The organism is Chroococcidiopsis sp. CCNUC1 (assembly GCF_023546805.1).
Lineage (GTDB): Bacteria > Cyanobacteriota > Cyanobacteriia > Cyanobacteriales > Chroococcidiopsidaceae > Chroococcidiopsis > Chroococcidiopsis thermalis.
The window spans coordinates 4,440,185-4,670,870 of sequence record NZ_CP097480.1 but is presented as its reverse complement, the minus strand read 5'-3'; the positions used below and the strand labels follow the sequence as shown (position 1 = coordinate 4,670,870).

Genomic DNA, 230,686 nt, shown 5'->3' with positions numbered 1-230,686 from the left:
CCAAAGTGTAAAATTTTCTAAATTTGACTGCCATCAGTCACCAACTTGCTTACAAATGACTAATGACTAATGACTAATGACAACTATGTTACCTGCCCTCAAATCGAAACCACATCGCCCAAAAAGCAAGCGATCGCCTGCGATCCTCTTTCTGTTAATTTTAGCTTGGAGTATTGCTGCTGCTTGGGTTTTAGCAATAGCAACGCACGCCCAACCAGCTAACACCATTGATGCAGTTCCCCAACGCTATCAACTAGGACAAGAACTCTACTTGGAAAACTGCGCGACTTGCCACATCGCCGTTCCACCAGCCGTCTTACCCGTGCAAACTTGGCAGCGGCTGCTACAAGATACCCAGCACTACGGCGTACAAATCAAACCCTTAGTCGATCCACCCCGCATTCTAGTGTGGAATTATCTCAGATTTGCTTCCCGTCCCCTCAACCAAGACGAAGAAATACCATACCGCATTGCCAACTCGCGTTATTTCAAAGCTTTGCATCCCAAAGTCAAATTACCAAAACCAACTCAACTCAGCAGTTGCGTCACCTGTCATCCCAACGCCAACGCCTTCAACTTCCGTAGCCTTACATCAGAATGGGAGAATTCCCCATAATTGTCATTGCTCATTGGTCATCGGTCATTTGTAGTTATTCTCCCTTGTCCTCCTCGTCCTCCTTATCCCCAACTCCCATACTCGAACCACTCCCGACTCCCGACCAAAAGCGATCGCCTATCCGCACCATTATAGAATTAGGGTAAAATGATACGATCTATAAAGTTTATATCAAGACCGATAGCCGAAACACTGTACAATTGACCAATTTTGTCCATCCAAAAGGCTAGTATTTGAGTTCTAGCGTCCCACCAGTATGAGCTGATGGCAAAATCAAAACTCACAAATTAAACTTCCTAGAAATCCTTAAGTTCTCCTGACCTACCATGCTAAAAACCTTGCTGGGCGATCCCAACGCTCGTAAGCTCAAAAAATATCAGCCTTACGTCACAGAAATTAATTTATTAGAAGAAGACATTAAAGCTCTCCCTGACGAGCAACTAATTGGTAAGACAGCAGAGTTTAAACAGCGCCTCGAAAAAGGTGAAAGCTTGGATGACATTCTGCCAGAAGCATTTGCTGTCGTGCGCGAGGCGGGACGCAGAGTATTGGGAATGCGGCACTTTGACGTGCAGTTACTAGGTGGTATTATCCTCCACCAAGGTCAAATTGCCGAGATGAAAACGGGTGAGGGTAAGACCTTAGTGGCAACCCTGCCATCTTACCTCAATGCATTGACAGGGAAAGGAGCGCACGTAGTCACCGTCAACGATTACCTGGCAAAGCGGGACGCTGAATGGATGGGTCAAGTGCATCGTTTCTTGGGGTTGAGCGTCGGACTGATTCAACAAAGCATGACCCCAGACGAGCGCAAGCGCAACTATGCTTGCGATATTACCTATGTCACCAATAGCGAGGTGGGTTTTGACTACCTGCGCGACAACATGGCTACCCACATGGATGATGTCGTGCAGCGTCCCTTCAACTTCTGCGTCATTGACGAAGTAGACTCAATCTTAATTGATGAAGCACGCACGCCTTTAATTATTTCTGGACAAGTAGAAAAACCGACAGAAAAATATATCCGTGCCTCTCAAATTGCCGCTGCCTTGCAAAAAGACGAGCATTACGAAGTTGATGAAAAAGCGCGGAACGTGCTACTAACAGATGAGGGTTTTGCTGCTGCCGAAGAATTGTTGGGAGTGACGGATTTATTCAACCCCGATGACCCTTGGGCGCATTTCGTTTTTAACGCCCTCAAAGCTAAAGAATTATTCCTCGGGGATGTAAACTACATCGTTCGCGAAGATGAGATAGTCATCGTAGACGAGTTTACCGGACGGGTGCTACCAGGCAGACGCTGGAGTGACGGATTGCACCAAGCCATTGAAGCCAAGGAAAGGGTAGAAATTCAACCGGAAACTCAAACTTTAGCCACGATTACCTACCAAAACCTATTTTTGCTCTATCCAAAACTGTCGGGGATGACAGGGACGGCAAAAACAGAACAGGCAGAGTTTGAGAAGATTTACAAACTCGAAGTTGCAAGTATTCCTACCAATAGAACGACAAAACGCCGAGACTTATCTGATGTAGTTTACAAGAATGAAGCAGGTAAGTGGCGGGCGATCGCTCAAGAATGTGCTGAGATGCACGAAAAAGGTCGCCCTGTCCTAGTCGGTACGACTAGCGTGGAAAACTCTGAAGTTCTCAGTCGGCTGCTCAACCAGTTAGAAATCCCATATAACCTACTCAATGCTAGACCGGAGAACGTCGAACGGGAATCGGAAATTATCGCCCAAGCAGGTAGAAAAGGGGCTGTTACGATTGCTACCAACATGGCAGGACGAGGTACGGATATCATCTTGGGTGGTAATGCCGATTATATGGCACGCCTGAAACTGCGGGAATACTTCATGCCGCGGATCGTGATGCCAGAGGATGAAGACGTATTTGCCGTACAACGGGCGGCTGGTTTACCTACAGGTAGTAGCAGCGGTCAGGGTTTTGTCCCTGGAAAGAAGGTCAAGACCTGGAAAGCATCGCCCCAAATTTATCCCGTCGAGTTATCGCGAGAAACCGAGCAAATGCTCAAAGCAGCCGTAGAAGTTGCGGCGCAAGAGTATGGGGAAAGAAGTTTATCGGAACTCGAAGCCGAAGATAAAGTCGCCGTTGCTTCGGAAAAAGCCCCTACAGATGATGTGGTAATTCAACGCTTGCGGGAAGTTTACAACCAGATCAAGCACGAATACGAACAATTCACCACTAAAGAACACGATGAAGTGGTAGGGTTAGGTGGACTGCACGTCATTGGGACGGAACGCCACGAATCGCGCCGGATTGACAACCAGTTGCGGGGACGTGCCGGACGGCAAGGCGACCCTGGCTCGACACGGTTCTTCCTCAGTTTAGAGGATAACTTATTGCGGATTTTTGGTGGCGATCGCGTTGCTGGGTTGATGCAAGCCTTCAATGTCGAAGAAGATATGCCCATCGAATCGGGATTGCTCACGCGCAGCTTAGAAGGGGCGCAGCGCAAAGTAGAAACCTACTACTACGACATCCGCAAACAGGTATTTGAGTATGACGAGGTAATGAACAAGCAGCGGCGGGCAATTTACGCCGAACGTCGTCGCGTCCTCGAAGGTCAAGACTTAAAGGAGCAGGTACTCAAGTACGGCGAGCAGACAATGAACGAAATTGTCGATTACTACATCAATCCTGACTTGCCTTCGGAAGATTGGGATATACCAAAATTGGTGAGCAAGGTGAAGGAGTTTGTCTACTTGCTGGCAGACTTAGAACCTGAGCAAATGGAAGATTTGACGGTCAGCGACATTAAAGCCTTCCTTCACGAACAAGTCAGAATCGCCTACGACATCAAAGAAGCCGAAATCGAGCAAATTCGCCCAGGATTGATGCGCCAAGCCGAACGCTTCTTTATCTTGCAGCAAATCGATAGCCTGTGGCGAGAACATCTACAACAAATGGATGGACTGCGAGAATCTGTAGGCTTACGCGGTTACGGACAAAAAGACCCGCTGATTGAATACAAGACAGAAGGGTTTGAGATGTTTTTGGATATGATGACCAACATTCGTCGAAATGTGGTATACTCTCTCTTCCAATTCCAACCTCAAATCGAGCCGTCAGTTACGGCGCAGTCAGAAATGGTTTAAATTTTGTAGGGTGGGCATTGCCCACCTAATTTTTTGTCTATTTTTTAATAGAAAAGTTGCGATCGCTTGTGATAATAGTTAACAACCGAATGGTTGACTTAATTATAAAAATATAAAATTATACCTTGAAATAAAATTTTAATTATATCTCCACTATAAAGAAAACAATATCATAAAATGAGGCTAATTTTCAACGGCAATTCACCGATTTTAAAAACTGATATTTTTCACTCAAGTCGAAATTTATCGATTGGATAGAGACGTATTAGTATCTTTGCCGATCGTAGCGTCATTCAATCGCGAGTTGCTGACAACTACCCCTGTAAATAGCTGCGCAAAAGCTAAAGAGAACCTGTAAAACGAAGAAAAAAGTTTTTTGTCCTCTATAATTCCTTTTTCGTGACGATATATGACTTCGATCGCGTAATGAGGCATCAAAAAATTATTTTAGAGCTAGCTACTCAGCAGCAAATCGAGCCGGAAAGACAGCGAACAATACATTCTAAACCTACTAGACGTAAGCAGACGCTTGTAGATCGACCATCCACCCAACAGACGCGGATACATCCATCTCGCCGCCGTCAGCGACGACTAAGGCGCGATCGCTGGCACAAGTTAGTTATTTTAATCCCTACAGTTGTTCTCAGTTTGTTGTTATCAAAATGGCTGCTATCGCTGCAAACTCAGTTTTCTCAAGCAAGTACTTTTCGATCTCAACCAGCACCAATTTTGGTTTCTCCAGTAGATGCGCTCAGCCATGCCATTATTAATCAAGAAAGTACGAATAATCATCAATCGCTGAATCCCCATTCTCAAGCTTTGGGACTAGCTCAAATTATGCCTGCAAATATTGGTGCTTGGAGTAAGGAAGCACTCGGTCATAGCATATCTGTTGATGAATTTCTCAGCAATCCCACAGTTCAAAAGCAAATTATTCATTACAAATTAGAGCAATATTGGCACGACGCTTTAGTTACAAGTCAAGGTGATGAAGAGATAGCAGTATTAAGAGTAGCAAGCCACTGGTATAGCGGTAGTCCTGACTTATATAAATCTAAAGCAGTTCAGTGGTATAGAGGAACAGACGGCAAATTACATCGCTATCCTTCTGTTGCTAAATACAGCAATTCTATTTTGCAAAAATACAAGCAAAACGTTGGAGAGGTAGGAGAAAATTCAAAATTCAAAATTCAAAATTCAAACTTGTAGAAACGTTACATGTAACGTCTCTACACTACTAACTTAAGTATTGCAGTGGTAGATCTTGAGCGAGTAGAGTTTCAATCGCGGCTCGATCTAAAGGTTTAGCAAATAGATAACCTTGTCCGTATTCGCATTTGAGCGATCGCAGTTGGAAGAGTTGTTTTTTTGTCTCTATGCCTTCGGCAACGACATCCATACCCAAGTTCCAAGCTAGGGCAATGATGGTACGGATAATTTCAATTTGTTCGACACTGCGATCGACATCGCGCACGAAGGAGCGATCGATTTTTAAGGTATCGAGGCGTAGGCGATGTAAATAACTTAAAGACGAGTACCCCGTGCCGAAGTCATCAATAGATAACCGAATACCCAAAGCTTGTAATTGGCTAAGCATACTCGTTGAAGACTGGGCATTTTCCATGAGTACGCTTTCGGTAATCTCTAGTTTGAGCAAATGGGCATCAAACCCAGTTTCTAGAAGAATTTGTTCGATCTGCTGCACGAAATTGACTTGAGAAAACTGTTTGCCAGAAATATTGACGCTAATAGTTAATGGTGAATGCAGAGGAAATTGTAACTGCCACTGGTGCATCTGGCGACAGGCTTCTCGCAATACCCACTCTCCCAGAAAGATAATGAATCCTGTTTCTTCGGCAACGGGAATAAAATCACCAGGCGAGATCAAACCTTGTTGGGGATGATGCCAGCGTACTAAGGCTTCAAAACCTATGAGTTTGCCCGTACTTAGAGCAACAATTGGTTGATAACACAAAATAAATTCTTGCCGCTCTAAAGCTTGATGCAAGTCGCTCTGAATTTTTAGTAATTTGAGGGTCTGAACGTGTAGTTGGCGATCGAACAAGGCATAGCCAGCTCTGCCTGTTTTCTTTGCATGGTACATGGTTAGATCGGCATCTCGCAGCAAATCGGCAGCACTGTCATAGGCAGTGGAACTAGAACCCACAACAACGCCAATGCTGGCACTGGCAGCAACGGTATGACCTTTTAAATTGAATGGCGTACATAGGCTTTCTAACAAGCGCTGTGCTATTTGGATCGCGTCGCTAGTATCTTGAATTTCTTCGAGTAAGACAGCGAACTCATCGCCTCCCAGCCGAGCGATGATATCAGTGTTGCGCAGGCATTGGCGAAAGCGAGTTGAAATTGCAACTAGCAGCTCATCGCCTATTGTATGTCCCAAACTATCGTTGATAATTTTGAAGCGATCGAGATCGATAAACAATACGGCAAATTGATATGTTGAGTCGTATCGTACCGTTCTAATTGCTTGTTCGAGCCGTTCCACTAATAGCGTGCGGTTAGGTAACCCTGTCAACGTATCGTGAAGGGCATCATAGACTAAAAGGGCTTCAGCACGGCGGCGATTGGCGATCTCGCGCTGGAGTTCCAGATGCATTTGTTTCAATGTCTGGTTTTGTGCTGCTATTTGTTTAGCTTGCTCGTAACTCCGTAGTGCTTCGCGCACGGTTAAACTGAAGTCTGTCTCGTCCCAAGGTTTGGTAATGTAGCGGTAAAGATGGGTGCGATCGCTCGCTTGGATGGCATGACTGATTTCAGCTAGTTCAGCGATGAGAATTTTGGGTGTTTTGGGAAATTGTTGATGCAGCTGGGTTAGCAGAGTTGCTCCATCCATTTCAGGCATAGCGCGATCGCAGATAATCAGAGGGACTTCAATTTGATTTTGGCTAAGTTCAGTAATTATGCTCAAGGCTGCTACTCCGCTTTCTGCTAGCTCGATCGCATATCCGGTAGCGATTTGACTCAAGCTATCGTGCAGGCTAAGTAGTATGTTGCGTTCGTCATCAACACAAATAATTGTCCCTTTATTCATTGGTTGTGAAGAATTTTCGAGCATATATGAAACTAGTGCAAAAAAGCAGAAGACAGAAGGCAGAAGCGAATAATGCTTGCAAGATGAGATCGCAGTGTTTTTGCAACTGCTGAAGTCCTGTTGCCGCACTAGTCTTTCTATATAGAAAGTTTGCCCATATTTCCTCAATAAACTCACAAGTTACCGAACAGGGAGCAAGACAAGTCGCGCATTCGCAATTAATTCCGAATTCCGAATTCCGAATTCCGAATTCTCACCATGCATCACTCTCTTCTCTTTCCCTACTCCCTACTCTCTGCTCCCTTTGAATAGCACTAGCTTCTAGCAACAGGTTCTTCTAAAATTTCAGACATAGCAGGCAGACGCTTCAAGAAAAATACAGCAACAATCGTCCCCGCGATCGCTAAACCTGCCATTGGATAAAAGGCATAAGTATAGCTGCCGAAAATATCTCGAATTCTGCCAGCAACGATCGTACCGAAAAATGCTCCAACACCGTAGGCAGTAAAGATAATCCCGTAATTTTTGGCGTAGTTTTCGGCTCTAAATAGAGTTAAAGTTGCGGTTGGCGCGATCGCCAGCCATCCACCTAAAGATAGCCAAAATAAAGCAAAAGCCGCTATGTATGTCAATGTAGCGCCAGTACGAGCATTCAACATCAAGATCGAAGCGATTAGAATTAGCACGTAAGAGGCGATCGCCGCTATTTTAGGACTGAACCGATCTGTTACCCAGCCAAATAACGGTCGTCCTAGTCCGTTAAAGATGGCAAATAGCGAGACAGTCATCGCTGCGGTTGTGGAGTCGAGTTCGATCATTTCTTGTGCTACAGGACTGGAAATACCAATTGCCGATAGTCCTACAAATGTTCCAATCGTGTAGCAAGTCCACAGTCCGTAAAAGCTTTGAGTCTGCCAGATTTTCTCAGTAGTTACTCTAACTGAAGTGACTCTTGCCGATGCTACATTCCCTACTGTAGGTTGCCATTGTGAAGGAGGCATTTTTAATTGCGTGGCGATCGCGACCACAATAACACTAAAGGCAATGCCTAAAATCGTAAAAGTTTGCCGCACCCCGTAAGCATCGATTAAATTCTTAGCTAAAGGTGCGGTAATTAACGGCGATAGTCCAAACCCAATCACCGTCAAGCCTACAGCTATTCCTTTTTTATCGGGAAACCACTTAGCCGAGACAGCTAACGGGACTCCATAGGCAATTCCAATTCCCGCACCAGCCACTAACCCGTAGGCAAAGACAAGCATTGGCTCGTTGGTAGCAAAGCTAGTGAGAATATAACCAACTCCCATCACTACACCACCAACAGCGGTGACAACACGAGAACCAAAGCGATCGATTAGAAAGCCTGCGATCGGCATCAACAGTGCAAAAACGACTAAAAGCACGGTAAACGGCAACAAACTTTCTGTTGCACCAATATTGAGCAACTTTTCTAAAGGTTTTCTGAAAATACTCCAAGAATAGACCGTACCCAGGCAGAGCAGTACGACAATTCCTAGAGGGATCAGCAGCCATCTACCCCTTTGTGCAGGCATACCAAACAGCTTGATGGTATCCATAGTTTTTTGATTATGGTAAATTGTGAATCTTTAGTATTTATCTATATCAAATAAGGTAAACAAAATATTACTCAAGTTCATAAAACTAGACAAGAGTGATAATGGGTAATGGGTAATGGGTAATTGGTCACTGGTCACTGGTCACTGCTCGTGCGCTCCCTGCTCCCTTTCCACTGCTAACTGTTAACTTAGGAGAGGATTAACTTAACTTATTGCAACAATTCATGTCTGCTGCTGTCTCGCTGCAAAACGTTTACAAGTCATACAACAACATTTCAGTTGTCAACGACCTTTCTTTTACTATCCAACCAGGGGAGATTTTTGGTTTACTCGGACCCAATGGTGCTGGTAAGTCAACTACGATTCGGATGTTAACAACGCTGACCAAACCAACCCAGGGTCAAGTTGAAGTAGCAGGATTCGATCTCTTGCGTCAATCCATACTGGTGAAGCAGTACATTGGCGTAGTCTTGCAGCAAACCAGCGTCGATAACGATCTCTCGGTTTGGGAGAATATGGAACTACACGGACGATTGCATCACATTCCCAATCCTCAGCGCCAGCAGCGGATCGGTCAATGGCTGAAATATGTAGAGTTAGCAGACCGTCGCGATAGTTTAGTCAAAACTCTCTCAGGAGGAATGAAGCGGCGCTTGCAGATTGCCAGAGCTTTGTTACACCAACCACAGATTTTATTTTTAGATGAACCAACCGTAGGACTAGACCCTCAAACTAGGCGGCGCTTATGGGAAATTATTCTCGATCTCAACAAGCAGGGAATGACGATACTGCTAACCACACACTACATGGAGGAAGTCGAATATTTGTGTAACCGCATTGGAATTATGGACGGTGGCAAGCTGATTTCCTTGGGAACTTTATCACAACTGCGATCGCAGTATGGTGAAGGGTTAGTGATGAAGCAAGTCGAAGAACGCTGGGAATATCTATTCTTCCCCACCTTAGAAGATGCCAACACCTTTATTAACCAACAACCAAACAAAACTGGAATGATGGCGCGATCTTCTAACCTCGAAGATATCTTCGTCGAACTCACAGGACGTAGGCTGGATTAGACGAGAAGGAGGGAGTAGTGACTCCTGGCTCCTAAATTTTGACTTTTGGCTTTTGAATTTTGACTTTCAGTCAAAGCTGCGGCTCCGTACCACGATTGCTAGCTGGTAAAGTCATGAGGATTTCTCGAATTGCCTTTTGCGCTACTGGTAAATTTGGTTTGATCGACAAGGCTTGTCGGTAGGCTGCAAGAGCGCCATTCAAGTCGTTTTGCTGCTTGAGTAAATCGCCAATCTGCAAATAGACTCTAGCGTCTTGAGGTTCAAGGTGAGCAATCTGTCTGAAAGTCATGAGCGCTGCTGGTGTATTGCCTTGAGCAATCCAGACCTTGGCAAGAGCTTGCAGCAGTTTTGGGTTATTAGGTGCTTGCGTTACTGCTTTTTGCAGTGCAGCGCCCGCTGCATCATATTCTCCTTGTTCTAGCAGTAGCAAACCCATTAACTCGTTCGCATAGGCATTATTAGAGTCACGGTTTAAAACTTGTTGATATGCTTCGGCTGCACCGTCGTAGTCTCGCAGACGGAAGGAAATCACACCTAATCCTAAATAGGCATTTAAGTTATTGCGATCGAGTTCGATCGTGCGACGGTAAGCAGCTGCGGCTCCAGCATTATCCCGCAATTGCCCTAAACAATAGCCTAAAGCATAATGAAAATCGGCATGATTGGGAGCAACCGCGATCGCGCGACGATAGGAGACAACAGCAGCAGAATAGTTTTTTTGTAATGCTTGAATGTAACCCATAGTAGAGTAGATGCGAGCATTTTTGGGAGATATTTTAGCCGCTTGTTGATATTTAGCGATCGCGGCTGGTAGTTTGCCTGTATCCATCAATCTTTGCCCTTCTTGCAACAACTTCTCCAGCAGTTTGCGTTTTTTGACAGGGCTGCTGGGAAGGGCAGCTTTTGGGCTTTTTTGGGCGATCGTTGTTTTTGCCGTAGTCGGCGCTGGAGCAATGGCAGTCAATCCAGCTAGTAACAATAAATTAATTCCGAATAAAGTTAGTTTTGACACGGTTAATCTACTAGGGTATTCAGTCAATTTTGCTAGGTTTGTCAGCGATCGGATTTTCAGCCAGCACATTGTAACAGCTAAAATAGCTGTTGCTTTTACGAGTAGACATTTTGACTTTTGTACGGGCAGGTTCTTTAAAGAGTTCTGTCTCCAAGGGAGATTTTGGGTAACCTTACCCCTACAGCTTTTGGCTTACTGAAATCTTTACTGTTGCCAGCTATGAATTTTGCTCTATCTAATTAGCACACCTTTTTTGCAAAATTGACAAATACTTTAAGCTTCGTTACAAAAGAAATGACCCACACTAAGTCAAAAAGTATTTCTATATACATAGCTCGGCTAGCATAACTCTCCAGTACATTGAGTCACTACTGCTAATTTCTCTATCAGCCGGCAAACTATTGGAGCTATACGCTAAGATGTGTTTTCGTAGCGCTGGCGTTCCCTTCAATCCTTTCTTTGACGACAGCAGCTATAGAGAAATTAGGCAAGCACGTATCTAGAAAAACAGTATTAATTCTTCTTGCTTGTTAGCTCAGAAAATCTAGTAAAGCTAGTGACAGTTTCAACAATTATCAAAAGTTCTCTTTTCTCAAAGTTTATAACTTGTTTTTACTTCTAAAGATAGATACCTCAACTATTTCTACTGATAGATAGGTAATTTGCTAATTTAATCTAAATTAAGCTCAGGGTGAATTAGCTAAAAAAAATCTTACAAAAGTACAAAAAAACAAAGGAGTTAATAGCTATGTCATATGTCAATCGACCAGTAAATGAAGTCATGACCGAACCAGCGGTTACAGCTAGGGTCACAGATTATCACGATCGCGTTCGCTGGGGTCCAATTCTATCAGGATTAGTTGTCACATTAGCAACTCAATTGATCTTAAGCGCATTATTTGGTGCAATTGGAGCAGACACGGTAGCTGGTTCGGGCGCGCCTAGAACCAACGCCCCTAACGTTGCAGGAAATGTTGGTATCTGGTCGGCTATCGGTTTGTTAATTTCTCTGCTCACAGGCGGTTGGTTTACAGCCCGCGCTTGTGGACCGATGAATCGCTCTACAGCACTACTTAATGGTGCAATTCTCTGGGCAACAACTCTCGCGCTTAGCTCTTGGTTGTTGGCAAGTGGAGTTACTGGTGCTTTCGGTCTTGCTACCAATGCGGCTGCAAATGCTGCTGGAGTAATTAGCAACCAGGTGCAACAAGGAGTCAACTTACCACAAGGTGGGAATCTAACTGCCGAACAAGCAAAAGAAGCTGCTGATGCAACTGCAAGAGGCTTGTGGTGGTTTGTGTTTGGTTCCTTGCTAGGTTTAATTGCATCCCTGATTGGTGCTGCGGCTGGTGCGCGTAAACCTCGTACTAACGGAAACTATACTTAATCAGAACTGCATAGTAGTTTTTGACATACCGAACTAGGTAAACAATTTGCATCAATAGCCTAGTTGACATCTATAAAAAGTACCTGAGAGCGGGTACTTTTTATTTTTGATTTTCGTTTGTCAAGACTATGTACTTCCTAATTTAGGAACTATTGTTTCTCTCCCAAAACACCCCACACTCCTGCTTCTCCAGATGCGTTCGCCGGATTGGTAACGATCGCTTTTCCTGTAGATAGAGTATAGACAATTGGTAGCAGCCCTACCGCAAAAGAACATAAAACCACTAGCAGCACTAGCCTAACGGGATGAGGATGAGGCAGTTCTACCATCCACTCTTGAGCTATAGCTATGCGATTCAGTCTTTCTTCCCGACTTAATCTGCTTTTTGTCTGCATTGTTAAACACCAAATTCATAAAAAAGTTTGTTTTCACTTAAATATTACAGTTATTTTCTGTATCTAAAAATACAGAATTTGATTTATTTTAGAAAAATTTACAAGATCGGCGGATTTTCCTCTGAGAACCTCAGCCCTTTCTTCTACCTTCTGTCTGCTGACACCGGATAGTTGCGATCGCTGCCTTTAAGTGTTCGAGTATATTGTGATGACCGTAGATCAGAGTAGCTTTCTATTTAAATTCACCTATCAAAAGAGATATTGATAACTACGCAATCAGGAATAGATTCATATCTAAAAAATAATTATTCAAAGCTTCTTGGTAGCTATATCTAAATTAAAATATGCCCAATTGAATAAGAAATAAGCTTGTCAAACTGCCAAAAACCTTGTCACAAAAAGACTTCAAGCATCAAAGTTGGATAAAAATTCTGGATTGCTTACAATAAATGAACGTTTAAAAATCAAAAGTCATCAGCGAAACCCAAGTTTCTATATCAAGAAATAATAACAATAAAAAATCAGTGATGTACCAATGTAGTAGCAATTGCAAAAATCGAATACTTGCGTCAATAAATATTAGCAAACCGTAGTAATTTATACTAATAACGTGTTAAAGCTTTTATAACTTAGAACAAGTCAACAATTTGAAAAATCTGAAAATAGTAATGATGTCAGACACAAACAACTAAATTCAAAACACAATCCCGCCTTAATAAGTAGCGATCGATTAGTTATTGGTTTCTGATAACTGATGACTGATGACTGATAACTGATAACTGATAACTGTTGTTACGGGAGAATTTGAGATGGCTGGTATATGGTCATTCAGCGGACGCTATCGCATTCTACATTTAACATGGCTGGCATTTTTTCTCACGTTTGTCGTCTGGTTTAACTTTGCCCCTTTCGCGCCAACAGTCAAAGCAGAACTCGGTTTAAGCGAAGCCCAATTGAGAACGATCGCCCTTTGTAACGTCGCTTTAACAGTACCAGCACGAATTATTGTAGGGATGATATTAGATCGATTTGGACCTCGAATCACCTATTCTTGTTTGTTAGTATATGCAGCAATTCCGTGTTTAGCATTTGCCTTTGCCCAAAATTTCAGCCAATTGGTTTACAGCCGCTTAGCTTTGAGTATTGTCGGTTGTGGATTTGTCATTGGGATTCGCATGGTAGCTGAGTGGTTTCCTCCCAAAGAAATTGGCTTGGCAGAAGGAATTTATGGTGGCTGGGGGAACTTTGGTTCTGCGGGTGCTGCCTTCACTTTACCTTCCATTGCGGCAGCAACAGCCTTCCTTGCCGGAGGACAAATTAATTGGCGTTTGGCGATCGCTTCCACGGGAATTATTGCAGCAATCTTTGGCATCATCTATTTTTTTAACGTCCAAGATACACCACCAGGTAAAGTTTACGAACGTCCCGCTAGTAGTGCGGGAATGGAAGTCACTACCAAGAAAGACTTCTGGTTTTTATTACTAATGAACGTGCCTTTAGTCGGCATTTTGGGCGTACTTGCTTGGCGTTTAAATCAAGTTAAATTTTTCAACGCCACAACAATGTATGTCATTTGGTTTCTACTTCTGTGCCTGTATTTATTTCAGTCTTACAATATTTGGCAAGCAAATAAGCAGTTGATGCAGGGTGAAAAACGCTATCCCCCAGAAGATCGCTATCAATTTTCACAAGTTGCCAGTTTAGAGTTAGCTTACGTTGCTTGTTTTGGTTCGGAATTAGCTGTCGTTTCCATGTTGCCGACATTTTTTCAACGCGGCTTTGGCTTAAATGCAACCATAGCAGGGGCGGTTGCCGGAATATATGCATTTATGAATCTATTTGCCCGCCCTGGTGGGGGATTGATTTCTGATAAAGTGAACAGTCGTAAGTGGACGCTCGTTGTCACGCTGGCTGGGATGGGAATTGGCTATCTGATCTTTAGCAGTTTAGGCGGAAATGTCCCGTTACCAGTAGTAGCAGTTATGACAGCACTCGCTTCGTTCTTTGTTATGGCAGCAGAAGGTGCGACTTATGCAATCGTACCTTTAATAAAGCGTCGCGTCACCGGACAAATTGCTGGCAATGTGGGAGCTTATGGTAACGTTGGTGCAGTTGCTTTTCTCTCGATTTATAGTCTCTTGCCTAACGATCCAACAGGCGATCGCATTTTCTTCCAGATGTTAGGAGTGGTTGGTTTAATCGTGACTAGTTTGTGTGCTTTTTTCCTCAAAGAACCAACAGGTTCTCATAGTACGGAAGATGTTCCAGAAGCGATCGCCACCAAAGTATCGGTAACAAAGTAGGTAGGCGATCGCCACGATACACGATATGTTCTCATAATGTGATTGTCAGGATGCATAGATATGTACCTGACAATTCTTCAATATGCTGACAAAAACGCAATCATTTTAAGATTTATTCTAATATTCTTAATATTTTTAATAATTACGCAATTGCCCACTCCTACACCTAAGTAAGATTGCGGTAGATCTAGAATTTCTCCATGAGAAAATTACAAAATATATCCGTATATTCTCGTCTATAGCCAGCTATTTCTTCATGGGAACAATATAAGTCGGCAGAATTACTGCAATTTTCTTGATTGGAGTAGATTGCGGCACGACTAAAAAACTGTAGTTTCACTCATGCCATATATATTCAATTTTCTGTACAACCAGTATTAGGGATAAAGTTATTATAAATTCGCTCCGAGTTTTATTGCTATTTTAAAAGATTTTATTCATCCCCGTTTTATAAATATATGAATCTTTAGTCGGTCGCTCTCTAGTCCACATATAACTGAAGTAAAGTCTTGCACCAGAGAAATCTATTGAACGCTGCTCTTTTTCGAGATAACTATTTAAGTAATTCTAGCCAGCACTGGCGCACTATTTTTTTAAGAGATAGAAAAAATAGGAACTATATTGAGTTCTAACATTGCTCGTGCAAGGATTGAAAAAACATTAAGCATTATCATTATTTCACAAATGATTAAAGAGAGTGAATAGTAAGTAGATTTCACGTAACGCTCCACTCTCAGATCGATCGCAAATGACTAACGATTGACCATCACCACAGCAGAGTTGACGAACCATTGAGAGTTGCTACCACCATTATGCCTACAGGATATCTGATGTCGATTATGAGATTTCATCTCGGATGGCGAGCGAATTCCGAGCAATCGGCAGTTCGCTGGGTGTGGTGGCTGCCAGTCTTTTGTCTAGTGGAAGCAGCCGTAACAATTTTTGGAGATCGAACTTGGAATTGGCAAAATGCGATCGTTGGTCTGCTATTTTTCCTAGTCATCTTGGCTGCGAATAAGGTAATAAATTACATTCCTTGGACGTTTTTTCGTTCTCAATGGTGGATCGAGCGCTATCGGATAAAAAGCGATCGCCCGTTACGAGATTTTGCCTTACTTCAGTTCAGTATTTTAGTTTTATTAGTCTGTGGTGCTACGGCAGTTGGTTGGTGTTTTCGACCATTCTTAGGTATTAAATATATTGCCAATAGCAGTGTAATTTTTCTACTTTTATTAATATCGTTAGCTTTTGTCAGCGTGGCGATCGCCTGTTGGACGACGTTACCGCAAGTTGCAGCAATTGATGCGGTGCGCCAACAAGCAGAAAGCCTATTTCTCAAAGCCTCAGAACGATACGATTTAGTCATGCAAGGGGCAAATGAAGGACTGTGGGACTGGAACCTCGAAAATCATGAAATTTACTTTTCTCAGCGCTGGAAAGCCATGCTAGGCTACGCAGATGATGAAATTGCTAGTACCTTAGATGAGTGGCGCGATCGGATTCATCCCGATGACAAAGCGCAATTTCAACTTGAGTTATCTCGGCATTTAGATGGTACGACTAGCCATTTTGAACGGGAACACCGGATTTTACATAAAGATGGAACGTATCGCTGGGTACTAAGTCGCGGTTTGGCAGTCAGGAACGAGGAAGGACAAGCTTACCGCATCGCTGGTTCTCAAACTGATATTACCGATCGCCATCGTGCCGAAGCTCAGTTAAGTCATGATGCCTTACACGATCGACTCACGGGCTTACCCAACAGAATTTTATTTCAAGAGCGCTTAGAACACGTCTTGCAATTGGCGAAACGTCACAACATTTTCTCCTTTGCAGTGCTATTCGTCGATCTCGATCGGTTTAAAACGATTAACGATAGCCTGGGACATTTGGTAGGCGATCGGCTATTGATGGGTATTGCCCAAAGACTCAAAGCATGTATCCGCAGCAGCGATACATTGGCACGATTAGGCGGAGATGAGTTTGCCATGCTGATTGAAGATGTGGACGACAAAGGTGACATTATTCACCTCGTCGAACGGATACAGCAAGAATTTAAGCTACCGTTCCACCTCAACGGACAAGAAATCTACGCTAATGCAAGTATCGGCGTGTTAATCGAGACGGCTGACTACGACTGTGCTGAAGACTTGCTACGAGATGCAGATATAGCCATGTATCGGGCAAAAGAACGGGGACGTGGGTGTTATGAGGTATTTGACATCACTATGCGCGATCGTGCTGTCGCCATGTTGCACCTAGAAACAGACTTGCGCAAGGCAATTATCAACCAAGAATTTCAACTCCACTACCAGCCAATCGTCGCACTACATAACAACCAAATTACCGGATTTGAAGCCTTAGTCCGCTGGCAGCATCCCGACAAAGGCTTGATTCCGCCCATAGAATTTATCGGTGTTGCGGAAGAAACAGGACTGATTTTGCCATTAGGCATATGGGTGTTACAAGAAGCCTGCACTCAGATGCGTGCTTGGCACGAAGAATTTCCTTCCGATCCACCGCTATCAGTCAGCGTCAATGTTTCTGGTAAGCAATTTGCCCAAGTCGATTTAGTGGATAAAATTCGCCAAATCTTAGCAGAAACTAGTTTTGATCCGCATTGTTTAAAGCTCGAAATTACCGAAAGCACGATTGTCGAAGATTTAGCATCTGCTAAAGCCAAATTGATCCAGTTACAAGAGTTGGGCATTCAAGTTTCCATCGATGACTTTGGCACTGGTTATTCTTCTTTATCGTATTTAAGTCGCTTTCCGATCAATTTTTTGAAAATCGATCGCTCCTTCATTCAAGATATAGATACTAGCTCAGAGCGATTAGAAATTATTCGGGCGATCGTTTCCCTAGCCGATAGCTTGAAAATTGATGTCGTCGCCGAAGGAGTAGAAACCGCATCTCAACTCGCTCAACTCTGTTCCCTCCAACCTACATCTGGGCAAGAACACTTTGCTCAGGGCTACTTATTCTCCAAACCACTCAATCGCGATGCTGCCAAAAGTCTGATCGCCTCCGGTCGCGATTGTTATGCTTCTAAGTGAGCAGGGAGCAATTCAAAATTCACGTATTAATTCCGAATTCCGAATTCCGAATTCCGAATTCCGAATTCATTAAAACCATCCTTCCTGTTCCAATGTCTCGATCAATTGCAGTCCTCGCGGATCGCCGACACCGAGAATGGCGGCTCTAGCATCTTCTTTTACGCCTAAATCTTCATCTTCAGCAAAAGCTTGGATTAAGGCATCGACTGCCGTAGCATAGACGACGTTAGAAGGGAGTTCGCGACATAATTGACCTACCGACCAAGCGCAATTGCTCCTGACTGCTGCTACGGGGTCTTGCACCAAAGCTTCAATCAGGGGTGGCATGGCTCCGACTACTGCTTCATAACCGATTTCTGCCATTTGTGCTAAAGCGCTAGCAGCCCACAGCCGCACGGCGGAAATGTCGGTTCTCAAAGCTTCTGCTAAAGGTTTGAGGGAACGGCGATCGCGGCAGTTGCCTAATGCCCAGACAACTCCCTTACGCACGTAACCGTTCCAGTCTCGATTTAATTGTTGAATCAGTGCCTCTACCGCTTCTGGGCTGGGGTTGCGTCCGATCGCATAGGCAGCGCTGACTCTGACTAAAGGACAAGCATCTGTGAGTAAGCGAATTAAATGGGGCGTTGCCCGCTCATCTTCAATTTCACAGAAAGCTCGCGCTGCTAGCATCCTCTGCTGAGTTTGAGGATTTTCTAGCAGGGCAAGCATTTCATCTGGGTTAGGTTTTGCAGTCTCAGAATCAGCAGTTAAAGCACCTAGATGATCTAGGGGACTATCTAGCTGTACGGCTTCATCTAATATGCTAAGGTCGTCTTCGTCATACATGAGCGATCCGTTCACCGCGTTCTTTTGCCATCAATCAATGTGGCTTGGCGATCCAAATAGGTTAGCTACAATGATTTTACTCTGCTCGACACCCTACGGCTAACTCCTTTATGTTTTTATCTGCGATCGCACTTGCGTTTGCCGCTTGCAGATCGCGACAACACGCTCTACTACCTACCGCAATAAGTCAGAATTTTGATAGAAGATAATTAACGGTAGTTTAGGAATGGATATCAAAAACGGGTTTGTCGGTACTGTAGGCAATACACCCCTGATCCGGCTCAACCGCTTCAGTGAAGAGACTGGATGCGAAATTCTTGGTAAGGCAGAATTTCTCAATCCTGGGGGTTCGGTAAAAGACCGCGCCGCACTTTATATTATTAAGGATGCGGAAGAAAAAGGCATTCTCAAGCCTGGGGGTACGGTCGTGGAAGGGACAGCGGGAAATACTGGCATCGGACTTGCCCATATTTGTAATGCTAAGGGCTACAAAAGCTTAATTGTGATTCCCGATACCCAGTCGCAAGAAAAAATGGATGCGTTGAGGCTGTTGGGGGCTGAGGTGCGTCCTGTTCCTGCCGTACCATACAAAGACCCGAATAATTATGTCAGACTCTCCGGTAGAATTGCCGAGGAGATGGAAAATGCAATTTGGGCAAACCAGTTTGATAATTTAGCCAATAGAAGGGCGCATTACGAAACTACAGGTAAAGAAATCTGGGAACAAACAGACGGCAAAGTTGATGTGTGGGTAACGTCTACAGGTACGGGAGGTACGCTAGCAGGGGTAGCAATGTATCTGAAGGAAAAAAATCCTGCCATCAAGACAGTCTTAGCCGATCCGATGGGTAGTGCGCTTTACAGTTATATCAAAACAGGTGAAACCACAAGTGAAGGCAACTCCATTACAGAAGGTATCGGCAACAGTCGCGTAACTGCGAATATGGAAGGCGCACCGATTGACGATGCAATTCGCGTAACTGACGATGTAGCAGTAAAAATTGTCTACCGTCTGCTGCAAGAAGAGGGATTATTTCTCGGCGGTTCTACAGGAATTAATGTTGGTGCGGCGATCGCGCTAGCCAAGCAATTAGGTCCAGGTCATACAATTGTGACAATTCTGTGCGATAGCGGTACGCGCTATCAATCGCGGTTATTTAATCGCACCTGGTTAGCGGAAAAGGGGCTGTCGCCAGCTTAAATCTTTTCACTCAGCCGTGTCTCGGAAGATCCCCCAACCCCCCTTAAAAAGGGGGCTATGAGGGATTTGCTTGAATTTTAATTAATTTTTGAACGCTCGCTAAAGCACGGTTTAGTTCGTGATTTTTTTGTTCTGGATGGGCGAGATAGGCTTGCTGTTCTTCTTCAATCATCTGTACATCTTGTAGTACTAATCCATCTAATAATTTTTGCGCCGAGCCGAATAAACTGTTTTTAACGAACTTCCTAAAAGCTACGGGTAATTTATGCAAGCGCCAGAAGGCATTGAGAGAAGTAAAATGAATTAAATAAGCGCGGGTTTTTAATTCGTTAATTGGACAAAATAAACAATAAATTTTAAAATCATTGCCTAATGTTGATGTCCAATTGGGGTAAATATAGCTCACGTCTAATGGTTCGGGATGAAGGCGACGTAAGGCAGGAAAAAATAATTGCGAGATCGACCAAATTTTATCAATTTTATAATAGCTTTGTGCTTGATAATGCGCGTCAACTCGTCCTTCATCTTCATAGATATCTTGCAATATTGGATCTGCCCAAGCTTGCCAGCTTTGATGTAAATGTCCGTGATACATATCCATCAAATTCTCAATTAAGTAAGAATAATGAGCGGCACATTCAATAATTGAAACAGTGGCAATATAGTTGAGATGATCCCACTCTGGTAAGCCTAGAGGTTGAAGTTGCGTAGCTAGATTGCGATCGCCAGGAAATAACCAAACAAAACCATCTTGTTCTCGAATTGGATAATGGCGAATCTTGCAATTCGGTAGTTTTTGATTTGTTGCTAAATAAGGAACGTCAACGCATTCACCATTTCCAGCAATGCGCCAGCCGTGATAAGCGCATTCTAAATTGTTATCAACAACTCGTCCGTGACTGAGTTTAACTTGACGGTGCGGACATCGATCTTCTAATGCATATACTTTCCCATCGTTGCCACGATAAATTGCGATCGCTTGATGCCAAAGAGTGACGGCTATAGGGTTAGTTGTAACTTCACGACTACGGGCGACTGCATACCAATGATTCGGATTAATTCCAGTTTGCCGAATATCACGCTGTTGTGAGGTTAGCGAGGGGGTTTGCATAGCTTTATATATTTTTGAACTAATAATTTTGGAATTGGTAGGGTGCGTTAAAGAACACACCCTGCTGTAATTAAATCTTCAACATTCCCTCTGGATTAACGGAGAAAAGCGATCGCCTTTGCAATCCTTCGCGGTGTAAAATCTCATTTGCTGCTAGCAATCCACTACTTACAGCCCTTTCCATTAATCCGCAAGGAAATGGCATTTTGACCCAATCACCTGCAAAGATTAAATTAGGAATCTCTGTACTTGTCTCCGGTCGATCGCTATAGCTATTTGGTGGATAACCAGAGAAATTCTTTTGATTGACTAATTCCCGATGCAACATTTTTGCTTGCTGTAACTGCGGTACAATTTCATATAATTCTTGCTCGAATGTTGTCAATAAAGCTTGCTGATTGGGAAACTCTTTTTCTTTGTAACAATAGGCGTGTAACTCCACGACGCTACCACCCGTTTTATTTGCCCAATCAATATATGGTTCCTGAATGCGGTGATAAAGCGTAATGCTGTCGGTGAGTTGATAGCCAGATAAAGAGGTAAAATTGCTGTGTTGCCAATCAAAATCGCGATCGAACCAGAAGCGACAGACAGCGAAAGGATCGGCTATAGACAACTTTTCGACTTGCGATCGCACTTGCTGGCTAACTTCTCCCGCGACTAAGGTAAATAATTGTTGTACTCCTGGTACGTCGGTGGCGAAGATGTAGTAATCGGCTTGAATTGGTAATTGGTAGTTGGTAATTGGTAATTGGTAGTTGGTAGTTGGTAGTTGGTTGTTCAATGACTCCCGACTCCCGACTAGTTGCAATCGATCTTCTTGCTGTTTGACAACTTGAAAGCGGGGTAAATCTCTTTGTGCTGGTCCTTTCAATACTTTCCCTTGGCGATCGTATACTGCACCATGACAGGGACAGTGAAATTTGCCGTCTTCTGCGAGTTGTACCGTACAGCCTTGATGGGTACAGGTAAGAGAGATTGCTGCTTTATTTTCAGGAGAAACAGCATACATGCGATCGGCTGCACCGTAATATGAAATTTCTCCCTTGTCCCCCTTGTCCCCCTTGTCTCCAACTCCCGTTACCCAAAACGGCGCATCCTCCCCTTCTCCTTGAGAATAGCTGAGGGATGAAATCTTGCCATTTTGAGTTTGAATTGCGGTGACGTTAGCACCCGTGACAATCTTGCCACCATTTCGCGCGATCGCACTCGCAATTGGTTGGACTAAACTCGTACCCATGTCGTAGCGCGTACCGTTAAAAGCCAGTCCTTCGGGATTGCCAAAAAAGTAAAAGTGGAAAAATTGCATTAATTCTCCCACACTCATCAAATCTGGGGCATTCAAGCTTGATTTGGCGAAGGGTAAAAAGTATAAATCGTATAATCCGTGCGGAAAACTCCGTTCTACCCACTCGGCTACGGAAAGATGATCTAGGCGTTGAAAGGTTTTTTGGGTTTGAAATCCGGTAATTGCCCGAAACACCTGCCAGTGTTCCCATTTTGTCAGGTTAATACCCCATTTGAGCCGATTAGGAGAGGCGATCGCTAAATCAACGATATTCCACGGAAAAGCTGAGTGACTGGGACGGAAGACTTCTGGCTGGTACTTCTCACCCCGATAAAGGACGGCGTAGGAATTTAAAGACCGAAAATTGTCCTGAATTTCCAGTTCTGCCACGATACTTTTGAGGTTGTAGTATTGAGGAAAGAAACCGTGGAAGCCGTGTTCCATCATAAAAGTTTCCCCTGCTGCTTCGACCTGCCAGCTGGCAATCTTACCACCCAGTTGTGGCGATCGCTCTAATAGCGTCACGGCAAATCCGCGCTGACTCAGTTCGTAGGCGCAAGCTAATCCAGCTAATCCTCCACCGACAACAACTACGCTTTTCGATTGAGTTAGCGATCGCGGTAGATCTAATCTATCTGGTTGGTGTACCGTAGGCTGTGGTTTTGAAAACCGAGTGTATCCCACAACTCCCCCGACAGCACCAATCCCACATAGCTTAAATAAAGTGCGTCGAGAAATTGGCTGTGAAAGCACGTCGTTTGATAATGGATTCAAGTTAACTCCTCACTCCCATCACGATGAAATATTGGCGAGAAACGCTGGCTGTCGCACAACGAATCTTAATTGAACTACTGCGTCGCCGTCGCAGCTTAATTTTTTGGAGTATTTTTCCCGTTTCTGTATTGTTACTTAACGGATTTATTTTGGCAGAACGAGCCAAGCTGTCAATAGACCAAGCTTTTAATATTGCTGCACCCTTAACGTTAGTAGGAGCAGCGTTGTTTTTCAGTTGTTTGGGTGGTACGGTTGCTACTATCGTTTCCGAACGAGAACAACAAACTCTCAAGCGTCTATTCATTTCTCCTCTAAGTGGCACTTCCTACTTTTTAGGAATTTTTCTCGCTCACAGTTGTATTGGCATAGGACAAGCTGTACTAATTTATACGATTTCTTCATTATTTTTTAATGCTAGTTTCAATGGTTCCTTGATTTTGGGCTGCTTAATTATTTTACTGAGTATAGCTGCATACGTAGGTTTAGGTTTTATTTTAGGCACGCAATTAGCCCGTCGTACGGAAGATGTAAATGCTTTAATCGCGGCTTTTGGCGTGCCGTTGTTGATGTTAGGCGGTGCTTTTATCCCTACTTTTTTGTTTCCGAAACATTTACAACAAATTGCCAAGTTCAACCCGATTTATCACATGAATACAGCTTTTTTAAAAGTTTCTGCTAACGGAAGTGAGATGGCTGAAATTAGCGAGAATTTCTGGTTTTTAGTTGGCTTCACGGGATTGATGGTACTGGGAGGATGGTTATCTTATCGGCGAATGTTGGTGGTAGAGAGAAGATTGTGATCTAGTACTCTCGATCCCCCTAACCCCCTTTTTAAGGGGGAAATAAAGCCCTCTTTTTATGCAGATTGGAGAATATTTAATGCCTGTTCACTCTGGATTGGCGTTAAAAATTAAGAAAAAAAGAAAAATTGGTAGCTAATTCTGGCACTATCGGAGATAAATAGATGTGAACATACTCCTCGATAAATGACATTTACATATACTCGTACTATTCGCTTTCAGGATACTGATGCAGCTGGGGTTGTCTACTTTGCCAGCGTTCTATCTATATGCCATGAAGCTTACGAAGAGTCTTTAGCAGCATCAGGAATTAACATCCAAGCGTTTTTCAGTAAAACTTCGGTTGCTATTCCCATCGTTCATGCTAGTGCAGATTTTTTCCGTCCGATGTTTTGTGGCGATAAAATCTTAGTCGAACTCACGCCAAAATATATGGGCGATGATTATTTTGAGGTAACGTATAAAATGGTTGACGCAGGCGATCGCGAAGTTGCCAAAGTCTTGACAGAACACGTTTGTATCGATCCTGAAAGCAGAACCAGACAACAATTACCTAGCGAGATCGTCCAGTGGTTTCAACAGTGGGTAGATTAGATAAATCTCGATCGCGATTTTCTTGAGTCAAAATCGCGATCGCTTGTAATTGTTCTCGGTTGAGTTTGCCTTGCGCGTTACGAGGTAGCTTTTGAGCGCTAATCCAATATTTAGGTATTTTAAACTTAGATAAACTATTGGCGATCGCGGCTTTAATTTCTCTTGCAGAAACCGACTGAGATTTAGGAACGTAAATTGCCGTGACGACTTCTCCCCAAACGCGATCGCAAAGTCCAATTACAACAATATCATCGACTAATTGAGTTACTCTAATCGCAGCTTCAACTTCACAAGGATATACGTTTTCGCCTCCTGTAATAATCTTATGACTGTTGCGACCGACAATATTTAAATAGCCGCGATCGTCTATATAACCTAGATCGTCTACCTGAATCTCTACTTGTTCTAACAAATCTGGATAGTAGCCTAAAGCTAAAGACTTAGCTTGAATGCAAATCGTGCCGATTTCATTGGAATTTAATATTTCATGTTTAGAATTAATAATTTTAATTTGCGCGTGAGGTAAAACTCGACCGCAACTGTTATATCCTTGAAGAAAATCTTCTGGCTTGAGGGTAGCAATTTGTGATGCCGTTTCTGTCATTCCATAAGTAGGTGCTAGTCTAACTTTAGAATCTCTGGCTCGATCTAAAAGTTCTTGCCAAGCAGGCGCGCCACCTAATAATACTGTTTGAAATTGTGCCAACCAATCGACTAAATTGGGAATCTGTAATAAACGCTGAAGTTGAGTTGGAACCAAAGAAATAAAAAAATCTTCAGGATCGAGATCGGGTATAACTCCAGATTCTATAGTTTTAAAAGGAAAAATTGCTAATTTACCGCCAGAAGTTAGCGATCGCATAAATTGCATTAAGCCACTAACATGATATAGGGGTAAAACACAAAAAGAATTAATCTGCTGACTTTGAAAGTATGTTTGAAAGCCTCGAACGGAGGCATTTAAGGTATCCCACGTATGAATGGCAAAACGAATTTTACCCGACGATCCACCCGTGGGAATCATGATAGATGAATTCGGAATTCGGAATTCGGAATTCGGAATTATCGCTGTTATTTTTTGATTTTGGACTTCTCCCCAGACAATATCTGGTTGTACAATATCAAAAACCTGCTGCCATTCTCCTTCTTCCCAAAAGGGATTGCAAAGAAATATGGAACAATCTACACTACAGGCAGCGATAAATCCAGCTAAAAATCGAATTGGGTTGCTTTCAGCTAAAATAATTCTAGGCGAATTCTGCTGAGAAGATTGCTCGATAATTTCTAAATAAAATTGCTCTGCTAGTTCGACAAGTTCGCCACTATCGCCACCAATTAACCAATGGCGATCGCCAGATTTTTTTATAGCTTCTAACAAGCTTGCCATAATTGTTCTAGCCAAGTTTGTTCATTTTCCTCTAACCAGTGATGTACGCCAAACCCAACTGCGCGACGATTTAGAGATAGTTCTGCTGCTAGTTTTAAAGCTGCTTGTTTACCGACAATAGTTTCAAATACGGAAGAGAATACCGCATCAATTTTGTGTTCTTGACAGAACTTTCGCAAACGACTTGGCGAACCAGCAATACTGGGTTTAATCGTAAAAATTCCTCGCCATCCCTGCTGATAGCAAGTTTCTAATTGAGTCAGATTAGCTACAGATTCATCCAGCGCGATCGCGGTAGCATAGTAGCAACTCAATTCTTGCATTTCAGTCAAATTCTCTCTAGCAAGCGGCTGTTCGATATATTCAATTTCTACACCTACTCCCGTTGCCATAACGCGATCGCAGGTATAAAGCCACAAATTTGCCTCATCATAACTCAGTCCCCCATTGGCATCTAATCGCAGTTTTACTCTCTCTGGCAATACTTCAGTTAAGTGGTGAAAAATAGCCAATTCCTCAGCAATCGGATAAACTCCAATTTTCCATTTAAAGGTGCTATAACCGTCTTTTGCTAAACTTTGCCAGGTTGATAAGGCAGCTTTACCAGCAGGAAGTAAAGCACTGTAGGGAAGGGATGTTGTAGGAGCGATTTGTACGTTCTTACAACAATTAATATCTTCCCATGCTGATTCAAATCCAAACTGACAAGCGGGAAGGCGATCGGGAATCGAAAAAATAATTTCCTCAGAAATTTCTTTTGGTAACTGGCGACAAAAATCTAACGCTTGTTCTACTGTTTCCGAGCCAAACCAACTAATAGGCGCAATCTCACCATATCCCACATTTGAATTGCTAGTCAATCGAATTATAATCCCATCTCGCACGTCCCAAACGCCATGATTTGTTTGTAGAGGTGGTTTAAATCGTCGTCGATAAGGACGAAAATCGAATTGAGTCATGGGAATCTTCTCTAGCCACCAGCCACTAGCCACCAGCCACTAATAACTGACACCTATAACATAAATCCCAATCCTAACAGTAATCCGCAGACAAAATGCAACCCTACGGCAATAAACTTACAATTGCTTACTTTTTCTGGTTGGTCATGATATTGTAGAACGTGCCGACACAACTTAATTGCAAAGGGTAAGCTTAACCAACTTAGTAAAGTCCACGTTGGAAATATATTTAAAACTGTTAATAAACTGGTTAAGGTGTAAATACTGCCACAAATCCAGGGTAATAAATTAGCAGATAAAGCCGTACCCAAACGGACAATAGGCGATCGCTTTCCGGCAGCGAGATCGTCCTTGATTTGGTGAAAATGAGAACAGAACAAAATTAAGCTAGTGACAGTTCCGACAATAATTGAAGCAGCTAAGTTTGTGGTTGACCAAGATTGAGTTTGACTATAGTAAGCTGCTGAAACTGCAAGCGGACCATAAGCCACAAAGCACAGAATTTCCCCTAACCCGTGATATCCTAAGCGAAAAGGTGGTGCCTGATAAGCGTAGCCGATCGCGCAGCACGCGAGGATAATGCCGATTATAGTTAAGTCTCGTTGCCACCAGGCGATCGCCAAAATACCCAATAAACCCAAAATCAAAAACAGATTCCCAATCCAGAAAATGAGACGTTTGTTTCCAGTTAAATTCACCAAAGAGTGAGCTTTATTTTTATCGATTCCCGTTTCAGAATCGAAAACATCATTGCTGATATTACTCCAAGCCACAATACAGATAGCAGCAGTGAGAAAAGTCGAAAATACGCCTGCATTCAAATTTTTTGTTTGCGCAACTGCTACCGCAGTTCCTACCCAAATTGGAATAATGGCAACGCTGTACATTGGTGGTTTAATTGCTGCCATCCACAATTTCGATTTAGGTTGAGAATTAGAATATGTAATCAGCTTTGTTGTCATTTTAAAGGGTGATTGGTAATTGGTAGTTGGTAATGGGTAATGGGAGTTGGCAGTTGGTTGATAGTGAGTGGCTAGTGGAACCAGACTCAATTCTTATCACTAGCCACTAGCCACTAGCCACTAGTCACTGATAACTGATAACTGACAACTGATAACCGTCCCCATTTCTTGTACTATAGGGATCGGTGCATTTGCGGCATGAGAGTAGCTGTCATTCCCATGCTGTCTGCGTTCTAGCGGTTTTCTCTCGCTCTGGACTTCGTCCCGCTTTGCTAACACTCCTTGCTCCTCGCTCCTCGTATGCAAACCGATCGCCTGTAGCCATCCCATCACGATTTAATAATCTTTAGGAACAGAAGTTAAAAAAAATTTACAGTTAAAAAAAATTTACTAAACTTGGATGCAAAAATAGTTTACTTTAACATTCATGCTCCTTTTACCGCGCCCTGCCAACTACCACTTAAACTGCCAGAAGCTATACCAGTTTCTTGTAGCTTCGCAAAAAAACTGCGATCGAAATTGTTCTCAAATCGTCAGCATTTCTCTGGAGATCGATTCGATCGATCCGCTGGCTTTACTAGAAAAACTAGCTCGACCCCATCAATTAAATTTCTATTTCGAGAATAAAAGCAAAGGAGAGGCAATCGCTGCTATTGATGCTGTAGCACAGTTACAATTGGCAGGTGCAAATCGTTTTCATCTGACTCAAAAGTTTATTCGCTCTTGTTTAAAAGAAACAGATATTTTTGATTCTTCTAACCATACTTTTGCTAAACCACATTTCTTTTGTAGCTTCAGTTTTTTCTCGGAGGCTACAGCAGATTATCCCTTTCCAGTTGCTACAGTATTTCTACCCCGCTGGCAAATTGCTAGACAAGGCGATCGCTGCGTATTAGTTGCTAACTTGCCAATTGAAGCAGATACAAATATAGATGTATTCATTCAACAATTATGGCGTAAGATTCATGAGATTACCTCAATAGAACAGCCAGAAAACGAAGGAAATCATTTTCAACGAGAATTCAGTCAAGTTGATGTCAGTAGTATCGATCGCTTTAAACAAGCAGTTATTGACTGTTCGGAATTAATTTACGAACAACAACTGAGTAAAGTTGTCCTGGCTCATGCAATTGACGTGCAGGCAAATACAAACTTTAACTTATTTAAGTGTCTCAACCGCTTGCGACAAATGCATCCCGATTGTTACGTGTTTTCTACTCATAATGGGAAAGGACAAAACTTTATCGGCGCAAGTCCCGAACGATTAATTAGCATTCGCGATCGCCAACTATTTACCGATGCTTTAGCTGGTTCAATTTCGCGAGGAAAAACAACGGCGGAAGATACAGTATTAGCCAATCAATTATTGCAGAGTGAAAAAGAAAGGCACGAACATCGAGTTGTGATTGACTTTATTACGCAAAGTTTGCAAGAACTCGGTATTGCTCCACAATTATTATCGCCTCGGTTACGGCGACTAGCAAATATTCAACATTTATGGACACCAATTCAAGCTAAAGTTCCGATTGATGTTCATCCATTAGAAATTGTTGCCGCTTTACATCCAACTCCAGCAGTAGGAGGAGTTAGCAGACAACTCGCTTGCAAAAAAATTCGCACCTACGAAAAGTTTGAAAGAGGTTTGTATGCTGCACCTTTAGGCTGGGTAAATCATCAAGGAGATAGCGAATTTATTGTGGGAATTCGTTCGGCTTTAATTGATGGCGATCGCGCTAGGTTGTATGCTGGTGCTGGAATTGTTGCTGGCTCTAATCCCGATCGAGAAATTGCCGAAGTCAGGTTGAAATTACAGGCATTACTGAAGGCTTTGATCTGAAGAGAGACAAGGGGGACAAGGGGGACAAGGGAGACAAGGGGGAACTCGGGGACCCCACGACCGAAGGGAGTGGGGATTAGGGGGCGAAGGGAGACAAGGGAGACAAGGGAGACAAGGGGGACAAGGGAGACAAGGGGGATTTATTCACCGATAGTCCATTGGGCTGAATTATTAATCATGTTTACTAAACCGCATAATACCTTGTTGTAAGTACTGTAAATTTCTCTCGCTTGGTTTATTTCTATGTAGCCGCATTTGACGGCAAATTTTATCCAAACTTGAGTTTCAGAAGCTTCCGCCTCACAATCGTTTAACTTGGCAATAAAAGCAGCCTTATATCTACGTTTTCTCCAAGCCTCTGCTAAATTGGCACATACAGAGCGTGATGAACGACGGATTTGGTCAGTTAACGAATATCTCTCTTCAATAGGAAACTTTTTAGTGAGTTCGTATATTGTCATTGCTGTATCGAATGCTAACTCAAATATTGCTAAATCTTCATGGCTCTTAAAAGACTTTTTCTTCACAAACAAACATTTTTATCCCACTTCACAATCTATTATTCCCAACAATCCCCCTTGTCCCCCTTGTCTCCCTTGTCTCCCTTGTCCTTTTCTCTAACTCCCTTACTCCTCACCCCTAGTTAAGGTATCCATCTGGGACGAAAGCCAGGTAAGGGCAACTGTTCGGGACGCAATTGGTTGGTGAGATCGGCATTTATAGTTTCAGGAAGTGGGAGTAGCCATAAATGACTGGTGGCGATCGCCTGTCCTTGCTCGGTACGGGGTAAAGTTGGAGATGGGTTAGCATTGGCTGCTGTCACGACTTGATCGAATAGCAAACCCAAGCCATCGGGAGCTAAACTCATCTGAATATCTCTCTGATTGGGTAGCACGACTAGAGGCGTTTGTTTTCCGGTTTTGAGATCGATCGCGCTTAAATACGGCTGTTCCTCATAAGTATTTCCCTGCATCAACTGTGTCAGCAAGCAGTAGAGAATTCCGGCACGCGGATCGAACTGAGCGCTGAGAATAGAACCAGTCGTGCGTAATAATTCTCTTTGTACGCCTTGGTTTGTGACTAAAAATAGCGATCGCGTGTAATCGGAATTAAATCGCACCATTGCCCCTTGCGTACCATCGGGGGCAAAGTCCAGTACCATACCAAATTGAGGCAGAAATTCTAAGGGTTTTTTTGCATCAGCTTGTAAAGGTAAAATTGCGACTCCTTGTCCTTGGGCAACTGCTACTGTTTGACTGTCAGGAGTAATTAAAAAGTCTCCCCCTGGTTCCGTTTCCATTTCCTGCGGCGGAGAATTGGGACGGACGATCCAAAAACCAAATCGATCGGATTGACGCTGGCTGACACGCTGCACCAATATAGTGTTGCCATCGGGAGACAAGTCAAATTTGAGATTTTGATAGTCTTTGTTATCTAAAATTAGGTCAATTTTGCCTGGAGACGGGACTTGTTGACGATTCAAGAAAGAAAACCAGTGAGTCCGATCTGGTTGAGGGGTAGAAATTCCAGTTGTGACAGTATAAATCTGGGCAGAAAGTAACCCTTGGGGATTGTGATTTTGGCGATTTTGGCGATCGCTAGCAGAAAAGAGAATTTTGTCACCATGAGGATAAAGCTTATAATCAACGACTGCCAGATTTTTCGGCGTGAGGATCGTTTTCTTTTGCTGGGTGAAATTGTAAAGGACGAGCCTGCCTTGTTCCTCTCCTTCTACACCGAGATAGACAAAAGCGCGATCGCGGGTACTAAAAGTTGCCTCAAAAGGTTGTAGCAGCCGCCTCAAATCTGTTTCAGGCGTAAACTTATCTCTGGCAAAGCGTAACTGCACGCGATACGTCGCGCCATAGGGTGCTGGTTCTAGCAAAGTATACGCTAACCGTCGTCCTGCCCAACTAACTTTACCTGGTAGTGGCGGATCGATTTGTAAGTTTGCCTCGACGCTATTGGTATTCATCGGACGGCTAAACGTGAGGCTAAAAGAGCGATCGCTAGCACCAATCTGTCTAGCTTGCCAACTAAAATCTCTCACTTTGGGTGCAACTATATCCCCGCGCCACACCAACAGTCCAATGAGCAGACTGAGAACGAAGATCAGGGCGATCGCCACGCGATCGATGGGTTGGAACCAAGACTTAGTAGCTGACATCTTAAATTGGTTGTTGATTGTGAGGGAGTAGATAGTGGCTGGTGGCTAGTAGCTAGTTTCTTGTTTCGGTCTAGTCACCAGTCCCTAGCCACTAGTCACCGAGTGCTGATTTTTTGTAGTCAATATAACAAATGACCAATGACGAATGACCAATGACGAATGACTCTTCAGGTAGAGGTTGGAGATCGGCTGGAGATTGCAAATAGAGAATAGGTGTGGACGAAGCAGATGTACTAGTCAAATGCGATCGCCACACCTTTAACAATCGCTTAACAAACACCCGCGATCTGTCAGTCACTTGACGGCATGAGTGAGGGTGTGAGGAATACATAAGCATTACAAAACAAGGAAGTTTAATAGCAATGCAACGCAAAATTATCACTGCTGCTCTTGTGGCAGTCGGGTTGTTTGTCTCTTTAGAATACAAAACCTTAGCACAATCAAGTCAATCCCCAACTCAATCTTCTCCTGGAACTACGACGCAGCCTGTTCCTGATGCAACTCGCTCTACACCTGGTGCAACTGAGTCGAATCCCAGCATAAACCAACCTAATCGCGATTCAACTCAGACTCAACCCAGCACAACCGGGCAAAATCAGCAACTCAGTACTCAAGATCGGCAGTTTATTACTGAAGCAGCCCAAGGGGGAATGGCGGAAGTCCAACTCGGAAAACTTGCCTTGCAACGCGCCTCTAGCCAAGAGGTAAAAGATTATGCTCAGCACATGATTGACGAGCATACTAAAGTTAATCAAGAGCTAATGGCTTTGGCACAACAAAAAGGTGTAACTCCACCAAAAACCATCGGTCAAAAAAATGAAGCTGTACGGGCAAAGCTATCGAAGCTTTCTGGCAGCGCTTTTGATAAGGCATATATGAACGAGGCAGGAGTTAAAGCCCACGCTCAGCAAGAAGCTTTATTCAGCCAGCAGGCGAAACAAGGTCAAGATCCAGATCTAAAAGCTTTTGCTGCTAAAGTCTTACCCACAGTACAAGAGCATTTGCAACAGGCACAAAAACAAACGGGTAATAGTGCTACTAAAAAATAAGTGAGTCGTAGGGGCGGGTGCGCGCAAGCAGATTTACGGCTGTAACCACAAGTCTTTGTCCAAAACCCGCCCGTACAGATAGAGACATTACATATAACGTCTCTACATTAATCGTTTCTTCTTACACTAGTTGCTCAGCATTTGGTCTGTATATTCAATATAACTTTCTGCGGTTTGGATTTGTGCTGTGGCTTCAGGTAGAAGAAAACTCAGTTCTTCTACCAATTTTTCTTTTTCTTCTAGAGATAGTTTTTGATCGATTTGAGCTTGGCTCAAATTATCTCTGTAATTATGGAGAAAAGTATCGAGATTTGCAAAAAATACATCTACTCTTTGCTGAAAATCTTTATCTAGATATTTCTCGATTTCCAAATTAATATTATCAATACTGCCTTCAATCGATTGATTCACTTTGGCAATTAGCGTATTTAAAGATACAGTATAGTAATCTTCAATCACTCGCGGTCGTCGGATCTGAACTTTGACTTCTACGGGAACTATCCACAACCAATGCCACCACTGACGCTGATTTCTTAATACTTCCACATTACCGCGATCGACAAATCGACTTTGCCTTTTAACTGGAGGTCTGACAAAACCCATTGTCTCAAAAGACTCCCACTGCATTGTCGGCAGAGATAAATCTAAGTTGAAAGCTTCATTTAATCGCTGACAAGCTCCTTCAATAATTGGCTTTGTTTCTTGTTCTAGAAGATCTAATAGGCTTTGACGCGCCTGTTCGATTTCTTGACTCGTGCGATCGCGAACGCTGCTTAATAAACTATCTGCCCTCTGTTTAACATAAGTGACTGCCTGATCGACAAACTCTTCTGCTACTTCCGGACTCTCAAATTCAAATAAACCAGAAGTTTTAAACTCAACTTGCGATTTAAGGCGTGACGATACCCACTTAGGAAAAAGTTCAAAGTCACCAATATTAGTTAAGAAAAGTTCCCGCGCTCTCATGTCCATCTTTTTAATTAAGTCAGCCCGTTGGTACTCTTCTTTGGCAAAGAAAATTTCTAAATTCACAGTTGCTTCTTTTTTCAGCACTTGTAACAGTTCGTGGAGATTTTGATGCAGTTGAGATTTGATCGAATCGACATCCTTGAGGCGGCTGCGACACAATTCAAGGCGATGCAAATCGGCTTCTAGCGCATATAACTCTAACTGCAATTTCTCTGCGTCTTGACAAATGGCACTACTGCGGAGCTTGACTTCATCCCTTAGTTGTACCAAACGACTGCGACCGAGATTAAGGGCAGATTTCAAACACTTAGGTGCAGCGCGTTCCATCAATGCTTTTACAGCTTTTTCTAAAAATGGCTCAAATCCAGACTTATTCCATAATTTTTGAGCTTTTTTCCGAATTTCTTCCGAGGTAACTTCTGCTAGTTCTTCTTCCCAATCAATCCCGAAGACTTCTTGAGCTAATACCCGTGCTGCGGGGATCTCACTCAGAGTAAGCTCGGGGTGCTGCTCTAGTTCGTGGGTAAAGTGAGCGGCAGAAAATGCCCTTCTAGCTGAGACTTCAAATACTTGGTTTGTATCGTCATTGCCAATGCCAAATTCAGCTGCAATAAATTGGCGCAGCTGTTCTGATGTCATGTCGCCTTCGCGCCGTTGATCGACTTTGTTTACTAAAATGTACAGGTTATCTTTACCCCGTAGATCGATAACTCTTTGTACGTCCCGTTTGACCTGTTCGGCGGCTTCTGTTTTCAACTGAGTGAAGTCTAGTACGATCAATACCATCGAACTTTGCTTGAGTTGTTCGGCGACTACTGTAGCAAGCTTGAGGTTTTCTCCCGCTTCGTTGGGTCCAGGGGTATCGACAATAACCAAATTGCCTAACAGATCTGGCTTATTATTAGCTGTATCCGCTGGAGATAGGCGGCGCGATCGCCCCATTGGAACCTGAATGCAGGGAACTTCTGTAAGCTTTCCCAAGGGGTCTGTAGATGGGTCAATGGTATTGCAAAGGCGAACGATATCGTTCAAACTCATCAATACCTGAATAATTTCCTCTCGTCCAGAGGTTATTTCTTGCAACTGTAGACTTGTGGGGTCTTGAATTTTGGGCAGCAAATCTTGTAAATGAGGATATTGCGCGATCTTGTCTTGGATGCGCTGCATTCCCAAAGTTTGAATCTTTGTTTGTAAAGCCTGAAGCGTCTGTTGATAAACAGAGATAATTTCGGGACTCAGGGTTAAGGTTGGCTGAGTCAAATCCGAGTTAAAAATAATTTGTGTTGGTAGGGTTGTCATTGCTGCATTGCGACTAGGGAGAATTTCCTGTCCGGCAATGGCGTTGATAATTGTGGACTTACCAGCCTTCATCGGCGCAACGATCGCCATCATTAGCTCTAATTTTTCCACATTGTGAGATACACTCAAGACCTCTTGCTGAAAGTCTTTGTACTTACCGCTAGAACTATCAGTGCTGAGAGCGCTGGCGGCGTTATCCATCAAGAAACTAATTTCCTTGAATAAAGCGATCGCTTCTTGTTGCAAATTTTGTACGTTAGGCTGAGGCGCTGGAACAATCATTGCCTGTTATCTCGCAAAATGGTAAGTCCACTTGCGTTGATTTTGGCTTAACAATTTTATAATCACTTCAGTAAATATACGAATTGCGCGATCGCGCCTTTTTTGATACGCAAAATGTAAGAAGGGACGCACAGCTGTGCGTCCCTTCTTATCTATGTTCTAAATGATAGTTTTACTAACTACTCATTTCCCCTACAATTCTCATTGTCTCGACACTGACAGTACAAACTCTTTGCAGTAACGCGATCGCTTGCTCTTTATAATTGGCAAAGCGATAAGTATGGAATCTGGCAGCTACAGTTGCATCTTTAGGTTTCTTCTCTTTATATTGCTCTAACACCCACTCTAAAGCTGAGTGGTTTCCTAACATATATTCCCAAGCAGATGTAGGAATGCCTTCTAAGGTTGTCACCGTATCTATAATAATTCTGCCTCGATCGCGATCTGCTTTCAGTTTCACCTTCATAGCGCTGCATGTTGGGAGATCGATGCGCTGGAGGGGGTAGAGTACTACAGTTTCATAATGAATATGTAATTTCAACAACTGTTGACCCCAATTCACCCACTGCCAAAAGTTATTGTAGAAAGGTAGGCGAGGAAAGTCTCTGTTTAAATTCTGCTGATATTTTGCGCGATAAGCCGGATAGTGTAGAACGGCATAGGTATAGTGAAAAATATCCAATTTGGTAATTGTAGAGATGTTAGATGTAACGTCTCTACAATAATGATTTTGAAATTGTTCTAGTCCCCAATCTGTAATATTATCAACGCGATCGCCATTTTCATCGTAGCAATATAAAGGAAGGCATTGCGAATCACCGATCAGATGATAATCTGGAATGCGATCGCTAGCTAAAGTCATGAATGATTTAGTCGAACCAGGTGCAGTAAAACCAATCAGCAAATTTTGACAGTTCCGATCAAATACTTGCCCTAGTTGATATTGCATCTCATTTACCTCTGGACTAAAATACAATTTTTTAGTCACAAATGGTCTATACAAACAGTCTCGAATATTGTTAGTTTTAAATTGATAGCTTATTCCTCGATTTAGATACCGTTTTAATCTCCTCGTCCATTTGATAGTGCGATCGAGATTTTCCCGTGTGTTTCGGTTATCAACTGCTTGATTATAAATACCAATGAAGTACCTAACTTTTGATTCTAGCGCCGTTTCTGATTCGGCATAAACCCATTCATCTCTAGCAGTAATAACCCCAAGGGTAAACAATTTAAAGATTGCTCTTGCTTCTCGTCGATCTTTACTAAACTTAGTGTCGCGATCTGCAACAGGTATGAGAGTATAAAAATCATTATCTACTCGATTGAGCCAATTATTATTTGCATCTGGTACGATCTGCTCGAATTGAATTTCTAAAAACTTGCGTTCGGCTAGATAAATATTTTTCTCTTTTGTAGTAGCATAGTCAGGGAGAGCGTGGTAATAAATTTGACAATTGCGATCGCCTTCTTTTCTAACTAGAAAATAGACGGCAATTCCCACACGAATTTTATCATTAAATATATTACCTCCTTCTCGATGCCTGCGATCGCCACTCGTTCGAGCGTTTCCTTTAAGATTAATAATATAAATTTCGTTGAATTCTTCAGTAATAACTTTTCTTAAACCATCGTAAGTCCGAGCATCAATAAAAGAATTATTAGAAACAAAAGCGATAATACCATTTTTACCCAAGCGATCGGATGCCCAACGCAGAAATCTAGCGTATAGATCGTATGCTTTTGTTTTCCGCGCTTGGCTATTTCTAATATAAGTCTCTTTCACGCGGCGATCGATCGTGGGATAACTAATGTTGCGATCGCTATGATATGGAGGATTGCCAATAATTACAGAAATGGTGCGATTATTTTGGCGTTGAATGCGTTCGTTGTTTTCTATATTTAAGCTAAATAAATCTTCCTGTTTACCTTCTTCAAAAAAGGCGTGTTCTAGAGTATCGACAAAACAAATGTTTTTAAATTCTTCATATCTACTCATTTTTTGCTTGTAAGTAAATTCAATGTTCAGATTAGCTATGTGATAAGGTAAGAGTGCAATCTCGTTACAAAAAATTTCGTTTTTATACTTATATGTCAGTTTGTTTTTTGGTAAATATTCAATTAGTTCAGTGATAAACGTTCCCGTACCAGTTGCAGGATCGAGAATTTCAATATTTTTTGAAGCTAATTTTTTGTGGAAATGCCGTTCTAGTAAATAATCTACGCTTTCGATGATAAAGCGAACCACCTCATTCGGTGTATAAACAATCCCCAAGCGATCGGCTGCTTGAGGATTATATGCTTGATAAAAGTTTTCATAAATAGCTTTTAAAAACTTTTGTTTTTCAGAATGGTTGTAGATATTAGTAGCAGTTTTTCTAATCACACCATAGTAACGTTCGATAGTACTCAGTAAATTGTTTTTTGTACTACTAGTAAAAAAAGTATTTAAAGCTCGTTGCAATTCGCGAGCAATATTATTTTCCCGATAATATTGAGATTCATTAAATATATTGCTAAAAATATCTTCTGTTAAAATATGCTGAATCATCATTTCCCGAATATCTAATAAAGTAATTTCAGGATTAATTGATTCTTTGCAAATTTCCCAAATTTGATATTTTGCTCTTTGAAATTCTGGATTTCTAGCGCTTTGTTGTTCCAACATGTCTCTTAATGTATTGAGAATTGTTGGTAAGTCTTGCTTGAATGTCTCAATAGCAGCGCGAAAATCTCTGACTTCTGGAGGAACATAGTTGAGAAAACGATTGAGAATTTGCTCTAGTGCGTCTCCATCTTGCATGGAAACGCGCATAACTTCAGTTCCAGCTTGAATTAAAACTGCTGTTTGCGAGTCTTCAAATAAAATATTGCTATCTGGGTAACCTTGGGATAGTTTATTTTCAATTGCTCGATCTAAATTATTAGCCTCTCTATTCCAATAACCCCAATTTAGGCGTAAAGTATCTTTAACTGTACCGTTAGGGTAAATAACTCTACCAATTTTAGTTTGATAATCTAGTTCTGGGATTAACTGAAAATCTTTACTCTTGCAGTATTCATCTAGTAGTTCTTGAAACGCAATCCGTAAAGAATCTGTCTGAAACGTTCCTTCAGAGCGGATAATTCTTGCTCTTTCTACTTGATATTGACTAATTAGAACTTTTGACACAAAGCCAAAGACTTTAATAGAACTCGTTGAGTTCAAGTCTGGCTCAGGCAAAATTCAAGCGCTTCAGTGAAATTTAGGGTTTCTTATTTTCAGCGCTTCTACAGATTTTTTATTGAATTTTTACGAGGGATTATTGTTATTTTTATGATGGAATTTTGCTGAAATATCGAATTTGGAAAAAATGTATATCTGCTATTAATAACTTTATAAAAGCAAGATTAGATATATAAAAAATTTAAAAAGTATGATGTGGAAAGTGTGAAGCCAAGTTTTTAGTTCGTCCAAATTTTGAGGGTATTGGTAATATATAGTGAAATGAAATTGCGTGTATGAAACTGGTAGGGGCGCACAGCTGTGCGCCCCTGCAAATTATGTATTTCATGCGATTTGAAAACGGTTATGAAATCCCCCTAAATCCCCCTTCAAAAGGAGGACTTGAAGATCCCCCTAAATCCCCCTTCAAAAGGGGGACTTTGAGAATTCTTTTAACCACCGATTCCTAAGCGTCCTGCTAATGCGGGTGTGAGGGGTAGGAGGGTAGCTATCATCAAAAACAGTGCTAATAAACCTAAAGCTGCTCTAGCATCATTCGGTTCTGTTAACTCGTTCAGGCTAGGGCGTTCTAAATCTCGTTGCAAGAAAAGGATAACAACTGCCCAGTATAAAGCTAACGGATTAGCTAAAGATGCGATCGCCAAAACGATGACTGTGGCAAAAGTCGTGCGTCCGGCGGTTTTACGCCCGTAAATTGCTTGTACGACTCGCCCACCATCTAACTGTCCGGCTGGCATCAGATTCAGCGCTGTAATTACCAACCCCAACCAGCCAATAATTGTCAGCGGGTGAACGTCTACCAAAGCTTGGTTGACGGCAGAACCTAACACAACTTTAGATAAAGCTCCGACTAAAATTGAGCCTTGAAAAAATTGTGACGGGACTTGATACATACTGCCAGGATGCGAGAGGATTAGACCCGCAAACAGCATGAGTAAGGAAACAACACCCCCAGCCACGGGACCAGCAATAGCAATATCAAATAAGGCTGTGCGGTTGGGTAGTAGCGATTCAATCCGCGTAATTGCTCCAAATGCTCCGATTTGCAGCGTTGGCAGGAAGAAGGGAGGACTGAGACGAACTTGGTAGCGCTGGGCTAATACTCGATGTCCGATTTCGTGGGCGGCTAAAACAGCTAGAATTCCCAATGCAATTGGTAAAGCTTCGGGGAAACGACCTGGAGTTGTAAAGAAGTCGAATCCTTGCAGAATACCAGCAGTTTCTAAACTTGTGGCAATGGTAGCAAGAAACAGGACTAGCGCGAAAATCTTTTGTCCTACGGTTGAGGAACGGGGGTCGTTGCGGCTAGGAAGGACGATGACGACTGGTCTACCATCGACATTTTCAACTAGAAATAAGCGATAGCGAGGTTTCTCTGGAGCTGCTTCGCTGACTCCCATGCGTTCTTGTAAAGTGGTATTGAGGCGATTGTAAACTGCTTCTGGTTCTCCGCGTAGGTTGCCTTTGAAAATTACGCCATCTTGATAGGGAATTGACTCTGTGGCAAAAAATGTGTCGATGCCAAAAATACCGCGAATGGCAGTCAGGTCTTCATCTGGGATGGGCATCACCTCCGGTTTGTTCAGTATTTCTACTGCCTTGACCGAACCATCATCTGCTGCATTTGGTTCTGGAGTTGTCGAGTTACCTGCTAGTTTTTCTGTAGCTTTGGCGCGGAGAATGGCATCTTGTCCAGCGGCGCGGAGACGGTTGCCGAGAAAGACATATATAGCTGTCGAAGCGACGATTAACAGCAACACTCCCGCCAAATTGAGATAAATTCCAGTGGCGAATAAGCCAAAGAATAGCAGCCAGGGAGAGATCAGCACTACTGACTGTAACCAGGCGAGGATGCCGAGTTTGCCAAATTTCCTCGCCCTGATAAAGCCCCAACTCAAGATACCGAGTGCAACCAAGACAACGGTAAGGATGATGGGGGTTTCTGATGCCGTAGTAAACATTGTGAATTGCGATCGCAGCTAGGGAGCAATAAGTCTACTGTAGCGGAGTGCGTCACCCTTGGAAAATGAGGGAGTCGGGAGTCTATGTGCTAATTATGGAATTTTTACAACTTGCAACCGCAGCCCTCAGATTACCCTTGTGTTCTACCAACAACCGATCGCCTGCTTCTTTTTCTAACCCCGTCCAATGCATTAATAAGGCTAATTTTACCGATTTGCCACTGCGATCGAGTAATGTTTCAGCTGCATCGGCTTCTAAATCGGTGAGGTCGCGTAAAATACGTAAAGCGCGATCGCGTAACTTATTATTTGTCACGGCAACATCTACCATGCGATTGCCGTAAACTTTACCTAACTGCACCATCGTCCCTGTAGAAATGATATTTAATGCCAATTTGGTAGCAGTTCCGGCTTTGAGTCGCGTCGAACCTGCTAGAATCTCCGCTCCTACCAATAAGCGAATATCGACATCCACATCAATTTGGACTTGTTCTTGAGGTACGCAGGCAATAAAAATTGTTGTAGCCCCTCTAGCTTTGGCTGCTTGTAAAGCACCCTGGACGTAAGGCGTGGTTCCTCCCGCTGTAATACCGATAACGACATCTAACTGAGTAATTTTATGTTGGGCGATCGCGCCTGCGCCATCCTCCGCCCGATCCTCCAAATCTTCCGAACTGCGAATTAAAGCCGCCGCACCCCCAGCAATAATCCCCTGTACCATTTCTGGCGGCGTGCAAAACGTCGGCGGACACTCAGAAGCGTCTAATACCCCCAAACGCCCACTCGTTCCCGCCCCAATATAAAACAGCCGTCCTCCGTGATGCAACGATTTTGCTGTCAGGGCGATCGCCTCAGCTAATTCTTGCTTTGCCTCTGCCACCGCCGCTACTGCTTTCGCATCCTCGCAGTTAAATAACTCTACCAACTCCAAACAACTTAGTCGGTCTAAGTTTTGACTGTTAGGATTCACCTGTTCTGTTAGTAGATGACCGCGATCCATAATTGGTAATTGGTAATTGGTAATTGGTAATTGGTAATTGGTCATCGGTCATCGATCGTTAAATTATCAAATTTCTCTCCCTTGTCTCCCCCCTCTCCCTTGTCTCCCTTGTCTCCCCCCTCTCCCTTGTCTCCCTTGTCTCCCCCCTCTCCCTTGTCTCCCCCTCTCCCTTGTCTCCCTTGTCTCTCTTGTCCCATTTCCACCTTTCACAATAAGCCTTCCAACCGCCGCTTAATGCTATCCAATTCAGTATCGGACATATCTGAGTCAGACTTTTCTTCGACTAAGGGTTTATCTTCATCATCTAGTTGCCAGTCGGTTTGCTCTATGTTGATTTCTGGTGGAAGTGCAAGCGCACCTTCTGGAACAACTTCCCAGTCATAGCCAGCACTGTCGCAAAAATCCTTGATTTCCTCTGTATCCATCGCTTCCACCGTAGGAGCGGGAAAATCTTGTGCTTCTAGCATTAAGGCAAAACGTGCTGCATCATCTTCTGATTCAAACATCAATACCTTATTGCGATCGCCTGTTTGAATAGTATGAATGCCCTCATTTTCCGTGCGGGCATTAAACAGTAACACAAATACACGCATGGGTGCAATCATAACTCTCTCCGTTCCAATTTACCTTCAGTCATCCCTTTGTTTCTTGTTAACCATAATCTTAATCAGTTATCAGTTGTCGGTGAAGAAGGGGTGTAGGGTGTGGGAAATTGGTAGTTGGTCATTGGTCATTGGTAATTGGTTGTTGGTTGTTTGTTGTCGCTCCTCTGCTCCCCTGCTCCTCTGCTCCCTCAGCTCTCTTCTCCCCGCTCCCGACTCCCTCTTATATACCTTTGTGTAGACGCAGTTTTTTTGATGAACGGATAACATCTTTGGTTATTTTGTGCAAATAGATGTTAACAATCCCGTAACGATAATTTCACATTTAAATTCTTGAATTATCCTTAAAGTTGGCGCTGCTCCCAGGTGTGGGTTTTTGCCACTAGCTCCAGCCGTCCAGATCAGCCGTGAGGGGTTATGTCTAATTTCACTGAGCCGGAAACTGAAGATTCTCAACAGTCTCCTCGACCCAACCGTCTCAAGAATATCTTATTTAGTCGGACTACTGTTGCTATTGGCGTACCAATATTGGTGGGGGTAGCAGCGGGTGCGTGGTGGATAAATCGATTCATTTACGAACAGCTATCGCCACTTGTCGAAAAAAATCTTTCCCAAACCCTGAAACGACCGATTAAAGTCGGGCGCGTCGAACGGTTTGGTTTGACGGGGTTACGCTTGGGTGCTACTTCTGTTCCGGCTACTGCTACCGACCCGGATACGGCATCGATTGAAGCGGTGGAGGTAAGCTACAACCCCTTATCAGTGCTTTTGACTCGCACTTTACCCTTAGATGTCACGCTTGTTAACCCAAAAGCTTACGTGCAGCAAGATACCCAAGGGCGCTGGGTCAATACTGATATTGCTACGGGTGGTGAGGCGGGAGGTCCAATTCAAATTGCCCTCAATCGGCTTGGCTGGCGGAATGCTCAAGCAATTTTAGTGTCTAACGTTCAACAACTAACTCGTTCTACGCCACGTAACACTGTCACCTTAAATCAAGTTAACGGAGAAGCAACTTTTCGCGAAAACTATAATCTGATTAATTTCAATTTAGCTGGGAAACCGCAGACAGGAGGAGAGCTAAAGCTTGATGGAGATTTTCGCGCCGAGTCGGGACGAGCTAGTATCAATATTAATACGCAAGAATTTCTAGCTTCCGATCTAACGCGGCTGATTGAATTGCCGTTAGTTATTCAAGGTGGTCGAGTCAACAGCGATTTTAAAGCCGAACTCACTCCTGTAAAACTGTTGGGTTTATATGGTACTGCCGACCTAAACAAGGTTACAGCTCAAGTTAATCAACTACCGCAAGCCTTTAATAATTCTCAGGGAAGGTTGCAGTTTAAGGGAACGGAAATTTACCTAGATAACGTTGCTAGTAGCTATGGCAAAATTCCAGCTGTAGCTAAGGGTTCTCTTGATATAGAAAAAGGTTTTAATCTCTCGGCTTACGTCGATGCTGTCAGCGCCGCCGCCGCAATTTCTAGTTTAAATCTACAAGTACCCGTACCCGTTGATGGTGTTTTTCGATCGCAAGTCAAACTGACAGGACCCGTAGAAGCGGCTGTTTTGACCGGAGATGTAGTAAACATCAAACCAGTCCGGTTAGATCGGTTGAATATCAGTCGGGTAAGTACGAACTTTACCCTTGATACGGCAGCAGGAACGTTAAATTTTCCCAATATATCAGCTACACCCGCTGCTGGAGGTAAGGTAACGGGTGGCGGAACGCTGAAATTAGCCCTGAAACCAGAACAGACAGCAGGTTTAGATTTTAAATTTATTGCTAATAATATTCCAGGGGATGCGATCGCCAAAGCCTACGGCGTAACTAACCAAGCTGCGAAAGTGGGAATTGTCACCGCCCAAGCCCAAGTTACAGGTACGCCAGATAAACCCCGTACAGTTGTTAATTGGCAAGCACCCCAAGCAACATATCCAGGTAAAGGACAACTGGTGATTTACAACGCCAACAACCTCTTCCTACGCGATACAATTTTCCGCGTGGCTGGAGGTGATGTTTCAGCGGCTGGGGAGTTGGTCAACCAACGTTGGAAAGCAGCAATTAAAGCCACTGGGGTGAGATTGGGACAGTTAACCCAAGTCCCGCCCAGCTTGCAAAACCCGGTAAATGGTACGTTTAATCTAGCTGGTACGCTCGACCCAGCTAAACCGCAACAACTCACTGCTACAGGTGCGGGTCAATTAACGGGGATTGGTGGGGGTACGATTAACGTCCCTAGTATCCAAGTAGCCGCCGGACGCTGGCAAACTCAACTGCAAGCAACTGACTTACAATTGCAACGTCTCGCCCCCGTACCGCCTCAGTATGCGGGAAGTCTGAACGGAAGGCTAAATCTATCGGGGAGTACCACTGCTTTTACTCCAGAAACTTTACGGGGTAGCGGTACGGGGAGGTTAAATGTTGCCGGAGGTACGATTAATGCTAGGGATATTCAACTCAATAACGGTCGCTGGCAAGTAGCAGTTAATACGAATGGAATCCAGCTCAATCGATTTAATCCACAATTACGAGGTTTACTGACAGGAGATGCCAACTTAGCCGGAACTATCAGCGAATTCAGTCCGGCAGGAATTACAGCAGCGGGACAAGTCCGCTTGTCGGAGGAGTTAATCGGACAACCCCTAACTGCTTCCTTAAATTGGAATGGCAACACTTTAAATATTCCCCAACTCACCTCTAGAAATATTCAAGCGAACGGCAGAGTTAGTGTTGACCCGCAAAATGTTGCCTCGATAACGGGGTTAAATTTTAACGTCAAAGTGCGAGACTACGATCTCAAAAACGCTCCCGTACAGTTGCCACCTAATAGTAGCGTGGCGGGTAGAGTCAGTTTTGTTGGACAGGTTACGGGCAATTTACCAGTACCGAATGTTGTAGGTAACGTGCGGCTGCAAAACTTTGCCGTCAACAACGTAGCTTTCGACCCGCTATTAGCGGGAGATTTGCGGCTGCAACCGGGCAGGGGATTAAATTTAGATTTAGTTGGGAATCAAAACGATCGCGTTGCTGTCAATCTCAAACCCGACTATCGCCCCAATAATTTTACGGTGAGATTGGATGAGGCGATCGCCACTGGGAGAAGTCAGGGCGAGAATTTATTGGTCAATGTCGAAAACTTTCCGTTACGGGTGCTGAATCTGTCTGCACCAGCTAACCCCTACCTCACGGGTCCAGTCAGCGGCATTTTATCAGCCGATTTGACGGTAAATCCCGACCGTCTAGCCGCCCAAGGAGATGTAGCTGTAGCACAACCTGGTATAGGTAGATTGCAGGGCGATCGCTTAGCGGCACAATTTCGGTACGGGAACGGTGGCGGGACGCTGACTAATGGTGAATTTGTCAAAGGTTCAAGCCGGTATGCATTAACAGGTAGCTTCAGTCAAACTCCTAAAGGTCCTCAATTTCAAGCTAAAGCCAATATCGCCCAAGGCAACATTCAAGATATCCTCAGCGCCCTGCAAATTTATGACTTTGAAGACCTGCAACGCGGTTTTCAGCCTCCTGATTATGCTACAGCAAAAGATTTAGGAATTTTACAAGTCGGCGCACCAAATAGATCGCTATTAACTCAATTACGTCGTTATTCGGAAGTTTTAGTTTTACTGCAACAGCAGCGCCAGCAACGTCAAGATGCTTTTCCAGTCCCAGCTTTAGCCGAACTTCAGGGGACTTTTGGCGGCGAAGTTACTGCTAGTGGTTCTCCCCAACAGGGCATTGCTGCTGATTTCAATTTGCGAGGGGATAAGTGGCAGTGGGGTAAATATACTGCCGATCGCCTCGTTGCTGCTGGTAACTTTAATGAAGGAGTGCTAACCCTACTTCCCGTGCGGGTACGATTGGACGAAAACACCGCTGTAGCTTTGACTGGTCGTTTTAGCAGCGAACAGCAATCAGGTCAGTTACGAGTCAGGGGCTTTCCGTTAAGCCTACTCAATGATTTTGTCGAATTACCGATCGCCGTGACAGGTAATGTGGACGGTACGGCAACCATCGCTGGTAGTACCGAGAACCCCTTAGCAGTCGGAGAATTTCAACTCAGCGAAGGCACGATCAATCAAAACCCCGTAGAATCAGCTGCGGCTAGTTTCAGCTATGCTAATGCCCGTCTCGGTTTCGGTAGCAACATTCTGATTGCTGGACCCGACCCATTAATGGCGACTGGTAGTATTCCCTTACAATTACCTTTCGCTTCGGTTAAACCGGATAGCGACCAGATTCGGTTAGATGTCAATGTCCAAAATCAAGGACTAGCCTTACTCAATGTTTTAACCGACCAAGTAGCGTGGAAAGGCGGTGAAGGACAAGTTCAACTGCAAGTACGCGGTACTCTCAAGCAGCCAGAAGCGAAGGGAATTGCCCAAGTCAAAAATGCCACCATCACTGCTGCGGCTTTAACAGATCCATTAACAAATGTCAACGGTACGGTGCTATTTAACGAAGATCGCATTCTCGTCAAGGGAATTCAAGGCGATTTTTCCAGGGGTCAGGTGGTTGCCCAAGGCGTAATTCCGATTTTTGAGAATCTAGCAGCAAATGACCCAGATGCCGCTAATCCCCTTACCGTTTCTTTAGATCGGCTGAGGTTGAATTTACCCAATTTATATCAAGGAGGCGTTGACGGTAAAGTCACTGTGACTGGCTCCGCACTTAACCCCACAATCGGGGGTCAAGTTCTACTGGCGGACGGTCAGGTTTTTCTGCCAACTAGCAATGCCCCGGCTACGCCTGGGGCGCAAGGGGGCAAGGGGGACAAGGGGGACAAGGGGGAACAGCCCCGGCTCCAGCTGCTGAAGCACCTATAGAGTTGAACGATCTGCGGCTGACTTTAGGAAATAATGTGTCGGTAACGTTACCACCGATTCTTGACTTTCAAGCGGCTGGAACTTTAGTGGTAAACGGTATGCTGGGCGATTTGCGCCCTCAAGGAACTATCAATTTAGAACGTGGTAGCGTCAATTTATTTACGACTCAATTTGAGTTGGAGCGGGGCTACGAACAAAAAGCAACTTTTACACCAAAGCAAGCTCTCGATCCAACCCTTGATGTGCGATTGATCGCATCAGTACCAGAAGTGACGCGATCGCAAGTCCCTTCTTCTGTTATCAGCAGCGAGATTTCTGACAACACCTTATCTACAGATATCGGTTCCGTAAATACCGTTCGCGTGCGGGCAGTAGCTAAAGGACCAGCTAGCCAATTATTTGAAAATTTGGAACTGACAAGTAGCCCTTCCCGCAGTCAATCAGAGATTATCGCTCTAATTGGTGGTGGTTTCGCGCAAACCTTGGCAGGACAGGGTGGTGGTGATACGGCGACGGGACTAGTTAATCTGGCAGGAACAGCTATATTAGGTAACTTTCAAAATACGTTTACCGACATTGGCAATGCCTTGGGTTTATCAGAGCTGCGTTTATTCCCCACTTCTATTTCTAATGAGGAGCGATCGCGCTCTTCTACTCTTGGTCTAGCGGCTGAGGCTGGCGTTGATATCACGCGCAATGCTTATGTCTCGGTTTTGACATTCTTAACTGCACAACAACCAGCTCAATTCGGTTTGAGCTATCGCTTGAACGACAACACCCGCGTCCGCGCCGCGACAGATTTTGCCGACGATACGCAAGCTGTGGTTGAGTATGAAGTGCAGTTTTAAATCCCATTGTCATAGTAAGGTTGGCATTGCCCACCCTACACTCAAATTTCACTAATATACTGGGGAGCAGGGAGCAGGGAGTAGGGAGCAAATGAAAAAGTTTTGGCTAATCTTGCTTGTAGACAATTGACTGGTTCTAATTTATTCTCTTTTTGCTTGAATTACTATAAATCTTCTTTTATATTTCTATTCTGTTACAAAGAAGGTTATATTTTAAATATACAGGCAATAGCAACAAATAGATTAATAAAGTTAGCTTATCGCAGTGAAAAGAAACTCAAAAGTATCGATTCGATCTTTTGGGTTAAACATGCTGCAAACTAAAGAGATATCCAAGAAACGCATAGCGTTTAGTGGGAATTTTTAGGGAGGCAATTGCAGCTATGAATTTTATCGATTGTCTAGTTCTAACTTTTGCTAACATGGCTCTGTGTCTCAGCTTGCCTAAGCTACTGTCTTTGTTGACAGCTCCAAAGACTCGGAAACTCGAAAGTATTAAGCCAGCTTTAAGCGTACCAATAGTTGAGTCTGAAGCTCCTCGTCTTCTCCAAATAGAAAGTTAGAAAGTTGAGAAGTTTCACTTTTTTGACTTTTAACTTTTCACATTTGACTTACTGAGCGGGTACAGTCCACCAGGCGATCGCGTAAGGTTGAGAGGGTTGATTTACTTGTTGGCGAAATTGGACGCGAATTTTGTAACTGCCTGTAGTGGGAACTGGACAAAAAATATGCTCGATACTATCAACCTCGCTAGTTGAGGTACAAATATTACTAGCAGCAGCGTTGGAGTCTGCATTTAATAAGTAAAGGTCGAGATTATTTAAACCGCGATCGCGAAAATCTTCTCCAACATCAAAGCTGCCATTTTGATTTTTATCTCTCAATTCTACTAAGCGCTCCCACACCAAGGTAATTGCAACGTAACTACCTTGTTTTAAAGGTGCAGCTAGGACATAATCTTCAGCAGAGTTAGCTTTGAGTTGACGATAGTTCCACCCCATCGCTGGAACTGGTTGCCAAGATTGCCACTGACCTGCTTTAAACTGTTCGTAGGCACGAAAAGCATTCAATTGACCTGCACCGATTTCAGAATTTAAAGAAACTTTGGGTTGACGGTAAGCATCGGAATCTACCCAATTGCGATTTTGTTTGTCAATAATCGTCTTACTCATCCCTAATCGCAAGCCATCACCCGCATCTTGTACTTTATCAGCAGAGTTAAGCAACACCGCTTTCATCACCTGATGCCGACGAGCATCCAAACTCCAATTCCGTGTAGATCCCCCCAACCCCCCTTTCCAAGGGGGGCGAGAGGCGATCGCCATCTTAATCTGTTTATCCCCATATTCCTGTAGCAGCGCCACTGTAGCTGTAACGTGAGGTGCGGCAAAACTCGTACCCGTAACCTCCTTGACCTTAGCATCGGGGTTAAGGGCATAAACCCTGTTGCCAGGAGCAACCAAACTAATCGACTGCCGCGTACCGAGATTCATTTCCCGTCCCCGCAACCTACCCTTCACGCCACCACCAGCGGCACTCAAATTAGTCACATCAACTTTGCGGAAAATTCCGTCTTGACGCGAGGAAAAAGCAATATTCATGCCGTTGTAATTATCGGTAGGGATGGGAATTCCGCCCTTCCCCTGATTTCCGGCAATAACATACAACACATCGTGGACGCGGCTAGACCAATCCAAACAGCGAGTTAGTAGAGAATTACCATCTAATCTCGCCTCCGGTCGCGGGTCGCGTTCCAAAGTTTCACCAAAACTAAAATTAATCGCCCGCACGTCACCGCTATTGCGGTTTGCTGTCGATTGTGCGGATAAACATTCTTCCGGCTGTCCGGCATACTTCACCGAACCTACCGCAGTCGAGTATAATCTAGCTCCTGGGGCGATCCCTGCCAGAGTTTTGCGATCGCTAATCATAATGCTGGCAACATTTTGGGCGTGGGGGTCGATATTCGTATTTGCCTTAGCCGCACCATTACGCAAAAACACGCCAGCTGGGGCGATCGCAGGTTGTTTGGAAACCGCCTTATCCAAGCCAAACTTTCCAGGTCGTCCAATTTCCACCTGACCGATCGCAATTTTCCGCCCAATTAAGTTGTAAGGTAATTCATGCAGCCGTTGGGCATCAATTCCCGCGACTCCGATAGACAGCGATTCCTGCGTCCACACCGGACGCGCCAACCCTACAGCCGCCAAACAAATGCCCCCTGTCACCCAGACCAGCTTTTTCACCAATTTCTCCTTCAATTAGGAAATGCAGCTTTACACTTTACTCTAAAACAAATGGGAGTCGAGAGTCGGGAGTCGGTACGGGCGCTTTTTTACACTTTACTCTAAAACAAATGGGAGTCGAGAGTCGGGAGTCGGTACGGGCGCTTTCTCTGTGCGCCCGTACGGGAGTCGTTCGGCGCGGAAGTTGGAAGTATTTCACGCACCACGCATCACTCATTTAAACAAGCTACGATCGCATTAGTACTGGAGTCATAAATTATGTGGGGTAGTTTTCAAAACAGTCAGTTACGGATTGAAGTAGAGGCATCAGCAGCAGCAATCAAAGATAGTTTGTTGCGTCCCGAACAAATGCAAAAATGGCTATCGCCACAACGGTTAGCTTCAGGAATGCCAGAACAACTCCATCCAGGTCTGACTTTTACTAGTTGGATTGGACCTGTAGCGATCGAGCATCAAGTAGAAGTGGCAAAGCCAAATTGTCTGCGCCTGTTACTCCACGGGGGAATTGATGGATTTCACGAATGGTATTGGGGCGAAGGTTGGGTACAATCGCGCATCGAAGGCGTATCCTTACTTCCACTCAATTTGGCTCAAACGTTAGGCTTGCTGCGCTTGCGCCAATTTTTAACAGTTAATAGTTAACAGATCTATGTAGAGACGTTACATGTAACGTCTCTACACCGCAACAAAGAACGAATGACTAATATATCTTTTGCCCCTGACGATTGGTTAAGTATTTGCTTCAGGCTAGCTATGGCTTTGGTATTTGGGGCAATCCTCGGTGTAGAACGCCAGATCGGTCGCAAACCAGCGGGTTTACGCACGCATATGCTAGTCAGTCTGGGTTCGGCATTACTAATTATGCTTCCATTGCAAATCGTGGCGACAGCAGAGGAAGGACGTGATGCGATTAGTCGCGTCATTCAAGGGATTGCTGCGGGGGTAGGGTTTATTGGTGCTGGAGAAATTTTGCGCGAAACTCAATCACAATCTCGTATGGAGCGGGTACGGGGACTCACATCAGCGGCAGCAACTTGGGTTTCGGCTGGCTTGGGAATTGCTGCTGGTTGCGGCTTATGGCAAACGGGTTTAGTTAGTTCTGTGTTGGCTTTGATCGTTTTGACTGTATTTAAAAGACTGGAACAACCGAGAAAGGGGTAATTGGGAAGTCGGGAGTTAGTAAATTCTCCTCTGCTCCCCTGCTTCCTTGTCCCCCTTGTCCCCTTCTGTCTCCTGTCTCCTGTCTTCACTGGTCACTGAATATTTGCCCTGCATTAACTGAGAGAATTTGCGATGCTTGGAGCCACTGGGAATCGAAGGCAGCTAAATGAGTTGTAGCAATCAACGTTTGAAAACGGTCTTGAATTGCCTCTAGAAGTTGATTTTGACGGTTGAGATCGAGTTCTGCTAAGACATCATCTAGTAATAATAGCGGTGGTTCTCCGACAACGGCTTCGATCAGTTTCAATTCTGCTAGCTTGAGGGCTAAAACTAAAGTGCGCTGTTGACCTTGGGAACCATATTGCTTAGCAGGAGTTTGATTAATTGTCAATTCAATTTCATCTCGGTGGGGACCGACTAAAGTTGTGTTTTGATGTTGTTCGGCGATCGCTCTTTGTTCTATCTTCTCTAAGAAAGCTTGCTGCACTCCTTCAGGATCGGTTGCGGTGAACGGTACATTTGGGGCATACCGAATTTGCAAAACCTCAGCTCGATCGCTAATGCTAGCGTGCCACTCAGCAGCCAAAGGTGCTAAACGCTCGATCGCCCGCGCCCTTCTCCTCACTACCCGCGAACCAATAGTTACTAGTTGCGCATCCCAAGCCGCTAATTCTTCCTTCTCCTGTACGGGCATTGGAAACCCGCCCTTACTTTTCAAAAATGCATTTCTCTGCCGCAATATCTGATTGTATTGCTGTAAGATATGGGCGTATACGGGTTCTAACTGGATTAACAGGGTATCCACCCAGTGACGGCGCTGTTCTGGCGCACCCCGCACTAGTTCTAAATCTAAACTGGAAAATTCTACAGCGTTCAAGACACCTAAAAAATCCAGTTGGCGGCGCAATTGTTCGCTATTGAGAGCTACTGTCCGCCGCCCCTGACGGCGCAGAGTTACAGATAGATCGATGATGCCTGCTTGTCGTTCTAGCTTGGCGTGAATTTGTCCGAATGCCTCTCCATCCCTAACTAAATCGCGATCGCGTGCCAAACGGTGCGATCGCAATGTTGCCAGCAATTCCACTGCTTCTAATAAATTGGATTTACCCTGAGCGTTATTACCCACCAATATTGTTTTAGGAGCAACGAAATCAACTCGCTGCTCCTGATAATTCCGAAATTGCTTCAAGTGGAGGGTTTTGAGGAACATTTTGATTGGTAGTTGGTAGTTGGTAATTGGTAATTGGTAGTTGGTAGTTGGTCATGCGTCATTTGTCATTTGTGGTAATTGATGGAATTGATGGTTAGTGGCGATCGGTTTTGACTTTTGACTTTTGACTTTTGACTTAACTCATTACCCATTACCTATTACCCATTACCTATTACCTATGCGCTTTCCGTCGCTGTTGCCAGTTAATAAACAACTTCTCTAGCTCGATCCAGACGAACATTAAACTGCTAAAGCCGAAGCAGATTAATAATTCTATCGGAGTTATGAAGTGAGTGCCAAAGAAAGCTCGCAAGGGCGGAACGTAAATGAGCAGCAGTTGCAATACTGTGGTTAAACCTACAGCTCCTAAAACGTATGGATTAGACAACGGATTCATTTGAATTGTCAGACGGGTGTTGGAGCGAATCGCCAAAGCATGACCCATCTGTGCTAGGCAGAGCGTGGTAAATACCATCGTTTTCCAGCGATCGCGACTTAGTTCGTTCGGAATGACATTCGCTTGCGTGTGGAAGTACGCCCACTCCATTAAAATAATTGACAAAATGGCAAAGATAATCCCAATCCGCACCATGTACCAACCCAAGCCCCGGGCAAAAATGCTTTCGCGGGACTAAATGGCGGGCGTTTCATGACGTTGGGTTCTGCTGGTTCTACTGCCAAAGCTAACGCTGGTAGACCATCCGTTACCAGGTTCATCCAGAGAATTTGCAATGGTGACAGCGGTACGCCGCCAAGTCCAAGAATTGGAGCCGCAGCAATAGTTAACACTTCACCGATGTTACTACCGAGAATGTATTTAATAAAGCGGCGGATATTGGTATAAACAACCCTACCTTCTTCAGTGGCAGCGACGATCGTGGCGAAGTTGTCATCTAGCAAAACCATATCGCTAGCTTCCTTGCTCACGTCCGTACCAGTAATACCCATTGCAATTCCGATATCTGCTTGCTTTAAGGCGGGGGCATCGTTTACCCCGTCTCCCGTCATTGCCACAAATTTACCCTTGCGTTGCAAAGCCTGGACGATCCGAAGTTTGTGTTCGGGAGATACTCTAGCGTAGATACTCGTTTGGTCTACTTCCCGTTCTAAGTCAGCTTGACTCATCCGTTCTAATTCTTGCCCGGTTACAGCGCGATCGCCTGCTTGAGCAATGCCTAAATCGATTCCGATTGCCCTTGCTGTTAACTGGTGGTCGCCCGTGATCATGATCGGACGAATCCCAGCTTCGCGAGATCTGGCTACTGCATCCCTCACTTCCGGTCTGGGTGCATCAAGCATTCCTACTAATCCCAGCCAAACTAATTCTCGTTCTGAAGTCTCTTCCGATCCCTCTGGAGGCAGTTCTGACCAGGGTTTATAGGCAAAACCCAACACCCGCAACCCTTGACTTGCCATCTGGTTATTTTTTTCCAGAATTTGCTGCCGTTGAGCATCATTAATCGCCACAGCGCGATCGCCTGTATGAATGCGATCGCACCGTTCCAAAGTTAACTCTGGCGACCCTTTTGTAAACATTAAATAAGCCGAATTATGAGAGGCTAAAGACGAGAGAGCGTAATCTTGTACCTCCTGACTTCTACCTCCTGCCTCCTGCCTCGTTCTACAAATCACGCTCATTCGCTTGCGTTCGGAGGAGAAGGGAAATTCAGCAACACGGGGCAAGCGGCTCGACCACTGGTCTTTTTGAATTCCGGCTTTAGCTGCTAAAGTTACCAATGCCCCTTCGGTGGGATCGCCGACAATCTTCCATTGTCCTTGTTCCTCTTGCAAGAAAGAATCGTTACACAAGGCACAGGCAACTAGCAATGCTTGTAAATCTGGATCTCGGTCTGCGTCAATCGCTCGACCATCGCTCAAAAATTCTCCTTGGGGTGCATAACCTTCGCCAGTTACTCGCAGAGATTTTTGGTTTAACTCGACTGCCTGCACCACCATTTTGTTTTGCGTCAGCGTCCCTGTTTTATCAGAGCAAATTGTGGTAACGCTGCCTAAAGTCTCCACCGCAGGCAGTTTGCGGATTAAGGCATTGCGCTTCACCATCCGCTGCGTTCCTAGCGCTAGAGTCACGGTAATCACCGCTGGTAAGCCTTCTGGGACTACGGCAACTGCCATACTCAAAGATACTTGCAGCAGTTCTTCAAATGCATCCCAACCCAAGCGCAGCACGCCACCCACAACCACCAAGGCGACTAAAATCATCGCCCCTGCCACTAGGACGTTGCCCAACTGTGACATCCGTTGTTGTAGGGGAGTCGGCTCGCTTTCCACTCCTTGCAGCAGGGCAGCGATTTTACCAAGTTCCGTTTGCATTCCCGTGCCGGTGACAATAACCTTGGCACGTCCTTGAGTGACCTCCGTACCTTGATAGACTAAGTTAACGCGATCGCCCAAGCTTGTCTCTTCGGCTACTTGAATATCTGCCTGTTTTTCTACTGCATGAGATTCTCCCGTCAAAGCTGACTCGCGAATTTGCAGGTTTGATTCTTCAATAATCCTGCCATCGGCGGCGAGTTGGACTCCAGCTTCAATCAGCATGATGTCCCCTGGTACGAGTTCTTTTGCCGCAACTTCTGTGAGTTTGCCGTCGCGCATAACTCGGACTAAGGGAGCAGACAGTTTTTTCAGCGCTGCTAGAGCTTTTTCAGCACGGCTTTCTTGTACGTAGCCAAGAATACCGTTGAGAACGACGATTAAACTAATCGCGATCGCGTCTTTGGGAAAATCGTTATTGCGTATATCTAACACTGCCGATACAATTGCTACAGCAATTAGCATCAGCAACATAATATTTTTGAACTGATCGATCAGGATCGCTAGCGGACTGCGACCTCCTGACTCTTGCAATTCGTTGGCTCCATACTCCTCTAAGCGTTGCTTGACTTGAGACGAGCTTAAACCCGCTTCTGCATTGCTCTCTAAGACTTGTATAGTTTTATCAACTTCTAAGGCGTGCCAAACGTGGGATGGGTTAGGATGAGGGGTTGCAGACATGGATAGTTTGCTAAGAAATGCTTGCTGAATTAAATCATAAATTAAGCACTATATTTAGGCTATCTGTTCTAAGGAATGGTGGGAAGCAAGGGAAGAAGTTGTAATTCACACCTCATAGCAATTCTCGATTGTGTGGATGACATTTGTAGGGGCGCTTTCTCTGTGCGCCCCTACAAGACGTGTATTGCATCTAATTGAAAACCGCCATCATTGCTGTAGCCAGAAATAAGCAATTCCTAAAGTGACTAGACTCAAAGGCAAGCCAAAGCGCAAATGTTCCCAAAAACTGAGGCGATAACCTTGTTTTGCCGCAGCTTCAGCCACAATCATATTTGCCACCGAACCTAAAAGCGTCATATTTCCAGCTAAAGTTGAACCAGCTGCCAGTAACAACCACTCGCGATCGCTATTTTGAGGAATTAATGGTTGTAACAACAATACTGCTGGAACGTTGGATATTAAATTAGAAAGCACTACTGTTACGCTTAATAATCCGGCGTTGCTATCTGTTAATACTGTAAAACTTTGAAGAAACTTTAGATTTTTAACACCGTTTGTGAGTACAAACAAGCCAGAAAACATCAGCAATAAATCCCATTCTACTGCTGGTAGAATTTTCTGTGGCTTTAGCCTACGGGTAATTAAAAGCAATCCAGATGCTACCAGCGCTGACTCTGCTAGCGGTGCGCCGAGTAGAAATGCTATTAACATCCCTCCAGTAATAATTAAACTTTTATACAGTACGGGTTTAAGAATACGTCTGCGTCTAATGTGGGGACGGTCGAGGATAGGTTTCAAAGAACGAATTTCGGGATACAAATACCACAGCCAGCCTAATTGTACGAGCAATCCCACTACAGCAACAGGAGCTAAAGCCTGAGTAAATTCTAAATAACTAATTTCTGAAAACGAAGCAATTAAAATATTTTGAGGATTGCCATTTAAAGTAGCAACAGAACCAATATCTGTTGCCCCTGCTAATGCTAAAAGATAGGGAATTGGGTTTAATTCTAAAACTAGCGCTAGAGCGAGTGTTAAAGGCGTAAAAATTAGCGCGATCGTATCGTTGAGAAATAAGGCAGATAAAAAACCACTGACAAATGTTAAAGCAGTTAGTAATCCAAAAGGACTGCGAGTGTAACGTAATAAAATATTTAAAGCTAGTTGAAAAAAACCGGCGCTGGTAAGGTAAGCATTGACAATCATAATACTAAGGAGAAAAACGATCGTTCCAGCGTCGATCGCCTCCCAAGCTTCTTTGAGACTAAAACTACCAAAACCAACTAGACAAGCCGCCCCCACAAAAGCGATCGTCGCGCGATTCATCCGCAAACCGGGGAAGTAGCCTAGCCCCAAACCTAAATAAGTTAACCCAAGGATGATGTATTGGAAAAGGTCATTTGTCATTCGTCATTTGTGAGTGTTTAATCATAACTCCTATCTCCTCAGTTTTGACCATTCGCTTTGCTCAAGGACAAGCTTTTAACTTTTAACTTTTGACTTTTGACTTTAAATTAGCTTAGTTACTAAAACTGTAACCATTTACAACTTATCCTCATTCAATGCCAGATTAGGAACGTATTTTCATCCAGTTTGTCTAAGAAAGTACGGTATTTGTGTGAGGTAAATCAGTTCAATGCAACACTTCTCAATACATCAAAAAAAATTTGCTTCCAAGCGCAAACCAGTTGAATTCTCGCTTAGCGGCTTAGCGACTTTGCGCGATCGCAATCTCAAGTCTCAAATCCAAAACAGTATTACAGTTACGGCGATCGCATTGAGTTTGTCAACTCTCAGTTATATTTCTCCCGTATGGGCGCAACCAGCCCCAGATAAAATGGATCGAACTTATAAAACTCTGACTGTCACGGGTAGAGGGGTAGAATCTATCCCTACTACGCTAGCTCAGGTACGTTTGGGAGTAGAAGTACAAGGCAAAACAGCCCAGCAAGTACAGCAAGAAGCAGCGCGGCGATCGTCAGCAGTTGTAGACTTATTGAAATCGCGTAACGTAGAAAAACTAGAAACTACAGGAATTTACTTAAATCCTCTTTATAACTACGCCAATAACGAGCAACGGCTTACGGGTTATTCTGCCACAAATACAGTAAGTTTCCGCGTCCCAACCTCACAAGCTGGTAATATCATTGATGCTGCCGTCAAAACTGGAGCAACTCGGGTCGAAGGGGTGAGTTTTATTGCTACAGATGAGGCGATCGCCAAAGCGAGACAACAAGCCCTGCAAGCAGCGACAAAAGATGCTCAGCAGCAGGCAAGTGCTGTTTTGAGCAGCCTCAATTTCAGCCAAAAGGAAATTGTCAGTATTCAAATCAACAGCGCTAACCCGCCACAGCCTCCCATGCCTTTAATGGCGCGAGAAGCAGCTTTTGCCGATAAAGCCGCTACGACTCCTGTAATCGGTGGAGAACAGCAAATAGAGGCTTCTGTAACGCTGCAAATTGGTTATTGATAGACCTAAATCATTTAGGGACGCACAGATGAATCTAGGGGCGCACGGCTGTGCGCCCCTACACATATGCAAATTTGGTTAAAAATTGTCATCGCTACTGTAACCGCTATAGCCGCCACCTTCGTTATCGCGTTTAGATCCTAAAAGATCCATTTTGTCCACAAGAATGATTGGTGTTGAACGCGGTGTACCCGTATTGCGATCGTCCCAGGTGTCGAACTTTAAGGAACCCTTGATTCCAATTAGACTTCCCTTACGAACGTAATCTTTGGCTGTTTGCGCTGTTTTACCCCAAATTTCTAGCGTGAACCAGTCTGGTTCCTCGCTATTTTTGGTTGGTCTCCTTACAGCTAGCGTCATGCGGCACTTGACGCTACCAGACTCAAAATACTTAATATCAGGGTCGCCACCAACACGACCGACGAGAGTAACAACGTTAAGACTCATATCACTCAAATTTAGTACAATTGTACTTAATTTACTATAACCACAATCGTAGCTTATTCCGTACCTATACTGGCAAGATCTCAGTTGTCAGTTATCAGTGGCTGGTGGTTAGTGACTAGAGATAAAAAGCTGGTTTTACTAGTTAGCATCCAATTATCAATTACTCATTACTAATTTATGAAGATTTTATAAATTGGCGCGTTAGGTATTTACTTCTTGTCAACGATCTCCTTTTTTCTTCACAATTCGATTAAGTGTTAATACTTATTCATCAAGAGATCGCCCGAGTTTCAATAATTGGAAATTGGCTTTTCGGTAACTGATATAGCAGTTCTAAATGATTTGTAAAGCGAGCTTCTAGCCTGCCGAAGGCTAGAAGCCTGCTCCACGTTCATGAATCAAATATGATTGCTACAACTGACAACTGTGAAATTACTTAAAGTAAGCAAAAAATGGCTTAAATTTGTATAAAGATTCAGTGAAATTACTCTTGGGAATTTAGTTGGACAAGCGTTAACTTTTCTTAACTGAAGGGGTGTTTTTGTCAGCCAGTCTAAGAATTGCAACTAAGCCTGACCGAGAATTAGTTGGCTCGACTAAACTCGAATTAGAGGGATAAAAAAATTCCGATCTAGTTACTAATACTCTACTGATGTGTAAAAACTATATCTTGCTTTTACGGGGGAGTGAGAAGCGTGGGTATGTTTGGTCTGTTTAACCGTTTGTCGTTGTCTAGAGATATGGGTATCGATCTCGGTACTGCAAATACCTTGATTTATGTCTCTGGAAAAGGAATTGTACTGCAAGAACCTTCGGCGATCGCACTAGATTTAAGCGATAAATCGTCGATTGCTGTGGGAGAAGAAGCCAGAAAAATGCTTGGTAGAACGCCTACTAAGCCCGTCAACATCTCGGTAATTCGTCCGCTACGTGATGGAGTTATTGCTGACTTCGATGCTGCTGAAATGATGCTGAAGCATTTCATGCAAAAAGTTCATGAAGGCAGGGTTGTCTCTCCCCGTGTCGTGATTGGTATTCCCAGTGGAGTTACGGGGGTAGAACGCAGAGCATTAATGGATGCAGCATCTCAAGCAGGCGCAAGAGAAGTTTATTTGATTGACGAACCACTAGCAGCCGCGATCGGCGCGGGTCTGCCTGTTGCCGAACCCATCGGTAGCATGATCGTAGATGTTGGGGGTGGAACAACCGAAATCGCCGTTCTCAGCCTTTACGGTACGGTACTGAGCGAATCGGTACGAATTGCAGGGGATGAGCTGAATGAAGCCATCATGCAGTACATGCGAAAAATTTATAACTTAGTCATCGGCGAACGCACGGCGGAAGAAATTAAGCTGCGGATTGGCTCTGCCTATCCCTCCCGCGATGACGAAGATAATATGATGGAAGTTAGAGGGCTGCATCTGCTTTCTGGTTTGCCGCGTAGCGTCACGATCAAAGAACCAGAGATTCGCGAAAGTATGTCAGAACCGCTGTCTGTGATTGTGGAAGCACTCAAGCGGACGCTGGAACGGACACCACCAGAACTTGCAGCCGACATTGTAGATCGAGGTATTATGCTTGCGGGTGGAGGCGCGAAGTTGAAAGGACTAGATACACTAATTAGTCATGAAACTGGAATTGTCACCCACGTTGCAGCCGAGCCAATGCACTGTGTCGTCTTAGGAACGGGATTGGCACTAGAAAAATTTAAGCAAATGGAGCGAGTCTTTAGCGATCGCTCTCGGCGTGGATAAAAATGGCATTTGGTAATGGATAATTCAAAAGTCAAAAGTTAAAAGTCAAAAATAGGAGTTAGAAGTTGTAAGTCGTAAGTAAAAAGTTACTAACTACTCACAAATGACCAATGACTAATGACCAATTACCAATTTGCATATCTCTCTGTTATCTAAACCTAAAAGCCTATTAAGTCAACCCATCGAGTTGACTGCTAACTACTAAAACCTATGTATATCGAACGTCGTCAGTGGTGGGAGAAACGCGCCCTACCGATTTTACTATGCATTGTTGCTCTTGGTACTGCTTGGACTATCAGGCAGACCCAAGCAGCACTAATTTTTGAAATTTATCAACTCATCACTCTCCCATTTCATCGCTCGGTTTCCGTGCAAGCAGAGCGCCTGAGTGATGCTCAAAATCAAGAGCTTCAAGCTCAGTTAGCAGAACTCAAAAGCCAAAACCAACAGTTGAAAAAACTACTTAGTTATGAGTCTGCTAATAATTTAGAACGAGCCATTGTCGCTCCAGTCATCGGACGTAGTGCCGATCAATGGTGGCAGCAAATAACTCTGGGACGCGGTACGAGTACGGGAATTAAAGTCGGAGATATCGTCACTGCTCCTGGGGGTTAGTGGGTAAGATTAGTAGCGTCACTCCCAATACCAGCCGCGTACTGCTAATTAGCGATCGCACCAGTCAGCTAGGGGTTACAGTCAGTCGCAGCCGTCATACAGGATTTTTACGCGGCTTATCAGAAAGTCAAGCCGTGATGCAGTTTTTTGATAAAGTGCCTGACGTGAAACGCGGCGATGCGATCGTCACTTCTACTTACAGCCAAATTTATCCTGCCGGATTACCTGTAGGTAAGATTGAATCCATCGACTTGAATAAAAGCCCTGCTCCCGAAGCTATTGTCTCCTTTTCCGCTCCCATTCCCCATCTAGAGTGGGCAGTTGTCTACGCTAAGAGCAAGTGAGTTAGGAGTCGGTGTAGAGACGTTGCGTGCAACGTCTCTACACCGACTCCCCACTTAATTACGATTTACAAAGTCTGAATTACGATTTTCGTTTGCTGCTTTAAGATCGAGGCTCTGAAAATTGAAATTTTAAAAAATCTCCTCTTTTTTATGCAGGGACTTAAATCTTTGCGCCACCTGTGGCAGAAGTCTCCTGGTTGGCGACAGTTTGTTAATGGGGTAGCGATTGTTGGCTCGGCGAGTTTGTGTCTGCTCTTACTACCGATGCGCTTGCCAGGAACAGTTTTACTTGGTATTGCTCCTAACTGGCTGCTGATCTGGGTAGTCACTTGGAGTATTAAACGCTCGGTTTTACAAGGAGCGATCGCAGGTATTACTTTGGGACTCATTCAAGATGGCATGACTGCCCATAATCCCACTCATGTTTTCGGTTTAATGATGGTGGGAATTTTGACGGCACGGTTGCAAAAGCAGCGCTATCTTCAGGAAGATTTTATTTCTGTGGCTCTGATTGTCTTTGCCATGACGATTATGGTAGAAACGATCGCCACTCTACAATTTGGTTTCCTGGGTGAGGCAACAACATATACATTTGGTTTGCCATTAGGCAAATTAGCTGAGGTATGGCAACATCATCAACAAATTGCATTAATCTCAGCCGTAATTAGTAGCCTTTGGGCTCCAGTTATTTACTATCCCTTAAATCACTGGTGGACGACAACGAGATTTTTAGGCACGCGATGATGATTTGAGAACAGCTTTAACCGAAAATTTTTGGTCAAAACCTGCCCTTACATTCCTCCCATAATCTCAGCCAGAGCCTTGACAAGTTGGGCGTTTTGTTCGTCTGTACCAACAGTAATGCGAAGTTTGTCTTCTAGGCGCGGCTGGGGAAAATATCGGACTAATATACCTCTTGTTTTCAAACTGTGGTAAAGATATTCGGCATTACCATGAGGCGATCGCGCTAGAAGAAAGTTGGCTTGTGATGGACAAACATCAAAGTTGAGTTTTTGCAACTCACTAGCTAACGTTGCCCGCGACGTTTTAATTTTCTCGGCATTAGCATTTTTGTGTGCTTGGTCTTGAAGTGCAGCTACTCCTACAATACAGGCGATCGCATCAACGTTGTAGCTATCTTTCACCTTCATTAATCCGGCAATTAAAGCAGGATTGGCTACAGCAAAGCCCAGTCTGATCCCTGCTAAAGAGTAGCCCTTGGAAAGCGTTCTTAAAATGATGACATTATTGTGTTTTTTAGCTAATTCCAAAGCATCTTCTGCGGCAAAGTCAACATAAGCCTCGTCAATGACTAAAATACTCTGTAATTGCGCCGCTAACTTGTCGAGTAAATCTAGTGGCACGACTGTACCAGATGGACTGTGAGGTGAAGCAATAAATGTCACAGCTCCATTTGCCGCGATGATTTCTTCTAACGGCAGATTGTAATTGTCGTCATAGGGAATTTCGACAAATTCAGCATCCTGAATCTGTGCCAAGGTACGGTATAAAACATAGGTTGGCATGGGACAAACAATCTGCCGCTGCGGTGAGGTACAAGCGCGGGTAATAACACCAAGCAGTTCGTCACTACCGTTACCGACAATAATCCAATCTGAAGGGAGATCTAAAGCAGCACTAACAGCAGTGCGAAAACGTCCAGCCATCGGTTCTGGATAGCGCCGTAATAATTCTCCATCTAAGTTACGTAGCGCTGCCAATACCAACGGTGAGGGTGGATAAGGATTCTCATTCGAGTTAATTTTGATAATATTCGTACCAATGAGCTGTTCTCCAGGTACGTAGCCTGACATTTGCTCGATATTGTGGCGAAAATATGTCATAGCAAAGTCAAAAGTCAAAAGTTAAAAGTCAAAATTGGTTGAAGGAGTCCGTAGATTTGGCTTTTTCCTTGTAACTCTAAAGGCACGGGATTTCAGTTTTTGTTTAGTCATTCTGACTCCTGGCTCCTGACTCCTGACTTCTTGCTTGGTCAAAAGTCTCACCGAGCCTATAATATAGCGCAGAATCTCAGCTAATCTTTGGAGTACAAACGGCATTGGCAATGGATTCCAAAATAGAGCCAAGGGTAGGTACGGCTTTCGACCGAGAAATGATGCAACGGTGTCTTACCCTTGCCCGTCGTGCTTTGGGACGCACTGCCCCCAATCCTCTAGTTGGGGCTGTTGTGGTGCAAGATGGAAAAATCGTCGGCGAAGGCTTTCATCCTGGGGCGGGGCAGCCTCATGCAGAAGTTTTTGCCCTGAAAGCAGCAGGCGATCGCGCCCAAGGAGCTACCGTTTACGTCAGCCTCGAACCTTGTAACCACTACGGACGTACTCCCCCTTGTACGGAAGCTTTAATCGCGGCTGGGGTAGCAAAAGTCGTGGTAGGAATGGTCGATCCGAACCCCCTAGTTGCAGGTGGGGGAGTTGCGCGGCTACGCAGTGCGGGAATTGAAGTTGTCGTTGGAGTGGAAGAAGCTGACTGTCGGCAACTCAATGAAGGGTTTATTCATCGCATGGTCTATCAGCGACCCTTCGGCATCTTCAAATATGCTATGACCCTCGATGGTAAAATTGCTACGACTAGCGGTCATAGTGCTTGGATCACTAATCCAGCAGCGCGAGAGGAAGTGCAGCAGCTAAGAATTGCGTGCGATGCCATCATTGTTGGCGGAAACACCGTGAGAATTGACAATCCCCGCTTGACAATCCGCCAAATAGATGCGCCTAATCCTTTGCGTGTGGTCATGAGCCGGACGTTAGATTTACCAACTACAGCTCATTTGTGGCAAACCGAAACAGTATCGACATTAGTGATGACGCAAGCAGGAGCAAACCCTGACATGCAGATGTTACTACGCGATCGCGGTGTAGAAATTTTAGAACTCGATTCCCTCACCCCCACCGCAGCAATGGCTCATCTCTACCAGCGCGGCTGTCTTTCCGTCCTGTGGGAATGCGGCGGAACTTTAGCAGCAGAAGCGATCGCCCAAGGTACAGTTCAGAAAATTTTCGCCTTTATTGCCCCCAAAATCATCGGCGGAAGCACAGCTCCTACCCCAGTAGGCGACTTAGGCTTCACCCAAATGACACAAGCCATAACTCTCGAACGAGTCCAGTGGCGTACCGTAGGTTCTGATTGTTTGATGGAAGGGTATTTACCAAGTCGGGAGTCGGGAGTCGGGAGTCGGGAGTCGGGAGACAAGGGGGACAAGGGAGAAGAGAGCTGAGGGAGCGCAAGGTTGCTGAGGGAGCTGAGGGCAGAGGAGCAATTACCAATTACCCATTACCCATTACCAATTACCACCAACTGATGATTGAAGTCGAACATTTGAGTAAAACTTACGGTTCTACGTCTGGGATTCAGGACGTGACTTTCAGCGTGGAAGCGGGAGAAATTTTGGGTTTCCTTGGACCCAATGGCGCTGGAAAGACGACAACTATGCGGATCTTAGCGGGCTATCTACCTGCGAGTAGCGGTACGGCACGCATTGCAGGTTATGATGTCCACGAACAGTCCTTAGCCGTGCGTCAGCGGATTGGTTATTTACCAGAAACACCACCTCTATATCTCGATATGACGGTGGAAGGGTTTCTGTATTTTGTAGCAAGACTGAAGGGAGTAGCCGCAGGCGATCGCCATCGGCGGGTCAAAGCAGCGATAGAACGGTGTAACCTACAAGAAAAACGGCGCGTTTTGATTCGCAAGCTTTCCAAGGGTTTCCGTCAACGGGTGGGGATCGCTCAGGCGATCGTTCACGATCCTCCAGTGATTATTCTCGACGAACCTACGGTAGGACTCGATCCCCGTCAAATTATTGATGTCCGTAATTTAATTAAAAGTCTTGCTGACAGCCATACAATCGTGCTTTCTACCCACATTTTGCCGGAAGTTAGTATGACCTGTAACCGCGTTGCTATTATCAATCGCGGACAAATCATTGCTACCGGAACTCCCGACAGTTTAGAGGCAAACCTGGCTGGTGGTGCAGGCTATGAAATCGAGACTGAAGGTGATAGTGCGGCGGCGCAACAATTAATAAAAATGCTGCCCAGCGTGCGATCGGTAGAATCAATATCTACCACAGAAGCCAATCGCTACGTGCTGCGAGTCGTTTCCCAACCAACTACGGAGCCAGGACCAGATATTGTTGCCGTTTTGGTCGGAATGGGCTTGAAAATTTACGAAATGCGAAGAACGCGAGCATCTTTGGAGGATGTGTTCTTAGAACTGACTATGGAAGAAAAGCCGTTAGAAAGTGAGTCGGGAGTCGGTAGGGCGGGTTTCTAAACCCGCCCGTACAGGAGTCGGGAGTTGGGAGTGGTGAGTAAATTATTATGCGTTTAATTTTTGGTAACATCATCGCGATTTATAGAAGGGAGTTACAAAGTTATTTTGTCTCGCCTTTGGCTTATGCGATCGCGGGTATATTTTGGTTATTATCTGGGTTTTTCTTTGCCTTGATTCTGTTAGGTCCACAAGGAATTATTCAGCAAGTTGCTCAAAGAGACTTACTGCAAGGGCAGCAACCTGGAGTTCCCGCTTCACCGATTGATGTGGCTTACGAGTTTCAACAGGCTTTCTTGGGAATTATGGGTTCTTTGGCTTTATTTATCTTGCCTATATTGTCAATGGGTTTATATGCAGAAGAACGCAAGCGCGGGACTTTAGAATTACTTGCTACTTCTCCCGTGACAAACTGGGCGGTTGCTGTAGGAAAATTGTTGGGAGTCGTTACATTTTTCATAACATTAATATTACCAATCTTTGCCTACGAAGCATTTGCATTGAGTACTGCCAACCCTGCCGTATTTCCAGTCGTTCCCTTGATGGGACATTTGGGACTCATTTTATTAGCAGCAGGAATCTTATCTCTAGGAATGTTTATTTCTTCTCTCACCGATAGCACGATTCTGGCAGCGATTATTACGTTCGCTTTAATTTTGTTTCTTTGGGTTATCGATGCGATCGCCCAAAATCTCAGCGGTACGCCAATAGGTGCAATCTTGAGTCATCTTTCTTTACTCAAACATTACACTAACTGGATTCAAGGAATTTTTGATTCTAGTAGTTTAGTTGTTTTTCTCAGCTACATTCTGTTGGGAATTTTTCTCACCGCACAGGCGATCGACGCTTTACGATTTCAGAGGTCTTGATGGCGCGATCGTGCTTTAAAAATGAGCAATTTTATGTAAGTAATTCTGTATGATGTGGAATCCAGAAGAATATGCCAAGAATTCAGGTGCTCAATTGAAATGGGCGCAAGAGTTAAGAGAAACTCTCGATTTGCAAGGCAATGAATCTATCTTGGATGTTGGTTGTGGCGACGGAAAAATCACGGCTGATTTTGCCAAGACTTTACCTCAAAGTAGAGTAATTGGTATAGATAGTTCGGCTGAAATGATTGTTTATGCTACGCGCACTTACACGACAGCACAATATCCGAATCTTACCTTTGCTTGTGTTGATGCTCGCTCTCTCAATTTCGATCGCGAGTTCGATTTATGCTTTTCCAATGCTGCGCTTCACTGGGTTGATAATCATCAAGCGTTTTTAAGGGGTGCAAATCGAGCTTTACGTAGTGGTGGTAGATTAGTCATTTCTTGCGGAGGTAAGGGAGGTGCTGCGGATGTTTTGCAAGTTTTTTCTGAAGTTATCGCTAGAAAGCATTGGAGCAACTACTTTGATGGTTTTCACAATCCTTACTTTTTCTACAGCGATCGAGAGTATGCACCGTGGTTGAATGAAACTGGTTTCAAAGTTGAGCGACTTGAATTAGTTCCAAAAGATATGGCGCATGTAGGCAAAGAGGGATTAGCAAGTTGGATACGTACAACTTGGATGCCTTTTACCCACTGTGTATCTGAGGGTAAAAGAGACAATTTTATTAGTGACTTTGTAGAGACATATTTAGAAAGATTTCCACTCGATCGCAATGGATTAGCACACATTCGCATGGTGAGGTTAGAAGTCAATGCGCTTAAATTGTCAGTCTAACCAATTCTTATAACTGAAATCTGAGAAGTTATACCTTTACGTTCAAGATCTTTTGCTGATACTCAAGTATGACATGAAATGATTAATCAAATTTGATAATTGGAGGAAAGATTAAAATGCAAAATATTAAGCTCATTGTAGAAAAACACTTCGATGGTTACGTTGCTTATCCAATCGGAATTGAAGGAGTTGTAATTGGTGAAGGTAACAGTTACGAAGAAGCTAAGTCAGATCTAGAATCAGCTATTCGTTTCCATATTGAAACTTTTGGTATAGAGGTCTTGAAATCAGAATTTCCAATTTTATAGCAATCTTAAACTACTTACAAACAACAGATGCTTGCTACTCAGGTGGGCAATGCCCACCCTACAGATGAGTTTTACTACGATCTCACCCGCTCGCCTATAGCCCCCCTTTTTAAGGGGGGTTGGGGGATCTCTTCTGCCGTAGTCACACAAAAAATTATTATGAAAACTGCCACTAAAACGAAAAAAAACTACTGGCAATATCTATTTTTGCTCGGTCCCTTTCTCATCCTCATGGGCTTAACAGCGGGGACTGTTGCAGGTAGCTGGGGAATTGTCCCGTTAGGATTAATTGCTGCTGGCGCTGTTTTGAGTCTTTTAGGTTTGCTGTGGCAAGCTTATAAAACTAAGTGGTGGAAGCGACGTTCAACTCAGGCGGGAACAAATGCGATCGCCGCAACTTTAGCAGTTTTGGTCATTCTCGGACTCATTAATTTCTTAGCAACTCGCTATCAAACGCGGATCGATTTCACCGAAACGGGACTATATACGCTAGCCCCTCAGTCGCGGGAAATTGTCCAAAATTTGTCTCAACCCGTCAAAGTATGGGTGTTCGATCGCAACCAAAACCCTCAAGATCGAGCATTATTAGAAAATTATCGCCGTCAAGGGTCGCAGTTTAGTTTTGAGTATGTCGATCCGCAAACACGACCAGGGATAGCTCAAAAGTTTGGCGTGAGATCGTTTGGTGATGTTTATGTAGAAGCAGGCAATCGGCGACAGTTCGTACAATCGGTCGGACAAGGGCGATTGTCAGAAGTGCAACTGACAACTAAAATTCAGCAAGTGACAAGCGATCGCGCTGGAAAAGTCTATTTCCTTCAAGGTCACGGCGAAGTTGGGATCGGGGAACAGAGTAAGCTATCCTCAGCCCTGAATACACTTAAAGATAGAAACTTTGCTGCCGAACCGCTGAATTTAGTCCAGCAAGCGAAGATCCCTCAAGATGCGACTGTAGTGATCGTTGCTAGTCCCAAACGAGGATTATTTCCGCAAGAAGTCAAAGCCTTAAGCGCGTATTTAGAGAGGGGTGGAAGTTTGATGCTACTCCTCGACCCAAATACAAACCCCAATTTAGATAGTCTGCTGCAAAATTGGGGGCTTACCCTAGATAACCGAGTGATTATCGATCCCGCAGGACAAGCAATCGGTTTTGGACCTGCTTTTGCTGTGGTTGATAACTACGGACAACATCCAATTACACAAGATTTTGGGAACAATCTATCGATTTTCGGTGGCGCGAGAGCAATTGACAGCAAACCAGTCACAGGGGTGGAAGCAACGCCAATTCTACAAACGAGTGCCGAAAGTTGGGCGGAAAGCAACATACAAAGCCAACCATTGCAATTTAATCCTCAAAGCGATCGCAAAGGTCCTTTAACTATAGGTTACGCCCTCAATCGCATCGTCTCAGCCGAGCCAGTAGCTAATTCTGCTCCCAAGACAACTCAAGCCAGGATGGTAGTCATTGGTAACGCTCAATTTGCGATCGATGGATTATTTGAGCAGCAATTGAATGGAGACGTATTCTTAAATTCCATTAGCTGGTTGAGCAGTCAAGATAACAAACAAACCCTATCCGTGCGTCCTAAAGAACAAAAACAGCGTCGTCTGAATCTTACGCCCCTACAAATTAACCTTCTAGGTTGGATCTCTCTAGTCATTTTGCCAGTCATTGGTTTTGCCTGCGCTGTCTTATTGTGGTGGCTGCGGAGATAAATCAGTTGTCAGTTATCAGTTACCAACTACCCATTACCCATTACCCACTTCTGATGAAACTCCAACGCACGACCTTAATTTTGCTCCTCCTTGCACTGGGAATGGGGGGATTTGTGTACTTTTATGAAATTCAAGGCACGCCTCAACGCCAGGAAGCACGAGAAAAGCAGCAACAAATATTTACGTTTGAAGAAGACCAAATTCAGTCTCTAAATGTTAAGACTCGCAACCAAACTTTACAGTTCGAGCGCGCTAAGGATAGTAAGACAGGGTGGCAAATGCAGGTTCCCGATCGAGCTCCTGCCAGCGAAGGGGCGATCGCCTATTTGTTAGATTTGTTGGTCAGTAGTAAGAGCGATCGCGTTTTGACCGTACCCGCCGCACAGCTCTCTGACTATGGCTTGCAGCAACCTCAAGCGACGGTAGAAGTTAAGTTACAGGATGGGAAAACTCATCGATTGGTCTTGGGTCAGCCAGATTTTAACCGTAGTTTTTTGTACGCTCAAGCCGATCCACCGACTCCACAACCCGCTCAAATTAGCGTACTATTGGTCTCTACTAATTTTGAAAATGCTGTCAACCGACCCCTTGCAGAGTGGAAACAGGCTTCAGCACCGCCAAAAAAATCACCAGAGCCGCAAACTAATTCTCAAAACAATCAAAAATAGCCTGGATATTATATCGGATAAATTTTTTTTGTCTGCGTTAAAAAATCAATTGGCGGAATTTCGTCAAAAATTGTGCAGAAAAAATCGAGCAATTGTCTAAAAAATCCTGAAATCCATATAACTTAAAGGTTTTAACGATCTATATTTGGCAAGCAGACCTTAGAATAGGTCAATGAAATATCCAACCAATGAGAGTTTCAGCGATTTTAGTGGGCAAACTAGCCACAGCCGAAAGTTGAAGCTCAGGTTGCGAGAGTTCAGAATCACTTGTTTTGAGGTAGTTTGTTAACTCACAGGAGAATGAAATGAACAAGGGTGAATTAGTCGATTCAATTGCTGAAAAGGCAAGCGTGACGAAAAAGCAAGCAGATGCCGTGCTGACTGCTGCTTTGGAAACCATTATCGATGCAGTCTCCACAGGAGATAAAGTGACACTAGTAGGCTTTGGCTCTTTTGAGTCGCGGGAGCGCAAAGCTCGCGAAGGTCGCAACCCGAAAACTGGCGATAAAATGGAAATTCCGGCAACTAAGGTTCCGGCTTTCTCAGCAGGGAAGCTATTTAAAGAAAAAGTCGCTCCTCCCGAAGACTGAGAATAAAGTTCTTGCAGGAAACCCGAACTGGATGCAACCTGTACATGGAGGAAATTTAGCTTGGGCAGCAGCGATCGCGGGTTGTGACTCCGAAGCGATTCTCGATTTTTCGGCTAGTATCAACCCTTTGGGACCACCCCAAAGCGCGATCGCGGCGATTCAATCTGCCATAAGCCAACTCAGTTCCTATCCCGATCCCAACTACAGCGAACTGAGAACAGCTCTAGCGCAGGTGCATCAGTTATCACCAGAATGGATTCTGCCGGGGAATGGCTCGGCAGATTTACTTACGTGGGCGGGTTGGGATTTATCTGAATTAGCTGCAACTTACCTCGTGACTCCAGCTTTTGGCGACTACTGGCGGGCGCTGAAAGCTTTTGGTGCAAAGGTGGTTGAGTGTCCGTTAAGAGCGGGAGTCGGGAGTCGGGAGTTGGGAGCAGGGGACAAGGGGGACAAGGGGGACAAGGGGGACAAGGGGGACATGGAAGCAGGGGAACAATTCACAATTCCCCTCACTCCTCACTCCTCGCTCCTCGCCCCTCCAAATTCTGGTTTGCTGCTCAACAATCCGCACAATCCTACGGGGTGGTTGTGGCGTAGAGAAGAAATTCTGCCCTATTTAGAACAATTTGCTTTGGTAGTGGTGGATGAAGCTTTTATGGATTTTCTACCACCAGCAGCGGAACAAAGTCTGCTCCCATTGGTGCAGAAATATCCTAATTTAGTCATTTTGCGATCGCTGACTAAATTTTACAGCTTGCCAGGGCTGCGATTGGGATACGCGATCGCCCATCCCGAACGTCTTAATTGTTGGCTGGCTCGACGCGATCCTTGGGCAGTCAATACTCTTGCCGTTGCTGCGGCGATCGCGGTACTTCAAGATAGCCAGTTTCAGCAGCAAACTTGGGCATGGCTACCACCTACGCGATCGCGATTAGAGCAGGAGTTATCTCAGATTCCAGGATTGCAACCTCTGCCTGGTGCTGCTAACTTTTTATTGGTAGAGTCTGAGCGACCGAGTTCAAAACTCCAACAGCAGCTATTAAAACACGAGCGAATTTTAATCCGAGATTGTCTTAGTTTTCCCGAACTGGGCGATCGCTATTTTCGGGTTGCCGTGCGCTCTACAACTGAAAACGAGCGCCTCATCAAAGCACTATGGCAGATTACGACATAGTTATTATTGGCGGTAGCCCAGCCGGACGCTACGCCGCCGCGATCGCCGCAAAACAGAATGCTACTGTAGCTTTAGTAGAAAGAGAGCAGGGAGCAATTCAAAATTCAAAATTCAAAATTCAAAATTCAAAATTTTCTGACTCCCGTACGGGCGGGTTTCTAAACCAGCCCCTACCGACTCCCGACTCCCTTTCATACATAGGGCAATTAGCTCGACAATGGGAAAAGATGGGAAATTTTGGCTTGCGTTCGACTCATGAAAAGGCGATCGATGACTGTCAAGTTTCCATTCAGTGGGAACGGGTAATGCAGTGGGCGCAAAACGTCCAGTCAAATTTAGCAGAGGAGAATTCACCTACTGTTTTAGCTGCTTTAGGAGTTGATTTTATTCTAGGGCAGGGTAAGTTTGTCGCTCAGCCAAATCTGAGCTTTGTAGTGAATAATCGTGGCTTGGCAGCGCGGAAATATCTGATTGCCACCAACCCACGTCCGATAGTTCCCGATATTGAAGGGCTAGCGGTTACAGGATACTTAACCGCTACCGAAGTTTTATCCTCATTGACTTCTCCGAACCCACCCAAACGTTGGGCAATCCTCGGTGGCGATCCAAATGGGTGTCAGTTGGCACAAGCATTAGCACGATTGGGTTTAGATGTCACTTTAATTGTCCAGCGTCCTCACATCTTACCCAGAGAAGATCTAGAAATTGCTCAGCTATTGCAAGCTATTCTCGAAGCTGAGGGGGTGCGCGTTCTCACCAATACTACCGTGACTCAAGTTAAGGGCATTGAGGGCAAAAAATGGGTTCAAGCCGATCGCGAAGCTATGGAATTTGATGAAATTGTACTTTGTGCCGGACAACAGCCAGAACTCGAACAGCTCAATCTAGCAGCAGTGGGAGTGAAAACGCAACGCGATCGCCTGCGTTTGAATCAAAAATTGCAAACGACAAATTCACGCATTTATGCTTGTGGGGATGCGATCGGCGGTTATCAATTCGCTCATATTGCCAATTATGAAGCTAAAATTGCCCTGCAAAATGCTTTACAAAATACTTTATTTTCTGCGCAGTTTCAAGTTGATTATCGCAATATTCCTTGGTTAGTCTGTACCGATCCACCCCTAGCACGAGTGGGTTTTACAGCAGCTCAAGCCAGACGGAAATATGACAATGATGTCTTGGTATTACAGCATTATTTTAAGACTTTAGCAATAGCCCAAATTCAGGATGAAATGACGGGGATTTGTCAATTAGTCGTGCGGCGTAATGGCACAATTTTAGGTGGGGCAATTATTGGCTCTCAAGCAGGGGAGTTAATTAATGTTATTGCTTTAGCGATCGCCCAAAAACTAAAAATTGACTCAATTGCCGATCTCGTTTCCGTCTATCCCAGTTGGGGAGAAATTTTAGCCCAAACTGCCAGCGAGTATCTTTCTACTCCACTAGGTCAAAAAAATTGGTTGCAAAATCTGCTTGCCAAGATAGGGTGCAGGGTGTAGCAATAAGAAAAAACCCCTATGTAGGGGCTAATTTCAACCAAGTGCAAAATGTAAGATATCTTCAGTTTAGATCGGTTAACAGCAGACGACACTAATAACTGTTAACTATTAAAGCAAATACAACAAACCAAACAGAACAATCCAAACAACATCGACAAAGTGCCAATAAAGTTCGGCGGCTTCTACACCAAAGTGATGCTCTTGACTGTAGTGGTTGGCGCGACGCGATCGCCACAAAACCGCTAAGATTGCCAATACGCCAACAGTCACGTGAAGTCCGTGGAAACCAGTCAGAACATAAAATGCACTGGCAAATAAGTTCGTTTTCAAACCAAACTCTAGATGGCTGTATTCGTAGATCTGTCCTGATAGGAAAATAATCCCCATCGCTGCTGTAATTGCCATCCAGGTACGCATACCCGTGACATCATTCTTCTTAATTGCGGTATCGGCATTATGCATCACGAAACTACTAGAAATCAGGATAATCGTGTTGACTCCTGGTAGTAGAAGTTCTAATTCTGGCGTTCCTTCGGGAGGCCAACTGGGTAAAGTGGAGCGATAAGCCAAATACGCGCCAAACATGCCAAGAAAAATCATGCCCTCTGCGATTAAGAACATGACTAAGCCAAACATCCGAAAATCAGGATGTTCTTCATGATGAGCGGCTTCTGCTTTGTGGTGGTAATTAAGTTCCGTTTTTGCTGGGTCTATGGTTGGACTTTGCATAATTTAGGGAGTAGGGAGTGGGAGTTCTACTTACGATCTTCAGGATTGGCAGCTACATTTGGGTCGGGATCGGCACGTAAAGCCGATTTGGGTCCAGCAGCTAAAGCCGGTTCTCTTTCATCAGCCAAGGGAACATCGACCTCAGATTTAGGTCTGTCCATACCGTAATCGTAAGGACCAGTTGCTAGTACGGGAAATCCATGAAAATTTTCGATCGCCGGTGGCGAGCTTGTCATCCATTCTAAGGTTAGTGCTTCCCAAGGATTGTTACCAGCTTTGGGACCGTACATCCAACTCCAAATCGCATTAATGATGAACGGTACGGTGGAGATAGCTAGTAAGTAAGCCCCCATCGTACAGACAAAGTTCAGCGTAGCGAACTTGGCATCATACTCGGCAATCCGGCGGTTCATACCCATCAGTCCGAGTTTGTGCATCGGTAAGAAACACAAGTTCATCCCAACATACATCAAAGCGAAATGAACCTTACCCCAGAATTCATTCATCATCCGTCCCGTCATTTTGGGATACCAGTGGTAAATTCCAGCATAGATTCCGAAGACCGAGCCACCAAATAGAACGTAGTGCAGGTGAGCGACGACAAAATAGGTATCGTGAACGTGGATGTCAAACGGTACGGCAGCCAGCATGACACCACTGATCCCGCCGATGACGAACAGGCTGACAAAGCCGATCGCAAACAGCATCGCACTGTTGAGGCGAATTTTACCACCCCACATCGTCCCCAACCAACTAAAAACTTTGATCCCCGTAGGTACAGCAATGATCATCGTCGTGATCATGAAGAACATCCGCAACCAACCAGGAATACCGCTGGTAAACATGTGGTGTGCCCAGACGATCAATCCCAAAAAGCTAATTGCCAAACTCGAATAGGCGATCGCTTTATAACCGAAAATTGGCTTGCGGGAGTGAACGGGGATCACCTCGGAAATGATCCCGAAAAAGGGCAGAATCATGATGTACACCGCAGGGTGCGAGTAGAACCAAAACATATGTTGGTAAACTACCGGATCGCCACCACCTGTGGGATTAAAAAATGCCGTGCCAGCAAATAAGTCGAAAGATAGCAGAATCAAAGCACCTGCTAACACTGGTGTAGAAACGAGCGTCAAGGCAGAAGTCGCCAGCATTGCCCAACAGAATAGGGGCATTTGCGTCGTACTCATACCTGGTGTCCGCATCTTCAACAAGGTGACGAGGAAATTAATTGCCCCCAAAATTGAAGAAGTTCCCAACAGCAAAACGCTGATAATCCAAATTCCCTCGCCTAATTGTCCCGTGACTAAACTAAGGGGAGGATAAGAAGTCCAGCCAGCGTCAGCGGCGTCGCCCAGGATCAAACTGCTGATGAGTAAGATCCCTCCAGGCGGGATCATCCAAAATGCGACAGCGTTCAAGCGCGGAAATGCCATATCCTTTGCCCCAATCATCAAGGGAATCAGGAAGTTAGCAAAACCCGCCCCTGCTGGCACGATCCACAGAAAAATCATGATCGTGGCATGGAGTGTAAACAAGCTGTTATACACTTCGCGGCTGACAAAATCGACTTCGGGCGTTTTCAGTTCCGTCCGCACCATGTCAGCCATTACGCCGCCGATACAGTAGAAAACAAACGTTGTCACCAGGTATTGAATGGCGATTACCTTATGGTCGGTATTAAAAGTAAAGTAATCGCGCCACTTTCTTTCTCCTGGTTCTGCTTCCAAGATAGATAAGTTAGCCGATCGTTGGATTTGTGCTTGAGTCATAGCAAAAAAAGGGAGTAGGGAGTAGGGAGTAGGGAGTAGGGGAATACAACAGAGAGAAGGAAAAGGAGATGATTTGGCTGTTGCTTCATCGTCCTTGTCTCCGTTGTCCTCCTTGTCCCCCTTGTCCCCCTTGTCCTTAAAATCTCAACACTAGTGATGGTGAAGTTGATGAAGGGTTTCGGGCTGAATTCCCATTTGCGCGGTGTAGGGGGAGAGAAATTCAGCGGGGGAACGATCTGCGGCATTTAGGGCGATCGCCTGTTCTAGATTGCCCTTAGTTGCGACTTGTTGTTCCTGCATCCACTTGTCAAAGTTTTCTGGTGTTTCCACAATAAACTTGGTATTCATCGCCCCGTGATAAGGACCGCAAAGTTCAGCACAGATCACTTTATATTCCCCTACAATTTTTGGGGTGAAGCGAATTTCACTTTGTCTACCAGGAATCACATCTTGTTTTAAACGCAACTCTGGAACCCAAAAAGCGTGAATGACATCGTTTGCTGTCATGTCTAGTTTCACTTCTTTACCCGCAGGAACGTGCAATTCACTAGCCACCACGCCCGTATCTGGATAGGTGAAAATCCAAGCATATTGCAAGCCAGTGACGTTGACTGCTAGCCCTGGGACTTTTCCTTCGTTATCTGGGCTGGCACCGATGCCAGGAGAGACTATACCCATACCAGGAGCATCGCGCTTTTGAGGAATTTGGTCGGAGTTGCGGACGGAGGCTGTGGCTGGATCTGACATTGCCTCATCCGACTTGATTTGATTCGCGTTGGGTTCGGTGCTAGGCGGCGTATCGTTCAATGTTGCCGCAATCGCTGCCCCTGGCATTTTCATTGCTTGCCCAGCAATAGGGGCTTCGTGAGCGCTGTGGGGATCGAAACCACCAATTTCGTTGTAGACATCAAAGCTGTAGATCGATAAGCCGATGACAATAATTGCCGGGATCGCCGTCCACAGAATTTCTAGAGGAATATTACCGAACACGGGAGGCGCATCAGTGTTATCGCCCTGGCGACGGCGAAACTTAAAGGCAGCATAGATCAATATGCCTTGTACCAGCACAAACAGACCCGTGCCAATCGTCATCATTGTGTCGAACAGCCCATCAACCAAGGTGGCTTCATCTGAGGCTGCCGTGGGTAGTAACCCGTGATTCTGACCGTACCACAGACTTGTCAGAGTCAAGACGATGCCAATTAATAGCGTCCAAATAGAACTAGGAATGTTCACGGTTAAGGATTTGATAATTTTTAGCTTCTTAACAATTAGCCACACTCACTTACCAAGGTAGTGCAGCCAGCCCAAAACCTGCCGATCCTCAAGTTAATTTTTTCTGATTTTTTTGGAACTTTTCTGTGGGTAGAGCAGGGAGATGAGGGGCTAGGGGAGGGGACAAGTCATAAGTCACAAGTCACAAGTCACAAGTCAAAATTAATTGGTCTCTGATAACTTAACTTCGTAGAGACGTTACATGTAGCGTCTCTACTGGTCACTGATAACTGATAACTGACAACTGATTCCCGTCTCAATCGAATCGACTACCTAAGCGAATCTAGCTCAAGTTTGAGTTGGTTATCTATCAACCATGAACAAATGTAACGGAGTAGAACAATTTAAAAATCTCTAAAGCTTAGGGGCTAAGCTACGGCAATCCGGCACATTAGGTATATGGCTAACCAAATCACCTCGCGACGATGCGCTAGGGTGGAAGGTGAGCTAGCACTTACATATTTGTAAATACTTGGTTAGATACTGGCAACTCTTTGAAGACAGGCAATTAAGGTACAGTCCATGACTGAGTTCGTCCTGCAAAGACAAAACACAGACACAATCGAGCAGTCCCAGCCACGGGAAAGAATTCGGCGATTGGTGTGGAAATTATGCGTAGCAACTTTGATTTTGATGGCGATTGGTAGTGCTACGCGGGTAATGAATGCTGGGTTAGCTTGCCCAGACTGGCCCCTGTGTTACGGTACGCTCGTACCGACTCAACAGATGAATTTTCAAGTATTTTTAGAGTGGTTTCATCGCCTAGATGCAGCTTTAATCGGGCTAGGGGCGATCGCGCTAACAGTCGTGAGTTGGTGGAACCGTAACTTTCTCCCCCGCTGGCTACCTTGGGCGGCGATCTTTGCCCTTAGCCTGATTGTCTTTCAAGGGGTCTTGGGCGGACTGACAGTTACGGAATTACTGCGATTCGATATTGTCACCGCGCACTTGGGAACGGCGCTCTTATTCTTTAGTGCATTACTGGTTATTGGCACGGCACTCACGCCTTATCAAGGAACTGGTAACGCAGGTAAATTGGCTTGGTTGGGATTGGCTGCTGCTGTGTTAGTCTACGTGCAAAGTTTGCTTGGCGCATTAGTAGGTTCGCGCTGGGCGCTACACCAATGCTTAACCGGACAGCAATTGTGTAGCGTCATGTACAGTCACATCGGGGGTGTGGTTCCCCCAACGCTAGCCACCTTGGTTTTAGTGTTACTATCTTGGCGAACTCCGGCTTTGCATCCCGCGTTGCGCCGACTGGCAAACATGGCTGGCGGACTAATCCTACTGCAAATTCTTTTAGGACTTGCCACCTTCCGCTTGCATTTACAAGTAGAACCACTGACCGTATCGCACCAGTTTGTTGGTGCAGCCTTACTAGGTGTTTTGGTTGGCTACACCGTACTGGCAATTCGCGATGTTTACGGCGGTTCGCGCAGCGATCGTGCTGGGCTAAATCGCCCCGCTGCGTAAACGCAAAGGTGCAGCGACCATCACGGTCACAACGACCAGTTATCAGTGACCAGTAGAGACGTTACGTGTAACGTCTGTACAAAGTGTAGAGATGTTACATGTCACTTCTGTACATAGTTATCAGTGCCTAGTGAATTTTGACTCGTGACTGGTGAGTGGTGATTAGCAATCGGTAAAAAGTGGTGCGTGGTGGGCGAAAGCACTTATAGCTTTTGCTTCTACCCTCCTGCCTTCTGATAATGTGTTGGTTTCAAAATAAACGGAATTTGGTGTGAATTTTATGATCGGGGCAGATGTCTCTAGACACCATCAAAACTTTCTTCAAGTCGTTCATAGCTACTATCAGCTAACTAAACCGAGGATTATACCTCTACTTCTGATTACAACTGCTGGCAGTATGTGGATTGCAGCCGAAGGACGAGTCGAGCCAAAATTGCTCGTTGTCACCCTAGTTGGGGGAACTTTTGCTGCTGCTGCTGCCCAAACCGTCAACTGTATTTACGATCGAGATATCGATTATGCGATGGAACGAACCCGCCACCGTCCAATTCCTTCAGGACGAGTACAGTCGCACCACGCCCTAATTTTTGCGATCGCCCTAGCAGCAATTTCTTTCTCTCTCTTAGCAGTCTTTGCCAACTTGCTAGCTGCTCTGTTAGCAATGTCTGGCATTGTCTTCTACGTTGCCATATATACCCATTTTCTCAAACGTCATACCCCTCAAAATATCGTCATTGGTGGTGCAGCAGGGGCAATTCCTGCTTTAGTTGGTTGGGCAGCGGTGACGGGAAGTTTAAGCTGGACGGCTTGGACGATCTTCGCCATTGTCTTTCTGTGGACACCACCTCATTTCTGGGCGCTAGCATTGATGATCCGCGAAGACTACGCCAAAGTAGGCGTACCGATGTTACCTGTCGTAGCGGGCGACGAGACTACGGCGCAGCAGATTTGGTTCTACACCCTAATTCTGATCCCCGCCACGTTTTTACTGATTTATCCCCTACAATCGTGCGGTCTTCTCTACGGCGCGATCGCCTTGATTCTTGGTAGCATCTTCGTGCGTAAAGCTTGGCTGTTATGGCAAAATCCCACCTGTAAAATCCAAGCGCGATCGCTATTCCTCTACTCCATCCTTTACATGATGCTATTGTGTGCGGGCATGGTGGTCGATAGCCTACCCTTCACCCACCAGGTTGCAAACGCTTTAGCTTCCAGCTTAAACACCATCATCAGCACGATTCTCATTTCTAGATAGTGGTGCTTTGACTAGTGGCTAGTCAATCTATTTTCTTGCCACTAGTCACTACTCACTACTCACTCTTCTATGATGAAGACAGGAAGTATTTAGATTTGTATCGCTGCTAGCGAGAAAAAGCTCCTATGGCTCCTGCTGTTTTCATCCAAAATTTGCAAAAGCGCTATGGCAGTGTTGAAGCTGTCAAAGATATCTCCTTTGCGATCGAAGCTGGGGAGATTTTTGGTCTACTCGGTCCCAACGGTGCGGGTAAAACTACAACCTTGCGCATCTTGTGTACCCTTTCTACACCAGATGCAGGAGTAGTAGAAGTTTCTGGAATTTCGGTATTAGATAACCCTAGAGCCGCTAGACGGAGATTGGGATATGTCGCGCAGGAAGTCGCTCCCGATAAAGTGCTAACGGGACGAGAGTTGTTGCAACTACAAGCAGCTCTCTATCACTTACCCAATGCCGTAGTCAAACAGCGGATCGATACGGTATTAAATTTACTGGGCTTGCAGGAGTATGCAGACAAAAAGACAGGTACGTACTCCGGCGGTTTACGTAAGCGTCTAGACTTGGCAGCAGGCTTGCTACACGCTCCCGATGTTTTGGTATTGGACGAACCCACCGTTGGACTCGACATCGAAAGCCGTTTTGTCGTGTGGGATTTTTTACGTCAATTGCGCGAATTGGGAACTACCGTCTTAATCACCAGCCACTACCTAGAAGAAATTGACGCATTGGCTGACAGGGTAGCAATTATCGATCGCGGTTTAGTTATTGCTTCCGGTACGCCTTCTCAATTAAAAGATAAAGTAGGCGGCGATCGCATTACCCTCCGCATCCGCGAGTTTTCACCCCCAGAAGAAGCAGAAAAAGCTAAACAAATGCTGACAGCGCTGCCCTTCGTCCAAGAAGCGATCGTCAATAGCGCTCAAGGTAACTCGCTCAATCTCGTTGTCACACCCCAAGCAGAAGCTTTAACTCAAATTGAGGCAACGATGAAATCTGCTGGTTTGCCCATTTTTGGCATTTCCCAATCTCGCCCTAGTTTAGACGACGTTTACCTCGCCGCCACAGGTCGCACTCTGATGGATGCCGAACTCGCCGCCGCCGGAAGCCGCGATCCCAAAGCAGAAAGAAAGCAAAATATGAGATAGGTAATGGGTAACGGGTAGTAATGGTTAATAGTTATTGGTCATTTGCAACTCATTATTAACACCTACCAATTACCAACTACCAATTACCAACTACCAACTACCAACAACACAAAATAATATGAGCAGCACTTTTATACCTCCAAAATCTGATGCTAATTGGCAACAACTGGCATCGACGGCAGTTCAAAAAGAAGATACTTCTAACTGGCTAGGAGAACTCGTCCAAGAAACTTTGGCATTGACTCGCCGCCTTTTCATTCAGTTACAGCGCCGTCCTTCAACTTTAATTGCTGGAATTATTCAACCCGTCATGTGGTTGATTCTATTTGGTGCTTTGTTTCAAAATGCCCCCAAAGGAATGTTTGGCGATAGCACCAATTACGGTCAATTTTTAAGTGCTGGCGTGATCGTTTTTACTGCTTTTGGGGGGGCGCTAAATGCAGGATTACCAGTGATGTTCGATCGCGAATTCGGCTTTTTAAACCGCTTGTTAGTCGCTCCTCTGGCTTCGCGCTTCTCGATTGTTTTAGCTTCAACTATTTTTATTGTCAGTCAGAGTTTGTTGCAAGCAGCAGTTATTGTGGCGGCGGCTGCCTTTTTGGGGGCTGGTTTACCCAATCTAGCTGGTTTGGGGGCGATCGCTTTAATTATTTTACTGCTAGCTTTGGGCGTAACAGCTGTAAGTCTCGGTTTAGCCTTCGCTTTACCCGGACATATAGAACTGATTGCCGTCATTTTCGTGACTCAACTGCCCTTGCTATTTGCTAGCACGGCTCTCGCGCCTTTGTCTTTTATGCCTAAGTGGTTGCAAATTGTCGCAACAATTAACCCATTAAGCTATGCGATCGAACCGATCCGCTATCTCTATCTACACAATAGCTGGAACTTAGGTAATGTAGTCATGCAAGCGCCTTGGGGTGCAGTGACATTTGGCGGAGCTATACTGATGTTGGTCGGTTTTAGCTTCGTAGCTGTGCTGAGCATTCAACCCTTACTGCGGCGGACTCTAGCATAAGTACAAAGCCTATCTTCCTATTTTTATTTATGCGAGCTATCACCCCATGAAAATCTCAGCTTCATCTCTGACAAAAATCTTTTTCGGTGCAGTAGTAGGAATGAGCTTAGCTACCTTATTACTACCACAACCCACTTGGGCGCAAGCAACCTCAGATGCCGAACCTCTGCGGGATCTGAATCAGGAACAAAATCGCGATCCCTTTTCCCGTGGTGATACTGGCGACGCTATGAGCGGTTTAATGGATATTATGCACCGCGCTCAAATGGGTAATATTCGCTCCGCGGGAGATTTTGCAACCGAGCAAAATCAATCTTTGGACGATGCCGCTGCTAAGTTTCGCCAGCAGCAGCTACAAAGGATGCAACAAAATCCATCGCAACCTAATAACAATCCTGCTAATCCACCTCAACCAAAATAAGTAAGTAAAGGGATGGCAATGCCATCCTTTTACTTTTTATAATCCTAATGCTGCTAGCACGTCACTAGCATGGGTTGTGGTATTAACGCTGCTATCGACGTGGACGATTTTACCGCTCCCATCAATTACGTAAGTTACGCGCTTAGCATAGCCGCCACCGTCAACGTCATAGGCTTTAACTAGAGTCTGCTGAGTGTCAGCTAAAAGTGGAAAATTCAGCCCGTATTTCTCAGTGAATTGTTGATGAGACTGCTCGTCATCAACGCTTACACCTAAGATTACAACGTCTTTGTCATTGTAAGTTTGCTTGGCATCTCGGAAACTACAAGCTTGTTTCGTACAGCCCGGTGTATCGTCTTTGGGATAGAAGTACAAAACTACAGTTTTACCAGCAAAATCAGATAAGGAGACTGTATTACCATTAGTATCTTTGACTGTAAATGTAGGTGCTTGCGTACCAACTGCTAAAGCCATAAGTTTCAGTATCTCCCTAAAATTTGATTGAATCTACTAACAGTAAACATATCTTATCTATCACTATTATTGTGGCGATCGAATAAGAGTTGACTGTATTTCCTGTCTCGATTATTTTATCAATAATTGTTATCTTTTTTAACTCTATTTTTAAACATAATTTCTTAACACTCAGCGATCGCGAGAGATCCGTTCAGTGGCAGCTAGCTCCAAGGGAGGCTTTGTCAAGCATCCTAGTATACATAATTATGAATTTTTAACTATAACTTTTTACGTCTAAATTATCTAAGAGTTTTCTCACATTAATTTCATAGAAAACTCATTAACATCTTATTCAATATCTTATTTAAAACTATCAACTTGCTTTAGTTTGTCTTTAAAACAGAAAAAAAGATAAAATTTGTAGCAAGCCTTACCGATTCTCAAGGGTAGAAATAAACCGATCGAGGTATGCCAAATTCAACTAGCATTGAACTCGGTTTAATTTTTTCCTCTAGGAATTTTAGGTAACTTGTGAGATTATACAATTGCTCCTGCAATTTGGTAAAAAATATAAGAAATCCGTTTATTCTCCCCCTAACTCGTAGTTCCCGATTGCTTCATTAGCATCAGTCTTCTATAGACAGAACCAAAAATTTTATCTTAAAATACCCGCTCGACCTCTATGCTAAAAGTAGCATTTATTGTCAATCACTTTCCTTTACTTTCAGAAACCTTTATTCTTAACCAAATTACCGGACTCCTAGAACGCGGACATCAAGTAGACATATATACTTGCACTCCAGGTGATTTGAATAAAGTACATCCCGATGTCGAAAAATATTGTTTATTGGAACGCACTTATTATCTACCAGAGATTCCCCAAAACTTTCTGAAGCGATCGCTCAAAGCAATTGGTTTACTGAGTATAAATTTTACGAAAGCACCTAGAAAATTACTGCGATCGCTTAATGGTTTCAAGTATGGCAAATCGGCAACTTCTTTACGATTATTTTATGCCGCGATCGCTGGTGCAGATAAAGGAGCATATGATATCGTTCACTGTCAGTTTGGAACTTTAAGTTTTTGGGGTATGCTATTTCGGACAATTAATGCTCCTCAAGCCAAATTAGTCGTATCGTTTCGCGGTTACGATATCAGCCAATTCATTCAAGAACATGGCGATCGCATTTACGATCGCACCTTTGTAGAAGCCGATCTCTTTCTGCCAAATTGCGACTTTTTTAAACGTCGTCTCCTCAAACTCGGTTGTGACGAAAAAAAAATCTGCGTTCACTACTCAGGAATTGATTGCGATCGTTTCCAATATACACCCCGCTATCGTCATTCTCATCAGAAAATATGTATTGCTACCATTGGGCGTTTAGTAGAAAAGAAAGGAATTGAATACAGCATTCGCGCAGTAGCGAAAATAGTAAAATCTTGCCCTAATCTAGAGTATAAAATCGTTGGCTGCGGTTCTTTACAAACAGAACTAGAACAACTAATCCAAGAACTAGAGTTAAATAATATCGTACATCTATTAGGTAAAAAAAATCGACAGGAAATTATTGAAGTTTTGCAAGCATCTCACATATTTATTGCTCCCAGTATTACGGCACGCGATGGCAATCAAGATGCTCCTGTTAATGTCTTAAAAGAAGCAATGGCGATCGGCTTACCAGTCATTAGCACCTATCACGGAGGAATTCCAGAACTTGTAGAAGATGGTGTTTCTGGCTTTTTAGTCCCAGAAAGAGATACAGAGGCGATCGCATCAAAGTTACAATATTTAATCGCACATCCAGAGATATGGAATATTATAGGTGCAGCTGGTCGCGATCGAGTAGAAAAATATTTTAATATGCAAAACCTTAACGACGAACTCGTCGATATTTATCAGAAAGTGAGTAGTGAAGAGTGACTAGTGGCTAGCGACTAGCTATTCACAAATGACAAACGACAAACAACAAATGGCAAATATGAATTTACCCAAAGTTACCATTGTAGTAACTCCTCGCGAACGTTTTAGTTATACTAAAGAGTCTTTAGAAAGTATCTACGAACATACGCAAATTCCTTTTAAATTAGTTTATATTGATGGCAACTCTCCTAGAAAAGTATGCCAATATTTAGAGGAACAAGCGCGAGTTAGAAACTTTCAAATTATCAGAACAGATTACTATCTTTCTCCCAATCAAGCTAGAAATATAGGCTTGCGTCAAGTTGATACTCCATATGTTGTATTCGCTGACAATGATGTGGTTGTTTCCCCTGGTTGGCTAGAAAATTTAGTGCGGTGTGCTGAAGAAACACAAGCTACAGTCGTTGGACCATTGATGTGTCAGGATTTACCAATACATGAAATCGTCCACTTTGCAGGTGGCGAATCTCATATTTGGGTTGACAAAAATAAAGCAACTCCCAGACGCAGGTTGCGAGAAAAGATGTACAAGCAGGGAAAACGAGTCGTAGAAGTCCGCGATCGCCTACACCGTAACGAAACTGAATTAGCAGAATTTCACTGCGTTCTCGTGCGTACAGAGATTTTTTCCCGCATTGGTTTGTTAGATGAAGCCATGCTGAACACGAAAGAACATTTAGACTTTTGCATGAGTGTCAGGGAGGCGGGAGGTAAAGTCTATTTTGAACCCAGCAGCCTTGTCACTTACGTACCAGGACCACCCTTAGAATGGACGGACTTACACTTTTATATGCTGCGTTGGAGTGATGCATGGACATTAGCGAGTTTGCATCGCTTGCGTGACAAGTGGAATTTAGCTGAAGATGCTTACTTTCTCCAAAAATACAAACAATTAGGTTGGCGGCGGCGATGGACAATCGTTCATCCCCTCAGCCACCGCCTCACCTTTGGGATCAAAAGCCACTGGCTAGAAAAAATTCTCGTTCCTCTCGATCGCATCTTAAATCGTTACTTGACATCAAGCCACGCTCGACAACAGCAAAAATTTCAACTGCAACCGCAACAAACTAACGACGTACAGGACAATGGTTTTGCAGCTTGAAATCAGGAATAGAAACGCCAGCTAAGATACTAAAGAAACTCGATCTAAATCCGTTTCTAATTCCCGCTTGATGAAAGTTTCTAACCAATCTTTTACCAGACGAGTCGCGCGACAATCATCTTCGTTATAACGTTCAATTGCTTCGAGAAAAGAGCGATCGCCTGTTGCTAACCAGCGATCGTACCAATAAATACACTGCGAACCGTGCGCTTGAGGATCGCGCCATTCAAACCCAATCCAACGGGCGATCGCTTTGAGAGCATAACTTTCAATTGGTAGCACCACAGTTTGGGCGATCTGCTCGTAAATATCAACACAGCGATCGACGATCGATCTAACTTGTTCTGCTGGTGTCCGATAAAGTTGAGCCAAGCGTCTAATTGTCTCGACTTCATACGAGAAAAAATGAAAAATGGGCGCTTGTGGATAGCGCCCAACGATGTCTAAAAATTGTTGCCAAATCGTGCTTTCATCTGACTGTGTTTCTGCTAGTAAAGAATGAAAAGTTTCCGTTTGCTTCAGGCGATCGACCACCAACACTCCTAACATGTAATCAAGATTTAGATCTGGCTGTGCCTCAATATCAAAGTAGATTTCAATGGGATTTGGTAATGGGTAATTGGTAATTGGTAGTTGCTCCCTTGTCTCCCTATCTCCCTTGTCCCCCTTGTCCCCCTGCTCCCTGCTCCCTGTTCCCTGCTCCCTTAAAAGCGAAATCGGGCGATTTTCCAAGACTGACTGCGCTTGCAATACTAAATGATGAGCTATTTTTTTGTCAAAACCTCGTAAGCTTGCTAAGTCAGATGAGTTAGCCTTAGCTAAAGATTCTAGCGTGACAAGATCGATCGCCTGTAACTCTTTATAACGATTGGGTGTCACCCCAGGCAGTAAAGACAAATGTTGTTGAGATCTAGCAACGCCAGAGCAATAACTATACCAACGGCATAAACTGCATCGCTGGCGAGAAATAAAGACTTCTGGTGCTTGAGGTGCTGCTAATGTTTGGACGCACTCGGCAAAAATCTGCTGCATCTGCGGCAGTACTCTGGCTAAACTTACCTCATACATCTCTTTCCGGCGCAAGAGTAACCAGGCTCGATCTGGTGTAGTCTCCTGCACCATGCCCAACGCCTGTCCGTGAAAAGCAGCTACAACTTGATATTCTAGTTTGGGGCGCTTACCTAATTCAATTTGGGCTGGAATATACATCCAATTTCCAAAAATCGATTGCCCTGGTTGTTTAATTAACAAATCGGGACGGCTGAGCAGCGTTACATCTTCTGAAGTGCGGGCGATTATCACTCCTCGATAAATCTGCTCTACACCCTGTTGCATTAACTGCCAAGTTGCTGTTGCTCCTGCTTGCCAATCCTCTTTAGAATACTGAGGTTGCTGATAGGATCCGTTCTGCCATCATGCTTTGTCTATGCTCGAACTTGTCCTGTTGTAACTTCAGCAACAGTTCGCTAGGAGCATCTTTAAGTGCCAAATCTCCGTGGCGATCGAGAAATGGGCGACGATTACAACGTTGGTATTGTAGCAGCAGCTCAGCAGTCATTAGCATAGCTCTAGCGTAACAGGAAAACCATGAGTGATGTGTAGTGCGCTGAGGAATAGGGTGTGGGGGAGCCAGTGCGGTCTTGGGGTGGCGCTATCGCGGACTTCGTCGCCCCCCATGAGCAACTGGCGTTGTGGGGTGTTGGTAGTTGGTAGTTGACGGTTGTTGCACCTAAAGCTCCCCTGCTCGATCGCTCCCTGAAAACTGGTCACCGATCGCTGATTCGGCTAAAATGACTTAGTTCTGCTGTGCTACCGTCAGATGGTTCGGCGGGTTGACGATCGCGACTGATGAACGTAAAGCTAAACGCAAAGCTATATGAGTAGATTCGACCGACAAAATAGAGGATTCAAAGTTATTGGAAATTTAGGGATGTTGCTGATCCCGATCGCGTCTGTACCTCTGCTTTTACCTTTATTCAGTCAATCTTTCTCTCCGACTTCTACTACGGCAACAGATCCATCTCCTGAGACTCCATCTGACAATAATGTTGCGAATAACGTTTCTAGTGTCGCTCAATGGGAGGCAGAAGCTAGGCGGGAGGAGCAAAGCAAGCTACCAAAAGCTCAGCCACCAACGCTCAATAAAACGAACAAACAGCAACCTCAAAAAATTAAACGAAAACGGCAGCCTGTAGCCAAAAAAACACAATATGCTGCGCCAAGCTTAGAAATTCGCGTGGCGATCGCTCAAGATGCAGATTCTCTAATTGTTGGCTCCTCAACTCCCGCCCAAGTTGTAGAAACAAACGGCAAAGTCTTACGGCAACTGCCCAACGGACAGGCTTTTACAGTACAGCCTAGCGACTCAGATCGGATTACAATTGGCAATGCCCAATTACCCAATGCGGTCTGGATTTACCCCCCAAAAGGAGGTGTGGTATACGTAGGCGATCGCTGGTATAGAGGCAAACTCCTGCTCGTTGCTCGACAACAGAAGCTACTCGCGGTTAACTATGTCGATTTAGAGCATTATCTTGCCAGCGTTGTCGGTAGCGAAATGCACGCTTCCGCCCCTACTGAAGCTCTTAAAGCTCAAGCCGTCGCCGCTCGCTCCTATGCTTTGGTTCACATGGTACGTCCGGCAAATTCCTGGTTTAATCTCGGGAATACCCAGCGCTGGCAAGTTTACAAAGGGATGAACAGCGAGTACAACACTACACAAAAAGCTGTCAAAGATACTGCTGGGCAGATTATTAGCTATCAAGGCGGCGTAGTCGAATCGCTTTACGCTGCGACAGATGAGATCGTTCAAAAAGCTCATGGTGGCAAAGGTATGAGCCAAACAGGAGCCTATCGACTGGCAGCACAAGGCTACAACTACCTGCAAATTCTGGCGCACTATTACCCCAAAACCGCCACAGCAAGGCTGGAAATCAAGCCTTGAAGCAGGAGAGGAGCAGGGGAGACTAAAACAACTCCTGATTTCTGACTTTTGACTTTTGCCTTTTCTCAGAATTACACTTGACTGCTGAGAATTGGCTTGATTTGCGGTTCCGATCTTTCTCCTATATCATCGGCGATCGTTAACCGAGAGGGTTTACAGCGTTTGATCTCGACTGCAATCCCTTGCGCTCCTTCATGCTCCAAATCCTCTATGTAACCACGCTGGGCAGCTGCCGCTTCTTTGGCGCTGAGAAAAGGACCGAAGTAGTAAGTACAACGGGGATTTTGGGTATCAATTTCTACCCACCATGCCCAACCGAAGTTATGGAAGAAGCTAATCAGATTTTCTTTAGTGTGATTCCAAATTGGGTTCATGTCTTTTTTTCCTATCAGCTTGTGGTAAAGGATTCGGGCTAACAAAACAAATCGTAAACTATTGTCACATTTCGTAAAAAAGATTTCATCGCTAGTTTTCTAATTTATCTTTTTTTGTACCCATGTTGACATAATTTACATTTTGCCAGCGTTGGCGAAAAATTTCGTAAAGTGCCATACCAGTTGCGACAGAAGCGTTCAAACTCGGTGTATTGCCTGACAAGGGAATCGATACCAACAGATCGCAGCAGCGCTGAGCGCTCAAACTCAATCCTTCCCCTTCCGAGCCAACTACTAGCACAATAGGACCACTAAATTTAACTGTCTGTATCGATTGTTCCGCTTCTAATGCCGTACCGTAAACCCAGAAACCAGCTGCTTTTAATTCTTCTAAAGCGCGGCTAAAGTTAATGACTCTGGCGACAGAGAATGTTTCTAAAGCACCCGCTGCGACTTTCATCACCGTAGACGTGATCCCAACAGCTCTGCGTTGAGGGATGACTAAGCCTTGCGCTCCGATTGCCTCAGCGGTACGGATAATTGCTCCTAAGTTGTGAGGATCGGTAATACCATCGGCAGCAACAATTACGGGTTGCTGAGAAGTCGATTTCGCTTTGTCAATTAGCCCTCCTAATTCCAAATAATCGTAGGGAGCTACTTGAGCGGCGATCCCTTGATGATTGGCGTGATGGGTAATTTGGTCTAGGCGTTTGGGTTCAACCTCATCAATGACCGTACCATTCTCCTTTGCCTGTTGGAGCAGAGAATGAAAGCGATGATCGTAACGCAGACGAGCAGTAACCCAAAGCCGATTGAGCTGTCGTTGGGTTTCCAAAGCTGTCAGCACGGGATGGCGACCGTAAATCAGATCGCTCTCTTCTTCTGATGTGGAAGGTGGAATTTGGGACGAGAAACGATCTGTCTTGTCGCGTTCTGTATTGTAGGTAGGACTAGCTAAGACTGGTCGAGAGAAATCTTTCTTTCCTGCCACATGACGTTTTTCCCCATCTTGTTTAGTGGCATTATGTTTGAGATCGGCACGCTTGCCTGTATAACGCTCTGGTTTGCCACGTTGCGGTTTTCCAGAAGGGTTAGATTTGGCTTTTAATTTGGGTGGTTCTGCCATAAATTTTTCTTATTGTTAATAGCCTTAGTATTCATTTTTATTTACACTAGGGGAGTTTAATGTTTCTGTAGGAGCTAATGGTAACTGCTCCAAGAGTTGATACAAGCGCTGGCGATCGCTTAAATAAAGATAGCCTACGAGAGCTTCTAAACTCGTTGCTTGTTGATAAACTTCTGGTGCGGCGCGACGCGGTCGTCCTACAGTAGCATTGCGTCCCCGACGCACGATTTCTAATTCAGCTTGATTGAGATATGGAGTGAGATATCGTAAGTGCGAAGCCTGTGCCTCGGCTCTAACCTGAGCAACGACAAGGTTGTGGTAAGCCTGCGATCGCTTGTGGGGTAGTAAAAAGTGGCTCCTCACATACAGCTCGTAAACCGCATCGCCCAAATATGCTAAAGCCATAGGTGAGAGTTGTTGTAGCTGCCCAGGAGCGATCGCCAACCAACTGGGTAGCAACTCCAACTGAGTGACTACATCTGTCTGAGCTTCCCGAGCTGAGCCGTCGAATAAATTGTCCTCCTTCGGTTCCACTCCGTTTGGATTCTCCCCTCAACAGTCAGTTATCAGTTGTCAGTTATCAGTGACCGGTGGCTGGTAGCTAGACCGAAACAAGAATCTACTCAATACACAAGCTACTCTCCAACTACCAACTACCAATTACCAATTTCAGCCATCAGCGATCGGTGACTACATTATTATGATCGATCCCCAATTTCAGGGGGTTGAACCTATGATAAGTTTTTTATATCAAAAAATTAAGCTATCCAGATTGCAAAACCGGATAGCTAAAGTTAGAGTGCCTGCGATCGCTCAAGATGCTTGAATATTTTCTAAAGCTGCTTCAACAGTCGGTCGTAAACCTAAATATTGCTCTAGGTTAACTGTCTTGACTGTTTGAGTTACGCGGGCATTGGTGACAATTTGTGAAGTCCCACCGTTAGTTTCAGTCTGCTTCTTCAAATGCACCAAAGCGCCAATTCCAGAACTATCGACAAAATCAATTTGGGACAAATCCAATATGATGTGCTTTGGTCCCTCTTCAACATACTTGCCGAGTACCTTGCGAAAGGTTGGTTCTGAAAAGGCATCAAGCAAACCCGTCAACCGGAATAACTGATAATTACTCCGAACCTCACGAGTTCCTCTCAGGCTAACAGTTAGATTTAGTGTCTCAGCGATAGTTCCCTCCTCGCCACTTCTTGTTTCAAATCGAGGCTAAAGTATAAATGCTTGGTTGAGATGTTGTCTACACTCACGTGGTAGAAGTTAGAAGCTTGAGGCTAAGAGCTTGGTAGTAAAAAGAACATTGTCTATTTCTGTTTGCTTCAGATCTTGCCTTTGCACTCCTAGTTTTTAAATTTTAACTCCTCATGTCTCTGTGGGTATAAAATACTATGAATTTATTGCAGGTAATGGGTAATGGGTAATGGGTGGTTGCTGGTTGTTGCACCTGAAGCCCACCTGCACACAATGCTCACCTGCTCCCCTGCTTCCTTGTCCCCCTTGTCCCCTTGTCCTCCTTGTCCTCCTTGTCCCCCTTGTCTCCTAAACTAAAACGATAGACTTTGTACAGAAGTTTCATCTAGGCAGGGGCAATGGTGCGATTAAAGCTGTGGCAGTGGATTGTCTTAGCAACTCCGATCGCGTCTATCGTTGGTTTCTTCCTGGTAGCAGCAGGTTTGCAGATCCATGAATGGCGCATCAATTGGATCTGGGGTGTGTTTATTCTAATATTTGTCGGCTGGCGGTGGTTGCTAGTCCGGTGGACTCGTCCTGTTGTCGTGGAGATGGAGGCTGTAGCCGCAGAAGTTAGCAAAGAATTAGAATCGTTTTCCGCTGATGCACCACTCTCAACGCCAGACAGCAGCAAGAAAGCAGAAGCCACGCTACAAGAAATTCTCGTTGTAGCACAAAGCGATCGCCCTTTGTGGGAGGACTGGCAAACTTTTTGGCAGCGCTGTCAAGATTTAGTTGTCGCGATCGCCCAGATTTATCACCCAGAAGTCAAGTATCCGCTTTTAAATATCTATATTCCCCAAGCTTACGGACTGATCCGAGGGACGGTAGACGATTTAGATCGGTGGATGCAAAAATTATCGCCTGCTTTGAATCAAGTTACCGTCGGGCAAGCATATGAGGCATATGAAGTTTACCGCAAGCTAGAGCCATCGGCGCGCAAATTCTGGCGGGCATGGAACTTAGCACAGTGGCTTTTGAACCCAGCCGCCGCCGTAGCGAAAAAAGCTAGCCAGCGTTACACAAACCAGGCAGATCGACAACTTTTGGTCAATTTGAGTCAATTGTTACGGGAAGCAGCGTTAAGAAATCTGTGTCGGCAAGCGATCGCCCTCTACAGTGGCGATACCTTACCTGGTTTAGAATCATCCAAGACTCAAACTTTACCCCAGGTAAAGACTCAAACTCTGCGAGAAATTTTGTCGCAAGCCGAGCCTGTGGAAATTGTAGAGCAAAAACCTGTCAGCATTCTCTTAGTAGGACGCACTGGAGCCGGAAAAAGCAGCTTAATTAATACCTTGTTTAGGGCAGAACTCGCCGCCGTTGATGTTTTACCCAGCACCGATCGCTTGCAAAATTATCGCTGGCAAACTGATACGGGAGAAACTCTGACACTGTGGGATACGCCGGGATACGAACAGGTTAATCGCGCTGAATTACGAGAACAAGTTCTCGAATATGCCAGCAACTCAGATTTGTTGCTACTTGTCAATCCTGCCCTCGATCCAGCTTTACAAATGGATGTAGACTTTCTCAAAGATATTCAGGCAGAAGTAACGGACTTGCCCGTAATTACAGCTGTCACCCAAGTCGATCGGTTGCGTCCGATTCGCGAGTGGCAACCGCCTTATAATTGGGAACTGGGCGACCGCCCCAAGGAAATTTCCATCCGAGAGGCGATTCAGTATCGCGCCCAACTGCTAGCGAATTATTGCGATGTCGTGCTACCAATTGTTACGGCAGATCCGCAAGTCGGTCGAATTGCTTGGGGAATCGACGCGCTATCCTTAGCCTTAGTTCAGGCGATCGCCCCTGCCAAACAACTGCGGCTAGCACGCTTCATGCGCGATTTAGACACTCGTACCACCACCGCCGCCAAAATCATCGATCGCTACACCTTCCAAATGGCAACGACTCAAGGACTCACGGCTTTACTCAAAAGCCCTGTCCTCCAGTTTATTTCCACCATCTCAACCGGATCGCCTACCTTAGCTAATCTCCTAGCAGCACAAATTCCGGTCGAACAATTGCCTGTTGTCATTGGTAAATTACAAATGGCATACGAACTATTTTCACTGCTCAACCCAGATAAAAATCCGCATAACTTCGACTTACTCGCCCTGTGGTCGTTGTTATTGGAAAACTCAGCATCTCCAGAAAATAATGCTTGGGCATTCGGTCATGCTTTGGTAGAGTATTGGACGCAGAGTTTAACTGTCGAACAATTAAGACAGCGGTATGAAGGTTATCTCAAGCAAGTTTGAATTCATGACTGATGGCATGAAAATGGTAAATTTGAGTTTGGTCTAATTTTTTACCCTAAACTTTGAAATAGCCTATCTTGACAAAGAGAGTAAGAAAAATCACAATATCGAGCGACAAAAACGTAAAGAGCGAAAAAGATTATGCCTAAATATATCGTGTGGGGAAGTTACTGCGAGGACGTGTTGGAAAAGCGCGTACCTTATCGACAAGCACATTTAGATGGACTGGCAAAACAGAAAGAAGCTGGGGTTTTAATTACAATTGGTCCGACTAAAGATGTGACCAAAGTATTTGGGATTTATGAAGCAGAAGATGAGGCGACAGTACGGAATTTAATTGAGTCCGATCCGTATTGGGTTAATGGAATTTGGACGGAGTATGAAGTTAAAGAGTGGATACAGGCTTTTTGATTTTTAAGAATGTTACTTGAAAAGTATACCTTGGCGTTTATCCATGTAAAAACATTTTAGAGGTGAAACAATGTCAGCGATCGCCACTCAATCAAATTCAGTAATCAAGCGAGTACTTTTCACCTGCATATCTTTACTATTAGTTTTTGCTTGTTTACTAGGAACGAAAATATCTTTAACAGGAGAACCGCAGTTACTTGCTGGAACTCGCCCCGACAATTTAGGCGTTCGTGCGGGTGAACTTGCACCTTGTCCCAACACTCCTAATTGTGTTAGCAGTCAGAGTCAAGATCCCGCACATAAAATCGAGCCTTTTATTTATAATTCCTCTGCTCAAGCGGCTATGACTGACTTAAAAACTGTGCTTCAGTCATTTAGAAGAACAAAACCGATCGCTCAGTCAGAAAATTACCTCTATACGGAATTTACCATTCCTGTTGTTGGGTTTGTAGATGATGTAGAATTTTCTTTGGATGAGAACGCTAGAGTCATCCACGTGCGTTCGGCTTCTCGTATGGGTGAGTCAGATTTGGGTGTAAATCGCAGCAGAATAGAAACTTTGAGAGCAAAGTTTAACCAAATTAATCGCCCTGAATCTGTATAGAAAATTAAGTTTTAGCCATCTCCAAAGCTTGAATTGCAGCTTGAACAAGATTGTAATAATGGGGTTGAAAGAGATCGACTTGAGTAGCATCTTTACGGCTACTACCTAATAACCCCATCAGATTTCCTGCCTCAATTGCTAAAACTCGTCCTTCAGTGTTCTTAATCCTTAATTCTAATGAATTGTTTGTAGGGAAAACACCGCAAGTATAACGCCGCTGTTTGTATTCAAAGGGAATTGTAGTGGCAGTTCGTCTCAGGGGAAATAATATTTGCGGCTGATTAGGTAGGCGCACGCCGATTAATTCTAACTCAATATTAGTATTACCATTCCAAGTATTTTCTCGCAAACGATAAGCAATATCTATCCGTGGTGGTAAAGGGAAATATTCGCGCCAACGCCAGGCGATCGCTTTCATTTGTTGTAGGGGCGCACGGCTGTGCGCCCCTACAGATAAATCTTTTTCTTGAACTACAGTTAATTTAATATGACCCTTACCGATTATTTGCTGATCGATAACTTTGACATTCGCCGTCCAAAAGACAGGTTCAGGGTTTTCAATTCCACAAGGATGTAAAATATCTAACTGTTGATAAAGTTGTAAATTGAGCCGATCTAAATTGGCTTGCGTGTCAATTTGTAGCAGTGGCTTTAAGTGTTCCGGTTGCAAACAAGAGTTAGCAAATTGAATCAGACGCGATCGCAATGCTTCTAAGTTTTCGGCTGAAAGGGAAAAACCACCTGCTGCTTTATGTCCGCCAAACTTACCTAATAAATCTCGACAGAATTCTAAGGCATCAAAAACATTAAATTCAGGAATACTACGTGCTGAACCGCGAATGTGATGTTCGTCTTCATACGTGCCAATAAATACGGGTACGCCGTAGCGTTCTACCAGGCGAGAGGCGACGATCCCGATTACGCCGTGATGCCAATTTGGTTGAACGACAAGTAAGACGCGATCCTCTTGTAGAGACATGGCGTGCGATGATTCGACATAAGCGATCGCTTCCCGTTCGATTTCTTCGCAAAGTTGTTGGCGACGGGCGTTAATTTGTTCGCATTGCATTGCCCGTTCTAAGGCAATTCCGGCATCATCAGTTGTCAATAGATCGATAACAATTTGCGGATCGCCAATTCGCCCGATCGCATTAATACGGGGACCGAGGCGAAAACCGATATCATCTGGTTTGAGTGACTTATTTTTGTCGTTCACACCACTAACTTGAATCAAGGCTTGAATTCCCTCAAGCTGAGACTGAGGCAGCAGTCGCAATCCGCGTTTCAGCCACCGACGATTGACACCGATTAAAGGTGCGAGATCGGCGATCGTTCCTAGTGTAAAGAGTTCCAATAAAGGCTTGACTAAACCCTTGAGTTGTCCTGTTTTCTGAGCCAGACAAATAGCTAGGACGTAAGCAACACCAACCCCAGCTAAACCCCAATAAGGTGAAGATTCGGGAATGAGTTTGGGATTGAGGATCGCGTTTGCTGGGGGTAAAGTGGGGGGAATGTCGTGATGGTCGGTGACGATGACATTTAAACCGAGTTCTCTTGCTCTGGCGATTGGTTCGATCGCGGCAATACCATTATCTACGGTTAAAATCAGCCGCACGCCTTCACTGTGGAATTCTTCGACAATCCGCTTGTTAATTCCATAGCCCTCCTGCATCCGGCTGGGAATGGCATAATCGACTTGCGCCCCCAACCAGCGCAGGCTGCGGAGTAGCAAGGCTGTACTCGTCATCCCATCAGCATCGTAGTCGCCGCAAATGGCAATTTTCTCTTGGGAAGCGATCGCTTGTTCTAATAAGTCTATGGCGATCGCTAGGTCGGAAAATGCCTCTAGGGGTGAGGGCAAATCTAAAGTTTCTGGATTGATAAATATTTCTGCCTGCGCTGGTGTCTCGATGCCGCGATTGACTAAAAGCTGGTTGACTATAGGTGAGAGCTGGTTTATTGTGGTCAACTGGCTGACCAACTCCGGTTGAGCTGGATGTATTTGCCAGCGCTGATTTGGCAAGCGACGCGGACGGCGAGGTAATCCTGATGGCGGTTGGGCTAACACGGGGACAGAAATAGAGGCTCAGCACTATATTGTATGAGGCTAATGGGTAATTTAGCGCGGTTACTGCATTCGATCTATAGTTCTATACTGAATTGCCTCGGCGACGTGATGGCTTTGCAAGTTTTTCTCTGCCCCTAAGTCGGCAATTGTCCGCGCCACTTTGAGAATGCGATCGCTGGCTCTAGCTGACAAGCCTAATTTCCGAATTGCTCCTTCTAATAAGCTTTTAGAAGTATCATCTAACTGACACCACTTCCGCAAATGGCGACTTTGCATTGCTGCGTTACAGCTTACCGATAATTCTGACTCAAACCGATCGCGGGTGCGATCGCGTGCTGCTTGTACTCTTTGCCTAACGCTTTCCGAATCTTCCCCCGTAGGTTGCTGGGTAATTTCCTCTGGTTTCAGTCGATTCACCGCCACCTGCAAGTCAATTCGATCCATCAAGGGACCCGAAAGCTTTGCCCAGTATTGCTCTCTTTGCCTGGGGGAACAAGTACACGCTTGGATGGAATCGCCAAAATAACCGCAAGGACAAGGATTTGTACTCGCGACTAAAGTAAATTGGGCGGGAAACATCACCGATTGGCGAGTACGAGATACAGTGACGTGACCGTCTTCTAAAGGTTGGCGCAGAAATTCCAATACATCCCGCTTGAATTCTGTTAATTCATCTAAGAATAGAACTCCGTGGTGAGCTAAAGAAATTTCCCCAGGACGAGGAAAAGTCCCGCCACCAACTAAAGAAGGACCAGAGGCGGAATGGTGGGGACTACGAAAGGGACGTTCTGCAACTAGCGAACCTTTATTTTTTAACAACCCCGCTACGGAATGAATTTGGGTAACTTCCAACGCCTCATGAAAACTGAGTGGTGGCAAAATCGCCGGAAGACGACGAGCCAACATCGTTTTCCCGCTCCCAGGCGGACCCACAAAAATTAAGTTATGCCCCCCAGCTGCGGCAATTTCTAAGGCTCTACGAGCGTGAGCTTGTCCTTTGACATCTTTTAAATCTGCACCACAATGGACACTTCTGACGATCTCCCGCGTGCCTTCAAACTGCACGGGCTGAAACTTTTCTGGCTGATTGAGAAATGCTGCGACTTCCGATAAAGATTGAAAACCATAAACTGATATCCCTTGTACTAAAGCTGCTTCCTGGGCATTATCTGCGGGTACGACTAACCCAGTAATCCCCATTTTTTGCGCCGCCGCCGCCACGGGTAAGACACCAGCCACTGCCCGCAAGCCGCCATCCAAGGAGACTTCACCCAGAAATAAGAAATCCCCTAGCATTTGCGGGTTGACCTGCTCTGAAGCCGCCAAAATGCCCACGCTCATCGGTAAATCGAAGCTGGGTCCTTCTTTCCTAATATCTGCTGGCGCTAAGTTAATTACGATCCTTTTCAGCGGAAAAGCATACCCAGCGTTTTTGAGCGCTGCTTTCACCCGTTCTTTCGACTCCTGAACTGCCAGATCCGGTAATCCTACCACGACAATTCCCGGTAGCCCCGCCGAGACATCGATTTCGACTCCTACTTTGACAGCATCGATACCGACAATTGATGCACTCCAAACCCGTGCCAGCATTTTATCTTTCTTCCATGACAAGAACCCTTTAGAATCTCTAACAGAGTTCAAGGGCGATCGGCATGAGTGAAACTACAGATACTATTTTTGGCAAAATCATTCGTAAAGAAATTCCCGCCAATATCGTTTATGAAGACGAACTGGCGATCGCATTTAAAGATATTAATCCCCAAGCCCCCGTTCACATCCTCGTGATTCCCAAAAAACCTATAGCCAAGCTATCGGATGCCGAATCTCGCGACCACGCCCTTATGGGTCATTTGTTACTAACTGTTAAGCGAGTTGCCCAGCAAGTAGGACTGAATAACGGCTATCGCGTCGTGATTAATACTGGTGCAGACGGCGGACAAACTGTGGATCACATGCACCTTCACATTCTTGGCGGGCGACAAATGAGTTGGCCTCCTGGTTGAGTTCCTCGTACTTTGTTAAAGAATATTCGTTTGGGTGAGCTGAGGGAGCTGAGGGAGCTGAGGAGGCTAAGGAGGAAAACTAATTCGTAATTCATTAATTCGCAATTCAGAATTAGCTACTTATGTAATACGGCTGAAAGCTTTGCTAGAAAAAGTTTTCAGCTCTTTTATTTTTAGGCTGAGTTGTTAAATTATAAAACAAACTTATACCATTCATAATATAAGCTAATCTTCATAATCTTTACAAAACTCAATGAAGTTCCTTATAGTGTTAACAACAGGGAAAACAAACCCTGATTTGCATAACCAAACGCAATACATAGAACCATGACAACCACATTACAAAGACGCGAAAGCGCTTCCTTGTGGGAACAGTTTTGTAACTGGGTAGCAAGCACAGAGAACCGCCTATACATTGGCTGGTTTGGCGTGTTGATGATCCCCACGTTGCTCGCTGCCACCACCTGCTTCATCGTCGCATTCATCGCCGCACCACCGGTAGACATCGACGGGATCCGCGAACCAGTAGCAGGTTCGTTAATCTATGGCAACAACATCATCTCAGGTGCAGTTGTGCCATCCTCCAACGCCATCGGCTTGCACTTCTACCCAATCTGGGAAGCAGCATCATTAGACGAATGGCTGTACAACGGTGGACCTTACCAATTGGTAATTTTCCACTTCTTAATCGGTGTATTCTGCTACATGGGACGTGAGTGGGAACTATCCTACCGCTTAGGAATGCGTCCTTGGATCTGCGTCGCATACTCGGCACCAGTAGCAGCAGCAACCGCAGTCTTCTTGATTTATCCAATCGGACAAGGTTCGTTCTCAGACGGGATGCCCTTGGGGATCTCGGGAACATTCAACTTCATGTTAGTGTTCCAAGCCGAGCACAACATCCTGATGCACCCGTTCCACCAATTAGGTGTAGCCGGTGTATTCGGTGGCGCCCTGTTCAGCGCGATGCACGGTTCTTTGGTTACCTCTTCCTTGGTACGTGAAACAACCGAAACCGAATCTCAGAACTACGGTTACAAATTCGGACAAGAAGAAGAAACCTACAACATCGTTGCAGCTCACGGCTACTTCGGTCGCTTGATCTTCCAATACGCATCCTTCAACAACAGCCGCGCGCTGCACTTCTTCCTAGCAGCATGGCCCGTCATCGGGATTTGGTTCACCTCCTTGGGCATCAGCACCATGGCGTTCAACCTCAACGGCTTCAACTTCAACCAGTCGGTGGTTGACTCTCAAGGACATGCGATTGGTACATGGGCAGACATCCTCAACCGCGCTAACCTGGGTATGGAAGTGATGCACGAGCGCAACGCTCACAACTTCCCCCTCGACTTAGCTGCTGTCGAAGCTCCTTCCCTCAATGGCTAATTCGCGTTAGTTTGATTTAGGAAAGCGCCTCCCCAAAAAGGGGGGCGCTTTTTGCTTTCTTTACAGTCTGGTAAGGGCAGGTTTACATAGATTTTCAAGTTGAGCAATAAATATGGTTGGCGAACCTACCCTTACTTGCATTTATCTCTACAATTCAACTAAAATAGTAAGTCTTGCCCTAGCTCCATTAAAGATGAGTCTGGAGACGGTAGCAAAGGTAAGAGCCTTTTCATACCGTCGATCGCGGCTCAAGGCTACAAACCTGTTGGTACGGGTACTCTACCCCCTCTTATCTTTCTCTCATAGAAGGATGATAGGGGGTAGTCCGGTGCAAAGGATTGGTTTGGTATCCTATCTTCAGTAGTAACCGCGATCGCAGAAAAATATTTTAAGTATACAGGACAGCTCATGGCGAAACGAGTGCAATTAGTTTTAACGCAAGACATACTCAAGCTAGGCAAAAATGGCGACCTAGTTGATGTAGCCCCTGGCTACGCCCGCAATTATTTGCTGCCTAAAAAAATGGCAGTACCAGTTACATCTGGAGTTTTAAAGCAAGTCGAACGTCGTCGAGAAGTTGAACGGCAACGGCAATTAGAATTAAAGCAGCAAGCACAAGAATTGAAAGCGGCTTTAGAAAAAGTTGGCAGTTTCACCATTGCCAAGCAAGTGGGAGAGAAAGAAGCAATCTTTGGTACGGTGACAGACCGCGAATTAGCTACCTTAATTCAGCAAGCGATCGGTCAAGAAGTGGATCGTCGTGGTATTACCTTACCTGACATTAGTAAACTCGGTACTTACAAAGCTGATGTGAAGTTACATCAAGATGTGACAGCAACGGTAGAAGTGAAGGTTATAGCAGAGTAGTCATTGGTCATTCGTCATTGGTCATTTGTGAATAAATAATTTTGACTTTTGACTTTTGACTTTTGACTTCTCCCTTACCCCTTGATTAAAAAATCGGGTAAAAGTAGAGAGAGCTTCTTGAACTTTTGCCTGTTATTTTTTATATATGTACAATAATCAACAAAAATTTGTCAGTGATGGTGTCGATCGCCTGCCACCTCAAAATGTTGAGGCAGAAGAAGCGATTCTAGGTGGTATTCTACTCGATCCCGAAGCAATTGGCAGAGTGAGCGATCGCCTAATTGCCGATGCCTTTTATATTGATGCCCATAAAGAAATTTATCGCGCCGCACTGCAACTGCACGCGCAGGGTAAACCTACAGATTTACTATGTGTTGTTGGTTGGTTGAGCGATCGCGAACTCCTCAGTAAAATCGGTGGTAAAAGCAAATTAGTCCAGCTGGTAGACCGGACGGTTTCCGCAATTAATATTGATGCTTTAGCTGGCTTGGTGATGGATAAGTATCTCCGCCGTCAGTTAATTACATCGGGAAATGAAATCGTCCAACTAGGATTTGAGACAGAGAAAGAACTAGCAACTGTCCTCGACCAAGCAGAACAAAAGGTTTTCGGCGTGACTCAGGAACGCCCGCAGCAGAAATTAGTGTCAATTTCCGATACTTTAATTTATACCTTTCAAGATATTGAGAGTCACAATCAAGGCATTGCTCAGCCTGGGCTATCGTGTAACTATTACGATCTCGATGCGATGACGGGCGGTTTCCAGCGTTCTGACTTGATTATTATCGCTGGTCGTCCGGCAATGGGAAAAACCAGCTTTGCTCTAGGTTTGGCGCATAATATTGCGAGAGTGCACAAGTTTCCTGTCGCAGTATTTAGTTTGGAAATGTCAAAAGAGCAGCTGGTACAGCGCTTGTTGTCCAGCGAAGCGGGAATTGAGAGTCAGAGGTTGCGGACGGGAAGAATTGCTCAGAACGAGTGGGAATTATTGTCTCACGCGATCGGCGAACTGTCAGATTTACCGATATATATTGACGATACGCCAAACATTACCGTGATGGAAATGCGTAGTCAAGCTCGTCGCCTGCAAGCAGAAAAAGGTAAAGAATTAGGTTTAATTCTGATCGATTATTTGCAATTAATGGAAGGTAGCGGCGATAATCGCGTCCAAGAATTATCAAAAATCACGCGATCGCTCAAAGGTTTAGCGAGAGAACTCAACGTACCAATTATTGCCCTTTCTCAGCTCAGCCGTAGTGTAGAAGCCCGGAATAGCAAACGCCCGATGATGTCAGACTTGCGAGAATCGGGTTCGATCGAACAAGACGCGGATATCGTGATTATGCTTTACCGCGATTCTTATTACAACCCCGACTCTCCCGATCGCAACATTGCCGAAGTCATCATCGCCAAACACCGCAACGGTCCCACCGGAACCGTGAAGCTATTATTCGATCCAAACTTGACCAAATTTGTGAATTTAGCCAAGCAGAATTTTTAAATTGTCATTTGTCATACCCTTCGGGAAGGGCTATTCTTCGAGAAGCCACCCTTCGGGTGTCTACGCCCTACGTCATTGGTCATTTGTGTTTGCCAATGACAAATGACCAGTGACAAATGACTAATTAATTAACCTTCAACAACTCAACGTCAAAAATCAGCGTAGCGTTGGGAGGAATAACGCCACCCGCACCGCGAGCGCCGTAACCTAATTCTGGGGGAATGACGATTTGGCGACGTTCGCCTACTTTCATCGTGCTGAGTGCTTCATCCCAGCCTTTAATGACTTGTCCCGTACCAACTTTAAATGAAAAAGGCTGACCGCGATCGCGAGAGCTATCGAACTTAGAACCATCTTCTAAAGTTCCTGTATAGTGAACTACGACGGTTTGACCTTTTTTCGGCATTTCTCCGCTTCCCTCTTGGAGGACGGTGTATTTCAGCCCAGAATCAGTTGTAATTGCTTTATTGTCAGACATTGGAGTTACCTTATTTGGTGCAGTTGGGGTTTGCGTTGGCTTCTGGGCTATAAGCGTGCTGGATGTGGCTTGAGTTGATGCTTGAACAGATGTAGTCTCAGCCAGAGCGTTATCTTTCGCTCCTCCTACCTGAGCTAGCACCAAAAGCACTACGCAAACTAACGTAATTCCCACGCTGATGAGAATTTCTTTCAAAATTAGACCCTCCTTCAGCTATGCAAGTGCGTCACTACTATATCTTGTAATGGGGTAGTTGGTAATTGGTAATTGGTAGTTGGAGATCGCAAGAGGCGAGAGACTAGAGGCTGATTTTGACTTTTGACTTTTGGCTTTTGACTTACCCATTACCCATTACCATCTAACGCCACATCTTATTTTCCAAATCGCGGATTTGACGCTCTAGGCGATCGATCCGTCCCCGTAACTCGTCCATTTCTGACTGACGGGGTACGCCAAGATCCTGCATGACATTACGGATCTGCCGTTGCAACTGCGCCTCAAAAGTTGTGGGATCGATCTTGAGCTGCTGCATCATGTTGTCTACAAACACTTTGGCTTGGTCAGAATTCATTTTGCCATCCTTGACCAATTCATCGCTTACTTCCCGCAACTTCTCAGCTACAAGGGAAGTCGTACCAACACCAAGCATCAATAGTTGTTTAATCCAGTTGTTATTATCCATCCTGCTATCCAGTTAGTTAAAGGAATTTATCAACAAGTTGTAGGGGCGGGTTTACCAAGAGACTTTGTGACTTACAGAGATTTCGGGTGAACTCGCCCCTACAGAAATAGCGCTGCGATCGAGCTATGCTAAAAACATGTCACCCCAACTCCTCCTGTTATATTCTGGCAAATTTGGCGATCGCCATCCTTTCAAGCAATAGAGAAAAAAGCGCGTGGTTATTGAGTTTCTCAAGTTTAAAGTCACTCCTGAATTAAGGGAGAAATTTATCCAAAAAGATGCAGAAATTTGGACGACTGCACTATCTGGCTATCCTGGTTTTCTCAGTAAAGAAGTTTGGATAGAACCTAATGTCCCAACGGAGGTTGTGATGATTATTCGTTGGGCAACGCGAGAGCAATGGAAATCTATCCCTACCGAGCAACTCGACAAGATTGATGCTAAGTTTGCCCAGCAGATGGGGAAAACCTACGAGTTGATTCAGTCATCCGAGTATCAAGTTCGCAAGTTTCCTCAGTCGTAATTGCTTTGTACCATGCCTACCTGTCCCCGTTGTCATCAAGCAGTTGACTCTCAGGTAGTCAACTGTCCTTATTGCCGCACGCCGCTCAAAGCATTCGGTCATCCAGGTATTCCCTTACACCGTGCTACCGGTGACGAACCTTTGTGTAAAACTTGTACTTACCATTTAGATGATAGCTGCACGTATCCCCAGCGTCCATATGCGACAGAGTGTACGCTTTACCAAAACATCGAGCAAAAACGATTGGAGGAGGAGCAAAGACAGAAAAGCAAGAGTCCTGCTATTGTGTTGCAAAATTGGCTGAAGCGCAATCAATCTTTGTTGTTAATTTTAGGGTTGTTATTAGTCTGTTTCCTCATCGCTTTGAGTCATGTCTAAAACAGAAGCTCCCATCGACACCAATATTGTCACCTTTGCAGATATCGAGGCAGCGCATCAACGTTTAGCAGGTGTTGCTCACAAAACTCCCGTAATGACTTCCAGAACGGTAAACGAACTGACGCAAAGACAGGTGTTTTTTAAGTGCGAAAACTTCCAAAGAATGGGAGCATTTAAATTTCGGGGAGCGTATAATGCTTTGTCTCAGCTCTCAGAACAACAAAAAAGGCAGGGTGTACTCACATTTTCTTCGGGAAATCACGCTCAGGCGATCGCGCTTTCGGGTAAATTACTCAACATTCCCACTACAATTGTCATGCCGAAGGATGCTCCAGCTGTGAAGTTAGCTGCTACGCAGGGTTATGGTGCAGAGGTACTGTTATACGATCGCGCCGAAATGACAAGGGAAGAGTTAGCAGCCGAACTCTGTCGGGAACGCCAACTCACTTTTATTCACCCCTACGACCGTCCTCAAGTTATCGCCGGACAGGGTACAACTGCTAAAGAATTAATCGAAGAAGTGGGAGAATTAGATTTACTCTTAGTTTGTTGTGGTGGTGGAGGTCTGTTATCGGGATGCGCGATCGCGGCTAAAACACTTTCTCCGCAATGTAAAGTTATTGGTGTAGAACCGGAAAGAGCAGATGATGCAACGCGATCGTTTCATAGCAAAACTCTGCATACGGTTCATAATCCCGATACAATTGCTGACGGCGCTCGTACTCCGTCTTTGGGAAAAATTACTTTTCCTTTAGTATTGAAATATGTAGATGACATGGTGACAGTATCGGAAGATGCGATTAAACGCACCATGTATTTTTTGTGGGAAAGAATGAAAATTGTCGTCGAACCCACAGGAGTATTAGCCGCCGCCGCTTTATTAGAGGGTGTTGTCACTGCACCAGGAGCAAGAGTTGGAGTGGTTATCAGCGGTGGTAACGTAGATTTGCAGCAGGCTGGAAAATTTTTTATTTTTTAGAGAAATATATTATCAACGCAATATTCATCCAGGTTGCTTGACCTCACATTGCGTTGATAAATTTTTTGCCCGTTTCAGAAACTTTTCGTCAAACGTATAGATTGCTGAGTAATTCTGACTTTGAGCTAGGTGAAATGCATCAGCAAAATCTAAGCCATTTTCGTGCCATTGCAAAACTTGCGCGATCGCGTTTATATTTGTGAGATAAACATTCGGTATTCGTGTCAACTGAAACCACGCCACTGAGCCGCTATTCCCTGACGAATTGCATCTTCCATTTCACCTAAACTTTTAGGCTTATCTTGATATTTCAAACATCCTGCAACATTCTGCAATGTTGTTTCTGGGAAAGGTTTTTTAGGTTTAAGCAGAATGCCATCACCTGTATCAATTACAATCAGTTCTTGTCCTGCTTCCCAACCATGAATACTGCGTAATATCTTTGGGATAATAACTTGACCTTCACTTGATAAGCGGGTTGTTTCCATCGAATGCACAAACTATGGTAAGAAATTTGTAAAAATTATAGCATGAGCTAAACTCGAAATTCTGGCAACGATGAGCGAGTAATGATTATAAGAGAAGCAAATTTAAATGACGTACAAGCGATCGCACGGGTACATGTAGATACTTGGTATACGACATATAAAGGAATTATTCCAGAATCATATCTAGCTAAACTTTCCTACCAGCAGCGAGAGATTGCTTGGCAAAAAATTATAGAAGATACTATGAGTAGCAGCCAATTCGTTGATGTAGCTGAGAACAATTCAGGAGAAATTATTGGTTTTGCTAATAGTGGAAAAGAACGAACTAGCGATCGCACTTACAAAGGTGAGTTATATGCCATATACATTTTAGCAGCATACCAGCGTCAGGGAATTGGTTACAAATTAACTCTATCTACTGTGGATAAACTATCTGAATTGGGTTTTAACTCAATGTTAGTTTGGGTATTAGCAGATAACCCTGCCTGTAGATTTTATGAAACTATCGGCGGACAAAAAGTATACGAAAAACAAATTGAAAGAGGCGGGGTAATGTTAAAAGAAATTGCCTATGGATGGCAAGATATAACAAGTGTACGCGATCGCATTTCATCGCGTTAAACTACATGAGCGGTTGTATCAATTGTATTTTCAGTTGAAATATCTACTTCTGGTATGCCCATACTCTTATTGCTATGTTCTTGAAATATTGCTAGATCGAACCAGAAAGTTGTCCCGACACCAACCTCACTAACCAAATGAATGTTGGCATGATGTTTGTCCATAATATTTTTCACAATAGAAAGTCCTAACCCGGTTCCTTCTAAAGTGTGTACGCGGTTTTCCACGCGGAAAAAGCGATCGAAAATAGCTGCTTGATCCTCTGGATCGATACCAATTCCCGTATCAGCAATTTCAATTCTCACCTGGGGAGATACAATGCGATCGCCTCTTGCAGGCTCCATTTTGTAAGCCCGAATCGCGACTTTTCCACCTTGCTCAGTAAATTTAAGCGCGTTGCCAACTAAATTAGTAAATACTTGAAGTAATAAGTCGTAATGACCGAAAACTTGTGGTAGTTCGGGTTCGATTTGCTGAATTAATTCAATTCCTTTATCTTTAGCATTCAATTGATAATTTCGTAAAGTTTGTTCGACTGCTTGTGCTAAATCTACTCCTTCAAAATGATAAATCCGACAAGAAGATTCTAAACGAGATAAGTCTAAGACATCATTAACCAAACGAGTGAGGCGATCGGTTTCGTTATTTGCAGTTGCTAAAAATTCCCGCTGTTCTTCGGTGCTGAGGTTTTCACCGTAGTCGTGAAGGGTTTCAATATAAGTCTTGATATTAAACAAAGGCGTGCGTAATTCGTGAGAGACGTTGCTGATAAATTGGCTTTTCGCCTCATTCAGTTCGACTTCGCGAGTAATGTCTTGCACTGTCATAGCAATTCCCTTAATACTTTCTCGATGTTGGTCGAGAACGGTAGTCAGAAGAATCCGAATCGTGCGCATAGTTGGCTGAGAAAGCGGAATTCTAAACTCTGCACTTTCGCTTTCTCCCCTTGCTATCTTGTATAGAGGGCGATTTAATTCTGCTTGCACTGAGATTGGTAGATGATTTAATACACTATCTCCAATGACATCTCCATTTTCCCAGCCAAAAATCCGTCGTGCTGTAGGATTAACTAAAATCACTTGCATATTGGTGTCAAGCAGGATAGCACCATCAGCAATAGTAGAAACTAAAGTTTCTAATTTAGCTTTCTCGGCAGTAAGTTCTTCAATATTTTGTTCTTCATAACGCTCTAAACGTTCTGCCATTTCATTAAAGCTAAAAATCAATTCCTTGAGTTCTCCTCCCAAAGGCAAATCGATCCGCTGTTGAAAATTGCCAGCCGCAATATTTTTCACACCTGTCAATAACTCTTTAATTGGTTTGGTAATCATGAGAGTATTAAATACAGCACCCAAAATGACCATGACCCAAATTGACACGAAAACAGCAATTGTTACATCGCGGGTGAGATTGGAAGAGGTGACAACTGTAGGATTTGGGTTGATTCCAATTGCTAATACTCCCAAATATTTACCTTCATGATTGAGCGGGACGAAAACATCAGTGACTTCCCCATCAGGCGTTCGGTGTTGTCGCACCATCGGCAATTCAGAATTAGCGGCGTAATCTTCTGGGAGCTGAATCCGGCGCTCAATTGTCAGTGAAGTTTGTACGGCTGGTTCCCAAAAAGGAATTCCAAAAAAGATTTTTCCTGCTTCGTCGGCATAGAGCATGTAGCGCACGCTAGAAGTGCTACTGTAGAAGCGTTGAGAAAACTGAGCGACTTCGGTGTAATTATTCTCCGCTACCAGAGGGGCAACGTTAGAAGCAAGTAACAACCCCAAGTCACGTCCGAAGCGGGTTTCATTTACCCTTGCATCCACTTGAATCGTGTTAACTGCCCAAAAAGTGAAACCACTGACAATTAACGAAACTACCAGCGTCGCAGCAGCCATCAACTTAGTTGGCAGAGTTAGCTCAAACCACCAACGGGCGATCGCTTCTTGAATTGTTTTTAACGGCGCTAACATGTGAATAAAAATTGGTATTTTATATGTCCTTTGTTCTAAGGTAAAGTTTTTCGACTTAAAAGACAAAGTGGTTACTTGTCATTTGTCATTGGTGGGTGGCTGGTGGCTGGTGGCTAGTGGTTAGTGGTTCGACTCTTTGCTAGTCACTAGCCACTATTCACTAGTCACTGAATTCGGTGTCCGATGTCGCGGCGATAGTAAATGCCGTCAAAATGGATTTGGGCGATCGCATCATAAGCAAGGGCGATCGCTTGCTCGAAATTTTCTCCTACACCAGTAACACCTAATACCCTTCCCCCATCTGTCACTACAGGTGTGGAGTATAGGGTGTAGGGTGTAGGGTGTAGAGACGTTACATGTAACGTCTCTACATCAGTCGGTTCCCCCTTGCCTCCTTGTCTCCCTTGTCCTAGTCTGGTTCCAGCATGAAATACACAACCCCCCGAAGCCTCGGCTGATTCTATTCCTGTGATGACATGACCTTTTTCATATGCACCTGGATAGCCTTTGGCGGCGGCGACAACACAACAGGCGGCTCCCGGCTTCCAGGCGATGGGAGGCAATTCACCTAGTTTTTGCTGACAACAAGCCACGAGCAACTCTTCTAGGGGGGTTTCCAGTAAAGGTAAAATAGCTTGGGTTTCAGGATCGCCAAAGCGACAGTTGAATTCTAGAACTTTAAATTCCCCTGTAGGAGCAATCATCAAACCTGCATATAATACGCCCCGATAATCGATGCCTTTAGAGCGTAAAGTGGCGATCGCTCTCTGTAATACCTCTCGTTCGATCCTTGCCATTAATTCTGGCGTAACCAGGGGAGCAGGGGCATACACTCCCATTCCGCCCGTATTCTCGCCTGTATCCCCTTCTCCGATGCGTTTGTGGTCTTGGGCTGGTAGTAGGGGACGAATCGTTATCCCGTCTGTCAATGCCAATACAGAGGCTTCTTGTCCGATTAAGCATTCTTCAATGACAACAAACTTACCCGCGTCGCCAAATTGCCCCGCGAAAATCGCTTCTAGAGCTTGATGTGCCTGTGCGACTGTTTCGGCTACGATCACGCCTTTACCTGCGGCTAATCCGTCAGCTTTGACGACTATGGGCGCTCCTTGTGCGGTGACATAATCTTTAGCAGCAGCTTCCTGGGTAAATACAGCAGCTTTAGCGGTGGGAATTCCTGCTTCCTGCATCAAAGCTTTTGCCCAGGCTTTACTTGCTTCAATTTGCGCCCCAGCTTTGGTAGGACCAAATACCATTGCGCCTTGAGCTTGGAGATAATCTGTAATTCCCATAGCCAGAGGAACTTCTGGACCCACTACCACAAGATCGATCCCCTGTTCTCGAACTGCTTGACCGATCCGTTCAAAATCATCCACAGAGTAGGGCAAATTTTGACAGCGTGACAGCGTTGCCGTTCCCCCATTACCAGGAGTACAAAATACCTGTTCCACTTGGGGCGATCGCAACAAAGCCCAAGCGATCGCGTGTTCTCTGCCCCCATTACCTACGACTAAAACTTTCACTGCTTTCCTCTAATGCTGCGATCGATTATCTCGTATTGTGGGGTTGGAGAATTGTAGAGACGTTACATATAACGTCTCTACAATTCTTTCTGCTGTTGATAAATAACTTTAAACTGTCGCTGTTGAATTTTATGATCCACGATTGGATTAGGATAGTCTACGGCAGCGCGATCGCGTTTTGAAATGTTTCCACTCAGTAACTCTTCTGTGTCAAAAGAGCGCAATTCTGGCAGCCACTCGCGAATATATTCTCCTTCAGGATCGAATTTTTGAGCTTGACTGGCAGGGTTGAAAATTCTAATTGGTTTAGGGTCCATGCCACTTGAAGCACTCCACTGCCAACCGCCATTGTTAGCTGAAAGATCCCCGTCAATTAGTCTTTGATAAAAATATTTTTCTCCCAATCTCGGATCGATGAGTAAGTCTTTGGTGAGAAAATTGGCGACGATCATGCGACAACGATTATGCATCCACCCAATATTATTCATCTGTCGCATTGCTGCATCGACAATTGGATAGCCAGTTTTGCCTTCACACCAAGCTTGGAAATATTCCTCGTTATTTTCGTAAGGAAAATTCTTAAATTGTTGTCGATATGCGCCTTGTTCGAGTTCGGGGAAATGATACATGGCGTGTTGATAAAATTCTCGCCATGCAAGTTCCTGCTGCCAAGCGCGAATACTCGTCTGTGCTTCATCGCTACGAGTATTTTCCATTGCCTCAACTGTAGCAGCCCAAACTCTACGAATACCGATCGCACCAAATTTTAATGCTGCACTTAGTTGAGATGTCCCATCATAAACAGGAAAATTTCGCTGTTCTTTATACTCTTCGATCGCCCGATGGCAAAATTGTTCTAATCTCTCTCCTGCTGCTGCTTCTCCTGGTTCGATAACTAAGCCATTTTCCCAACTAAATCCTAAATCTTTTGCAGTCGGTAGGGCGATCGCGCCTGCTTGCTTTGCAGTTTGCAATTCTTGTTCTGACAACCCTTCTACATTTTTGAGAGTCTCTGCGGGTGCAGCTTTCGGTTTGCTACTCCAATTACGCCAAAACGGAGTAAATACGGTGTAGGGTTGGTTGGAACCTGTAAAAATATCGTCTGGGGAATGTAATATCTGATCCCAGTTTTCTTCTAAAACTTGGATGCCTCTTTCTTTTAAGCTTTCTATGACAGCGCGATCGCGTACTTGAGAATATGGTTCTACATCCCAGTTCCAGAATACAGCTTTTGCGCTCAGGGCAGTAGCCAGCGCTGGAATGGCTTCACGGGGTTCGCCTTGCAAAATTAATAACTGGCTGCCAACTTGGGCGTAACGCTGCTGTAGTTGCTGCAAACAACCGATCATGTACGTGACTCGTACGGGAGCGACATCATCCCGTTCTAAAATATTGGGGTCGAGGCAAAATACTCCTACTACCTTTTGAGTTCGTTGCCTTGCCGCAGCTAGTCCGGTATTATCTGAGATGCGCAAATCGCGACGATGCCAGAAGAGGATGAGGTCAGACATTCACAGTTACTACTTAGTTCACTCGTACTAGCATAAGGCTTCCAATCCCCGATCGCATCAGCCTACTGAATATTTTTTTGTTTCTTATTTTTGACTTTTGGCTTGCTGCTAAACCCCTTCTCCAAAATTAATAATTTCAGCTACAGTTAAATTTAAATTGGGAAAAAATTGAGATTTGATGCGATCGCTCTCTGTAAAACTTTCAAAGCGGTATTCTTTTTCTGTCAAAATGCTGTCAGAATTTACCAGTTGTCCCACAGAAATTGTCGGTTGCAAGATTTTCGGATTTCTTCTACCTGGATATCTATCGAGATGAAATAGCGGATCGATAATCCATAGTTCCTGTACGCCAAAAGCAGCATACCAAAGGGGTTTATTTCTATAGTCGTCTTCCCAGTTGGTGCTAACAATTTCAATTGCAATGCTAGGCGGTTCTCTCAGTACTGCTTCTATCTGAGTTTGTCGATTCCAATCTTCGCGTTTGATTACGATTAAGTCAGGCTTGCGAGTATCTTTTCTACCTAGTACGAGTACTGGTTGGGGATGAATTAGCAGCCCCAGGTTAGCCCTCTTAGTTTCCGATTTCAGCGCAAACCACAACTCGCTCCGTAAATTTTCATATTTTCCAGAAGGTTCAGCTATGGGTACTATGACACCATTTATGAGTTCGTATGTTTTTCCTTCTGGTAAATCCAGTTCGAGGAATTCATCGACGGTATAAGTTTTTATTTGAATAGCAGTAACCATAGGGTAAGTTTCCATAAGGTATACTTTATTCTAGTTCTACGCTTGACGACTGAGCCAATATCAAGCTGAGGGATACGACAACAACCTTCTTCCTGCTCTAGTATGTAAGTTAATGCGTTTGCAATCGCATCAAGATCGTTCGAGCAAATGCAAGTATTAGCATTAAAATATCTAGAAAACATTACTCTTTAAAAAATTTCCGAATCCCACATGTTCTACCTCTCAATTAGCGGCTACCACTTCTAGTTAAATTAGGACCTTGAGTTCTCAAGTAATATTCATAGAAATATCCATAGCTTTTTACGTGAATATTTGCTTGTTCTAAAATAATTCTTTTAGTTAAATCTAGATAAGCTGATTTTATTTTTGGCGACTGAGAGGCTTGATACTGTTGTTCTAAAATATCTCTTTCTTGCCACAACTCTTTCAGCTTTTCAGTTGGCTCAGCTGCGATTAAATTCCCTAAAGGAACGTAACCAAGGGTATTATAAATTGGTTGCATGTACCCGCGCTGCTGGTAAATGAAAAAATCCCCTTTCGTTTCTACTCTAGTTGTATTGGCGATCGCAGTTCGATATCTATTGGCAAAGCTCGGTTGCGTGAATGCAGGCGCACCAAAGACAATTGTTCTTATATTACTAGGTAAGACTCCCGCATCTACTAACATTGCTGTATAAAGAATTGACGCAGCACCAAGGCTATGCCCTGTAACTAAAATTTCAACTTCAGTATTTGCTTGTTTTTGGAGGCTCAAAATTTCTACAAGTAGTTCTTTAGATTTGATATCGTTAAAAACCTGACCTGCATAATTTCTAAATCCTTCATGGATCAAAGCTGCTGCCCGTCGATACATATTTACAGGCACTCCAGAAGAAATAGCGGCGAGATCGTTAGGATCTTCTAAGCCGACATACGTGCCTTTAAAAGCGATCGCATAAGAAACTTTTCTTTTCCCAAATTGCCCAACTTCTGGCTGGCGGATGAGAACAGCATATCCACCAAAAATTTTATCCTGCTCTTTTCTAATCAGAAAAAAGTCGGATAATTTCATTCTTTTATTAATAACATCGATTTGTTTAGCCCCGTATAGACGTTTAATTTGATTAATAACATTGCTGCGTTTTGTTTTATTTCCAGTTCTTTCAGTATCAAATAACTGATAAATTAAAGCACTACTCAGATGAGCAGCTTTGCCAATGTCCGTACACGCTACAGATCGCTGAAAGCATAACCGCTCGAACTGAACAGATCTTAGATTAGTTACACTATTCGTTTTGCCAATATTTTGAGCTTGACTTGGAACAGCCGTACTAAATAGCCCCAAGCAAAGTGTAGCTTGAGTTAAAAATAGATTTATGTTTTTTTTGAGTAATGTCATAGACCGAATGCTTAAAAGAATTTAATTAAAAAATCTGCATGTACAAAATTCAAAGATTTAACGTTTTTTATTTTTAAATTCCGCAGCAAATTCTTGTTCTAGATTTGGCAGTTTGCTCTGACTGTTGACAAGTCCGCGCCGCACGATCGCATCATAAGGAGCAGTGGGTAACTGTATCGGAGGCATCTTTTTAATTTGCTCTGCTAAGAATTCATTCAATGTTTCAGAAGTCAATTCTCGATTGAGTGCGGCTTGATTGAAATCGACACCCATAGGCAAACTGACAAAGTATTCCTGCTGTTCTTGGGGCAAAACTTTAGGATTATAGCCAATAGTGCGATCGATAATTCGCAGCGATTCAGTGGTACAGTTACGATTTAATGTATCATACATCACACTAGTACCTTCGCGATCGCTCTGATGAATAGCATTAATTAATAATTGTTGTTTTTGCTGTGGAGTTAGCGCTAAGCGAATTTGCTCTACCCGATCCGTAAAGGGAAACTGAGCCGCATCTATCACTCGATCTTCCAAAGCTGTTATTTCTTGAGCAATAGCATAGAAATCAATTAATCCTGAAATTGGGTTCCATCCTGCTGACTTCACGCCAATACCGTTAGCAACATAGACAATATCTCGCACGCGAACTGCTTTTGGTACTCCAGAAGTTGTTTTAGATTGCGGTACCAAAATTGCTTCATATCCAGGCTTGAGGCGAAATCGCAGCTGTCCGTGGGCGCTGTAGGGACTGCGTAGAACGCTATAGTACTGGATCTGAAATATCGCATCAGCAACGGCATTCCGAGGAATTTGAGCCACCCAAAACTTGCCCTTATGTTTGAAGTTAGCAAGCACCATCGATCCTGGCGCAGGTTTATATGGTGCAGCTTCACTAGGAGAGAGTAGTTTGACAGCACGTTGTTCGCAATTCAAACACTGACCTTTAAAAGTACCTTTAGGCATTCTCGCCTGCGGATCGAAAGGGTCTGCGGGGTTGCAAACGCAAGCATTGCTACCACTACTGGTAACGAAATATGGTAAGTCATTTCCTGTTTGGGCGATCGCACTTGGTGTCACAGCAAAGGTAGATAATGCTGTCAATACCACCATTTTTCCTAACAAGTAAAAATTATTCTTTTTTTTTGATACAGTCATTACAACTTCCACTATTTCAAATCTAAATTAAAATCTAAAATCTTTCCCTACTCCCTTATTCAAGGTCTGCTACTATTAAACTCTCTGGGGAACTCCACTTCTAAATTTGCTATTTTACTCTTGCTGTTTACCAGTTTTCGCCTTACAATTGCTTCATAAGGCGGTGTTGGTATGGGAATTTTGGAAAGTTGGGCAAGGCGTTCGATGACGATTTTGTTCAACTTATCGGGTGTTAAATTACCCTTGAACAGAGCTTCATCAACTGCTGGACCTGTAGGCATACTAATAAAAACTTCTGGCTTGCCTTTTTGAGCTAGTTTCGGATTGTAACCAATCGTGCGATCGACAGCTCGTAATACTTCGGAAGTACAATTTTTATTCAAAGTATCGTACATCGAATTTGTGCGATCGCGATCGCCTTGCAAGATTGCACTCATCAGCAACTCTTGTTTTTGTTGGGGAGTCAACGCCAATCTAATTTGCTCGACTCGATCGGTTAATTTGTATTCAAAAGCATCTTTAATTCTATCTTCTAAGCTAATAAATTCATGGGCGATCGCGAAGAAATCTAATAATCCTGTAGCTGGATTCCATTCACCTCCTTCAACCAACATGGCATTTGCTGCATACACAAAATCTCGCATCCGAATTTCAGTTGGCGCTACACCAATTGACTGTGGAACTAAAATTGCTTCATAGCCTGGTTTAAGGCGAAAACGAATTTGACTGTGAGCAGTATATGGGCTTGGTAATACGTTATAGTATTGAATCTGAAAAATAACATCTTCCACAGCATTTTTAGGAATTTTGGCAACCCAGTATTTGCCCTTATAGTTGAAGTTGGCAATGACTAACATATCTGGGGCAGCATTGTAGGGTATTGTTTCTACAGGAGAAAGTAACCTTACAGAGCGTTGCTTACAGCTCATACAGCGACCTTTAAAAGGACCCTGAGGCATTCTTGCTCTCGGATCGAAAGGATCTTTAGGGTCGCAAATACAAACTTTGTTTTTGTTTGCAGCAGCAGGAACAATCCTACCTGATTGAGCGTAAACTATTGGCGTGAAAGTAAGTAAAGGCACTACAGTCAATGCCAAGATCTTTACTGCTTTTCGTTGTAAGTATTGCAGCATAACTTCGATGTTTAAATTATGAATAGAAATATTGTGAATAGAAATGTAGAGATGTAAATTACATCTCTACAGCCAGCTATCGTATAGCTTATATTCAAACAATATCTTTGCGCTTCTGGACTCCAAATAGAAGGGCAAACATAGCAACTATTAGTACTCCCAGCATAGACCAGTGCCAAGCTAAATTGACTTTAAATGAAGCACCATAGTCTTTTTTAAAGCGTTCGATCAATCCTTCTGCACTCTTGATCGCACCCTCATATTTTCCTTTCCACTCGCTATATTCTTTTTGCCAGACATCTACATCTTTTTTGTATTTGTCTACTCTCTTTTCATAGTCATCGAGTTTTCTAGGATCTGAGGGAGCTTTGCCAGGATCTTTCGGCTTAACTGGTTCTGGCTTATCTACTACTGGGTCGTATTTAGATTTTAGACCTGGAAAAACGCATTTTTTAAACAGTGCTTTACCTAAGCACTGGCTCTTTTTTTTCTGTTCGGCAGTTTGTTTTTTTCTTTCTTTTTCTGCTAGTTTCCAGTAGGAATCATCTGCTACGTCTTCACCCATTTGGGAGATCGTGACTAACGACTCAAAAGACCACTTTGTAATTGTGATGCGATTGATCAGCTGCCCTGGAGGACCAAACGTCTCTACAGGTAACATCCCCCCACCAAATGTAATTTGTGGTACGAGGAAAATAATTGTGAGTAGGGGTGCTACGTTTTGGTTGGGCGAAATCGCCGATACTAGAAGCCCCATCACCATCCCAGCTAGAGTAGCCAGGAAGAGAGTGACATACATATTGAACAGTTCTGGCGTGCCACCAGGAAGCTCGATCGCCAGCCATTTAAATAACAAGAAGATTGCTGCTTGATATAGAGCTATTATGACCCCAATCCAAACTTTAGACATGATATAAGGCAAAATTTTCAGCCCGATCATGCGTTCGCGGCGATAGATTTCTTGTTCTTTGACAATCTCGCGCATGGTAGCTAAGCTGCCTACAATTACCGCAATTAAAGCGGTAGTAAATAGCATCGTGATTGCTTGTCCGGCATCACCTTCTTGAAGATTGAAAACGTCTCGCTTCCAAGTTACAAAATCCATGATGCCGAGAATTGGCGCGATCGCACCCATCAAAAACAAGCCAGCGCGATCGCGCATCAAAATTGCTAAGTTGCGACGCGACAGGATGATAAACTGCTGCCATGCCGAAACTTGCTTAATTGTGCTACCTGGTTTCTGTTTGGCTCGATGGCTTCTTTGTGCCATTTGGGGCATTTGCAGCTGTTGTTGGCGCTCTAATACGTACTTGTGATAGTGACGCGAGTTTCTAAAGCGTTGCTGCCATTCTTCAGGTGATAGTTCGTGTTCTACCTTGCCATAAATCTGGTCGAACTCCTCCACCCCAAAATAGTCAATTGCTTCTGCTGGCGGACCAAAATAGGCGACTCGTCCCCCTTTCGCCAAAAATACCACGCGATCGCACAGCGTCACGTTCTTCGTGGCGTGAGTAATCAGCAAGATCGTCCGTCCCTGATCTGATAATTTGCGCAACAACTTCATGATCTGAAGTTCCGTACCGGGGTCAAGACCGGATGTCGCTTCGTCAAGGAAAAATAAGCTGGGTTTGGTAATTAGCTCGACTCCAATCGACACCCGCTTGCGCTGTCCGCCGCTCAATGCTTTTACAGGTACGTCCTGGCGTTGCAGCAATTCTAAGTCTGTCAAAACTTCTTGCACCCGCTTTTGACGTTCGCCAGGAGTGGTATCTGAAGGCATCCTTAACTGAGCGGCAAAATCGAGCGCTTGCTTGACCGTCAATTCTTTGTGAATGATGTCATCTTGAGGGACGTAACCGAGTTCGGTACGGTAGGCATTAAAGTTTTTGTATAAATCTTCTCCGTTTACCAGTACCATCCCACTTGTAGCAGGGCGAAAACCGTTGAGTGCATCGAGGAGGGTCGATTTCCCACCACCGCTGACTCCGGCAATTACGATAAATTCTCGCGGCAAGATCGACAACGAAATGTCATCCAACAAGGTCGTGCCTTTACCGACAACCTTCGTTAAGTTGACGGCATCCAGACGCAGATTCCCTTCTTCGTTGAAGCTCACTAAAGTCTCGTCAACGTTGAAGACAAAGCGAGTCGGACCGATGCGAATTGTATCTTCAGGTCTGAGCGACTGCGAACCGCTGACGCGCTTGCCGTTGACAAAAGTACCGTTACTGGAATTGAGGTCGGCGATCGCAAACGTCCCATCTTGACGCGAAATTCTGGCATGATAGCGCGATACGGTTGGATGGTCGATTGCAATATCGTTCTGCTCGTCGCGACCGATCGTTAAATTATTGCGATTGCTCAGATTCAGTTGATGCGTAATACTCGGTACTTGGTCGGTAGCAGTTGTCTGGAAAGTCAGAGTAATTCCAGAACCGATCGCGATCGCGTCTCCATCCATTAACCGCCGTTCGCTAATGCGTTGCCCTTGATATAACAACCCATTTCTGCTCCCTAGATCGACTATCGTGTAGCTGCCTTGACGCTCGACTAATTCGGCGTGCCGTGACGAAACTTGGGGAAAATTAATCGGGACATCACAACTAGGATCGCGACCGATCGTCATCTGGTTTTTGACAATCGGAATATCTTGCGTTCCCGCTGGAGTCGTCACCCGCAATATCGGTGTTACGATCTGAGTCTGAATTGCTTGCGGTGGTGCAGCAAAATTTGTGGCTTCAAAGCCAACAGTCGTCCCTATCCCCGTCATCTGGGTTGCAGTTGCACCTGTAGTGACTTCCTCAACACCGCAAAAGCGCAACTCGCAACCCCCGATTCTAATCGTGTCTCCATCTTTGAGTTGCCTCGGTTGACTAGGAGCCAACCTAGCATTATTGACAAAAGTGCCAGTACTACTTCCTAAATCTGTAAGTAAGTATCCACTTATACCTTGGGGCGCCAGCTGAGCGTGATAGCGCGAAACATTACTTTCGCTCAAAACTAAGTTATTATCTCCCGCTCGACCAATTCTCACCACGTCGCCGTTGAGTAGAAACTCTTGCTTACTACCGTCACGTCTACCAATCTCCAGACGTGCAGAAGACTGAATCATAATATTTTTATTTTTTTAATTATTCTGTAGTTTGATGTCGTAGCTGGAAAATTTTTCTCTGAGATTGCAGTATATTACCGAAAATTCGGGTTCTCTCCAATTTCATTAAAATTTTATACTCTCAACTCACTCGATCTATGCACGTTCTGCACATATTGTTACAACATCTGTTACAAGGTCTTGTTACAATGTCGAGCAGCAACGTATGATAGTATCTGCCAATACAATTAAATAGTATTTAAAGAGAAATAAAGATTTCAGGCTGAGCTAAAAGCTAGTGTCAGGCGCGCTTGCTGTCAAGCACACAAACATTCAGATGTTAGCGGTTAGTACGAGAAACACGCATTCTCATTGGATATTGCTAGCTATAAACGATCGGCTCATAGCCGATTGCCTCGATCGAGGCTGCTAGGCAAGCAAGAGGAAAAAGCAGATAGGAGAATTATCTCCTCAATCAGCGGGCAGTGCGATCGCGGTTTGCTACACAAATCTACGTAGGTTTAGGAGATTCGATCGAGACAGCGTATTTCGGCGATTGTGTCTTGAAATATATCTCGATCTATACTTTATCTTATACAAATATTAGGAGCTTCAACCCCGCATATCTAAAGGGCGAATTGCAACTCTTTTCTTCTGCCCTTTACCCTCTGCCTTCCTCAAAAAATTTTAGCAGTAAAAGTTCATATTAGGCTTTAATGGTGATGAAAGAAATATATTTTTAGCAGGCTTAGTTGCATCTAGCTTGGAAGTCATCGCCTATACTGTTGGCAAACATTTATTTTCATACCAGTTTTAATGCGCTCTGCTCCATGAACTCGCCATTACAAAAAGACAACTGGCTCGGTCGCTGCGTTGGCGAACGCCAGCGCTACAGACTAGAACAACATCTAGGCGCGGGCGGAATGGGAGATGTCTTCATCGCCAGGGACGTACCGATTGGCAAACTAGTCGCTTTAAAGATCCTCAAAGGATCGCTAGCAGAATCAGCCGATCTGAGAAAGCGGTTCGAGCGAGAAGTGACTCTCTGCGCTGCGCTCAAAAGCGATCACATCGTGAATATCAGCGACTATGGCGTTACCGATGAGGGGTATCCCTTCTACGTCATGGAGTACCTGCAAGGACAGAGCTTAGGACAACTGCTACGCCAGCAGCAACAGCTGGGTCTCGAACGCAGTCTGTCGATCGCGATCCAAGTGTGTCAAGGTTTGCGGTTGGCGCATCAAGGCGTACACCTATGGCAAAATGGAGCAACCGCTAGCAAGCAGATCAAAGTCGTCCATCGCGATCTCAAGCCAGATAATATTTTTCTCGTTCCTACTGCATTGGGAGAACTCGTCAAAATTCTCGATTTTGGTATTGCTAAAATTTGTAACGATACGAACGAATTTACCAATCTGACGAACGTTTTTATTGGGACTTTTCACTATGCAGCTCCCGAACAGTTTGAGCTAGGGACAGAAGTAGACGAACGTGCTGATATTTACAGCCTCGGCGTAATTCTCTACGAAATGCTGACTGGAACCGACCCATTTGGGTTTAATTTCCGTCGCAATAGCAATACGATTAGCGGTATGTCATGGGTATTCGCTCATGCTTCCAAGCCCCCGATTCAGTTGCGATCGCAGCCTCGGTGCGAGCATTTTTCACTACAACTAGAAGCCGTCGTCATGCGGTGCTTGCAGAAATCGCCCCGCGATCGCTTTAGTTCTGTAGACGAGTTAAGTCGTGCCTTGCAAGCTGCCGTAGCGATCGATCTGGCGAATAATACAATTGTCCCAGGTTTAGGTGCAGCAACGACAATTGCGACATTGCCTCCTCCCGCACACCCATCCGAACTAACGACCACTCAACTACCCGATCCAACTTTTCCACCTGACTTTACCCAACGTCTGTCTGCGCCCCGAGTCCCGTTAGAAGCTACCGACGTATCCCTGTCAGCCCAACACCGATCGCTAGTCAAGCTGTTTACAGAATTTGCTGGACCGATTGCGACTACTGTGTTTCGACAAGTAGCAGCTCAATCATACAGCGTCGAGCAGTTGGTAGAAAACCTCTCAGTTTACCTGCCTGCCAAGCAACAAGCAGAATTCGAGCGTCAGGCAAAAGCGATCGAAGCCGAGTCAACAGCTAAATCTCAAACCCACAACACCAACGGCAATAAATTTTCCCATAATCAATTATCCAATAATTTAGCGCAGTCAGCACTCGATACTAATTTTATTCAACGGTGTGAAAAAACTTTAATCGATCTGATTGGACCGATCGCGCCGATTCTCATTCAAAAAGTTCTAAAATCTGGAATGCAAATTTCCGAGTTGGAATTAGTCAATCGATTAGCCAATGAAATTCCCGATCCTCAAAAAGCCGCCGATTTTTGCCGTCGTCTCTTAAAATGAGCGAAGCTTCTAAAAAGAATATATTAATTCGGAATTCCGAATTCCGAATTCCGAATTCCGAATTCTCCCGCCGTACGTTACTTTTACAATTATTTCTACTTACAGCATGTGGGGTGCGATCGCTATCGAGCAAGCGCCAAGGTTTAGTTCTCGGTGTAGTCAGTTATAACGCAGGGGAACAGACCATCAATCGTTATGCCAAATTTACTCGATATTTAAGTGAAAAAATTGGAGTTATCGTACAATTAGAACCTGCTTTTAACGAAAATAAGGCTCTAGAACGAATTCGGAATCATGCTTGGTCTTTAGCTTTTGCCGAGCCTGGATTAGCTGCGATCGCGATCGACCAACACCGATACACCCCGATATTGTCACTTCAGGGCATCGCTAATTTGCGCTCTATTTTAGTCGTGCGCAAAGATAATCCGATCGTTGAGTTAAAAGAATTACAAAATCAACCGCTTGCCCTCGGACAACCAGGTTCGGCTACCGGATATTTTTTTCCCATTTACAATCTCTACGGTCTAACTCTAGCAGAGATTATGCTTGCACCCACACCTAAAACAGTTTTGGAATGGGTTGCTACAGGGAAAGCTACAGCAGGCGCTCTTTCTAAAGAAGAATTGTACCTACACAGTTCGTATTTCAGCCCCACTGAGTTTCGCATTCTCCACACAGATCCGCACGAAGTCCCTCCTGGCGTAGTTTTGGTTGCACCTAACGTAGATAAAAACCTGCGCCAGCAAATTTACCAAATCATGAATGGAGTCCCCTCGATTTTGGCGCAAGAAGCAGGATACATTCCCAACAGCTCAGCGCCAGACTACGGTTATATGATTTCAGTCGTTAAGCGCGTCAGAGCAATTTTTCCCGACGAATACGAACATGGCGCAACGCCTCTACAACTCAAACCCGCCCGACTTTTAGATAATATTTCGATTTAGAGTGAGTGGCTAGTGGTTAGTGACTGGTGACAAGAATTGAGTCCAGCCACTAGCCACTGATAACTGATAACTGCTCAAGCAATAATAGTAGTATCATAGTCTCGTTCGCGATCGCACGCCCAAAAAAGGCAACAAGTCCAGAAGCAACACATAGAGAAAGCTCCATGACATTTCCTGCTCAGCCAGAAACCTGGATTGGTCGGAGTATTGGCGATCGCCAACGCTATCGCTTGGAGAGGCGCTTGGGTTCAGGCGGAATGGGCGATGTTTTTCTGGCAATGGATACCTTATTAGGACAACACGTAGCATTGAAGTTGCTAAAAGACAAATTAGCAGCGTCAAAGTCTTTGAGGAAGAGGTTCGAGCGGGAAGTTGCTATTTGTGCAGCCCTAAAAAGCGATCATATCGTGAATGTGAGCGATTATGGCGTTACAGATGAAGGTCATCCTTTCTATGTCATGGAGTATCTGCGCGGGGACAGCCTGAAACAATTGCTGAAACAACAGCAACGGTTACCCGTCGAGCGAACGATCAAAATTGTGACTCAGGTTTGTGAAGGATTGCGTCTAGCTCACTCAGGCATCGATCTCTGGTGGAGTGGAGCGACAGCCAGCGAACACGTCAAGGTAGTTCATCGCGATCTCAAACCAGACAATATATTTGTCGTGCCTACAGCATTGGGAGAATTGGTGAAGATTCTGGACTTTGGAATTGCCAAAATCCGCGATGAATCGATCGATCGCACGAATCTGACTTATGGATTTATCGGCACGTTTCGCTATGCTGCTCCAGAACAGTTGCGGGCTGCCAACACTATAGACGCAAGAGCAGATATCTACAGCTTGGGTGTCATCCTCTACGAACTCCTCAGCGGCACAGATCCATTTGGTTTTGGCGCTCAAGCCTATTCGATTACGGGCATGGGTTGGGCAATGGCACACAAGACAAAACCACCGGTTCCCATCAGGTTACAGCCTGGTTGCGAAAATTTATCGCCACAACTAGAAGCAGCTGTCATGCAGTGCTTGCAAAAATCACCTAACGATCGCTTTGCCTCCGTAGAGCAATTAAAAAAAGTATTAAAAGCTACTATTACCCACAAGCCTGAAGCAGCGATCGATAATTCTCTTCATCCATCTCCACCTGCACCCACGCACCCACAACCATCTGTTCCTGTCACACCTGACGTGGCAACGACTAGAGCCTACATACCTCCACAGCCAACAGAAACAGAAGTCATTCCTCCGACATCGCTGCCAGACACCTTGTTACCTCCCCATAAGCAAGAAGTTCGGGCAAACGTTCAGTTCCCTGCCGCACAGCAGAGTAATCTAGCTAATTCCAACACGGACGATTCAATTTTAATATCTCCACCAGCGCGTCATCGCCGCTTATCCACCTCTACTTTATTTTTTGTCGGTGCGGCTATTGGTGTTGGTATTGTGGCACTGGGAGCAGTAGTTTATTCATACATTCAGTTTCGTCTGACAGCTCAAGTTATCGATGAAATTCAAACTTTAAAACATCAAGCACGATACGAAGCTTGTGCGAGTAGAGCTGAGACAGTTACCCGCGATTCAACAGTTTACGCCGAAGCGCAGGCAATACTAAATGAGTGTCATCTCGAACATGCCAAGCAACTCGCAGGAAGTAGTAACTTTGCTGAAGCGATCGCTATTGCCAGACAAATTCCTCAAGACAGTCCTCTCTATTCCCAAGCTCAAATCCTGATTCAAGACTGGTCGGAGATTTGACGGTTAAGTAGGGAGCGCATGAGCAGGAGGAAGTTGGAGGAGCTGGGGAAACTGGGGGAGAACGATCTCGCACCACTCTTTCCCGACTTTTGACTTTTAACTTTTGACTTCTTTAGTACGTATATGAAGTGTTTTTATAAGTATGTTCCGTATACAAAATAGCTGTTGAAGTATAATTTTATATTTTTTTTCAAAAATTGACCGGAATCGTAGCATATTTGGATGTAGATCGCGGTATAGTTCAAATACGCTAGTCTCGTCAAGCAGACTTGTCAAGTTCAGGGTACTTGAGCTGACTGTGAATGTAATTGAAATTTTAACTGCCCTTGAGGTACGAGCGATGATAGGCAATCACACAACTAAAAATTTAAAAAAATTTACTAAATATTTAGCAACAGCGATCGCAGTTATAAGTGGGATCGGAATAGCTAACGAGTTCGTCCGAGCAGAAGCAGTAGCTAGCGCTGGGGGTGCGACAACTTTCCATTGCATAGCTTCAGGTCAGGGCTATGCCACGATCGCCAAACGCGGCGAACGGATCACAGCACCAGTGATTACCTGGAACAGCAATGAATTTGGGACGCAATACACGCCGCACGAGCGTTGTAAAATAGTTAGCGATCGCTTGAGTGAGGTTGTAGCAGCTAAAGGCGGGAAGCTGAGAAACTTGCAACTGACATACGGACGAGTTAACAGCAAACCAGTCATTTGTTATGTGGGCAGTCGAAACGAAATCTGCAACCGGAAAAATATTCTAATGACATTGCGCGAATCAGATCGAGGCAAAGAACGCCAAATTCTCGAACAATTAGTGACTTTCAGCCTGAAAGGAACGGGTACGGCAGTTCAACAAAGTGCGCCACAATATTATGCACCTTTTGGAGAAGAAATTGAGCGAGCGTTGTCAGCGGAATAAGGTAAATGCATGAGTAGTAGAGGTTGAGAGCGATCGCCAACTCGAACCTCGTAATTCACGCATGACAGTCGATCGAGCGATTGGAATTGGGATGCAGTGACAGTGAAATTATCATCAGCCACTATTGTCTTATTTAACCTCGGACTGCTGGCGATCGCTGCATTCTTATGGTTTATGCCATCAAAACCGAATACAAAATCTGATGCTAGTACTGAAAAAATTGCGACTACAACACCTGTAGATCCAGTAAAAAGTTCGGCAATAGTAGAAGTTGCTCAACAAGTGACAGTCAGAGTATTGACAAAAACAAGTATGGGTTCTGGAGCGATCGTACAACGTCAGGCTCAGACATACACCGTTCTTACCTGCGACCATGTAGTAGCAGGTAGTCAGAAGGGCGAATATACCATTCTCACTGCTGATGGCGCGACTCATCCAGCCCGCCGCTTGACGCAGACTTTAGCAGGTGTCGATCTCGCCTTACTACAATTTGATAGCCCTAAATCCTATCGCGTTGCTGTCTTAGGAAATTCACTTGCCTTAACAAAAGGCGATCGCGTCTATGCATCTGGTTTTCCCAATTATCAATTCCTCAATAAAAGTCGTGTTGAAGAAACACGTAACTGGGGAATGAAAGCATTTCGGCTGACAACGGGAACTGTTGCTTTACTCTTAGAGCGAACTTTACCAGAAGGATACAGTTTAGGTTACACCAACGAAGTCGAACAAGGGATGAGTGGTGGACCTGTTTTGAATCAAAAAGGAGAACTGATTGGGATCAACGGTCGCTTGAAATATCCACTTCAAGGCATTGATGTGTTTACATTTGCCGATGGTACAAAGCCATCGGTAGAACTATTTAATCAAATGGAAGCGCTGAGCTGGGCGATTCCAATTGCTGCTTTTCAGCATCAAGTTGACAAAAACTTGGCTCAACCTCAATCGCAAAATGAGATCTAAATTGTTATTGGTAATGGGTAATGGGTAGTAGGTGATTGGCAGTGGTGAGTGGTGCGTGTTGGTATTTATATTCTTCTGACTCCTCAGTTTTCACTTTTAGCTTTTAACTTTTGACTTTATTATGAATGGCTGGAAAAAGTTTTTTCAAACTCGAAATTTAAAATATACAATTTTTATAGCCGGAGTTGTCACTGCTGCGACGACGATCGCTTTTACTAGCAAGATGACAGGACTCACGGTACAAGCAGATGCGATCGCCCAGCAAACTCAGCCTGTTACTGATTCCAAAACGTTGAATCAAACGGAAATTGACGCGATCGCCTCGCAAACAACAGTGGTTGTCGGTCAAGACCTGCAAAAAGGTGATGTTGAAGCTCGACGTGAGTTTAACCCAGGTTCTGGAGTCATTATCGCTAAGCGCGGCAACATTTACTACGTGGCGACTAACTTGCACGTTGTCCGCGGTCGAGGTGGTTTTTACGGGGTACGTACCTTTGATGGCGAAGTTTATCCCGTAGACGACGAAAGTACGCGATCGAATATCGTCCCAATGGGAAAAGAACAGGGCGAAAGTGGCGAAACTATTCAAGGGCTTGATGTCGCGATCGTCCAATTTAAGAGTGACAAGAACTATCCTTTAGCAAACCTACCAGGTAGCCCTAACCAAGGCGAACGAGCCTTTGTCTCTGGCTGGCCCGATCCTGGAGATGAAACGGCGCGACGGCAAAGGTTATTTGCTCCTGGCGAAGTGATTAGAATTACCCCTCGCACTACGGATGGAGGTTACAGCATTCAATACAGTTGTGAAACGCAGCGGGGTATGAGTGGGGGTCCCGTTTTTAACGATCGCGGCGAGTTAGTTGGAATTCACGGACGCGCAGGTGAAGCAACTAGTGTCTCCGTACCAGGAACTTTAGTAGCTTCCCTAATGGCAGGAAACTCCATAGCTCAAACTGCGATTCAAAGTAAATTCAATTTGGGAATTCGAGTTTCCGACCTCACCGAAGAAGCGAAAAAAATTCAACCGCTTGCAGGCGTGTTTCCCTATATCAAATTTGAGCCGCCTCCCGTGCAGCCTGCTGTTGTCAGCCAGGGAATGCCAGAAAAAAGACCGCGATCGGCAGACACGATCGATGATATTTACAAGACCTTCAGCCGTGACTTCAAACACGCCGCTGTTAGAGATTGTCCCTCAGCAGGTAGTCGTACAGTCTTACTCGGTACGAGTGAAGAACGCTGCCCAGAGTAAGAAAATACTTTTTTACGCTTTGCTCAAGTAGGAGAGTTTCAGCAGCGCAAAATCTTTATTTCGGGAGCGTAATTTTCGTAGTTAAAGCTATATTTTTTTAGCGATCGCTATCTGTATTTAATACTGAAATAGTATGGCGATCGGATATGAAAAAAAGCTTATATTTGCCAGCTCATTTCAAATCCTATCATCTGTAGGGTGAGCAATGTCCACCCTACGTTAATCTGTTTTTCTCAAATAATATTACAAATAAAAATTAAGATTTTTAGTTAATTGGATTGTATTTATCGCGATCGTGTCATTCTAGCTTTTAAGAAATAAAATAATTTTATTTGCTTAGGGTCAGCACCGAGTTTCAACAGAAGTTTGCTCAAGCTTCTGTAAGTTTTCTATGCCAAATTAAACGCCTTGAATTGTGGATCAGAGGGAAGTAACTGTGAGGATCAAATCTACTTTTTCCATATTTTCCATCTTGCTATTGACAACACCCATAGCTGTTTCTGCTCTTGTATTTAAAACAACCGCAGTACATGCAGGCGAGACAGATATAGCAATATCTCAGCCAACTCAAATAACATCTCAATTATTAAAAAAGTCTGAGGCAAACCGAACTAGTGCGGCTACCCTAGCGCCTCTAGCACCAGCAACACCGGATACAGATTTCAACTATACAGCTCAACAAATTCAAGACACATCTTCGACACTGGCACAAGTCACATCCGTATCTCAACTGTCAGACGTGCAACCAACTGATTGGGCGTTTCAGGCATTGCAGTCTTTAGTAGAACGCTATGGAGTCATTGCAGGTTATCCTGACGGGACTTTTCGAGGCAATCGTGCCATGACGCGCTACGAGTTTGCCGCAGGTTTGAATGCAGCTATGGATCGGATTAACGAACTGATTACGGCTGGTTCGGCAGATGTCGTCAGCAAAGAAGATTTAGAAACCCTAAATCGCCTGCAATCGGAATTTAGTAGTGAATTAGCAACTTTGCGGGGTCGAGTTGATGCTTTAGAAGCGCAAGCAGCCGAGTTAGAAGCCAATCAGTTCTCCACGACTACCGTTTTAGGTGGAGAAGTTATCTTTGGTGTAGCCAGTGCTTTTGGCGGCGATCCCCCTGGAGGATGTAGGGTTTTTGACGACGATACGGGACCTTTTTTTGAACAACTAACACGCGGCTTAAACTTAAGAGATCGCAATTCAGATCCAGAAGTTGATTGTTTAACCCGAGATGATGCAGATAAAAATACTGTTCTCGCCCACTTGGTTCGATTAGGGTTAGAAACATCATTTACAGGTAAAGATCGCCTGCGGACATACCTAGTTACAGGCAACTTTGACGGTGGCGGCTTCACCAATGCAGAGTCTCTCAATACTTACATGGCACGGTTATCTTACCAAGCAGGTTTAAACAATGATGTTGTTTTAGACTTACTAGAATATCGATTTCCTGCCTTTAACGATCGCGTTGTCTTTAGCGTCATTCCCTTTGGCTTCAGTCTCAGTAACGTTCTTTCCGCCAACTCAGCTTACTTTGACACTGGCAGAGGCTCAATTTCTCGCTTTGGCGAGGCTAGTCCAATTTTCAAAATTGGTGGCGTATTAGATGCAGGAGCAGGTTTTGACTGGTTATTTGCCAAAAATGCCCGGTTACAAGTAGCTTATGGTACTGGAGGAAGCGGGAATCCAGACAGTGGGGTTTTTGGAGCAGACCGCAGCGCACTAGGCGTGCAATTGTTAGCAACGCCAACCAATAACCTAATTACTGGTTTAACTTTCGTCAACGCTTACACTAGCGATGGAACTTTAGGTACATATACAGGTAGCGTCAATGCAGAAACAAATGGTTTGTGGTCTGGTTCATCCGTTCCTTCACCAATTGACCAAGCAAATGACTCTGGGTTTGACCCGTGCTGCCGTTATTTTATCGGAGATTTAGCTGCCAAAACCAATGCTGTTGGCGCAACGTTGCAATGGCGTATGTCTCCTAAGCTAACATTTGGGGCATGGGGAGGATATATGTTTACTAATTTCTTAGAACGCCTCCCTGACTTTTCTGAAACTAGTAGAGACGCGAATGGAATTCTCAACGGAATTGGAGCCTCTGCCGGTAAGAAACCTTTTGCTAATTCAGCCACATATCTATTTTCTCTCGGTCTATCCGATCCATTTGGTAGAGAAGGAGATTTATTTGCCTTTCTCTTTGGTATGCCACCAAAACTAGTTGATGCGGGACCTGAAACGCGCGGTACACCCGTACCTTTTTTTGAAACTTCTCGTAGGGGCGAACCAGAAGTTCCTGTAACTGATAACAACACTAACTTAGATACAGCTGGAATTGGACCAGATCAAGCCCCTCAAGAGACTTCAGATACGCTACCAAGGAGAGTAGGAGTAAAAGATGAAGCAACTTCACTGCACTTTGAAATGTTCTACCGTTTTCGAGTCAGTGACAATCTGTTCATTACTCCAGGTGTGGTTCTCGTGACTAACCCAGGTCATATTGAAGATAACAACGATATTTGGTTAGCAACTATCCGCACGACTTTCCGCTTCTAATTCTCCTTTCAATCGTAGGGTGCGTTGTTAACGCACCCCAAAACAATAATGTCAAAATTGTTGTTGCGTAATTGGAATATAATTCGGTTGAGCTTTAACTCGCTCTATCCATGCTTGAATTGCTGGAAAACGAGATAGATCGAAACCTCCCTCATCGGCAACGTGAGTATAGGCAAATAAGCCAATATCAGCAATAGAATAGCGATCGCCTACAAAAAATTTCTGCTGAGTTAAATGTTGTTCCATCACTCCAAGCGCAGCATAACCAGCTTGACGTTTCTGTTCTATCGCTTCCCGATATTCATCTGCTTTACCAAGTTCCGTAATCCAAAATCTAGGAGTAGCAATATTAGGTTCGTGACTGTATTGCTCGAAAAATAACCATTGTAAAACTCGGGCGCGGAGCAATTTATCAGCAGGCAAAAATTCAGTATCTTCGCTAAAATAGAAGAGAATAGCATTCGATTCTGCTAAAAAATCTCCCGATTCCAACTGTAAAACTGGAATGCGTCCATTAGTGTTTTTCTTGAGAAATTCTGGAGTACGACTTTCACCTTTAAGAATATTAATTTCTACTCGCTCAAAGGGAATCCCAAGCTGAGTTAACAACAGCCGAACTTTATAACCATTCCCCGAAGGTAAAAAATCATACAACTTAAGCATGACTTTCGTTGGGTAGAAGACGTAACGATTATAAAGAAGTTAAAAGTCAAAAGTCAAAAGTCAAAATCAGTTATCAGTGACTAGTGGAACCAGTGACAAGAATTGAGTCTGGTTCCACTAGTCACCAGCCACTAGCCACTCACCAACTACCAATTACCCATTACCAAAATAGTTTTATGTGTGGTAGATTTACCCTCAGCCAACCAGCAGAAGCGATCGCCTCTACCTTTCAGCTTTCTTTAATTCCCGAATTAGCCCCACGATATAATATTGCACCTACTCAACCAGTCCCAACCATTTTATCAGATGGCGATCGCCGTCGATTTCAAATGTTACGTTGGGGTTTAATTCCCTCATGGGCAAAAGATGCATCGATGGGTGCAAAAATGATTAATGCTAGAGCAGAAACCGTTGCTGAAAAACCCGCTTTCCGTTCTGCATTTCGTCGCCGCCGTTGTCTAGTTGTTGCCGATGGCTTTTACGAATGGCAGTCACAAAAAGGCAAAAAACAACCCTTTTATTTTCGCTTACAAGATGGGCAACCTTTTGCTTTTGCAGGTTTGTGGGAAACTTGGCAAGCACCAGACGGCGAGAAAATTGATTCTTGCACTCTGCTGACGACAACAGCTAATTCTCTTTTGCGATCGGTTCACGACCGGATGCCTGTTATTCTCAAACCAGAAGACTATAATCAGTGGCTCGATCCTCAAATTCAAGAACCAGACGAGCTACAACCATTGTTACAGCCATACTCGTCAGAGGCAATGGTTTCATATCCCGTCAGTACTAAAGTCAATAAACCAACTAATGATTCACTAGAGTGTATTGATAGTTTGTAAGTGTGTAATTCATCGAAGATGTAGAGACGTTACATGAAACGTCTCTACATCTTCAACAGCAGACAATCCTGAAGACACGATGACATTTTTATCACCTCATCCCCAGGATTGTATGTGGTTGTCAATTGTCATTTGTCATTTGTCACTTGTCATTTGTTATTTATAAGACCAATGACTAATAACCAATAACCAATAACTAATTGCTAGTTGCTAGCTCGGTATTACCACGATTACGACGGCGAGTTAAGCTGTTGAATAACATAACACCGATCGCTTTGATCAAATTACCTTCTAATTCGTTAAACATCTTCATGTTCATGCCAAAAGCAGCATTAGCTTCTTCAACGATGCGATCTGCTGTGGCTTCATCAATTGGTAATTCGTCTAGTCTCTGCCGATAGGTGTTTTTAAATTGCTTTTCATCAGAAATTTCAGCAAATTCATAGAAAGCAGTGCCTTGCCCATCCGCAAGATTCATTGCTCTTTGAGCAATACCTTTGAGGATTTGTCCGCCAGAAAGATCGCCCAAATAACGAGTATAAAGGTGCGATATTAATAGTTCTGGGGCAGTATTAGAGACTTCCCGTATCCGCTGCACGTAAGCTTCCCCAGCCGGAGATAAACTAATTTGCTCGCGCCATTGGTTGCCGTAATAATACTTCAGATCTTGCTCCAAGCTGCGCTGGCGATTCAATTCCTTGAAGTACATCTTTGATAAAATAGGGTGCTGTTGATGCCGCTCCATTTCTTCTTCCATCGCTGAGTAGACGAAATAGAGATTAGCAACCAGCTTGCGGTAAGAAGTTGGCTCTACTACTCCTTTTAAAAAACACTTGACAAAACCAACATTTTCTGCCATTGTGTGGGCTTTTTTCGTCCCTTCACGGAGTTTTGTTGCTAAATTACTGCTCATGCTAAATTTCTCAACTTTTATAGTCAACTACTACCAACAAAGTTTGCGAGTGTATTTAGTATTCCACCTAAATCGTTACAGTAGAACGATTTGATGAGAAAATTTGTTAAAAATTCTAAAGAAGGGGAGTCGGTAGGGGCGCACAGTTGTGCGCCCCTACAGGGGAGTCGGTTTGTAGGGACGGGTTTTGAGCGAAGATCGATTGCCCTCAGCATGATTCTTTTGCTAAACCCGCCCGTACGGGAGTCGGGAAAGAATTTAGGGTATAGGCTGTAGAGAGAATTAAGAATTATTTTTGACTTTTAACTTTTAACTTTTGACTTTCGCCATATGAATCATAGCGTTACTGCCGCATGGCTATACGAACATCTAGAAGATCCGCAAGTGGCGATCGCGGATTGTCGTTTTTCCCTTGCCGATCCGCAACTCGGACAACAACAGTATCAATCGAGTCACATCCCTGGTGCTTACTACCTAGATTTAAATCGGGATCTTTCCAGTCCAGTCGGTCAGCATGGCGGGAGGCATCCTTTACCAAACGTAACAGAGTTGGCAGTAAAGCTATCGGCGATGGGCATAACTTCCCAAACGACAGTGGTTGCTTACGATGATTCCCGATTGGCTTTTGCGGCGCGGCTGTGGTGGCTGCTACGCTATTTAGGACACGAACGAGTTGCCGTGTTAGATGGAGGGTTTCAAGGGTGGCTAGCGGCTGGTTATCCGGCGACGTCCGATGTTCCCATAGCAAAAGCTGGTGAGTTCATCCCCAAAATGCAATCAGGGCAAGTTGTGGACAGAGAAGCGGTAAAAGCACGCAAGAACTCGCCAGGAGTAGCATTAGTCGATGCGCGAGAAGGCGATCGCTATCGTGGCGAACGAGAACCGATAGATCCAGTTGCGGGTCATATCCCAGGCGCAGTCAATTATCCCTGGCAAGAGGTAACAGACGATCGCGGCTATCTCAAGCCTGTCACAGAACAACAGCAGCGCTGGAAGGATCTAGATTCATCATCAGAAATTATTGTCTACTGTGGTTCTGGCGTGACTGCTTGCGTCGATTTACTCTCGCTAGAATTGGCAGGAATTTCCATAGGTAAGCTTTATGCAGGCAGTTGGAGCGATTGGATTAGTTATTCTGAGGGAGTAGGGAGTAGGGAGTAGGGAGTAGGAAAAGAGAGCTGAGGGAGCTGAGGGGGCTCTCGGGAGCTGAGGGAGAAAAATCATCAACTACCAATTACCCATTACCAATTCCCGATATCAAATGTATAATTCACGCTAAAAAATGAATTATCAAAACCAATATTTGGATCGGAGGAATTGCCAAAACTCACACCACTTTGAAAGCTGATTTGGCTTCCACGGGATACGGCATAAATTATGCTACCGAGAATTAGGTGGTAGGTATCATCGCGATCGCGTTGCGTGAAATTTGATAAAGCGAGTAGATATTCCAAACTAACCTGGAAGCGAGGGCTGATATAGTAAGCTAGTTCTGTAGATAAAGAATTGATTGCGCGACTGCGGGTGTCTGGTTCGGCAAATCCTAGACGAAATTCATAGACTGAATTTAACCACAATTTATTTGTTATTTTATCTTGGCGCTGGAGGGCTAGACGTAGAGCGTGTTCGTTCAAAAAGCGATCGCCTGTCTTGGCATCAAATAAATATTGATTGTTCCAGCCAATTTCACCAAACATCCGTGGTGTAAGTTTTTGGCGTAAAATTGCCCTTAACCTTAATTTATTGTAATCAGCTCGGTCGTGTTCTCTATACCGAACTAAACCACCATCAATTGCCGTAAACAAACTTGTTTTCGCTCCTAGCTTGGGCGCGATCGCAAAAGTTAAGTTAGTGGAAAATAATCCATCATCAATTGCATCAACTGCGGAAAAAATATTAGTTCCTTGGAAATAGCCAACCTGCCCTAGTAAATGTGCGATGGGTTCGTCAGGAGGAGACTGTAATTGTTGCTCTTGTAAACGCAGAACTCCTAGTTCTGGATCTCCTATTTGTTCGTTTTTGACTAAAGCGCGATCGCTTAATGTTGTTGCTGGTGATGGTGCTTTTTCATCCTTTAGAGGGGCAGCAATTATTGGATTTGAAGAAAAAAAAAGCAAATAGTGCTACTTGCCATACTTAAGATCAAGCTAGCTAGTACCGATCGATGAAAATCACAGCTAAGTGGGTCAATCCCGCCGTTGTTAGTTTTTGAGTTTCCACAGGTGAACTTCGCTTGTGTCAGTGGGAATTCACTCCGCTTAGGTTGTTGAATTGTAAATTTAAGTTTGAACACGGTAGAAACAAAAATTAATAATACACATAATTGCGATCGCAATTATTTATCTAGCTCTCAGTTAATCCTTAAGCTCCTAGATCGCACATCAAGATTAGTTGAAAAAAATATCAATCTATAACCGCAAAATTACGGGATTCATGAAATTAAGTTAAACTTTCAACTCAGAAAAAATACTCAATAGCAATTCATAGGCTAATCCTATAGCAATCATAAATGAATCGTGAAATCGATTGTCCGTGTAGAGACGTTACATGTAACGTCTCTACACGGAAACTTGGTGTAAAACTAACGGTTACCGTATAAATCCTGTTTTTATTTGCTTGCAATTTGGGCATTCTAAATAATTGAAGTACTTCGATACTTAACCGTTAACCATTAGATATTGACTACCAATTCCTAATTACATGTCTCACCGATTCATTCTTTTCATCTCAATTTTGCTATGGAGTGCTTCTGCACTACCAAAAGCAGCCCAAGCAGATACAGTTTTAACCCGCGCTGAAATTAAAAGCCTACGCAATCTCGTACAATTAATGCCTCAAAGCCAAACTGCTCGTCCAGCAAAGGTGGCTGATGGGATAGTTCCAGGAGATGCATTATCTACAGGTCGAGAGGCACTAGCAGAGCTACGTTTTAATGATGGCTCTTTAGGAAGAATTGGCGAACAAGCCCTATTTCAATTTTCTGCTCAAAATCGGAATTTAAAACTATCAAATGGTACTGCATTACTGCTGATTCCTCCCGGTCGAGGTACGACAGAAGTATGGACACCAAACGCAACAGCAGCAATTCGCGGTTCTGCATTATTTATTCGTCATATTTCCAATAGTAAGACTACCGTAGTCGGCGCATTAACAAATAGCCAGATTGAAGTCGTTAATCAAAAAAACTCTCAGCGACAGGTATTGAAAGCAGGTCAAATAGCAGTCGTTGTTAAAGGTAAAATTACAGCGCTTTACAACTTCGATCTAAAAACATTTTATGAATCAAGCGACTTAGTAAGTGGATTGAATCTCAATAAAAAAAGCGTGACTGCCACTGATATTGCGATCGCCCAAGTACAAGCTGAAACGAGTGCCGCCGTTGCCGCGCAGTCACCGCTAACGGGTGAAAACATTATTGTTAATCCTAGTTTTGTCCGTAGTTCAGAATCGCCGTCATCACCTTTACAACAAAGTAGTCATAATTTACGGATTAACACTTCTGATTCGACCACAGACTTGATTGACAACGGTACAGTCATTCTCGATCGCTTGGAAATTTTACCTGACAATTCTGAATCTGCTTCAGATAATGATTCAAGTCCGATAGGCGATCGCGATGGTTCTACCAAAGATGAAGATCGTCATCCCGATAAAGATAATAATGGTATTGGTGATGGGAACGGCGGTGGCAGAGATCGTCATCCCGATAAAAATAATAATGGGATTGGTGATGGGAATGGCGGTGGCAGAGATCGTCATCCCGATAAAGATAATAATGGGATCGGTGATGGGAATGGCGGTGGCAGAAATAATAACCCTGACAAGAACGATAAATCTCGAAAATAAATCTTAAATCTCAAAGAGATTATTGGCGATTGAGAATTAAATCAAAAGAGACGAAAGATCGCCAGAGAAAGACTTACACTTTCTCTTCTGAATCAACTTCTTCTACAATTTCTACTGTATTAGTTGATTCCCGCCAAAATACCGTACTTGCTTCTAAATCTTCTGAGTCAACTTCTGCGGGGGTGGCAACAGCTAGTAAGTCATCGCGATCGCCAAAGTTATCATTATTAGTACTATCAGTACCAGTTAAATTTTGTAGCGCAACTAAAGCTTCTGAGGCTGATTGATAGCGCTGCGTATAATCGTACCGTACCATTTTACCGATAAAAGTTGCTAACTCCTGGCTCACTTCAGCTTTATCTAACCACAGTACCTCACCCGTTTGCGGGTCGAGTTGAAGTTCGTGAGGTGCAAATCCCGTTAAGGCTTTAATTAATAACATGCCGACTGCATAAATATCGCTGCTGTAGAAAGCACGACCTGCGGTTTGTTCGGCAGGAGCATAACCTAAAGTGCCAATGCTAACTGTCAAGTTAGTTTGCCCAGTTGTTAGCATTTGATTGCTAACTTGCTTAACCGCGCCAAAATCAATGATGACGAGCTTGCCATCGGAGTGCCGTCGCATGATGTTGCTAGGCTTGATATCGCGGTGAATTGTCTTGCACCTGTGAACGAATGCCAGGATTGGCAGTAAATCTTGCAGAATCGCGATCGCGGCGATTTCGCTCACAGGCTTGCCAGGTTTGAGTTCCCAACTGAGGGGATGTCCGTCGATCAACTCTTGAACTAAAAAGAATTCTTCACCTTCTGCAAAATAGGCAAGCAACTGGGGAATTCGGTCGTGTTTCCCTACAATTTCTAAGGTTTCTGCTTCAAGTTGAAACAACCTGCTAGCCATTTGTAAATGCTGGGGATGATTGCTAGAAGGTTTCATTCGCTTCACAACACAGAGAGGTTTGCCGGGACGTTGTAAATCTTCTGCAATGTAAGTTTCACTAAACCCACCAGAAGCTAAAACTTTGGTAACTTGGTAGCGTCCGCTGAGAATTTTTCCCGCCGTAACTAATTCGTGTGGCAGTAATTTTTGGATCTCGTCTTGTTGGTTGTCTACCTCTGGGGATTCTAAAACAGTGGTATTTTCTGTAGCAGCAGGTTTAAGTTGAATTGTCTGGCGGCGATCGCTCATCGTTGCGATCGTCAAGTAAGAACCACCACACAACACAATTGTTAACATCGGTACGGCAGTGGGTAAGATCGAGTACTGATATGTAAAGACGGCGTAACTGATACCACCCCACGCGATCGCAATTCCGATTGTCCATCCTAGTTGAGAGCTGAAGCACTGAGTTTTTGCTAGCACAATTGTCGTTCCAGCGGCTAATAGCAACACCAACAACCCCTGGAAAAAAGGATTGGGAATTGCCAAGGCGATCGCTTTTTGTTGTAACCGCGTGGCGATCGCATTCGCTTGAATCTCTACCCCTGGCATCGGCTTGGGATACAGCCAGCTGTAGGAAAAAGGTGTTTTGTGAAAGTCTTGCAGCGAAGCAGCTGTTGCGCCAACAATCACAATCTTATTCTGAAAATAACGCCCCTGTTCCAGGTATGTGTTCCAATTCTCGGTATCGAGGACGTGCCAAAAAGGGATATATTCAAACGTCCCCGCAGGTCCATAGAAATAAATGCGATCGCCTTTAGAGGAAGTAGGGGCGCACAGCTGTGCGCCCCTACAATTACGAATCGAAGATGCCACCGCTTGCTCAAAAGAGGGCATTTCTACCCCCATAGCCGCATAATTATCAAATTGCTGTTGATATTTTGTTGCCAAACTTAAAGGAAATTCGCTAGAAAATCTGTGAATTTTGCCATCTAACTCTAGGGGGAAATTGACAAAACCAACTGACATTGGCTTCGTCCACAAAAAACGAACTGGCTTGGTTAGTTGAATGATATTACCTTGGCGCAATTGCGATTGCTCGTACTCCGCTGCTAAGGTGACTTTACCAGCGTAGCGTTGTAACACTCTTGCAAATTCGCGATCGTCTGTACTTCCATAACTGCTGGGAGATGCGAATACTATGTCTAAAGCAACAGCACGCGCTCCTGCTATCATTAATCGATCGATCGCTTGAGCATAAGCAAGTCGCTGCCAGGGCCAAGCTTGCAAGGGCTTGAGAGCGGCATATTGTTGAGGGTTAGTTTGATAGTATTGTTGAGGAATTGATAAAGATTGCTCGTCAATTGTCAGGATAACAATATCCTCTGGTGGTACAACAGCGCCCCGAATTTCAAAAAATAGCGCCTGGGTTTGGTACTCCGTCATTTGTACTAATGTCCCATTAGTGGCTGTAGCTACTGCCGCAGCCACTCCCCAAAATCCAGATATGAGTCGATCCCACTGGAAAGATCGTAAAGACTTACTCTTCTGAAGCAGCGATGGTATCTTTTGTACATCGGACAGTGTACGATCTTGTCCCATATAGTTATGTCAGACTGGGAGTTAGAGGATAGGGACAGTCAGCAGGGGGCTTCTGATTTGGTAACTTTCAAGTTGCGACTAGTTACCATACACTAGACAGCCCAACTTAACTCTACCGATCGCCCTAGTTTCTTTTTTGACTGCCTGACCCTACTAGTTTAGAGTTCCCTATCTAGGAAGAAAACCTGTCTCATCCAATCGGAATTTATGAGAATTTTAAGCACGATCTGGCAATTTCTGCGATCGCTAACTGTCGATCTTGGCAACTACGTTCGGTCTGAACTGTGGAAACTACCAACCAACTGATAAAATTAACTGCGAATTTAGTTAATTTAAGGGTAGATGTTAAAAATAGGTGTTGCGCTTAAGCTAACCTGGTAAAGGTTTAGCAAGCATGGTTTAACCTTTAAGACGAGAGGCTCACTAAAACTTAGGAAGGGTGAATGTAAAATCGATTGAGATCCATAACATACAATTCATAAAATGATGCATAAAAAATTGTTATAATTGAGAATTCGACGTTAAATAGTTTTTGGAAAATTTCTAGGTATTAAATTTCTATGCCTTGTTCTATGATGAACCGTCTGTCTATATTTGTAGACGGGAACAATATGTTCTACGCACAACAGAAAAATGGTTGGTTTTTCGACCCGCGAAGGGTGCTAGAGTACTTTAGGAAAGAGCAACCAGATACAGTACTAATTAATGCCTTTTGGTACACTGGATTGAAAGATCCTCAAGATCAAAGGGGTTTTCGGGATGCACTCATTAGTCTGGGATACACCGTTCGTACTAAAATTTTAAAAGAGTACTACGACGATACCTCGGGTCGCTATTCGCAAAAAGCGAATTTAGATATAGAAATTGTAGTAGATATGTTTAATACAGTAGATCAGTACGATCGCGTAGTTTTATTTAGCGGTGACGGAGATTTTGAGAGAGCTATAGAATTATTAAGGTCAAAAAATACTCATATTACAGTTGTATCTACAGAAGGAATGATTGCAAGAGAGTTACGGAATGCTACCGATCGCTACATCGATTTAAATGATATTAGAGAATCCATTGAAAAAGCTGATTATTAGATAAGTGGTGCGTGGTACGTGGTGCGTGTTTTTTATACGATTACTAATAGCTAAAACAGGGATAAATGTCTGGTGAATCTATGGACAATCAATGGGGAACAGAGCGGGTCATAATTTTCGATACTACGTTGCGGGATGGCGAACAGTGTCCTGGGGCAACGCTGAACGTCGATGAAAAATTAGCGATCGCCCGTCAATTAGCTCGCTTGGGAGTAGACGTGATCGAGGCAGGCTTTGCCTTTGCTAGTCCTGGCGATTTTGAGGCAGTGACAAGAGTTGCCAAAGAAGTCGGAACGATTGATGGACCGATCGTCTGTAGTTTGGCAAGGGCAATTAAAGCTGACATTAAAGCCGCAGCCGAAGCCCTCAAGCCAGCCGCTAAAGGCAGAATTCATACATTTATTTCCACATCAGATATTCACTTAGAATATCAGTTGAAAAAATCGAAAGCCGAAGTCTTAGCGATCGCTGAAGAAATGGTGGCTTACGCTAAGTCTTTTATGGACGATGTGGAATTCTCAACTATGGATGCTACCCGCACCGATCCAGAATATTTGTATCAAGTTTTGGAACGGGCGATCGCGGCTGGGGCAACAACAATTAATATCCCCGATACTGTCGGTTACACAACTCCTAGTGAATTTGGCGCATTAATTAAAGGTATTAAAGAAAATGTCCCCAACATCGATCGCGCCATTATTTCCGTCCACGGTCATAATGATATCGGTTTAGCCGTTGCTAACTTTCTCGAAGCCGTAAAAAATGGGGCAAGACAGCTAGAATGTGCCGTTAATGGCATTGGCGAACGGGCTGGAAATACAGCGTTAGAAGAAATTGTGATGGCGCTGCACGTCCGCAGGCAATACTTCAACCCCTTTTTAGGTCGTCCGGCAGAGTCAGAAGCGCCGCTAACTAATATTGATACGCGGGAAATCTACCGCACTTCTCGCCTAGTTTCTAACCTGACAGGAATGCTAGTACAGCCAAATAAGGCAATTGTCGGAGCAAATGCTTTCGCTCACGAGTCTGGCATTCACCAAGATGGTATTCTCAAAAATAAGCTCACCTATGAGATTATGGATGCCGAGTCGATTGGTTTGACTAATAACCAAATTGTCTTAGGCAAACACTCCGGTCGCCATGCTTTTAGTTCGCGCTTGCAAGAATTGGGCTTTAACCTGTCAGAAACAGAATTAAACAAAGCTTTCTTACGATTTAAAGACTTAGCGGATAAGAAAAAAGATATTTCCGACTGGGATTTAGAGGCGATTGTCAACGACGAGATCAAAACGACTCCAGAAGTTTTTCATTTAGAATTAGTCCAAGTATCTTGTGGCGATTGCACTCGTCCGACAGCAACTGTCACCTTACGGACTCAAGATGGTGAAGAACTGACCGATGCAGCGATCGGCACGGGACCCGTGGATGCTATATATAAGGCGATCAATCGGGTGGTAAACGTCCCCAATCAGTTAATCGAATTTTCCGTCCAGTCCGTGACGGCGGGAATTGATGCAATCGGGGAAGTCACGATCCGACTGCGCTACGAAGATAAAGTCTATTCCGGTCATGCAGCAAATACAGACATTATCGTTGCTTCTGCCCAGGCATACGTCAACGCCTTGAATCGGCTTTATGCGGCCTTGCAGCATCAACAGCAACGCGATCGCTCGTTAGCATAGTTTTAGATCCTTCTCAACTCCGCTTAAAAACAATACGATCCCCCAACCCCCCTTCATAAGGGGGGCAACACGATCCCCCAACCCCCCTTCACAAGGGGGCTAATAGTAAGTAGTCAGTAGGGTGGGCAACGCCCACCTTGACTGTAGGTTGAGGCTAATAATAAGTAGGGTGGGCAACGCCCACCTTGACTGTAGGTTGAGGATTGCGTTCGATAAAATATGCCCACTGTCCGACTTCGACATTCAGTCAATTGGCATTCAGTCAATTTGAGTTTGTTTGCCTTGTTAGTACTGCTAATTGCGATCGCCACAGCACTATATACATCTAGCGAACGTAACTTTCATTGGTGGATCGATTGGTATTACAAAACTATCGAGGTTGCTGGTGCTTTTCGTCAATCTCCCATCGCAGGCATTAGTAACTTTTTGCAATCGCTAGGAGCAGAACGAAATAAAATTTACACTCTGCCATTAGTGCCATTTATCCTACTATTTGGCGAGTCGCGATTAGTCTATCAAATTGGTTTAGCACTCGTTTATTTACTACCCTTTTCCCTGGTAATGGGAGGTTTGGGGACGCGATTGATTGCAGCCAATTCTATAGCTGTTTTTTGGTCAACGGCAATTTTTAGTTTATTAATTCCTATCAATTGGATACCAACTTTTCTTGGCATTCCAGATACGGGAGGGGCTGGATTAATTGGGCTAGCGATTTGGATTTACTTGCAAGATATGAGACTGAAACGTTGGTGGCGCGTGCCAGCGATTGGTGTCTTATTAGGATCGGCGATTCTCTTTCGTCGTCATTTTGCTTACGGGGCGATCGCTGTTTTAGTTGCAATGTCTCTGCAAGCATCGATATTTTTCTGGACTACTAGACGTATAAAACCACAACTAGCGTGGCAGAAATTACGGCAACTTGCAGTCAAGATTGGTTTAATTGCTATCATCTGTTTTATTACTCTTGCGGCGATCGCTTGGCAGTTTACTTATAACGCGCTAGTTACAGATTATCGAGGGCTGTATGCTTCTTGGAGTTTCCCAATTCATACAATTGTCGAACTCTATGCTGCTTATTTTGGCTGGGCAACGCTCATACTTGCCGCACTCGGATTTCTAGTTGGAATTGTGACTCGTACTCTGTATCTTCCAGCATTTAGTTTCATCTGGCTGTTTGGCGTAGTCTCAGTAGTAGAATGGTTGATTCTCTTGCGCTATGCCAATGTGTTTTATTGCCTCCATTTGTCCCCAATTGTGGTATTAGGATTAGCTAGTGGTATTTGGACGGCTTACTTAAAACTCAAAGTTAAATTTCGTCCGCTCGTTTCAGGTATAGTTATTTTCTATCTGATTAGTAACTTAGTATTTGGACTGACTCCGATTGGGAAATTTCAGCATCCTCTCCGTTCCCTATGGACGCTGAATATTCCTCCCTTAGTCCGGGCAGATTACGATGAAGCGATCCAATTAGTAGCTTACTTACGTCAAATTGCGACTAATAAAAAGCCAATTTATATTGTTGGTTTCCAGCGGTTGCAGCTCAACAGTGGTATGGTGCGGGCAGTCGAACGTAGTGTATACAAACAAAACGATCGAGATAACTTACTGTTGCTAGGCGTGCCTCAAGTTGATTCTCAAGATTTTTATCCTGTAGAAAGACTGTTACAAGCAGAGTATGTCGTCATTCCTCACCCATTACCAAATTTTGAGAGCGACTTTACCAAAGTTCCAGTGGTAGGGGAGTGGCTACCTCTCAAAGAACATGATGTTGTTACAGTTGTCTCTAATGCTTTTCAGCAAAATTGGGAAATAGCCCGAGATTTTCAGCTTTTACCCGTCCAGTTTCATTTAGCCGATGGTGCTGTTGTGAGTATTTACCAGCGTTTGCGTCCTACTTCCATAGAAACGGCAATCCACACCCTTGCCACCATGCAACAGAGAATTGGGCAGCGTCCAGGGGGACAGTTGGATTGGATGAGTTTGAGTCATCTATGGCAAGACAACAAAGTTACTAAAAACATCACCCGTACTTATAGATTACTAGCGTATGCCGTCCCAGGAAGAGGAACGCAACCAATATCGTTCTTGTATTTGGGAACTTTAACCAACCGCACCCAAGTCACAGGTAAAGTGACTCTATTTGGCAAAACCTGTAATGGTGCTACGCTCAGTATAGAAATGCGCGATCGCCAAGGTCAACTCGTCAGCGCGATCGCATCGCAATCTTTCACTCATAAGTCTTACAAACTTCAAGTATCGTTGGCTAGCCAAAATCCAGAACCAACTTATTTATTATTAAACGCTCAAACGAGCGATAAAAATGATTTAATCAAAAGTTGTATTGTAGAAATCGATTCTTTAAAAGTATCTAACTTCTGACTCCGGACTTCCCTCTTATGGAAAATCAAAGATTAGAAAGAGAAAAACAATTTCACGATGCTTGGGCTGCGGCAATTGATGTTGAGGGAATTCGGGTAGCAGACTATTTTGAAGCTTGCACGGCTCCAGAAAATCGATTTATTCTCAGACAGATGGGAGACGTGCAAGGAAAAAAAATCTTAGATTTAGGTTGCGGTGCAGGCGAAAACAGCGTTTATTTTGCTAAAAAAGGGGCGCTATGCATGGCAGCTGATTATTCTCCAGGTATGGTAGAAGTTGCTTTAGATTTAGCAGCTAAAAATGGTGTAAAAATCGAGGGACGAACGATGGATGCATCTGCTCTAGATTATTGTCCCGATAATTCTTTTGATTTTGTTTACGCTGCCAATTTACTACACCATCTTCCCGATCCTCGCACTGCTATATTAGAAATGCATCGAGTCCTTAAGCCTGGGGGAAAAGCTTGCTTTTGGGAGCCATTAAAACACAATCCCATTATCAATGTTTACCGTCGAATTGCAACTAAAGTTCGTACGGAAGATGAAATGCCACTTGATATTGCGATCGTTAAGTTTATCGAACGTAATTTTTCTCATACCAATTACGATACTTTTTGGATTGCCACACTCTGGATATTTTTGCAGTTTTATTTAATAGAAAGAGTCGATCCAAATAAAGAACGTTACTGGAAAAAAATAATTATCGAACATCAGAGATTAGCTCCAGCCTATTTACGTTTAGAAAAGTGGGATAAGCTGCTGAAAAAAATCCCTGGCATGAAAAGATATGCTTGGAATTTGGCAGTTGTGGCAACAAAATAAATAGTTATCAGGGAAGAGTGGTAGTTGGTAGTTGGTAGTGGTGCGTGATTTAATTCTTCTCTGCTCCCTTGCCCGTCTGCTCCCCTGCTCTCTTCACTCCCTCAGCTCTCTTACTCTGCTCCCTGCTCCCTCTAAAAAGACGAACCTGGCTGTTGCAAAAACTCTTCTTCTTCTGGGTAGAGACTCGCTCTAAAATTTTGTTGCGGTGGGGAAAGCGTCCGAATCTTAAAATGACTTCGCGGTGACGCAAGGCATAGGTAATTGCATCAGCACTATCAGGATCGTCGCTCAGCTGTTGAAATAGAGCTACAGAACGATTTTGATCCTCTAGGTTTTCGCTGTGTTCAAAAGGACAGTAAATAAACCAGCGTTGTACGGGTAATAATTCGCGATCGTAGCCTTGGGCTACGGCATACTGTGCGGTAGATAGGGCTTGCCAGTCAGTCGCGAAAGCTTGAGGTTTACCGCGAAACATATTGCGAGGAAACTGATCGAGCAGCAAGATCAAAGCCAGACAGCTGAGGGGAGAACTTTTCCAGGTGTCTAAATTCCCTGCTGCGGCTTGTTCGTAATCGCTCAGAAAGCGGGCTTCCACTTCTCGATCGAATTCAGGCTTTTTAATGAACCAAATCTGTCTTGGTTTTCCATAACTAGCCTGTTCGGGAGTACCAAACCAAAAATCTAAAATTCTTTTTGCCTGTTCTGATGACATGGCTGACAAACAACTCTATTGATTCTTACAAATCGCTTGCCTCATTTTCCGCATATTTTCTGGTAATTCAAATTGCATCGCTTGTTGAATAAAAATCGATGGAATTGGAACGTTAGGCGTAGCTTGTACGGCATAAGTGAGTAAAGTGCCAATTCCGCAATCTTGCAGGTTTAAATCTGCTGTAAAGTCGGTGAAAGTACCTTTTTCCATGCGAAACTGAATGCGCTGCTGGACTTCCTCAAACACGTTTAAATAGATTTCAACTTGAGCAGTGAAAATGAGAAACGCTTTGCGGGCAACTTGATATAAGCGCTTCACCTCACCTCGCTGCAAGACTTCGCTCTGGATCACGTCGGGAAAATATTGTACCCAACGAGGATAATCGGTAAGCTGCTGCCAGACTTGCGATCGCTGCATTGGTAGATACATACATGCTGTCACAGCCCCGCCCCATGTCGAATGAGGGCGCGTTTGAACTAAAATTTCCCCCCGCATCAAAGCTGTTTGCTCTGTCTGACCGAGCGTCGTACCTATATACATTGCTGTCATACTAACTTCGTTATTCCTCACACTTATGCACTTAGCGATCGCAAGCAGTATACTGCTTACTCTACCTATAGTTTTGTTAAGAGATGGTGAACATACTATAAAGGTTCCCCAAATTTTGCCAAAAGCGATCTGTTTGGGGAGAATTCGGAATTTGGAATTCGGAATTCGGAATTATTTCTGTTTTAGTTTTCGGGTGGAGGTGACGAGAATACCAACAATTTCTGATGCTTCAGTCAGTAAAGGCTGAAATTTGTTGAGTTTAACCATACCAGATTCAATGAGAATTTCTAACCAGTACTCAGTTTCACGGGCTTCTTTGAGTGCAATTTCTAACTTGCTCAAAAAATCTTTGTCTGATTGTGCCGATTGCGCTTCGCGGACATTTGCACCAACACTTGTACCGCTCCTCAACAGCTGCCTAGATAAAGTTCTACATACTCCTGGCTTTTCGTCTAAAAAGCTACAAGCCTTAATCACTCTAATTGCAAATTTCTGTGTTCTCTCAGTAATAGGAGTATAGTTATTCATGTCTAAATCTAAACTTAAGGTATAATTTTATACTATATATTTAGATTCGTCTTGAATTCCAAATTCCGAATTCCAAATTCCGAATTCCGAATTATCTTGGTACAGGTACTTGATTTAATAAATTATTAATTAATGTTTCAATTTGAATCCCATCGAGTAAACTTTCGGGTTTGAGAATGAGACGGTGACGCAGCAGAGGTGGAGCTACAGCTTTGACATCATCAGGGGTGACGTAATCTCGTCCGGCAAGCCATGCGGCGGCTTGACTGGTTTGCAGCCATGCTACGGCACAACGAGGGGAAGCACCCAAAGTTAAATCGGGATGTTGGCGCGATCGCTGCACCAGAGCAAGGAGATAGTCTACAATTGGCTCTGCTACTTGTACCGATTTGACTTCCTGACGCGCTTGTAAAACCAACTTCACGTTAGCAACGGGTTCGATTTGAGCAATATCTAGCCGTCGAGATTGAAAACCCTTTTGGCTGTTCAGCAGCATTTGCTTTTCATGCTGACGATCGGGATATTCTACCGTTAATTTGAATAAAAATCTGTCTAGTTGGGCTTCTGGTAAAGGATAAGTTCCCTCAAATTCCAAAGGATTTTGCGTGGCGATCGCCCAAAATAATTCCGGTAGCGGCAAGCTTTCACCATCCAAAGTCACTTGCTGTTCTGCCATTGCTTCTAATAAAGCGGCTTGTGTTTTGGGTGGCGTGCGGTTGATTTCATCTGCCAACAAAACTTCAGTAAATACGGGTCCCTTTTTCAGCGTAAAGTTACGACTGTTAAGGTCGAGAATATTCGTACCTGTGATATCAGCAGGTAAGACATCTGGTGTCAGTTGCACGCGGCGAAATTCTGCTTGAATAAGTTGCGCCATCACTTTCACTAGCAGAGTTTTTCCCGTACCTGGTACACCTTCTAAAATGACATGTCCCCCCGCTAGCATTGCCACCAATAATTGTTGTACTAATTGAGATTGACCGACAACAACTCGGTTGAGGGCTTCACTGAGGCGATTTAATTCAGCGCGGAGTTCGGGCATGAGAAGGGGTAAGTAGGGATTAGAGTAGGGGCGCACAGTTGTGCGCCCCTACTGAAAGAAACGTGATAACTAATCAGGTTTAACATAACTGCGGATGGTGCGCCATTGTTTTAACCAATTTAATAGGTCTTTGTCACTGAGGCGGCGCTTTTGCCCATGCAGCCGCAGCAATTGTTCGAGTTCGGTAGGCGATCGCCCCGTTTGCTGTACCCATGCTTGAATCAGTGCTTGCCGTTCTAAGGGAATTTGTCCGAGTCCTAAAGCTTGCTGGAGTTGTTTTTGCTCGGCATTACCAACTGTATCTATGACAAAATCGCTGGCTTGGGCTTTTTGCAACACCCCTGCTAAAGCTTCAATATAAGCAGTGCTATTGTCTGCGATCGCTGTTTTGAGAGTAGCTGGTTGCCCGAAACGACGATTGCTAGCCAGAATAAACACAAATAGCACGATCGCGGTTTGAAACAGGGCAGCAGCTAAGGGTCTTTGTGCTAAATAAGATAGGAAATTCCTTTCACCCGCTCGTTCTCTGACTTCTTTATCTCGGTAGCCGTGAATGTATTCGTCTATCCAGATCGGTCGATCGCCTTGAGTCGCGAGTTGAGCTAAGTATTTATAGTTATTGGGATAGTCTTGGTAGGCATTTGCTGCTAAATAAGGGGTGACACAGAATATGACCTGTCCTTCACCAATTTTTTCTTGCCATACAACTGCACCATAGCGATCGCCCAATAGCGATTGCTGTTGCTGGTCGATCCCTGCTCTGCGCCGCGTATCGATTTTAATATTAATTAACTCGTTGTTTTGTTGCTTGGTGCTGAACTCAGCTGGTGTGACTGGCTGGGGTACGCCCAAAATTATCAAAGTGTTGCCTCGTTCCACCCACTGCTTTTCTACGTAATTCAAGCCGGAATTGGGTTGGTTAAGGACGCGCAGCAATGTTATTTGATTTTGTTTGCTTAACTCACTGGATGGCTTTTGCCAACGCTTAACAGGCGTGCCTCGGTTTTGCATGTATGCATACCAAGCTCCATATCCATCGGGGCTGCGGCTGTAGGTAGAGCCAAGACGCGAAGGATTATTGGGTGCAGTAACTAGGCTGAGAAAGACGATCGCAGCGATCGCAATCGCCCCTAACCACCATCGATGACGTAGATTTCGCACACTCCACCTACCATGAAGAGAATTCGCAGCTATACAAACTCAGTCTACCCAGGCGGACGTTTGTGTAGTGCCATTCTAGTCTGGGCGCCCAATTGAATTTGTGCAATAGATCTATTCTTGTCTGGCAATATCTCGATATGCCTGCTGACATCGTTCAAATGTTTCTGATAAAACCTCACCATCGCTAAAGCATAATTGCTCGTGGGTGGTAATCAGCGTGCGGTAAGACTGAAACTGGGGTAGTTGTTGAACTAATTGCAAGTATTCTCGATCTGTGCGACTGGTTTGATGGCGGGCGATCGCTCGTTCGTGCAACAGTTGTAGCGTTGCCATATACAAACAGCGACAAGCTTCGCGATAGTTACCTCGATCGAAATAAGTTTGCGATCGCTTTAACCAAGCTTCGACTGGCATTTCACTGGTTCTAGAAGTCGTCTTTCCACCAACAGCGCCCCTAGTTTTTAATTCTATGAAATAAGGCTCCAAGCGTCGCCATACATACCTCACTAGCCACAGCAACAAGGCAAATGCCGCTATCCAGGCGATCGCTTTTAATCCCTCCACTAACCATGAAGGGATGCCTTCTGGCAACTGGGGAATGTTTTTATTCAACCTCATCGTTTGGAGTTCGAGCCATTCCCCTACCTGTTGCTGTAATTGAGATAACTGCCAACCTATGCTATTTTTTTCAAATTCGCCTTCTTTCATCGGGAGTTGGGAGTGGTGCGTGGTGCGTGGTGCGTGGAAGAGATTGTACTTAATATTTTCCTGAGTCTTGACTTTTGACTTTTGACTTACCCATTACCCATTACCTTTTCTTCAGACTTTATCAGTATCCACCCTGCGATCGCTAAAATAGCGCCTAGAACGAGAAACCCAATATCCCAAATTAACTCATTAGTCCCTGGCTTGACATGGTGAATGCCGAGAATTTGATGGTCGATTAACCCCTCAAAGAAGTCGAACAATCCTACGCCTACCAACAAAGCACCAAAGAAAGTTCTGCCCGACCAAAACACGTCTTTTTGTTCGCCTGCCCGCCAGAGTAAAAATATTCCTAGTAAAGTTAATATCCACGTAGCCGCATCGAAAAAGCCATCCCACACCATGTTGACCTTCATTTCTGCAACAGTGACAGTCGGTCGAACGCTGCTGAGCATGTGATGCCATTGCAAGATTTGATGGAGCAATATACCATCAAATAGTCCACCAGTTCCCAACCCAAGGATAATTCCAGATGCAATTAAAGGGTTGCGCTGCGTGCGAAGTTGTTTCGCTTCCATTTTCAGTCCTCTGCGACAGTTCTTTTCACAATGGCAGTCCACTACGTGAATTTCTTCTGTCTGATGGTGAAGATAGGAGCAGCGATCGCCAATTCCTACAAAAAAACCAATACAAAAGACTGAAGGGAAGATATTTCTCTCCTTCAGCTTCTGAAATGCAAACTAACTTGCGTATCTTGTCTTGACTCAAAAGAATAGATACTAAAAGTCTAAGCAGCGAGTGGGTATTGCCCACCTTACCATACTTCTATCCCTTCAGTTTTGACTTTTGACTTTTAACTTTTGACTTTTTCTAGTAGCTTCTAGAAGATTCGCGGCGGTTATAGCTACCTCTGCTGTTGCTAGTTCTACTACCACCTTCCTCGCGTGGCTTGGCTTTATTTACCTTCAGCACTCGTCCCATCCATCTAGCGCCATCTAGCTCCGAAATAGCAGCTTCTTCTGCGTCTTCTGTTTCCATTTCAACGAAACCAAAGCCACGCGGACGACCGCTTTCTCGGTCTATAGGTAGCTGTACTCGTGTCACAGTGCCGTAATCGGCAAATACCTTAGTCAAATCTTCTTGGGTAACGTCATATGACAAGTTACCTACATATATGGACATTCCTACTCTCTCCTGAGTCCGAATCGTTGTCGAGATGACGGTTCGGAGGAGCATCTGAATTAGCAAACACAAACACAACTACCGAATCTACTCTCTATTTTAGAGTAGCATAAAATCGCTGTAACTTATACTGGCTGCGGGAATGATTAGTTTACTTTCCTCAAATGATTAGTATTACCTATGGTGCAAACCTTGCTAGCTCGTTCACATTTTGTTACAAAAGGAGAGTATGGATAACTTCTACAATCGCGTAAACTTATGTTTGGCGGATTAACTGGTTTTACTAATCCTACTGGCACTGATTGGGGCGAGCAAATGCTCAATACTGTTGCCAGCAAGACAATTCGTCACTTATTTACACAAAGTGAGTCGGTAGAAGTTGCCGTTCGTTGTTATCCTTCGAGTAAACTCTTGCAAGGTAGCATTGATAGCTTCAAGATGAGCGGTCGCGGTTTGCTGATCCGGCGTGAATTTTGGGCAGAGGAGATGTCGTTTGAGACGGATGCTGTAGCGATAGATTTCAGCTCTGTTCTAGGTGGTAAACTTGCCCTCAAACAACCGACTCAAGCTGTAGCTCAAGTGACGCTATCAGAAGAAGGAATTAACAGGGCGTTTGAAGCAGAACTGGTGAAAAAACGCCTGCTCAATTTGACTTTACCTAGTTTGACTGAATTATCTGGTGGCAAGCCAGTCTCGTTTCAGGAAGTTCGGGTAGAGTTATTGCCGGAGAATGAAATTAAGATCTGGGCTAAGGCAGACTTATCTCAAGAGGAATTAGTACCAGTTAGCCTCACAGCAACTTTAGGTATTGAACGGCGGCGACGAGTACAATTTCAAAACCCTAGATTTGAAGTAGAAACGCTACCAGAATCTCAACGAGAGACTTCTCTAGCTTTAGCACGAGCTTTGGCAGAAATTCTGAATAATATGGTCGATCTCGATCGCTTCGACTTAGATGGCGTTACCATGCGGCTAAACCGCTTAGAAACTAAAGGCAAGTTGTTAGTTTTTAGCGGCTACGCTCAGATCGAGCGCGTACCAGGAAAACAATAGAGCGTGTAGACTAGCTCTACACGCTCTATTGTTTTAGCGTCCTACGCCAACGTAGTAGAATCCAGCTTGTTGTAGAGCTTCGCGATCGAGGTAGTTACGACCATCAATCATGACGGGGTTAGTCATCAACGATGCCATCTTGTTGTAGTCGAGATTGCGGAATTGCTGCCAATCAGTGACGAGGACTAGAGCATCGCAGCCATCGGCAAGGCGTTCGGGATCTGTTTCAACCAAAACACCCGTTAGCCCGTGACGCATTCCAGATTGGGCAACAATTGGATCGTAGGCTTTTACCTTTGCTCCTAAGCGGTTGAGATGCTCGATTAAATTGAGAGCAGGAGCATCGCGCATATCATCGGTATCGGGTTTAAATGTCAGTCCCAATAGTCCGACTGTTTTCCCTTTGAGGATCTTGAGTACCTGCTGGAGTTTTTCTACTGCAATTAAACGCTGGCGCTGGTTAACGCTAACAGCAGCTTTGAGCAGATGAGTATCGTAGCCGTAGTCATCAGCAGTATGAATCAGCGCCGAAACATCTTTGGGAAAGCAGGAACCACCCCAACCAATGCCTGCTTGCAAGAACTTATTACCAATGCGGGAATCTAAACCGATACCTTTAGCAACTTGGGTCACATCTGCACCGACGCGATCGCAAATATTGGCAACTTCGTTAATAAAGCTAATTTTAGTGGCTAAAAATGCGTTTGCTGCATACTTAATCATCTCTGCCGAACTAATATCGGTGGCGAGAACTGGTACGGGGGGTAAAGACTTGTCTTCGGCGTACTGGCGCTCGATAATTGGAGCGTACAGCTCTTGCATCATGGCGATCGCTTTGGAGCTGCTACCACCCAAAACAATGCGATCGGGGTTAAAAGTATCGTAGACGGCGCAACCTTCACGCAAAAACTCAGGATTGCTCACGACATCAAATGCAGGGACGCTTTCCAAAGTCGTGACTTCGCCACCACCAGCGCCAACTAACACCTTCTGGCGTTCGACAATGCCATCGAGAACGATCATTCGTACCCAGTCACCAGAGCCGATTGGCACTGTAGACTTGTTGACAATTACTTTATAACCACCATCCAAATGAGCGCCAATGCTGCGGGCTACAGCCTCAACATAGCGAGTATCGCTTTCTCCAGTTGGTAGCGGTGGAGTGCCTACGGCAATAAATAAGATCTCCCCATGTGCCACTCCGCCACCGATGTCTGTGGTAAACTCTAACGTCCCTGCCTGCATTGCTCCTGTCATGATCTCGGACAGCCCTGGTTCAAAAATCGGAGACTGTCCGGCTTTCATGAGCTTGACTTTCTCTTCATTGTTGTCCACGCAGATGACATGGTGTCCGATGTGAGCTAAGCAAGCACCCGTAACTAAACCGACATAGCCTGTACCAATGACGCAAACACGCATATACTTTTGTCCTCAACGGTGTATGGGTGATAGAAGTTTAAGATGTGAGCTTGGGTATGGAGTGCGAACGATGCAGATATGAGCGATCGCCCATTCTCCTAGCTAGACAAATAGTTACTAGGAATTACTAGCAATTCCCGCCTCGCTGTAAGTTGTTGGCTGGGGTTGCTGCAAGCGCTGCCGAAAATCTTCTACTGTCAGTTTTAATCCTTCTGATAGAGGCAAAGTTGGTTCCCAGCCCAGCCAGGTTTTAGCACGGGTAATATCTGGGCGGCGACGGCGCGGATCGTCTTGCGGAAGGGGCGCAAATTTGATTTCTGCTTGAGGGTTCACCAGATTGCGAACTGCTTCAGCTAGTTCTAGAATGGTATACTCGTCTGGATTGCCTAGATTGACAGGACCAATTTGCTCTCCATTCATCAATCGCATTAATCCTTCTACCAAGTCAGACACGTAGCAAAAACTGCGAGTTTGAGAACCATCACCATACACCGTCATCGGCATATTCTTCAAGGCTTGTACGACTAGGTTACTCACAACTCGTCCATCGTTTTCTAACATGCGGGGACCGTAGGTGTTAAAGATCCGCGCCACGCGAATATCGACATCATTTTGTCGATGGTAATCAAAGGCGAGAGTTTCAGCAATGCGCTTGCCTTCGTCATAACAAGAGCGAATGCCAATTGGATTGACGTTACCGCGATACTCTTCAGTTTGCGGGTGGATTTCTGGATCGCCATAGACTTCTGATGTAGAAGCTAGCAGAAATCTTGCTTTGACTCGCTTTGCCAGTCCTAGCATATTCAACGTTCCCATCACATTAGTTTTGACGGTTTTGACTGGGTTGAATTGGTAGTGAACGGGAGACGCAGGACAAGCCAGGTGATAAACTTGGTCTACTTCTAGGCGAATGGGTTCGGTGATGTCATGACGGATTAATTCAAAATAGGGATGATCCATCCATTTCAAGATGTTACGCTTGTGTCCGGTGTAGAAGTTGTCTAGGCAGATAACTTCATGTCCCTGTGCCATTAATCGGTCGATCAGGTGAGAACCTATAAATCCAGCGCCGCCAGTGACCAAAATTCTCATAGATTTTCTTGTTAGTTACAGCAGTCTTAACTAGACTCGTTAAGTATTTTTATCAGAACTGTGCTTCTGTGACAAACGATCTGTGATGCAATTGTGCATACAGAAGTTCGATTGGCAGTGCCGAACGGAAAAGTCGAGCATACCAACACACATGCTTAGTTGATTATTCCCTAAGTTAAACAAAAACTAACGATCGCTAGTTACAAAAACCATGATAGTAGGACAAAATTCACGAAATCTAAAAATAATCTTTATAAAATTTGTGGTATTTATGTGCTATGTGCTACCATCTGTCAGGTATCAGCAAGAGAGTGACTAGTGGCTGGTGACTAGTGACTAGATGAAGAATTCTACTACTAGCCACTAGCTGTAATGATACACAAGGTTAGTTCAAGATTCTGCTGCTCAAATGCCTTTGAGCAGAGGAGCGAGTTCGGCTAATGTCATGTGTCAATCCAACTATCGACTATCCACCAGCCACCAGCCACTAGCCCCTCACTGCTTGCTGCTCGCTACTCGCTGAAAAGCTGGCTGGTTGTGGTTCGCCTAGCATGATCAACGAACAAGCGATCGCTCCGATCAACTGGGTTGTCGTGTCGGCGATTGTTAAACCGCCAGCACTCGTTCGTCGCCTAGTGGAACGTATGACGACGAGATCGCAGTCTTTGGCTACTTCTAGAATTGCTTGAGTGACGTTAGGGTGAGGTTTAATGCGAATTTCTGGGTGGTCTGGTAAAGCCAGCTTATCAACCAACAGAGAGAGTTGCGATCGGATCCAAGCGACTCTGCCTGGAGTTGTATTGCGATCGCAGATGTGTAACAAAACAATATGCGCTCCATTTGCTGCGGCTAACAAACTGACAAATCTCAGGACGCTAACCGCTTGCGGTGTAATATTCTCTACTGGGACTAAGATTTGTCTAAATTCTTTGGGCGATTTGAGTAAGCGGCTGACAGCTACCGGACAGTGAGCTGCCCATAAAACGCTATCGATGACATTACCAAATAAGCGGGCGCGTAAACCAGTGCGTTGTCCCCAGCCCATGACAATTAAACTAGCGTGTTGCTCTTTGGCAGCGCGACTAATTCCTTGAGCGATCGCATCGTCAATCCTTAATAAAGGTTCTGCTTCTACTCCCAGTTCGCGGCTTAAGTTGGTGGCATTTTCTAGTAGGGTATCGCCGCGTTTAAAGGCTGCTTCTAATTGGGGTGCATCCATATGAGCGGTAGCTTTGGCGATCGCTAGAGGAAGGATTCTACCCTGAGCTTGGCGAGCTAGTAAAGCTGCCATTTCAATTAAGTATTGCTCTGTCTTCGGGTTATAAACGGGAACCAAGACACCAAATGAGTGTGTTGCCGTTTCGCCTGTACTCCAATAAGGCGATACTGGCTCTGGTTCTAATTCTTGGGAAGCATCGATCAAGGTAGGGGCTACCCGACTCGTGACTAGTGGTCCGAGAGTTGCGGTTACGAGTAACAATACGATGACGCTGTTTAACACCTCTTTAGTCAACAATCCTGCTTCGTAACCTACTAGCGTAGCTGCTAGAGTTGCTCCTACCTGTGGCACTGATAAAGACCACATGGTCAGCATTTCATTCCACTTGTAGCGATAAATCAGTTTGGCAAAATATGCTGCTAAAAACTTACTAACGATCAGACCAGTGACAATAGCTAAAGTTAGCGTGATGGAGTTAATGCTGGCAATGAAAGCGGGAATATCAATCAGCAATCCAAGGCTGACAAAGAAAATTGGAATAAACAAGACGCTGCCGACAAACAGCACTTTTTCTTTGACTGGTCCTTCTCCAACAGCATCGTTCACCGCCAAGCCAGCCAGGAAAGCGCCGACAATCTTTTCTACGCCAATTAATTGAGCGCCCACTGCGGCAAGAAACACTGCTAATAAGACAAATAAAAACTGATTGCCCTGATCGTCGCCCGAACGCTTGAAAAATTCTTTGCCTGCGCGATCGAATCCAAACAAAACTACGACTGAATAGATGACCAAAGAGCCAATTAAAGTGGCTAATCGGGTAGCAGAGAAATCACCCTGATGAATAGCTACACAAATGGCTAGTACTAACAACGCACCAATATCGGTGAAGATAGTCGCCCCAATCGTAACGGTGACAGCTTCATTTTTCACGACTCCCAAGCGGCTGACGATCGGATATGCCAGCAAGGTGTGAGAAGCAAACAGGGAACCAATGAGGATAGAAGTGTTCCATTTACCAGGAAAGAAAATTAGCCCTACTGCTGTGCCCATAATTAGGGGAACTAAGAAAGTAAAGCTACCAAAAGTTAACGAGCGATTCCGTGTTTGCCGAAATTGCTCCATGTCAATTTCTAAGCCTGCCACAAACATCAGATAAACTAACCCGATTTCTGGCAGCAAATCCATTGGTGGCGCTCCCCGCTCTAGTACCCGTAACCCTTGGGGACCCAGCACTACCCCTGCTGCTAGCAATCCGACTAATCCTGGCACTTTCAAGAAACGCTCGAATAGCAGCGGTACGAATAAGATGACTAACAGCAGAATTAAAAATGGAACTATTGGTTCTTTAGTAATGCTTTCAGAGGCTGGCGCAGCAGCAAATAAGTGTAGTAGCCGTTCCATGTGTACCATGTCTGTTCGAGCAGGCAGCGATCGCGCCAGGATAGTAAATAAATGACAGGGAATTATATCCTACCCTGCCAGCGAGTGAAAATTCATTCTGAAGATAATGGACTTTCTCTCTAAAAAATACCTATCTAGAGAGGGATTCATTTAACCACGGTTAGGTATTAACGAGCGGTAATTAACTGTTAGTTGGAGATCGTTGGTGAAAGTAAAATTTACAATTCTTTTTTTATATTGCCAAACTAATTAATTTTCAACTACTGCTATTTTATTTATCTATAGTCTAGTAACACTTGTCACAGTTTGAGTGCAGAGATACTAGTTCAAAAGAAAATTGATGCAGTAAAGACAGCTACTACTTGAGGCGCAGTTGTCTAGATTGTTAGACTTAGTATATTTAAATACGATACTCAACGAATTCGCTCGAAGACTAAATCTGAAATTAAATGCGAATGCTCCAGCTCAGGGAGTGAAGTTGAAAACTATGAGTGACAGGAGCAGATTGACACTTAACTCGCAAGGCTTCGCACGCGGGTCGCGATCGCGTTTTTCCAAACAGTAGAAATTCACTTTTGACTCTCAAAGAATTTTTCAGAAGATCGAGTTTATTTAAAACCAGCATTACGCCAGAAAAAATATTATTTGCCTGTAGTTAAGCCACAAAAAAATTACACGATTTTTAGATAAGTCTATTTCTAAAAATACACGCGATCGAAAAGATTGCGACCTCCATTTTTAAAAAAGTTAAATAAATCAGGTAGAAAAAAGTCAAAATGATAACTTTGAAGACAAATAATTTTGGTCGAAGCTTTTTAGCTAAAATCTGCAATAAACAAAGTTGTTAAGATCGCCCAGGTTGTTTTTATTAAAAAGTAAGTTTAGCAGCGATCGTCCCCATCTTTAGTTATATAAGTAGACTCTAATATAACCTCCCTATTGATAGAGCCATGATTCCAACTTCGGACTGAGGAAAAAACAGCTATAAAAGTGAAAACTATAAATACATAGCACGAATACCAAAAATAACAAAAATTTGTGTTTGTGCCAGAAATATTGTTGATACCTAAAAATAGGGGGTAAGAAAATGGCAGTAGGTCAACACAAGCGAGCTGTCGGTGTGTTTGCCAATCGCCACGATGCGGAAACTGCGATCGGGGAGCTAAAAAGTGCGGGATTTCCCATGCACAAAGTCACGATTATTGCCCAAGATGCAGACCGCAAAGCCGATGTTGCTGGCGTAAACGTTCAAGATAAAAACCAAGCTGGCAACAAAGCCGATGAAGGTGCAACCGCCGGAGCGCTCACGGGTGGAACTTTGGGAGGTATAACCGGTTTACTCGTGGGTCTAGGAGCTTTGGCAATTCCTGGAGTCGGTCCCATTATGGTAGCTGGGGAGTTAGCTACAGTTTTGACGACTACAGTAGCAGGTGGTGCGATCGGTGCGGCTGCGGGTGGTCTTGTTGGTGCTTTAATCGGTTTGGGAATTCCAGAAGAACGCGCTCAAGTTTATAGCGATCGCGTCGATCGAGGCGATTATCTCGTGATTGTCAAAGGCTCCGATGAAGAAATTGCCAGAGCAGAAGCAATTCTCAACCATCGTGGGATTGAGGAATATGGCGTGTACGACGCTCGCGATGTCGATACAACGCCCTCTGCTATGCCTATGGGGAGCAGTTATACAGGCACAACTGCCGACTATACTCCTGCCGCTACAGGAATGCCAGTTGGTTACAGTGCTGGATATATGCCAGGGATGACTCCAACCGCAGATTATGCACCAGGTACGGTCGCGCCCGGAACTGTCACGCCTACGGCAGATAGATCGCTATATCGTAGAAAGCGTGCTGTAGGTGCATTTACCAGCCGTCACGATGCAGAAACCGCACTTAATCAATTACGGGAATCTGGTTTTCCGATGGATAACGTGAACGTAGTATCCAAGAACGCAGACCGGATCGATAATATTGCTGGTGCAGATGTAAAGAAGAATGTTGGCAATAAAGCTGACGAAGGCGCAGCTGCCGGAGCATTAACTGGTGGCGCTATTGGGGGAATTGGCGGTCTTTTAGTTGGTTTAGGCGCTTTAGCGATCCCTGGAATTGGTCCAGTTATGCTTGCGGGTGCAACAGCAACAACCATAGCTACCGCACTTTCAGGTGGTGCTATTGGTGCAGCAGCAGGAGGTCTTGCGGGTGCGTTGGTTGGTTTAGGCATTCCTGAAGAACGCGCCAAAGTTTACAACGATAGACTCTCCCGAGGAGATTACCTAATTTTCGTAGACGGTACGGAAGACGAAATTCGTCGAGCTGAGTCAGTTCTGCATCATCGTGGGATTCAAGAATGGGGGATTTACGATGCACCCGATGCCGATACTCCTCGCCGGAGCGAATATGCTGCCACAGACACCCGCAACACTGTTCGTGGGGATGATGTCATTGACTCCGATACTCGTCGCACTAATTACGATTCAGGTGTAGTCGATCCTAACGACCCCAAAGTCATCATCGTTGATAAACGCGACTCGACTCTATAAGCGTTGCGGTTGACAGTTGACGGCTGAATGTTAACCGTTAACTGTCAACAGTTACTCAATCAAATTGTTTGAACTACTTTCCATTGAGAGACTGAGAAATGAAAAGATTATTTCCATTATTACTAGGTGGCTTTATTGCCCTTGGTGCATTTGGGTGTGAAGCGGGTGTAGAAAAAACCAGTACCGAAGCTCCTAATTCAGCTAATCAAACTGGTGAGGTAGCTGACACCGAAACTGCTAAGCAGAATCAAGAGGATGCCACTGATGAAATTCGCAGAAAGCAGTTAGACGCTGATATTAGAGCTAGAGAGCAGCGCAACAACGCGACTGGGGGAGATGCTCAACGAGCTGACGCAGATTTGGAAAGCGAAGTCCGTAGCAAGTTAGAGGCAAATTTACCCGCAAGTCAATTAGCGGTTGAAGCTGAAGACGGAGCCGTGAAAGTTTCAGGTACAGTACCGACTCAAGAGCAACTCGATCGCATTGAGCCATTGGCGAGGGAGATTAAAGGGGTACAGCAAGTGAGCGTTAATGCCCAAGTTGCCCCAGCACAGCAAAAACCAGAAAGCTAATAACTTCAATACACCACTATGCGATCGCCTCTTTACTATCTTGAGTAAAGAGGCGATCGCTTTATGGTCATGGATTTAGATTTAGATGATCTTGGCAGCTCGCAGACCGAATAATAAACCTACAGCCAGAGCGAAGAATCCACCTAAAAAGCCGATGTAAGCAATAACTCCCAACATTTCTGTAATTTTCCCAAAAATAACTAAAACTATTGAAACATTTATTGAGATAGAATACAGCCTACAGACGATTGGTAGTTGGTAATTGGTAATTGGTAATTGGTAATTGGTAGTTGCCCCTCCGCCCCTCTGCTTCCCTGCTCCCTCATAACTGATATGCATGTAATTGACGTAAATATTCCCCAGCAGGCTTATAAGATCGCGATCGCAGCGCCAGGATTGGATCGTCTAGGTGAGTTGATGAGCGAACTCAACCTGGGGAAAAAGGTTTTGCTGGTTTCTAACCCAGCGATTTTCAAACAGTATGGGGAAAGGGCGATCGCTTCTTTGCAAGCGGCTGGTTTTGATGCCACTAGCTGTATTCTTCCAGCTGGAGAACAATATAAAACTCTCACTTCAGTTCAAAAAATCTACAATGCAGCCCTAGAAAAGCGCTTAGAACGGTCTTCAACCTTGGTAGCTTTGGGTGGTGGTGTGATTGGCGATATGACGGGTTTTGCCGCTGCTACGTGGCTGCGAGGAGTTAATTTCGTTCAAGTTCCTACTTCTCTACTAGCAATGGTAGATGCAGCCATTGGCGGGAAAACTGGCGTGAATCACCCTCAAGGCAAAAATTTGATTGGGGCATTTCATCAACCAAGATTGGTTCTCATCGATCCGCAAGTCCTGCAAACTCTCCCTGCAAGAGAATTTCGCGCGGGAATGGCAGAGGTAATCAAATATGGTGTGATTTGGGATGCAGAGTTATTTGTCCAAATGGAACAGAGTAAGCGCCTAGATCAAATGCGCTATTTGGGTGCAGATTTACTTCAGAATATTCTCAACCGTTCTTGTCAAGCAAAAGCTGATGTGGTGAGCAAGGACGAAAAAGAAGCAGGACTGCGAGCAATTCTTAATTACGGTCATACTATCGGTCATGCTGTAGAAAGTTTGACTGGTTATCGTGTCGTCAATCACGGGGAAGCTGTAGCGATAGGAATGGTAGCCGCTGCTCAAATTGCTGTAGCACTAGGAATGCTTTCCTCTGAAGATGCTATTCGTCAAGATGCATTGATTCAGAAAGCTGGTTTGCCTACACAGTTACCAACAGGGATAGATATTGAAGCAATTATAGATGCTTTGCAAACTGACAAAAAAGTGAAAGACGGGAAAGTAAGGTTTATTTTACCTACCCAAATTGGTGCGGTTGAGATTACCGATAAAGTGACAGCAGATCCAGTTCGCCAGGTGCTACAACACATGCGATCGGTTGGAAAATAAATTGCTTAAAATAATTGAAGTTTGCCACTGCGCTTGTATTCTTGAAATTTTTTTAATATGGGCATATCTGTTAACATTAAAGGAGGCAAATGCTTCAAATCAAAAAAATCTAATGCCAACGATTCCCCATCCAAACAAGCTAGACTTCCCTCCCACTCGGTAGCGTGCAGAATTAGAATAAAGTTTTGAACGCGATCGCCATTTGGATATGCTACGGTTTCTATTTTAGGGTTAGACCTGAATCCCACCGCTTCAAAGCGTTTAATATAAAAATGTATTGGTTAGATTCTAGAAAGTACCAAAATTGCTGGTCGGAATGCTTCTTCAATATTTCTGAGATTACCGCAAAATTAAAAATAAACCGATCGCCTTCACTGCAAAATTATTGAGTTTGTTGTCGTTTTAACTTTTAACTTTTGACTTTTGACTTACTTAACGTTTTGCTACCTTTAAATACGCTGTCGGATCTTCTGCTACCCAGCCTAAATCAGAAGCATAACGAATTTCAAAATGTAGGTGAGGTTGAGTAGATGTAGGACTACCTGTAGTCCCTACTGCCCCTATTACCTGCCCCGATTTTACAGTTTGACCAGCTTTAACTTTTAGATCTCTCAGTTGAGCGTAACGGCTTTGTTTACCCTCTTGGTGGTTAATGACGACTAAATTGCCATAAGCCCCTTGTTCGCCAGCAAAAGCCACAGTTCCCGCCCCTACTGCTTTCACGGGGGTTCCAACAGCAGCTTCTAAGTCTAAACCACTGTGAAAGAAAACTTTTCCCGTACTGGCATTCAACTGCCAGCCATAAGCCAAAGCTACTGTCGCTGCTTTTGGCAAAGGATACTCTGTTAGAATCCCTTTGGCAGTATTAGAAGGCGGCTGGGGCGACCAGTTCACCCCAGGAACGAAAACCTCTTTGGCAACTGGTTGACAGCCGTTGGCTTCAAACAAGACATCAGAACGAACTTGATACCTTTCGGCTAGCTGCTGCCATGTTTCTCCTGGCGTGGCATTGACTTTGATGCCGTTATAGGGAGGAATAACTATCTTACTGCCAACTGGCAACTTTCCCTTTGGCAGATTACGACTTTGCAAAATGGGATTCATTCCGATCAGAGTAGCTGGAATAAGATTGTATTGTCGAGCTATGCTGTCTAAAGTATCGCCTGGTTTGACTGAATGGCGAATTAGGCGAGATAAAGCAGCTGGGGGACAAGTTGTCGTCTGACTAGTGCCGTTCGGATTGGCTTGAGCCATTATTGGAATAACACATTCTAAAAGTGTTGCTAGTAGGAGTAGCCTCCAGCACGAAATCTTAAGGTGGAAGGCGTGTAAGGCTATTGCTCGATCGCACTTAGTAATTAGCATCTACGTTTCTGGCTATAGGCGCAAAATTTATGGGTTTGTCGTTAAAAACACTGGCTTTCTCTTCTACTTTACTTGTCTTGGGTGGCAGTGCTGGTTTTTGGGGCAGTCGCTATGTCGATTTGCACTTCTCTCCCCAACCAAACACGATTTCTGTTGCCGTACCACCAACTACTTCAGGAGGACAAACACCGTCAGTGGGAGGATTAGCAGTCGCAAGCGATCGCAATTTTATCGCTACTGCCGTCCAGCAAGTGGGACCAGCTGTCGTGAGAATTAATGCGACCCGTAAAGTTGCCAATCAATTACCCGAAGCATTTAACAATCCTCTATTCCGCCGCTTTTTTGGCGGACAGAAACCGATCCCCGACGAAAGAATCGAACGCGGGACTGGTTCTGGATTTATTCTCAGTCCTGACGGTCGGTTATTGACCAATGCCCATGTCGTCTCCGAGGCAAGAACGGTTCAAGTCACGTTGAAAGACGGTCGCACATTTGAGGGCAAAGTTGTCGGTGTCGATCCGGTCACGGATGTTGCTGTTGTCAAAATTAACGCTCGTAATTTGCCGCGAGTCAAGCTCGGTAACTCAAAAAATTTAATTCCCGGGCAGTGGGCGATCGCGATCGGCAATCCTTTAGGCTTGGATAACACCGTCACGATTGGCATTATCAGCGCTACCGACCGCACGAGCGCCCAAGTTGGCGTACCGGATAAGCGCGTTACATTTATTCAAACTGATGCGGCAATCAATCCTGGTAATTCTGGCGGACCCTTATTAAATACTGAAGGGGAGATCGTGGGTGTCAACACGGCAATTCGTACCGATGCTCAAGGACTCGGTTTTGCCATTCCCATTGAAACTGCTGCCCGCGTTGCCAATCAGTTATTTAGCAAAGGACGCATTAGCCATCCTTTTTTGGGGATTCAAATGATCGATTTAACCCCCGCATCAAAAACTGAAATCGCTCAGGAAACCGATTTAAAGGTTGAAATCGATTCTGGCGTACTCATCGTGCGCGCGATCGCTAAATCTCCGGCGGCTCAAGCTGGGCTGCGGGCGGGAGACGTGATTCAAAAAATCAACGGCAAGACGGTAGCTAAATCGTTGCAAGTTCAAGAACAGGTGGAATCAACGACCTTGGGAACAACTTTGACACTAGAAGTCAATCGCCAGGGTGCGATTCAGACTTTTCATGTCAAACCAGGTGCTTATCCTGCCGACGAACTCAGTTAGGCTATCAGCGCTTAATCTCCACCATTAGACTCTTGAGGCGAGGTAGCGGCATCAGCTAAATTTTCTAGCTGCATTCTTTGTTCCATTTGCCGCAGAAAATATCCTGTCATCATGGCTGATGCTAAAATTCCTGCTAGATTCTCGCGATCGGTCACGATTTTCACGTTGAATTGCTCTGAAGGTAACATTCCTACCAGCCCTTGGACGTTTTGGGAGATGATTTGTTGAATGTCTGGGCTGACAGACTTAGCAACGCGGGCTAGAATTTCCGGCGATTGCTGTTGGAGATATTTCAACAATGAGTTAGCTTGCGTTTCTTCGCGATCGCTCAAAAAGTCAGGATTAAAGGTCATAAGCAGTGTCTTGTTGCTGTAGTATCGAATCTATGGGATTGAGGATTTTTCTATACTAAAAACTAATAACTAAGTGCTAACATTTAGCTATTGTAGCTTTCACGCTATGGCAACTCATTTTCTTTACCTGCGCTGGGAATGCGGTTTGCTTTACCGCTCGGTCAAACTTTCCTGCCTGGGTAAGAGCTAGAACCATTTTTGGTACGTCAACTAATCCCGATCTCTAGATCCAACACTCGCGTTTTGGTGTTTTCTCAGCTAGAGCTAGACCTGTTGCAGGCAAACCTTGCGGACTAAAATATTAATTTTTTTTACTGATTCATTAAATAAATTGTATCAGATGTTTTGAGGATCGAATAGAGAGTTTACGTCCTCAGAATAGAGCAAGATAGTAAAAAACTAGTAACAATCGGCAAAATGAGATTAACAACCGCAGAATCGAGCGATTTTACCTGAAACAAGCTAGAGAAAAGAGATATTTGCCCTAGTCCTGATGTTTGCTCAACGAGATAAATTACTTTCAATTCCCTCAGCTATCTTCTAAATCGTCAGCCAACTCTAGCTGCTGATACTTAGATTGCTTGCGTTCCTGCCCCAGAAGTTGCGGTAGTTGTTCGACTTGGAAGTATTGATGAAATTTTTCGGTTAATTGAAGTAGGGAGGAGCGAGAATCTGACTGGCGGCGTTTGCGGACGAATCCTTGTTCTACCAATTCTTGAACGTGCTGGTAAGCACTAGAGCCGCGCAGCTCGACGAGTTGATTTTGAGCAATTGGGCTGTGAAGGGCGATCGCTGCTAACGTGCGTAAAGCCCCGACTCCAAGTTCGAGAGGAATTAACCTCTGTACCAAGTTTTGAAAACCAGCGCGCAGTTGCAGGCTGTAACCTGTAGGTGTTTCGACAACCTCTAAGGCGCTGTCGCGACGGGCGTAGTCTTCAATCAGTTCGATCAGTCCTTCTTCAGCCGTAGGGCGATCGCACTGGGCGTATTCGGCAATTTCTGCGACTGATAGCGGTTTGCCTTTTAAGTAAAGAATTGCTTCGATTTGGGTTGATAGTTTGTGGGAAGTCGGGAGTCGGGAGTCGGGAGTCGGTAGGGGCGGGTTGCCAAACCCGCCCGTACGGGAGTCGGGAGTCGGGAGTCGGGAAAGAGCGGTGCGTGGTGAAGCGGGCGGAAGCGGAGGTTTCCTCCGCATTGGAGCCGCGTCGTGGTACGTGGTAAGTGGTTTTTCTCCCTCAGCTCCCTGGGCTCCTTGGGCTTCCTCAGCTCCCTCAGCTCCCTCAGCCCCCTCAGCTCCCTCAGCTCCCTCAGCCCCCTCAGCCCTCTTTTCCACTGGCTCTTCTGCGGGCGGGTTTAGCTGAATTTTTTGTTTGTCTTTAGGCATATCTGTTAAACCCGCCCCTACAAATCTCTACTCCCTAGTTATGCTACTTGGGGTTGAACTAATTTGTCTGCACCCTGGATGACTTTCGCTGATTCGATTTTGTCACCTGCTTTCAGCTTTTCTAGGACTTCTTTACCCTCGGTAACGTAACCAAATACAGAGTAACGCCCGTCTAGTAAGTTACGTCCGGCTGGAGTTAGTTCTGGCTCAAACAAAAAGAAGAAAAATTGGGAAGAACCACCGTCAGGCTCAAATTCCGGTCTTGCCATTGCGACTGCACCGTAGGCAGAAAAGGGCAATACTGGTTCGTCAGTGTAACGACCGGCTTGCTCTAATGTTACGCCGTATGTAGGTTCCGAATCGCCTTTGACTAGAATTTCTAAAGGAACGGCGCGGTACTTACCCGTGTTGGGGTCGATAAATCCTTGATCTTTACCAGGGGGATCGCCTGTTTGCAAAACGTAGGAATCTTCAGCACGGATGAATTCTAATCCGTTGTAGAAGCCCCGTTGAACGAGATCGACAAAATTACCTGCGGTGACGGGGGCGCTGTAGCCGTCTACAACCACAGTAATGTCACCTTTATTGGTTTTAAATGCGATTGTTGCCCGTCCTTTGAGTTGAGGCAAGTTAGAGTATTGAGCGGGGACTTCATAGGGAAATTCTTTGACCATCAACTCTTCTAACTCGCTAACTAAATTGAGTATGTTAGCGCGTTCGACCCAGATATTTTCTTTATCTTTCTTATCTGTTGCTGCTTGAAGTTTGGGAATGCCATCTTTAATTTGAGCAATTATCTTTTCTGCTTGAGGCTGGCGCTCTGCGGGAACGCTACTCAGAATTTTTTCAGGATTAGAGATTGCCCTAGAAGCGCCTTTGAGGTCGTTAGCGATCGCACCCCAACGGCGGTTGGCTCGCAGTTGATTGGCAATATCTTCTAAACTTGCTTGCAGTTGCCTGACGGGTTGGTTGTCAATTGGCAAGGCGTAACGCAACAGAGCTTTACCATCAGTGATGGCATTTCCTGCTGGTAGTGCAGCGTAGGAGGTAGGAGTCCAGGCTGCTGCACTTAGGCTCCAACAAAACGCAATCATACTAATTGCGATCGAAATATTTTTTAGCCAGCGTTGGCAAAATTTTGTCATGATCTAGCTCTGATAAGGGGTATGCTGCGAGGAATTTTTGCTCTCCATCGCACTGCGGCGATGGCAGGGCGCGGATACGCGCAACGCGATCTTCGCGCATAACTTCGCGCATAACTTAGTGAGACCCGATCGTCATTTTGCCATACAGAGTGGTGCGTGAAATGCCTAATCCCTCACCCCTAATCTCTAACCCGACACAAAGGAGGTAAAATAGATTGCCGATTGTCCTGCACGATGAGTGAGTCTATTGTTCCATGATTTCTAGTAATGACTTTCGACCAGGCGTAAGTATTGTCCTAGATGGATCTGTTTGGCGGGTGGTGGAATTCCTTCATGTAAAGCCAGGGAAAGGCTCGGCTTTTGTGCGGACAAAGTTAAAAAACGTCCAGTCTGGTAGCGTAGTGGAACGAACCTTCCGTGCTGGTGAAACAGTTCCCCAAGCCACTCTAGAAAAGAGTACGATGCAACATACCTATAAAGACGGCGATGATTTCGTCTTTATGGAGATGGAAACCTACGAGGAAGCGCGATTGACGGCAGCACAAATTGGCGATCGCGTCAAGTACCTCAAAGATGGCATGGAAGTGAATGTCGTCCGCTGGGACGAGCAAGTGTTGGAAGTAGAATTGCCTAATTCTGTCGTGCTAGAAGTCGTGCAAACCGATCCTGGCGTGCGCGGTGACACGGCTACGGGTGGTACTAAGCCTGCTGTTGTCGAGACTGGCGCTACTGTTATGGTTCCTTTATTTATTTCTCAAGGGGAACGCATTCGGATCGATACCCGTAACGATACTTATCTCGGTCGGGGAGAATGATTGCTTTTAGGAGTCATTTGTCATTTGTCATGTGTCATGAGTGGAATGACAACAAATGACTGATGACTGATGACAAATGACATTGAAGAGGGATTTGCTGTGTCACTGGATTTAAATGAAATACGTCAACTCTTGTTGGCGTTGGATCGAACTGAAATTGAGGAACTCACCCTAAAAACTCAGGAATTTGAACTGACAGTACGTAAGGGTACGGGTAGTCAAAGTGCTGCACCTGCATCCGCTGTAGCAGGAGACAGCAGTAACCTAAGTACAACGGAGTTACACTTCGATTCTGCTAAAATGCCTGCTGGCATGGATTCAGTTTCTCGCCGAGTTGATTCTACTGCGATTAATTCCACCACAGTCTCGATGGCTGCGTCAGCACCCGTAGAACAAAAGTTTGCAGAAATTCCTTCTCCTATGGTAGGAACTTTTTATCGCGCTCCTGCTCCAGGCGAACCGCCATTTGTAGAAGTTGGCGATCGCATTAGATCCGGTCAAACTGTCTGTATTATCGAGGCGATGAAGCTGATGAACGAAATTGAAGCCGAAGTATCTGGACAAGTCATGGAAATTTTGGTACAAAATGGCGAACCAGTGGAATACGGACAGCCACTGATGCGCATAAACCCCGATTAATGGTTAACTACTTTAATTACCAGTTAACTATTTGGCATCACTGCCAACTATCTTGCGACATCTTTCTACGGGTCAGTTCTAATGAAATTAACCAAGCCTGTACCTCCAGAGGTTATGCAACAAGTAGCAGAGTATTTCAGCTTGTTAAGCGAACCAATGCGCCTACGGCTGCTCAGCCTGTTACGCGATGGTGAAAAGTGCGTTCAAGAATTGGTGGATGCAACTCAGACTAGCCAAGCCAACGTTTCCAAACATTTAAAAATCATGTGGCAGGCAGGCATTCTCAGTCGCCGTAGTGAAGGCACTTCCGCCTACTACCGCGTTGAGGATGACATGATCTTCCAATTATGGAATCTTGTCTGTCATCGACTTGCTACCCGAGTCGAACATCAAGCCCGCCAATTTCGGGTACTCAATGGAAATGGAAAACGTTGAGGGGTTAACTATGCCACAGTTTGCTGCCAGCGATCGCTCGATCTCTCGATCGCTGCTAATTTCATAATTCTTATCAAATGTAGCAGGCTAAAGTGTAAAGTTTTCTCCTAAACTTTGGCGCGTCAGCGGTTGCTCTAACTCTAAGCCTTCGCCGCCTAAAACTTCCAGCGGCTCTCCTTCCACCTCAATCCAAACTTTGGCACTTGGATCGAGACTTGTTGCCGTGTAAATCACCTGTGCTACTCGCCCTGTCATAGCAGTACTACCGCCACCAGCGGTGAAATCTTCTGATAAATTGACGTGAATTCCATCTTTCTCCACCTTTAGATCCCGCAGTGTTGTTCCTCGGGGAATGGTAGTACTGACAGATCCATCTTTTGGACCAGAGAGTAAGTTATCAAAAGCAGTTTTTAGAGCAGCCGTAGGCTGTTTTTTAATGTCAGCCGTTGTGGTGGCTGTAGTCGCAACCAGCTGCTGTCGTACTCCACTTCCTTTGAGCCAAAAGACTTCTACCTGTTGTTGTGCGACTGGTGGAGTTTGCTGCTTTGGCGCTTCTTGAATCCCGCTAATTGGTGGCGCAATTGGTCGAGTTGGTTTTTGGTTCGATTGCCAGTGCCACCAAGCTGCGCCGCCTCCTGCTGTCACTGCTACTGCCGCAATTCCTGCAACTAAGCCGCTAACTGGAATTCGGCGATTTTGTTGTTGTTTAACCATAGGGATAGTTCTCCTTGGGTGGACGCGAGATCGGTGAGATGAGGAGGCAAATTAGCAAATTATATATTAGCTGAGTCTATAACTTAGAATTCTGCAATGAAGGATTCTGCAACAAAGAGGAAGACGGATCGACGCGCACAAAAGTCACCAGATCTAATTTTTGGGCTGCTACTTTTAATTGTAAGATTCTCACTTGCAGTCCGTACACTTCCAGGCGACGGAAATCGAGTTCTTGGCTGAGATTCATGGCGATTTCGTCTACGATATTCTGAGCGACTGCTTCTCGATCGACGGTAACTGTTGGTTGAACTAGTTGAATTTGTCGCCCCCCTTTTACCGCTAATCCTGACTCAGCTACAATTGCCAGTGGCTCGTCGTCATCCTCTGCGGCTAGTTGGACTTGAAAGCGCAAACGATTGTTGGCTAGTAGTTCTAGTCGTGGATTGACAAACTTATAGTTAGAGGTAGACTCAGAGCGATCGCCCCCCAACTCTGGAATCACAAATGCCTGAATTTGCGCAATCAAGGTGGGTAAGGCTTGGTTGAGGTCTGATTGCTCTAGCAGCACATGCACTCCTGCATGGAGCGATCGCCGTAATTTGAGCTTTTGCTTTCCTAGACTGCGCGGCTCGACATCAATCGGATCGGTTTCTAGTTCTAACCCAGCAATACGGATATTCTGCTGCTTTAGCCTTAAGCCTCGTCCAGCTAAGCGCACCCTTTCCACCTTACCTTGTATAAGTTGGTAACTAGGCGCATTGTCTACTCGCACTTCTAGCCGCTCTGCGTGTTGCAATTGAGAGCGAATAGCATTTTCTGCCGTTCGATCTACAACTAACCCTGCCGGAGTCACTAAACCAAGTATGCCAGACAGAAGAATCGTAAAAAATTCCATTATGCGTTCATTTCAAGGCATTTAGGCGATTTTTAGACTTCGATATTAAGTGTCAGACTCAAACTATACTAGGTTTCTGGATTTGTTTAAATTCTTAAGTTTAGCTTAATCGGCGATCGCGGCGCACGACTACCCGCTCTTGCAACAGTAGTGCGCGATCGCACTTGGTGTGGAATATGATGAGTGATGCGTGGTACGTGGTGCGTGGTGCGTGAAGAAGGGGTGTGGGGTGTAGGGTGTAGGGTGTGGGGTGTGAATTTTGAATTTTGAATTTTGAATTTTGAATTGCTCCCTGCTTCCTGCTCCCTAATAACTGACATACACAAAGCCAGCTCAAAAGACATTAAATATATTTACAAAAGTTTTAAGCTCTGTTGCAAATTTGCCCGATCTGCTGCCACAGTCGCCAATTCGGGCAAAAGACCGTGATACGATGCATTTTTAGCGATTTGAAGTTTGGGAGAAAAACTTTGACTCTACGGGTTGCTGTCGTTGGTTCGGGTCCAGCAGGTTCCTCCGCCGCAGAAGTCCTAGCCAAAGCTGGCATCGAGACTTACCTAATTGAACGCAAGCTGGATAATGCCAAGCCTTGTGGCGGTGCGATTCCTCTATGCATGGTGAGCGAGTTTGACCTCCCACCAGAAATTATTGACCGTCAGGTACGACGGATGAAGATGATATCCCCTCTAACCGCGAGGTGGATATCAATTTGGTTAATGAAGACGAATATATTGGAATGTGTCGCCGCGAAGTGCTGGATGGATTCCTGCGCAATCGGGCGGCGCAGTTGGGCGCAATTTTAATTAATGCCACAGTTCATAAACTTGATTTTCCGACAAATAGTAAAGAACCCTATACCATCCACTATGTAGACCACTCAGAAGGTGGGACGCAAGGTGTTGCCAAAACTTTGAAGGTGGATTTGGTTATCGGTGCGGATGGGGCAAATTCTCGGATTGCTAAAGAAATGGACGCGGGGGACTACAACTTCGCGATCGCATTTCAAGAGCGCATCCGTTTGCCTCAAGATAAAATGGCGTATTACCAAGATATGGCGGAAATGTACGTTGGTAACGACGTTTCTACCGATTTCTACGCTTGGGTATTCCCGAAATACGACCACGTAGCCGTAGGTACGGGGACGATGCAGGTCAACAAAGCCAGCATCAAGCAGCTGCAAGCTGGTATTCGCGCCCGTGCAGCGAGAAAATTGGCTGGGGGTCAAATCATTAAAGTTGAGGCGCACCCCATCCCCGAACATCCCCGTCCCCGTCGCGTTGTTGGCAGAATTGCGCTCATTGGCGATGCTGCTGGTTACGTCACGAAATCATCAGGTGAAGGAATTTACTTCGCTGCTAAATCTGGGCGGATGTGTGCCGAAACGATTGTGGAGTTTTCCCAAGGCGGTAGCCGCATTCCTACAGAAGATGACCTCAAGGTTTATCTCAAGCGTTGGGATCGGAAGTACGGCATAACGTACAAGGTGTTAGACATTTTGCAAACTGTTTTCTACCGTTCCGATGCAACTCGCGAGGCATTCGTGGAGATGTGCGCCGATTTAGACGTACAAAAGCTAACGTTCGATAGCTATCTCTACAAAACTGTGGTTCCAGCTAATCCCATCACTCAGTTGAAGATTACTGCTAAAACGATTGGTAGTCTAATTCGGGGTAATGCTTTGGCTCCTTAATTGGGGCGATCGGTTTTTGATTTGTAGGGGCGTACAGATAGATGTGCGTCCTTACATTTTTTTTGCTTACGTTAGGCAATGCGTAGCAATTCTAATTGATTTACCAACATTTTTCTGTAGAGACGTTACATGTAACGTCTCTACATATGATGGGGCGATAAATATTTTGAGAATGCTTTGAGCAGGATTGCTTATTTTTATTTCTTAAGTTATTATTTTTTTAATTCAAGATTAAAAGTAGTTTCAGTTTTAAAAAATCGGACTATATTTCTAGTATAAAAAACATAATATCAAAAAAGTAAACAAATGCAGATGAAAACAACTGCATTTCTCCTGAAAACTAGAGCAAACAATCAAAGTTAACTCTAGCTATTTTTGTAAAAATATGGACTTATTCGTGACTGCTCCCGTGAGCTACAGCTACTTCCTCTACTTGCTCTACGCTAGGTAGTTCCAGACAATAGCCCGCACCATAAACAGTTTTGATATAGCGAGGGTGGCGAGGATCTGGTTCTAGCTTGGTTCGGAGGTGGCGAATGTGGACGCGAATAGTTTCAATGTCATCGTCAGGATCGTATCCCCAGACTTCCTTGAGAATGTCGCTAGGCGAAACAGTCTGTCCGTGACGCTGAAGCAAGCAGTGGAGTAACTCAAATTCTAGGTGGGTCAATTTGACAGTTTCAGTAAACCAGATAGCTTCAAAACGCTCTGGAACCAGAGTTAGAGGACCGTAGTTGAGGATCTCGCTATGCTTGGCTGCTTGAGGGATGCGATCGGTACGCCGAAGTAACGCACGGACGCGAGCTAGCATTTCTTCAACTTCAAATGGTTTCGTCAAATAGTCATCTGCGCCTGCATTGAAACCTTCAACCTTATCTTGAGTTTGGCTAAGGGCTGTGAGCATGAGTACGGGAATTTCAGCCGTCCGTTCGTCGCGCCGCAAACGCTGGCAAACTGTAAAGCCGTCTACTCTAGGTAGCATCAGATCGAGCATAATTAAGTCTGGCTGCAACTGGAGTGCGAGAGCCTGTCCCTTAATTCCGTCTTCTGCTTGACTGACATCGTAGCCAGCCATTTCTAAGTTCACGGCAACCAATTCGGAGATTGCTGGATCGTCATCAATTACAAGTATTCGTGCCATTATTATTAAATCAGATTAACAAATGTTAATGAACAATAAGAACCTTGGGCAGATACAAAGATTGCTGTACTGATTATACGGATGATTCTAAAGATTAGCTATCGCTCATGTGGTGAATGTTGTAACAAAGTGATGAAAATTGAATGCGATCGCCGAGTTTGAGAGGTAAGAGGCAATAGACAAGAGGTAAGAGTTCGCTGACAACTGACAACTGATAACTGATAACTGAAATGCATCGAGGAAAATTGAATTCTAACTTTACGCCGCCTTGGTGGTTGCGCAATGGCTTAGCCATGACGGTTTACACTGCGCTTTGGGCAAGCAAAGACTGGGAAAAAACGACTAGCCACCCAGAGCCGAATTATGAAGCAGTTATTTTTCACGGTGCTGGGGAAGTACCAATCTTTGGTTGGGTAGCAATTCCTGAAAATCCCAAAGCCACGATCGTTGGGACTTATGGTATTACAGGTACTTTAGAAAATCAGTGGTTTTTAAGACTTTTAGGACGCAAAGCTTTTGCTCAAGGCTATGCTGTAGTGCTATTTGACTGGCGGGCGCACGGTAAGACAGCTCAGTTATCGCCAACTTTAACTTCTGATGGGTTATATGAAGGAGAAGATTTTGTTTGCATCGCCGCTCAAGCAAAAGCAATGGGTTGTCCCGCACCATTTTGGTTTACAGGCTTTTCCCTCGGCGGGCAATTGGCTTTGTGGGGAGTGAAAGCAGCGCAGGCGTTAGAATTCGGAATTCGGAGTTCGGAATTCGGAATTAACTCACCGTTTCCGACTCCCAACTCCCTAATCCCGCAGGACATTGCTGGGGCGGCGGTGATTTGTCCGAGTTTGGATTCAAATCGGTCGCTATCTTATTTGGTAAAGCACCCATTGGGGAGAAAGTTGGAACAAGCGATCGCCAAGCAGTTGAAAAAATTGGCATGGCAGATCTACGAAGCACATCCAGGCGCGATCGATCCTACTGCGATAGAAAAAGCTAATAGTATTTGGGGCTTCGATAACGAATTGGTAATTGAGAAATTGGGGTTTCCTTCGGTAGAAGCTTATTACGAGGCAAGTAGCGGTTTGCATATATTGCCGCAGTTACAAAAACCGACACTGATTATTTATGCTGCTAACGATCCAATGTTCGATCCAACAATCGTGCCAGACTTGCAAGCAGCGTGCGATCGCAATCCTCAGCTCGATCTACTGTTAACTCGCTACGGCGGACACGTCAACTACATGAGCGATCGCACCTGTCAGCAGCATTTTGCCGATCCCGATCCTTGGTGGGGGTGGAATCGAGTTTTGGAGTGGATTAACAGTTATCAGTGAACAGTTATCAGTGAACACAAAGCAGGAAACCTATATTAATTCCGAATTCCGAATTCCGAATTCCGAATTCGTTTGGTTACACATCCAGCAAGCCATATTTTTTCTGCAAATCGAGCAATTTCATTCTGGCTTCTCCAGCATTGTCAGCTAAATCGGCAAATTCGATAAATCGGCGGAGTTCTTTGCGCAGAAGATTGCGTTCGACTTCCCATGTATCGCGATCTAATTCTGGAGGCAAAACGATCGCGTCGAATAATGTAGCGCGTTCCTTACCTGGATGAGGGCGTAAAATTCTGCCGCGTCGTTGTACGAATTGGCGCGGATTACTGCTACTAGCCAGAATCACGGCGGTTTGGATGGCAGGGATATCAACACCTTCATCTAAACAACGAATTGCTACTAAACCTTGCAGTTCTCCTGTTTCAAATTGACGGCGCAATTTTGTCCGTTCTGCTAAAGGGGTGTCAGCGGTGTAAGTGTTGACGCGATAGCCGAGTTCCACTCCTAACATTCTGACGACAGCTGCAATCTGGCGATCGCTTGCCGAGCTACGCTCATCTTCAGTTTCAGTCGTTCCATCACCGCAATAAAATAGGGTGTGGGATGTATCGCGACGGTTTTGCATTAACTGTCGTAAAGCATCAATCTTATTGGCTGCTGCGCCAACTAATCTAGCTCTCTGCATCAATAATGGCGTAATATCGCTTTCTGTACCATTTTCTTGGGATGCGATCGCCCAGCCAATTCTCGTTGTCAGTTTTGCATAGGCTTGCGCTTCGGTAGCAGTCAGATCTACCAAAATCGGATAGTAAAGATAGCGGACTAATGCCCCTTGTTGAATGGCATCAGCTAAAGTGAGTTCTGGTTGTAGGACTGTGCCAAAGTAGTCGAAAATAAATTCCGTGCCTTGCTCGTCGAAGTATCTTTCTGGTGTAGCAGATAAACCCAGGCGCAGTCCGATTTGGCGGGGTAGACTTTGCTCTAAACGAGGCGCACCGAGGTTATGCGCCTCATCGCCAATTATTAGAGTTTTTTCTGGGAAATATTTCAATTGAGATTGAAAGCCTTCGCCAATTAGAGTTGAGTTGGTCGCGATGACAGTAACAAAAGGCTGACTGCCAGCACGGACATTATATAGTCCTGTAGATAGCTGATTTTGCCACTGTCGAAGACTTTCAAAGCCTAAAATCGGCTGCATCCCAAATTTTTCGGCTTCTGTCGCCCATTGGGTGACGAGATGACGATAGGGACAGACAACGATTAAAGCTTGCAAGCCAATTGTTTGATAGAGTTCGCAGGCGATCGCTAAAGCTGTAATTGTTTTACCGCTACCCGTTGCCATTTTCAACGTTCCCCTACCGCGATTGGCAAACCAATTAGTTATGGCTTGGCGCTGATACGATCGCAACTGTAGCGATCGGGGTATTCTCGGACATCCCGGTATCGGTAAGGATTTTGGTGTCGTCTGGGGTTGGTACTTCCCCCGTTCTTCCTTGGCAACAACTAATTTTAACTGCGATCGGGCATCAAGCTGGTATTTGACTGAACTCTGTGTAAGATACATTGACTTTAAATCCCATCTGAAGCAATGCGCTTGAAGAACAGAAGCATGACTAGCTTTAATGTCATAATTTATACCTTTATGGTAGTATAGTTTTCTATCTACAAAAAAGTTTGTCACAAATAACTCAAATTGAATCTACCAGGATCGATATTGGTAGCCATTATCATTTGATCCTCAATTAGTTAGTTCGTAGCTGCTCAAAGCCTATGCTTAAAATCAGAGTTAGCCATGCTGTTTTTTTTTCTCGGATTCTAGTATAATTTGCCATATCAAATTTCAAGATCAACCGTAAAAATTTCATGTGACTTCAAAGCTGAGATCGATAAATTCTATACGAGTTCTAGTTGCATACTGGTAGCGATTGCTGCTACAGATTTTGTATGCAATTAGTCAGGTTCAATTTTAATACAGGTTATCAAAAATAAAAAAAATACAAGCGACCGCATAAAATTATGTTTGATTTGAAGAGAGTTAAAGCTTAAATTTAGCTTTCCAAATAAACTTTCGTAAAGTCTATTTTTTCTAGTGGTGGGCTTCATCCGAAGCGGAGTCAGTTTAAAAATAAAGATGCTCAGCAACAACACAGATTGCAGTTTAACCGAAGTCAAGAAAAGCTCAAATGCCATCGATCCACTTCCTCCAGATGTAGATAGACCAATGTGGTCTGTGATGATTCCCATATACAACCGCACAATATATCTGGAGCAAGCGATCGCCAGTGTTATAGAGCAGATGCGAGAATATGCAGCAGAGCGAATTCAAATTGAACTGATTGATAATTGTTCTACTAACCCTGAGATTGAATTTCTGATTCAGCGATTAGCTAAACAGCACAGAATTTCTGTTTACAGACAGCCTCAGACCGTCAGCATGGTTGAAAATCTCAACACTTGCATTCGTCGCGCTCACGGTCATTTAATTCATATTCTGCACGATGATGATATTGTTTTACCAGGATTTTATCAGTCTTTAGAAGCAGCATTTACCCAAGAACCAAGTATAGGTGCAGCGTATTGTCGGCACGGACATATTGACGAGAACAATCGGCAGCAAAATTATTTATCTTCATTAGAAAGAAGTACATCTGGTATAATTCCTAACTTTCTAAAACGCATTGCAGTATACTCGCTTGTCGATCCACCAGCGATGGTGGTTAAGCGCAGTGTTTACGAACACTTGGGTGGCTTTCGTCCAGAATTGTATGGTGCTTGCGACCACGAAATGTGGCGGAGAATTGCTGCACACTACCCTATTTGGTTCGAGCCACAAGTACTAGCTTGTTTTCGCGTTCACTCTAGGTCCCAGACTTCTGCCTTTGTGAGAACGGGAAAAAACATTGTCAATATGCGTCAGAGTATTGAAACTACCCGCTCGTATTTACCAAAATCCACAGCCGAGCGCATAGCAAAACGAGCGATGGAAGAATGCGCTTTATATGCTTTAAGAAATGCTTTCAGAGTGCTTAGTAGAGGCGACATAACCGCTACAAAAGCTCAAATTCGAGAAGCTCTCAAGTGTAGTTACTCCTTAAAAGTCATAGTTGCACTATTCCTAGTGCCTTTCTTAGCTGTAGCTAGTAGCCTCAAGCGATATTTGGAGCAGAATAGGGAGTAGGGAGAGTGGCTAGTGGGCTAGTGGCTAGTGGCTAGTAATTTCTCCCTCTGCTCCCCTGCTCCCCTGCTCCCCTGCTCGTACGCCTACTCCCTGTTCCTTAGTTATAGCCGCGCCACACGCCTAAGAGAACGCCTTGCAGTTGGACTTGCTTGGCGGCGATCTCTATTGGCTTATATTTGGGATTAGCAGGCTTGAGCGTCACGCGATCGCCACGAAGATAAAAGCGTTTTAAAGTCGTACCGTGTCCGTCTACTCTAGCTGCAACGATCGTGCCATTTTTTACCTGTTCTGGATTGGCAACTGGACGCATGATTGCGAGATCGCCTTCCGTAATTAAATCTTCAATCATGCTGTCACCAATCACCCGCAACGCAAAAGTTGCAGGTGGTAAAAATAGCTTTTCAAAATCTAGGTGTTCGACAGCATCGGTAAACGGTTCGACCAAACCGCCAGCTGCGATCGCACCCAGAACTGGGATACTTTGTTGGGGAGATTGGGATTGTAAAATGCGGATCGTCCGTGCTTTACCTTCCGTCCATTCAATGTATCCTTTGGCGCGTAAATGTTCCAATCGACTTTGCACGGGTGCAGGCGATTTCAAATTCATCGCTTGCATCATCTGGCGAATTGAAGGTGAATGCTGGTATTGCCGCACGTATTCTGCTAACCAGTCATATAGTTCTTGTTGAGCTACCGTTAGGGGTTCCATAGTTTAGTGTGTTTCAATCGCGATATAGACCTCTTAGAACAGTCGTACTACAAAATTGCCCCTAATGGCAAAAAAAAGTTTTTGTTTGGTAGTTGGTAGTTGGTAGTTAGTAATTGGTAGTTGGTAATTGGTGATTTGTCACGCACCACTCACTAAATTCCCAACAAACTAGCTAGTAAAGCTTTTTGAGCGTGCATTCGATTTTCAGCTTGATCCCAGACTTTAGAGTGAGAACCTTCTATGACATCGGCGGTTATTTCTTCGCCGCGATGGGCTGGGAGACAGTGTAAAACGATCGCCTCTGAATCGGCAAGACTTAACAATTGTTCGTTGACTTGGTAGGGTTGAAAGATTGGAATGCGGGAATTAGCTTCTGATTCTTGTCCCATACTCGCCCAAACATCGGTATAAAGGACGTGCGATCCTTTAGCTGCTGCTTCTGGATCTTCTGTTACGGTAATTTCAGTGTCTGGTAAGGCGATCGCTTTGGCTTGCTCGACAATTTCTGTTAAAGGTTTAAAATCGGCAGGAGTGGCAATTCTGACATTCATACCTACCAAAGCACAGCCCAACAGCAAAGAATGAGCGACATTGTTACCATCACCTACATAAGTCAAAGTTAGTCCCTTCAACTTACCAAAACATTCTTCTACCGTCAGCAAATCTGCCAAAATTTGACAAGGATGTTCGCGATCGGTGAGAGCGTTAATCACAGGAATTTTGGCATAGTGGGCAAAAGTTTCTAATTGTTGCTGCTCAAAAGTCCGAATCGACAGAATATCTAAATATCGATCTAAAACTCGTGCTGTATCTTCTACAGGTTCGCCGCGGCTAACTTGAGTTGTTGTGGTGTTAAGATCGATTACCTGTCCGCCTAATTGATACATTGCTACAGTAAAGCTGACGCGAGTGCGAGTGGAAGCTTTGTAAAATAGCAATCCTAAAACTTTATTGCACTGAGGCTTTAGCTGCCCTGATTTTAACTGCGCTGCCAGTTGTAGCAATGCTGTAACTTCCTCGGAAGTTAAATCGGCAAGACTTAGTAAATCTCTTCCCTTCAACTCTGCCATGCTGCCTGTAGTAAGTAAAGAACTGTACTAAACGAAAATTGACACAGCTTGCCTTGTTCCGGTTTATTGCTGTGTCAAAAAAGTACTGATTCTTTAGAAAGTAGCAGATTTTTTGGCACATAGCACGGCTAGTTAGCTTGAATCTCCGGACATAATCCTGTCGGTTTCTCCTGTAGAGACATTACTAACGTCTCTACAGGAGAATATTTTCTGTGGCAGGCACAAAATTTTGTTAGCAGCGATCGCGCTATTTGCTCAAAAGAAGCATGACTACTCTTGCTAAAGACTGACAAAATTTGCTATCGTGATTTATTGTGCTGGTGTAGCTCAGTGGTAGAGCAGCTGATTTGTAATCAGCCGGTCGCAGGTTCAAATCCCGTCACCAGCTTTTTTTTCTGCCCCTTGCTAGAAAAGTATTTTAGCCTCTAGTCCAGTACTCGTCAGAGTTAGGGGCGCATATAGGCTCGTGACGCGCTCTCGACACCAGCGACTTAAATCGGACACAACCGTCGAAAAAACATCACGATCGGTCAAGATTTTAGTAAAGAATTTAGTAAAGATGGTAGTCTCAAAAAAGCCAAAACAGAAGGTTGTGCGTCAGGAAAGCGTGGGACTGATATTATGTTTTAGGAAGAAAACTGCTTTTATTCCACGAAGCCATGCCTTGTCCCCTATGTAGTCACGATAAGATCCATAAACAAGGGTTTAACGAGCAAAGGCAGTCAAAGATACCGCTGTCCAAACTGCAAGCAAACATTCACGCTATACCTTTGACACGATTTACTATCGGCGGCAAATCAGTGAGGAGAAAGTGCGGATTGTCTTACAGTCACATTGTGAAGGAACCAGTCTGCGTGGTATTAGTCGGGTGAGCGGTCTATCCTACAACACAGGAGCCAGTCTGGTTCGAGCCGCAAGTCAAAAAGCTCAACGCATTTCATAATGCCGAGGTCTCTTCTGTTGATACGGATGCCGTTGCTGCCGATGAAATGTGGTCGTTTGTCCAAAAAAACAGAAGCACTGCCTACCCGAAGAACTTGAAGTCGGAGACTGCTGGATAGCGCTCTCGTTTAGCCCAGCTAAATGGCTTGATTTTATCTGGTCGTGTAGGCAAGCATAGCGACTCCTTAGCAATTGAGTTAGTGGCTAGTACCCTTCGGCTTGACTAACTGTACCGAATGGCATACAGACAGTTGGAAAGGTTATGAGCGAGTGCTAGGCGATTATGAAGTAGAGCACTACATTAGTAAAGCCTTGACGCAAAAACTGGAGCGCACTAATGGTTCCCTTCGGCAACAGACAGGACGTTGGCATCGAAGACAAAACGCTCTTTGGCAAGATTTGGGAGCAGACGAAAGTCACTTTGCGTTTGATCGTCGGCTACTTCAACTGGATTTGGGTGCATTCTCGTGCGCGGAACCACGGCGGCTCAACGTGCAGACCTAACCTCAGAACCTTGGACTTGGCGAAATATTGCTGTTTATCCCACACTTTGCTGAGGCACAACCATCCGTCTTTATCAGTCGTTTGGCTTCCATGTCTACGGGACTGAACAAGAAACCTTTTCAAGAGATGGGCAATTTTACGACGAGTACTTGATGACTTTAGAATTGAACTCGGACAATGACCATAGTGTATACCAAAAGGGGAAATTGAATGATTGTTAAAGCACAGGAGGCAAAGCATAGTGTTTTTCAGGGTGTGAACTTTGAGGTTCTGGCAGTTGGGGTGGAGACAATGGTCACAAAGATGCATTATGAACCTGGTAATTTTGTTTCTTTTCATTCACATCCGAATGAGCAGAGCGGTTATGTCATTTCAGGTAAATATCGTCTAAATGTTGGAGATCGAGAAGATATCTTAACCACAGGCGACAGCTATTCCATTCCTGCGAATGTCCTTCATAGCATTGAGGTTTTGGAGGCTGGAGAGGTGGTTGATGTTTTCACTCCGCCTAGAGAAGATTATCTAAGATAAACTATCAAAGCATTACGGTCATGGCATAACAATCCGCTTGCACACCGACCGTATAGAAGTGGTTGGTTGAGAACGAGATGCTGTTTGCGGCGGGTGAAGCGGAACGTTCGACCGCTAAGAACTATGGATGAAGGCATTAATTTGAAAGCTATTTATGGAGTCAAGTCAGATTGAAGCGATTGCGAGGGGAAGGGGATCGAAAATAAAATAATTAAGGCGGGATGTCCAAGATGAAGCTCCATCATATGAATCAGATTGATTTTCAGCCTCTCGTTTCTAATTTTCAAGGCACTACAGGGATCATCATTAAAACGCTCGATTCAGGGTCATGCTTTCAGTTCAACCCCAATCTTGTATTTCCTGCGGCAAGTCTGATCAAGCTTCCTATCCTATGGGAATTCTTTCACCAATGTGCAACGGGTTCGCTCGATTTGGCAGAAGAGATCGAGTTGCAAAGTGAGGATATGGTCATCGGTTTTGGGATTCTGCGACAACTCAAGCCTGGGTTGAAATTGTGTTTATACGATTTAGCAGTATTAATGACTGTCGTTAGTGATAACACAGCAACTAATCTCTTGATTGACAAACTTGGTATTGATAACATCAACGATTCAATTCAGTGCATTGGACTTACGCACACTATCTTGCAATACAAGATGTATGATTCTATCAGCACAAGTCAAGATAATCTGACAACTCCCAGTGATATGCTTCGGATGCTGGAGGCTTTTATACAGGATAAGCATCTGCTAAGTAAATATGGCGACGAGCCGCTAAAAATCCTGGAAGGGCAGCAATGTAAAAATAAGCTGCATCTTGGTATCCCGAAGGGGGCACGATTGGCAAATAAAACAGGCGAAACGCTGGGAACCGAACATGACATTGGTGTGTTGTTGGGGCGCGAGGAAACAGTAATCATCGTAGTCATGACTACGGGTCTATCCGAAAACTATCAAGGAATTGAACTTTGTCGAGATGTTGCAAGGCTTGTTTATCAAAATACGTTGTGAGGATGAAGCGCACGCGGTCGAACACAGCGTTGGAGCGGCAAGTAGAAGTTTTCTGTCTACGTTTTGGTTCTCTCCGTTGCCGCTCAACTCTGCCGTTAGTGCTCCAAGGTGTGCGATCGCCTGCCTTGCGAATCACAAATCTACATCACCAGTTGTTCTTGTTGTTCCGCCACTTCTTCTAGTTCTTGGGCAGTTGCAATAGCTGTTTGAGAGATGTAGCTCACGTAATCGCTCTTCAGACACAAGATATTTTTGCTTGGGCAGCGTCTCCTTCAATAGCCGCACGCGATCGCTTTGTGTCATCATTGCTTCTACCTCATCAATCGCCTCTCCCTGCTTGAGTGTCAGGATAGCTATAGCAATGTCGATCTCATCATGGTTGCTATCTCTAAATGCCTCTTTCTGACGCACTTGCTCTTGCAGTACCAAGTATCGTTCTCGCAGTTGCCGTTTGCGCTCTTGGGCAATGCGATCGCTTGCCATTGCTGCCGTTTCCTCATCTTGCGATCGCTGCTGTGTTTCCATTCTAGGAACAGAAAGACGGTTTTGAATTTGCGTCCAAGCATAGCCTCGTCCTATTTGCCTTCCTTGAAATGGCACGCTACCAAGTTTGTAGGAAATCCCTAGAATTTTACCCCGTTCGTCCCGTCGCAACTGCACCTCAACTTCCTGCGCTTCAAGGCGAGCTATAAATTCCTGTAAGCAAGGTTTTCCCTGCAATGCTTTAGAAATTAGCTGCTGTAACTTGACTCGTCGGCTCACCTCACCAGTACGCCGATACCTGCGGACTTCTCCAGTATGAGGCGATCGCTCCTTTTTGCTCCAGCTTGGCACGACTGGTTTTAACTCAAACTGCTGTTCCAGTTGACGCACTAGCACTTCACTGCGGCGGTAATTCCAAGCATCGCTCACTGTAGAGCCGTCAGTAATCCTAATCCGACTGGCAATAATGTGAATGTGGTGATGGTGAGTGTCGGTGTGACGGTACACTACATACTGAGAGCCATGAAAGCCCATTCCCTTGGTGTAGGCATCAGCAATTTCATTCCAATGGCGATCGCTCAACTCCTCATCTGGCGCTACTGATAAGGTGGCGTGGTAGACGCATTTCTTGACTCGAAAGTTTAAGTCTCGCGAGATCCGAAACTCTGCTGCCAGTTGCGATCGGCTTTGCCCTGCCATATTACCACCAATGCGTTGCGCCCCTTCCTTGCCACTAACATAGGACAGGACACCTGCAAAGTTGCTCCCCAACACCTGCTTGGCAATCACAATTCGTCTCCAAAGCCGAGTAAGTCCTGCCTCACCTGCACGAGCAGCTGCTTCAATGGCTCTATGACTTCACTCCCAACAAGCGCCAAATCGCGGTTAGGCTGGGCTTCTAATAGTCTGTAGATTTCTCCAAGCTGGTAATAAAGTTGGCGGTTGACTTGGGGTACAACCTGGCGTTGCTTTTCTATTACCGGAATAGAAAGTGCTACATTTCGCATAAATGCACTCAAACTTAAATCCCCAGCTGTTTTAGCAGCAGTAGCTATTTGTGCTTTTTCTTGAGGAGTCAGTCGAATGCGAACTATTTGGTTTCGTAATGTATTGTCTACCACCACTCGCCTCAAACTCCATAATACAAACTATTGCATTCATGTTACAAAAGCTTTTAACTAAGACGATCGTCTCTACTATTTCTGAGCCAAAAAAGCTGGCAAGAAAATTTGTAATTTTATCCTAACTCATGTAGTCCTCTGACATGGCTTGCTCCTCTAATTGCAGCACCAGCGCGTCATAGGAGCTTCGCATAAGCTGGAGGCAAAGTAGGCGAGTATTTGCTGATTCAGAGCGAGCAACTACTAATTAATATCGAATATTTGCTTGGACTTTGCAAGCTTTAATCAAGTTTTTGCTTATCTTGTTTTTTAAACTAAAAAGAGCTAATAAATAAGCAGGCTATAGCTTTATTCAATCGAATTCTTGCCCAAAATAAATGAACTATTGCTGGCATATGCTTTTTTGTGCTACTAGTTGCTTATTCGACTTTTTTGACATTTCACAAACAACAAGCCGGACAAAAAAGTTTTCATTATCAATATTGAGATCGACAATCGCGATCGAGGACTGTCATGTCTGACGTTACTGTAGCCGCTGATTTCGGCGCATCCTTGGTCAGAGCAATCTTTTCCCTCAACTCGCAATCACAGGCTTTAAAGCCAGAGTTAATGCTGATTGCACCTCAAGTTTTAAGAGTGCCGTCCAAGAGTATCGAGAATTACGAAAAGTACAAGCTGGGAAATTCAATGCCCGAAAACTCAGCTTGGGTGAAACTGGGAAACGATTATTATGCAGTAGGACATTTAGCCAAGACTCATTTCAACGCCGTCCACTGCCTGGAATCGCTCAAAATTGACTCTGCAATTCCCCAACTACTGGCAATTGTAGGGAGTATAGTCCAGAGCAAGCAGATGGGTAATTCATTCTCGCTGTCACTGGGAATCCTCCTGCCTTGGGGTGAGTATACCGACAGAGACAGGTTTGAATCCTACATCAAACAAGCATTGTCTGGATTCTGCTTTCGCGGTAAGGAGTATTTTGTCACGCTGGAATCATTTACCTGCCTGCCAGAGGGAGCGGGGTTGTTTGCACGGGGCAGAGTACCGCACAAGGGAGGCGATCGCTTGCGAAATGCGCGGGAGTTGAACATTGCCGTCCTGATGATTGGCTACCGCAACGCTTCTATTCTATTCATCGAAAAAGGAGCGCTTTCCTGGGGCTGCACGGAAAACTACGGTTTCTCCAGGATGGTAGAAAAAGTGCAGCAATTTACTTCCGGTCAGAAGGCTGAGCGATTAGTGGAAGTTATCTGCTCCGGTTCCAAACCCAGTAAAAAGGCAGTAGCGGGACTAGTACGCACCAACATGGTGGAGTTACGAGAGCAGGAGATGCAAGAAATTGCTGCGGCGATCGCGGATGCCAAGCAAGAGTATATTGCCATCCTCACCAACTGGCTGAAACAGCGGTTGCCCGATCGCCCCGACGAAATTATCGTCAATGGTGGCACTGCCCGTTACTTGCAGCCAGAACTGACGCAGTTTTTCAAGAGTCTGGGTGCTGGGACAACCAACTGGTGCAGCTCCCTAGACGAGCGAGTGGTCAAGACATTTGGCGACTTAGTGAGGGCACAACACCTCCAGTCCCGTTTACTAGATGCATATGGACTATTCTTCCAACTCCACAACCGACCGCTACCACGATTGCGGGACACCGTTGAAACTGCCGAGGGATCGCACCATGACGAAGCCAGAGTTAGCTAAACAGAGTGAGGGCAGCACCGAGCAGGTAAATTTCTCATTCCGCTGCCAACCCAAACGAGACTCAAAGTATGGAGTGTTGCTGAGTTATATCAACGAAGACAGCGCTCAGTTAACTCGTAGAGAACGGGTATTAAATGCCCTGGCAGCCTTTTGGCTACCCTTCGCCTATCATCACCAAGGCGAGATTTCAGTAGAAGAACTGCAACGTCTAGCGCGAAGCAGCATTTATCAGTTGCAACTGCACGTGCAATATTTGAGAGACACGTTTGAGCTTGCAGACACCAATCTGCCAGCTTACGCCTTAAACACAAAACCTGTCAGAAATTCATCTCGCCCTGCAGCAGAAAACTACGTGGAAGAAGATGATGACTGCGAAACGGAGACTGATATCGTCTCCTCCTGGCACTAAGCTAGTCCGTCAACTAACGATTAATGCCTAAAAACGTATGTCGTATTCTAAGGAAGATTTGCAAACAGAGTTTAATCTCGCTTCAGATGACGTAACCCAGACGCTACGCGCCTGCGGGCTATCCCTCAAAAAACGAGTTTACAGCGATCGCGAACGAGAGCGGTTTGCTACTGCCCGTAAGCTGTTTGAGGAAGGGGCTGCCACCTCTTATGACGACATTGCTACCTACTTCCAAAAGGAAGGAGTTGCTGTCGATACTGATGATACCCAAACCAGCGATCGAGAGCCAATAGTGGAGCCAAAACTTACTGCCATGCTAGAAACGCTACGCCAAGAGGCAATAGCCCAAGGATTTGAGATTGGACTTCAGCAAGCCGAGATGATGAAGCAGGTCATACCTCACGCTACTATCCTCCGCCTCCAACAGATGATTCAAAGCGGCGAGTTGAGAACTCAGTTTGAAAGCGTTTGGAAGCAGATGCAGGCGGAGATGGGGGAGTCGCAATCCCTGATGTCAGAGGTAGAAGCACACTGGCAGACGATACAGTTACCATCATCCCCGCCTCCAGCGAGCTTGCCCGAATCATTGATGGAATCATCCGACAGCGACTCATTCTAGAGTTGAAAGAAGACACGCGACGGCTGCAACTGGAGCAGAAACAGCTTGCCCTGGCGGAGGAAAAGAAGGAGAAATACTGGAAAAATGTCCGGCGTTGGGGACGATTGCTCAATACCTGGATTTGGATTATCGCCTATACGGTTGTTATTTTCTCTTTGGGTGCAACATTTGGACTAAATTTCCTACCAAATGCAATCTTATGCCGTGACAAAAACTCGCTCTGCTACATTTTGCGACTATACGGGACAAAGGCAACGCTACCACCTCATCGCTCAGAGCAACGCTAACTACCGAGCAACAGTACGAGCGATCGCTTCGTTGACCCACCCCAATTCATACTCTATGGCTCAAAAATCATGACTCCTCATAACAACCGCTTTCTACCTCCATCTCATGCCCAGAAAGTGCGCCGCCAAAAGGAACGAGAACTAGACCTCGACCTTGATGGCGACGGGCTGACAGTGCGCGAGGAGCTCAAATACGGTCTTCACCCTTATGCACCTGACAGCGATGGCGACGGCATTCACGACGGCGACGAGGTTGCTAGCAATACTAATCCCAGGCACTACAACAACCTCAAGCAGCCACTTCAACAGCGCGATCGCATCAAAGAATACGCAACCAATTGTATTAGTAAAAAAGCAGAACTAAGACAGCGCTACCTAGAACACGCCAAGCGCGTACTGGGAAGACCGCAGCTAACATATGACGAGCTTGCATCTCAAATAGCAAGCGATCGCTGGCTGGCACAAGCTCTCGATTCTCAGGTGTTGCAATCTGCTTACTCTGCCAACGAGCAAGATGCTCAATACCTGCTCTCCCAAAGCCCCTACATTCAATTTCACGCCCATGAAGCCGATTCTACGCCCGATCGCCTCCTTGACTATGCTTATGAAGTGGTGGCTACCACCAACAGCAACGTCCTCAAAACGGACGAAGACCTCTACATCTAGACGAGTGTGTTGGTTTTGTCCCCGTGACTTTGTTATTCCCATTGCTTTTGCTGGAGCCTGGTTTTGGGTGAAGATAGAACTTGCTGCTTACCGTATGTCACCTCCACTAGAGCAGCAGGCAAAAGCCATTGTTACCTTTCCATCAGGCAGCTCGACACTTCAACTAGAGGTAGCGCATAGCGATCGCGATCGAGCAACAGGGTTGATGTATAGGCGATCGCTACCCAGAAATGCTGGTATGCTATTTCCCCTGCTTCATCCATATATACCGAAAATCTGGATGAAGCACGTCAACTTTCCGCTTGACATCATATTTATCAAGCAAGGCAGGATTGAAAGTATCGTCCACAATGCGCCTCCTTGCCAAGGCTTAACCTACTGCCCTACATATAGCCCTCCAGTAGCTGTAGATACAGTACTAGAACTGCTAGGTGGCAGAGCTAAAGAATTGAACCTAGTTATGGGTAGTAAAGTCGTACTGCCAGTTAAACTTGGTATGGTAGTAACTGACCAGTCGCCATAGTTGTATTCTTCTTTTGGGGATGCGATCGCGCTCAAACGCCCTTGCTGCAATGAACTAGTAGGGACAAGGCTACAAACTGAGTTACATTCTAGCTAAATCTCAACTCCAACCGCGTGAAAGGCTTGTTTAACAGCCTGTGCTAAATCGTATTTTTGCTGCTGTGAATAAAGTTCGACTGCTTTACGATAAGCCGATCGCATTTCACGAAAGTTTGTAACATTGCCATCCCGATCCTTAATGTTGAGTAAAACCCAACCTAAATTATGTTGTGCCTCTGCATATTCCGGTTTTAGCTGAATTGCTCTCTCTAGGAATGAGCATGCTTGCGACCATTGGCTCTGTTGTCCCAAAAGTGTGCCTAGACGAAATAAAGTAAAGGGATCGTTGGGAAATCTCTGGCGGCAAGTTTCATAAACTTCGATCGCTTTTTGAATATTTTGCAGATGTTCGTAAGCAATTCCTAAATTCAACAGTACCCAGCCAGGTGTTTGTGCCTGACATTTTGCTTGTTGAAAATTTGGTATGGCATCAGCCCACAAACCAAGTGATGCTTGCTTCCAACCTTTGAAACCCCAAATAAACGAACTGTCAGGTACTTGAGTTACAAACTCTTGAATACACCTGTCTACATCATGAGCCTGCTTAGAAGTGACTGCCCGATCTAGTGCAATCGTTAGGCAAGGATATACCCAATTTTGTAGTTCCTGACATTGATGAGTATGAGTTTGTTTGGACTTGGTGATGGCAAGTCTGGCAGCACGAATGGCTGGTTTCCATTGCTGTTGATTTACAGCAATCCATGCTTGTAGTCCTAAAGCAAAAGCAGAATTATTATCGAGTTGAAGTGCTTTGGATACAGCAGTCTCAGCTTGTTGCCACTTACCCAATTTGCCAAATGCCCATGCTAGATTGGCTTGCATCCAAGCTTCATTGGGTGATAGATTGGCTGCTTGCTGTAACTGATTTACTGCTTCTAACCAATTTGATTTACGACAATTAACAAGCCCTATAACTCCATAGCCCCTGCCATCATTTGGTTTTAGTTGAATAGCTTTTCGGGCAGCAATTTCTGCTTGACTGTCATTGACATGAATTTGAACTAATGCAAGCTCAACGGCTGCTTCACCGTTATTTGGCTCGCTAGCTAAACATTTTTCATAAGCTTGAATAGCTTCGATTAATTTATTTTGCTGAACTAGCTGACGCGATCGCTTTAGGCTTGGAGAAACAAACTTACCCTTTAGAGCATAAATTAATTCATCTGCCGTTTGAAAGCGTTCCTCAACTCGCACTTTCATACCAGTTAAGATGACTTGCTCCATCGTTGAGCTGATTTGAGGTGCTAGCTGTCGAGGAGAAATCAGCGTTTCTGCGGCAATTCTTTCTGTTGCCGAGGCAGGTAATTTTCCTGTTAATAGCTCGTACATTGAAGCACATAAGGCATACAAGTCAGTACTAGCACTACGTCTAGCACGAGAACTATATTGTTCTAATGGAGCATATCCTTCACTAACAATTTGAGTATGATGCTGGGTTTTATCGGTAATAAACTCTCTGGCGGCTCCAAAATCAATCAGAATCGGTAAATCGCGATCGTTAATCAGAATATTATCTGGTTTAATATCTCTATGCAAAATTTGGTTAGCATGAACGATCTGCAAAGCTTCAGCAATCTGAATAAAGTAACGCTTAACACGTTCTTCCTGAAGAAACCCTTGTTCTTTAAGAATTTTTGCTAAAGTTTTACCTTCAACAAAAGCCATAATCATGTATGCAGTATTGTTTTCTTCAAAAGATTCATAGACTTCTACAATACTGGAATGATTGCATTTTTTGATTCGCTCTGCTTCATACCTCAATTCTTGAAGCTGTTTTTGCCGTTCTTGAGGCGTGATACTAGAGGACCAAATTACACTTTTTCCCTGTCTGCTAGCTTTTTCGGGCCAGTTTTCTTTAATAGCAATACATCTAGAATGAGTTATGTCAAATCCTTTATAAGTAATGGCGAAACCGCCTTCACCGATTTTTTCTTCTATTCTATATTTTCCTTGCTGAAGTAAAGTACCAGGAGGCAAATAATAAGATGCCTCTGTCAAAGGTGTACCACAACTAATACAATTAGCTGCTGTATCAGCATTATTAGTCAAGCAGGTTGGGCAGGAAATAGACATTTTAGTATGAATGATTTATGCAAAGCTTTAATGCTAAAATGGTGGCGTTGTCATGCGCTCCCCGCGCCAACACTTGCTCGATGGTTAATTCCACAGCAGAGTTAATGGTGCGATCGCAGGTAAAAATTTCAGCTAACTCGTTTGGTGGAACTAAATCCCAAACTCCATCAGAACAGAGAATCAGAATATCGCCATCTTCAAGCGGCATTGCTACTGTACCGAAACGGCTTAAAGTTTGAATATAGCCTTCACTTAACCTTGGTTTTGAGCCAAGAGACTTAGTTAAAACATTGCGGTCTGGATGAGTATGACTTTCTTCATAAGCGAGCTGACCGCTAGCAATTAGCATAGATACCATTGAGTGATCTTCACTCAACTGACAAAGCCGATTTTTTCTTAATAAGTAAATCCGGCTATCTCCCACATGAGCGATCGCTAAATCTTGTCCAGTTGCTAAAACTATACTTAAAGTCGTCCCTCCCTCTCGCACGCGCTCGGTTACGCATTCATTTGCTTTTTCTACTAAAGAGATTAGCCATTCAGCACGTTGACTCTGATTCATTAGATCGGCAGGTATAGGAGCATCAAGTACCGTTTGTACGGCTAGATTGCTTGCTAAATCTCCTTGAGTCATACCTCCCATACCATCGGCTACAATTCCTAATATGAGTGGCTCTAAATTACTGAAATAATGCTGTCTAATTCCATAACTATCTTCGTTTTGTAAGCGGCTCAATCCCACTGTTGACTGAGCGTATGCTTCCCAGTGGATGCGAGGAGTAAGTATAGACTGACGGCTTTTTACTAGTAGATTTAATAATTGTGATAAAGGAAATCTTTCTTCAGGTAGCGGGGAAAGGCAGGTTTTGATAATTTGATGTAAGAGAGGAATTGGTTTGATGTCCAAAGAGGGACTGTGACTTTGAGATGGAAGCTGGCGATGAATTGCTTGATATAATAATGAACCTACTGTATAGGTACTCTTTAGCTCATCAATAGTACAATTACTGTCGTAGGCAATTTCAGGAGCGCAGTAGTTTCCTATGAAACCAGACGAGAGGCGATCGCCAACAGAATAAGCACCTGTTAAATCGAAAAATTTAACTAGCGATCCTGTTTGAATGAATTGAGGAAATATTTGAATGAAACACCAAGACTGCTGAGAAGTATAGCGGAAGAATTGGCAGATTTGGCTTGAAAGGAATAATATCTGCTCTAAACAATTATCCTGAGTTAAACAAGCTTCTAATGTTTCTTCAGGATTTGGTAAATAACTTAGTAGTATGAGTTTACGTCCTGTAACCTCAGAACCAATTTCTATTTCTTCATAGAACTCTTCCTCTAAATACTCTGATTCTGTTTCTATTATTGGTACTAAATTGTCATCGCTGAATTCGTCTACGCGATTTTCGTAGGGATCGCTTCGCGAAACGCTCGCTTCCTCTTCTATTTTTTTGGCAGATACATAAACTGAATCTTCTGTTACAGCAGCCAGCAATTCAGCCACCATCTTGTAATTTCCAAGTGCTTGCCGTAGCTGTAGTTCGCGATTGAGTCCACCATCTGTAGAACCTACACGCAGTAATCCCAACTTTTCGGAATTGACTTCATCTGTTTCAGTCTCGTAACTATAGATCGTGGCTTGGAAATAATGAATATCTGCAAATTGACCCAGATGAGATAAAATTTCTATTCTAAAATTTGCTATGTAGCAGCAAATATTTTCTTGAACAGATAAAGATGCAGATTCAGTTAACAATGTTGTCATAGGATAAAATTATTAGAAGCTAGAATAAGCACTACTATTTTCATCAAGCTTGAAATAGAAAACGAATTTTTCCAAATGCAATTTCGTCTCCAGAAATCATCATCTCTGGGATAGTGATTCTAGCTCCGAATTGTCTTTGTCCATAACGTTTAATAAAAACACCATTGGTCGAACCAAGATCTTTGATTTTCCATTGATTTCCTTCGTAATAAATTTCTGCATGATTGCGTGAAATTGTTTCATCTCCACTGAATCCTTCTAAATCCAAATCCACCGGACCTGTATCTGGATCGAACCGTCCCACAACTACATTATTTCCATCTAAAATAAATTCTGAAATAGATGCACCTGCTTGTTTAGAAATGAGTTTAGCGTTATCTACTCCATTAGTAGCACTGGAAGAATTAGTTATTGTGGGTGACGGATGAGGAACTGGCGGTGCGGGTTGTGGTATTGGGGGTTGAATCTCTGTAGCGACTGTAGCATCACTTGAAGCCGTTATCTGAACTGGAATAGGAGGTAAAGGAGCTTCTATAGATGTACAACCAATTTCAGAACCACAGACTTCACAAAATTCTGTACCAACTGGATTTTCATGCAGACAAGAAGGACAAGTAGCAGCCATTAATTTATCTCCTGATTTTTGAGTGAAGAATATTGAAAAAATCGCGAAATTTACGTCCCTGAGAGTTGACGAATTTGATCTTCTAAAATCACGTCATTTATATCGCCACCAATTCTGACGGTCTTACCTTTGGAACCCATTTTGATTGTTTTAGAAGTACCTGAAGAAATGCGGCGGGTTTTACGTAACTCATTTTGAGCTTCTGTCAGAGATTCCGTCATCGCTTGATTGCCAATTCTTTGAGTCATGCGGCGTGCTGTTTCTAACAGTTCTTCCGCACGTAGAGGATTTTGCTCTGCAACTTTTGTCGCTTCGCTTACTAGTTGAGCAATATTGCATTGTTGTACGTAGTCCATCACTTCGCGATCGACTTGAGCGGCAAAATCCGATCCTGCAACAAATTGCAAGACTAAATTTTGCGGGGGAAGTTCGCCGCGCCTGTTTTGTCCTGGGACATCGTAGGTTAAGCCAAGTTGTGCAATGCGGACGCGAGAAGCTGCTCGGCTTTCTACGGCGAACTCTAGAATAAAAACTGTTTCATCATTAGCCGCAGCATTACCAATGGGGTAGGGTTCCTGAATTAAAGGAAATTCAGCTTGGGAAGGATAAGCGCGGACAATGCGGCTGAGTTTTACTCCTTTAACTGTCTTGACCGTCATCGCTAGGTTAGTTATGACTTCCTGCTGTGCTTGAGTGAATTCTTCAGCGATCGCTTTTGGCAAATCGGCAATTGAAACTTGAGTTCCAGTCGCGTTTTCTGGAACTATATGTAGGAGACGACCGCCAGTAGTATCGCTCAGCGAGATCAGCAGTTCTTCGTTATACTCGCCAACTCCCAGAGCTGTGATGGGGATGTTATTGGTCGCAAATTGTTTAGCTAGTTCTCGACATTGCTCTTCATCAAATGTCTGTCCATCGGTAAAAAGTAAAGTCCGGCGACAAGTCATATCTCGATCTGCGATCGCGTTTAAGGCGTGATGCATACCCAAACCCATGCGCGTACCGCCTGAAAAATTACGGAGTTTGGCGATCGCATCTTCCAATTTACTGACTTCGGTTGCAGGTGTTAGTCCAATAATGGTTGAGGCTCGATCGTCAAATTGCACAATGGAAATGCGATCGCTACGGTCTAATTTTCCTGAATGAATCAGCTGGCGTAAAGATTCGATGACAATATCTATTTTTGACTCTCCTCCTGTCACTTCATGGTAATAATTGCCATCAACCTGATAGGTTCTACCAGTAGGTTGTGGAACGCCAGTGACAATTTCATACATCGAACCACTGGTATCGATGACAAAAGTAAAGGCGGTGGAGGGACGTGTGGTAGAAACTTCTTTTGTCGGTCGTAGCTTCAGCATCAAAAATAACTTTTGCTCTGGTGCGTCGGCTGGTAAGAATTCTCGGTGAGAGGCGATCGCTACATTTAGCATTCTGTATTATCTCCTAGTTAATTATTATGAAAAAAGCAGTAGTGGTAGCATTCCCCCACATGGTTCTATATCTGAAATGCTTGGTTCAATTAAAGCTGGTATTTTTTGATTTCCTATTTCTTGTAAGTTGGAAAGATTTGTAGCAAGTAATGATGGTAAGTCCAGAGTAATTAAACTATCTCGATATCCTTCTTTAATATCTTGAATCCAATTGGCGATTGCTCGATTGAGATAAGTATCATTGATTTTGCACAGACTCTGTTTTTGTAAGTTATTGCGGAGGCTTTCGCGAATTTCTAAGTTAAAAACTTGTTCTGGATTATTTTCTTGGATCGGATTTAAGTCTAAGACATATCTGTATTCATTTTGAGAATCTTGAGTTTTTAGAATTAATGCATATTTTGTCATAGAACAACCAAATCCCATCTATAGATTTGACTTCATCCAACACTTTACTGACTCACTACTTTCCCCATTCACTAGTTCACAATTCAGAATTTTTGTTATTCTTAATTATCGAATTCCCTACCAAATTTAACGAGTTATTTTCTTATAGTCATAAATTTTCCAAACTCCGTTGTCTTTCTCGAACAGGTAAATAAAGTCTGAAGTGTATAAACCTGAATTCTTCCGATCAATTGCTTTTGGTCCGTGAAGGTATAATTCTTCAGAAACATTTACAATAATTGCTGGTCGGCTTCCTGAATAAAAAAATGAAATGACTTTATTAATTGTAGAAAATTTATAAGTGTAGTAAGAATCATGGCTGCTAAGCCAATCAATTGAACCACCAGGCTTTAATTTATCCTGGTACAATTTTCCAGTTGCGTATTTCTCAACTAAACTTCGGTCAAAACTAGGACCAAAAATATAGGGTTTGGCTTTATACCAGTTTTGAACCAATTCAATTGCTTCGTCTTGGCTCAAATCAGCTGCTTCTGTTGTTGAAAAATTAGAAGCAGGAGTTTCTGAGGTAGAAGTGTTTGTAGAATTATCAGTATAAGTTGTAGAATCTTCTATAGTAGGACTTGGAGTTTCTGAACTAGAAGTGCTTGTAGAATTATCAGCAGAAGTTGTAGAATCTTCTATAGTAGGACTTGGAGTTTCTGAACTAGAAGTTTTTGAAGTAGAAGCCTCTTCCTTTGAAGAAGCTACAGCAGATTGAGAAGCCTCTAGAGTCCCTAAACTCATTTCTAAGTTAAAAGTTGTAGATCCTTTAGGCGCAGATACTTGAAGAGCATATTTTCCAGTTTGTGGCAACTCTCCACTACTTAAAAGTTGTGTATCAGGAGCATAAATCCAGATACAAATATCATCATTAGTGCGATAGCTTAGCTTTTGACCAGCTTGAGCGGTGAATGTATATCCAACAGATTTGTCAGCACTAGCTTGACCAGATTTAATGAGCGATTGATTATTTAATTGACTTTCTTCCGGTTTAGTTAAAGCAGTTTTAGGTTTTTCAGGGCATCCTGTAGATGCTTGAGCAGTTTGAGGTGGTGGTGAAACTTTTTGTAATGCTTGGCATCCACTAATTATTAATAGTATTGAAAATATAAATAGCTTTTTCATCATATAAAAACCTATTCATTAAGATTGAGAGTTCTAACTGTAGGCTGACCAACTTCAGCATCACTAATTTCAGAATTAACAAAATTGGCAAAATCTTTAGATTTTTCTTCGTTAGTAAACGATGCAACTTGAATTGCTATTTCTTGGGTATCTTTCCGTCGAACTTTCAGAGCATCTTGACAAAAAAGCGATCGCGCTTTGTCTAAATTAGTCTCGTTGTATGGGATGAATACTGGATAAAAGGTGACTGGATAATCACGTGAATCGCTAGGAAGAGGATCGCCACAGGATGTTTTAGGAAAGTCAGATGAGGAAAATTGATATCTTTGGGGGGCAGATGAATTAGCTGATGTAGATTGAAAGGTATAATTTTTAGATACTCGTTCTAGTTCTCCTAGTCCCATTTCGATTTCAAAAGTTGTAGAGCCTGTCAGTGCCGCAACCTGCATCGTGTATTTACCATCTAAGGGTAAATTTGTACTATTGACGATTTCATTGTTGGGTGTGAAAACCCAGGTACAAATGTTTTGATTAGTCCGATAGCTAATCCTTTGACCCGCATTCGCTTCAAAAGCATATCCCTGGTCTTTACCAGGACTAACCACACCTGTTTCTTTTACAGTTTGAGAGCCAAAATATATAGATTTGACGCGATCGCTACTTAATGAACCTTCAGGTCGATCGGGACATTTATTTGATGTGCTGCTTACCGTGTTGGCACTTTTGACGGCAGTACTACACCCAGCGAGAATTAATAGCATGAAGCAGACTAGTGCCTTTTTTATGCTGCTTTGAGCAGGAAGAAACATTTCACTAAGCCTCCTGCGCTTCACGTTTGAGGTGTTTTGCCCAAAGCGAAAACGGAAGTACACCAGCAACGCCGATTGTTAGTAATACGATCGCCAACATTAGTAGGCGTGTTGACAACGGTAGCGATCGCCCGAATACTGTTATGGTGTAAGGCTTGGATTCTGATGTTACCGATTGGACTTTGACGCTAACATCGTGCTTGGAGCCTCGTTCGCCACTGGGATCGGTGTAGACAATCTCATACTCTCCGAGTAGAGCATTTAGGAAGACTTTCAACTTAGCGGCGACTGTCTCAGCATCAGGAGAAAATTCAGCAATCCCACCAGTCGCTTTAGCTATTTCTGCTAAACGCTTTTGGTCAACAAACTCTTCCTCTGGGACTTTATTTGGAGCTGTACCAATATCTGCTCGTGTAGCAGGATGTTTAAGCTGATATTTTTGTCCCAGTTGCTCTGATGTCAAGCCGTAACCCAAAGTATGAACGATAATTCTGTCATTTTGCTTTAACAATGAGATCAGGCTGTCAAAATCTTGTTGCTCGTTAGGTTTGTTGTGATAGCCATCAGATAAAAGAACAACGGCTAGTTTTGGTTGCGGCTGCGAAGATTCTTCTGAGGCTTTTTCTGTTACGTAAAAGCGGCTATCTTCTAGGCTGCTTAAAAAGTTGATGGTTTTAGTTACAGGCTCGTAAAGGTTGGTAGAAGCACAAGGAATTTGACCGCCAAGAAAATCGAGGTAGTTACCGAGTTTAAAATCACTAGCAGGGAAAAACTTATCCAGATTCTCTCTATCAACTGGATAGCCACTGCAATTAACACCAGGATCGCCAAAGGGTACAATTGCTATTTGCGTATTGGGACTTCGCTCTGCTATGGCTGCTGTAAATTTTCTGATAGCCGCGATCGCACCCTCAAGCTTGGTTGTTCCTCGGCTATCCATCTGCTGCATACTACCACTGAAATCCAGCAGCACTACGATCCAGGTGGGAGGGGGTTCGGTCTGTTCGGAACTTTTCCAGTTTTTGCTTTTAAACTTAACTGTTGTTTTGTCAACTTCTACATTAAAATCAGTTGGCTGTAGACCCATCAAAGGTCTATTATTAGTGTCTGTAACTTTGATGCGGAGTTTAACTTCATCCTCATGAACTGTGGGATTGCCCACGATTTCGATAGTTTTAACTTGACCCCAACTGGGACTGCAAAGACAACCAGCCAGCAATATAGATAAGCTAAGCCTGCGGGTCCAGAAAACGATTGTAGTAGACAAACCGGAATAATTTTTTCTCATTGTCTGTACCTTTGTCTTGGAGGTAAAAAGTCAAAACGAAGTTATGTTTCAAGCGAATCGATCTGCGGGAAGTCAAACGTTCACCATTGACTTCTACGGTGTGGAAAAATTTAGGGTCGGGAACTAGAGTTGTCTGACGAGGTTGAAGTTCTATTTCAGCCGCATGTAAAGGTAATCCAGGGATGCGGATGTGTGCCTTTTCATCAGAACCAATACCGATTTTTCCTTTAGCAGGTAGTTGAATTGATAGACCTTCTTCGATCTGATCTGCTTCGCTATCGGTGACAAACTTTAGTTTGGATTGCTTGTCAATGATGGGATGTGCATTTGCATTGCGATCGCTGCTATCGTCATATATTGGCTCTCCAGTGTACTCAAAACCCGCTCCAGCTCTGAGTGCAGCCATGTAGCTAGGAGATGTGGAAACGCTAAACACGAAACCGAGTAAAGTTCCTAAAATTGAGAAGCCGATGGGATCTTCAACTTTTTTCATCGCCTGCATCAGTTCGGGTAATGACTGCCGTAGCATCTCGAATATTAAAGCGGCTGCTAAACTAGCAGCGATACTGCCAATTAAACCCGTCCAAAAGCGTTGTTGGAAACGCTTGCGATCCCCTGCTTCGATACTGCGCCAGCGCCAAGTCACTCCTTCTGCAATGCCTGTAGAGCTACCAATAAGCAACCAGCCTAGAGTTCTTACAATTGGCGTGGGTACGCGAATTGCTGGCAAGAACAAGATTTCAGAAATCCCCCCAGCAACTAAACCCGCCAGTAATCCCAGTCCAGCCGCAATACTGACAGGAAGCACAGCAATTTTTAAATTCATTTTTGGTCTAGTCGGGTTACTGACAAAGATTTCAGTAAAGACAAAGGCAATGGCAAGAGAGATTGCTATGCAAGGAGACAGAACTATAGATGGAAACTGCTGTATAAAGCCTTGCTCAGTCAGGATAAATTGACCTAGATTCCAGCCAATTAATGCCGAAGTAATTCCAGCTAATATATAAAGATAAATTCTCATGATAAATTTAGCTATTAAAATTGATAAAATATCATTTTTCAGTTTCTTTCTTCAATTTTTTAACTATGTCTTGTTTTAATTTTTGAATTGTGTCTCCATTGTCTTTGATAATTCCGTCAGCTTTAGCCTCGTCATTATTGAATTTGGCTTTTTGATAAGAATAAATTGCATTTATCCATTTCAACTCTTCAGTTTTATCGCCAGATGTATTTTTAAATATTTCGTCGCTTAAATCTGATTTTTGAAAAACAGTTTTAATTTCCTCTCTGATTAAGCGTTGAAAATCATCATCTTTTGATAATTTTTCAACGAATGTTTTAATAGATCTTTTTGTAGTTTCAAATTGTGTTACCGCCTTCTGTTTTTTAGGGTTTTGGATTGATTGTTCTTCGGATGTCTCGGATGGCTTGTCTTTAGAAGGTGTAGAAGCTGTGCTTCCTTGATTATTAGGTGTTACAGCCTCTGTGGGCTGAGTGGTTGACGAACCTGCAAGTAAAAACTTACCACCTGCTAAGCCAAGTACAAGACTAAGTATTGTCAATATAATTACAAATGGAACGCGCACTTCTATACTCCCGATTTTTAATATTACAAGCCACAAAAATTCTGGAATAGTTATTTCTCTTTCAACGCCAATACCATAAAGGTTACACTGCCAATCATTGGGACGAACCTGAAAAAAAATATTTTTGGGAACTTTGCCCAATCCTATGTGATAGAAAATTACTGATAATTTGGAATAGCCTAACTGCTCAAAAAGCTTAGCAAATGCCTGATATTTCTCCTGTGGCACGCAAGAACGTATTTGCCAGTATTTTTTGAGTTCTTCCCAGATCTTCTGCCAAGATTGTTCTGTTAGTTTAAAATCTAAATCTTGAGAGCTTCTAGCAAATTTGCTCATCAACTGCAAATCATGCTCGATGTCTTGAATGACTTGATAATGAAACTTAGCCCAAAGTCCGTTTGTAGTTGTAAACAACTGGTATACGATGTCTACTGAAACTTTTTGAGTGAGAAGCTGGGGAAGTAAAATCCTGATTCCTTCAATAATCTTGACTTCAAGGTTTGGTGCTGTGGCAGAAATTTGACTTAAAGAATTTCTGATTTGAGATTGAAACTCAGCAGATATTGTAGAGTTCTCATTCTGTTTACTCCCTTTCTCTAGCCAAGCAAGATAATCGACTAACGTTTCTGGAATGACAATAGCCCTCAGCGTTAATAGCCGCACCATTTGAGGACTATAAATTCCTTGCTTGAGTGCATTATTAGCACCTTGACCGTCAAAAATTTCTTTCCAATAGCTTTCAGGAATTTCGATGTTTCCTAAAGGTTCTGCGATCGCCTGTACGTGTTCAAGCTTCACCCTGGAACTATTGATCAATCCCTTAATTGCAGATTTGATGGCTTGTTCATCTACATCTAGTGTCGTGGCTTGAGGAATGCTAAGTTTGGCTTTTTGCAACAGTTCGTAGGCGCGATCGCTAGCAGCTCGAACGATAAAAAATCGTCCTGGTTGCTCCAGGGCTTCAACATTATACGCCCATGAGACTAATTGATTATTACCGTCATTTATGACTTTTTTATTAGCCAGCCTACTGACGACCTGTAATGTATATTCTGAATCTGGCGGAATCAGAATCGGTGTGGAGGAATCGATGAGTAAATTTTCAGTTTCAGGTGGTAGATCGATCTGAGGCGGAGTAAAACTAGGGCATAAATTAGGTTGCTCTATCTCTTTAGTATCAAACGGGTTAAAAACAGGCATTTCCCCGTTATGCAATTGCTGATAATTTTCAATCCAGCCCAGTATTTTCCAGAGGTTGTTAACTCTCTTGTCTCCCTCATAAAGAAAGTAACGGTAGAAAGAGGCACTCCGCCCCTTTTCATCTCGTCCGCGTGTCACTATGGCAATGACTGACCAATCAGACTCTTCACTCCCTGACACCACACGACCAATAATCGCTGGTTCATCGCTAGTGGCACCCTCCGCTACTGCAAATTCTTTGTTAGCAATTGAACGCTGGACAGCATGAGGAATGGGATCGATAGTTGCATTCATGTACTGCCCAGTGAAGCCCAGCGACACCCAACCACCGTCAGCAGTTCTCTCAGCGCGGATGCCAGTGCTGAATTCATGAATCTGAATTTCTGTCTGTGTAGTCATCATCTGGTCAATCCTTATCTAATTCCTTATGCCGATCGCCCGTGCAAAGCCAGTAAATCGGAGCTACCAAGCCGAACGGTCGCCAACGCTTGGGATCTTTAAGTACAGAAGTTGTACCATTGCGATCGCGATTGATCCGCTTTGAGTTGGGTTCGGGATAGCGAGTCCCCAGCATCCCAAAAGCTGAAGTAGTAAAGAACTCTACACTACCTGCACCCATTTGCTGCCAAGATTGCAGCCTGCGATTCACTTGGGGAAATCTTGCTGCTGCAAGTTCTCGCGGCTGGTGGCGCTTGATCCATAATTCCGGTTGTTCGCACTTGGTCATTACCAAACCAACGCGGCGCTTTTCTGCACCAATATCAGTGCGATCGAGCGCCATTAAGAACTTATCAAGACCGTTGGCATACTCAGAATCTTTACGATGGGTCGTACCATCAATTAAAAACATGATTCCCGTCGCCTGCAAACAATCCTCAAGGTAGTCCTGTAACCGCGAGTCACCAGCTTGATAGAGCAGATCGGTAAAAAACTCCCCTGCGTAATCTTTACAGCTAATGTTCAGCGTGACTAACTGCGAAGGGGCGCTAGCCTTTGGATTTTTCCAAGAAAACTGTCCTTTTAAAGCAATGCTGAGAGTATAATCTTTAACATCTATTGCACTGGCATTCAAGTCAGTTGGTTCTAACTCCAATCCCTGTTCTAGAATGTTTTGCGCCTTAGCAATTAGTTCCTCTCCTTCTTCATTAACAGGGGTCACGTTTTGCACGGGGCTAGAGGGTTCGGCATTGGGCCACCGCGCCAGAGATGCCATATAAGTCGTTTTGCCAGAAGCGCGATCGCCAATTACTCGTAGCACCCCATTACTTTGAATGGCTTCAGATGTTCCCTGTGTTGTCTTGCGTTTCGTTAACCAATCAAGCATCGGCTTTCATCCTTTTTCCATTACTCAGCCAACAAAGAGGGGCGATCGTGTTGTAAGGTCGCCATGCAGATGCATTCCGCAAAACAGAATGTCTACCGTTAGTGCCAATTTCATCTATGCGATTCGGTCGCGGATCGTTGCGTTTCAAAACTCCAAAGGTTGAGATTGCATAAAACTGTAAATTCTTCTCTGGAATTTTTGTTTGTAAAGTTGTTTTTATTTTCGGCAGATGAACGTCAAACAGATCCATTTCTGGTTCTAGACGACAGGGCCAAAGTTCGCCCCGTTCGCACTTACTCATAGCTACAGCAATCCGTAAGTCAGCAATGCGATCGCGATCGTCCATTAATTTGATAAATCGTTCTAGCACTCGCTTGTAAAACTTATCAGTTCCTTTTTGCCATTCGGTTAATAAAATCAAGCATCCAGTCACATCCTTCATTAAGCATTCATTCATGAATTCCTCATGCAAGGAATTAGACGTTCCTGATTCTAATTCTTCAAAAATCTCCCCAGGATAATCCCTGACAGCTAAATTAATTTCAACGGATTTTTTAAATTGTTGTTTCTTCTCAAGTCTAAAAGAGTAGTATGGTAGAGAATCTATGCCTCCTGCTACCTCTGTAGGTGCTAATGAAGCTCCTTCACAAATAATATTTTCAGCTTTAGCAGCTAGTTCTTTTGCATCTTCATTTAGAGGTTGGATGTTAAAGCTGCTAGAGCTTGTACCTACGTTTTTGCGATCCGGAAAATATGCTAAAGCAGCTAGATAAGTTGTTTTTCCAGAGCTTCTAGGACCAATAACACAAATGTTACCCATTTCACATACTCCTTGACTATTTTGCTAAGAAGCTACCTAGATATATCCAGGGCAACTCTAAGAGAGAACGATTATAAATACTTGTAATAAAGCACCGAACTGATAAACCTGAAATACTTCGATTGATTTGCTCAATCTGTGGATGAACCGCTCTAAAATATCGATTAAAGACATAACTATGGCGTTGTTGCCAATTCATCGATGAACCATGAGGCTGATATGCAAGTTGTCGAGCCTCTTGAGCGATGTCGCAGAAGAGATCTGCTTTATTTAAGCAAAGAGTTAAGTGCTTTACTTTAGGACAATCTCGACGAAAGAACTCTACCCAGCGATCGAATCTATTACACCATTGCTGTTGTGTCATAAACTCTTCTGAATTAACGCTGGATTTTAACATCTCTCGATACGGTGAGAGTATGAGTAAAATGCCTTCACTTTTACTAGCTGCTTCTAGAAAATTATTCCACTGATCTGGACGATCTGTTTGCCAAGTCTTACGCCAGATTTCGCCAGGAGTATCTACCCAATCTACTGCTACTTTTTTCAAACCAGTAGGAAGACGAATTTGGATCTCTAGGTAGCGTTCATCGACTGGATTTTGAGCATCTGTAGCTTTAGTTCTACCCAGATCTTCATCAAACAATAGCCTTTTGAGATTTTCATAGTCAGGACTAGAAACTTTAACATAGTCATTGTGAGGATTAGCTAATTCCATAGCTAAATGCGTTTTGCCAACGGCGCGATCGCCTATATAAACTACTCCCACTTCAAGCCGCCTTATTTTTAGATAACTTCTGCGCTCGATTGCAATAGTCGTCAATTTTCTATGAAATTGTTAGTATATTTACCTGAAAAATATAGATTAACTACTAAATGTAAAATAGTTAGCGCAAAAATAGCTTTAACTAAAGCTATTTTGTTATTAAGTTTTACCTTTTCAGTAATAACTTATTAAATAGGTGAATGATTTCGTTAATTCTACGGATTTTCTATTTAAAATCAAATATACTTATATAAGTTCTCTGTAAATGCCGCAGTTAAATCTTTAAACAGGACGCTTTTGTGTATATTTTTTTACTTCGTTTGATTTGGCAAAAGCAGACGCATCCTAATTCTACGATTTGATGTTATAAATGCATAAAATTCGCTTGGCGATCGCTTTGTTTCTAGTTGGTAAAAGACCGAACTAGACAGGATTAACTCTCAGCAAGAAAACCTACATCCATTCAAATATTGAGAAGGCAAATTAAATTTGCCTCCCAGCTCCTCAGCCAAGGATAGTTAGTAAAGCGCAATCGCAGCCATGCTTCTACTCAATTTCTAGTCCCTGCTTATGCTCTTGTTGGGTTTCCAGTATGCTATGAGCTTGAGTATAAACTTGCTCGATGTAACTCTTCCCTTTGGTCTTGTACTCCTCTTGGGGCAATGTAGCTTTCCACTCTTGCAGTCGATCGCATTGGGATAAGACCCGCCCAACTTCGTTAGCATCAGAGGATTCTTTCAGCACTAATAGTGCAACTCCTACATCCACTTCCCAATTTGAAGCATCATTAAAACCAGGATACTGACGCACTTGCCGCGATAATTGTTCGTACAGTTGCTTGCATTGCCAGCGTTGTTGTTCGATAAATTGCGATACTTGTCGCTCCTCATTTGACATTTGGTGAAGGGTAGAGTACTTACCGTTCAAAGCAGGTTTTGCAGAGCTATTGGGAATAGTTGTCGCCTCTTGGTTGGATTGCTCCTGATGGCTTCGATCTCTGGGTGCTGGGGTTACACCTGCTGCCTGAGCTGGTGCTGCATTACTGTCGAGAGTCTGGGATTTGACAAGTTTAGTCGGTTTTTCGGCGATCGGTTGCGGTCTATTGGGTAGAGAACCCAAGCGAGTGCTGTAGTTTGCAGCATCTAGAGGTGTACCTACCTTAGCCTTGAGTGCTTCCATGTCTTGAGGTTTGATGCTGCTAGCAGCTAAATAGCGGACTGCTAGTCCTTTCTTGGTTTCTATAGGTGCTTCTTGGGCGGAGATTGGGCTAAATTCAATCGAGCGCGATCGCAGCCAGTCATCTACAATTTCCACTTTGCGATCGTCAACTGCCAGTCCCACCAGTCCTAGCACTTTGTCTTCTGGGTTAGCAAATAGGATAGTAGGACGTTCTTTGATTTTCGACAGAAAAAGCTCGCTCTTTTCTATCATTGCATCTGGGGCTGCTGCAAAGGCGATCGCTCCCTTCTGCTTCGTCCAGATTTCGGGGTATTGGACTGTCGCGGGATCGACTTGGACAAAAGCATGGCTGAAATTGCTCTGTAGATTGCATTGCACCGCTACCTGCCGTCCTACTTGGAGAATACCTAACTGTTTTAAGGCTTCTTTGTCTTGCTTGTAAAACAGAACTCCTAGCGGTTTTCCCTCCAAAAATACAACATTTCTCACTTTAGCTGGAGTCATTTCAATTTGTCCGATGCTGTAATCTCCATCTTGAAATTCTTCTCCTTTAAAGTCGTAATAATTAATCTTGTTAATTCTCAACAAATTCCCATTAGGCGATTCTCCAATAACGAATGCTCCTTCATGCCTGCTATCCTCGATAGTTCTAAGTTTAAGCTTTAAGAAACTACCATTATTGAGATAGTTAGCTTGTTTCAAAGCATGAATAGAATCAGCATCTAATTCTCCCAAAGTGCATTTGCCTAGTTTGATTTTTACCGTTTCGTTAGGGATTGGTACTTGACAGACTGATAGAATAACTGATTCGTTGTTAAATACTTTATCGGCATAGGAGAACTTACTAATTTCTCGAATGGTGAAATCTATAGCGGGTTTGCCCACCTGGACCAGTGTTGCTTTAGCCGTGTAGGTTTCTCCAGGTAGTATGGATGCTCGTGCTTTAGTACCGATCGGCAATCTGCCAGTTCTTTGTTCCAAAATGCCGTATTCTCTGTACTCGCCATCGTTGTCTTTCACAAAGACAGCTACAGAGTCATGCCGTTCGCTTCCTACTGGACGATCGCTCTGTCCGATCTCGATTTCATGCTTTTCCTCCAAGTTCCATAGTTTCTGTTGAAAGCGATCGCCTTCTTTTTCAATCCCCGTGATTTTTAGATTGGCAAACTGCAATTGGTTCAACCTTGATAAAATTTCCGATCCAAAGGCAGCAAAGACAAAATTTGAGACTTTTTTTCGGGTATCTTCTTGCTGTTGTGCTTCACTGCTATCTGAGTTTTCTGAAGCCATCTCTCGATTTGGTTGGGAAATTTTAGATTTTTTCTCTAGATCGTCTTCGCGAGTAGCAGATACACTCCAAGCGGCAGCGGCAGATGATAAGCGTTGTGATTCGGGAATAGCAGCACGGAAGCTTTCGGCGATCGCGTTAGCTTGCCCGAACAGCAATTTGATTTGGCTAGGTTTAAGCTGGGGTTTGATTTCAACTAGGGTTGCTCCAATTGATGTCATACCAGCCCTCAGTTTGTAGTCTTGAATAGACTGCTGGCTGATTGTACCCAAAGGGCGATACTTCGGTTGTCCGTTTTCCATTTCAGCACCAATTTGTGCTACTGCCAGAAGCCCGTGCGATCGCATTGGGGTGCGCTGTTGTTCTGGAATTTCTTTCAGTTTGATATTTAAAGTTTGAGCATTCCAAATTAGGGGGTGTCCGTAGCGAGTTAAGTTAGTAATTTCAATTTGCGCTCCGCCCAGAGTCTGTACAATCGCATACGGTCCTTGCTCGGTTTGGCGGCGCTGCTCCAGTCGGGTAGCTTCGTTAAATTTCCGATCGAACTCGTGTTTGGCAAGGAGAGCGGCAAACTTTTGTTGAGGTGTAAATTCTACGTCTTTAAACAAGTCTTGAAATTGGACGATGGGACGAGATTCCAATTGAGACTGTTGAAAATACTTGTTGGTTTGAGCAATAAGTAACTCGACTGGCGAATAACCTCCAGGCGCGATCGCTTCATTTAAGTAAGCAAATGGTAGTTTTTTATCCTTGATATAGCTGACATCTCGGTACAAATATCTTTTATTCTCTTGAATTAATTCCATGTCAGGGGCGCGGGCGCTCTTGAACGTATCGACAGCTATTTGGTTTTGAAAGCATCCTGATTCAATCATGCTGCGGTAGATGCTGCGATTGATCGACATTGCTTGCTCTACTACCGCAGGCGTTCTATTTTGGGCTGATGCTAAGTCAACGATTTCCTTCATCCTCGCTCTATATTCTTCCCGAATCAATTTGAGATTTTTTGCATCACTTTCTCGCTCGAATAATTTCTGATAATGGTTTGCTACAGTATCTAAATACTCCGATTGTTGTTGGGAGTCACCGTAAGTTTTTAAAATCTCAATTTCCGACTCCAGGGCTTCCAGTGCGGTGACTTGATTGTTGATGACACCAACGCTAATGCTATCGGACATGAAAATGGCAATTTCTTCAAAGAGTGGTTGAGTACCATCTTCTCTATAGAATGATTGTTTCTTCAGCTTGAGAGTAGGTGCGTAGGCGTTTTGGGGAAGGTTTCTTGCTTCGGCTTCTGCCGTCAGGTTAGTGGGACTTTGAAAGTTTTTAGCTCTAAAAGAGGCTGAAATCCATGCATGGCAAGGACAATACATCGATAAGGTAAAACTGGCTGAAACTTAAGCATGGTAAGGAAACATTACCAATCGATGTAAAACTAGCTCTGGCTCTGCTTTTGAAGCTATTCTATTACCAGTTTTCTTCAAAGTCCCATTAGGGTATCTACTTGCTAACTCTACGCCAATGCAGTCGCCATCGAAGTCGCGCCCTTGGCGTTCTGATTCTGTTTCGATTGGATCTACTTCTCGTGTCTCGATTCCTTGTGCTTTCAGTGCGGCAATTCGCGCTTGAATCCGCTGATGGTCTTCATCGTTGACTACGATGATGCCTTCTAACGGTCTGCCGTCTGGTCCGATGTAGTCTTCGACGTGTTTGTTGAGGGATACGCACAAGCCATTGGAGTTGAGGAATGGCGAACGAAAGTTGAGAACTTTTTCACCTTCATCAAACCAAGGGACGCAGATTTCGCCATTTTTGAGTTTCTTGGAGGAAATAATCGTTCCTCGGTCGAAGCTGAGCGTGCGACCGAGGGCAATGTCGCGCCACTGTTGTTGGACAAATCGACTCAACTGGTGTTTGACTTTTTCTGTTTCTAGGAGTTGGCAGTGACCTTGCAGATCGGCTTTAATCAGCCTGTACGTCAACAAGTCATTTTTTTGAGTCTGGGAGTCATAGTCGTCTAAATTGCCTTCTTCTAAATCTGGTGGTGTTTCGGCTAGGTCTGTCGGCGATCGCCTCTCATCTGCAATTGTCTTGCGTTTCTCGTATTGCTCGCAGTAGAGTTGAGCAACTTTTCTAGGATCGTCCTGAATTTGGGCAAGTCTTATCGCCTGCGCTTCCAATTCTTCAACTACGTCCTTCATCCCTTGAGGAAAAGACGCGAGAAGTTGAGAAATAGCGGTTTTACCTTGTTGGGACTGGGATTTTTCTCATAACCAAATTCTCTGGCTGTATAGCCCTGGCTGAATTTGTGGTTTGATCGGAGTGTTGGGATTATCTTTATCAGTCCCTTTGAAACTAGAGAGGGGAAGGATTAGATCAATTTTTGGTTTATTGCTGGAGCTTGCATATTTAATCCGATCCAAGCTATACGGTCGCAGCGTTCCTTTACCAAACCTATACTTGGTATCTTCTCCATCACCCTCTCGCCAGCCAAAACGGTGTTGTATAACGCTGTATTTCTCCTCTGGCTGCCTTCGAGTTAGTTTGTCATATAGTTGAGGCGAAATCTGACCGTAGCAGTCGCCTACTAAGCGGTATGCTACAGCATCGGGCAATATTCCTCCATTCGCACCCGTAGCATCATCTACGACTAGAATATTGAGTTTTTCATCATGAATAGCGTTTTTGCAACTACCTAAAAAGCTCGAACCATAAGCACCTCTGTCTTTGCGATCGGGACAAAGTTTTTCTACCGTTTCTAGGCACTCTGGCGAACCATACAGTAGCCTTGACTTGGAGGAGAACAGTAACACCTGACCACTTGAATGATTTTTCAAGTCCTCTGGCGTACTATATTCATCCATCTGTCCAAAGGAAAACTGTCGATCGGGCAAGAAAAACTCTAGCAGTGTGTTATCCAATTCCTCCTTTAAAATTGAGTTAGGATTCTGTCGATTGCCATCGGTATGTATCCATTGGTTAAGCCGAGGATCGAAGTGGTTAAAAATAAGCACCATAAAACTGAGTTAGATTGAGTTTTTATGGAATTAAGAATGACAAGAGTTAAACGTTGGATAAATATGAATAAAAAAGAATTCAACGCTGATGGAACTCTTAAAGAAGAAGCAAAAATCCAGCTACTAGCTGAAGGATTAAGTGATGCGGCTATTGATGACTATGCGGCTGGACTCAAATCCCAGTATGAGGAATGGAAGAGACTAGACGAAACCGATCCAGAACCCTGGATAGAATATACTGCTGAAGATTTATTTTCCCAAGAGGAGAGAAAGAAATTTAACCCAGATGGCACGCTCAAGCCAGAATATGTTGAGTATGCCATCTGGGTTGGACTAAGCGAGGGATACCTGGAACAATTGGAATATAAAAATAAGCTAGAAGTAGAGAACTTTAACCGGATGTCTGAAACTTGGGCTGCTCGCGGGATGAATTTTGGCGAGTACAAAATGCGATCGCGCTTCAGTGCGATCGAGAGTTATGCACAGCGCCAAGAGCAGGTACAGCAAGATATTCGCAATGGTGAAGACCTTGATTCTCTACCATTATCTGTCGATCCCGATGATTATTATCAGCAGCACGGTTACAATCCTGGTTAATACGACTACGAATATATAGTTGCAACGTTAATATTTAGACAGCTCTACGCTATTAAAAGTTAGATCGAGTTGGGGAGGAAAAAATATCGTTGAAAAAGCACTCTGCTGCATGGTCTTTTTAACGACTACTAAAACAGTAGCTTTGTTTAGCCAAAATTAGGGCGATTGTCATTGCGATCGCCCAATAAAACGTGCCTACTCTGTTTTTCTTCCGATGATACTAGTTGCGCTCAAGCAGTTCGCAACCGTTCAATATCCCGCATCGGTGGCGCACCAAACAGGCGCGAATATTCGCGGCTGAACTGTGAGGGACTTTCATATCCAACCCGATAGGCAGCATACGCCGCATCAGCGTTTTCGGCAAGCATCAGGCGACGTGCTTCTAAAAGTCTTAACTGCTTTTGATACTGAAGCGGACTCATCGAAGTCACTTGCTTAAAATGTTGATGAAACGACGAAGTAGACATACTGACTCGCCTCGCTAAATTCTCAATCCGCATCTGTTGGGCAAACTCAGCCTCGATCAGTTTAATGGCTTTGGCAATTCGCTGCATATTACTGCCGGATGTGGCAATTTGGCGCACCGCTTCACCTTGTTCGCCGATGAGCAGACGGTAATAAAGTTCGCGAATCATTAGTGGTGCCAGCATAGGGATATGCTGCGGCGTATCTAAAAGCTTGACCAGGCGGAAGGCACACTCGATCGCCTCAACATCGACGTTGCTGACTGATATACCTCGGACAGAGTTCTCTTTTTTACCCACACTAGAACTCATTTGGGCAACCAGATCGCACAGTTGCATCGGGTCTAAGTTTAGTTTCAGTCCTAAATACGGTTTGTTGGGTGTCGCCTGGGCTACAAAGCTACTCAGTGGTAGATCGACCGAAACGACTAGATATTGCCCTGCGCCATACTGATACCTCTGTTCATCCAGCAACACTTCTTTTTGTCCTTGCACGACGATCGCCAGGATCGGCTGATACACGCCATGAAGTGCGGTAGATACAGCATCCGATCGCGTCAAATCCAATGGCGCGATCGCAGTTGGTTGGATAATGTTGCCGTTGGCTTCGGTGTGCCGCATCACCAGTGTCGCGAGTTCTTGGCACCGATCTGCGATTACGTCAGAATTGGAGATTTCGATCGTCATAGAGACTCGCTCAGCCTTACTCTTAACGATTATAGAACCTATGACAATCTCTGTTTTGGAGAATTAGGCAATCATCCAATAGGTTTAGGTATTTGAAAAGCCCAATTCTATTCGTAGGATGAAGTCAGCTCAATTACAACTGTAGAAGATAAGGCAATGACGAACGATCTTGCCCGTTTTACCTATCCAGGCTATGCCGCATATGCCAGCGCCAAAGGAGCGTTCGAGGTTCTGACTCGGTATCTAGCAAAGGAATTGGGACACAGGCAAATTGCGGTGAATACAGTCGCACCAGGAGCGATCGTCACCGATTTTGGCGGTGGTAGAGTGCGGGACAATCCAGGCATTAACAGCTTCATCGCATCGCAAACCGCTCTAGGTCGTGTGGGTGAGCCGGATGATATTGGAGGTGCGATTGCAGCGTTGCTGTCTGAAGAAAATCGCTGGGTGAATGGACAGAGAATCGAAGTCTCTGGTGGTCAATCTCTCTAACTCAAATCAACTTCAATCGCGAGAAAAGTCATGTTAAACGTAGAAAATAAAGTCATTGCGATTACTGGAGCCAGTAGTGGCATCGGAGAAGCTACCGCCAAGTTACTTGCCCAAAATGGTGCTTATGTTGTTCTAGGGGCACGGCGAACCGAAAAGCTGAAAAAGATTGTCAAGGAAATACACCAGCAAGGGGGTACAGCCGAATTTAAAGCTCTCGATGTCACCAATCGCGAGGATGTGAAAGCCTTTATTGAGTTTACCAAGGATAAGTTCGGTCGCGTCGATGTCATCTTCAACAATGCAGGTGTGATGCCCCTGTCCCCGTTGAATAGCTTGAAAGTCGAGGACTGGGATACCACAATCGACGTGAACATTCGTGGTGTATTGAATGGCATTGCGGCTTCTTTGCCGATGATGGAGGCACAAGGCGGCGGACAGATTATCAATACAGCGTCTATCGGCGCACATTTGGTAGTGCCTACTGCCGCAGTGTATTGCGCCACCAAATATGCAGTTTGGGCAATCTCCGAAGGACTGCGGCAGGAATCGAAAAATATTCGCGTCACCACCATCTCTCCTGGTGTGGTAGAAACCCAACTCGGTGCAGAAATTACAGATAATGCAGCAAAAGACCTAATGAAGGAAATCCGTAAAACCGCACTGACTCCAGATGCGATCGCATCTGCCGTTTTGTATGCGGTGTCCCAGCCGGACGATGTTGATGTCAACGAAGTGATTGTCCGACTAACAGCCAGCGCATTCTAGGCAACACTCACAGTTTGTAACGAAGTTTTACAAAAACTGACATTCTCCTGAAAAGAAAAAATTTAGCCCAGAAGTAACATACATCAGTTTGAGATCGTCGATCGTGTAGTTTGCAGGCACATCCTAGAACAAGCTATGAAGAGTTACTGGCGTACTGATGTTTTCGATGCGATGCAACCTGCTGGAAGTAGATAGAATTTTTTGCAGTGTGACCAATTTAACAATAGCACCAAATCAAATAGATGGGTCAAATGCTAAAAACAAAATTTACGACAAGTAACTCGATCGGCTCAGTCGAACCCGACCAGTGGTTAAATAAATCTCTGGTGTTATCCAGTAAGCATTTGGGCTGAAATGAGATTTTGGTTCAACAGTATCAAAGCTTTCCAACATCAACTGAAGTTGAGATTCCTGCCCTGTCAAATCACTGGCTCAACTTACCGCTAGGACAACCCATTCATTTGACCCAGAAGCGTGACAACGCAAAGCATGAGTCTATTGTTCAAAAGGGTGACTGTATTTTTGTTCCGGCGGGACAACCGAGCTACTGGCACTGCGGGGAAAGTGTAAGCTATAAGTCAATGCTGCACATTTACTTGAAGCCGGAGTCGATCGCGCAAGTTGTTGAAACATCGGAGCTAGAGAGCGATCGAGTTAATCTCGTGAACTGCTTCTCTAAGACCGATTTGCAGCTTCAGCAGATCGCAATAGAGATTTATCACTGGTTGAAATTGCCAAAGTCATCAATATTAGCCCCACCTATTTTGCTAGTTTGTTCAAACGCGCTACAGGGATTTCTCCGCATCAATATGCGATCGAATAGCGAGTGGAGCGGGCAAAAATGCTGCTGTCAAAAACGGATTTGGAGATCGCCAACATTGCCTTACAAGTAGGTTTCTCCAGTCAAAGTCATTTAACTCAACAGTTTAAGCGATTCACCGGAATGACACCAAAACAGGTGCGCCCTTCGCCATAAGAATTTGATAAATCGTGGTCAGAATCACCAAAGAAGTTGAGCATTGGAACTCTTTACACTTGGGATAGATAAAACAAGGAGATAGAAGGAATGCGATCGCGCCCTCATCTTCTGTCTAAATCTGCCAAATACACAAAGGAGAAAAACAATGGCTGCTGTAGAACTTTATAACGACAGCAATTTCAGAGGCAAGTTAGTGGAAACAAATAGTGACACTCCAAATGTAGGTAATGATGTTAACGATCGCGTGACTTCAATTGTCATTAATCAGGGAACTTGGAGATTTTTTACAGATTCTCAATTTCGGGGTGTCTCTGCCGATTTGGGACCAGGACGTTACCCTAACATAGGTCTTGGAACCATTCCTAATGACTCAATCAGATCCTTCCGTAGGATTGGGTAGGTGAAGCAATAGGGTGGATTATCTCCCCTATTTCTTTACCTATTTGTAGGAGTAGAAAATGCCAGAAACAATCTATTGCTGACAATCTGCTTCTAGCCAGGGGTTATCGTAATTTTCTGATGCTGCGCTCCAATCGCTGCGGAAAAACTTTACTAATAACGATATACTTTGTGATATAGCAGATGACACTCATCGGGAGATTGTATGATTGCCCTACCTGGAGTCGCCATCAATAGCAAAATCTATGAGAGTGCGGCATCTGTTGTGTATCGCGGCATTAGAGAGCAAGACGGGCAAGCGATCGTCGTCAAACTGCTGAAGCAAGATTACCCCTCTGCTCAAGAATTAACTCGCTACAAACAGGAATATGAAATTACCCGCTCCCTGAATCTCTCTGGAGTTGTCAAAGCATACAGCCAGCAAGACTATCAACGCACGATCGCGATTCTCTTAGAAGATTTTGGGGGAGAATCTATCGAGAGATGGATGCAGCAGCGTCCAGAAGAATTCTGTCCCATGCCCTTAGCCAGTTTCTTGCGATTAGCTATTGACATTACAGAGATTCTGGGCAGAATTCATCACGCTAATATCATCCACAAAGATATCAATCCTGGCAACATCGTTTTCAATCCAGATACGGGTGTGGTAAAAATCATTGATTTCGGTATTGCCACCCAGTTTAACCGCACCAATCCAAGCTTCAAAAGTCCTCATGTATTAGAAGGTACACTTGCCTACATTTCTCCTGAGCAAACGGGGCGGATGAATCGTTGGCTCGATTACCGCACTGATTTTTACTCGCTGGGCGTGACATTCTACGAATTTTTAACCGGACAGCTACCTTTCCCGACAACAGACATCTTGGAGCTAGTCCATTGCCATATTGCCAAATTACCCGTTCCGCCTCACAAATTGAATGCAGCGATCCCCAAACAAGTCTCAGATATCATCATGAAATTGATGGCGAAAAATGCGGAAGATCGCTATGGGAGTGCCTGGGGAATTAAGGCGGATCTAGAAACCTGCGCCCAGCAACTAGAACAAAGCGGTCAAATCGATCGCATCTCTTTAGGTCTTCAAGATATTTCGGGGCAGTTTCACATTCCCCAAAAACTGTATGGACGAGAAGCCCAGATTGGAGCATTATTATCGGCGTTTGATAGAGTAGCCGTCAGGGGGAATGAAGACAATGCTCAGTTCAAAGTCGAAATGATGCTAATCTCTGGCTATTCTGGAGTTGGCAAAACAGCATTAGTGCAGGAACTTTATAAACCCATCACGGCAAAGCACGGCTATTTTATCTGGGGCAAATTTGACCAGTTTGAGCGCAATATTCCCTACAGTGCAATTGTCGATGCCCTGCAAAAATTGGTGCAGCAACTTCTGGGGGAACCGGATGAGCAAGTGCAACAATGGCGATCGCATTTACTTGCGGCATTGGGCAGCAACGGACAAATTATTATTGATGCAATCCCAGAAGTTGAGCTAATTATTGGCAAGCAGCCACCCGTACCGTCCGTTGGAGCAACTGAAGCTCAAAATCGCTTCAATCTAACGTTTCAAAAATTTGTGCGGGTGTTTTGTGACAAGGAGCATCCCCTAGTAATTTTCTTAGACGATTTGCAGTGGATCGACTCAGCCACGCTAAAGTTAATCGAGCTATTATTACTTGACGAACAGACACAATTCCTATTTTTGATTGGAGCCTATCGAGATAATGAAGTGCATCCAACGCATCCACTAGTCTTGACGCTCTTAGAATTGCGAAAACAAGGGGCAGTGCTTCAGGAGATTACCTTAGCACCCTTAGCGTTGGAATCGTTGAATCAATTGATTGCCGAGACGCTAGATCGTAATCCTGACACTGTTCGCGATTTAGCCCAATTAGTGTTACGTAAAACCGAGGGCAACCCTTTCTTTGTTGGTGAGTTTTTGCGAATGCTGTATAGCGAAAATCTTCTGACCTTTAACGCGGAACACTTAAGCTGGCAGTGGAATATTGCTCAAATTCAAGCCCGAAATATAACCGATAATGTGGTAGAACTGCTGCTGCTCCAGTTGAAGAAATTGCCAGAAGAAACACGGCAAATTCTCCGCTTAGCCGCTTGTGTTGGAGCTGAATTTGATTTAGAAACGTTAGCGATCGCTTGTGAAAAATCGCCGAAAATAATTTCTCTAGATTTACTAGCTGCAATAGATGCTGGATTAATTCAACCTCTATCTGAATTAGACGAAAACTTGTTAGTTCAAGACTACAAGTTTTTGCACGATCGGGTACAGCAAGCTGCTTATGCCTTAATTGATGAGTCGCACAAACAAGTTGTTCATTTGCAGATCGGACGTAATTTACTCGAAAAAACTTCACCAGAGCAACTGTCGGAACGGCTATTTGAAATTATCGATCATCTAGATCGGGGAATTGAGCTAGTCACTGCTCAACCAGAACGAACTGAAATTGCCAGATTGAATTTAATGGCAGGACAGAAAGCAAAGGCAGCAACGGCTTATGAAGCAGCTCTTAAGTATTTCAAAACAGGGCTTAAACTCTTAGATACAGATAGTTGGCAGAATGAGTATGACCTAACTTTAGCGTTGTACTCCCAAGCAGCAGGAGCAGCGTATCTTCATGGCTGCTTCGATGAGATGGAACAATTCGTAGAAGTGGTACTCATCCGCGCCAAGACAGCGATCGACAAAGTGCAGGTTTACGATAGCAGAATTCAGAGATATTTGTCACAGGGCAACCTGAAATCAGCACTAAAAATTGGCTCGGAAGTGTTAAAGCTCCTGGGAATAGATTTAATAGAAAATCCAAGTCAGGTAGATATTCAAAGGGAATTGGAGTCAACGGCTGCACTACTCGCTGAACGAGAAATCGAAGACTTGATTAATTTACCAGAGATGACTGCACCAGAACCGCTAGCAGCAATGTCAATCCTAGCGAATATAGGGGCTGCTGCATTTATCGTGTCACCAGCACTGGTGATACTGATTACTTGCAAAGCGGTAAATTTATCAATCAACTATGGTAATGCTATCTGGTCATCACTGTATTATGCTGTCTACGGGTTTATTCTATGTGGAGTTGTTCAAGACATTGAACTCGGTTATAAGTTCGGCAAAATGGCTCTGGGTTTGGCAGAACGATTGAATACCCAAAAAGGAAAGGCTAAAGCATTAATGTTTTCGGGTGCCCATATCATGCACTGGAAGGTGCATCTTAGGAACACAATACCGATGCTGGCTGATGCCTATCAAAGTGGAGTGGAAACTGGAGACTTTGAATTTGCTGGTTATGCTGCCTATAACGTATGCTATAACTCGTTTTTTGCTGGTGAGTCACTCACCCAACTAGAACAAAAAACAGCAAACTACAGCAAAGCGATCGGTGAAATTAGACGAGAAAGCCCCTCGCATTGGATTGCAATGTTGTGGCAGACAATTCTTAATTTGTTAGATAGGTCTGAAAATCCCAGCTGTTTAATGGGTAGTGTATGTGATGAAGAGCAGGCGTTATCACACGCTATTGCAGTTAAAGATGGAACTGGAATTAGCCGCTTTTATTTATACAAAATTATACTGTGTTATCTATTTGGAGAATATCATCAAGCTGTACAAACCGCTGTTTTGGCAAGGCAACACTTTGAAGAGGTGACAGCAATAAAGGTTTTGCCTTTATTCTGTTTGTATCATTCTCTAGCGCTTTTGAGCCTACCGCTTGATGCTTCAAGCTCTCAAAAAGCAGCTTGGCTAAGTAGTGTTAACGCCAACCAAGAAAAGATGCAGAAATGGGCAGAACATGCTCCAATGAATTATCTACATAAGTTTTATCTGGTCGAGGCAGAAAAAGCGCGAGTCTTAGGGCAATTTTTTGAGGCTGAAGAGTTTTATGAACGCGCTATATCGGGTGCTTCTGAAAATGAGTTGATCCAAGAAGAAGCACTAGCTTATGAATTGACGGCTAAACATTATTTAGCACGAGGTCGGGAAAAAATTGCCCAAACATACATGAAAGAAGCCCATTACTGCTACGATCGCTGGGGTGCAAAAGCTAAAGTTAAAGATTTGGAAAATCGCTATCCGCAATTTTTTTCTCAGTTGTCTAAGGTAACTCTCACGTCAGTATCTACCACTTCTGAAACTAGCTCTAATCGCTCGGATACTGCTTTAGATTTAGCGGCGATAATGAAAGCTTCACAAGCGATTGCTCGTGAAATTGAACTAGAGCATTTGCTGCGTTCCTTAATGCAAATCTTAATTCAGAATGCTGGCGCACAAACCGGATATTTAATTCTAGAAAACTCAGGAGAGTGGGTAATTGAAGCGACTGGTCAACTAAATGATGGTGATGGTGAGAATGCCTATATTACGCAAGTGCTGCAATCCGTTCCAATTATAGATTGCTTGCCTGAATCAATTATTAATTATGTAATTCGTAGCCATGAAACTGTCATTTTAAACAATGCGATTGGTGAAGGAGCTTTTATCAATGAGTCATACATTCAACGCAACCAAACCAAATCTATTTTCTGTTTGCCACTACTCAATCAAGCTAAGCTAGTAGGTGTATTGTATTTAGAAAATCAATTAGCGGCTGGAACATTTACACCCGAGCGAGTCTCCTTCGGAGACGCTACGCGAACGCAAGTTCTGAATCTGTTATCTACCCAGGCGGCGATCGCTATTGAAAATGCCAAGCTCTACTCAAAACTACGTGAAGGCGAGAGTAGAATGAAACAATTTCTAGAAGCGGTTCCGGTGGGCATTGGAGTATTGAATGCGGCAGGTCGCCCCTACTACTTTAATCAGCAGGCAACTCAGCTATTGGGTAAGGGGATCGATCCTTCCCTAACACCGGATCGACTTGCAGAAGTTTATCAAACTTATCTGGCGGGAACCAAGCGAAAATATCCAACTGAGAAACTGCCGATTGTGCGGGCGTTGAGTGGTGAACGTACTAGAGTTGATGATGTAGAAATCCACCAAAACAACACCACAATTCCAGTTGAAGCATGGGGAACGCCAGTTTATGACGAACGGGGCAATATAGCTTATGCGATCGCAGCTTTTCAAGACATTACCGAGCGCAAACAAGCCGAGAAATTACTAGCCGATTACAACCGGACTTTAGAACAACAGGTTGCCCAACGAACCGCAGCGTTACGGAGAAGTGAAGCCAAGTTTCGCAATATCTTTGAAAACTCACAGGTTGGCATCTTCCGAAACCGCATCTCGGATGGATTAATTCTCAATGCCAACCAACGCCTTGCCAACCTATTGGGCTTTGATTCACCAGAGGAGATCGTTGGGCTAGAACACAGCATCGACTATTTTGTAAATCCCAGCGATCGCCAACAAGCCCATGAGTTGATGAAGCGGGATGGGGAACTGCGAAGCTATGAAGCACAACTGCGAAAACGAGATGGGACAGTTTTCTGGGGACTTACCTCTTCTTATCTGAATGCAGCCGATGGATACGTCGAAGGGGTGGTTGCGGATATTAGCGATCTCAAACAAGCAGAAGCCGCGTTGCGAGACTCTGAAGCAGAACTGCGGGCGATCGTTTCAGCCATTCCCGATCCGCTATGTATCTTCAATGCTGAAGGGCAATTGCTCTGCACAATCAAAGGAAATCCATCCTATGGAGAGGAGTGTACTGGCAAAACGCTGCATCAACTTTTTGCCAAAGAACAAGCCGATGAATTCCTGAATCACATTCAGCAGGTGCTGAGAACCCAACAAGTCCTCACCGTTGAATACAGTCACTGCTTTGCTGGGCGAGAAATCTGGTTTTCGGCTCGCATTGCCCCGATTCAGCACGAACAGGTGATTTGGCTGGCGCGAGATATTACGCTGCAAAAGCAAGCAGAAGCCGCCTCGATTTTAGAAGAACGTAACCGCATGGCACGCGAAATTCACGACACACTTGCTCAGGCGTTTACAGGCATTCTGGCTCAGGTAGGAGCCGCAAACCAAGTGCTAACGGACGATTTAGAAGCAACTGGGGCACACCTGGATCTGATCAAAGAATTGGCGCGAACTGGACTAAGTGAAGCGCGGCGATCCGTGATAGCGCTCCGTCCTCAGCTTTTGGAGTCGGGCAGTTTACAGAGCGCTCTACATCGTCTCGTCGCTCAAACCAGAGCTGCCGCAACTGATACCACTTTATATTATGAGATCGAGGGTGCAGTGTATTCTCTCCCTACTGAAGTAGAGAGTAACCTACTGCGGATTGGACAGGAAGCATTAACCAATGCGATCAGACACGCCAATGCTGACGAAATTCGAGTGGAGCTAGTCTACGATCGCGATCGGTTTTGCTTGCGCGTGAGAGACAATGGACAGGGCTTTGGAGTTGGGAGTATTCCATCCTCTGAGGGTTTTGGCTTACTAGGCATGAGCGAACGGGCAGAGCGCATCGGCGCACAACTAACGATTAGGAGTCAACCTGGGCAAGGAACAGAAATTATTGTCACCGTCAATCGGGAGTAGCGTCACGATGAGCCAAGCCACAACCATTCGGGTTCTAATTGCGGACGATCACGCCATTTTTCGGCAAGGATTAGCCACGATTATTAATCGTGACCCAGATATGCAGGTGATTGCACAAGCCGAAAATGGGGAACAAGCGATCGCGCTATTTGAGGAACACCAACCGGATGTCACGCTGATGGATCTGCGAATGCCTGAAGTGGAAGGAGTTGCCGCCATCGGTGCAATTTGCGCTACTGCTAAATCTGCTCGGATTATTGTACTAACCACGTATGATAGTGACGAAGATATTTATCGGGGATTGCAGGCAGGTGCAAAAGGCTATCTACTGAAAGAAACTGAACCTGACGAGCTTCTGAATGCCATTCGCACCGTTCATCGGGGTCAGAAGTATATTCCGCCCGACGTGGGAGCAAAGTTGGTTCAACGCCTCAGCAATCCAGAACTGAGTGAAAGAGAACTAGAAGTACTCCGCTCACTGGCACAGGGGATGAGTAATGCCGAGATTGCGGCGGCTTTGAGTATCGGTGAAGGCACGGTTAAATCTCATATCAATCGGATTTTGAATAAATTGGATGTCAGCGATCGTACCCAAGCTGTAATTGTTGCCGTTAAACGCGGCATTGTTAATTTATAGGATGTACTTTCGATCGAATTGAGATTCTAACTTGAGTTATAACCAGCCTTCTACTCCACGATGGCATGGTTGCTCTATCAATTTGTACTGTAAAAATTTTAACTTGCTATAGACGACAGCTTGAAAGCGATCTCCTATATTGAATCTATGCAAACAGTTATGCGATCGATGAACCCATGCAAGTCAATTGCAAGGTTCCATGTTTGATGCAGATGTAAAAAAATGAACGACGATCGTAGCCACAGTTCCTTACTTGTACCACCTTCAACCCAAGATTGGATGCAAGGTGTGCTGAGTGCCAAGGTCGTGCTGGTGATGTATGGAGACTATCAATGCTCTAGAAGTGCGGACGTTTACAAGCTGATTAAAGCGATCGAACGAGAGCTTAGTGCTTCTTTTGGAGAGGATTATTTATGCTTTATCTTCCGTCATTTTCCGCAAGCACAGATTCATCCCCAAGCTCAACGGGCAGCCCAAGCCGCCCAAGCCGCCGCCACCCAGGGACAGTTTTGGTCAATGCACGACACTTTATTTGCTCATCAACAAAAGTTGGAGAATGGTTATCTTGTCGAGTACGCTAATGATTTAGGGCTTGATATTCCTCAGTTTCTCAAAGACTTGCACAAACAAGTGCATGTCAATCGCATCAATGAAGATATCGAAAGTGGATGCAAAAGTGGAATAACGGCTGCTCCAGTCCTATTTATCAATAACATTCGATATACCGGACGCTGGAGAATAACAGAGTTGATAGCAGCCATTGTTGCTGCAAGTCACTAAGCTCTTTTCATAACTCATCAACGTTAGGAATAGACGAAAGCAGTTTTGTTATTTCATTGAGGGTAGTTCTATGACGCATTTACTAGTACAAAGCAGAAATGATTCCGAGCATGAAGGTACACCTCAGACTGATTCTCTTCGCGACTCCTCGGTGAATCATACCCTGCCACGCGATCGCGCAAGAAGTTGCCCAGTTGCTGAAAACTTGCTTATCCAGTACAAGCTGATAACGTTCGCGCTCACGCCTTCGCAGACAACCTTTGCAACTCAACCGACCATATTGAAGCGTTCCGGTGCAGCGCGGTTGTTGGGCTGCGCTTTAACTTGCACATAAACTACTATCTATCCCAATGCTCTAGAGGCGACTTTGGCAATATTCTTCTAGATCGTCAATCATATCCAGAATTTCAACGAACCGAGAGCCAAAGGCAGTCAACTTATATTCCACGCGGGGCGGAATTTCTGGATAAGCAACTTTCTCAACAATACCAAAGTTTACGAGATCTACTAATCGCTCATTCAAAACCTTAGTGGTCAATCCCTCAGTTGCACGAGTCATTGCTCCTGGGCGGTTGATACCTTGACGAATTAAGCGTAAAACCTCCAGCATCCATTTACAACCAAGAGTATGCTCTACGATATGAGCCACAGTTGGTTGAGAAGCAGGGATTTTTTTTGGCAAGTTACGGGATTGTGATAACTGCATTTGCGACTGAACAGTAACTACCTTACTAGATGGTGCTGACTTGCGGGACAAGAGAGAACCATTTACGTTGAATGGTATCGAAATACCTTTACCGTTGATTATAAAGCAAGGATGGTTAGCAGAGATGGAATGTATGAAAGCAGCCGTACTGACAACATTTGGTGGTGCTGAGAGTTTTGAGATTCAAACTGTGCCCAAGCCAATACCAAAACCTAATCAGGTTCTAGTAAGGGTGTGTGCGACATCGATCAATCCAGTTGATTATCAGACTCGCCGTGGTGATTACAAAGACTTGGTTCGATTACCAGCAATTATCGGAGTTGACATTTCAGGGGTTATTGAGACAGTTGGAGAGTCAGTGACAGACTTTGAGGTAGGAAACGAAGTTTATTACTCGCCGCAGATTTTTGGAGAATCTGGCAGCTATGCTCAATATCATGTTGCTGATGCAGGGATTGTTGCGCTTAAGCCTTCTAACTTGTCGCACATTGAAGCAGCGTGTTTTCCTCTCGCAGGAGGAACGGCTTGGGATTGTCTAGTGACGAGGGGCAATCTTCAAGTTGGGGAATCAGTTCTAATTCATGCGGGTGCTGGTGGCGTTGGTTCAATGGCGATTCAACTTGCAAAAGCGATGGGAGCCTATGTTTTTACAACATGCAGTTCTAAAAATCTCGATTTTGTCAAAAAACTTGGTGCAGATCGAGCCATTGATTACAAGAACGAAGATTACGCGGAAGTTATTGATCGGGAAACAGATGAGCTAGGTGTTGATTTAGTTTTGGATACGATCGGTGGGCAAACAATCCAGCGTAGCCCAGAAATTATTCGCCCATTTGGCAGGCTTGTGAGTATTGTAGACACTCAAACGCCGCAATCACTCATCGAAGCATGGGGCAAGAATCTGACTATCCATTTTGTTCTCACGCCACAGTACCGAGCAAAATTAGATGCTTTGACAAAACTAATCGAGCGCACTCAGCTTCGCCCCATCGTTGATTCAACGCTGCCTTGGGATCGGATAATTCAAGCACATCAGCGTCTAGAGCGGGGGGGGACGCAAGGGAAAATTGTGCTGGAATTTACCAAAAGTTAGACTGTCCTCACCGATCGCTTTAAATCGTCACCTGAAAAATAGCCCCAAGTAGCACAACTTCAAACATTCGCAAATACCTTGTGACTACCGCCTTCACCAGGAGATCGCACTATGAACATGCTTAACTTCAGGAACAGCATCCGCCTGCTTCTGATTGTCACTCTCTTTTTAGGAACTCTTACCATCACTTCTCTAGGAGCTATCATGAGTACTGCAAATGCACAAGTTAACAAGCCCACGATCGTCCTCGTCCACGGCGCATTCGCCGATTCTTCCAGTTGGAACGATGTCTTGACCAAGCTGATCGCCAAAGGCTACCCGACGGTTGCTGTGGCTAATCCCCTGCGCGGTGTCAAGAGCGATGCAGCTTATGTCGCCAGTACCCTTAAGGATATCAAGGGTTCCATTGTGCTAGTTGGGCATTCCTACGGAGGCGCAGTCATCACCAATGCGGTCAACGGCAACAAGAATGTAAAGGCACTGGTCTACGTTGCTGGCTTCGCTCCTGATGCGGGCGAAACTGCCATTGAACTCTCAGGACGTTATCCGGGCAGCACGCTCGGACCAAAACTCGCGCCACCAGTTGAACTAACCGATGGTGGTAAAGACCTCTACATTCAGCAGGACAAGTTCCACGCCCAGTTTGCTGCGGATGTGCCCGCTAGCGACGCGCAACTGATGGCTAGCACCCAGCGCCCGATTACAGAAGCTGCCCTGAACGAAGCCTCCGGTGCGCCCGCATGGAAATCTACCCCGTCCTGGTTTATTTATGGCGATCGCGACTTGAACATTCCTCCAGCGGCACTGTCTTTCATGGCGAAGCGCGCTAACTCAAAGGAAACCGTTGTTGTGAATGGCGCGTCCCATGTCGTGATGGTTTCCCATTCAGATGCCGTTGCCAAGCTCATCGATCGTGCTGCAACCGCGCCATAGACGAGGCGTAAATGCATCTGGCTACAAGCATCTTCTCTAATTAGTACTTGAATCTAATGGCATTGACAGAAGGAGAAACACAATGATACTTCAGGGTAGTGGCGTTAGTCACTGGAGGAACTTCAGGAATTGGTCGTGCAGCCGCGATCGCTTATGCCCAATCACAAGCAAAGGTGGTGGTGGTGGGTCGTTGAATGGATGAAGGTGAAGAAACCGTTCGATTGATTCAGGAAGCTGGCGGAGAGGCGATTTTTGTGCAAGCAAATGTCACGAAAGAAGCCGATGTTGAAGCAATGATTGTAAGTAAGAATTTGAAAGAAGTCGAGCCTTGGAACTCAATACACCTTAAACAGATAGAACTAGGAGAATCCAATCATGGTCAAACAGCAATCTGTAGACGAACAAGCAAATGGAAAGGCAACTAGCAACCTGACACCAGCCCAGGAGTCTTTGCAAGAACTCTGGGATGAGCATCTGCGACACGAGTTTGGCACTCACAACGTTGAAGATGCTCTTGCCACGATGGTTGAGGATGCTTATGTTAATGACATTCCGGTAATGACTGGGGGAGTAGGGAAACCAGCACTGCGCGAGTTTTATTCCAAATACGGCATTCCACAAATACCGCCAGACATGGAGCTAATCCCAATCTCGCGCACGATTGGAACCGATCGGCTTGTCGATGAAATGCTGGTTAAGTTCACTCATACCATCCGAATGGACTGGATGCTACCTGGCATTGCTCCGACTCTTAAACGGGTTGAAGTGGCATTGGTAGCGATCGTTCAGTTCCGTGGCGACAAGCTAGCCCACGAACACATCTACTGGGATCAGGCGAGCGTATTGGTTCAACTCGGCTTGCTCGATCCTAGTACGCTACCCGTTGTAGGGGTTGACAGTGCGCGTAAGGTACTCGACCCGAGCTTGCCCTCAAACGCACTAATCGATCGTGCCAGCGATCGCGACTCAGTGTAGGAGTCAGCACACAAACGCCCAAACCTGCAATCAGGACTCGGCGCGTTTCTGATTGCTAGCTCCTACATATATTGTTGGGGAATCATTCAATGTTAACTTTTGTCTTAGTTCACGGCGCATGGCACGATGGTTCTGCTTGGGAAACTGTCATTAAACATTTACAAGCGCAAGGACATCAAGCTTTTGCTCCCACGATCGCCGGACATGGTAAAAGCGTAGATAAAAACGTTAACCATGCTCAATGTACGCAATCGATCGTCGATTCCATTGTTGGCAAAGACTTAACCGATATTGTTCTCTTAGGTCATAGTTTTGCCGGAACAATCATTGCGAAAGTTGCTGAAGCGATTCCCGATCGCATTAGACGACTGATCTTCTTAGATGCTTTTGTCCTCAATGATGGAGAAAGCCTCAGAGATAGCCTTCCGCCGCATTATCAAGCGTTATTTGACTCTCTAGCTAGAGAATCGGACGATCGGACGATGGTGATGCCGTTTGAGCTTTGGCGAGAAGCGCTTCTCAATGATGCTGACCTCGAACTGGCTCGATCCAGTTACGCACGATTATCCCCTGAACCGTATCAACCGTGGATTGACAAATTAGACCTGAAGCAGTTTTACTCGCTGCCCATTCCTAAAAGTTACCTCTACTGTACAGAAGATAATGTCCTCCCTCAAGGCGAACAGTGGGGTTGGCATCCGAGAATGTCTAACCGCTTGGGGCTATTTCGGCTTGTACAAATGCCCGGTAGTCATGAGGTCATGTTTTCTAACCCAGTCGGTTTAGCCGAAAAGATTATTGTGGCAGGGCGCGACTAGCAGCAGAATTTGCGATCGCCAACCCACTAATGTCGCCATCATTCAACAAACAATTACCTGAAAAGGAGAAATCATGACAACTACATGTATGAAACATGAAATGGCTCAATATGACTATATTGTGATTGGCGCTGGTTCAGCAGGCTGCGTTGTTGCCAACCGTCTTACAGAAGACCCTAATACTAAAGTATTGCTGCTCGAAGCGGGTGGTCCTGATACCAAGCCAGAAATTCAAGTTCCGAACTTGTGGCCTACTACACTCTTAGGCTCGGAAGTGGACTGGGCATACTTAACTGAAGGGGAACCTTACTTAAATAACCGCAAAATTTTATCTTCACGCGGTAAAGTCTTGGGCGGCAGCAGTTCGATTAATGGCATGATTTATATCCGAGGCAATGAACGTGACTACGATAGCTGGCAAGCATTAGGTAATACTGGTTGGAGTTATCAGGATGTTTTGCCTTACTTCAAGAAATCGGAAAACCAGCAGCGGGGAGCATCGTTATTTCACGGGGTTGATGGACCCCTTAGCATCACAGATCCACTCTCTCCTGCAAAAGTGTCGCAACGCTTTGTGGAAGCTGCGATCGCACAGGGCTATGAGCAAAATCCCGACTTTAATGGTGTACAGCAGGAAGGTGCAGGACTTTACCAAGTGACCGTGAAAGATGGCAAGCGCCAAAGTACAGCAGTGGCATTTCTGCGTCCGATTAAAGATCGCCCCAACTTGACCATTCAAACAGGAGCATTGGTGACTCGTTTACTCTTTGAGGGAAAGCGCGCGGTAGGGGTAACGTATGTCCAAAATGGAAAGGAGTATCAAGTTAGGAACAACTCCGAAGTTATTTTGAGTGCTGGTGCCTTCGAGTCCCCCAAGCTGCTAATGCTTTCTGGAATTGGACCTGCTGAACATCTGCGGGCTTCTGGCATTCCTGTGGTTGTTGATTTGCCGGGTGTCGGACAGAATCTTCAAGATCACCCGCTTGCCGTTATTGCCTACCAGTCTACTACTGACGTGCCCGTTGCGCCAAGTAGTAATGGGGGAGAAGCTGGGTTATTTATACATACCAACAATAATTTAGATGAGGCACCTAATTTGCAATTTACAATTGTTCCGATTTTATATGTCGATCCTGCGTATGCACGTGAAGGTCCGGCATTCACCCTTCCCTTTTACATCACCCGTCCCAAAAGTCGTGGTAGCGTGAGACTGCGTTCCTCCTCCCCCTTCGACCCACCATTGATTCGGGTCAACTATCTTCAGAAAGAATCTGACATGCAACTGATGGTTGAAGGATTTAAAATTTTGCGTCAAATTGTGTACTCCGATGCATTTAATGAGTTTCGGGGAGAGGAAATTGCTCCAGGAAGTTCTGTGCAGAGCGACAAAGCAATCGAAGATTATATTCGGCAAACGTGCGGTACGGGATGGCATCCTGTTGGGACGTGCAAAATGGGTATCGATCGGATGGCGGTTGTCGATCCTCAACTCAAGGTACGGGGGATTGAAGGGTTACGAGTTGTTGATGCATCGATTATGCCAACTATGATCGCAGGAAACACAAATGCATCGGCAATTATGATTGGAGAAAAGGCTGCCGATTTGATAAAAGTTGGAACAAAATTACCTCAATGATGCTTTGAGAGAGGGATACATCAATCTCCTTTCGGAGCAGGAACAGGAGCGCGATCGGCTTGCCTTCGGGTCGAACTATGAGCGGTTGCTCGATCTTAAGCAGAAATACGATCCAGATGATGTGTTTCGATCGACGATCGGACATCTCGCACCCCATTCGCTCACACGGTAAGACTCTGAGGTATCTAGAACATTCACAATTACAGGAGATTCAAATGACAATTTTAACTCAAACATCTTCAACTCTAGGCTCAAATCCTCTGAGTTCGATGCAAATCGATCGTGTTTGCTTGAATGTACCGAACTATGAGGAAACGCTTCAGTGGTATCAAGAAAAGCTAGATGCGACGATCGAACATGAATGGACAGTAGGCGTTTTCCCAGATCTGAAATTGGCTTATCTCAGTGTATATGGCTTTCGCCTCGAAATTATTGGCTCTACTCAGTCACAATCAGGAATGCCGATCGCGACTAATTTTGGTGAAGGATTAAGGACAACAGGCATCGGACATTTTTGTTTTCGAGTTCGAGATGTCGATGCAGTTCTTGCTGAATTAAATCGACGGGGTGTGAAAACATTTGTCGAACTCGGAAGCTATCCCGATCCGGGTATTCGGCTCTGTGTGATTCAAGACAATAACGGCAATCCGATCGAGTTTGTCACCCCATTATGAATTCATTAATGAAATAGATCCCAACAGTTGCTGCTACATAACAAACTGATTAGGGCGGACAGGTGAGAATTCTTTCATCTATCGTTCAAGAAATCATTGTCGTTCATACATCAATACAGGTGAAACATTGATGTTAGAGGGTGGGTATGTAGCGCAGTAGTCGATCGGCAGTGCGAAACGTTGCGACCAAGTGGCGATCGACACCGATATGAATCCCATAGATGGAGACTCTGCCGCAGGGCAGACCAAGATGACTGCCCTCGGTCGCTATGGACAGGGTGACGAGGTGGCTAGCATGGTATCTTATCTCGCCGCCAGTCCTGAAGCCACTTTTGTCACGGGCGCGAGCCTCAAAATTGATGGCGGCTTTGCCGCTTGAACGAGACGTAATCAAACTTGTAATCCCTAAACACAACCAGGAGAACACTATGTCACAAAAACTCTCAGATTTCCAGCGACCCACAACAGGAGCATTCCATATGGTCCAGCGTGACGCCGTTTTCCCCGCCGGTCGGCATGACCTCTACACGTCGCAGACCTATTCCGCAGCGATCAGATCAGGTGACCTCCTGTTCGTGTCCGGTCAGGTCGGTAGTCGCAGCGATGGCTCGCCCGAGCCCGACTTTGAGGCTCAGGTTCGCCTGGCATTCGCCAATCTCGAGGCGACCCTGCAAGCGGGTGGATGCGGGCTTGACGATATCGTCGACGTGACGACATTTCATACCGATCCCGAGAATCAATTCGGCACGGTCATGACCGTTAAAAGCGAAGTCTTCCCGGAAGCGCCTTATCCGAATTGGACGGCGATCGGCGTCAACTGGCTCGGGGGGTTCGACTTCGAGATCAAGGTCATCGCCCGTATTCCAGGCTGAATTCATCAGGCGGAGCGGGCGACGGGATAACCCGACACTGCACTCGACCAGCCCGGCGCGAACCGTCCTCGCGAATCGTGAGATGGTCGGTGCTGGGCCAGCCAATGAATGTCTGTCCGTTCGGCATTTGTCATCAGGGCGAAACGATTCGCGGGCTTATTGGTAAGTAAATTGCCGATTTGGAGATCGCATTAGTAATAATCACATACCCAGGAAAACACTATGTCACAAAAACTCTCAGGAAAAGTTGCACTCGTCACTGGCGGCACCAGCGGCATCGGGCTTGCTACTGCCAAGCGATTTGTCGCTGAAGGTGCCTATGTCTTTATCACGGGTCGTCGTCAGACTGAACTTGATGCTGCTATAAACGAAATTGGTAAGAACGTGACTGGCATTCAGGGCAATGTCTCCAATCTGGCAGACCTCGATCGGCTTTACGCCACGATCGAGCAAGAGCAAGGTCACTTGGATATAATCTTTGCGAATGCCGGTGGTGGCGAATTCGTCCCGCTCGGATCGATCACCGAAGAACACTTTGACAAAACCTTCAACACCAATGTCAAGGGTCTACTGTTTACTGTGCAGAAGGCACTGCCACTGATGCCAGAGGGCGCTTCCATTGTCCTGAATGCCTCAACTGCTTCCATCAAGGGCACCCCAGCCTTCAGTGTGTATGGTGCCACCAAAGCCGCCGTGCGATCGTTTGCCCGTACCTGGACAGTTGACCTCAAAGACCGCCAGATTCGAGTGAATGCCATTAGCCCTGGTCTCATTCCGACTCCCGGTTACAATCTCCTGGGCCTCAGTGAAGCGCAGTTGAAAGAATTTGTGGAGAGCCAAGCTAACAACATTCCATTGGGACGAGCTGGTGCGCCCGACGAGATCGCCAAAGCCGTTGTTTTTCTAGCTTCAGATGACAGCAGCTATGTCAGCGGCATTGAGCTATTCGTCGATGGTGGCTTCACACAAATCTAAGAGGGTGCTGTGTCCAGAGCGGTCAGCTAGCAATTCAAATTCAGCATTCATAGGAGATTGCAATGCCTTACGTTACTGTCGGTCAAGAAAATTCTGCAACCATTGATCTCCACTACGAAGATCTGGGGACAGGTCAACCGATTGTTCTGATTCATGGATTTCCCCTCGACGGTCATTCCTGGGAAAAGCAGGTCTTAGTGCTGCTAAATGCGGGGTATCGAGTCATTACCTACGATCGCCGAGGATTCGGCGCTTCTAGCCAAACGAGGGTTGGCTACGACTACAATACGTTTGCAGCCGATTTGAACGTGCTGATGACCAAGCTTGACTTACATGATGCTGTGTTGATCGGCTTTTCAATGGGAACAGGCGAAGTCACGCGCTATCTTGGCAAATATGGCTCGGAGCGGGTGCAGAAAGCCGTGCTGATGGCTCCAGTGCCACCCTTTCTGCTGAGGACAGACGACAATCCCGAAGGAGTCGATCGCAGTGTCTTCGACGGCATTATGAAGGCAATTGTTGAAGATCGCCCAGCGTATCTATCAGCATTTTTCCAAAACTTCTTCAACACGGACGTGCTAGGAGGCGATCGCATTAGCAAAGATGCCATCCAGATGAGTTGGAATGTCGCGGCAGGAGCTTCTGCCAAGGGAACTTTAGACTGCGTGCCGTCGTGGTTGACCGATTTCCGTGACGATCTGCCACGCATCGACGTGCCAACCCTAATCGTTCATGGGGATGCCGATCGCATCCTCCCACTTGAAACGACCGCAGCGAGACTGCCACAGTCAATTAAAGACAGTCGCCTCGTGGTCATACCTGGCGGTCCTCATGCCATCAACTGGACTCATGCCGATCTGGTCAATCCTGCGCTGCTGGACTTTCTCAAAGGAAATTAATTCGGTCTTTCAATGCCTCTCGCTCGACTCTATCCATCCTAGAGGTAAGAAATGAAGAGTAAATAGCGGATTTCAAGTTTTCTGTTTCTAGTAGTTCTTATTAGCATATTGTCATTAGGAGTAACGCAGGCTAATAGTCGTAACGATTTTGCTCGCGATTTGAC

At 44.5% G+C, this 230,686-nt stretch carries 198 protein-coding genes, 1 tRNA gene and 10 pseudogenes (1 of these 209 only partly in view); 108 read left to right on the top strand and 101 right to left on the bottom strand.

Going from position 1 to position 230,686, the window contains the following annotated elements:
* The first annotated feature begins 85 nt into the window (after nt 1–85).
* The 3 genes from M5J74_RS21445 to M5J74_RS21435 all read left to right on the top strand — a co-directional run bounded on the left by M5J74_RS21445 (nt 86) and on the right by M5J74_RS21435 (nt 4,944).
* Nucleotides 86–616, top strand: a complete 531-nt coding sequence (locus tag M5J74_RS21445; protein ID WP_371934070.1) for a diheme cytochrome C — start codon at nt 86–88, stop codon at nt 614–616.
* A gap of 326 nt (nt 617–942) precedes the next feature.
* A complete protein-coding gene (secA, locus tag M5J74_RS21440) occupies nt 943–3,735 on the top strand; it encodes a preprotein translocase subunit SecA (protein ID WP_015156050.1) in 2,793 nt (930 codons plus the stop codon).
* Nucleotides 3,736–4,134: 399 nt separating this feature from the next.
* Nucleotides 4,135–4,944 carry a hypothetical protein gene (locus tag M5J74_RS21435; RefSeq protein ID WP_146139725.1) on the top strand — a complete coding sequence of 270 codons (810 nt, stop codon included), beginning with the start codon at nt 4,135–4,137 and terminating at the stop codon, nt 4,942–4,944.
* Between the two features lie 28 nt (nt 4,945–4,972).
* Here M5J74_RS21435 and M5J74_RS21430 read toward each other — a convergent pair whose 3' ends face one another.
* Together M5J74_RS21430 and M5J74_RS21425 are read right to left on the bottom strand one after the other, a co-directional pair.
* Nucleotides 4,973–6,790 carry a bifunctional diguanylate cyclase/phosphodiesterase gene (locus M5J74_RS21430; protein WP_250013100.1) on the bottom strand — a complete coding sequence of 606 codons (1,818 nt, stop codon included), beginning with the start codon at nt 6,788–6,790 and terminating at the stop codon, nt 4,973–4,975.
* Nucleotides 6,791–7,104: 314 nt separating this feature from the next.
* Entirely contained in the window at nt 7,105–8,367 is a 1,263-nt protein-coding gene (locus M5J74_RS21425; protein WP_015156047.1) for an OFA family MFS transporter, read from the bottom strand.
* Nucleotides 8,368–8,591: 224 nt separating this feature from the next.
* On the opposite strand from M5J74_RS21425, the gene M5J74_RS21420 reads away from it, so the two are divergent.
* Nucleotides 8,592–9,443 carry an ABC transporter ATP-binding protein gene (locus M5J74_RS21420; RefSeq protein ID WP_015156046.1) on the top strand — a complete coding sequence of 284 codons (852 nt, stop codon included), beginning with the start codon at nt 8,592–8,594 and terminating at the stop codon, nt 9,441–9,443.
* A gap of 70 nt (nt 9,444–9,513) precedes the next feature.
* Here the strand turns inward: M5J74_RS21420 and M5J74_RS21415 are convergent, their stop codons facing one another.
* Nucleotides 9,514–10,455, bottom strand: coding sequence for a lipopolysaccharide assembly protein LapB (locus tag M5J74_RS21415; protein ID WP_041463344.1), 942 nt, complete (start codon nt 10,453–10,455; stop codon nt 9,514–9,516).
* Between the two features lie 748 nt (nt 10,456–11,203).
* Here M5J74_RS21415 and M5J74_RS21410 point away from each other — a divergent pair.
* Nucleotides 11,204–11,842: a hypothetical protein gene (locus M5J74_RS21410; RefSeq protein WP_015156044.1), complete on the top strand. Its 639-nt coding sequence runs from the start codon at nt 11,204–11,206 to the stop codon at nt 11,840–11,842.
* A 149-nt stretch (nt 11,843–11,991) separates the two neighbouring features.
* Here M5J74_RS21410 and M5J74_RS21405 read toward each other — a convergent pair whose 3' ends face one another.
* The gene (locus M5J74_RS21405) at nt 11,992–12,237 is read right to left on the bottom strand and encodes a hypothetical protein (protein ID WP_015156043.1); all 246 of its coding nucleotides are present in this window, start codon (nt 12,235–12,237) and stop codon (nt 11,992–11,994) included.
* Nucleotides 12,238–13,046: 809 nt separating this feature from the next.
* On the opposite strand from M5J74_RS21405, the gene M5J74_RS21400 reads away from it, so the two are divergent.
* Together M5J74_RS21400 and M5J74_RS21395 are read left to right on the top strand one after the other, a co-directional pair.
* Nucleotides 13,047–14,540: a NarK family nitrate/nitrite MFS transporter gene (locus M5J74_RS21400; RefSeq protein ID WP_015156042.1), complete on the top strand. Its 1,494-nt coding sequence runs from the start codon at nt 13,047–13,049 to the stop codon at nt 14,538–14,540.
* A gap of 830 nt (nt 14,541–15,370) precedes the next feature.
* Nucleotides 15,371–17,596, top strand: coding sequence for a bifunctional diguanylate cyclase/phosphodiesterase (locus M5J74_RS21395; protein WP_250013099.1), 2,226 nt, complete (start codon nt 15,371–15,373; stop codon nt 17,594–17,596).
* A 69-nt stretch (nt 17,597–17,665) separates the two neighbouring features.
* Here M5J74_RS21395 and M5J74_RS21390 read toward each other — a convergent pair whose 3' ends face one another.
* Nucleotides 17,666–18,424, bottom strand: coding sequence for a HEAT repeat domain-containing protein (locus M5J74_RS21390; RefSeq protein WP_015156040.1), 759 nt, complete (start codon nt 18,422–18,424; stop codon nt 17,666–17,668).
* Between the two features lie 226 nt (nt 18,425–18,650).
* Here M5J74_RS21390 and M5J74_RS21385 point away from each other — a divergent pair, with 226 nt between their 5' ends.
* Nucleotides 18,651–19,625: a cysteine synthase A gene (locus M5J74_RS21385; RefSeq protein WP_015156039.1), complete on the top strand. Its 975-nt coding sequence runs from the start codon at nt 18,651–18,653 to the stop codon at nt 19,623–19,625.
* A 55-nt stretch (nt 19,626–19,680) separates the two neighbouring features.
* Here the strand turns inward: M5J74_RS21385 and M5J74_RS21380 are convergent, their stop codons facing one another.
* Together M5J74_RS21380 and M5J74_RS21375 are read right to left on the bottom strand one after the other, a co-directional pair.
* Nucleotides 19,681–20,736 carry an aromatic ring-hydroxylating dioxygenase subunit alpha gene (locus tag M5J74_RS21380; RefSeq protein ID WP_106167457.1) on the bottom strand — a complete coding sequence of 352 codons (1,056 nt, stop codon included), beginning with the start codon at nt 20,734–20,736 and terminating at the stop codon, nt 19,681–19,683.
* 70 nt (nt 20,737–20,806) lie between these two features.
* Nucleotides 20,807–22,798, bottom strand: a complete 1,992-nt coding sequence (locus tag M5J74_RS21375; protein ID WP_250013098.1) for an FAD-dependent oxidoreductase — start codon at nt 22,796–22,798, stop codon at nt 20,807–20,809.
* Nucleotides 22,799–22,821: 23 nt separating this feature from the next.
* Between M5J74_RS21375 and M5J74_RS21370 the strand changes: the two genes are divergently transcribed.
* Both M5J74_RS21370 and M5J74_RS21365 read left to right on the top strand, forming a co-directional pair.
* On the top strand, nt 22,822–23,598 hold the full coding sequence (locus M5J74_RS21370; protein WP_250013097.1) for an ABC transporter permease: 777 nt from the start codon (nt 22,822–22,824) through the stop codon (nt 23,596–23,598).
* 186 nt (nt 23,599–23,784) lie between these two features.
* On the top strand, nt 23,785–24,192 hold the full coding sequence (locus tag M5J74_RS21365) for a thioesterase family protein (RefSeq protein ID WP_106170784.1): 408 nt from the start codon (nt 23,785–23,787) through the stop codon (nt 24,190–24,192).
* On the opposite strand, the gene M5J74_RS21360 is transcribed toward M5J74_RS21365, so the two are convergent.
* The 4 genes from M5J74_RS21360 to M5J74_RS21345 all read right to left on the bottom strand — a co-directional run bounded on the left by M5J74_RS21360 (nt 24,152) and on the right by M5J74_RS21345 (nt 27,830).
* Nucleotides 24,152–25,579: a 2-succinylbenzoate--CoA ligase gene (locus tag M5J74_RS21360; protein ID WP_371934069.1), complete on the bottom strand. Its 1,428-nt coding sequence runs from the start codon at nt 25,577–25,579 to the stop codon at nt 24,152–24,154. The genes M5J74_RS21365 and M5J74_RS21360 overlap by 41 nt on opposite strands.
* Nucleotides 25,564–26,538 (bottom strand): o-succinylbenzoate synthase, encoded by a 975-nt coding sequence (locus M5J74_RS21355; RefSeq protein ID WP_106216881.1) that lies wholly within the window; start codon nt 26,536–26,538, stop codon nt 25,564–25,566. Before M5J74_RS21355 ends, M5J74_RS21360 begins: the two co-directional genes overlap by 16 nt.
* A gap of 53 nt (nt 26,539–26,591) precedes the next feature.
* Nucleotides 26,592–27,500, bottom strand: coding sequence for a 2-carboxy-1,4-naphthoquinone phytyltransferase (gene menA, locus M5J74_RS21350; protein WP_250013094.1), 909 nt, complete (start codon nt 27,498–27,500; stop codon nt 26,592–26,594).
* A 120-nt stretch (nt 27,501–27,620) separates the two neighbouring features.
* Nucleotides 27,621–27,830 carry a hypothetical protein gene (locus M5J74_RS21345; protein ID WP_015156031.1) on the bottom strand — a complete coding sequence of 70 codons (210 nt, stop codon included), beginning with the start codon at nt 27,828–27,830 and terminating at the stop codon, nt 27,621–27,623.
* A gap of 97 nt (nt 27,831–27,927) precedes the next feature.
* Here M5J74_RS21345 and M5J74_RS21340 point away from each other — a divergent pair, with 97 nt between their 5' ends.
* The gene (locus tag M5J74_RS21340) at nt 27,928–29,337 is read left to right on the top strand and encodes an isochorismate synthase MenF (protein ID WP_250013093.1); all 1,410 of its coding nucleotides are present in this window, start codon (nt 27,928–27,930) and stop codon (nt 29,335–29,337) included.
* 69 nt (nt 29,338–29,406) lie between these two features.
* Complete coding sequence (locus M5J74_RS21335; RefSeq protein ID WP_181824208.1) at nt 29,407–29,547, top strand: hypothetical protein; 141 nt, start codon at nt 29,407–29,409, stop codon at nt 29,545–29,547.
* Here the strand turns inward: M5J74_RS21335 and M5J74_RS33600 are convergent.
* From M5J74_RS33600 to M5J74_RS21325, 3 genes are all read right to left on the bottom strand, one after another.
* Nucleotides 29,478–29,864 (bottom strand): four helix bundle protein, encoded by a 387-nt coding sequence (locus M5J74_RS33600; RefSeq protein ID WP_015156029.1) that lies wholly within the window; start codon nt 29,862–29,864, stop codon nt 29,478–29,480. The two genes, M5J74_RS21335 and M5J74_RS33600, sit on opposite strands and share 70 nt — an antisense overlap.
* 116 nt (nt 29,865–29,980) lie before the next feature.
* Complete coding sequence (locus M5J74_RS21330) at nt 29,981–31,504, bottom strand: Ig-like domain-containing protein (protein ID WP_250013092.1); 1,524 nt, start codon at nt 31,502–31,504, stop codon at nt 29,981–29,983.
* 91 nt (nt 31,505–31,595) lie between these two features.
* Nucleotides 31,596–31,835 (bottom strand): hypothetical protein, encoded by a 240-nt coding sequence (locus M5J74_RS21325; RefSeq protein ID WP_181824207.1) that lies wholly within the window; start codon nt 31,833–31,835, stop codon nt 31,596–31,598.
* A 31-nt stretch (nt 31,836–31,866) separates the two neighbouring features.
* Between M5J74_RS21325 and M5J74_RS21320 the strand changes: the two genes are divergently transcribed.
* Entirely contained in the window at nt 31,867–32,553 is a 687-nt protein-coding gene (locus M5J74_RS21320) for a DUF4142 domain-containing protein (protein ID WP_015156027.1), read from the top strand.
* 126 nt (nt 32,554–32,679) lie between these two features.
* Here the strand turns inward: M5J74_RS21320 and M5J74_RS21315 are convergent, their stop codons facing one another.
* From M5J74_RS21315 to M5J74_RS21285, 7 genes are all read right to left on the bottom strand, one after another.
* Nucleotides 32,680–35,103 carry a dynamin family protein gene (locus M5J74_RS21315; protein ID WP_250013091.1) on the bottom strand — a complete coding sequence of 808 codons (2,424 nt, stop codon included), beginning with the start codon at nt 35,101–35,103 and terminating at the stop codon, nt 32,680–32,682.
* Nucleotides 35,104–35,278: 175 nt separating this feature from the next.
* Nucleotides 35,279–38,275, bottom strand: coding sequence for a type ISP restriction/modification enzyme (locus M5J74_RS21310; protein WP_250013090.1), 2,997 nt, complete (start codon nt 38,273–38,275; stop codon nt 35,279–35,281).
* A gap of 485 nt (nt 38,276–38,760) precedes the next feature.
* The gene (locus M5J74_RS21305) at nt 38,761–40,290 is read right to left on the bottom strand and encodes a site-2 protease family protein (protein WP_250013089.1); all 1,530 of its coding nucleotides are present in this window, start codon (nt 40,288–40,290) and stop codon (nt 38,761–38,763) included.
* 82 nt (nt 40,291–40,372) lie between these two features.
* Nucleotides 40,373–41,335, bottom strand: a complete 963-nt coding sequence (gene murQ / locus M5J74_RS21300) for an N-acetylmuramic acid 6-phosphate etherase (RefSeq protein WP_250013088.1) — start codon at nt 41,333–41,335, stop codon at nt 40,373–40,375.
* Entirely contained in the window at nt 41,332–41,487 is a 156-nt protein-coding gene (locus M5J74_RS21295) for a hypothetical protein (protein WP_250013087.1), read from the bottom strand. The genes murQ and M5J74_RS21295 overlap by 4 nt, the downstream gene beginning before the upstream one ends.
* 9 nt (nt 41,488–41,496) lie before the next feature.
* Complete coding sequence (locus M5J74_RS21290; RefSeq protein WP_015156022.1) at nt 41,497–41,895, bottom strand: DUF3110 domain-containing protein; 399 nt, start codon at nt 41,893–41,895, stop codon at nt 41,497–41,499.
* 69 nt (nt 41,896–41,964) lie between these two features.
* Nucleotides 41,965–42,162 carry a hypothetical protein gene (locus tag M5J74_RS21285; RefSeq protein WP_250013086.1) on the bottom strand — a complete coding sequence of 66 codons (198 nt, stop codon included), beginning with the start codon at nt 42,160–42,162 and terminating at the stop codon, nt 41,965–41,967.
* 147 nt (nt 42,163–42,309) lie between these two features.
* Between M5J74_RS21285 and M5J74_RS32870 the strand changes: the two genes are divergently transcribed.
* Together M5J74_RS32870 and M5J74_RS32865 are read left to right on the top strand one after the other, a co-directional pair.
* Complete coding sequence (locus M5J74_RS32870; protein WP_256498555.1) at nt 42,310–46,719, top strand: translocation/assembly module TamB domain-containing protein; 4,410 nt, start codon at nt 42,310–42,312, stop codon at nt 46,717–46,719.
* Nucleotides 46,720–46,721: 2 nt separating this feature from the next.
* Nucleotides 46,722–47,567, top strand: a complete 846-nt coding sequence (locus M5J74_RS32865; RefSeq protein WP_256498554.1) for a translocation/assembly module TamB domain-containing protein — start codon at nt 46,722–46,724, stop codon at nt 47,565–47,567.
* 611 nt (nt 47,568–48,178) lie between these two features.
* Here the strand turns inward: M5J74_RS32865 and M5J74_RS21275 are convergent.
* On the bottom strand, nt 48,179–49,816 hold the full coding sequence (locus tag M5J74_RS21275; protein ID WP_041462554.1) for a S8 family serine peptidase: 1,638 nt from the start codon (nt 49,814–49,816) through the stop codon (nt 48,179–48,181).
* A gap of 34 nt (nt 49,817–49,850) precedes the next feature.
* Nucleotides 49,851–50,030 (bottom strand): hypothetical protein, encoded by a 180-nt coding sequence (locus M5J74_RS21270; RefSeq protein ID WP_250013085.1) that lies wholly within the window; start codon nt 50,028–50,030, stop codon nt 49,851–49,853.
* Between the two features lie 41 nt (nt 50,031–50,071).
* Here M5J74_RS21270 and M5J74_RS21265 point away from each other — a divergent pair, with 41 nt between their 5' ends.
* The gene (locus M5J74_RS21265; RefSeq protein ID WP_015156018.1) at nt 50,072–50,455 is read left to right on the top strand and encodes a hypothetical protein; all 384 of its coding nucleotides are present in this window, start codon (nt 50,072–50,074) and stop codon (nt 50,453–50,455) included.
* Nucleotides 50,456–50,509: 54 nt separating this feature from the next.
* Nucleotides 50,510–50,974 (top strand): MgtC/SapB family protein, encoded by a 465-nt coding sequence (locus tag M5J74_RS21260; RefSeq protein ID WP_015156017.1) that lies wholly within the window; start codon nt 50,510–50,512, stop codon nt 50,972–50,974.
* Nucleotides 50,975–51,059: 85 nt separating this feature from the next.
* Here the strand turns inward: M5J74_RS21260 and recF are convergent, their stop codons facing one another.
* The 3 genes and pseudogenes from recF to M5J74_RS21245 all read right to left on the bottom strand — a co-directional run bounded on the left by recF (nt 51,060) and on the right by M5J74_RS21245 (nt 56,603).
* Complete coding sequence (gene recF / locus M5J74_RS21255) at nt 51,060–52,163, bottom strand: DNA replication/repair protein RecF (RefSeq protein ID WP_241994276.1); 1,104 nt, start codon at nt 52,161–52,163, stop codon at nt 51,060–51,062.
* Between the two features lie 193 nt (nt 52,164–52,356).
* A pseudogene (locus M5J74_RS21250) lies at nt 52,357–55,196 on the bottom strand (cation-translocating P-type ATPase).
* A gap of 207 nt (nt 55,197–55,403) precedes the next feature.
* A complete protein-coding gene (locus tag M5J74_RS21245) occupies nt 55,404–56,603 on the bottom strand; it encodes an anion transporter (RefSeq protein ID WP_250013084.1) in 1,200 nt (399 codons plus the stop codon).
* A 229-nt stretch (nt 56,604–56,832) separates the two neighbouring features.
* Here M5J74_RS21245 and M5J74_RS21240 point away from each other — a divergent pair, with 229 nt between their 5' ends.
* A complete protein-coding gene (locus tag M5J74_RS21240) occupies nt 56,833–57,666 on the top strand; it encodes an SIMPL domain-containing protein (protein WP_250013083.1) in 834 nt (277 codons plus the stop codon).
* 78 nt (nt 57,667–57,744) lie between these two features.
* Here M5J74_RS21240 and M5J74_RS21235 read toward each other — a convergent pair whose 3' ends face one another.
* A complete protein-coding gene (locus M5J74_RS21235) occupies nt 57,745–58,113 on the bottom strand; it encodes a single-stranded DNA-binding protein (protein ID WP_015156012.1) in 369 nt (122 codons plus the stop codon).
* Nucleotides 58,114–58,853: 740 nt separating this feature from the next.
* On the opposite strand from M5J74_RS21235, the gene M5J74_RS21230 reads away from it, so the two are divergent.
* The 4 genes from M5J74_RS21230 to mreD all read left to right on the top strand — a co-directional run bounded on the left by M5J74_RS21230 (nt 58,854) and on the right by mreD (nt 61,570).
* Nucleotides 58,854–59,867 (top strand): rod shape-determining protein, encoded by a 1,014-nt coding sequence (locus tag M5J74_RS21230; protein WP_041462553.1) that lies wholly within the window; start codon nt 58,854–58,856, stop codon nt 59,865–59,867.
* A gap of 210 nt (nt 59,868–60,077) precedes the next feature.
* Nucleotides 60,078–60,482 carry a hypothetical protein gene (locus M5J74_RS21225; RefSeq protein ID WP_250013082.1) on the top strand — a complete coding sequence of 135 codons (405 nt, stop codon included), beginning with the start codon at nt 60,078–60,080 and terminating at the stop codon, nt 60,480–60,482.
* On the top strand, nt 60,482–60,826 hold the full coding sequence (locus M5J74_RS21220) for a rod shape-determining protein MreC (protein WP_250013081.1): 345 nt from the start codon (nt 60,482–60,484) through the stop codon (nt 60,824–60,826). Before M5J74_RS21225 ends, M5J74_RS21220 begins: the two co-directional genes overlap by 1 nt.
* A 150-nt stretch (nt 60,827–60,976) precedes the next feature.
* Complete coding sequence (mreD, locus tag M5J74_RS21215) at nt 60,977–61,570, top strand: rod shape-determining protein MreD (RefSeq protein WP_015156009.1); 594 nt, start codon at nt 60,977–60,979, stop codon at nt 61,568–61,570.
* Nucleotides 61,571–61,617: 47 nt separating this feature from the next.
* Here mreD and hisC read toward each other — a convergent pair whose 3' ends face one another.
* Nucleotides 61,618–62,670 carry a histidinol-phosphate transaminase gene (gene hisC, locus M5J74_RS21210; protein ID WP_250013080.1) on the bottom strand — a complete coding sequence of 351 codons (1,053 nt, stop codon included), beginning with the start codon at nt 62,668–62,670 and terminating at the stop codon, nt 61,618–61,620.
* 221 nt (nt 62,671–62,891) lie between these two features.
* On the opposite strand from hisC, the gene ribD reads away from it, so the two are divergent.
* The 10 genes from ribD (at nt 62,892) to M5J74_RS21160 (ending at nt 72,787) form a co-directional block, all read left to right on the top strand.
* A complete protein-coding gene (gene ribD / locus M5J74_RS21205; protein ID WP_015156007.1) occupies nt 62,892–64,061 on the top strand; it encodes a bifunctional diaminohydroxyphosphoribosylaminopyrimidine deaminase/5-amino-6-(5-phosphoribosylamino)uracil reductase RibD in 1,170 nt (389 codons plus the stop codon).
* Nucleotides 64,062–64,144: 83 nt separating this feature from the next.
* The gene (locus M5J74_RS21200; protein WP_371934068.1) at nt 64,145–65,122 is read left to right on the top strand and encodes an ABC transporter ATP-binding protein; all 978 of its coding nucleotides are present in this window, start codon (nt 64,145–64,147) and stop codon (nt 65,120–65,122) included.
* Nucleotides 65,123–65,169: 47 nt separating this feature from the next.
* On the top strand, nt 65,170–65,988 hold the full coding sequence (locus M5J74_RS21195) for an ABC transporter permease (protein ID WP_015156005.1): 819 nt from the start codon (nt 65,170–65,172) through the stop codon (nt 65,986–65,988).
* Between the two features lie 49 nt (nt 65,989–66,037).
* Nucleotides 66,038–66,829: a trans-aconitate 2-methyltransferase gene (locus M5J74_RS21190; RefSeq protein WP_250013078.1), complete on the top strand. Its 792-nt coding sequence runs from the start codon at nt 66,038–66,040 to the stop codon at nt 66,827–66,829.
* Between the two features lie 116 nt (nt 66,830–66,945).
* A complete protein-coding gene (locus tag M5J74_RS21185; protein ID WP_250013077.1) occupies nt 66,946–67,137 on the top strand; it encodes a type II toxin-antitoxin system HicB family antitoxin in 192 nt (63 codons plus the stop codon).
* Between the two features lie 159 nt (nt 67,138–67,296).
* Complete coding sequence (locus M5J74_RS21180) at nt 67,297–68,853, top strand: GldG family protein (protein ID WP_371934067.1); 1,557 nt, start codon at nt 67,297–67,299, stop codon at nt 68,851–68,853.
* Between the two features lie 53 nt (nt 68,854–68,906).
* Nucleotides 68,907–69,521 (top strand): DUF4340 domain-containing protein, encoded by a 615-nt coding sequence (locus tag M5J74_RS21175; protein ID WP_015156001.1) that lies wholly within the window; start codon nt 68,907–68,909, stop codon nt 69,519–69,521.
* 305 nt (nt 69,522–69,826) lie between these two features.
* Entirely contained in the window at nt 69,827–70,111 is a 285-nt protein-coding gene (locus tag M5J74_RS21170; RefSeq protein ID WP_015156000.1) for an HU family DNA-binding protein, read from the top strand.
* 31 nt (nt 70,112–70,142) lie between these two features.
* Nucleotides 70,143–71,288, top strand: coding sequence for a threonine-phosphate decarboxylase CobD (cobD, locus tag M5J74_RS21165; protein ID WP_250013075.1), 1,146 nt, complete (start codon nt 70,143–70,145; stop codon nt 71,286–71,288).
* Entirely contained in the window at nt 71,270–72,787 is a 1,518-nt protein-coding gene (locus tag M5J74_RS21160; protein ID WP_250013074.1) for an NAD(P)/FAD-dependent oxidoreductase, read from the top strand. Before cobD ends, M5J74_RS21160 begins: the two co-directional genes overlap by 19 nt.
* Before the next feature lie 108 nt (nt 72,788–72,895).
* On the opposite strand, the gene M5J74_RS21155 is transcribed toward M5J74_RS21160, so the two are convergent.
* The 3 genes from M5J74_RS21155 to M5J74_RS21145 all read right to left on the bottom strand — a co-directional run bounded on the left by M5J74_RS21155 (nt 72,896) and on the right by M5J74_RS21145 (nt 76,524).
* A complete protein-coding gene (locus M5J74_RS21155) occupies nt 72,896–73,516 on the bottom strand; it encodes a heme-copper oxidase subunit III (RefSeq protein ID WP_015155997.1) in 621 nt (206 codons plus the stop codon).
* Nucleotides 73,517–73,542: 26 nt separating this feature from the next.
* Nucleotides 73,543–75,288 carry a cytochrome c oxidase subunit I gene (gene ctaD / locus M5J74_RS21150; RefSeq protein WP_015155996.1) on the bottom strand — a complete coding sequence of 582 codons (1,746 nt, stop codon included), beginning with the start codon at nt 75,286–75,288 and terminating at the stop codon, nt 73,543–73,545.
* 150 nt (nt 75,289–75,438) lie between these two features.
* Entirely contained in the window at nt 75,439–76,524 is a 1,086-nt protein-coding gene (locus M5J74_RS21145) for a cytochrome c oxidase subunit II (protein WP_106218212.1), read from the bottom strand.
* A 561-nt stretch (nt 76,525–77,085) separates the two neighbouring features.
* On the opposite strand from M5J74_RS21145, the gene M5J74_RS21140 reads away from it, so the two are divergent.
* The 5 genes from M5J74_RS21140 to M5J74_RS21120 all read left to right on the top strand — a co-directional run bounded on the left by M5J74_RS21140 (nt 77,086) and on the right by M5J74_RS21120 (nt 81,872).
* A complete protein-coding gene (locus M5J74_RS21140) occupies nt 77,086–78,036 on the top strand; it encodes a heme A synthase (protein ID WP_015155994.1) in 951 nt (316 codons plus the stop codon).
* Between the two features lie 280 nt (nt 78,037–78,316).
* Entirely contained in the window at nt 78,317–79,291 is a 975-nt protein-coding gene (locus M5J74_RS21135) for a heme o synthase (RefSeq protein WP_250017156.1), read from the top strand.
* A 125-nt stretch (nt 79,292–79,416) separates the two neighbouring features.
* Entirely contained in the window at nt 79,417–80,436 is a 1,020-nt protein-coding gene (locus M5J74_RS21130; RefSeq protein ID WP_106168044.1) for an ABC transporter ATP-binding protein, read from the top strand.
* A 118-nt stretch (nt 80,437–80,554) separates the two neighbouring features.
* Entirely contained in the window at nt 80,555–81,451 is an 897-nt protein-coding gene (locus tag M5J74_RS21125; RefSeq protein WP_106168043.1) for an ABC transporter permease, read from the top strand.
* A gap of 46 nt (nt 81,452–81,497) precedes the next feature.
* Nucleotides 81,498–81,872, top strand: coding sequence for a hypothetical protein (locus M5J74_RS21120; protein ID WP_015155990.1), 375 nt, complete (start codon nt 81,498–81,500; stop codon nt 81,870–81,872).
* A 36-nt stretch (nt 81,873–81,908) separates the two neighbouring features.
* Here M5J74_RS21120 and M5J74_RS21115 read toward each other — a convergent pair whose 3' ends face one another.
* The gene (locus tag M5J74_RS21115; protein WP_015155989.1) at nt 81,909–82,346 is read right to left on the bottom strand and encodes a peroxiredoxin; all 438 of its coding nucleotides are present in this window, start codon (nt 82,344–82,346) and stop codon (nt 81,909–81,911) included.
* Nucleotides 82,347–83,010: 664 nt separating this feature from the next.
* Between M5J74_RS21115 and M5J74_RS21110 the strand changes: the two genes are divergently transcribed.
* Nucleotides 83,011–84,249 (top strand): glycosyltransferase, encoded by a 1,239-nt coding sequence (locus M5J74_RS21110; protein ID WP_250013072.1) that lies wholly within the window; start codon nt 83,011–83,013, stop codon nt 84,247–84,249.
* A gap of 58 nt (nt 84,250–84,307) precedes the next feature.
* Nucleotides 84,308–85,351, top strand: a complete 1,044-nt coding sequence (locus M5J74_RS21105; RefSeq protein ID WP_371934066.1) for a glycosyltransferase family 2 protein — start codon at nt 84,308–84,310, stop codon at nt 85,349–85,351.
* 21 nt (nt 85,352–85,372) lie between these two features.
* On the opposite strand, the pseudogene M5J74_RS21100 reads toward M5J74_RS21105, so the two are convergent.
* Nucleotides 85,373–86,915, bottom strand: a pseudogene (locus tag M5J74_RS21100) (TM0106 family RecB-like putative nuclease).
* Nucleotides 86,909–87,121 (bottom strand): hypothetical protein, encoded by a 213-nt coding sequence (locus M5J74_RS21090; protein WP_250013068.1) that lies wholly within the window; start codon nt 87,119–87,121, stop codon nt 86,909–86,911. Before M5J74_RS21090 ends, M5J74_RS21100 begins: the two are co-directional and overlap by 7 nt.
* A 106-nt stretch (nt 87,122–87,227) precedes the next feature.
* Here M5J74_RS21090 and M5J74_RS21085 point away from each other — a divergent pair, with 106 nt between their 5' ends.
* Nucleotides 87,228–88,295 carry a SpoIID/LytB domain-containing protein gene (locus M5J74_RS21085; RefSeq protein WP_250013067.1) on the top strand — a complete coding sequence of 356 codons (1,068 nt, stop codon included), beginning with the start codon at nt 87,228–87,230 and terminating at the stop codon, nt 88,293–88,295.
* Between the two features lie 71 nt (nt 88,296–88,366).
* On the opposite strand, the gene M5J74_RS21080 is transcribed toward M5J74_RS21085, so the two are convergent.
* From M5J74_RS21080 to M5J74_RS21065, 4 genes are all read right to left on the bottom strand, one after another.
* The gene (locus M5J74_RS21080; RefSeq protein ID WP_015155984.1) at nt 88,367–88,669 is read right to left on the bottom strand and encodes a DUF1816 domain-containing protein; all 303 of its coding nucleotides are present in this window, start codon (nt 88,667–88,669) and stop codon (nt 88,367–88,369) included.
* 91 nt (nt 88,670–88,760) lie between these two features.
* A complete protein-coding gene (gene rlmB, locus M5J74_RS21075; RefSeq protein WP_106218208.1) occupies nt 88,761–89,795 on the bottom strand; it encodes a 23S rRNA (guanosine(2251)-2'-O)-methyltransferase RlmB in 1,035 nt (344 codons plus the stop codon).
* A gap of 24 nt (nt 89,796–89,819) precedes the next feature.
* Entirely contained in the window at nt 89,820–90,329 is a 510-nt protein-coding gene (locus tag M5J74_RS21070) for a Mini-ribonuclease 3 (RefSeq protein ID WP_015155982.1), read from the bottom strand.
* A 279-nt stretch (nt 90,330–90,608) separates the two neighbouring features.
* On the bottom strand, nt 90,609–90,977 hold the full coding sequence (locus tag M5J74_RS21065; RefSeq protein WP_041462552.1) for an STAS domain-containing protein: 369 nt from the start codon (nt 90,975–90,977) through the stop codon (nt 90,609–90,611).
* Nucleotides 90,978–91,393: 416 nt separating this feature from the next.
* Between M5J74_RS21065 and M5J74_RS21060 the strand changes: the two genes are divergently transcribed.
* The 3 genes from M5J74_RS21060 (at nt 91,394) to M5J74_RS21050 (ending at nt 94,313) form a co-directional block, all read left to right on the top strand.
* On the top strand, nt 91,394–93,298 hold the full coding sequence (locus M5J74_RS21060) for a GTPase family protein (RefSeq protein ID WP_250013066.1): 1,905 nt from the start codon (nt 91,394–91,396) through the stop codon (nt 93,296–93,298).
* Nucleotides 93,299–93,439: 141 nt separating this feature from the next.
* Nucleotides 93,440–93,709 (top strand): YciI family protein, encoded by a 270-nt coding sequence (locus M5J74_RS21055; protein ID WP_015155978.1) that lies wholly within the window; start codon nt 93,440–93,442, stop codon nt 93,707–93,709.
* 70 nt (nt 93,710–93,779) lie between these two features.
* Nucleotides 93,780–94,313, top strand: a complete 534-nt coding sequence (locus M5J74_RS21050; RefSeq protein ID WP_181245482.1) for a DUF1499 domain-containing protein — start codon at nt 93,780–93,782, stop codon at nt 94,311–94,313.
* A gap of 4 nt (nt 94,314–94,317) precedes the next feature.
* Here the strand turns inward: M5J74_RS21050 and recJ are convergent, their stop codons facing one another.
* Both recJ and M5J74_RS21040 read right to left on the bottom strand, forming a co-directional pair.
* A complete protein-coding gene (gene recJ, locus M5J74_RS21045) occupies nt 94,318–96,381 on the bottom strand; it encodes a single-stranded-DNA-specific exonuclease RecJ (RefSeq protein WP_250013065.1) in 2,064 nt (687 codons plus the stop codon).
* Nucleotides 96,382–96,441: 60 nt separating this feature from the next.
* Nucleotides 96,442–97,971, bottom strand: coding sequence for a YifB family Mg chelatase-like AAA ATPase (locus tag M5J74_RS21040; RefSeq protein ID WP_106170857.1), 1,530 nt, complete (start codon nt 97,969–97,971; stop codon nt 96,442–96,444).
* Between the two features lie 62 nt (nt 97,972–98,033).
* On the opposite strand from M5J74_RS21040, the gene M5J74_RS21035 reads away from it, so the two are divergent.
* The 4 genes from M5J74_RS21035 (at nt 98,034) to dnaB (ending at nt 102,141) form a co-directional block, all read left to right on the top strand.
* The gene (locus tag M5J74_RS21035; RefSeq protein ID WP_015155974.1) at nt 98,034–98,384 is read left to right on the top strand and encodes a histidine triad nucleotide-binding protein; all 351 of its coding nucleotides are present in this window, start codon (nt 98,034–98,036) and stop codon (nt 98,382–98,384) included.
* A 327-nt stretch (nt 98,385–98,711) separates the two neighbouring features.
* The gene (gene psbA / locus M5J74_RS21030; protein ID WP_015153219.1) at nt 98,712–99,773 is read left to right on the top strand and encodes a photosystem II q(b) protein; all 1,062 of its coding nucleotides are present in this window, start codon (nt 98,712–98,714) and stop codon (nt 99,771–99,773) included.
* A gap of 408 nt (nt 99,774–100,181) precedes the next feature.
* Complete coding sequence (gene rplI / locus M5J74_RS21025; RefSeq protein ID WP_250013064.1) at nt 100,182–100,640, top strand: 50S ribosomal protein L9; 459 nt, start codon at nt 100,182–100,184, stop codon at nt 100,638–100,640.
* Nucleotides 100,641–100,785: 145 nt separating this feature from the next.
* Complete coding sequence (gene dnaB / locus M5J74_RS21020) at nt 100,786–102,141, top strand: replicative DNA helicase (RefSeq protein WP_106170854.1); 1,356 nt, start codon at nt 100,786–100,788, stop codon at nt 102,139–102,141.
* A gap of 124 nt (nt 102,142–102,265) precedes the next feature.
* Here dnaB and M5J74_RS21015 read toward each other — a convergent pair whose 3' ends face one another.
* Together M5J74_RS21015 and M5J74_RS21010 are read right to left on the bottom strand one after the other, a co-directional pair.
* Nucleotides 102,266–102,814: an FKBP-type peptidyl-prolyl cis-trans isomerase gene (locus M5J74_RS21015; RefSeq protein ID WP_015155971.1), complete on the bottom strand. Its 549-nt coding sequence runs from the start codon at nt 102,812–102,814 to the stop codon at nt 102,266–102,268.
* A gap of 163 nt (nt 102,815–102,977) precedes the next feature.
* Nucleotides 102,978–103,301 carry a phasin family protein gene (locus M5J74_RS21010; RefSeq protein ID WP_015155970.1) on the bottom strand — a complete coding sequence of 108 codons (324 nt, stop codon included), beginning with the start codon at nt 103,299–103,301 and terminating at the stop codon, nt 102,978–102,980.
* 214 nt (nt 103,302–103,515) lie between these two features.
* Between M5J74_RS21010 and M5J74_RS21005 the strand changes: the two genes are divergently transcribed.
* From M5J74_RS21005 to M5J74_RS20995, 3 genes are read left to right on the top strand one after another with little or no spacing between them, the layout of a single operon-like run.
* Complete coding sequence (locus tag M5J74_RS21005; protein ID WP_015155969.1) at nt 103,516–103,824, top strand: TIGR03792 family protein; 309 nt, start codon at nt 103,516–103,518, stop codon at nt 103,822–103,824.
* 12 nt (nt 103,825–103,836) lie between these two features.
* Nucleotides 103,837–104,202 carry a hypothetical protein gene (locus M5J74_RS21000; RefSeq protein WP_106168778.1) on the top strand — a complete coding sequence of 122 codons (366 nt, stop codon included), beginning with the start codon at nt 103,837–103,839 and terminating at the stop codon, nt 104,200–104,202.
* Nucleotides 104,195–105,181 carry a threo-3-hydroxy-L-aspartate ammonia-lyase gene (locus tag M5J74_RS20995; RefSeq protein ID WP_250013063.1) on the top strand — a complete coding sequence of 329 codons (987 nt, stop codon included), beginning with the start codon at nt 104,195–104,197 and terminating at the stop codon, nt 105,179–105,181. Before M5J74_RS21000 ends, M5J74_RS20995 begins: the two co-directional genes overlap by 8 nt.
* A gap of 24 nt (nt 105,182–105,205) precedes the next feature.
* On the opposite strand, the pseudogene M5J74_RS20990 reads toward M5J74_RS20995, so the two are convergent.
* Together M5J74_RS20990 and M5J74_RS20985 are read right to left on the bottom strand one after the other, a co-directional pair.
* A pseudogene (locus M5J74_RS20990) lies at nt 105,206–105,403 on the bottom strand (PIN domain nuclease); the annotation flags it as partial.
* A gap of 2 nt (nt 105,404–105,405) precedes the next feature.
* The gene (locus tag M5J74_RS20985) at nt 105,406–105,669 is read right to left on the bottom strand and encodes an AbrB/MazE/SpoVT family DNA-binding domain-containing protein (protein WP_106168776.1); all 264 of its coding nucleotides are present in this window, start codon (nt 105,667–105,669) and stop codon (nt 105,406–105,408) included.
* A gap of 81 nt (nt 105,670–105,750) precedes the next feature.
* Between M5J74_RS20985 and M5J74_RS20980 the strand changes: the two genes are divergently transcribed.
* On the top strand, nt 105,751–106,290 hold the full coding sequence (locus M5J74_RS20980; protein WP_106168775.1) for a GNAT family N-acetyltransferase: 540 nt from the start codon (nt 105,751–105,753) through the stop codon (nt 106,288–106,290).
* Here M5J74_RS20980 and nblS read toward each other — a convergent pair.
* The 8 genes from nblS to M5J74_RS20940 form a co-directional block, all read right to left on the bottom strand.
* Nucleotides 106,287–108,260 (bottom strand): two-component system sensor histidine kinase NblS, encoded by a 1,974-nt coding sequence (nblS, locus tag M5J74_RS20975; RefSeq protein WP_106168774.1) that lies wholly within the window; start codon nt 108,258–108,260, stop codon nt 106,287–106,289. The two genes, M5J74_RS20980 and nblS, sit on opposite strands and share 4 nt — an antisense overlap.
* A 164-nt stretch (nt 108,261–108,424) precedes the next feature.
* A complete protein-coding gene (gene purD / locus M5J74_RS20970) occupies nt 108,425–109,783 on the bottom strand; it encodes a phosphoribosylamine--glycine ligase (RefSeq protein ID WP_106168773.1) in 1,359 nt (452 codons plus the stop codon).
* 77 nt (nt 109,784–109,860) lie between these two features.
* Nucleotides 109,861–111,294 carry a deoxyribodipyrimidine photo-lyase gene (locus M5J74_RS20965; protein ID WP_250013062.1) on the bottom strand — a complete coding sequence of 478 codons (1,434 nt, stop codon included), beginning with the start codon at nt 111,292–111,294 and terminating at the stop codon, nt 109,861–109,863.
* A gap of 108 nt (nt 111,295–111,402) precedes the next feature.
* On the bottom strand, nt 111,403–112,041 hold the full coding sequence (locus M5J74_RS20960; protein ID WP_250013061.1) for a Uma2 family endonuclease: 639 nt from the start codon (nt 112,039–112,041) through the stop codon (nt 111,403–111,405).
* A 226-nt stretch (nt 112,042–112,267) separates the two neighbouring features.
* Entirely contained in the window at nt 112,268–113,419 is a 1,152-nt protein-coding gene (locus tag M5J74_RS20955) for a lipase (RefSeq protein WP_106217777.1), read from the bottom strand.
* Between the two features lie 57 nt (nt 113,420–113,476).
* Nucleotides 113,477–114,574, bottom strand: a complete 1,098-nt coding sequence (locus tag M5J74_RS20950) for a DUF4105 domain-containing protein (RefSeq protein ID WP_250013060.1) — start codon at nt 114,572–114,574, stop codon at nt 113,477–113,479.
* Nucleotides 114,575–114,633: 59 nt separating this feature from the next.
* Nucleotides 114,634–115,707, bottom strand: coding sequence for a DUF4105 domain-containing protein (locus M5J74_RS20945; RefSeq protein WP_250013059.1), 1,074 nt, complete (start codon nt 115,705–115,707; stop codon nt 114,634–114,636).
* Between the two features lie 94 nt (nt 115,708–115,801).
* The gene (locus M5J74_RS20940; protein ID WP_015155957.1) at nt 115,802–118,819 is read right to left on the bottom strand and encodes an ABC transporter ATP-binding protein/permease; all 3,018 of its coding nucleotides are present in this window, start codon (nt 118,817–118,819) and stop codon (nt 115,802–115,804) included.
* 809 nt (nt 118,820–119,628) lie between these two features.
* On the opposite strand from M5J74_RS20940, the gene M5J74_RS20935 reads away from it, so the two are divergent.
* The 7 genes from M5J74_RS20935 to M5J74_RS20905 all read left to right on the top strand — a co-directional run bounded on the left by M5J74_RS20935 (nt 119,629) and on the right by M5J74_RS20905 (nt 129,598).
* Nucleotides 119,629–121,215, top strand: coding sequence for a serine/threonine-protein kinase (locus M5J74_RS20935; protein ID WP_015155956.1), 1,587 nt, complete (start codon nt 119,629–119,631; stop codon nt 121,213–121,215).
* Nucleotides 121,212–122,159: a phosphate/phosphite/phosphonate ABC transporter substrate-binding protein gene (locus M5J74_RS20930; RefSeq protein WP_250013058.1), complete on the top strand. Its 948-nt coding sequence runs from the start codon at nt 121,212–121,214 to the stop codon at nt 122,157–122,159. The genes M5J74_RS20935 and M5J74_RS20930 overlap by 4 nt, the downstream gene beginning before the upstream one ends.
* Nucleotides 122,160–122,323: 164 nt before the next feature.
* Nucleotides 122,324–123,913 carry a serine/threonine-protein kinase gene (locus tag M5J74_RS20925; protein WP_106167539.1) on the top strand — a complete coding sequence of 530 codons (1,590 nt, stop codon included), beginning with the start codon at nt 122,324–122,326 and terminating at the stop codon, nt 123,911–123,913.
* 298 nt (nt 123,914–124,211) lie between these two features.
* Entirely contained in the window at nt 124,212–124,829 is a 618-nt protein-coding gene (locus M5J74_RS20920) for a COP23 domain-containing protein (RefSeq protein WP_106167540.1), read from the top strand.
* A 102-nt stretch (nt 124,830–124,931) separates the two neighbouring features.
* Nucleotides 124,932–125,789 carry a serine protease gene (locus M5J74_RS20915; protein ID WP_015155952.1) on the top strand — a complete coding sequence of 286 codons (858 nt, stop codon included), beginning with the start codon at nt 124,932–124,934 and terminating at the stop codon, nt 125,787–125,789.
* A gap of 121 nt (nt 125,790–125,910) precedes the next feature.
* Nucleotides 125,911–127,038, top strand: a complete 1,128-nt coding sequence (locus tag M5J74_RS20910; RefSeq protein ID WP_015155951.1) for a trypsin-like peptidase domain-containing protein — start codon at nt 125,911–125,913, stop codon at nt 127,036–127,038.
* A gap of 436 nt (nt 127,039–127,474) precedes the next feature.
* Nucleotides 127,475–129,598, top strand: coding sequence for an iron uptake porin (locus M5J74_RS20905; RefSeq protein ID WP_106167542.1), 2,124 nt, complete (start codon nt 127,475–127,477; stop codon nt 129,596–129,598).
* A gap of 51 nt (nt 129,599–129,649) precedes the next feature.
* Here the strand turns inward: M5J74_RS20905 and M5J74_RS20900 are convergent, their stop codons facing one another.
* Nucleotides 129,650–130,261 carry a glutathione S-transferase family protein gene (locus M5J74_RS20900; RefSeq protein WP_250013057.1) on the bottom strand — a complete coding sequence of 204 codons (612 nt, stop codon included), beginning with the start codon at nt 130,259–130,261 and terminating at the stop codon, nt 129,650–129,652.
* 176 nt (nt 130,262–130,437) lie between these two features.
* On the opposite strand from M5J74_RS20900, the gene M5J74_RS20895 reads away from it, so the two are divergent.
* Nucleotides 130,438–131,100 carry an SOS response-associated peptidase gene (locus M5J74_RS20895; protein WP_041462551.1) on the top strand — a complete coding sequence of 221 codons (663 nt, stop codon included), beginning with the start codon at nt 130,438–130,440 and terminating at the stop codon, nt 131,098–131,100.
* A 196-nt stretch (nt 131,101–131,296) separates the two neighbouring features.
* On the opposite strand, the gene M5J74_RS20890 is transcribed toward M5J74_RS20895, so the two are convergent.
* Entirely contained in the window at nt 131,297–132,013 is a 717-nt protein-coding gene (locus tag M5J74_RS20890) for a heme oxygenase (biliverdin-producing) (RefSeq protein ID WP_015155947.1), read from the bottom strand.
* A 330-nt stretch (nt 132,014–132,343) separates the two neighbouring features.
* Here M5J74_RS20890 and M5J74_RS20885 point away from each other — a divergent pair, with 330 nt between their 5' ends.
* Nucleotides 132,344–133,174, top strand: a complete 831-nt coding sequence (locus M5J74_RS20885) for a sulfurtransferase (RefSeq protein WP_015155946.1) — start codon at nt 132,344–132,346, stop codon at nt 133,172–133,174.
* A gap of 80 nt (nt 133,175–133,254) precedes the next feature.
* On the opposite strand, the gene M5J74_RS20880 is transcribed toward M5J74_RS20885, so the two are convergent.
* Nucleotides 133,255–134,130 (bottom strand): hypothetical protein, encoded by an 876-nt coding sequence (locus M5J74_RS20880; protein WP_250013056.1) that lies wholly within the window; start codon nt 134,128–134,130, stop codon nt 133,255–133,257.
* Nucleotides 134,131–134,713: 583 nt separating this feature from the next.
* On the opposite strand from M5J74_RS20880, the gene M5J74_RS20875 reads away from it, so the two are divergent.
* Nucleotides 134,714–135,859 (top strand): FecR domain-containing protein, encoded by a 1,146-nt coding sequence (locus M5J74_RS20875; RefSeq protein WP_250013055.1) that lies wholly within the window; start codon nt 134,714–134,716, stop codon nt 135,857–135,859.
* A gap of 73 nt (nt 135,860–135,932) precedes the next feature.
* Here the strand turns inward: M5J74_RS20875 and M5J74_RS20870 are convergent, their stop codons facing one another.
* Nucleotides 135,933–138,227 carry a serine/threonine-protein kinase gene (locus tag M5J74_RS20870; protein ID WP_250013054.1) on the bottom strand — a complete coding sequence of 765 codons (2,295 nt, stop codon included), beginning with the start codon at nt 138,225–138,227 and terminating at the stop codon, nt 135,933–135,935.
* A gap of 671 nt (nt 138,228–138,898) precedes the next feature.
* On the opposite strand from M5J74_RS20870, the gene M5J74_RS20865 reads away from it, so the two are divergent.
* The 4 genes from M5J74_RS20865 to M5J74_RS20850 all read left to right on the top strand — a co-directional run bounded on the left by M5J74_RS20865 (nt 138,899) and on the right by M5J74_RS20850 (nt 144,305).
* Entirely contained in the window at nt 138,899–139,423 is a 525-nt protein-coding gene (locus M5J74_RS20865) for an NYN domain-containing protein (RefSeq protein ID WP_039714205.1), read from the top strand.
* Nucleotides 139,424–139,488: 65 nt separating this feature from the next.
* The gene (locus tag M5J74_RS20860) at nt 139,489–141,105 is read left to right on the top strand and encodes a 2-isopropylmalate synthase (RefSeq protein WP_199755722.1); all 1,617 of its coding nucleotides are present in this window, start codon (nt 139,489–139,491) and stop codon (nt 141,103–141,105) included.
* A 219-nt stretch (nt 141,106–141,324) separates the two neighbouring features.
* Nucleotides 141,325–143,484: a hypothetical protein gene (locus M5J74_RS20855; RefSeq protein ID WP_250013053.1), complete on the top strand. Its 2,160-nt coding sequence runs from the start codon at nt 141,325–141,327 to the stop codon at nt 143,482–143,484.
* Between the two features lie 17 nt (nt 143,485–143,501).
* A complete protein-coding gene (locus M5J74_RS20850) occupies nt 143,502–144,305 on the top strand; it encodes a class I SAM-dependent methyltransferase (RefSeq protein WP_250013052.1) in 804 nt (267 codons plus the stop codon).
* Between the two features lie 131 nt (nt 144,306–144,436).
* On the opposite strand, the pseudogene M5J74_RS20845 reads toward M5J74_RS20850, so the two are convergent.
* From M5J74_RS20845 to M5J74_RS20810, 8 genes and pseudogenes are all read right to left on the bottom strand, one after another.
* A pseudogene (locus M5J74_RS20845) lies at nt 144,437–145,017 on the bottom strand (DUF924 family protein).
* A 15-nt stretch (nt 145,018–145,032) separates the two neighbouring features.
* On the bottom strand, nt 145,033–145,566 hold the full coding sequence (locus M5J74_RS20840; RefSeq protein WP_015155938.1) for an SRPBCC family protein: 534 nt from the start codon (nt 145,564–145,566) through the stop codon (nt 145,033–145,035).
* Between the two features lie 171 nt (nt 145,567–145,737).
* Nucleotides 145,738–146,094 (bottom strand): four helix bundle protein, encoded by a 357-nt coding sequence (locus tag M5J74_RS20835; protein WP_106169451.1) that lies wholly within the window; start codon nt 146,092–146,094, stop codon nt 145,738–145,740.
* Between the two features lie 91 nt (nt 146,095–146,185).
* Nucleotides 146,186–147,136 carry a MoxR family ATPase gene (locus M5J74_RS20830; RefSeq protein ID WP_127024165.1) on the bottom strand — a complete coding sequence of 317 codons (951 nt, stop codon included), beginning with the start codon at nt 147,134–147,136 and terminating at the stop codon, nt 146,186–146,188.
* Nucleotides 147,137–147,205: 69 nt separating this feature from the next.
* Nucleotides 147,206–148,297, bottom strand: coding sequence for a DUF4350 domain-containing protein (locus M5J74_RS20825; protein WP_106167319.1), 1,092 nt, complete (start codon nt 148,295–148,297; stop codon nt 147,206–147,208).
* A gap of 111 nt (nt 148,298–148,408) precedes the next feature.
* On the bottom strand, nt 148,409–149,005 hold the full coding sequence (locus tag M5J74_RS20820) for a DUF4129 domain-containing protein (RefSeq protein WP_106218347.1): 597 nt from the start codon (nt 149,003–149,005) through the stop codon (nt 148,409–148,411).
* Nucleotides 149,006–149,091: 86 nt separating this feature from the next.
* The gene (locus M5J74_RS20815) at nt 149,092–149,580 is read right to left on the bottom strand and encodes a DUF2243 domain-containing protein (protein ID WP_250013050.1); all 489 of its coding nucleotides are present in this window, start codon (nt 149,578–149,580) and stop codon (nt 149,092–149,094) included.
* A 292-nt stretch (nt 149,581–149,872) separates the two neighbouring features.
* Nucleotides 149,873–150,184 carry an RNA-binding protein gene (locus M5J74_RS20810; protein ID WP_015155931.1) on the bottom strand — a complete coding sequence of 104 codons (312 nt, stop codon included), beginning with the start codon at nt 150,182–150,184 and terminating at the stop codon, nt 149,873–149,875.
* 258 nt (nt 150,185–150,442) lie between these two features.
* On the opposite strand from M5J74_RS20810, the gene M5J74_RS20805 reads away from it, so the two are divergent.
* Nucleotides 150,443–151,237 carry a DUF2993 domain-containing protein gene (locus M5J74_RS20805; RefSeq protein ID WP_106167316.1) on the top strand — a complete coding sequence of 265 codons (795 nt, stop codon included), beginning with the start codon at nt 150,443–150,445 and terminating at the stop codon, nt 151,235–151,237.
* A 33-nt stretch (nt 151,238–151,270) separates the two neighbouring features.
* Here the strand turns inward: M5J74_RS20805 and M5J74_RS20800 are convergent, their stop codons facing one another.
* The 3 genes from M5J74_RS20800 to M5J74_RS20790 form a co-directional block, all read right to left on the bottom strand.
* Nucleotides 151,271–152,656: a UDP-glucose/GDP-mannose dehydrogenase family protein gene (locus tag M5J74_RS20800; RefSeq protein WP_015155929.1), complete on the bottom strand. Its 1,386-nt coding sequence runs from the start codon at nt 152,654–152,656 to the stop codon at nt 151,271–151,273.
* A 117-nt stretch (nt 152,657–152,773) separates the two neighbouring features.
* Complete coding sequence (locus M5J74_RS20795) at nt 152,774–153,748, bottom strand: UDP-glucuronic acid decarboxylase family protein (protein WP_106167315.1); 975 nt, start codon at nt 153,746–153,748, stop codon at nt 152,774–152,776.
* Nucleotides 153,749–154,235: 487 nt separating this feature from the next.
* Nucleotides 154,236–156,368 carry a cation:proton antiporter gene (locus tag M5J74_RS20790; RefSeq protein ID WP_250013049.1) on the bottom strand — a complete coding sequence of 711 codons (2,133 nt, stop codon included), beginning with the start codon at nt 156,366–156,368 and terminating at the stop codon, nt 154,236–154,238.
* A gap of 1,087 nt (nt 156,369–157,455) precedes the next feature.
* Between M5J74_RS20790 and M5J74_RS20785 the strand changes: the two genes are divergently transcribed.
* Both M5J74_RS20785 and M5J74_RS20780 read left to right on the top strand, forming a co-directional pair.
* Nucleotides 157,456–158,904 (top strand): general stress protein, encoded by a 1,449-nt coding sequence (locus M5J74_RS20785; protein WP_250013048.1) that lies wholly within the window; start codon nt 157,456–157,458, stop codon nt 158,902–158,904.
* A gap of 98 nt (nt 158,905–159,002) precedes the next feature.
* Entirely contained in the window at nt 159,003–159,476 is a 474-nt protein-coding gene (locus M5J74_RS20780) for a BON domain-containing protein (RefSeq protein ID WP_015155925.1), read from the top strand.
* 81 nt (nt 159,477–159,557) lie between these two features.
* On the opposite strand, the gene petL is transcribed toward M5J74_RS20780, so the two are convergent.
* Nucleotides 159,558–159,653: a cytochrome b6-f complex subunit PetL gene (gene petL, locus M5J74_RS33595; RefSeq protein ID WP_015155924.1), complete on the bottom strand. Its 96-nt coding sequence runs from the start codon at nt 159,651–159,653 to the stop codon at nt 159,558–159,560.
* Nucleotides 159,654–159,809: 156 nt separating this feature from the next.
* Here petL and aroB point away from each other — a divergent pair, with 156 nt between their 5' ends.
* Entirely contained in the window at nt 159,810–160,913 is a 1,104-nt protein-coding gene (gene aroB / locus M5J74_RS20770) for a 3-dehydroquinate synthase (protein WP_015155923.1), read from the top strand.
* 5 nt (nt 160,914–160,918) lie between these two features.
* On the opposite strand, the gene M5J74_RS20765 is transcribed toward aroB, so the two are convergent.
* The gene (locus M5J74_RS20765) at nt 160,919–161,161 is read right to left on the bottom strand and encodes a hypothetical protein (RefSeq protein ID WP_106167311.1); all 243 of its coding nucleotides are present in this window, start codon (nt 161,159–161,161) and stop codon (nt 160,919–160,921) included.
* Between the two features lie 184 nt (nt 161,162–161,345).
* Nucleotides 161,346–162,167: a M23 family metallopeptidase gene (locus M5J74_RS20760; protein WP_015155922.1), complete on the bottom strand. Its 822-nt coding sequence runs from the start codon at nt 162,165–162,167 to the stop codon at nt 161,346–161,348.
* 140 nt (nt 162,168–162,307) lie between these two features.
* Here M5J74_RS20760 and M5J74_RS20750 point away from each other — a divergent pair, with 140 nt between their 5' ends.
* The gene (locus tag M5J74_RS20750; RefSeq protein ID WP_015155921.1) at nt 162,308–163,510 is read left to right on the top strand and encodes an HhoA/HhoB/HtrA family serine endopeptidase; all 1,203 of its coding nucleotides are present in this window, start codon (nt 162,308–162,310) and stop codon (nt 163,508–163,510) included.
* Nucleotides 163,511–163,521: 11 nt separating this feature from the next.
* Here the strand turns inward: M5J74_RS20750 and M5J74_RS20745 are convergent, their stop codons facing one another.
* The 4 genes from M5J74_RS20745 to M5J74_RS20730 all read right to left on the bottom strand — a co-directional run bounded on the left by M5J74_RS20745 (nt 163,522) and on the right by M5J74_RS20730 (nt 166,504).
* Nucleotides 163,522–163,863 carry a DUF760 domain-containing protein gene (locus tag M5J74_RS20745; RefSeq protein WP_015155920.1) on the bottom strand — a complete coding sequence of 114 codons (342 nt, stop codon included), beginning with the start codon at nt 163,861–163,863 and terminating at the stop codon, nt 163,522–163,524.
* A 529-nt stretch (nt 163,864–164,392) separates the two neighbouring features.
* Nucleotides 164,393–164,908: an SMC-Scp complex subunit ScpB gene (gene scpB / locus M5J74_RS33590; RefSeq protein WP_371934065.1), complete on the bottom strand. Its 516-nt coding sequence runs from the start codon at nt 164,906–164,908 to the stop codon at nt 164,393–164,395.
* Between the two features lie 377 nt (nt 164,909–165,285).
* Nucleotides 165,286–166,392 (bottom strand): peptidylprolyl isomerase, encoded by a 1,107-nt coding sequence (locus M5J74_RS20735; protein WP_015155918.1) that lies wholly within the window; start codon nt 166,390–166,392, stop codon nt 165,286–165,288.
* Nucleotides 166,343–166,504, bottom strand: a complete 162-nt coding sequence (locus tag M5J74_RS20730) for a hypothetical protein (RefSeq protein WP_015155917.1) — start codon at nt 166,502–166,504, stop codon at nt 166,343–166,345. The genes M5J74_RS20735 and M5J74_RS20730 overlap by 50 nt, the downstream gene beginning before the upstream one ends.
* 142 nt (nt 166,505–166,646) lie before the next feature.
* Here M5J74_RS20730 and efp point away from each other — a divergent pair, with 142 nt between their 5' ends.
* The 3 genes from efp to M5J74_RS20715 all read left to right on the top strand — a co-directional run bounded on the left by efp (nt 166,647) and on the right by M5J74_RS20715 (nt 168,281).
* On the top strand, nt 166,647–167,207 hold the full coding sequence (efp, locus tag M5J74_RS20725) for an elongation factor P (RefSeq protein WP_015155916.1): 561 nt from the start codon (nt 166,647–166,649) through the stop codon (nt 167,205–167,207).
* Between the two features lie 69 nt (nt 167,208–167,276).
* On the top strand, nt 167,277–167,846 hold the full coding sequence (gene accB, locus M5J74_RS20720) for an acetyl-CoA carboxylase biotin carboxyl carrier protein (protein ID WP_015155915.1): 570 nt from the start codon (nt 167,277–167,279) through the stop codon (nt 167,844–167,846).
* Nucleotides 167,847–167,927: 81 nt separating this feature from the next.
* Nucleotides 167,928–168,281: a metalloregulator ArsR/SmtB family transcription factor gene (locus tag M5J74_RS20715; RefSeq protein WP_015155914.1), complete on the top strand. Its 354-nt coding sequence runs from the start codon at nt 167,928–167,930 to the stop codon at nt 168,279–168,281.
* An 87-nt stretch (nt 168,282–168,368) separates the two neighbouring features.
* Here M5J74_RS20715 and M5J74_RS20710 read toward each other — a convergent pair whose 3' ends face one another.
* From M5J74_RS20710 to M5J74_RS20700, 3 genes are all read right to left on the bottom strand, one after another.
* The gene (locus M5J74_RS20710; RefSeq protein WP_015155913.1) at nt 168,369–168,995 is read right to left on the bottom strand and encodes a GerMN domain-containing protein; all 627 of its coding nucleotides are present in this window, start codon (nt 168,993–168,995) and stop codon (nt 168,369–168,371) included.
* Between the two features lie 76 nt (nt 168,996–169,071).
* A complete protein-coding gene (locus tag M5J74_RS20705; RefSeq protein ID WP_250013045.1) occupies nt 169,072–169,890 on the bottom strand; it encodes a DUF2993 domain-containing protein in 819 nt (272 codons plus the stop codon).
* 86 nt (nt 169,891–169,976) lie between these two features.
* Entirely contained in the window at nt 169,977–170,234 is a 258-nt protein-coding gene (locus M5J74_RS20700) for a hypothetical protein (RefSeq protein ID WP_250013044.1), read from the bottom strand.
* Between the two features lie 126 nt (nt 170,235–170,360).
* On the opposite strand from M5J74_RS20700, the pseudogene chlP reads away from it, so the two are divergent.
* Nucleotides 170,361–171,580, top strand: a pseudogene (gene chlP, locus M5J74_RS20695) (geranylgeranyl reductase).
* Nucleotides 171,581–171,971: 391 nt separating this feature from the next.
* Here chlP and M5J74_RS20690 read toward each other — a convergent pair.
* Complete coding sequence (locus tag M5J74_RS20690) at nt 171,972–172,721, bottom strand: response regulator transcription factor (protein WP_015155910.1); 750 nt, start codon at nt 172,719–172,721, stop codon at nt 171,972–171,974.
* A 94-nt stretch (nt 172,722–172,815) separates the two neighbouring features.
* The gene (locus M5J74_RS20685; RefSeq protein ID WP_250013043.1) at nt 172,816–173,016 is read right to left on the bottom strand and encodes a hypothetical protein; all 201 of its coding nucleotides are present in this window, start codon (nt 173,014–173,016) and stop codon (nt 172,816–172,818) included.
* On the opposite strand from M5J74_RS20685, the gene M5J74_RS20680 reads away from it, so the two are divergent.
* Nucleotides 172,952–174,052, top strand: coding sequence for a YheT family hydrolase (locus M5J74_RS20680; protein ID WP_371933979.1), 1,101 nt, complete (start codon nt 172,952–172,954; stop codon nt 174,050–174,052). The genes M5J74_RS20685 and M5J74_RS20680 overlap by 65 nt on opposite strands.
* Before the next feature lie 76 nt (nt 174,053–174,128).
* Here M5J74_RS20680 and M5J74_RS20675 read toward each other — a convergent pair whose 3' ends face one another.
* Nucleotides 174,129–175,616 (bottom strand): DNA phosphorothioation system restriction enzyme, encoded by a 1,488-nt coding sequence (locus tag M5J74_RS20675; protein WP_250013041.1) that lies wholly within the window; start codon nt 175,614–175,616, stop codon nt 174,129–174,131.
* A gap of 567 nt (nt 175,617–176,183) precedes the next feature.
* Between M5J74_RS20675 and M5J74_RS20670 the strand changes: the two genes are divergently transcribed.
* Nucleotides 176,184–177,230 carry a glycosyltransferase gene (locus M5J74_RS20670; protein WP_106218327.1) on the top strand — a complete coding sequence of 349 codons (1,047 nt, stop codon included), beginning with the start codon at nt 176,184–176,186 and terminating at the stop codon, nt 177,228–177,230.
* Between the two features lie 97 nt (nt 177,231–177,327).
* Here M5J74_RS20670 and lexA read toward each other — a convergent pair whose 3' ends face one another.
* Both lexA and argF read right to left on the bottom strand, forming a co-directional pair.
* Nucleotides 177,328–177,939, bottom strand: a complete 612-nt coding sequence (lexA, locus tag M5J74_RS20665) for a transcriptional repressor LexA (RefSeq protein WP_015155906.1) — start codon at nt 177,937–177,939, stop codon at nt 177,328–177,330.
* A gap of 152 nt (nt 177,940–178,091) precedes the next feature.
* On the bottom strand, nt 178,092–179,009 hold the full coding sequence (gene argF / locus M5J74_RS20660) for an ornithine carbamoyltransferase (RefSeq protein ID WP_015155905.1): 918 nt from the start codon (nt 179,007–179,009) through the stop codon (nt 178,092–178,094).
* Nucleotides 179,010–179,325: 316 nt separating this feature from the next.
* Between argF and M5J74_RS20655 the strand changes: the two genes are divergently transcribed.
* From M5J74_RS20655 to M5J74_RS20640, 4 genes and pseudogenes are all read left to right on the top strand, one after another.
* A tRNA-Thr gene (locus M5J74_RS20655) sits at nt 179,326–179,397 on the top strand.
* Between the two features lie 271 nt (nt 179,398–179,668).
* Nucleotides 179,669–180,508: pseudogene (locus tag M5J74_RS20650) on the top strand (IS1 family transposase).
* A gap of 157 nt (nt 180,509–180,665) precedes the next feature.
* Complete coding sequence (locus M5J74_RS20645) at nt 180,666–180,986, top strand: cupin domain-containing protein (RefSeq protein ID WP_015155904.1); 321 nt, start codon at nt 180,666–180,668, stop codon at nt 180,984–180,986.
* Between the two features lie 245 nt (nt 180,987–181,231).
* Complete coding sequence (locus tag M5J74_RS20640) at nt 181,232–181,996, top strand: serine hydrolase (protein WP_250013040.1); 765 nt, start codon at nt 181,232–181,234, stop codon at nt 181,994–181,996.
* 132 nt (nt 181,997–182,128) lie between these two features.
* Here M5J74_RS20640 and M5J74_RS20635 read toward each other — a convergent pair whose 3' ends face one another.
* The gene (locus M5J74_RS20635) at nt 182,129–183,268 is read right to left on the bottom strand and encodes a relaxase/mobilization nuclease domain-containing protein (protein ID WP_250013039.1); all 1,140 of its coding nucleotides are present in this window, start codon (nt 183,266–183,268) and stop codon (nt 182,129–182,131) included.
* Entirely contained in the window at nt 183,265–183,600 is a 336-nt protein-coding gene (locus tag M5J74_RS20630) for a hypothetical protein (protein WP_250013038.1), read from the bottom strand. The genes M5J74_RS20635 and M5J74_RS20630 overlap by 4 nt, the downstream gene beginning before the upstream one ends.
* A 513-nt stretch (nt 183,601–184,113) precedes the next feature.
* Between M5J74_RS20630 and M5J74_RS20625 the strand changes: the two genes are divergently transcribed.
* The 6 genes from M5J74_RS20625 to M5J74_RS20600 all read left to right on the top strand — a co-directional run bounded on the left by M5J74_RS20625 (nt 184,114) and on the right by M5J74_RS20600 (nt 187,805).
* The gene (locus M5J74_RS20625; protein ID WP_250013037.1) at nt 184,114–185,301 is read left to right on the top strand and encodes a ParM/StbA family protein; all 1,188 of its coding nucleotides are present in this window, start codon (nt 184,114–184,116) and stop codon (nt 185,299–185,301) included.
* The gene (locus tag M5J74_RS20620; RefSeq protein WP_250013036.1) at nt 185,279–185,710 is read left to right on the top strand and encodes a hypothetical protein; all 432 of its coding nucleotides are present in this window, start codon (nt 185,279–185,281) and stop codon (nt 185,708–185,710) included. Before M5J74_RS20625 ends, M5J74_RS20620 begins: the two co-directional genes overlap by 23 nt.
* Nucleotides 185,711–185,747: 37 nt before the next feature.
* A complete protein-coding gene (locus tag M5J74_RS20615; protein WP_250013035.1) occupies nt 185,748–186,329 on the top strand; it encodes a hypothetical protein in 582 nt (193 codons plus the stop codon).
* A 2-nt stretch (nt 186,330–186,331) separates the two neighbouring features.
* Complete coding sequence (locus tag M5J74_RS20610) at nt 186,332–186,616, top strand: hypothetical protein (RefSeq protein WP_250013034.1); 285 nt, start codon at nt 186,332–186,334, stop codon at nt 186,614–186,616.
* A 69-nt stretch (nt 186,617–186,685) separates the two neighbouring features.
* Nucleotides 186,686–187,282: a thrombospondin type 3 repeat-containing protein gene (locus M5J74_RS20605; protein WP_250013033.1), complete on the top strand. Its 597-nt coding sequence runs from the start codon at nt 186,686–186,688 to the stop codon at nt 187,280–187,282.
* Between the two features lie 4 nt (nt 187,283–187,286).
* Entirely contained in the window at nt 187,287–187,805 is a 519-nt protein-coding gene (locus M5J74_RS20600) for a DUF192 domain-containing protein (protein ID WP_250013032.1), read from the top strand.
* 92 nt (nt 187,806–187,897) lie between these two features.
* On the opposite strand, the gene M5J74_RS20595 is transcribed toward M5J74_RS20600, so the two are convergent.
* The 15 genes and pseudogenes from M5J74_RS20595 to M5J74_RS33585 all read right to left on the bottom strand — a co-directional run.
* Nucleotides 187,898–189,976 (bottom strand): serine/threonine-protein kinase, encoded by a 2,079-nt coding sequence (locus M5J74_RS20595; protein ID WP_250013031.1) that lies wholly within the window; start codon nt 189,974–189,976, stop codon nt 187,898–187,900.
* Between the two features lies 1 nt (nt 189,977).
* A complete protein-coding gene (locus tag M5J74_RS20590; RefSeq protein WP_250013030.1) occupies nt 189,978–191,744 on the bottom strand; it encodes a PP2C family serine/threonine-protein phosphatase in 1,767 nt (588 codons plus the stop codon).
* Between the two features lie 43 nt (nt 191,745–191,787).
* Entirely contained in the window at nt 191,788–192,369 is a 582-nt protein-coding gene (locus tag M5J74_RS20585; RefSeq protein ID WP_250013029.1) for an FHA domain-containing protein, read from the bottom strand.
* 50 nt (nt 192,370–192,419) lie between these two features.
* The gene (locus tag M5J74_RS20580; RefSeq protein WP_250013028.1) at nt 192,420–193,802 is read right to left on the bottom strand and encodes a VWA domain-containing protein; all 1,383 of its coding nucleotides are present in this window, start codon (nt 193,800–193,802) and stop codon (nt 192,420–192,422) included.
* A gap of 24 nt (nt 193,803–193,826) precedes the next feature.
* Nucleotides 193,827–194,210: a hypothetical protein gene (locus tag M5J74_RS20575; protein WP_250013027.1), complete on the bottom strand. Its 384-nt coding sequence runs from the start codon at nt 194,208–194,210 to the stop codon at nt 193,827–193,829.
* 126 nt (nt 194,211–194,336) lie between these two features.
* Nucleotides 194,337–195,377, bottom strand: a complete 1,041-nt coding sequence (locus M5J74_RS20570) for an ARC6/PARC6 family protein (protein ID WP_250013026.1) — start codon at nt 195,375–195,377, stop codon at nt 194,337–194,339.
* A gap of 8 nt (nt 195,378–195,385) precedes the next feature.
* On the bottom strand, nt 195,386–196,183 hold the full coding sequence (locus tag M5J74_RS20565; RefSeq protein ID WP_015155888.1) for a hypothetical protein: 798 nt from the start codon (nt 196,181–196,183) through the stop codon (nt 195,386–195,388).
* Between the two features lie 4 nt (nt 196,184–196,187).
* A complete protein-coding gene (locus tag M5J74_RS20560) occupies nt 196,188–197,471 on the bottom strand; it encodes a vWA domain-containing protein (RefSeq protein ID WP_250013025.1) in 1,284 nt (427 codons plus the stop codon).
* Nucleotides 197,413–198,492, bottom strand: a complete 1,080-nt coding sequence (locus tag M5J74_RS20555; RefSeq protein ID WP_250013024.1) for a hypothetical protein — start codon at nt 198,490–198,492, stop codon at nt 197,413–197,415. The genes M5J74_RS20560 and M5J74_RS20555 overlap by 59 nt, the downstream gene beginning before the upstream one ends.
* A 31-nt stretch (nt 198,493–198,523) precedes the next feature.
* Nucleotides 198,524–200,659 carry a hypothetical protein gene (locus M5J74_RS20550; protein ID WP_250013023.1) on the bottom strand — a complete coding sequence of 712 codons (2,136 nt, stop codon included), beginning with the start codon at nt 200,657–200,659 and terminating at the stop codon, nt 198,524–198,526.
* A 4-nt stretch (nt 200,660–200,663) separates the two neighbouring features.
* On the bottom strand, nt 200,664–201,581 hold the full coding sequence (locus M5J74_RS20545) for a hypothetical protein (protein WP_250013022.1): 918 nt from the start codon (nt 201,579–201,581) through the stop codon (nt 200,664–200,666).
* On the bottom strand, nt 201,574–202,401 hold the full coding sequence (locus tag M5J74_RS20540) for a CpaF/VirB11 family protein (protein ID WP_250013021.1): 828 nt from the start codon (nt 202,399–202,401) through the stop codon (nt 201,574–201,576). Before M5J74_RS20540 ends, M5J74_RS20545 begins: the two co-directional genes overlap by 8 nt.
* Nucleotides 202,402–202,417: 16 nt before the next feature.
* Nucleotides 202,418–203,167: a hypothetical protein gene (locus M5J74_RS20535; protein WP_015155882.1), complete on the bottom strand. Its 750-nt coding sequence runs from the start codon at nt 203,165–203,167 to the stop codon at nt 202,418–202,420.
* A gap of 543 nt (nt 203,168–203,710) precedes the next feature.
* Nucleotides 203,711–207,004, bottom strand: a complete 3,294-nt coding sequence (locus M5J74_RS20530) for a hypothetical protein (RefSeq protein WP_250013020.1) — start codon at nt 207,002–207,004, stop codon at nt 203,711–203,713.
* Nucleotides 207,005–207,124: 120 nt separating this feature from the next.
* Nucleotides 207,125–208,648: pseudogene (locus M5J74_RS33585) on the bottom strand (hypothetical protein); the annotation flags it as partial.
* 63 nt (nt 208,649–208,711) lie between these two features.
* Between M5J74_RS33585 and M5J74_RS20515 the strand changes: the two are divergent.
* Nucleotides 208,712–209,245: a hypothetical protein gene (locus tag M5J74_RS20515; protein ID WP_250013017.1), complete on the top strand. Its 534-nt coding sequence runs from the start codon at nt 208,712–208,714 to the stop codon at nt 209,243–209,245.
* 230 nt (nt 209,246–209,475) lie between these two features.
* Here the strand turns inward: M5J74_RS20515 and M5J74_RS20510 are convergent, their stop codons facing one another.
* Complete coding sequence (locus M5J74_RS20510; RefSeq protein ID WP_250013016.1) at nt 209,476–210,396, bottom strand: AraC family transcriptional regulator; 921 nt, start codon at nt 210,394–210,396, stop codon at nt 209,476–209,478.
* 156 nt (nt 210,397–210,552) lie between these two features.
* Between M5J74_RS20510 and M5J74_RS20505 the strand changes: the two are divergent.
* The 8 genes and pseudogenes from M5J74_RS20505 to M5J74_RS20475 all read left to right on the top strand — a co-directional run.
* A pseudogene (locus M5J74_RS20505) lies at nt 210,553–210,888 on the top strand (SDR family oxidoreductase); the annotation flags it as partial.
* A gap of 30 nt (nt 210,889–210,918) precedes the next feature.
* A complete protein-coding gene (locus M5J74_RS20500) occupies nt 210,919–211,653 on the top strand; it encodes an SDR family oxidoreductase (RefSeq protein ID WP_015155878.1) in 735 nt (244 codons plus the stop codon).
* A 721-nt stretch (nt 211,654–212,374) separates the two neighbouring features.
* Nucleotides 212,375–212,476 carry an AraC family transcriptional regulator gene (locus M5J74_RS33580; RefSeq protein ID WP_199756046.1) on the top strand — a complete coding sequence of 34 codons (102 nt, stop codon included), beginning with the start codon at nt 212,375–212,377 and terminating at the stop codon, nt 212,474–212,476.
* A gap of 18 nt (nt 212,477–212,494) precedes the next feature.
* Nucleotides 212,495–212,629 (top strand): helix-turn-helix domain-containing protein, encoded by a 135-nt coding sequence (locus M5J74_RS20495; protein WP_250013014.1) that lies wholly within the window; start codon nt 212,495–212,497, stop codon nt 212,627–212,629.
* A 148-nt stretch (nt 212,630–212,777) separates the two neighbouring features.
* Nucleotides 212,778–213,032 (top strand): beta/gamma crystallin-related protein, encoded by a 255-nt coding sequence (locus M5J74_RS20490; protein ID WP_015155877.1) that lies wholly within the window; start codon nt 212,778–212,780, stop codon nt 213,030–213,032.
* Nucleotides 213,033–213,236: 204 nt separating this feature from the next.
* Nucleotides 213,237–219,524 carry an AAA family ATPase gene (locus M5J74_RS20485; RefSeq protein ID WP_250013013.1) on the top strand — a complete coding sequence of 2,096 codons (6,288 nt, stop codon included), beginning with the start codon at nt 213,237–213,239 and terminating at the stop codon, nt 219,522–219,524.
* A gap of 7 nt (nt 219,525–219,531) precedes the next feature.
* The gene (locus M5J74_RS20480) at nt 219,532–220,161 is read left to right on the top strand and encodes a response regulator transcription factor (RefSeq protein WP_250013012.1); all 630 of its coding nucleotides are present in this window, start codon (nt 219,532–219,534) and stop codon (nt 220,159–220,161) included.
* 222 nt (nt 220,162–220,383) lie between these two features.
* A complete protein-coding gene (locus M5J74_RS20475; protein ID WP_106219005.1) occupies nt 220,384–220,941 on the top strand; it encodes a DsbA family protein in 558 nt (185 codons plus the stop codon).
* A gap of 355 nt (nt 220,942–221,296) precedes the next feature.
* Here M5J74_RS20475 and M5J74_RS20470 read toward each other — a convergent pair whose 3' ends face one another.
* Nucleotides 221,297–221,647 carry a helix-turn-helix domain-containing protein gene (locus M5J74_RS20470; protein ID WP_015155872.1) on the bottom strand — a complete coding sequence of 117 codons (351 nt, stop codon included), beginning with the start codon at nt 221,645–221,647 and terminating at the stop codon, nt 221,297–221,299.
* Between the two features lie 124 nt (nt 221,648–221,771).
* Here M5J74_RS20470 and M5J74_RS20465 point away from each other — a divergent pair, with 124 nt between their 5' ends.
* The 13 genes and pseudogenes from M5J74_RS20465 to M5J74_RS20400 form a co-directional block, all read left to right on the top strand.
* Complete coding sequence (locus M5J74_RS20465) at nt 221,772–222,740, top strand: zinc-dependent alcohol dehydrogenase family protein (protein ID WP_371934064.1); 969 nt, start codon at nt 221,772–221,774, stop codon at nt 222,738–222,740.
* Between the two features lie 204 nt (nt 222,741–222,944).
* Nucleotides 222,945–223,673, top strand: a complete 729-nt coding sequence (locus tag M5J74_RS20460) for an alpha/beta fold hydrolase (protein WP_371934063.1) — start codon at nt 222,945–222,947, stop codon at nt 223,671–223,673.
* A 98-nt stretch (nt 223,674–223,771) separates the two neighbouring features.
* Nucleotides 223,772–223,972: pseudogene (locus M5J74_RS33575) on the top strand (SDR family NAD(P)-dependent oxidoreductase); the annotation flags it as partial.
* 76 nt (nt 223,973–224,048) lie between these two features.
* A complete protein-coding gene (locus M5J74_RS20445) occupies nt 224,049–224,648 on the top strand; it encodes an ester cyclase (RefSeq protein WP_250013007.1) in 600 nt (199 codons plus the stop codon).
* Nucleotides 224,649–224,737: 89 nt separating this feature from the next.
* Nucleotides 224,738–225,466, top strand: coding sequence for an alpha/beta fold hydrolase (locus tag M5J74_RS20440; protein WP_015155867.1), 729 nt, complete (start codon nt 224,738–224,740; stop codon nt 225,464–225,466).
* A gap of 73 nt (nt 225,467–225,539) precedes the next feature.
* Nucleotides 225,540–227,102 carry a GMC family oxidoreductase gene (locus tag M5J74_RS20435; protein ID WP_250013006.1) on the top strand — a complete coding sequence of 521 codons (1,563 nt, stop codon included), beginning with the start codon at nt 225,540–225,542 and terminating at the stop codon, nt 227,100–227,102.
* Nucleotides 227,080–227,274, top strand: coding sequence for a BBE domain-containing protein (locus M5J74_RS20430; RefSeq protein WP_250013005.1), 195 nt, complete (start codon nt 227,080–227,082; stop codon nt 227,272–227,274). Before M5J74_RS20435 ends, M5J74_RS20430 begins: the two co-directional genes overlap by 23 nt.
* A gap of 43 nt (nt 227,275–227,317) precedes the next feature.
* On the top strand, nt 227,318–227,776 hold the full coding sequence (locus tag M5J74_RS20425) for a VOC family protein (RefSeq protein ID WP_015155865.1): 459 nt from the start codon (nt 227,318–227,320) through the stop codon (nt 227,774–227,776).
* A 196-nt stretch (nt 227,777–227,972) separates the two neighbouring features.
* Nucleotides 227,973–228,155, top strand: a pseudogene (locus M5J74_RS20420) (SDR family oxidoreductase); the annotation flags it as partial.
* Between the two features lie 100 nt (nt 228,156–228,255).
* The gene (locus M5J74_RS20415) at nt 228,256–228,648 is read left to right on the top strand and encodes a RidA family protein (RefSeq protein WP_041463302.1); all 393 of its coding nucleotides are present in this window, start codon (nt 228,256–228,258) and stop codon (nt 228,646–228,648) included.
* A 222-nt stretch (nt 228,649–228,870) separates the two neighbouring features.
* Nucleotides 228,871–229,623, top strand: a complete 753-nt coding sequence (locus tag M5J74_RS20410; protein WP_250013003.1) for an SDR family oxidoreductase — start codon at nt 228,871–228,873, stop codon at nt 229,621–229,623.
* A gap of 62 nt (nt 229,624–229,685) precedes the next feature.
* A complete protein-coding gene (locus M5J74_RS20405; RefSeq protein ID WP_250013002.1) occupies nt 229,686–230,522 on the top strand; it encodes an alpha/beta fold hydrolase in 837 nt (278 codons plus the stop codon).
* Nucleotides 230,523–230,630: 108 nt separating this feature from the next.
* Nucleotides 230,631–230,686: the start of a hypothetical protein gene (locus M5J74_RS20400; protein ID WP_250013001.1), read on the top strand. It continues 487 nt past the right edge of the window; the window shows 56 of its 543 coding nt (coding positions 1–56); its start codon is at nt 230,631–230,633; its stop codon lies off the right edge, out of view.

Coding starts and splice junctions, on each gene's coding strand:
- M5J74_RS20980 (WP_106168775.1), top strand. CDS start 105,751: ATGATTATAAGAGAAGCAAATTTAAATGACGTACAAGCGATCGCACGG.
- M5J74_RS20690 (WP_015155910.1), bottom strand. CDS start 172,721: ATGGCACGAATACTTGTAATTGATGACGATCCAGCAATCTCCGAATTG.
- M5J74_RS20805 (WP_106167316.1), top strand. CDS start 150,443: ATGTTTGGCGGATTAACTGGTTTTACTAATCCTACTGGCACTGATTGG.
- M5J74_RS21060 (WP_250013066.1), top strand. CDS start 91,394: ATGGTGCGATTAAAGCTGTGGCAGTGGATTGTCTTAGCAACTCCGATC.
- M5J74_RS20860 (WP_199755722.1), top strand. CDS start 139,489: ATGTCTGGTGAATCTATGGACAATCAATGGGGAACAGAGCGGGTCATA.
- M5J74_RS20550 (WP_250013023.1), bottom strand. CDS start 200,659: ATGATGACTACACAGACAGAAATTCAGATTCATGAATTCAGCACTGGC.
- M5J74_RS20885 (WP_015155946.1), top strand. CDS start 132,344: ATGAATCATAGCGTTACTGCCGCATGGCTATACGAACATCTAGAAGAT.
- M5J74_RS21285 (WP_250013086.1), bottom strand. CDS start 42,162: ATGTTATCCGTTCATCAAAAAAACTGCGTCTACACAAAGGTATATAAG.
- menA (WP_250013094.1), bottom strand. CDS start 27,500: ATGACAACAAAGCTGATTACATATTCTAATTCTCAACCTAAATCGAAA.
- M5J74_RS21270 (WP_250013085.1), bottom strand. CDS start 50,030: ATGAGTGATGCGTGGTGCGTGAAATACTTCCAACTTCCGCGCCGAACG.
- M5J74_RS20645 (WP_015155904.1), top strand. CDS start 180,666: ATGATTGTTAAAGCACAGGAGGCAAAGCATAGTGTTTTTCAGGGTGTG.
- M5J74_RS21400 (WP_015156042.1), top strand. CDS start 13,047: ATGGCTGGTATATGGTCATTCAGCGGACGCTATCGCATTCTACATTTA.
- M5J74_RS21050 (WP_181245482.1), top strand. CDS start 93,780: ATGTCAGCGATCGCCACTCAATCAAATTCAGTAATCAAGCGAGTACTT.
- M5J74_RS20680 (WP_371933979.1), top strand. CDS start 172,952: ATGCATCGAGGAAAATTGAATTCTAACTTTACGCCGCCTTGGTGGTTG.
- M5J74_RS20555 (WP_250013024.1), bottom strand. CDS start 198,492: ATGAGAATTTATCTTTATATATTAGCTGGAATTACTTCGGCATTAATT.
- M5J74_RS20945 (WP_250013059.1), bottom strand. CDS start 115,707: ATGCTGCAATACTTACAACGAAAAGCAGTAAAGATCTTGGCATTGACT.
- M5J74_RS20640 (WP_250013040.1), top strand. CDS start 181,232: ATGAATCAGATTGATTTTCAGCCTCTCGTTTCTAATTTTCAAGGCACT.
- M5J74_RS21135 (WP_250017156.1), top strand. CDS start 78,317: ATGATCGGGGCAGATGTCTCTAGACACCATCAAAACTTTCTTCAAGTC.
- M5J74_RS20460 (WP_371934063.1), top strand. CDS start 222,945: ATGAGTACTGCAAATGCACAAGTTAACAAGCCCACGATCGTCCTCGTC.
- efp (WP_015155916.1), top strand. CDS start 166,647: ATGATTTCTAGTAATGACTTTCGACCAGGCGTAAGTATTGTCCTAGAT.
- M5J74_RS20795 (WP_106167315.1), bottom strand. CDS start 153,748: ATGAGAATTTTGGTCACTGGCGGCGCTGGATTTATAGGTTCTCACCTG.
- M5J74_RS20890 (WP_015155947.1), bottom strand. CDS start 132,013: ATGAGCAGTAATTTAGCAACAAAACTCCGTGAAGGGACGAAAAAAGCC.
- M5J74_RS20485 (WP_250013013.1), top strand. CDS start 213,237: ATGATTGCCCTACCTGGAGTCGCCATCAATAGCAAAATCTATGAGAGT.
- aroB (WP_015155923.1), top strand. CDS start 159,810: ATGCATGTAATTGACGTAAATATTCCCCAGCAGGCTTATAAGATCGCG.
- M5J74_RS20595 (WP_250013031.1), bottom strand. CDS start 189,976: ATGTCTATTTCCTGCCCAACCTGCTTGACTAATAATGCTGATACAGCA.
- M5J74_RS20855 (WP_250013053.1), top strand. CDS start 141,325: ATGCCCACTGTCCGACTTCGACATTCAGTCAATTGGCATTCAGTCAAT.
- M5J74_RS21355 (WP_106216881.1), bottom strand. CDS start 26,538: ATGACTCAATTCGATTTTCGTCCTTATCGACGACGATTTAAACCACCT.
- M5J74_RS20875 (WP_250013055.1), top strand. CDS start 134,714: ATGTCTCACCGATTCATTCTTTTCATCTCAATTTTGCTATGGAGTGCT.
- M5J74_RS21295 (WP_250013087.1), bottom strand. CDS start 41,487: ATGGGACAAGAGAGACAAGGGAGACAAGGGAGAGGGGGAGACAAGGGA.
- cobD (WP_250013075.1), top strand. CDS start 70,143: ATGCAACCTGTACATGGAGGAAATTTAGCTTGGGCAGCAGCGATCGCG.
- M5J74_RS21315 (WP_250013091.1), bottom strand. CDS start 35,103: ATGATTGTTCCAGCGCCTCAGCCTAACGTACAAAATTTGCAACAAGAA.
- M5J74_RS21445 (WP_371934070.1), top strand. CDS start 86: ATGTTACCTGCCCTCAAATCGAAACCACATCGCCCAAAAAGCAAGCGA.
- M5J74_RS20780 (WP_015155925.1), top strand. CDS start 159,003: ATGAAAAGATTATTTCCATTATTACTAGGTGGCTTTATTGCCCTTGGT.
- M5J74_RS20475 (WP_106219005.1), top strand. CDS start 220,384: ATGAACGACGATCGTAGCCACAGTTCCTTACTTGTACCACCTTCAACC.
- M5J74_RS21140 (WP_015155994.1), top strand. CDS start 77,086: ATGACTGAGTTCGTCCTGCAAAGACAAAACACAGACACAATCGAGCAG.
- M5J74_RS20490 (WP_015155877.1), top strand. CDS start 212,778: ATGGCTGCTGTAGAACTTTATAACGACAGCAATTTCAGAGGCAAGTTA.
- M5J74_RS21330 (WP_250013092.1), bottom strand. CDS start 31,504: ATGTCAGCTACTAAGTCTTGGTTCCAACCCATCGATCGCGTGGCGATC.
- M5J74_RS21370 (WP_250013097.1), top strand. CDS start 22,822: ATGAAATATTGGCGAGAAACGCTGGCTGTCGCACAACGAATCTTAATT.
- M5J74_RS21230 (WP_041462553.1), top strand. CDS start 58,854: ATGGGTATCGATCTCGGTACTGCAAATACCTTGATTTATGTCTCTGGA.
- M5J74_RS20985 (WP_106168776.1), bottom strand. CDS start 105,669: ATGGAAACAACCCGCTTATCAAGTGAAGGTCAAGTTATTATCCCAAAG.
- M5J74_RS20590 (WP_250013030.1), bottom strand. CDS start 191,744: ATGACAACATTGTTAACTGAATCTGCATCTTTATCTGTTCAAGAAAAT.
- M5J74_RS21190 (WP_250013078.1), top strand. CDS start 66,038: ATGATGTGGAATCCAGAAGAATATGCCAAGAATTCAGGTGCTCAATTG.
- M5J74_RS20480 (WP_250013012.1), top strand. CDS start 219,532: ATGAGCCAAGCCACAACCATTCGGGTTCTAATTGCGGACGATCACGCC.
- rplI (WP_250013064.1), top strand. CDS start 100,182: ATGGCGAAACGAGTGCAATTAGTTTTAACGCAAGACATACTCAAGCTA.
- M5J74_RS20570 (WP_250013026.1), bottom strand. CDS start 195,377: ATGATGAAAAAGCTATTTATATTTTCAATACTATTAATAATTAGTGGA.
- M5J74_RS20700 (WP_250013044.1), bottom strand. CDS start 170,234: ATGTCTTTTGAGCTGGCTTTGTGTATGTCAGTTATTAGGGAGCAGGAA.
- M5J74_RS20405 (WP_250013002.1), top strand. CDS start 229,686: ATGCCTTACGTTACTGTCGGTCAAGAAAATTCTGCAACCATTGATCTC.
- M5J74_RS20515 (WP_250013017.1), top strand. CDS start 208,712: ATGAATAAAAAAGAATTCAACGCTGATGGAACTCTTAAAGAAGAAGCA.
- M5J74_RS21430 (WP_250013100.1), bottom strand. CDS start 6,790: ATGAATAAAGGGACAATTATTTGTGTTGATGACGAACGCAACATACTA.
- M5J74_RS21340 (WP_250013093.1), top strand. CDS start 27,928: ATGCTCCTTTTACCGCGCCCTGCCAACTACCACTTAAACTGCCAGAAG.
- M5J74_RS20935 (WP_015155956.1), top strand. CDS start 119,629: ATGAACTCGCCATTACAAAAAGACAACTGGCTCGGTCGCTGCGTTGGC.
- M5J74_RS20900 (WP_250013057.1), bottom strand. CDS start 130,261: ATGCTTAAGTTGTATGATTTTTTACCTTCGGGGAATGGTTATAAAGTT.
- M5J74_RS21325 (WP_181824207.1), bottom strand. CDS start 31,835: ATGTATTCCTCACACCCTCACTCATGCCGTCAAGTGACTGACAGATCG.
- M5J74_RS20750 (WP_015155921.1), top strand. CDS start 162,308: ATGGGTTTGTCGTTAAAAACACTGGCTTTCTCTTCTACTTTACTTGTC.
- M5J74_RS21080 (WP_015155984.1), bottom strand. CDS start 88,669: ATGAACCCAATTTGGAATCACACTAAAGAAAATCTGATTAGCTTCTTC.
- M5J74_RS20955 (WP_106217777.1), bottom strand. CDS start 113,419: ATGACATTACTCAAAAAAAACATAAATCTATTTTTAACTCAAGCTACA.
- M5J74_RS20580 (WP_250013028.1), bottom strand. CDS start 193,802: ATGCTAAATGTAGCGATCGCCTCTCACCGAGAATTCTTACCAGCCGAC.
- M5J74_RS21040 (WP_106170857.1), bottom strand. CDS start 97,971: ATGCTGGCACGGGTTTGGAGTGCATCAATTGTCGGTATCGATGCTGTC.
- secA (WP_015156050.1), top strand. CDS start 943: ATGCTAAAAACCTTGCTGGGCGATCCCAACGCTCGTAAGCTCAAAAAA.
- M5J74_RS20895 (WP_041462551.1), top strand. CDS start 130,438: ATGTGTGGTAGATTTACCCTCAGCCAACCAGCAGAAGCGATCGCCTCT.
- M5J74_RS20910 (WP_015155951.1), top strand. CDS start 125,911: ATGAATGGCTGGAAAAAGTTTTTTCAAACTCGAAATTTAAAATATACA.
- M5J74_RS21425 (WP_015156047.1), bottom strand. CDS start 8,367: ATGGATACCATCAAGCTGTTTGGTATGCCTGCACAAAGGGGTAGATGG.
- M5J74_RS21200 (WP_371934068.1), top strand. CDS start 64,145: ATGATTGAAGTCGAACATTTGAGTAAAACTTACGGTTCTACGTCTGGG.
- petL (WP_015155924.1), bottom strand. CDS start 159,653: ATGTTGGGAGTTATTGCTTACATCGGCTTTTTAGGTGGATTCTTCGCT.
- ctaD (WP_015155996.1), bottom strand. CDS start 75,288: ATGACTCAAGCACAAATCCAACGATCGGCTAACTTATCTATCTTGGAA.
- M5J74_RS20820 (WP_106218347.1), bottom strand. CDS start 149,005: ATGAAAGAAGGCGAATTTGAAAAAAATAGCATAGGTTGGCAGTTATCT.
- M5J74_RS20585 (WP_250013029.1), bottom strand. CDS start 192,369: ATGGCTGCTACTTGTCCTTCTTGTCTGCATGAAAATCCAGTTGGTACA.
- M5J74_RS20670 (WP_106218327.1), top strand. CDS start 176,184: ATGCTCAGCAACAACACAGATTGCAGTTTAACCGAAGTCAAGAAAAGC.
- M5J74_RS20965 (WP_250013062.1), bottom strand. CDS start 111,294: ATGTCTGACCTCATCCTCTTCTGGCATCGTCGCGATTTGCGCATCTCA.
- hisC (WP_250013080.1), bottom strand. CDS start 62,670: ATGACATATTTTCGCCACAATATCGAGCAAATGTCAGGCTACGTACCT.
- M5J74_RS20445 (WP_250013007.1), top strand. CDS start 224,049: ATGGTCAAACAGCAATCTGTAGACGAACAAGCAAATGGAAAGGCAACT.
- M5J74_RS20715 (WP_015155914.1), top strand. CDS start 167,928: ATGAAATTAACCAAGCCTGTACCTCCAGAGGTTATGCAACAAGTAGCA.
- M5J74_RS21420 (WP_015156046.1), top strand. CDS start 8,592: ATGTCTGCTGCTGTCTCGCTGCAAAACGTTTACAAGTCATACAACAAC.
- M5J74_RS20950 (WP_250013060.1), bottom strand. CDS start 114,574: ATGACTGTATCAAAAAAAAAGAATAATTTTTACTTGTTAGGAAAAATG.
- M5J74_RS21240 (WP_250013083.1), top strand. CDS start 56,833: ATGCAACACTTCTCAATACATCAAAAAAAATTTGCTTCCAAGCGCAAA.
- M5J74_RS20510 (WP_250013016.1), bottom strand. CDS start 210,396: ATGACGATCGAAATCTCCAATTCTGACGTAATCGCAGATCGGTGCCAA.
- M5J74_RS20615 (WP_250013035.1), top strand. CDS start 185,748: ATGTCGTATTCTAAGGAAGATTTGCAAACAGAGTTTAATCTCGCTTCA.
- M5J74_RS21395 (WP_250013099.1), top strand. CDS start 15,371: ATGTCGATTATGAGATTTCATCTCGGATGGCGAGCGAATTCCGAGCAA.
- M5J74_RS20625 (WP_250013037.1), top strand. CDS start 184,114: ATGTCTGACGTTACTGTAGCCGCTGATTTCGGCGCATCCTTGGTCAGA.
- rlmB (WP_106218208.1), bottom strand. CDS start 89,795: ATGGCAGAACCACCCAAATTAAAAGCCAAATCTAACCCTTCTGGAAAA.
- M5J74_RS21305 (WP_250013089.1), bottom strand. CDS start 40,290: ATGTTTACTACGGCATCAGAAACCCCCATCATCCTTACCGTTGTCTTG.
- dnaB (WP_106170854.1), top strand. CDS start 100,786: ATGTACAATAATCAACAAAAATTTGTCAGTGATGGTGTCGATCGCCTG.
- M5J74_RS20495 (WP_250013014.1), top strand. CDS start 212,495: ATGCTGCTGTCAAAAACGGATTTGGAGATCGCCAACATTGCCTTACAA.
- M5J74_RS20560 (WP_250013025.1), bottom strand. CDS start 197,471: ATGAGAAAAAATTATTCCGGTTTGTCTACTACAATCGTTTTCTGGACC.
- M5J74_RS20815 (WP_250013050.1), bottom strand. CDS start 149,580: ATGGAAGCGAAACAACTTCGCACGCAGCGCAACCCTTTAATTGCATCT.
- M5J74_RS21380 (WP_106167457.1), bottom strand. CDS start 20,736: ATGCAAACCCCCTCGCTAACCTCACAACAGCGTGATATTCGGCAAACT.
- M5J74_RS20785 (WP_250013048.1), top strand. CDS start 157,456: ATGGCAGTAGGTCAACACAAGCGAGCTGTCGGTGTGTTTGCCAATCGC.
- psbA (WP_015153219.1), top strand. CDS start 98,712: ATGACAACCACATTACAAAGACGCGAAAGCGCTTCCTTGTGGGAACAG.
- M5J74_RS20745 (WP_015155920.1), bottom strand. CDS start 163,863: ATGACCTTTAATCCTGACTTTTTGAGCGATCGCGAAGAAACGCAAGCT.
- M5J74_RS21405 (WP_015156043.1), bottom strand. CDS start 12,237: ATGCAGACAAAAAGCAGATTAAGTCGGGAAGAAAGACTGAATCGCATA.
- M5J74_RS20940 (WP_015155957.1), bottom strand. CDS start 118,819: ATGATTCAGTCTTCTGCACGTCTGGAGATTGGTAGACGTGACGGTAGT.
- M5J74_RS20685 (WP_250013043.1), bottom strand. CDS start 173,016: ATGGCTAAGCCATTGCGCAACCACCAAGGCGGCGTAAAGTTAGAATTC.
- M5J74_RS21260 (WP_015156017.1), top strand. CDS start 50,510: ATGACTAATATATCTTTTGCCCCTGACGATTGGTTAAGTATTTGCTTC.
- M5J74_RS21365 (WP_106170784.1), top strand. CDS start 23,785: ATGACATTTACATATACTCGTACTATTCGCTTTCAGGATACTGATGCA.
- M5J74_RS21105 (WP_371934066.1), top strand. CDS start 84,308: ATGAATTTACCCAAAGTTACCATTGTAGTAACTCCTCGCGAACGTTTT.
- M5J74_RS21185 (WP_250013077.1), top strand. CDS start 66,946: ATGCAAAATATTAAGCTCATTGTAGAAAAACACTTCGATGGTTACGTT.
- M5J74_RS20675 (WP_250013041.1), bottom strand. CDS start 175,616: ATGTATCTTACACAGAGTTCAGTCAAATACCAGCTTGATGCCCGATCG.
- M5J74_RS21360 (WP_371934069.1), bottom strand. CDS start 25,579: ATGGCAAGCTTGTTAGAAGCTATAAAAAAATCTGGCGATCGCCATTGG.
- M5J74_RS20565 (WP_015155888.1), bottom strand. CDS start 196,183: ATGTTTCTTCCTGCTCAAAGCAGCATAAAAAAGGCACTAGTCTGCTTC.
- M5J74_RS20435 (WP_250013006.1), top strand. CDS start 225,540: ATGACAACTACATGTATGAAACATGAAATGGCTCAATATGACTATATT.
- M5J74_RS20960 (WP_250013061.1), bottom strand. CDS start 112,041: ATGGTTACTGCTATTCAAATAAAAACTTATACCGTCGATGAATTCCTC.
- M5J74_RS21175 (WP_015156001.1), top strand. CDS start 68,907: ATGAAACTCCAACGCACGACCTTAATTTTGCTCCTCCTTGCACTGGGA.
- M5J74_RS21245 (WP_250013084.1), bottom strand. CDS start 56,603: ATGACAAATGACCTTTTCCAATACATCATCCTTGGGTTAACTTATTTA.
- M5J74_RS20500 (WP_015155878.1), top strand. CDS start 210,919: ATGTTAAACGTAGAAAATAAAGTCATTGCGATTACTGGAGCCAGTAGT.
- M5J74_RS20925 (WP_106167539.1), top strand. CDS start 122,324: ATGACATTTCCTGCTCAGCCAGAAACCTGGATTGGTCGGAGTATTGGC.
- M5J74_RS21085 (WP_250013067.1), top strand. CDS start 87,228: ATGAGTAGATTCGACCGACAAAATAGAGGATTCAAAGTTATTGGAAAT.
- M5J74_RS21385 (WP_015156039.1), top strand. CDS start 18,651: ATGGATATCAAAAACGGGTTTGTCGGTACTGTAGGCAATACACCCCTG.
- M5J74_RS20575 (WP_250013027.1), bottom strand. CDS start 194,210: ATGACAAAATATGCATTAATTCTAAAAACTCAAGATTCTCAAAATGAA.
- M5J74_RS21115 (WP_015155989.1), bottom strand. CDS start 82,346: ATGGCTTTAGCAGTTGGTACGCAAGCACCTACATTTACAGTCAAAGAT.
- accB (WP_015155915.1), top strand. CDS start 167,277: ATGACAAATGACATTGAAGAGGGATTTGCTGTGTCACTGGATTTAAAT.
- M5J74_RS21155 (WP_015155997.1), bottom strand. CDS start 73,516: ATGCAAAGTCCAACCATAGACCCAGCAAAAACGGAACTTAATTACCAC.
- M5J74_RS20470 (WP_015155872.1), bottom strand. CDS start 221,647: ATGCAGTTATCACAATCCCGTAACTTGCCAAAAAAAATCCCTGCTTCT.
- M5J74_RS21120 (WP_015155990.1), top strand. CDS start 81,498: ATGAAAATCTCAGCTTCATCTCTGACAAAAATCTTTTTCGGTGCAGTA.
- M5J74_RS21035 (WP_015155974.1), top strand. CDS start 98,034: ATGAGTGAAACTACAGATACTATTTTTGGCAAAATCATTCGTAAAGAA.
- murQ (WP_250013088.1), bottom strand. CDS start 41,335: ATGACCAATTACCAATTACCAATTACCAATTACCAATTACCAATTATG.
- argF (WP_015155905.1), bottom strand. CDS start 179,009: ATGGCAGAGTTGAAGGGAAGAGATTTACTAAGTCTTGCCGATTTAACT.
- M5J74_RS20760 (WP_015155922.1), bottom strand. CDS start 162,167: ATGGCTCAAGCCAATCCGAACGGCACTAGTCAGACGACAACTTGTCCC.
- M5J74_RS20840 (WP_015155938.1), bottom strand. CDS start 145,566: ATGACAGCAATGTATATAGGTACGACGCTCGGTCAGACAGAGCAAACA.
- M5J74_RS21265 (WP_015156018.1), top strand. CDS start 50,072: ATGTGGGGTAGTTTTCAAAACAGTCAGTTACGGATTGAAGTAGAGGCA.
- M5J74_RS21390 (WP_015156040.1), bottom strand. CDS start 18,424: ATGTATGACGAAGACGACCTTAGCATATTAGATGAAGCCGTACAGCTA.
- M5J74_RS21130 (WP_106168044.1), top strand. CDS start 79,417: ATGGCTCCTGCTGTTTTCATCCAAAATTTGCAAAAGCGCTATGGCAGT.
- M5J74_RS21125 (WP_106168043.1), top strand. CDS start 80,555: ATGAGCAGCACTTTTATACCTCCAAAATCTGATGCTAATTGGCAACAA.
- M5J74_RS21195 (WP_015156005.1), top strand. CDS start 65,170: ATGCGTTTAATTTTTGGTAACATCATCGCGATTTATAGAAGGGAGTTA.
- M5J74_RS20730 (WP_015155917.1), bottom strand. CDS start 166,504: ATGCGCGAAGTTATGCGCGAAGATCGCGTTGCGCGTATCCGCGCCCTG.
- M5J74_RS20850 (WP_250013052.1), top strand. CDS start 143,502: ATGGAAAATCAAAGATTAGAAAGAGAAAAACAATTTCACGATGCTTGG.
- M5J74_RS20440 (WP_015155867.1), top strand. CDS start 224,738: ATGTTAACTTTTGTCTTAGTTCACGGCGCATGGCACGATGGTTCTGCT.
- M5J74_RS20415 (WP_041463302.1), top strand. CDS start 228,256: ATGGTCCAGCGTGACGCCGTTTTCCCCGCCGGTCGGCATGACCTCTAC.
- mreD (WP_015156009.1), top strand. CDS start 60,977: ATGCAGGGACTTAAATCTTTGCGCCACCTGTGGCAGAAGTCTCCTGGT.
- lexA (WP_015155906.1), bottom strand. CDS start 177,939: ATGGAACCCCTAACGGTAGCTCAACAAGAACTATATGACTGGTTAGCA.
- M5J74_RS20865 (WP_039714205.1), top strand. CDS start 138,899: ATGCCTTGTTCTATGATGAACCGTCTGTCTATATTTGTAGACGGGAAC.
- M5J74_RS21170 (WP_015156000.1), top strand. CDS start 69,827: ATGAACAAGGGTGAATTAGTCGATTCAATTGCTGAAAAGGCAAGCGTG.
- M5J74_RS20540 (WP_250013021.1), bottom strand. CDS start 202,401: ATGGGTAACATTTGTGTTATTGGTCCTAGAAGCTCTGGAAAAACAACT.
- M5J74_RS20830 (WP_127024165.1), bottom strand. CDS start 147,136: ATGCCCGAACTCCGCGCTGAATTAAATCGCCTCAGTGAAGCCCTCAAC.
- M5J74_RS20790 (WP_250013049.1), bottom strand. CDS start 156,368: ATGGAACGGCTACTACACTTATTTGCTGCTGCGCCAGCCTCTGAAAGC.
- M5J74_RS20605 (WP_250013033.1), top strand. CDS start 186,686: ATGACTCCTCATAACAACCGCTTTCTACCTCCATCTCATGCCCAGAAA.
- M5J74_RS21000 (WP_106168778.1), top strand. CDS start 103,837: ATGCCTACCTGTCCCCGTTGTCATCAAGCAGTTGACTCTCAGGTAGTC.
- M5J74_RS20410 (WP_250013003.1), top strand. CDS start 228,871: ATGTCACAAAAACTCTCAGGAAAAGTTGCACTCGTCACTGGCGGCACC.
- M5J74_RS20735 (WP_015155918.1), bottom strand. CDS start 166,392: ATGACAAAATTTTGCCAACGCTGGCTAAAAAATATTTCGATCGCAATT.
- M5J74_RS20930 (WP_250013058.1), top strand. CDS start 121,212: ATGAGCGAAGCTTCTAAAAAGAATATATTAATTCGGAATTCCGAATTC.
- M5J74_RS21160 (WP_250013074.1), top strand. CDS start 71,270: ATGGCAGATTACGACATAGTTATTATTGGCGGTAGCCCAGCCGGACGC.
- M5J74_RS20710 (WP_015155913.1), bottom strand. CDS start 168,995: ATGGTTAAACAACAACAAAATCGCCGAATTCCAGTTAGCGGCTTAGTT.
- M5J74_RS21010 (WP_015155970.1), bottom strand. CDS start 103,301: ATGGATAATAACAACTGGATTAAACAACTATTGATGCTTGGTGTTGGT.
- M5J74_RS20545 (WP_250013022.1), bottom strand. CDS start 201,581: ATGCTTGATTGGTTAACGAAACGCAAGACAACACAGGGAACATCTGAA.
- M5J74_RS21410 (WP_015156044.1), top strand. CDS start 11,204: ATGTCATATGTCAATCGACCAGTAAATGAAGTCATGACCGAACCAGCG.
- M5J74_RS21290 (WP_015156022.1), bottom strand. CDS start 41,895: ATGATTGCACCCATGCGTGTATTTGTGTTACTGTTTAATGCCCGCACG.
- M5J74_RS20800 (WP_015155929.1), bottom strand. CDS start 152,656: ATGCGTGTTTGCGTCATTGGTACAGGCTATGTCGGTTTAGTTACGGGT.
- M5J74_RS20425 (WP_015155865.1), top strand. CDS start 227,318: ATGACAATTTTAACTCAAACATCTTCAACTCTAGGCTCAAATCCTCTG.
- M5J74_RS21225 (WP_250013082.1), top strand. CDS start 60,078: ATGTATATCGAACGTCGTCAGTGGTGGGAGAAACGCGCCCTACCGATT.
- M5J74_RS20835 (WP_106169451.1), bottom strand. CDS start 146,094: ATGAATAACTATACTCCTATTACTGAGAGAACACAGAAATTTGCAATT.
- M5J74_RS20810 (WP_015155931.1), bottom strand. CDS start 150,184: ATGTCCATATATGTAGGTAACTTGTCATATGACGTTACCCAAGAAGAT.
- M5J74_RS20620 (WP_250013036.1), top strand. CDS start 185,279: ATGACGAAGCCAGAGTTAGCTAAACAGAGTGAGGGCAGCACCGAGCAG.
- M5J74_RS21345 (WP_015156031.1), bottom strand. CDS start 27,830: ATGGGATGGCTACAGGCGATCGGTTTGCATACGAGGAGCGAGGAGCAA.
- M5J74_RS21055 (WP_015155978.1), top strand. CDS start 93,440: ATGCCTAAATATATCGTGTGGGGAAGTTACTGCGAGGACGTGTTGGAA.
- M5J74_RS20995 (WP_250013063.1), top strand. CDS start 104,195: ATGTCTAAAACAGAAGCTCCCATCGACACCAATATTGTCACCTTTGCA.
- M5J74_RS20705 (WP_250013045.1), bottom strand. CDS start 169,890: ATGGAATTTTTTACGATTCTTCTGTCTGGCATACTTGGTTTAGTGACT.
- M5J74_RS32870 (WP_256498555.1), top strand. CDS start 42,310: ATGTCTAATTTCACTGAGCCGGAAACTGAAGATTCTCAACAGTCTCCT.
- ribD (WP_015156007.1), top strand. CDS start 62,892: ATGGATTCCAAAATAGAGCCAAGGGTAGGTACGGCTTTCGACCGAGAA.
- M5J74_RS21110 (WP_250013072.1), top strand. CDS start 83,011: ATGCTAAAAGTAGCATTTATTGTCAATCACTTTCCTTTACTTTCAGAA.
- M5J74_RS20465 (WP_371934064.1), top strand. CDS start 221,772: ATGGAATGTATGAAAGCAGCCGTACTGACAACATTTGGTGGTGCTGAG.
- M5J74_RS21235 (WP_015156012.1), bottom strand. CDS start 58,113: ATGAGTCTTAACGTTGTTACTCTCGTCGGTCGTGTTGGTGGCGACCCT.
- M5J74_RS20530 (WP_250013020.1), bottom strand. CDS start 207,004: ATGTATTGTCCTTGCCATGCATGGATTTCAGCCTCTTTTAGAGCTAAA.
- M5J74_RS21320 (WP_015156027.1), top strand. CDS start 31,867: ATGCAACGCAAAATTATCACTGCTGCTCTTGTGGCAGTCGGGTTGTTT.
- nblS (WP_106168774.1), bottom strand. CDS start 108,260: ATGTTAGCGCCGTTAAAAACAATTCAAGAAGCGATCGCCCGTTGGTGG.
- M5J74_RS21180 (WP_371934067.1), top strand. CDS start 67,297: ATGAAAACTGCCACTAAAACGAAAAAAAACTACTGGCAATATCTATTT.